The organism is Shewanella sp. Sh95, assembly GCF_001308045.1.
Classification (GTDB): Bacteria; Pseudomonadota; Gammaproteobacteria; order Enterobacterales; family Shewanellaceae; genus Shewanella; species Shewanella xiamenensis.
Map to the genome: position 1 here is coordinate 1 of NZ_LGYY01000235.1, position 209,935 is coordinate 209,935.

General features: G+C 46.3%; 172 protein-coding genes, 8 tRNA genes, 2 pseudogenes and 1 riboswitch. Of the genes and pseudogenes, 104 read left to right on the forward strand and 78 right to left on the reverse strand.

What is annotated here, in order from left to right; genetic code table 11:
• Positions 1 to 227: 227 nt before the first annotated feature.
• The 5 genes from asnB to purM all read right to left on the reverse strand — a co-directional run bounded on the left by asnB (position 228) and on the right by purM (position 6,781).
• The gene (gene asnB, locus AEA42_RS17205; RefSeq protein WP_055648383.1) at positions 228 to 1,892 is read right to left on the reverse strand and encodes an asparagine synthase B; all 1,665 of its coding nucleotides are present in this window, start codon (positions 1,890 to 1,892) and stop codon (positions 228 to 230) included.
• 462 nt (positions 1,893 to 2,354) lie between these two features.
• Entirely contained in the window at positions 2,355 to 4,028 is a 1,674-nt protein-coding gene (locus tag AEA42_RS17210; RefSeq protein WP_055648384.1) for a M28 family metallopeptidase, read from the reverse strand.
• A gap of 185 nt (positions 4,029 to 4,213) precedes the next feature.
• A complete protein-coding gene (locus AEA42_RS17215) occupies positions 4,214 to 4,960 on the reverse strand; it encodes an HAD-IIA family hydrolase (protein ID WP_037419391.1) in 747 nt (248 codons plus the stop codon).
• 139 nt (positions 4,961 to 5,099) lie between these two features.
• A complete protein-coding gene (gene purN, locus AEA42_RS17220; RefSeq protein WP_055648385.1) occupies positions 5,100 to 5,744 on the reverse strand; it encodes a phosphoribosylglycinamide formyltransferase in 645 nt (214 codons plus the stop codon).
• On the reverse strand, positions 5,744 to 6,781 hold the full coding sequence (gene purM, locus AEA42_RS17225) for a phosphoribosylformylglycinamidine cyclo-ligase (RefSeq protein ID WP_023267860.1): 1,038 nt from the start codon (positions 6,779 to 6,781) through the stop codon (positions 5,744 to 5,746). Before purM ends, purN begins: the two co-directional genes overlap by 1 nt.
• A gap of 327 nt (positions 6,782 to 7,108) precedes the next feature.
• On the opposite strand from purM, the gene upp reads away from it, so the two are divergent.
• Positions 7,109 to 7,735: a uracil phosphoribosyltransferase gene (gene upp, locus AEA42_RS17230; RefSeq protein WP_023267861.1), complete on the forward strand. Its 627-nt coding sequence runs from the start codon at positions 7,109 to 7,111 to the stop codon at positions 7,733 to 7,735.
• A gap of 187 nt (positions 7,736 to 7,922) precedes the next feature.
• Positions 7,923 to 9,329 (forward strand): GGDEF domain-containing protein, encoded by a 1,407-nt coding sequence (locus tag AEA42_RS17235; protein WP_055648386.1) that lies wholly within the window; start codon positions 7,923 to 7,925, stop codon positions 9,327 to 9,329.
• 88 nt (positions 9,330 to 9,417) lie between these two features.
• Here the strand turns inward: AEA42_RS17235 and AEA42_RS17240 are convergent, their stop codons facing one another.
• Positions 9,418 to 10,737, reverse strand: a complete 1,320-nt coding sequence (locus AEA42_RS17240; protein WP_055648387.1) for a Na+/H+ antiporter family protein — start codon at positions 10,735 to 10,737, stop codon at positions 9,418 to 9,420.
• 368 nt (positions 10,738 to 11,105) lie between these two features.
• Between AEA42_RS17240 and AEA42_RS17245 the strand changes: the two genes are divergently transcribed.
• Positions 11,106 to 11,711, forward strand: a complete 606-nt coding sequence (locus AEA42_RS17245) for a peroxiredoxin C (RefSeq protein WP_011623136.1) — start codon at positions 11,106 to 11,108, stop codon at positions 11,709 to 11,711.
• Positions 11,712 to 11,786: 75 nt separating this feature from the next.
• Here the strand turns inward: AEA42_RS17245 and rnt are convergent, their stop codons facing one another.
• Positions 11,787 to 12,458, reverse strand: a complete 672-nt coding sequence (rnt, locus tag AEA42_RS17250; RefSeq protein ID WP_055648388.1) for a ribonuclease T — start codon at positions 12,456 to 12,458, stop codon at positions 11,787 to 11,789.
• Between the two features lie 142 nt (positions 12,459 to 12,600).
• Here rnt and motY point away from each other — a divergent pair, with 142 nt between their 5' ends.
• The 17 genes from motY (at position 12,601) to AEA42_RS17330 (ending at position 22,781) form a co-directional block, all read left to right on the forward strand.
• Positions 12,601 to 13,470 carry a flagellar protein MotY gene (motY, locus tag AEA42_RS17255; protein ID WP_037419408.1) on the forward strand — a complete coding sequence of 290 codons (870 nt, stop codon included), beginning with the start codon at positions 12,601 to 12,603 and terminating at the stop codon, positions 13,468 to 13,470.
• A gap of 689 nt (positions 13,471 to 14,159) precedes the next feature.
• Entirely contained in the window at positions 14,160 to 16,340 is a 2,181-nt protein-coding gene (locus AEA42_RS17260) for a prolyl oligopeptidase family serine peptidase (RefSeq protein ID WP_055648389.1), read from the forward strand.
• Positions 16,341 to 16,509: 169 nt separating this feature from the next.
• Positions 16,510 to 16,911 carry a tol-pal system-associated acyl-CoA thioesterase gene (gene ybgC, locus AEA42_RS17265; RefSeq protein ID WP_011072691.1) on the forward strand — a complete coding sequence of 134 codons (402 nt, stop codon included), beginning with the start codon at positions 16,510 to 16,512 and terminating at the stop codon, positions 16,909 to 16,911.
• Positions 16,901 to 17,587, forward strand: a complete 687-nt coding sequence (gene tolQ / locus AEA42_RS17270) for a protein TolQ (RefSeq protein WP_037419415.1) — start codon at positions 16,901 to 16,903, stop codon at positions 17,585 to 17,587. Before ybgC ends, tolQ begins: the two co-directional genes overlap by 11 nt.
• Positions 17,587 to 18,021: a protein TolR gene (tolR, locus tag AEA42_RS17275; RefSeq protein ID WP_037419420.1), complete on the forward strand. Its 435-nt coding sequence runs from the start codon at positions 17,587 to 17,589 to the stop codon at positions 18,019 to 18,021. The genes tolQ and tolR overlap by 1 nt, the downstream gene beginning before the upstream one ends.
• The gene (tolA, locus tag AEA42_RS17280) at positions 18,022 to 19,056 is read left to right on the forward strand and encodes a cell envelope integrity protein TolA (RefSeq protein ID WP_055648390.1); all 1,035 of its coding nucleotides are present in this window, start codon (positions 18,022 to 18,024) and stop codon (positions 19,054 to 19,056) included. It begins immediately after the preceding gene.
• 9 nt (positions 19,057 to 19,065) lie between these two features.
• Positions 19,066 to 20,394: a Tol-Pal system beta propeller repeat protein TolB gene (gene tolB, locus AEA42_RS17285; RefSeq protein WP_055648391.1), complete on the forward strand. Its 1,329-nt coding sequence runs from the start codon at positions 19,066 to 19,068 to the stop codon at positions 20,392 to 20,394.
• Between the two features lie 46 nt (positions 20,395 to 20,440).
• Entirely contained in the window at positions 20,441 to 20,977 is a 537-nt protein-coding gene (gene pal / locus AEA42_RS17290) for a peptidoglycan-associated lipoprotein Pal (RefSeq protein WP_055648392.1), read from the forward strand.
• 24 nt (positions 20,978 to 21,001) lie between these two features.
• On the forward strand, positions 21,002 to 21,754 hold the full coding sequence (ybgF, locus tag AEA42_RS17295; RefSeq protein ID WP_055648393.1) for a tol-pal system protein YbgF: 753 nt from the start codon (positions 21,002 to 21,004) through the stop codon (positions 21,752 to 21,754).
• 142 nt (positions 21,755 to 21,896) lie between these two features.
• Positions 21,897 to 21,972 (forward strand) — tRNA-Lys (locus AEA42_RS17300).
• Positions 21,973 to 22,026: 54 nt separating this feature from the next.
• Positions 22,027 to 22,102 (forward strand) — tRNA-Lys (locus AEA42_RS17305).
• A gap of 35 nt (positions 22,103 to 22,137) precedes the next feature.
• Positions 22,138 to 22,213: transfer RNA gene (locus tag AEA42_RS17310), tRNA-Lys, on the forward strand.
• 37 nt (positions 22,214 to 22,250) lie between these two features.
• Positions 22,251 to 22,326, forward strand: a tRNA-Lys gene (locus AEA42_RS17315).
• Between the two features lie 35 nt (positions 22,327 to 22,361).
• Positions 22,362 to 22,437 (forward strand) — tRNA-Lys (locus AEA42_RS17320).
• A 35-nt stretch (positions 22,438 to 22,472) separates the two neighbouring features.
• A tRNA-Lys gene (locus tag AEA42_RS22425) sits at positions 22,473 to 22,563 on the forward strand.
• Positions 22,564 to 22,596: 33 nt separating this feature from the next.
• Positions 22,597 to 22,672: transfer RNA gene (locus AEA42_RS17325), tRNA-Lys, on the forward strand.
• A 33-nt stretch (positions 22,673 to 22,705) separates the two neighbouring features.
• Positions 22,706 to 22,781, forward strand: a tRNA-Lys gene (locus AEA42_RS17330).
• Between the two features lie 272 nt (positions 22,782 to 23,053).
• Here AEA42_RS17330 and AEA42_RS17335 read toward each other — a convergent pair.
• The 3 genes from AEA42_RS17335 to acs form a co-directional block, all read right to left on the reverse strand.
• Positions 23,054 to 23,314, reverse strand: coding sequence for a GrxA family glutaredoxin (locus AEA42_RS17335; protein ID WP_011072684.1), 261 nt, complete (start codon positions 23,312 to 23,314; stop codon positions 23,054 to 23,056).
• A gap of 60 nt (positions 23,315 to 23,374) precedes the next feature.
• Positions 23,375 to 25,147, reverse strand: coding sequence for a DEAD/DEAH box helicase (locus AEA42_RS17340; protein WP_055648394.1), 1,773 nt, complete (start codon positions 25,145 to 25,147; stop codon positions 23,375 to 23,377).
• 227 nt (positions 25,148 to 25,374) lie between these two features.
• On the reverse strand, positions 25,375 to 27,327 hold the full coding sequence (gene acs, locus AEA42_RS17345; protein ID WP_055648395.1) for an acetate--CoA ligase: 1,953 nt from the start codon (positions 27,325 to 27,327) through the stop codon (positions 25,375 to 25,377).
• Between the two features lie 175 nt (positions 27,328 to 27,502).
• Between acs and AEA42_RS17350 the strand changes: the two genes are divergently transcribed.
• The gene (locus tag AEA42_RS17350; RefSeq protein WP_037427492.1) at positions 27,503 to 30,940 is read left to right on the forward strand and encodes a NahK/ErcS family hybrid sensor histidine kinase/response regulator; all 3,438 of its coding nucleotides are present in this window, start codon (positions 27,503 to 27,505) and stop codon (positions 30,938 to 30,940) included.
• 19 nt (positions 30,941 to 30,959) lie between these two features.
• On the opposite strand, the gene bioA is transcribed toward AEA42_RS17350, so the two are convergent.
• Positions 30,960 to 32,318: an adenosylmethionine--8-amino-7-oxononanoate transaminase gene (bioA, locus tag AEA42_RS17355; RefSeq protein WP_055648396.1), complete on the reverse strand. Its 1,359-nt coding sequence runs from the start codon at positions 32,316 to 32,318 to the stop codon at positions 30,960 to 30,962.
• 122 nt (positions 32,319 to 32,440) lie between these two features.
• On the opposite strand from bioA, the gene bioB reads away from it, so the two are divergent.
• The 4 genes from bioB to bioD all read left to right on the forward strand — a co-directional run bounded on the left by bioB (position 32,441) and on the right by bioD (position 36,473).
• A complete protein-coding gene (gene bioB / locus AEA42_RS17360) occupies positions 32,441 to 33,493 on the forward strand; it encodes a biotin synthase BioB (RefSeq protein WP_037419448.1) in 1,053 nt (350 codons plus the stop codon).
• A 99-nt stretch (positions 33,494 to 33,592) separates the two neighbouring features.
• Complete coding sequence (locus tag AEA42_RS17365; protein WP_055648397.1) at positions 33,593 to 34,798, forward strand: 8-amino-7-oxononanoate synthase; 1,206 nt, start codon at positions 33,593 to 33,595, stop codon at positions 34,796 to 34,798.
• Between the two features lie 97 nt (positions 34,799 to 34,895).
• Positions 34,896 to 35,723: a malonyl-ACP O-methyltransferase BioC gene (bioC, locus tag AEA42_RS17370; protein ID WP_037427486.1), complete on the forward strand. Its 828-nt coding sequence runs from the start codon at positions 34,896 to 34,898 to the stop codon at positions 35,721 to 35,723.
• Positions 35,724 to 35,777: 54 nt separating this feature from the next.
• On the forward strand, positions 35,778 to 36,473 hold the full coding sequence (gene bioD, locus AEA42_RS17375; RefSeq protein ID WP_055648398.1) for a dethiobiotin synthase: 696 nt from the start codon (positions 35,778 to 35,780) through the stop codon (positions 36,471 to 36,473).
• Positions 36,474 to 36,555: 82 nt separating this feature from the next.
• Here bioD and AEA42_RS17380 read toward each other — a convergent pair whose 3' ends face one another.
• The 3 genes from AEA42_RS17380 to pepE all read right to left on the reverse strand — a co-directional run bounded on the left by AEA42_RS17380 (position 36,556) and on the right by pepE (position 40,867).
• Positions 36,556 to 37,524, reverse strand: a complete 969-nt coding sequence (locus tag AEA42_RS17380) for a DUF3187 family protein (protein ID WP_055648399.1) — start codon at positions 37,522 to 37,524, stop codon at positions 36,556 to 36,558.
• 676 nt (positions 37,525 to 38,200) lie between these two features.
• Positions 38,201 to 39,784, reverse strand: a complete 1,584-nt coding sequence (locus AEA42_RS17385; protein ID WP_055648400.1) for a glucan biosynthesis protein G — start codon at positions 39,782 to 39,784, stop codon at positions 38,201 to 38,203.
• Between the two features lie 372 nt (positions 39,785 to 40,156).
• Positions 40,157 to 40,867: a dipeptidase PepE gene (gene pepE / locus AEA42_RS17390; RefSeq protein WP_055648401.1), complete on the reverse strand. Its 711-nt coding sequence runs from the start codon at positions 40,865 to 40,867 to the stop codon at positions 40,157 to 40,159.
• Positions 40,868 to 41,153: 286 nt separating this feature from the next.
• Between pepE and htpX the strand changes: the two genes are divergently transcribed.
• Both htpX and AEA42_RS17400 read left to right on the forward strand, forming a co-directional pair.
• Positions 41,154 to 42,017: a protease HtpX gene (gene htpX / locus AEA42_RS17395; protein WP_037419467.1), complete on the forward strand. Its 864-nt coding sequence runs from the start codon at positions 41,154 to 41,156 to the stop codon at positions 42,015 to 42,017.
• A gap of 325 nt (positions 42,018 to 42,342) precedes the next feature.
• Positions 42,343 to 42,693: a cytochrome c3 family protein gene (locus tag AEA42_RS17400; protein ID WP_037419470.1), complete on the forward strand. Its 351-nt coding sequence runs from the start codon at positions 42,343 to 42,345 to the stop codon at positions 42,691 to 42,693.
• 70 nt (positions 42,694 to 42,763) lie between these two features.
• Here the strand turns inward: AEA42_RS17400 and AEA42_RS17405 are convergent, their stop codons facing one another.
• Complete coding sequence (locus AEA42_RS17405; RefSeq protein WP_023267886.1) at positions 42,764 to 43,510, reverse strand: cytochrome b/b6 domain-containing protein; 747 nt, start codon at positions 43,508 to 43,510, stop codon at positions 42,764 to 42,766.
• A 296-nt stretch (positions 43,511 to 43,806) separates the two neighbouring features.
• Here AEA42_RS17405 and AEA42_RS17410 point away from each other — a divergent pair, with 296 nt between their 5' ends.
• A complete protein-coding gene (locus AEA42_RS17410; RefSeq protein WP_011717426.1) occupies positions 43,807 to 44,442 on the forward strand; it encodes a LuxR C-terminal-related transcriptional regulator in 636 nt (211 codons plus the stop codon).
• Positions 44,443 to 44,613: 171 nt separating this feature from the next.
• Here AEA42_RS17410 and AEA42_RS17415 read toward each other — a convergent pair whose 3' ends face one another.
• Positions 44,614 to 46,380 (reverse strand): PDZ domain-containing protein, encoded by a 1,767-nt coding sequence (locus AEA42_RS17415; protein WP_055648402.1) that lies wholly within the window; start codon positions 46,378 to 46,380, stop codon positions 44,614 to 44,616.
• 145 nt (positions 46,381 to 46,525) lie between these two features.
• Between AEA42_RS17415 and hinT the strand changes: the two genes are divergently transcribed.
• The 6 genes from hinT to tsgA all read left to right on the forward strand — a co-directional run bounded on the left by hinT (position 46,526) and on the right by tsgA (position 50,562).
• Positions 46,526 to 46,882, forward strand: coding sequence for a purine nucleoside phosphoramidase (hinT, locus tag AEA42_RS17420; RefSeq protein ID WP_011623075.1), 357 nt, complete (start codon positions 46,526 to 46,528; stop codon positions 46,880 to 46,882).
• Positions 46,879 to 47,406, forward strand: coding sequence for a PaaI family thioesterase (locus tag AEA42_RS17425; protein ID WP_037419477.1), 528 nt, complete (start codon positions 46,879 to 46,881; stop codon positions 47,404 to 47,406). Before hinT ends, AEA42_RS17425 begins: the two co-directional genes overlap by 4 nt.
• Positions 47,393 to 47,857 (forward strand): PaaI family thioesterase, encoded by a 465-nt coding sequence (locus tag AEA42_RS17430; protein WP_037419481.1) that lies wholly within the window; start codon positions 47,393 to 47,395, stop codon positions 47,855 to 47,857. The genes AEA42_RS17425 and AEA42_RS17430 overlap by 14 nt, the downstream gene beginning before the upstream one ends.
• A gap of 113 nt (positions 47,858 to 47,970) precedes the next feature.
• Positions 47,971 to 48,363, forward strand: coding sequence for a YcfL family protein (locus tag AEA42_RS17435; protein ID WP_037427468.1), 393 nt, complete (start codon positions 47,971 to 47,973; stop codon positions 48,361 to 48,363).
• Between the two features lie 289 nt (positions 48,364 to 48,652).
• The gene (gene deoD / locus AEA42_RS17440; RefSeq protein WP_037427467.1) at positions 48,653 to 49,357 is read left to right on the forward strand and encodes a purine-nucleoside phosphorylase; all 705 of its coding nucleotides are present in this window, start codon (positions 48,653 to 48,655) and stop codon (positions 49,355 to 49,357) included.
• 50 nt (positions 49,358 to 49,407) lie between these two features.
• Positions 49,408 to 50,562, forward strand: coding sequence for an MFS transporter TsgA (gene tsgA / locus AEA42_RS17445; RefSeq protein WP_037427466.1), 1,155 nt, complete (start codon positions 49,408 to 49,410; stop codon positions 50,560 to 50,562).
• Positions 50,563 to 50,638: 76 nt separating this feature from the next.
• On the opposite strand, the gene AEA42_RS17450 is transcribed toward tsgA, so the two are convergent.
• The gene (locus AEA42_RS17450; RefSeq protein WP_037427464.1) at positions 50,639 to 51,319 is read right to left on the reverse strand and encodes a Crp/Fnr family transcriptional regulator; all 681 of its coding nucleotides are present in this window, start codon (positions 51,317 to 51,319) and stop codon (positions 50,639 to 50,641) included.
• 223 nt (positions 51,320 to 51,542) lie between these two features.
• A riboswitch (TPP riboswitch) is annotated at positions 51,543 to 51,652 on the forward strand.
• A 53-nt stretch (positions 51,653 to 51,705) separates the two neighbouring features.
• Between AEA42_RS17450 and AEA42_RS17455 the strand changes: the two genes are divergently transcribed.
• The 8 genes from AEA42_RS17455 to AEA42_RS17490 all read left to right on the forward strand — a co-directional run bounded on the left by AEA42_RS17455 (position 51,706) and on the right by AEA42_RS17490 (position 59,172).
• A complete protein-coding gene (locus AEA42_RS17455; protein WP_055648403.1) occupies positions 51,706 to 53,907 on the forward strand; it encodes a TonB-dependent receptor in 2,202 nt (733 codons plus the stop codon).
• A gap of 102 nt (positions 53,908 to 54,009) precedes the next feature.
• A complete protein-coding gene (locus AEA42_RS17460) occupies positions 54,010 to 54,270 on the forward strand; it encodes a hypothetical protein (RefSeq protein ID WP_037427460.1) in 261 nt (86 codons plus the stop codon).
• A 116-nt stretch (positions 54,271 to 54,386) separates the two neighbouring features.
• Complete coding sequence (pnuC, locus tag AEA42_RS17465) at positions 54,387 to 55,052, forward strand: nicotinamide riboside transporter PnuC (RefSeq protein WP_037427459.1); 666 nt, start codon at positions 54,387 to 54,389, stop codon at positions 55,050 to 55,052.
• Positions 55,053 to 55,126: 74 nt separating this feature from the next.
• Positions 55,127 to 56,266 (forward strand): phosphotransferase, encoded by a 1,140-nt coding sequence (locus tag AEA42_RS17470; RefSeq protein ID WP_037427456.1) that lies wholly within the window; start codon positions 55,127 to 55,129, stop codon positions 56,264 to 56,266.
• 178 nt (positions 56,267 to 56,444) lie between these two features.
• A complete protein-coding gene (locus AEA42_RS17475) occupies positions 56,445 to 57,317 on the forward strand; it encodes a DUF6279 family lipoprotein (RefSeq protein ID WP_037427454.1) in 873 nt (290 codons plus the stop codon).
• A 51-nt stretch (positions 57,318 to 57,368) separates the two neighbouring features.
• On the forward strand, positions 57,369 to 57,962 hold the full coding sequence (locus tag AEA42_RS17480; protein ID WP_037427453.1) for a DoxX family protein: 594 nt from the start codon (positions 57,369 to 57,371) through the stop codon (positions 57,960 to 57,962).
• A 129-nt stretch (positions 57,963 to 58,091) separates the two neighbouring features.
• Positions 58,092 to 58,640 (forward strand): NAD(P)H nitroreductase, encoded by a 549-nt coding sequence (locus AEA42_RS17485; protein ID WP_037427451.1) that lies wholly within the window; start codon positions 58,092 to 58,094, stop codon positions 58,638 to 58,640.
• A gap of 34 nt (positions 58,641 to 58,674) precedes the next feature.
• The gene (locus AEA42_RS17490; protein WP_037427450.1) at positions 58,675 to 59,172 is read left to right on the forward strand and encodes a GNAT family N-acetyltransferase; all 498 of its coding nucleotides are present in this window, start codon (positions 58,675 to 58,677) and stop codon (positions 59,170 to 59,172) included.
• Positions 59,173 to 59,255: 83 nt separating this feature from the next.
• Here AEA42_RS17490 and astB read toward each other — a convergent pair whose 3' ends face one another.
• Complete coding sequence (astB, locus tag AEA42_RS17495) at positions 59,256 to 60,590, reverse strand: N-succinylarginine dihydrolase (RefSeq protein ID WP_037419515.1); 1,335 nt, start codon at positions 60,588 to 60,590, stop codon at positions 59,256 to 59,258.
• Between the two features lie 331 nt (positions 60,591 to 60,921).
• On the opposite strand from astB, the gene topA reads away from it, so the two are divergent.
• On the forward strand, positions 60,922 to 63,558 hold the full coding sequence (topA, locus tag AEA42_RS17500; protein ID WP_055648457.1) for a type I DNA topoisomerase: 2,637 nt from the start codon (positions 60,922 to 60,924) through the stop codon (positions 63,556 to 63,558).
• Positions 63,559 to 63,702: 144 nt separating this feature from the next.
• Here topA and zomB read toward each other — a convergent pair whose 3' ends face one another.
• A complete protein-coding gene (gene zomB / locus AEA42_RS17505; RefSeq protein WP_037419518.1) occupies positions 63,703 to 64,482 on the reverse strand; it encodes a flagellar motor control protein ZomB in 780 nt (259 codons plus the stop codon).
• A 227-nt stretch (positions 64,483 to 64,709) separates the two neighbouring features.
• Here zomB and cysB point away from each other — a divergent pair, with 227 nt between their 5' ends.
• A complete protein-coding gene (cysB, locus tag AEA42_RS17510; RefSeq protein WP_011622367.1) occupies positions 64,710 to 65,684 on the forward strand; it encodes an HTH-type transcriptional regulator CysB in 975 nt (324 codons plus the stop codon).
• An 87-nt stretch (positions 65,685 to 65,771) separates the two neighbouring features.
• Here cysB and AEA42_RS17515 read toward each other — a convergent pair whose 3' ends face one another.
• The 4 genes from AEA42_RS17515 to AEA42_RS17530 form a co-directional block, all read right to left on the reverse strand.
• On the reverse strand, positions 65,772 to 66,434 hold the full coding sequence (locus AEA42_RS17515) for a response regulator transcription factor (protein WP_037419521.1): 663 nt from the start codon (positions 66,432 to 66,434) through the stop codon (positions 65,772 to 65,774).
• Between the two features lie 209 nt (positions 66,435 to 66,643).
• Positions 66,644 to 67,075, reverse strand: a complete 432-nt coding sequence (locus AEA42_RS17520) for an acyl-CoA thioesterase (RefSeq protein WP_037419524.1) — start codon at positions 67,073 to 67,075, stop codon at positions 66,644 to 66,646.
• Between the two features lie 149 nt (positions 67,076 to 67,224).
• Entirely contained in the window at positions 67,225 to 68,289 is a 1,065-nt protein-coding gene (locus AEA42_RS17525; RefSeq protein WP_037426544.1) for a 3-deoxy-7-phosphoheptulonate synthase, read from the reverse strand.
• A gap of 181 nt (positions 68,290 to 68,470) precedes the next feature.
• Positions 68,471 to 69,283 (reverse strand): pyruvate, water dikinase regulatory protein, encoded by an 813-nt coding sequence (locus AEA42_RS17530; RefSeq protein ID WP_011072591.1) that lies wholly within the window; start codon positions 69,281 to 69,283, stop codon positions 68,471 to 68,473.
• 124 nt (positions 69,284 to 69,407) lie between these two features.
• Between AEA42_RS17530 and ppsA the strand changes: the two genes are divergently transcribed.
• The 4 genes from ppsA (at position 69,408) to AEA42_RS17550 (ending at position 76,058) form a co-directional block, all read left to right on the forward strand.
• Positions 69,408 to 71,777, forward strand: coding sequence for a phosphoenolpyruvate synthase (gene ppsA / locus AEA42_RS17535; RefSeq protein ID WP_037426541.1), 2,370 nt, complete (start codon positions 69,408 to 69,410; stop codon positions 71,775 to 71,777).
• 99 nt (positions 71,778 to 71,876) lie between these two features.
• The gene (locus AEA42_RS17540) at positions 71,877 to 74,918 is read left to right on the forward strand and encodes an FAD-binding and (Fe-S)-binding domain-containing protein (RefSeq protein WP_037426535.1); all 3,042 of its coding nucleotides are present in this window, start codon (positions 71,877 to 71,879) and stop codon (positions 74,916 to 74,918) included.
• Between the two features lie 87 nt (positions 74,919 to 75,005).
• Positions 75,006 to 75,494, forward strand: coding sequence for a DUF1285 domain-containing protein (locus AEA42_RS17545; protein ID WP_037426531.1), 489 nt, complete (start codon positions 75,006 to 75,008; stop codon positions 75,492 to 75,494).
• A gap of 138 nt (positions 75,495 to 75,632) precedes the next feature.
• Positions 75,633 to 76,058 carry a MarR family transcriptional regulator gene (locus AEA42_RS17550; protein WP_037419357.1) on the forward strand — a complete coding sequence of 142 codons (426 nt, stop codon included), beginning with the start codon at positions 75,633 to 75,635 and terminating at the stop codon, positions 76,056 to 76,058.
• A gap of 25 nt (positions 76,059 to 76,083) precedes the next feature.
• Here AEA42_RS17550 and AEA42_RS17555 read toward each other — a convergent pair whose 3' ends face one another.
• On the reverse strand, positions 76,084 to 76,431 hold the full coding sequence (locus AEA42_RS17555; RefSeq protein WP_037419354.1) for a hypothetical protein: 348 nt from the start codon (positions 76,429 to 76,431) through the stop codon (positions 76,084 to 76,086).
• Between the two features lie 195 nt (positions 76,432 to 76,626).
• On the reverse strand, positions 76,627 to 77,661 hold the full coding sequence (locus AEA42_RS17560; RefSeq protein ID WP_037426528.1) for a Glu/Leu/Phe/Val dehydrogenase dimerization domain-containing protein: 1,035 nt from the start codon (positions 77,659 to 77,661) through the stop codon (positions 76,627 to 76,629).
• Between the two features lie 280 nt (positions 77,662 to 77,941).
• Between AEA42_RS17560 and AEA42_RS17565 the strand changes: the two genes are divergently transcribed.
• On the forward strand, positions 77,942 to 78,394 hold the full coding sequence (locus AEA42_RS17565; RefSeq protein ID WP_037419348.1) for a DUF4826 family protein: 453 nt from the start codon (positions 77,942 to 77,944) through the stop codon (positions 78,392 to 78,394).
• A 121-nt stretch (positions 78,395 to 78,515) separates the two neighbouring features.
• Here AEA42_RS17565 and AEA42_RS17570 read toward each other — a convergent pair whose 3' ends face one another.
• The 6 genes from AEA42_RS17570 to AEA42_RS17595 form a co-directional block, all read right to left on the reverse strand.
• Positions 78,516 to 79,655, reverse strand: a complete 1,140-nt coding sequence (locus AEA42_RS17570) for a cupin domain-containing protein (protein WP_037426525.1) — start codon at positions 79,653 to 79,655, stop codon at positions 78,516 to 78,518.
• Between the two features lie 120 nt (positions 79,656 to 79,775).
• Positions 79,776 to 81,146, reverse strand: coding sequence for an adenylosuccinate lyase (purB, locus tag AEA42_RS17575; protein ID WP_055648404.1), 1,371 nt, complete (start codon positions 81,144 to 81,146; stop codon positions 79,776 to 79,778).
• 29 nt (positions 81,147 to 81,175) lie between these two features.
• Positions 81,176 to 81,793, reverse strand: coding sequence for a high frequency lysogenization protein HflD (gene hflD, locus AEA42_RS17580; protein WP_055648405.1), 618 nt, complete (start codon positions 81,791 to 81,793; stop codon positions 81,176 to 81,178).
• 3 nt (positions 81,794 to 81,796) lie between these two features.
• Positions 81,797 to 82,915, reverse strand: a complete 1,119-nt coding sequence (gene mnmA / locus AEA42_RS17585; RefSeq protein WP_055648406.1) for a tRNA 2-thiouridine(34) synthase MnmA — start codon at positions 82,913 to 82,915, stop codon at positions 81,797 to 81,799.
• A 296-nt stretch (positions 82,916 to 83,211) separates the two neighbouring features.
• Entirely contained in the window at positions 83,212 to 83,688 is a 477-nt protein-coding gene (locus AEA42_RS17590; RefSeq protein ID WP_037426512.1) for an NUDIX hydrolase, read from the reverse strand.
• Between the two features lie 56 nt (positions 83,689 to 83,744).
• A complete protein-coding gene (locus AEA42_RS17595) occupies positions 83,745 to 84,530 on the reverse strand; it encodes an rRNA large subunit pseudouridine synthase E (RefSeq protein WP_082389671.1) in 786 nt (261 codons plus the stop codon).
• Between the two features lie 402 nt (positions 84,531 to 84,932).
• On the opposite strand from AEA42_RS17595, the gene AEA42_RS17600 reads away from it, so the two are divergent.
• Positions 84,933 to 87,158, forward strand: coding sequence for an NADP-dependent isocitrate dehydrogenase (locus AEA42_RS17600; RefSeq protein ID WP_055648407.1), 2,226 nt, complete (start codon positions 84,933 to 84,935; stop codon positions 87,156 to 87,158).
• A 147-nt stretch (positions 87,159 to 87,305) separates the two neighbouring features.
• Here AEA42_RS17600 and cspD read toward each other — a convergent pair whose 3' ends face one another.
• Entirely contained in the window at positions 87,306 to 87,512 is a 207-nt protein-coding gene (gene cspD, locus AEA42_RS17605; RefSeq protein WP_011072576.1) for a cold shock domain-containing protein CspD, read from the reverse strand.
• A gap of 193 nt (positions 87,513 to 87,705) precedes the next feature.
• On the opposite strand from cspD, the gene clpS reads away from it, so the two are divergent.
• Together clpS and clpA are read left to right on the forward strand one after the other, a co-directional pair.
• Positions 87,706 to 88,014: an ATP-dependent Clp protease adapter ClpS gene (gene clpS / locus AEA42_RS17610; RefSeq protein ID WP_011622425.1), complete on the forward strand. Its 309-nt coding sequence runs from the start codon at positions 87,706 to 87,708 to the stop codon at positions 88,012 to 88,014.
• Positions 88,015 to 88,056: 42 nt separating this feature from the next.
• Positions 88,057 to 90,324, forward strand: coding sequence for an ATP-dependent Clp protease ATP-binding subunit ClpA (clpA, locus tag AEA42_RS17615; RefSeq protein WP_055648408.1), 2,268 nt, complete (start codon positions 88,057 to 88,059; stop codon positions 90,322 to 90,324).
• A gap of 106 nt (positions 90,325 to 90,430) precedes the next feature.
• Here clpA and infA read toward each other — a convergent pair whose 3' ends face one another.
• The 3 genes from infA to aat form a co-directional block, all read right to left on the reverse strand.
• On the reverse strand, positions 90,431 to 90,649 hold the full coding sequence (infA, locus tag AEA42_RS17620) for a translation initiation factor IF-1 (protein WP_006081934.1): 219 nt from the start codon (positions 90,647 to 90,649) through the stop codon (positions 90,431 to 90,433).
• A gap of 82 nt (positions 90,650 to 90,731) precedes the next feature.
• Complete coding sequence (locus AEA42_RS17625; RefSeq protein ID WP_055648409.1) at positions 90,732 to 91,448, reverse strand: arginyltransferase; 717 nt, start codon at positions 91,446 to 91,448, stop codon at positions 90,732 to 90,734.
• A complete protein-coding gene (gene aat, locus AEA42_RS17630) occupies positions 91,438 to 92,148 on the reverse strand; it encodes a leucyl/phenylalanyl-tRNA--protein transferase (RefSeq protein WP_055648410.1) in 711 nt (236 codons plus the stop codon). The genes AEA42_RS17625 and aat overlap by 11 nt, the downstream gene beginning before the upstream one ends.
• A gap of 54 nt (positions 92,149 to 92,202) precedes the next feature.
• On the opposite strand from aat, the gene AEA42_RS17635 reads away from it, so the two are divergent.
• Positions 92,203 to 92,673, forward strand: a complete 471-nt coding sequence (locus AEA42_RS17635) for a glycine zipper 2TM domain-containing protein (protein WP_055648411.1) — start codon at positions 92,203 to 92,205, stop codon at positions 92,671 to 92,673.
• Positions 92,674 to 92,748: 75 nt separating this feature from the next.
• Positions 92,749 to 93,501 carry a Nif3-like dinuclear metal center hexameric protein gene (locus AEA42_RS17640; protein ID WP_037426500.1) on the forward strand — a complete coding sequence of 251 codons (753 nt, stop codon included), beginning with the start codon at positions 92,749 to 92,751 and terminating at the stop codon, positions 93,499 to 93,501.
• 94 nt (positions 93,502 to 93,595) lie between these two features.
• Here AEA42_RS17640 and AEA42_RS17645 read toward each other — a convergent pair whose 3' ends face one another.
• Both AEA42_RS17645 and metG read right to left on the reverse strand, forming a co-directional pair.
• Positions 93,596 to 94,552 carry an AEC family transporter gene (locus AEA42_RS17645; protein WP_037426498.1) on the reverse strand — a complete coding sequence of 319 codons (957 nt, stop codon included), beginning with the start codon at positions 94,550 to 94,552 and terminating at the stop codon, positions 93,596 to 93,598.
• Positions 94,553 to 94,764: 212 nt separating this feature from the next.
• Complete coding sequence (gene metG, locus AEA42_RS17650; protein WP_037426495.1) at positions 94,765 to 96,795, reverse strand: methionine--tRNA ligase; 2,031 nt, start codon at positions 96,793 to 96,795, stop codon at positions 94,765 to 94,767.
• Between the two features lie 160 nt (positions 96,796 to 96,955).
• On the opposite strand from metG, the gene apbC reads away from it, so the two are divergent.
• The 9 genes from apbC to AEA42_RS17695 all read left to right on the forward strand — a co-directional run bounded on the left by apbC (position 96,956) and on the right by AEA42_RS17695 (position 103,980).
• Positions 96,956 to 98,071 carry an iron-sulfur cluster carrier protein ApbC gene (gene apbC, locus AEA42_RS17655; RefSeq protein WP_037419322.1) on the forward strand — a complete coding sequence of 372 codons (1,116 nt, stop codon included), beginning with the start codon at positions 96,956 to 96,958 and terminating at the stop codon, positions 98,069 to 98,071.
• A gap of 11 nt (positions 98,072 to 98,082) precedes the next feature.
• Positions 98,083 to 98,721, forward strand: a complete 639-nt coding sequence (udk, locus tag AEA42_RS17660; RefSeq protein ID WP_011072566.1) for a uridine kinase — start codon at positions 98,083 to 98,085, stop codon at positions 98,719 to 98,721.
• Between the two features lie 29 nt (positions 98,722 to 98,750).
• Positions 98,751 to 99,332 carry a dCTP deaminase gene (gene dcd / locus AEA42_RS17665; RefSeq protein WP_055648412.1) on the forward strand — a complete coding sequence of 194 codons (582 nt, stop codon included), beginning with the start codon at positions 98,751 to 98,753 and terminating at the stop codon, positions 99,330 to 99,332.
• 5 nt (positions 99,333 to 99,337) lie between these two features.
• Complete coding sequence (gene pabC, locus AEA42_RS17670; protein ID WP_055648413.1) at positions 99,338 to 100,147, forward strand: aminodeoxychorismate lyase; 810 nt, start codon at positions 99,338 to 99,340, stop codon at positions 100,145 to 100,147.
• Positions 100,144 to 101,154, forward strand: a complete 1,011-nt coding sequence (mltG, locus tag AEA42_RS17675; protein ID WP_055648414.1) for an endolytic transglycosylase MltG — start codon at positions 100,144 to 100,146, stop codon at positions 101,152 to 101,154. The genes pabC and mltG overlap by 4 nt, the downstream gene beginning before the upstream one ends.
• Positions 101,151 to 101,780, forward strand: a complete 630-nt coding sequence (tmk, locus tag AEA42_RS17680) for a dTMP kinase (RefSeq protein WP_037426486.1) — start codon at positions 101,151 to 101,153, stop codon at positions 101,778 to 101,780. The genes mltG and tmk overlap by 4 nt, the downstream gene beginning before the upstream one ends.
• Complete coding sequence (gene holB / locus AEA42_RS17685) at positions 101,774 to 102,730, forward strand: DNA polymerase III subunit delta' (RefSeq protein WP_037426483.1); 957 nt, start codon at positions 101,774 to 101,776, stop codon at positions 102,728 to 102,730. Before tmk ends, holB begins: the two co-directional genes overlap by 7 nt.
• A 6-nt stretch (positions 102,731 to 102,736) precedes the next feature.
• Positions 102,737 to 103,063 (forward strand): PilZ domain-containing protein, encoded by a 327-nt coding sequence (locus AEA42_RS17690; protein WP_037419265.1) that lies wholly within the window; start codon positions 102,737 to 102,739, stop codon positions 103,061 to 103,063.
• Positions 103,064 to 103,191: 128 nt separating this feature from the next.
• A complete protein-coding gene (locus tag AEA42_RS17695; protein ID WP_037426481.1) occupies positions 103,192 to 103,980 on the forward strand; it encodes a TatD family hydrolase in 789 nt (262 codons plus the stop codon).
• A gap of 256 nt (positions 103,981 to 104,236) precedes the next feature.
• Here the strand turns inward: AEA42_RS17695 and rsmF are convergent, their stop codons facing one another.
• Positions 104,237 to 105,685 carry a 16S rRNA (cytosine(1407)-C(5))-methyltransferase RsmF gene (rsmF, locus tag AEA42_RS17700; RefSeq protein WP_055648415.1) on the reverse strand — a complete coding sequence of 483 codons (1,449 nt, stop codon included), beginning with the start codon at positions 105,683 to 105,685 and terminating at the stop codon, positions 104,237 to 104,239.
• Positions 105,686 to 105,839: 154 nt separating this feature from the next.
• On the opposite strand from rsmF, the gene AEA42_RS17705 reads away from it, so the two are divergent.
• Positions 105,840 to 107,066 (forward strand): spore maturation protein, encoded by a 1,227-nt coding sequence (locus AEA42_RS17705; RefSeq protein WP_055648416.1) that lies wholly within the window; start codon positions 105,840 to 105,842, stop codon positions 107,064 to 107,066.
• A gap of 125 nt (positions 107,067 to 107,191) precedes the next feature.
• Here AEA42_RS17705 and AEA42_RS17710 read toward each other — a convergent pair whose 3' ends face one another.
• From AEA42_RS17710 to AEA42_RS17720, 3 genes are read right to left on the reverse strand one after another with little or no spacing between them, the layout of a single operon-like run.
• The gene (locus AEA42_RS17710) at positions 107,192 to 109,828 is read right to left on the reverse strand and encodes an MlaD family protein (RefSeq protein ID WP_055648417.1); all 2,637 of its coding nucleotides are present in this window, start codon (positions 109,826 to 109,828) and stop codon (positions 107,192 to 107,194) included.
• Positions 109,815 to 110,432 (reverse strand): paraquat-inducible protein A, encoded by a 618-nt coding sequence (locus AEA42_RS17715; RefSeq protein ID WP_037419279.1) that lies wholly within the window; start codon positions 110,430 to 110,432, stop codon positions 109,815 to 109,817. The genes AEA42_RS17710 and AEA42_RS17715 overlap by 14 nt, the downstream gene beginning before the upstream one ends.
• 1 nt (position 110,433) lies before the next feature.
• Complete coding sequence (locus tag AEA42_RS17720) at positions 110,434 to 111,069, reverse strand: paraquat-inducible protein A (RefSeq protein ID WP_037419282.1); 636 nt, start codon at positions 111,067 to 111,069, stop codon at positions 110,434 to 110,436.
• Positions 111,070 to 111,274: 205 nt separating this feature from the next.
• On the opposite strand from AEA42_RS17720, the gene AEA42_RS17725 reads away from it, so the two are divergent.
• From AEA42_RS17725 to rhlP, 14 genes are all read left to right on the forward strand, one after another.
• A complete protein-coding gene (locus AEA42_RS17725; protein WP_037419285.1) occupies positions 111,275 to 111,574 on the forward strand; it encodes a YebG family protein in 300 nt (99 codons plus the stop codon).
• Between the two features lie 14 nt (positions 111,575 to 111,588).
• Positions 111,589 to 112,047 (forward strand): GAF domain-containing protein, encoded by a 459-nt coding sequence (locus AEA42_RS17730; protein ID WP_037419288.1) that lies wholly within the window; start codon positions 111,589 to 111,591, stop codon positions 112,045 to 112,047.
• A gap of 277 nt (positions 112,048 to 112,324) precedes the next feature.
• Positions 112,325 to 112,966: an RNA chaperone ProQ gene (gene proQ / locus AEA42_RS17735; RefSeq protein ID WP_086023985.1), complete on the forward strand. Its 642-nt coding sequence runs from the start codon at positions 112,325 to 112,327 to the stop codon at positions 112,964 to 112,966.
• 28 nt (positions 112,967 to 112,994) lie between these two features.
• Positions 112,995 to 115,040 (forward strand): carboxy terminal-processing peptidase, encoded by a 2,046-nt coding sequence (prc, locus tag AEA42_RS17740; protein WP_055648418.1) that lies wholly within the window; start codon positions 112,995 to 112,997, stop codon positions 115,038 to 115,040.
• 83 nt (positions 115,041 to 115,123) lie between these two features.
• Positions 115,124 to 117,685, forward strand: a complete 2,562-nt coding sequence (gene pepN, locus AEA42_RS17745) for an aminopeptidase N (protein ID WP_037426469.1) — start codon at positions 115,124 to 115,126, stop codon at positions 117,683 to 117,685.
• A gap of 262 nt (positions 117,686 to 117,947) precedes the next feature.
• Positions 117,948 to 118,163, forward strand: coding sequence for a DUF2835 domain-containing protein (locus tag AEA42_RS17750; RefSeq protein ID WP_037419300.1), 216 nt, complete (start codon positions 117,948 to 117,950; stop codon positions 118,161 to 118,163).
• A 338-nt stretch (positions 118,164 to 118,501) separates the two neighbouring features.
• Positions 118,502 to 120,544: a DUF1302 domain-containing protein gene (locus AEA42_RS17755; RefSeq protein WP_037426466.1), complete on the forward strand. Its 2,043-nt coding sequence runs from the start codon at positions 118,502 to 118,504 to the stop codon at positions 120,542 to 120,544.
• Positions 120,545 to 120,556: 12 nt separating this feature from the next.
• Positions 120,557 to 121,921, forward strand: coding sequence for a DUF1329 domain-containing protein (locus AEA42_RS17760; protein ID WP_037419306.1), 1,365 nt, complete (start codon positions 120,557 to 120,559; stop codon positions 121,919 to 121,921).
• Positions 121,922 to 121,975: 54 nt separating this feature from the next.
• Positions 121,976 to 122,986 carry a YCF48-related protein gene (locus tag AEA42_RS17765; RefSeq protein ID WP_055648419.1) on the forward strand — a complete coding sequence of 337 codons (1,011 nt, stop codon included), beginning with the start codon at positions 121,976 to 121,978 and terminating at the stop codon, positions 122,984 to 122,986.
• A 31-nt stretch (positions 122,987 to 123,017) separates the two neighbouring features.
• Positions 123,018 to 125,336, forward strand: coding sequence for an MMPL family transporter (locus tag AEA42_RS17770; protein WP_055648420.1), 2,319 nt, complete (start codon positions 123,018 to 123,020; stop codon positions 125,334 to 125,336).
• Positions 125,337 to 125,601: 265 nt separating this feature from the next.
• On the forward strand, positions 125,602 to 130,446 hold the full coding sequence (locus AEA42_RS17775; RefSeq protein WP_037419313.1) for an NAD-glutamate dehydrogenase: 4,845 nt from the start codon (positions 125,602 to 125,604) through the stop codon (positions 130,444 to 130,446).
• 62 nt (positions 130,447 to 130,508) lie between these two features.
• A complete protein-coding gene (pyrD, locus tag AEA42_RS17780; RefSeq protein ID WP_037419316.1) occupies positions 130,509 to 131,528 on the forward strand; it encodes a quinone-dependent dihydroorotate dehydrogenase in 1,020 nt (339 codons plus the stop codon).
• 200 nt (positions 131,529 to 131,728) lie between these two features.
• Complete coding sequence (locus AEA42_RS17785; protein ID WP_037419319.1) at positions 131,729 to 132,262, forward strand: cell division protein ZapC; 534 nt, start codon at positions 131,729 to 131,731, stop codon at positions 132,260 to 132,262.
• A 214-nt stretch (positions 132,263 to 132,476) separates the two neighbouring features.
• A complete protein-coding gene (gene rhlP / locus AEA42_RS17790; RefSeq protein ID WP_055648421.1) occupies positions 132,477 to 133,325 on the forward strand; it encodes a rhombotarget lipoprotein in 849 nt (282 codons plus the stop codon).
• A 629-nt stretch (positions 133,326 to 133,954) separates the two neighbouring features.
• Here rhlP and AEA42_RS17800 read toward each other — a convergent pair.
• The 3 genes from AEA42_RS17800 to AEA42_RS17810 all read right to left on the reverse strand — a co-directional run bounded on the left by AEA42_RS17800 (position 133,955) and on the right by AEA42_RS17810 (position 137,162).
• The gene (locus AEA42_RS17800) at positions 133,955 to 134,887 is read right to left on the reverse strand and encodes a GGDEF domain-containing protein (protein WP_055648422.1); all 933 of its coding nucleotides are present in this window, start codon (positions 134,885 to 134,887) and stop codon (positions 133,955 to 133,957) included.
• 199 nt (positions 134,888 to 135,086) lie between these two features.
• Complete coding sequence (locus tag AEA42_RS17805) at positions 135,087 to 136,877, reverse strand: DUF3413 domain-containing protein (RefSeq protein WP_055648423.1); 1,791 nt, start codon at positions 136,875 to 136,877, stop codon at positions 135,087 to 135,089.
• A gap of 66 nt (positions 136,878 to 136,943) precedes the next feature.
• A complete protein-coding gene (locus AEA42_RS17810; RefSeq protein WP_156312369.1) occupies positions 136,944 to 137,162 on the reverse strand; it encodes a YejL family protein in 219 nt (72 codons plus the stop codon).
• Between the two features lie 77 nt (positions 137,163 to 137,239).
• Between AEA42_RS17810 and yejK the strand changes: the two genes are divergently transcribed.
• Positions 137,240 to 138,268 (forward strand): nucleoid-associated protein YejK, encoded by a 1,029-nt coding sequence (gene yejK / locus AEA42_RS17815; RefSeq protein ID WP_055648425.1) that lies wholly within the window; start codon positions 137,240 to 137,242, stop codon positions 138,266 to 138,268.
• Between the two features lie 124 nt (positions 138,269 to 138,392).
• Here yejK and ccpA read toward each other — a convergent pair whose 3' ends face one another.
• The gene (gene ccpA / locus AEA42_RS17820; protein ID WP_055648426.1) at positions 138,393 to 139,394 is read right to left on the reverse strand and encodes a diheme cytochrome c5 peroxidase CcpA; all 1,002 of its coding nucleotides are present in this window, start codon (positions 139,392 to 139,394) and stop codon (positions 138,393 to 138,395) included.
• A gap of 505 nt (positions 139,395 to 139,899) precedes the next feature.
• Between ccpA and AEA42_RS17825 the strand changes: the two genes are divergently transcribed.
• Positions 139,900 to 140,775, forward strand: coding sequence for a 6-carboxytetrahydropterin synthase (locus AEA42_RS17825; protein ID WP_055648427.1), 876 nt, complete (start codon positions 139,900 to 139,902; stop codon positions 140,773 to 140,775).
• Between the two features lie 65 nt (positions 140,776 to 140,840).
• Entirely contained in the window at positions 140,841 to 141,752 is a 912-nt protein-coding gene (locus tag AEA42_RS17830) for a M23 family metallopeptidase (RefSeq protein WP_082389672.1), read from the forward strand.
• Between the two features lie 55 nt (positions 141,753 to 141,807).
• On the opposite strand, the gene AEA42_RS17835 is transcribed toward AEA42_RS17830, so the two are convergent.
• From AEA42_RS17835 to AEA42_RS17845, 3 genes are all read right to left on the reverse strand, one after another.
• Positions 141,808 to 142,068: a DUF5062 family protein gene (locus AEA42_RS17835; RefSeq protein ID WP_055648428.1), complete on the reverse strand. Its 261-nt coding sequence runs from the start codon at positions 142,066 to 142,068 to the stop codon at positions 141,808 to 141,810.
• Between the two features lie 232 nt (positions 142,069 to 142,300).
• The gene (locus tag AEA42_RS17840) at positions 142,301 to 142,915 is read right to left on the reverse strand and encodes a VOC family protein (protein WP_055648429.1); all 615 of its coding nucleotides are present in this window, start codon (positions 142,913 to 142,915) and stop codon (positions 142,301 to 142,303) included.
• Between the two features lie 66 nt (positions 142,916 to 142,981).
• Entirely contained in the window at positions 142,982 to 143,497 is a 516-nt protein-coding gene (locus AEA42_RS17845) for a L,D-transpeptidase family protein (protein WP_080612373.1), read from the reverse strand.
• A gap of 157 nt (positions 143,498 to 143,654) precedes the next feature.
• Between AEA42_RS17845 and AEA42_RS17850 the strand changes: the two genes are divergently transcribed.
• Positions 143,655 to 144,524, forward strand: coding sequence for an ion transporter (locus AEA42_RS17850; protein ID WP_037418109.1), 870 nt, complete (start codon positions 143,655 to 143,657; stop codon positions 144,522 to 144,524).
• A gap of 104 nt (positions 144,525 to 144,628) precedes the next feature.
• Here the strand turns inward: AEA42_RS17850 and ppx are convergent, their stop codons facing one another.
• Positions 144,629 to 146,146 (reverse strand): exopolyphosphatase, encoded by a 1,518-nt coding sequence (gene ppx, locus AEA42_RS17855; RefSeq protein ID WP_055648430.1) that lies wholly within the window; start codon positions 146,144 to 146,146, stop codon positions 144,629 to 144,631.
• Positions 146,147 to 146,188: 42 nt separating this feature from the next.
• Complete coding sequence (ppk1, locus tag AEA42_RS17860) at positions 146,189 to 148,351, reverse strand: polyphosphate kinase 1 (RefSeq protein WP_055648431.1); 2,163 nt, start codon at positions 148,349 to 148,351, stop codon at positions 146,189 to 146,191.
• Positions 148,352 to 148,670: 319 nt separating this feature from the next.
• On the opposite strand from ppk1, the gene yegD reads away from it, so the two are divergent.
• Positions 148,671 to 150,125, forward strand: a complete 1,455-nt coding sequence (gene yegD, locus AEA42_RS17865) for a molecular chaperone (protein WP_055648432.1) — start codon at positions 148,671 to 148,673, stop codon at positions 150,123 to 150,125.
• Between the two features lie 22 nt (positions 150,126 to 150,147).
• Positions 150,148 to 150,645: a CreA family protein gene (locus AEA42_RS17870; RefSeq protein ID WP_086024101.1), complete on the forward strand. Its 498-nt coding sequence runs from the start codon at positions 150,148 to 150,150 to the stop codon at positions 150,643 to 150,645.
• A gap of 95 nt (positions 150,646 to 150,740) precedes the next feature.
• On the opposite strand, the gene AEA42_RS17875 is transcribed toward AEA42_RS17870, so the two are convergent.
• The 3 genes from AEA42_RS17875 to pdsR form a co-directional block, all read right to left on the reverse strand.
• Positions 150,741 to 151,940: a cystathionine beta-lyase gene (locus AEA42_RS17875; protein WP_055648433.1), complete on the reverse strand. Its 1,200-nt coding sequence runs from the start codon at positions 151,938 to 151,940 to the stop codon at positions 150,741 to 150,743.
• Positions 151,941 to 152,065: 125 nt separating this feature from the next.
• Positions 152,066 to 154,225 (reverse strand): proteobacterial dedicated sortase system histidine kinase, encoded by a 2,160-nt coding sequence (pdsS, locus tag AEA42_RS17880; protein ID WP_055648434.1) that lies wholly within the window; start codon positions 154,223 to 154,225, stop codon positions 152,066 to 152,068.
• Between the two features lie 32 nt (positions 154,226 to 154,257).
• Positions 154,258 to 154,950 (reverse strand): proteobacterial dedicated sortase system response regulator, encoded by a 693-nt coding sequence (pdsR, locus tag AEA42_RS17885; RefSeq protein WP_037418159.1) that lies wholly within the window; start codon positions 154,948 to 154,950, stop codon positions 154,258 to 154,260.
• A gap of 232 nt (positions 154,951 to 155,182) precedes the next feature.
• Between pdsR and pdsO the strand changes: the two genes are divergently transcribed.
• Genes pdsO through AEA42_RS17900 form a run of 3 tightly spaced genes read left to right on the forward strand, consistent with a single transcriptional unit; the run spans position 155,183 to position 158,986 of the window.
• A complete protein-coding gene (gene pdsO, locus AEA42_RS17890) occupies positions 155,183 to 155,977 on the forward strand; it encodes a sortase-associated OmpA-like protein PdsO (protein ID WP_055648435.1) in 795 nt (264 codons plus the stop codon).
• A 45-nt stretch (positions 155,978 to 156,022) separates the two neighbouring features.
• Positions 156,023 to 158,290, forward strand: coding sequence for a marine proteobacterial sortase target protein (locus tag AEA42_RS17895; RefSeq protein ID WP_055648436.1), 2,268 nt, complete (start codon positions 156,023 to 156,025; stop codon positions 158,288 to 158,290).
• A gap of 9 nt (positions 158,291 to 158,299) precedes the next feature.
• Complete coding sequence (locus AEA42_RS17900; RefSeq protein WP_055648437.1) at positions 158,300 to 158,986, forward strand: class GN sortase; 687 nt, start codon at positions 158,300 to 158,302, stop codon at positions 158,984 to 158,986.
• A gap of 80 nt (positions 158,987 to 159,066) precedes the next feature.
• On the opposite strand, the gene AEA42_RS17905 is transcribed toward AEA42_RS17900, so the two are convergent.
• On the reverse strand, positions 159,067 to 160,092 hold the full coding sequence (locus tag AEA42_RS17905; protein WP_055648438.1) for a GGDEF domain-containing protein: 1,026 nt from the start codon (positions 160,090 to 160,092) through the stop codon (positions 159,067 to 159,069).
• A gap of 159 nt (positions 160,093 to 160,251) precedes the next feature.
• Between AEA42_RS17905 and AEA42_RS17910 the strand changes: the two genes are divergently transcribed.
• A complete protein-coding gene (locus AEA42_RS17910; protein ID WP_055648439.1) occupies positions 160,252 to 161,877 on the forward strand; it encodes a M28 family metallopeptidase in 1,626 nt (541 codons plus the stop codon).
• A gap of 291 nt (positions 161,878 to 162,168) precedes the next feature.
• On the opposite strand, the gene AEA42_RS17915 is transcribed toward AEA42_RS17910, so the two are convergent.
• The 3 genes from AEA42_RS17915 to AEA42_RS17925 all read right to left on the reverse strand — a co-directional run bounded on the left by AEA42_RS17915 (position 162,169) and on the right by AEA42_RS17925 (position 164,897).
• A complete protein-coding gene (locus AEA42_RS17915; RefSeq protein ID WP_055648460.1) occupies positions 162,169 to 163,032 on the reverse strand; it encodes a hypothetical protein in 864 nt (287 codons plus the stop codon).
• A gap of 426 nt (positions 163,033 to 163,458) precedes the next feature.
• Positions 163,459 to 164,418 carry a RimK family alpha-L-glutamate ligase gene (locus tag AEA42_RS17920; RefSeq protein ID WP_037418145.1) on the reverse strand — a complete coding sequence of 320 codons (960 nt, stop codon included), beginning with the start codon at positions 164,416 to 164,418 and terminating at the stop codon, positions 163,459 to 163,461.
• Between the two features lie 20 nt (positions 164,419 to 164,438).
• Positions 164,439 to 164,897, reverse strand: a complete 459-nt coding sequence (locus tag AEA42_RS17925; RefSeq protein ID WP_037430721.1) for a DUF413 domain-containing protein — start codon at positions 164,895 to 164,897, stop codon at positions 164,439 to 164,441.
• Between the two features lie 108 nt (positions 164,898 to 165,005).
• Between AEA42_RS17925 and hdfR the strand changes: the two genes are divergently transcribed.
• Positions 165,006 to 165,866: an HTH-type transcriptional regulator HdfR gene (gene hdfR, locus AEA42_RS17930; RefSeq protein ID WP_055648440.1), complete on the forward strand. Its 861-nt coding sequence runs from the start codon at positions 165,006 to 165,008 to the stop codon at positions 165,864 to 165,866.
• Positions 165,867 to 165,966: 100 nt separating this feature from the next.
• On the opposite strand, the gene AEA42_RS17935 is transcribed toward hdfR, so the two are convergent.
• The gene (locus AEA42_RS17935) at positions 165,967 to 166,338 is read right to left on the reverse strand and encodes a diacylglycerol kinase (RefSeq protein ID WP_055648441.1); all 372 of its coding nucleotides are present in this window, start codon (positions 166,336 to 166,338) and stop codon (positions 165,967 to 165,969) included.
• Positions 166,339 to 166,580: 242 nt separating this feature from the next.
• On the opposite strand from AEA42_RS17935, the gene AEA42_RS17940 reads away from it, so the two are divergent.
• The 11 genes from AEA42_RS17940 to AEA42_RS17990 all read left to right on the forward strand — a co-directional run bounded on the left by AEA42_RS17940 (position 166,581) and on the right by AEA42_RS17990 (position 179,051).
• Entirely contained in the window at positions 166,581 to 167,489 is a 909-nt protein-coding gene (locus tag AEA42_RS17940) for a DNA ligase (RefSeq protein WP_055648442.1), read from the forward strand.
• 103 nt (positions 167,490 to 167,592) lie between these two features.
• A complete protein-coding gene (locus AEA42_RS17945; protein ID WP_047533424.1) occupies positions 167,593 to 168,609 on the forward strand; it encodes a hypothetical protein in 1,017 nt (338 codons plus the stop codon).
• 68 nt (positions 168,610 to 168,677) lie between these two features.
• Positions 168,678 to 169,136: a low molecular weight protein-tyrosine-phosphatase gene (locus AEA42_RS17950; RefSeq protein WP_055648461.1), complete on the forward strand. Its 459-nt coding sequence runs from the start codon at positions 168,678 to 168,680 to the stop codon at positions 169,134 to 169,136.
• A 294-nt stretch (positions 169,137 to 169,430) separates the two neighbouring features.
• Positions 169,431 to 169,847, forward strand: coding sequence for a CBS domain-containing protein (locus AEA42_RS17955; protein ID WP_037418282.1), 417 nt, complete (start codon positions 169,431 to 169,433; stop codon positions 169,845 to 169,847).
• 114 nt (positions 169,848 to 169,961) lie between these two features.
• Positions 169,962 to 173,843: an ATP-dependent RNA helicase HrpA gene (gene hrpA / locus AEA42_RS17960; protein WP_055648443.1), complete on the forward strand. Its 3,882-nt coding sequence runs from the start codon at positions 169,962 to 169,964 to the stop codon at positions 173,841 to 173,843.
• A gap of 699 nt (positions 173,844 to 174,542) precedes the next feature.
• Positions 174,543 to 174,701: a nitrate reductase gene (locus tag AEA42_RS17965; RefSeq protein WP_011716898.1), complete on the forward strand. Its 159-nt coding sequence runs from the start codon at positions 174,543 to 174,545 to the stop codon at positions 174,699 to 174,701.
• A gap of 43 nt (positions 174,702 to 174,744) precedes the next feature.
• Positions 174,745 to 175,002: a chaperone NapD gene (locus AEA42_RS17970; protein WP_047537299.1), complete on the forward strand. Its 258-nt coding sequence runs from the start codon at positions 174,745 to 174,747 to the stop codon at positions 175,000 to 175,002.
• Positions 175,003 to 175,004: 2 nt separating this feature from the next.
• On the forward strand, positions 175,005 to 177,494 hold the full coding sequence (gene napA, locus AEA42_RS17975; protein WP_055648462.1) for a nitrate reductase catalytic subunit NapA: 2,490 nt from the start codon (positions 175,005 to 175,007) through the stop codon (positions 177,492 to 177,494).
• 10 nt (positions 177,495 to 177,504) lie between these two features.
• The gene (locus tag AEA42_RS17980; RefSeq protein ID WP_055648444.1) at positions 177,505 to 177,990 is read left to right on the forward strand and encodes a nitrate reductase cytochrome c-type subunit; all 486 of its coding nucleotides are present in this window, start codon (positions 177,505 to 177,507) and stop codon (positions 177,988 to 177,990) included.
• 8 nt (positions 177,991 to 177,998) lie between these two features.
• The gene (locus AEA42_RS17985) at positions 177,999 to 178,586 is read left to right on the forward strand and encodes a cytochrome c3 family protein (RefSeq protein WP_037418266.1); all 588 of its coding nucleotides are present in this window, start codon (positions 177,999 to 178,001) and stop codon (positions 178,584 to 178,586) included.
• A gap of 138 nt (positions 178,587 to 178,724) precedes the next feature.
• Positions 178,725 to 179,051 (forward strand): hypothetical protein, encoded by a 327-nt coding sequence (locus AEA42_RS17990; RefSeq protein WP_055648445.1) that lies wholly within the window; start codon positions 178,725 to 178,727, stop codon positions 179,049 to 179,051.
• Positions 179,052 to 179,213: 162 nt separating this feature from the next.
• Here AEA42_RS17990 and crr read toward each other — a convergent pair whose 3' ends face one another.
• The 5 genes from crr to AEA42_RS18015 form a co-directional block, all read right to left on the reverse strand.
• Positions 179,214 to 179,723, reverse strand: a complete 510-nt coding sequence (gene crr, locus AEA42_RS17995) for a PTS glucose transporter subunit IIA (RefSeq protein WP_037418261.1) — start codon at positions 179,721 to 179,723, stop codon at positions 179,214 to 179,216.
• A gap of 71 nt (positions 179,724 to 179,794) precedes the next feature.
• On the reverse strand, positions 179,795 to 181,498 hold the full coding sequence (gene ptsP, locus AEA42_RS18000; protein WP_037418258.1) for a phosphoenolpyruvate--protein phosphotransferase: 1,704 nt from the start codon (positions 181,496 to 181,498) through the stop codon (positions 179,795 to 179,797).
• Positions 181,499 to 181,527: 29 nt separating this feature from the next.
• Complete coding sequence (locus tag AEA42_RS18005) at positions 181,528 to 181,785, reverse strand: HPr family phosphocarrier protein (protein ID WP_037418255.1); 258 nt, start codon at positions 181,783 to 181,785, stop codon at positions 181,528 to 181,530.
• Between the two features lie 23 nt (positions 181,786 to 181,808).
• Positions 181,809 to 182,204, reverse strand: coding sequence for an ACT domain-containing protein (locus AEA42_RS18010; RefSeq protein ID WP_037418252.1), 396 nt, complete (start codon positions 182,202 to 182,204; stop codon positions 181,809 to 181,811).
• A gap of 209 nt (positions 182,205 to 182,413) precedes the next feature.
• A complete protein-coding gene (locus tag AEA42_RS18015) occupies positions 182,414 to 184,051 on the reverse strand; it encodes a methyl-accepting chemotaxis protein (protein ID WP_055648446.1) in 1,638 nt (545 codons plus the stop codon).
• A 342-nt stretch (positions 184,052 to 184,393) separates the two neighbouring features.
• Here AEA42_RS18015 and AEA42_RS18020 point away from each other — a divergent pair, with 342 nt between their 5' ends.
• On the forward strand, positions 184,394 to 185,119 hold the full coding sequence (locus AEA42_RS18020) for a DUF3334 family protein (RefSeq protein WP_047537307.1): 726 nt from the start codon (positions 184,394 to 184,396) through the stop codon (positions 185,117 to 185,119).
• Positions 185,120 to 185,428: 309 nt separating this feature from the next.
• Positions 185,429 to 186,469: a LacI family DNA-binding transcriptional regulator gene (locus AEA42_RS18025; RefSeq protein WP_055648447.1), complete on the forward strand. Its 1,041-nt coding sequence runs from the start codon at positions 185,429 to 185,431 to the stop codon at positions 186,467 to 186,469.
• 108 nt (positions 186,470 to 186,577) lie between these two features.
• Here the strand turns inward: AEA42_RS18025 and AEA42_RS18030 are convergent, their stop codons facing one another.
• Positions 186,578 to 187,216 carry a 3'-5' exonuclease gene (locus tag AEA42_RS18030; protein ID WP_055648448.1) on the reverse strand — a complete coding sequence of 213 codons (639 nt, stop codon included), beginning with the start codon at positions 187,214 to 187,216 and terminating at the stop codon, positions 186,578 to 186,580.
• A 528-nt stretch (positions 187,217 to 187,744) separates the two neighbouring features.
• Here AEA42_RS18030 and AEA42_RS18035 point away from each other — a divergent pair.
• Together AEA42_RS18035 and AEA42_RS18040 are read left to right on the forward strand one after the other, a co-directional pair.
• Entirely contained in the window at positions 187,745 to 188,290 is a 546-nt protein-coding gene (locus AEA42_RS18035; protein WP_055648449.1) for a heme NO-binding domain-containing protein, read from the forward strand.
• Positions 188,283 to 189,218, forward strand: a complete 936-nt coding sequence (locus tag AEA42_RS18040) for an ATP-binding protein (RefSeq protein WP_055648450.1) — start codon at positions 188,283 to 188,285, stop codon at positions 189,216 to 189,218. The genes AEA42_RS18035 and AEA42_RS18040 overlap by 8 nt, the downstream gene beginning before the upstream one ends.
• Here the strand turns inward: AEA42_RS18040 and AEA42_RS18045 are convergent.
• The 14 genes and pseudogenes from AEA42_RS18045 to AEA42_RS18105 form a co-directional block, all read right to left on the reverse strand.
• Entirely contained in the window at positions 189,215 to 189,607 is a 393-nt protein-coding gene (locus tag AEA42_RS18045; protein ID WP_037418057.1) for a hypothetical protein, read from the reverse strand. The two genes, AEA42_RS18040 and AEA42_RS18045, sit on opposite strands and share 4 nt — an antisense overlap.
• A gap of 54 nt (positions 189,608 to 189,661) precedes the next feature.
• Positions 189,662 to 191,809: an exodeoxyribonuclease V subunit alpha gene (gene recD, locus AEA42_RS18050; RefSeq protein WP_055648463.1), complete on the reverse strand. Its 2,148-nt coding sequence runs from the start codon at positions 191,807 to 191,809 to the stop codon at positions 189,662 to 189,664.
• Positions 191,810 to 191,838: 29 nt separating this feature from the next.
• The gene (gene recB / locus AEA42_RS18055) at positions 191,839 to 195,639 is read right to left on the reverse strand and encodes an exodeoxyribonuclease V subunit beta (RefSeq protein WP_055648451.1); all 3,801 of its coding nucleotides are present in this window, start codon (positions 195,637 to 195,639) and stop codon (positions 191,839 to 191,841) included.
• Entirely contained in the window at positions 195,639 to 199,415 is a 3,777-nt protein-coding gene (recC, locus tag AEA42_RS18060) for an exodeoxyribonuclease V subunit gamma (RefSeq protein WP_055648452.1), read from the reverse strand. Before recC ends, recB begins: the two co-directional genes overlap by 1 nt.
• 129 nt (positions 199,416 to 199,544) lie before the next feature.
• The gene (locus tag AEA42_RS18065; protein ID WP_082389678.1) at positions 199,545 to 201,728 is read right to left on the reverse strand and encodes a DUF3488 and transglutaminase-like domain-containing protein; all 2,184 of its coding nucleotides are present in this window, start codon (positions 201,726 to 201,728) and stop codon (positions 199,545 to 199,547) included.
• Between the two features lie 11 nt (positions 201,729 to 201,739).
• Positions 201,740 to 202,828, reverse strand: a complete 1,089-nt coding sequence (locus AEA42_RS18070; RefSeq protein WP_055648453.1) for a DUF58 domain-containing protein — start codon at positions 202,826 to 202,828, stop codon at positions 201,740 to 201,742.
• Between the two features lie 50 nt (positions 202,829 to 202,878).
• Positions 202,879 to 203,790, reverse strand: coding sequence for an AAA family ATPase (locus AEA42_RS18075; protein ID WP_047539638.1), 912 nt, complete (start codon positions 203,788 to 203,790; stop codon positions 202,879 to 202,881).
• A 573-nt stretch (positions 203,791 to 204,363) separates the two neighbouring features.
• The gene (locus AEA42_RS18080) at positions 204,364 to 205,548 is read right to left on the reverse strand and encodes a glycosyltransferase (protein WP_037430102.1); all 1,185 of its coding nucleotides are present in this window, start codon (positions 205,546 to 205,548) and stop codon (positions 204,364 to 204,366) included.
• A 335-nt stretch (positions 205,549 to 205,883) separates the two neighbouring features.
• Positions 205,884 to 206,927: pseudogene (locus tag AEA42_RS21965) on the reverse strand (transposase).
• A gap of 200 nt (positions 206,928 to 207,127) precedes the next feature.
• A complete protein-coding gene (locus AEA42_RS18090; RefSeq protein ID WP_055648454.1) occupies positions 207,128 to 207,475 on the reverse strand; it encodes a hypothetical protein in 348 nt (115 codons plus the stop codon).
• A 640-nt stretch (positions 207,476 to 208,115) separates the two neighbouring features.
• Positions 208,116 to 208,310 (reverse strand): annotated as a pseudogene (locus tag AEA42_RS22985) (transposase); the annotation flags it as partial.
• A 57-nt stretch (positions 208,311 to 208,367) separates the two neighbouring features.
• Positions 208,368 to 208,565, reverse strand: a complete 198-nt coding sequence (locus AEA42_RS22435) for a hypothetical protein (RefSeq protein ID WP_055648455.1) — start codon at positions 208,563 to 208,565, stop codon at positions 208,368 to 208,370.
• Positions 208,566 to 208,713: 148 nt separating this feature from the next.
• Positions 208,714 to 209,415, reverse strand: coding sequence for an EAL domain-containing protein (locus AEA42_RS18100; protein ID WP_055648456.1), 702 nt, complete (start codon positions 209,413 to 209,415; stop codon positions 208,714 to 208,716).
• Between the two features lie 203 nt (positions 209,416 to 209,618).
• Positions 209,619 to 209,935: transposase (locus AEA42_RS18105; protein ID WP_197278454.1), on the reverse strand; the 317-nt coding region annotated here is incomplete at its 5' end.

Genomic DNA, 209,935 nt, shown 5'->3' on the forward strand with positions numbered 1-209,935 from the left:
GTCTTTGTGTACGTCTTGGGTCGTTGAGGTTTGCGTGCCCAAATTGACATTGCGCCCACTGCTCTGGATCCATCATCTTCATCATAATCGCCTCGAATATTTAGCCCTAGACGATCTGATCACAATGTGGGGAATGAGTTCAAAAAAAATCCCTGAGCATTGTTCAGGGATTTGTGTATGAGAGACAGCCCGAGGGTGGCTTTATTATTAGGATGGGATATCTGTGGTTAATAACTGGCGGCATGCACTGAGCGCACGGCGCGGCCTGATGGGTCGATAATACCCCGTAAACTTTCATCCCATGCCAGCGCTTCTGGGGTAGAGCAGGCGACCGACTTGCCACCAGGAACCGTTTCGGCAGCACTTGGCAATGGATAATGCTCTTCAAAGAAACAGCGATAGAAGTAAGCCTCTTTGGTTTCTGGCGTGTTATACGGGAAGCGGAACTTCGCGTTGGCCAGTTGCAAATCGTCGACCTGTTCTGCGGCATGGGCTTTTAAGCCATCAATCCAAGAGTAGCCTACGCCATCGCTGAATTGTTCCTTTTGGCGCCAGGCGACTTCTTTAGGTAATTTATGTTCAAAGGCTTGGCGCAGAATGTGTTTCTCAATCCGGCCATCCTTAGACATTTTTGCTTCAGGATTAATGCGCATTGCCACATCCATAAATTCCTTATCGAGGAAAGGCACACGGGCTTCCAATCCCCACGCCGCCATGGCTTTGTTGGCACGCAGACAGTCGAATAGATGCAGTTTATCCAGTTTACGCACGAGTTCCTCATGGAAGGCCTGCGCGTTTGGCGCCTTATGGAAGTACAAGTAACCGCCAAAGAGTTCATCGGCACCTTCACCCGATAACACCATTTTGATCCCCATCGCCTTGATTTTACGCGCCATCAGATACATGGGTGTGGCAGCACGAATGGTGGTCACATCATAGGTTTCTAAGTGGTAGATGACCTCTTTAATCGCATCTAGCCCTTCTTGGAAGGTAAAGTTGATCTCATGGTGAATCGTTCCAATGGCATCGGCAACTTTTTTGGCCGCGATTAAATCCGGAGCGCCTTTTAAACCGACTGCAAAGGAGTGTAGCTGTGGCCACCAAGCGTTTGTTTCACCGTCATCTTCGATACGGCGTTTGGCAAATGTCTGGGTGATAGCCGAGATCACCGATGAGTCTAAACCGCCGGAGAGTAATACTCCGTAAGGTACATCGGACATCAATTGACGTTTTACTGCGGCTTCTAGAGCTTCACGCAATTCTTCTTGGCTGGCGCCGTTATCTTTAACTGCATCATACTGTTGCCAATCGCGGGTGTAGTATTTCACTGCCGCAGCATCGCTTGAGAATAAGTATTGGCCCGGCTGGAATTCTTCCACCGTTTTACACACTGGCATCAGGGCTTTCATTTCGGAGGCGACATAGAAGTTACCTGCCGCATCTCGACCCGTGTAGAGCGGAATGATACCCATATGATCGCGGCCAATTAGGTAGGCGTCTTTGGCTTTGTCGTAGAGTACGAAGGCGAAAATACCGTTTAATTTATCAAGAAATTCAGTGCCATATTCCTGATACAACGCCAGAATGACTTCGCAATCCGAGTTGGTTTGATAGCTATATTTATCGCCGAGTTGGGCTTTGAGTTCTTTGTGGTTATAGATTTCACCATTGACCGCGAGGATAAGGCTGCCATCTTCGGTTAGCAGTGGTTGCGCGCCATGTTCAATATCGACAATGGCCAAGCGTTCGTGGGCCAAAATCGCTTTATCGCTGGCGTAAATGCCTGACCAATCGGGGCCGCGATGGCGCATCAGTTTGGACATTTCCAGTGCCACTTGGCGTAGCTCTTTCGCATCGGATTGAATATCTAAAATTGAAAAAATCGAACACATAATGCAACTCCTAAACCGCTGTATTTCATTTGAGGATGTCTCAATTGAGTATCAATGTGCCAGCGATTCGGGATTTTGCCAAATATTATTTTTGATGATTTGTTCTTTTTTAGGTGTTTTATATGAGTTTGATCTATCTTTTAAATGGTTTTGATTGAGGTTCGTTTAATTAATTTCACTTTTTTATACATAAAGTGTTTTTTGGTGTTGATTGCAAGGCGGGATATTGGCAAATACATAATGTTCACTCAAGAAAATCCGTTTTTGGCAAAATCATGATAAATGTGAGCAAGATAGTGATCTAAGTGTAAATGTTGCTGGTTTTATGAACGGCTTATCGGCAGTCATTGCCCGTGTTGCTACAGTCAAGGTCAACAGTGAGCGTAAAGTGGGGCGGCTCATAAAAGACTCATAACATAATAAGGCACCCTTCAAGGTGCCTTATTAGATTTTTTAGCGCGCTTACTTTGCGGTCGTGGCAAGTTCTGTTTTGGCGGGACGCAGGCTGTTAAACTCAGTACCTTGATAATAGCCTGGCCAATCTTGGCTGTTGCCTAAGCTGCGAGTCACTTGATAGTAAATTTCCAGATCTTGAATCGCACCACTCAAATCCCAGTCTTCATGATATTCATCGCAGACATTGTGATAGCAGCCCTTCATGGTTGCTTGCATTTGAGTCTTATAGTCCGCGGTTGCCGCATCGATAGGCTCACTACCGCCACCGGCAAAGACCGCAGGAACGCCGAGTTTGGCGAAGCTGAAGTGGTCAGAGCGGAAGAAACCGCCCGATGCAGGATTCTTTTCACCCAAAGCAATGCGGTTTTGCTGTTTGGCGGCATCGATTAAGTAGTTTTCAAGCTCGGACTTGCCTTTACCGACGATAGTGAAGTCCTTGGTTTTTCCATAGATATTGGTGCTATCTAGGTTTAGCACTGCCACGGTTTTATCAATGGGGTAGATAGGATTAGCGGCATAATAACGTGAGCCAAGCAACCCTTGCTCTTCGCCCGTGGTGGCGATAAAGGTCACCGAGCGAGCTAAGCCGTGGCCCTGTTTAGCGTTATCGGCGAGTTGTCTGGCGATTTCTAAAATGCCCGCAATACCCGATGCGTTGTCCATGGCACCGTTGTAAATTTTATCGCCTTCTTTACTGTCATCTTTGCCAATATGGTCCCAGTGGCCAGTAAACAGGATTTGCTCATCTACTTGCTTGGTGCCAGGAAGGGTGGCGACGACGTTATAGCTGTTGGCATATTCCGCTTTGTTTTTAAAGGCGATGCTGGCCGTTTGCTCTAGGGATAAGCTAATTGGGCTATCGGCAGCGCGAGCCATGAGAGTTGGAAGTGATAGGCCAGCCTTTTCAAACAGTTTTGTGGCGGTATCTAAGGTTAACCAACCTTCAACTTGGACGCGGCTATCCTGCTCAGCTTTGCTGTGCACTAAATCCTGTTGTGGCCCCGTCCAACTGTTTTCGACAACAGACCAAGGATAAGATGCAGGCTCAGTATCGTGGATCAGCAGCGCGCCGAGTGCGCCTTGGCGGCTAGCTTCTTCAAATTTATAACTCCAGCGGCCGTAGTAGGTCATCGCTTTGCCATTAAATTTGCCTGAGTCTGGGCGGGCAAAACCGGGATCGTTCACTAAGATGACTGCGATTTTACCTTTCATATCCACATCTTGGTAATCGTTCCAGCCATATTCAGGTGCATTAACACCGTAGCCAACAAATACCAATGGCGCGTTTTCAATGTTAATACCACCGTTATCATGGCGACTACTGAGCACCAGATCTTGACGGTATTTAAAGGGTAATCCAGCTAGCGTGACTTGCTGTGCTTCATCTGCGGTATAGCTCACCATAGGCACAGGTTGTAAAAAGCTACCTTGGTAAGCACCTTTAAGTCCCATCTCTGCAAAGGCCTTGGATAAATAATCCAAGGTGAGTTTTTCACCCTGAGTGGTTGGGGCACGGCCTTCAAACTCATCGGAAGACAGGTTTTTAATATCGTCTCTAAAACGTGCTTCATTCATTTGCACGGGTTTCAGTGCGGCACTGCTGTTGGCATCGGGCTGGGCCGAGTTGGGGCTACAGGCACTGAGCAAGGCTAGTGCGCAAAACGGATACAAACGTCGCATAGGTTGATCCTACTGTTATTTTTAGGGCGTGTTTAACGCGAATATTGAAGGGGTATGTCGTGCCTTATCATGAAGCAAGCGACAATGGGGTACAAGGGAAGTCCAACGGCAAATATGTTACTTAATGTTAAGGTCAGTGGTGTTTCTCAGCACGCTAAGGTGCTGAGAAGCTGGCAGTTTGATGCTTAAACGACATCGATATCGCCGGCACAGGCGAAAACATGATTTGGGCGGAAAGGTTCTTTATCGATATCTTCAAGTTTACTTACGCCGCTGGTAACCAGAATGGTTTCAAGTCCGGCTTGGAAGCCCGCCAAGATATCGGTACGCATATTGTCGCCGATGATCACGGTATTTTCGGAGTGACCGTCAATATGATTGAGCGCCGAGCGGATAATCCATGAACTCGGTTTACCGACGTAGAAAGGCTTTTTGCCGGTAATACGCTCAATCGGTGAACACAGGGCGCCGCAGGCGGGGCTGTAAGCGGGGCCGTGAGTGTCGGGGTTGGTGGCGATAAAACGGGCGCCACGGGCGACAAATCCGGCGGCCTTATGGATCATATCCCAATTGTAGGAACGGGTTTCGCCAACAATCACAAAATCGGGATTAATGTCGGTAATGGTAAAACCAGCCTTGTAGAGCTCATGGGTGAGGGCGCCTTCACCGATAACAAAGGCTTTACTGCCCTCTTGGTGCTTTAAAAAGTCGGCGGTAGCCATGGCCGAGGTATAAAAACATTCCTCCGGGATGTCTATCCCCGCTGCGCTAAGGCGGTTTTGCAGATCTTTGCCTGTTTGTACCGGATAGTTAGTGAGAATGACAAGGGGATTGCCTTGCTGGAGAATGCGCTGGATAAATTTATCACTGCCGGGGATCAGCTTATTGTCGTGCAGGAGTACACCATCGATATCGCAGATAATATTTTTCATCTAATAATCTCTTTTATGCCGAACAAAATCACTTTTCGTTAGCTTATCTAATGCCACATTAGTCCATAAAACAATGGTTTTGTATGTCATAGCCCAAAAAAAAGAGACCTTTAAGGTCTCTTCTTCCAATATTCAGAGATTAATCGGGTGCGTAGCCATTAGGTCCGATGAGCGTGCCATCAAGATAGGCTTTGCCGTCTTGCATTTTTAGGCGTTGATGGCTAAACCATTTCACCACTAGGGGGTAAATAGCATGCTCTTGCTCGTGGACACGCGCAGCGAGCATCTCTGCGGTATCGTCTTCATAAACTGGGACTTTCGCCTGTAAAATCACCGGACCAGCATCTAGCGCTGGGGTAACAAAATGCACACTTGCGCCATGTTCTGTTTCTTTGGCATCAATGGCACGTTGGTGGGTGTGTAATCCGGTAAATTTGGGCAGCAATGAAGGGTGGATATTGATCATGCGACCTAAATAATGATTCACGAATTCATCGGTTAGAATGCGCATAAATCCAGCCAACACGATTAAATCCGGTTGGTATTGTTCAATTGCAGCCATTAACCGTGCATCGTAATCAGAGCGAGATTCACCTGTGCGAGCAATCACGCAGCTGGTATCAATTTCACTATGATGGGCACGAACTAGGCCGTAGGCATCGGGTTTATTACTGATCACTCCGACAACTTCGGCTTGCAAATTATCGTCACAACCGTCGATAACGGCTTGAAGATTACTGCCATTTCCGGAAATTAATACAACTACACGACAGCTTTGGGGCATTACAGGATCTCCACTTGCTCTTCATTGCCTTCGCGAGCAGCGATAGCACCGATAAGCCAAGCTTGTTCGCCTTCCGCTGCAAGCAGCGCAAGTGCGGCATCCACTTTATCGGCTGGCAGCGCAACGATCATGCCGACACCACAGTTAAAGGTACGGTACATTTCATATTCTGCAATGTTACCGTTTTCCATTAACCAATTGAAAACAGCTGGCCATTGCCATGAATCACCTTGGATAACGGCTTTGCAGTTTTCAGGCAGTACGCGAGGAATGTTCTCCCAGAAACCGCCGCCAGTGATGTGTGCCATTGCGTGCACGTCTGATGCTTCAATCAGCTTGAGCAATGATTTAACGTAAATTTTGGTTGGTTCTAACAGATGTTGGATCAATGGCTTGCCATTGAGATCCTGTTGAGGGTCCGCTTGGCTGACTTCTAATACTTTACGAATTAATGAATAGCCATTTGAATGAGGACCACTTGAAGCTAAGGCGATCAGTGCATCACCCGCGGCCACTTTACTCCCGTCAATGATGTCGGCCTTTTCAACCACGCCCACACAGAAACCTGCGAGGTCGTAATCTTCACCTTCATACATGCCTGGCATTTCAGCGGTTTCGCCGCCGATTAACGCACAACCAGATTGGAAACAACCTTCGCCGATGCCGTTAACAACAGAAGTTGCTGTTTCAACATCGAGCTTGCCTGTTGCGTAGTAATCGAGGAAAAACAATGGCTCAGCGCCTTGAACGATCAAATCGTTCACACACATGGCCACTAAGTCGATACCGACTGTGTCGTGTTTTTTGTAATCGATAGCTAAACGCAATTTAGTACCAACACCATCGGTGCCTGACACTAAAACAGGTTGCTTGTATTTAGTGGGTAATTCACACAATGCGCCAAAACCACCTAAGTTGCCCATTACCTCTGGACGACGGGTACGTTTAACAGCCGCTTTAATGTTATTTACCAGTGCATTACCAGCATCAATATCAACGCCAGCGTCTTTATAGCTCAGTGGGGTAGGAGTGCTCACGGAGGATCCTCTCGGGTACATCGTTATTGGATTTTTATGCGGCGGTATTCTATCAGCTTGTGCTAGGGGTCGAAAGTCATGATTTGGATTTATCAGTATCTCTGAAGTTTTTTTAGCTTCACAGGGGGATATTTCACATTTTCAATCTAGTGATTGGTCATAAAATAGTGTGTTAGTGGGCGTATCTTAAGCGATAAGTAATAATTCTTGCGATATTGCTCACGATTAGTCCGAATGGAAAAACTTTATGTTTTACCCAATAAACAAATCATCTAAAATCTGAAAAATTTGCCTAAGGTAATTCGCGAACAATAGTAGGAGAGAAAAATGAAAGTTGTCGAGGTTAAACACCCGTTAGTGCGTCACAAAATCGGCTTAATGCGTGAAGGTGACATTAGCACTAAACGTTTCCGTGAGCTAGCCGCTGAAGTCGGCAGCTTGTTAACCTATGAAGCTACCGCAGATTTCGAAACCGAAACTGTTACGATTGAAGGCTGGAATGGTCCGGTAGATGTGGATCAGATCAAAGGCAAGAAAGTGACTGTTGTGCCTATCTTGCGTGCGGGTTTAGGCATGATGGACGGTGTACTTGAGCATATTCCAAGTGCGCGTATTTCGGTTGTGGGTATCTACCGCGACGAAGAAACCCTAGAACCTGTGCCATATTTTGAAAAGCTGGCCAGCGACATGAACGAGCGTATTGCGCTGATCGTTGACCCTATGCTGGCAACTGGTGGCTCGATGATTGCGACTATCGACCTGCTGAAAAAACGCGGTTGTACGTCAATTAAAGCCTTAGTGTTAGTTGCCGCGCCAGAAGGGCTCAAAGCCCTTGAAGCGGCTCACCCGGATGTTGAGCTGTATACTGCCGCAATCGACAGATGCTTAAACGAGAAGGGCTATATCCTGCCTGGTTTAGGTGATGCGGGCGATAAGATTTTTGGGACTAAATAATGTTCTGATGGCTTAAATGCTATCTCGATTTGACAAGGGGGCTTAGGCTCCCTTTTTGTTTTTTATGATTCCATTTTTGCCGACTCGTTCTACAGTTAACGATAAGATTAATTTTTGACAGAATGCGTTTTGCACGGCGCAGTAGGTTTGCAATAAATCGATTTAACTCAGGTCATCATCGGGGATTATGATGGTTTCAAAACTAAGTTGGTCACTTGTTCGCCAATCTTGTTCATTGGCTATCTTGATATTTGTTGTGTTACTGCTGGTCCTTTTACCCCTGCGAATAGAGAAAGAACACAGGGCATTTGTCAAATTTGTACGGGCGAAACACGTGGTGCCAAGTTATTTAGAGTTGCTTGGTAAGAGCTTATCTTTACACGATATTATTGATTTTGATAGTGCGCTACTGACACCATTTAAGCTTGATTCCTCCCGCTTATTATTGCCTTCAGGCGGAGCCTTATCACCAGAAGAAGAGCTGATCCTGCGCTATTTTGACTATTTATATTCAAATAATAAGAATCCTGTCAGAAGTGCGTTTATATATATCGGTCTATACAAAAGTAATGCGCTATATTTTGCCTCCACGATTCCTGATGAGGTGAAAAGTCGCTTAATACACGAAAATTCTTTCACCAATGAGTTTTGCCAACGGCTGCATTATTGTAGTAAGGATGCCTCTGCGGACTCCTTAGTTGATGATATTGTGCTGTCCGTTCCTTATCGTGATGAAGTAACGGGAAACATTATTCTTTCTATGGCGGCGCCCATTTCATCCTCACATGCGCCTGAGCATCTTTGGGGGGATGTGATTGCTGATACATCATTTATGGCAACGGATTTTATGCAAAGAAAAGTGTTTGAAACTCAGAACTCGCCTTATGGCACTGAGATTGTCATTAGCGGAGATAGTTTTTGGACACGGATCACGCCCAACTTTCTGTTTTATGCTATGAGTAATCACTTAGATAATCAGAGTGTTTTAACATACAAAATCAGTACGTTAAGGTTTTTTATGCAATATTTGCCTCTTTGGTTATTGCTGTCGGGCTTAACAATTATTTTCCAACTTAAATTTATGCGTCTCAAGCAGTTACGTACTGAGCGTCAGCAATTTTCTGAAGCTATGCTGTTGGATCCATTTACGAAGACCTACAATAAAAAAATCTATGAAACACTTATTTTTAAGGCTGCAACTGCATCTCAATATGCTGTGATTTGTATTGATGGCGATAAAATAAAAACGATTAACGACACACATGGTCATCAATTAGGTGATTTGGCAATAATGCAAATTGTCGAAGCGATGCGAGCCGTTTTTCGAGAAAACGACATTATTATCCGCACTGGTGGTGATGAGTTTGTAGTGATTTTAGCCAACTGTCCTATTGATAAAGCACAACAACTTGCGGATAGACTTAAAGATAACATTCGGCAGCGACATTTTTTAAATATGCTAACTGTTTCTTGCGGTGTCGCAGATTCAATGGATTGCCTATCCTTTGAGGCGGTATTTCTGGCGGCAGATAAGGCGTTATACGCGGATAAGACACAAAAAAGATCCGATGATGAAAATGATGTTTTGCGGTAACGTTCTAATACTCAATGCTTAAATCCCTAGCATAAAAAAAGCGTGGCATTACCACGCTTTTGCTTATGTTTATATGTCTTTCCTACGCTTAGAGCACCATGGCGGCAATCCAACCAAATACTAACAGTGGAATATTGTAATGAATAAAGGTGGGGATCACGCTGTCGCGGATATGGTCGTGCTGACCATCGGCATTTAAACCCGATGTGGGACCCAATGTTGAGTCCGACGCTGGCGAGCCTGCATCGCCCAACGCAGCAGCAGTCCCGACTAACGCGATAGTTGCGGGTACTGAAAAGCCAAAGCTTAGCGCCAAGGGCACATAAATGGTCGCGATAATCGGAATGGTCGAGAAAGATGAGCCAATACCCATAGTAATTAATAGTCCAACGACTAACATCAAAAAGGCGGCGAGGGCTCTATTGTCGCCAATCAGACTACTCAATGATGAAACCAGGGTGCCAACTTCACCAGTTTCTTTCACTACTGCGGCAAAACCTGCGGCGGAGATCATGATAAAACCGATATTGGCCATCATGCGAACGCCCTGAGTAAAGATATCTTGGTCAGCAACGTGTTTTAGTGCGCCAGAGAAACTAAAGATCATAAAGCCGACTAAAGCGCCGAAGATCATCGAATCAGTCTCAAGCTGTACAAATAAAGTTGCAAGAATTGCTAGCGCTGCGATAGCGATATTGCGCTTATTGAGCGTCTCTTCAGGCTCGGCACTGAGCACTTTAGTTTCATCGTATACCCTCGGCTTGCGATAGCTAACAAATACTGCGATCAATAAACCGACCACCATGCCCGCTGCGGGGATTAACATGGCAGGGGGGATTTGGTCACGCACAGCGACTAAGCCGTTGCTGGTGAGGTTTGACAGCAAAATATCATTTAAGAAAATACCACCAAAGCCCACGGGTAAAATCATGTAGGTGGTCACAAGACCAAAGGTCAATACGCAGGCGACCAGACGGCGATCGATATGCAGCTTGGTCATCACATGCAGCAGTGGCGGCACGAGTATCGGAATAAAGGCGATATGGATCGGTAGGATATTTTGCGATGCCATTGACATCATGAGCAGGGATAACAGCAGTAACCAGCGCACCCAATTAGTGTTGGTAGCATTGGGGTCTTTGCCAAGGCTTTTAATGATCGAATTGGAGATCAGCGTCGTCAAGCCTGAATGGGATAATGCTACGGCAAATGCACCCAATAAGGCATAACTCAGGGCGATTTGTGCGCCGCCACCTAATCCTGTATTGAAGGCATCAATCGTTTGATGCAGATCCATTCCCCCGACTAAACCAGCAACGAGGGCGCTGATGGTGAGCGCGACCACTACATTCACCCTCGCCAAACTAAGGGCTAACATTAAACACACAGCAATGACGACTGCATTCATAGACAAATTCTTAATTCTGTAAACCAAAAGGGTTATTTTCGACTGCGAAGGCCGTGTCTGTCCAGTTTACCGAGCCTTAATCTGAAAAATATCTGAAAATGTGAATCGAGAGGGCTTTTAGTGTTAGATGAATGTGGGCTAAAGCGCTTATCAATGGCACAGATTGCTCTATCCTTAAGCAGTAACGTCAAAATGCCCTTGAAAAATGTGATATTGGTCTTAAATAGGTTGTAAGGCGAAACGCACGACTTATAATGCCTAAAGATTTGATTGGTAAGCGCTCTCAAATACACTTGCACAAATGTGCAAGCGTGTTTAAGGGATGTTTTACTTTTATAGTTAGTTCAACTCATAGATGGAGATATAAAATGAGCGTATTAGTAGGCCGTCCGGCTCCTGATTTTACTGCAGCAGCTGTATTAGGTTCTGGCGAAATCGTAGATAGCTTTAACTTAACTGCAGCCATCAAAGGCAAGCCTGCAGTGGTATTTTTCTATCCACTTGACTTCACTTTCGTTTGTCCATCAGAGTTGATCGCTTTTGATCACCGCATGGAAGAGTTCACTAAGCGTGGTGTTGAAGTGATCGGTGTGTCTATCGATTCTCAATTCACTCACAACGCATGGCGTAACACCCCAGTAGAAAAAGGTGGTATTGGCCAAGTGAAATACACTTTAGTTGCTGACGTTAAACACGACATCTGTAAAGCATACGATGTTGAGCATCCAGAAGCTGGCGTGGCTTTCCGTGGTTCATTCCTGATCGACAAAGAAGGTATGGTACGTCATCAAGTGGTTAACGATCTGCCATTAGGCCGTAACGTTGACGAAATGCTGCGTATGATCGACGCACTGCAATTCCACGAAGAGCACGGTGATGTTTGCCCTGCAGGTTGGGAAAAAGGCGACAAAGGTATGAACGCAAGCACTGAAGGTGTTGCGGCTTACTTAGCTGAAAACGCAAGCTCTCTGTAATTTGTAAACCTTTAGTTAGGTAAAAAGAAAGCTGCCTTTTGGCAGCTTTCTTGTTTTAGACAATTGTTGGTAAAGCTATGATGCTTCGCTATCCGAATCATCAGGTTCGTTGGTGGCTAAGAGTGGCCAGCCACCTAAAGATTTCCAGCGGTTGACGATATAACAAAAGAGTTCAGCAGTGCGCTCGGTATCGTAGAGTGCTGAATGGGCTTCTTTATTGTCAAAAGGGATGCCTGCCATAATACAAGCTTTTGCTAATACCGTATGGCCAATCGCTAATCCTGCCAACGTCGCGGTATCAAAAGTGGCAAACGGATGGAATGGAGAGCGTTTTAAGTCACAACGTTCAATAGCCTTACTCACAAAGCCATGATCAAAGGCTGCATTGTGCGCCACAATAATACTACGGTGACAATCAGATGCCTTTTGGGCTTTTTTAACGGCTTTAAATATCTCTAAAAAGGCTTCTTTTTCGCTGACCGCACCGCGTAATGGATTGGTGGGATCGATACCATTAAAAGCCAGCGCCTCGGGTTCTAAATTTGCACCCTCAAAGGGCTCAATGTTGAAATGCAGGGTTTTATCAATCCCGAGCACGCCTTCATCATCCATTTTCAGTAGCGTGACGGCTATTTCCAGCAACGCATCGGTTTGAGAGTTGAAGCCCGCGGTTTCGACATCTATCACTACCGGAAAGTAGCCACGAAATCGGTGTTTCAATTTGTTTGCGTCGCAAATATCGCTCATTAAAGTACCCAAGAAAAATCACAGGGCGCTATTATGCTTAATGAACTAGGATGTGTCATGTTTGATTGCTGGTTTTATGAGCTAAAGGAACTAAAAAGTTTGCCGATAAAACCTCGTAACCGAATAAACACGAGTAAGGGCTATGTGGCGAAAACTGATATTAGTATCAATTTTATGCGTTCCAGCAACTGCAATGGCAGAGTTGCGCCACTATGTGGCCTCTTTGGGTGAATCCCAATGGCGAGTCAGTCAAAACAGTCCGATCGTGTGCCGTCTTGAGCATGATATTCCTTCATACGGTAAAGCGATTTTTACCAGTGAAGCGGGTAAGCAATTAAATCTCAATTTCACTTTGGATATGTGGGTAAAACCTGATCAAGTGACCCAAGCCAAGTTGATGAGCCGAGCTCCCAAATGGCGACCAGGTGTGGTGTCAAAAGAAATCACTTCGTTACGTTACCAAAAGTATTTTAATGGTGAAGTGCCTAAACGCGCCGCGTGGTCCATGTTAAATGAGCTAAGCCGTGGTATGGAGCCGACATTTTACTATGCCGATTGGTATGATGAGTCCAATAAAATTGCTGTAGGGCTGTCGGCAGCGAATTTTGGCCGAAAATATGCTGAGTTTAAGGCGTGTTTATCGCACCTATTGCCTTATAGCTTTGAAGATATTGCTTTTACCGTGCTTAATTATGATGAAGGAGGAACGGATTTAACTCGCTTCTCACAGCAACAGCTTACGCGAATACAGGAATATTTGTCCTACGATCCAGATGTAGAATTAGTATTAGTCGATGCTTATACCGATAGTTATGGTGGTCGTTCAGTGAATCAGAAAGTCTCGGACAAACGCGCTGAATCGGTAAAAGATTTCTTTGTCTCAAGCGGTATTCCGCAAGATCGAATTGTGACTGTGGGTCACGGCGAGCGGCGTCACGTGGCTTCAAATGACGATATTGAGGAAAGGGCGCTAAACCGCCGAGTTGTGATCCGAATTAGTAAGCCCCTCTAAATCAAAGCTTAACCTAACAATGCCAAGTCTACTGACTTGGCATTGTTGTTTATTGACGCTGTTTGTATTTGTCTCAAAATACTATGGCAGTCTGTTGATTCGGATGGCGACACGCAAATAAGCGCCATTTATTGAGCGGCTCCAGTGGTTTTTATGTAACAAAAAATACTGAACGCCGATAAGTGTCGCTTGATGTTTGATTCTGGATAAAAAAAAGCCCGCTTAATCTAAGCGGGCCGCAAAATAATGCATTTGCAATCAACAAATTGAAGGAAGGAAGTCAAGCATAAGAACCAGGGATGAACTGAAGTACTTAAAAGACATCAGTTTAAAAGTTCTTTGTTTTCAATATCCGCTAGCGGATATCTCCTGAAAACAAGCACATTTTAGTGTGTTGTTATTTGGCTAGCAAACGAGAAAAATTGCCTCGATACATTAGCAAAACTAATGATTAATTAAGTGATCTGCCTCACTTAAGTCACTATTTAGCATGATTAATAACTTGTCAGTCATAATTACTGCATAAAAATACACTTCAATAAGCTCATCATTGCTACCAGTTTGTTAAATCTTTCTTCTTCGCTAGAAAACCTCATCTTTTGCTACAGCATTGCCATGAAAAATTTTGCTTGTATAGTACTTGCTGCAAAAGAGCGTTAAGCCGGACATCACCAAAAGGACGATAAAAGATGGCATTAAGATTTCGCCTTGCCCAGCAAGGTTTATTAGTGGCCACATTGGGCATGGCATTGGCCGCCTGCCAGAGTGGCAATACGCCAGAAGAGGCCGCACAGCAGGTCAGCGCAAACAAATTGGTTTACCCTGAAACGAGAAAAGACGCTTTAGTCGACACTCTTCACGGTGTTGCGGTGGCGGATCCTTACCGTCATCTTGAAGAAAACACGCCAGAAACCGAAAGCTGGGTAAAAGAACAACAGGCCTTTGGTCAGGCTTACTTGGCGAAGATCCCCAACAAACAAGCCGTGGTTGATCGTATCACTGAACTGTGGAACTACGAGAAGATTTCAGCCCCCTTCGAGAATGGCGATAACCAGTTTTATTACCGTAACGATGGTTTACAAGCGCAATCGGTCCTTTACGTAAAAGGTAAAGATGGCGTTGAGAAAGCCGTGCTCGATCCAAATAGCTTCTCAGCCGATGGTACCGTGGCGTTGTCTGGTGTATCGGTAAGTAATGACGGTAAGATTCTAGCCTATGGAGTGTCTAAGTCAGGCTCTGACTGGCAGCAGTGGCAGTTTATTGATATTGCCACGGGTAAAAAGCTTAAAGATGAACTCAACTGGATTAAATTCTCCAGCGCGGTATGGGATAAGGAAAACCAAGGGGTTTTCTATGCCCGTTACGATGCGCCAGCGGGCGGGGATTTACTGGCCGATGTGAACTTTAATCAAAAAGTGTATTACCACAAATTAGGCACAGATCAACGCCAAGATTTATTGATTTATGAACGTCCCCAAAACAAAGATTGGGGATTTGGCATCGATGTGTCTGAGCAGGGCGAATATTTACTGCTATCGATTTCGCAGGGTACGGACAAACGTAATCGCTTTTTCTATAAATCACTGTTTGAACCTAAAGCACAGGTGGTGGAATTAATCCTTAACCTCGAAGCAGAGTATGAGTTTTTAGGTAATGACGGTTCGGTATTTTATTTTAAAACCGATTTAGATGCGCCTAACGGTAAAGTGATTGCCATTGATACCCGTAATAGCGAGAAATCGCAGTGGCAAACCATTATTCCTGAATCAAAAGATCCCATTAATAAAGTCGCTATTATCAATGACCATTTAGTCGTCAGCTATTTACACGATGTATTGGGACAATTATCGATTTTCAGTATGGGCGGCCAAAAGCGTCAAGATGTCACTTTACCAGGTAAAGGTAATGTCGCCGGGCCTTTCGGTAAGGCGAGTAAAGACTATTTCTACTATGTCTTTAACAGCTATATTCAACCTGAAACCACCTATAAGTTTGATTTTAAAACAGCGCAGTCGACCGTTGTGGCTAAACCTCAGGTGTCATTTAATCCCGATAATTATGTGTCTGAGCAAGTGTTTTATACCAGCAAAGACGGTACTCGCGTCCCGATGATGCTGTCCTACAAAAAAGGGCTGGTGAAGAATGGTCAAAACCCAACGCTTCTGTATGCCTACGGTGGTTTCGCGATTTCGATGACGCCGCGTTTTAGCCCCGCCAACATCGCATGGTTAGATATGGGCGGCATTTACGCCGTACCAAGTTTACGCGGCGGCGCGGATTATGGTGAAAGCTGGCATCAGGCAGGTATGTTCGATAAAAAGCAAAATGTGTTTGATGACTATTTTGCCGCTGCCGAATACCTGATCAACGAAAAATACACCAACACTACAAAGTTAGGCGCTTATGGCCGCAGTAATGGCGGTTTATTGATGGGCGCCGCGGTGACGCAACGTCCTGAGCTGTTTGCTGCTGTGCTACCAGCAGTGGGTGTGTTGGATATGCTGCGCTTCCATAAGTTTACCATTGGTTGGGCTTGGACTAGTGAATATGGCAGTGCAGATAATGCAGAGCAGTTCCCGGCATTATTAGCTTATTCGCCTTACCATAATGTTAAAGCGCAGGCTTATCCTGCAACTATGGTGATGACGGCTGATCACGATGATCGTGTGGTGCCGCTACACAGCTTTAAATTTGCCGCCATGATGCAAGAAAAGCAGCAGGGTGATAAACCCGTGATAATGCGCATTGAGTCCAATGCCGGACATGGTGCGGGTAAACCTACCGCGATGAAGATCGACGAGTTTGCCGATATTTATAGCTTCCTGTGGCAAAGCTTTGGTTTGGCACTACCGCAAACCCTTGCAAAATAGCTAACTATGTTAATTAAATGGGGTCGTTTGACCCCATTGTTATTTACAAATCCCTCAATTGCGTTGAAACCCCTGCTATCCCTATCTATATCTTCATCGGGTCATTCACAAGTCTTGTTTCCCTAGGTATAGTAGCGTCAATTTTTCAACCAAAATCTACTAATTTCGCATGACGTTTAATTGGCCCATTTCAGTCTATTACGAAGATACCGACGCAGGTGGCGTTGTCTATCATTCGAACTATCTCAATTTTTTTGAGCGAGCGCGAACCGAATGGTTAAAAGCCTTAGGCGTAAGTCAGACTGCACTGTTGGCCGATGACACTGCGTTTGTGGTTAAGCGGGCGGAATTGGATTTTAAAAAAGCCGCACGTTTTGAACAGAACCTTATTGTAGAAACTAAGGTCATAGAGTTGAAAAAGGCCTCGTTGGTATTTCATCAACGTTTGGTTGATCATCTGGGAGACTGTTATTGTGAAGGCACAGTGCTAGTAGCCTGTGTAGCCTTATCACGTATGCGGCCCCGAGCTATCCCCTTAAATATTGTGCAGGAGTTTGACAGTGCAAGCTGATATGTCGATTGTCGGGTTATTTTTACAAGCCAGTTTATTAGTGAAATTTGTTATGTTCACTTTACTTTGCTTGTCTGTAATGTCTTGGACGGTGATCTTACAACGCCGTAGTTTATTGACATCTGCAAAAAATAAATCGGCAAAATTTGAAGATAAATTTTGGTCAGGCGTCGATTTAAATCGTCTGTATAAAGAATTATCGGCTCGTCCAGATAATACGGGCTTAGAGTCATTATTTGTGACGGGTTTTAAAGAATATTCACGTCTGAATAAATTAAATAGCAAAGTGCCTGATGCGGTGATGGATGGTACTTCGCGGGCGATGCGTGTGACCTTATCCCGTGAATTAGAAAAGTTAGAAGCTAACTTACCTTTATTGGCAACCATTGGTTCGACTAGCCCTTATATCGGTTTGTTTGGTACGGTATGGGGTATTATGAATTCATTTATCGCAATTGGCTCGATGGAAAACGCAACATTAGCCATGGTAGCGCCAGGTATTGCAGAAGCACTGATTGCTACCGCTATGGGTCTGTTTGCGGCAATTCCAGCAGTTATCGCTTATAACCGTTTTGCGACTCAGGTTGAAAAGCTGGAAATCGGTTACGCTAACTTTATGGAAGAGTTTTCTAGCATCCTGCATCGCCAAGCATACAGTGAGAAGGAAGGCGTATAATGCAAGTCGGTTATCAGCGTAAACGTCGTCGCCCTGTTGCCGAAATCAACGTGGTGCCTTACATCGACGTCATGCTCGTGTTGCTGATTATTTTCATGGTAACAGCGCCGATTGTGACCCAAGGGGTGAAAGTGGAGCTGCCGCAAGGTGCGGCCGAAGTACTACCCGCGGATAGTAAGCCGCCGGTTGTGGCGTCTATTGATGCCGACGGTACTTATTTTCTTAATCAGGGCGGTTCCAATAACGAAGAAATGGAATTGGAAGAGTTAGCCACCGCCGTGGCGGCGATTATGGTGACTGAGCCTGAACGTCCTGTGGTGGTTAAAGCCGATAGAACTATTCCTTACGATAACGTGATCCAATTGATGGTGACCTTGCAACAGGCAGGCGTTCCCTCAGTCGGTTTGATGACGGATTCACCCAAGGAGAAATAGGTGGCGGATAATTCAAATGTTGCATTACCTCTGTCAATTTCAGCAGGTATTCATATTGGCGTGATAATTATTCTGGCCATTGGCATAGATTTCACCCATAAACCTGAACCTGTGCAACAAGTTAGCGCCCCTGCAGTAAAAGCTGTTATGGTTGATCAGCAACAAGTCGCTAATCAAGTTGAAAAGCTAAAGCAGGAAAAGCGCGATGCAGAGCGCCGAGAACGTGAGCGCCAAGCCGAACTTGAACGCAAAGCACAGGAAGCAAAGCAAGCCCGTGAGCGTGAACAAGCACAGTTGAAGAAACTGGCGGAAGAACGTAAGCAGCAAGAAATTGAGACCCAAAAGGCCAATGATGCCGCGAAAGCCGCGCAGGTGAAGCAGCAACAGGAAAAGGAAAAAGCAGAAAAAGCCGAAGCCGATCGCAAGCAGAAGGAGCAAGAACGTAAACTTGCTGAAGATGCAGCTCAAAAAGCCGCGGAAAAACGTAAAGTAGAAGAGGCCGCTGCCGCGAAAGCTGAGGCAGACCGTAAGCAGAAAGAAACCGAAGCCAAGGCAAAAGCTGAGGCAGACGCTAAAGCCAAAGCAGAGGCAAAAGCCAAGGCTGATGCAGAGGCGAAAGCAAAAGCCGAAGCTAAGGCAAAAGCAGATGCTAAGGCGAAAGCGGATGCTGAAGCCCGTGCTCAGCAGGAGCAGGAAATGGCTGATGCGTTAGCCGCCGAGCAGGCAGCCTTATCGCAAACCATGAATAAGCAGATGCAAACGGAAGTCGGTAAGTATACCGCGATGATTAAATCAACGATTCAGCGTAACCTTGTGGTTGATGAATCGATGCGTGGTAAAACGTGTACCGTTTCTGTGCGTTTAGCGAATGATGGATTTGTGATTAGCAGTCAGACACAAGGTGGTGATCCGAATGTGTGTCGTGCAGCTAAAGCGGCGATTTTAAAAGCGGGTAAGTTACCAGTGTCTCCAGACCCTGCGGTATATAACTTGATGAAAGAAATTAACTTAATCGTTGAACCAACGTTTAATTAAAGGAGTCCCATGAAAATTTTGGCAAAATGGTTAGCATTGGCAGTTCTGCTTTGCACTATGCCGGCAAAAGCGGCGCTGGATATTGTGATTACCGAAGGTGTGGATGCGGCGCGACCAATCGCTGTGATGCCATTCCAATGGCAAGGTGCTGGTGCGCCACCACAGGCGATTGCCGATGTGGTTATGTCTGACTTAGTGCGCAGCGGTACGTTTAAACCTTTAGATGAATTAGGGTTACCTCAACGTGGTATTGGAGCCTTAGCACAGTTTGATGCCAATGCTTGGGCTAATGTTAGTGCTGAAGCCGTTGTGGTTGGTTCGGTTAAGCCTTACGGCACGGATCAGTTTTTGGTGAGCTTTGATCTTATTGATTTGGTTAAAGCACAAAACCAAGCACTAAAAGGTCCTGCAAGTCCAACTGAATTTTTGATGGATAGTCGCCAAACGGTGATTTCTGCGGCACAGTTCCGTCAATATGGCCACCGTATCAGCGATATCGTCTATGAGAAACTGACGGGTATTCGTGGTGCTTTCTTAACCCGTATTTCCTACGTGGTGGTTAACCACAGCCAGAAAGCGGCTTATTCACTGATGATCGCCGACTATGACGGTTACAACGAGCAGATGTTACTGCGCTCTCCTGAGCCGCTGATGTCTCCTTCTTGGTCACCCGATGGCCGTCGTTTAGCTTATGTGAGCTTTGAAAACAAAAAGGCTGAGATTTTTGTTCAGGATCTTTACACCCAAGTACGTACTAAGGTGAGTAGCTTCCCTGGCATTAACGGTGCACCGACATTCTCGCCCGATGGTAAGTCCTTAGCAGTGACCCTCTCAAAGGATGGTCAACCTGAGATTTACGTTATCGATATCGCCACTAAGGCAGCAAAACGTATTACCAACCACTATTCCATCGATACTGAGCCATCTTGGTATCCCGATGGCAAGTCATTGTTGTTTACCTCCGAGCGCGGTGGTAGACCACAGTTATATCGTGTAGATTTAAATTCAGGCAAAGTGACCCGTGAAACCTTTGAAGGTGAATGGAATTTAGGTGGTTCAATTACCCCTGATGGTCGCAGCATGATTTTTGTGAATCGCACAAACGGTAAATTTAATATTGCACGTATGGATTTAAGTACGCGCTTTATGCAGGTGCTGACATCGACACGTTTGGACGAATCTCCAAGTGTGGCCCCTAATGGTACTATGGTGATTTATGGCACTACGTATCAAGGCAAGCAAGTTTTAGCAGCTGTTTCTACGGACGGACGCTTTAAAGCGAGATTACCGGTAGGTCAGGGCGAGGTGAAATCACCTTCTTGGTCTCCGTTTCTCTAATGTATTAGCTAGATTTATTCACATTTAATTTTATAAGGAACAGATAATGGATCTGAACAAGTTGTTAAAAGCTATGTTGGTAGCACTTCCAATTATGGCTATTAGTGCGTGTAGCTCAACTTCTGAATCAGAAACTGATGCAATGGGCTCTACAAACGGTTCTGGTAGCGAACTGAATGGTGGTGGCGTTCAAACTGGCGGTATTGGTGGAATGTTGTCACCTGAAGAGCAACAACGTCAGCAACTCGAGCAGTTGAGAAAAGAACACATCATTTACTTCGACTTCGACCGCAGTGAAGTTCAAACTGAATATGCCGCCGTACTCGAAGCACACGGTACTTATTTAGTTGAGCACCCAAGCGTACGTGTATTGATTGAAGGTCATGCCGACGAGCGTGGCACGCCAGAATACAACATCGCACTGGGTGAGCGTCGTGCTAAAGCTGTTGCTAAATACTTACAAGGCATGGGTGTACAACCTAGCCAAATGAGCATCGTAAGCTATGGCGAAGAGAAGCCACTTGACTTCACTCGTACCGATGAAGGTTTTGCTAAAAACCGTCGTGCAGTTTTAGTTTACTAAGATTGAATTACGGAGAGTAACTAGATGAAACGTGCCGTCTTAATTACGGCAATGTTCTTCGGCGCAGGAGCTGCAGTGGCAGCTCCTGCTCCTGTTGAAGATATTGCTGGTGGTTCAGGTGATGACAGACTTGCTCGTTTAGAGCGCATTGTAAAATCGAGACAACAAAGCGAAATTGATATGCAGCGCCGTCTGGATACTTTGCAGCAAGAAGTTCTCGACTTACGTGGTTTGACCGAACAACAGAATTATCAAATAGAGCAGATGCAACAACGTCAGCGTCAGCTTTACGATGAAATTGCCAATTTATCCTCCAAAGCCGCTGCCGCGCCAGCAGCTTCTACTCCTGCAACGCCCGCTGCTGCCGCAGCAACTGCCAATGCCGCCGCCAGTAGCTTAAGTGAAACGGCCAGCTACGAAGGTGCGGTGAACTTAGTGCTGAAAGAGCGCAAGTATGACGATGCTATCCCAGCGTTTCGCGCCTTCATTAAACAGTATCCGGATTCAGTTTATGCTGCCAATGCCAACTATTGGTTAGGACAGTTACTGTTTAACAAGAGTGAATTTGCTGAAGCCAAACAAGCCTTCAATACCGTCGTGACCCGTTTTAGTGATTCCAACAAACGTGGTGACAGTCTAGTGAAGCTTGGCATGATCGCAGAGAAAACCGGTGATAAAGCCGGTGCGACTCAATACTACCAACAAGTGGTAAAAGACTACGCCAACAGCGCTGCAGCACGCATTGCCCAACAACAATTGGCTGCAATTAAAGCATAATTAACTAAAAAACATACTCTTAGTCTGTTTTTCATGCAAACGACAAAAAATTGGGAATTTACGCTTGCATGGGAAAATGAAAAAGGTATTATAGGCGCCCTCGGAACGGCGAGGTCGTTCGGGGCGCAAAATACCAGTAAATGGGTCGTTAGCTCAGTCGGTAGAGCAGTTGGCTTTTAACCAATTGGTCGAAGGTTCGAATCCTTCACGACCCACCACTTACTCTAGTAAATAGAATAAGTTAGCGGTATTTGAAGTGTTGTAAATAAGATGGGTCGTTAGCTCAGTCGGTAGAGCAGTTGGCTTTTAACCAATTGGTCGAAGGTTCGAATCCTTCACGACCCACCACTTTTCTGACAGTGTAAAATTCAGAATCCTTAGATGGGTCGTTAGCTCAGTCGGTAGAGCAGTTGGCTTTTAACCAATTGGTCGAAGGTTCGAATCCTTCACGACCCACCACTTTACTGAAAGTGAATAAATCAGTGTCAAAATAGACGGGTCGTTAGCTCAGTCGGTAGAGCAGTTGGCTTTTAACCAATTGGTCGAAGGTTCGAATCCTTCACGACCCACCACTTTTCTGAAAGTGTAAAACTCAGAGTCTTTAGATGGGTCGTTAGCTCAGTCGGTAGAGCAGTTGGCTTTTAACCAATTGGTCGAAGGTTCGAATCCTTCACGACCCACCACTTTTCTGGAAGTGTAAAATTCAGAATTCTTAGATGAGTCGTTAGCTCAGTCGCTTATGTTATAAAGCTAGGGCAGTTGGCTTTTAACCAATCAATCGAATGGTTGAAATCCTTCATGATTCACCACTTACTGAAGTGTAAAATCAGCGTTCACTAGATGGGTCGTTAGCTCAGTCGGTAGAGCAGTTGGCTTTTAACCAATTGGTCGAAGGTTCGAATCCTTCACGACCCACCACTTACTGAAGTGTAAAATCAGCGTTCACTCGATGGGTCGTTAGCTCAGTCGGTAGAGCAGTTGGCTTTTAACCAATTGGTCGAAGGTTCGAATCCTTCACGACCCACCACTCTTTATCTCTCCTAGTAAAAATCTTCCTTCGCTACTCATCACTAAAAATCTTAATTTCACTGCATTTTCTACTTTGCTCATAGACTTATTGTCAGTTTTGCTCGGGTGTTAATTGGTCCATATTGGCTGCGGATAAATAATAACAACTGGGGAAACACAAAATGAAACAAGCAAAATTGGGGTTGCTTTACTCTGCAACATTATTGATGTAACAACTGATGCAAAAGTAAAAAAGGAGACCACAGGTCTCCTTGTTATCTCGTATTAGGGTTAACCTAACAGATTGTTATCACGAACATATTGTTCGAAATCGGTGCAACCACCTACGTGTTTTTCATCAACGAATATCTGGGGCACCGTTTCGACTGGCTTGCCGACAGTCTTCTCGAGATCCGCTTTAGAAATCCCTTCGGCGTGGATATCTACATATCTAAATTTAAAGTCATCACGTTTTTCAACGAGTTGCTCTGACAGTTGTACTGCTCGCACGCAATAAGGACAGCCAGGACGGCCAAAAATAACAACGTACATAATAGCTCCTTAGGATTACTTTAAGCGTTTTATACCATAGCGCTAACCGAATTGATAATGTCAGATGTGTTTATTTTCAGTTTGATAGCGCCCTTGGTAATCGAAATAGCTTTCGAGCAGATCCCAGCCTTTTGTGTGCTTTTTCAGCAGTAACAGATCTGGCATCCGAAAGGCGGCACTATCGGCAATCAGCTCAGACACTTTTTTGTATTGCTTAGGTTTAATGCCTGGCGTGCGACTATGGGGGAAAATAAACAGCGCATACAAGGCACGCCATTGGGCGGGCGTTTGCAGCTTAAAGTGCCGATTAAACTCATTTCCGTCAATGTCTAGATATTGCACCTTAAGATCGCCCGCATCATCCATTAACGTCATATGCTGGCAGCGGAACAGATGATGGTGTTGCTTATTCAATACTTGCTTAAGGCGTTTATCGGGGTCGATTAAGGTCGACTGGCAATGCTGGCAAATACGCGCCGCAATGTCGTTCTCTTGTCCGCAATCGGGACAGGATTTAGACCTAAATCGAAAGTCACATTGCTGCTTTTGCCCATGATGCTCGACAATGCCCTGACAGCGACGGCCAAAGTGCTCGATAATATCGCCATCCTTGTCGGTTAATCCCCAAAAGATATTGGCAAACTGGCAGACAGGGCAATGCACTTGGACCGGGACAGATTTGCTATTGGGCTTAGCTTGGCCGACTTCTGGAAAATACAAATCATAGCCATTGGCTGCGTAATCAATCACTAAACAATCTTTTTTACCTTCACAGATCCTAAGGCCTCGGCCAATCATTTGCTGAAACAAACTCACCGATGCGGTGGGGCGTAAAATCGCAATCAAATCCACATGGGGCGCATCGAAGCCTGTGGTTAATACCGCCACGTTGACGAGGAACTTAAGCTCCTTCGCTTTAAAGCGCTCGATAAGCTCATCACGTTCATTATCTGGCGTTTGCGCCGTGACGATTGCTGTTTGCTCGCTGTGATCCTTGTTGAGCTGGCTGACAATTTCTTCAGCATGGCGCACTGTCGCCGCAAAAATAATGATCCCTTGGCGGTGATGACTCAATTCAATTAGTTGCTTCACAATCGCCGTTGTTGCGCGTCCGGCGTGGTTCAGCAGCGCATTGACTTGGGCCTCGGGATATTCGCCATTGTCATTGGGCTTGATTTGGCTGAAGTCATATTGGGCACTTAACCCATCGAACAAGGTGGGCGCAGTTAAATAGCCTTGCTTAATCAGCGGACGGATGGGAAGCTCGAAAATACACTGCTCGAAGACCCCAAGCTCGGGCGAGCCGACTTTGCCGTGGTAGTGGCGTTTATAAATCCAACCCGTCCCGAGTCGATAAGGGGTGGCAGTCAGGCCTAATAACCTCAGCTTGGGATTACGCAGCTGTAAATGACTTAATATCTGCTGATATTGGCTGGTTTTTTCGAGGCTGACTCTGTGGCATTCATCGATAATCACTAGCGAGAAGGGTTCATCGAATTGAGTTAAGGCGCGCACGGCGGATTGAATACTGGCGACAACGGTTTTGCCGTCAGTCGATTTTTGATTTAACCCCGCGGAGTAAATGCTAGCTTCGGTCGTCAGTAATCCGACCTTTTGTGCGTTTTGGGCAACCAGTTCCTTCACATGGGTTAAAACCAGCACGCGTCCTCTGGCGATGCGGGCAAGCTCGGCAATAACGATACTTTTCCCTGCTCCAGTTGGTAGGACTAACACGGCGGAATCGGTGCTTTTTTTGAAATGCGCGATGGCGGCATCGACGGCTTGTTGCTGATAATCCCTGAGGGTAACGCTTGGGCTGGAATTAACTGACACGCTGCTAGCTATTCTTGGTCGACTGAGTTTAGCGCCAAGCTTAACACAGAACCAAAAAAATGCCCCTTGGTTGGAGGGGCAACTAAGAGAAAGGGGCAATCAGGCACTTTCTCAACAGGGTTTACTTGATTAAAAGGAACACTTGCTAAAACGGACAGGTGTTCAAATGAACAGGAGCTAAAGCAACACTTAACCGTGATAAATCACGATTAAGTGTGGGACAACGATTACTCGTTGCGATTCAAGCGAGTTTCAATCAAGGTTTCAATCACAGCTGGGTCGGCCAGTGTTGATGCATCCCCTAAATTGGTCACTTCGTTCGCGGCAATCTTACGCAGGAAGCGGCGCATGATTTTGCCTGAACGTGTCTTAGGCAATCCTGTTGCCCACTGGATAAGATCCGGAGTTGCTAAGGCGCCAATTTCCTTGCGAACCCATTGGCGCAGCTCTTGGCGAAGTTCTTCGCTTTCTTCTGTGCCGCGGGTTAAGGTCACATAAGCGTAAATACCTTGGCCTTTAATATCATGGGGATAGCCCACAACAGCAGCTTCAGCGACCAGTTCGTGTGACACCAGTGCACTTTCCACTTCGGCGGTACCTAATCTGTGGCCGGAAACGTTAATCACATCGTCCACGCGGCCAGTGATCCAGTAATAACCGTCTTCATCGCGGCGAGCGCCGTCACCGGTAAAGTACATGCCACGGAAGGTTTTAAAATAGGTCAGCACGAAACGTTCATGGTCACCATATACGGTACGCATTTGGCCAGGCCATGAGTCGAGCAGCACTAAGTTACCTTCGGTTGCGCCTTCTAAAATGTTACCCATGTTGTCCACGAGCGCCGGTTGTACCCCAAAGAAAGGACGAGTCGCCGAGCCGGGCTTAGTATCAGTTGCGCCTGGCAGTGGGGTGATCAAAATACCGCCTGTTTCAGTTTGCCACCAAGTATCGACAATCGGGCAATGCTCGTGGCCGATGACCTCGTGGTACCAACGCCAAGCTTCTGGGTTGATGGGTTCGCCTACAGAGCCCATGATGCGCAGTGAGCTGCCATCGTACTTATCAAAATGTTGTTTACCTTCGGCCATTAGTGCACGAATAAGCGTTGGTGCAGTATAGAGAATATTGACTTTATGGCGGTCAATCATCTCGCCTAAACGCGCAGGGCTTGGGTGGTTAGGAACACCTTCGTGGATGAGCACCGTTGCGCCGTTGGCAAGCGGGCCATATACCATGTAGGAGTGGCCAGTGATCCAACCCACATCAGCAGTACACCAGTAAATCTGACCGGGTTTGTAATCGAACACATATTCGTGGGTCATGGAGGCATACACCATATAACCGCCAGTAGTGTGCAATACGCCCTTTGGATTACCCGTTGAACCTGAGGTATAGAGTAAGAACAGCGGATCTTCTGCGCCCATTTCTTCGACAGCGCAATGTTCGGATGCGGTTTCAACCAGTGAATGCCACCACACATCGCGACCTTCTACCCAGTCAATCTTGCCGCCAGTGCGTTGAAGCACAATGACTTTCTCAACACTGGTCACATCGGGATGTTTTAACGCATCGTCGATGTTGCGTTTGAGCGGAATGGCGCGGCCACCACGCATACCTTCATCGGAGGTGATGACGATTTTGGATTTACCATCGATAACCCGAGAGGCGATAGAATCGGGTGAGAAACCACCAAAAACAACGGAATGCACAGCACCAATGCGAGCACAGGCCAGCATCGCGACGGCGGCTTCTGGCACCATTGGCATATAAATCGTGACGATATCGCCACGGCGTACGCCTTGGCTGCGTAGCGCGTTGGCAAATTTACATACTTGAGTGTGCAGTTCACCGTAGGTGATTTTGCGTTGTTCGTTGGCGTTATCGCCTTCCCAAATAATGGCGACGCGGTCGCTGTGCTCCGCCAAATGGCGATCTAGACAGTTTGCCGATGCGTTTAGGGTGCCGTCATAGAACCAGTTAATCGATAAATTATGATCGTCAAAAGTGGTTTTTTTGATTTTAGTGTATGGCTTTATCCAATCGATGCGTTTGCCGTGCTCTCTCCAGAAACCCTCTGGATTGACAATCGACTCTTGGTACATTGTTTTATATTGATCGTTATTTACAAGTGCATTGGCAGCGATATTGCCGGAGACTTTGTAGAGAGACTGCGAGCTCATAGGGCTTCCCTTTCGAAAAATTGCGTGGTCTGAGTATGGTATGCAAGAGGGAGTCAACTCCATTAGACCTTGGTCTAGTTTTAAAATTTCCTTTATATTTAGGCTGTTGCACTCGAAAATCTGGCTAGATTTCAGCCATTATTTATCGCACAATAATGGAAAAAAGAGCAAAAATATGAATCTCACCTTAGTCGTCGCCGTTATTGCTATTTGTTATGTATCACTTTTATTCCTTTTAGCCTGGGGGGCGGAGCGCTGGTTTAGCGGCGTGACCAAGAAGCTGCAAGTGGTCATTTATGGCTTAAGCTTGGCGGTTTATTGTTCTTCTTGGAGTTTTTTAGGCACTGTTGGACAGTCGGCTAAGGATTTTTGGTCGTTCATTCCGATTTTTATCGGCCCAATCCTGATCTTCACCTTAGGGTTTGGCATGTTGCGCAAGATGGTCCTCGTGTCCAAGGCGCAAAATATTACCTCGGTCGCCGACTTTATCGCCGCCCGTTACGGTAAGTCACAAACCTTGGCGGCCATTGTTACCCTCATCGCGCTATTTGGCATCATGCCTTATATTGCGCTGCAACTTAAGGCGATGGTGTTTAGCCTTAATCTATTTCAACCCGCGGATGACCCCTTAAATGGCATTATGATTGCGCTACTGATCACCGCGCTGTTAGCCATATTTGCCATTCTTTTTGGCACTCGTAAGCTCGATGCTACCGAGCATAATCCCGGGATGATGCTGGCTATCGCATTCGAATCCTTAGTGAAACTCGCGGCATTTTTGCTGGTGGGGATGGTGATTAGCTTTGGCGTATTTGACGGGTTTGGCGATATTTGGCAGCAGGCGAGTGATAAAGCGTTAATTCATCACCCAAACCCCCGTATTGAAACCTTGATGCCTGAACTGCTTGTCGGCATGGCGGCATTTTTGTGTATGCCGCGCCAATTCCATGTGATGGTGGTGGAATGTGCCGATGAGTCTGTTTTGTCTAAAGGGCGTTGGTTGTTTCCGCTGTATTTGGCCTTATTTGGCCTATTTGTCGGGCCACTGGCATTAGCGGGTAAATTGATCTTGGGCGATAGCGTTGCAGCTGATACCTATGTGATTAATTTACCGCTTGCGTTAGATCATCCGCTGCTGGCGGTGATTGCGCTGTTAGGCACCTTATCTGCGGCGACGGGGATGGTGATTGTGGCCGTGGTGACAATCAGTGTTATGGTGAGTAACGAATGGCTTGTCCCTGTGATGTTACGTACTGGCAATATCCGCGAGAAAAACTTCAGCCAGTTTTCGCAGATGCTACTAAATGCCCGCCGCCTAGCGATTATCATCATCCTTGGGTTGGGCTACGGCAGTTATCTGGCGCTGGCTGACAGCGACTCGCTATCGCATCTGGGGATGCTGTCCTTTGGTGCTTTTGCCCAACTTGCACCCGCGTTAGTGGGTGGACTCTACTGGAAACACGGTAACCGTGCAGGGGTGTTTTTAGGACTCAGTGTGGGTTTTAGCTTGTGGTTTTACATCATGCTCAGTGGTATGACGGGTAACCAAAGCCCAGCGACATTAATGTCTAGTAATTTCGACCTATTAGATGCTATTACACCGAATGTGCGTGATGCGCTTACGGCGTTATTTGCCAATATTGCCTGTTATGTGTTGGGCTCGATTTGGTTCAGGGCCGGGGTAGCCGAGCGTATTCAGGCCAGTGCTTTTGTCAGCCCAGGTAAGCTTAAAAATAATGCCAATAAGAAAAGCGGCCCTATCTCGCAGCAGGATTTATTGATCTTAGCCAGCCGCTTTGTGAGTCCAACCCGCGCCTATGAAAGTTTTAGTCGCTTCTCTACCGAAGCGGTTAAAAGTGACAGTTGGCATAAGGCCGCGACTCCAGAACTGATTGCTCATACCGAGCGTTTACTCGCTGGCGTGCTCGGCGCTTCAAGTGCTTCTTTAGTTATGGATTCGGTTTTACAAGGTCGTGACTTGGCCTTAGATGAAGTCTTTAGCCTTGTGGATGAAGCCTCATCCAAAATCATGCTTAGTCAAGATATGCTGCGCGGCGCTATCGAGCATGCCTACGAAGGGATGAGCGTGATCGACAGCGACCTTAACTTGGTTGCATGGAACTACAAATATGTCGAGTTATATCAATATCCTGAAGGCTTTTTACAGCAGGGGATGCCTATCAGTGAAGTGATCCGCTTTAATGCCGCCAGAGGTTATTGTGGTGATGGCGATATAGAGCAACAGGTTGAAAAACGTGTGCAGCATATGCGTAATGGCACGCCCCATACTTCAGAGCGGCAACGTAAAGACGGTAAAGTGATTAAAATTCAAGGTAATCCTATGCCTGATGGTGGTTTTGTGATGACCTTTACCGACATTACCCAATATCGTGAGCAAGAACGGGCGTTGCTCGAAGCCAATGAAACGCTCGAGTCGCGTGTTAAAGAACGTACCTACGAACTAGCTCTGCTAAATAGTGAGTTACTTGAGGCCAAAGCACAGGAAGAAATGGCTAACGCCTCTAAGAGTCGCTTTTTAGCGGCGGTGGGGCACGATTTAATGCAGCCACTGAATGCGGCAAGATTGTTTACTGCGTCGTTATCCCAATACCCTAATTTGGATCGCGAGGCACGCACCACCTTATCCCATGTGAATAGCTCGCTTAAAACCGCCGGCGAGTTGCTCACCGACTTATTGGATATTTCTAAGTTGGATTCTGGCATGGTCGAAGTGAACCGCCGTGACTTTGCTATATCTGAGCTACTTAATGGTCTGTCGGTCGAATTTGAGGCGATGGCGGCGGACAATCAAATTCGCTTTAAGATGATCCCCTGCAGCGCGACGGTGAATTCTGATCCTTCTTTGCTCAGGCGCGTGCTACAAAACTTTTTAACCAATGCCTACCGTTATGCCCGTGGTGGGCGAGTGCTGTTTGGTTGCCGTCATCGCGGCAGCGAATTGGAGATCCAAGTACTCGATACGGGCTGCGGAATTGATGAGCATGAAACTCATGAAATATTTAAAGAATTTAAACGCTTAAATAATCCACGTAGTAAAAGTGTCAGCGGTTTAGGGTTAGGGTTGGCGATTGCCGATAGGATAAGCCGGGTACTTAATCACAGTATTCAGGTGTCTTCGCAATTGGGGCGTGGCTCGGTGTTTTCCATTACGGTTCCCTTAGGGGAAACCGTGCGTCAGCCGCAGGTGAAGGCATTGCCATCGTTATTACAACCGTTATCAGGGATTAAAGTATTGTGTATCGACAACGAGGAGGCGATTCTTGCGGGGCTTGAGAGCTTACTCAGTCGTTGGCAGTGTGAGGTGATTTGTGCCAAGGATTTAGCCGACGCGAGGATTAAGTTAGGCCTTAAAGGCGTGGCGCCCGATATCGTGTTAGCCGATTTTCACTTGGATGATGGTCAAAACGGTGTTGATGCGATGGATGGGATCCGCGCACTCTATGGCAAAGAGTTACCGGGCATTTTAATCACAGCGAACACTCGCAAAGAGCTGGTGGAAGATGTGCAGCGCCGCGGTTATCACTATATGGCCAAAATGATTAAACCGGCAGCGCTGCGGGCATTGATATCAAGCCTGGTCAAGAAGGCTTAATAACTTGCAGCCATGGCGATTAGCCATGGCTGATGCAGATGTTTTGGCCTCGACTTGCGTCATCCGAAGTGGTTTTCGATGGTGTAATTGTGGCCGCGACTTGCTTCATCGCTTGGGTGAGTTGGCTGAGCTGCGCCGAACTTATCACATAGGGCGGCATAATATAAATTAGGTTGGCAAAGGGTCTAACCCATACGCCTAGGTCGACAAATTGCTGCTGCAGCGCCGCGGTATTCACCGCTTGGTGCATTTCTAACACACCAACCGCGCCAAGCACGCGCACTTCTTTTACGCTGGGAATATCGATGGCATCGGCAAGCTCGCGCTGCATTTGCTGCTCGATGGCAGCAACCTGTGCTGGCCATTCCTGCTGATTGATTAAATCTAAGCTTGCGCAAGCGGCGGCGCAGGCGAGGGGATTGCCCATAAATGTCGGGCCATGCATAAAGACGCCGGCGGGCGATTGGCTAATGCCTTGGGCGACGTTATCCGTGCATAAGGTGGCGGCAAGGCTGATATAACCGCCTGTTAATGCTTTGCCTAGGCAGAGGATATCCGGCGTGATGTCGGCATGTTCATAGGCAAATAACTTACCGGTTCGGCCAAAACCCGTGGCAATTTCATCGAGGATAAGCAGCACATTATATTCATCACACAGGGCACGCAGGCCGCGTAAATATTCGCTGCTGTAGAAGCGCATGCCCCCTGCGCCCTGCATAATCGGTTCGATAATCACGGCAGCAATGTCTTGATGTTGCTCGCGCAATATACGCTGCATGGGTGCTAAATCGTCTTGGTGTAACGATTCTCCAAAGGGCGTTTGCGGCGCGTCGACAAAACATTGTTTAGTGACTGCTTCACCAAACATGGTATGCATGCCACCTTCGGGATCGCAGACACTCATGGCGGCAAAAGTATCGCCATGGTAGCCCTTTTTCACCGTGAGAATGCGCTGTTTTTGGGCTTTTTGCGCTAAAGGCAAATCTTGCCCCTGCCAATATTGCAGCGCCATTTTGATGGCAACTTCGACGGCAATTGAGCCTGAGTCGCACAGAAAGACTTTAGTGAGGGGCTCGCAGGTCATCGCCAGCAGTTTTTTGCAGAGTGTAATGGCGGGTTCATGGGTAATGCCACCAAACATGACATGGCTGAGTTGGTGCAATTGCTGCTCCATCGCCGTTAATATTGCCGGATGACCATAGCCATGCACGCAGGCCCACCAAGAGCTGGTGCCATCAATAAGTTTACGGCCATCGACCAATTCCAGCTCGCAGCCTTGGGCACTGTGTACCCCAAAAACAGGAAGTGCGCGAGTCATAGAGGTATAAGGGTGCCAAATATGGGCGCTATCAAAATCAAAATCGAGTAAATTGCGCATAAAAGCTCACAGCGTTGATTGAAAATTAATCAGTGGTAAACCTGTATCACTGGTTGGCGTTGACAGTTTAAGGGCTGAGGTTATCCTAGCCAAGGTAAAATACAAAAATAAAAGGGTGTTCAATGTCGCAGTTGCAAGTTCGTCATGATTGGAAGCGGGAAGAAATCGAAGCCTTATTTGCGCTGCCGATGAATGACTTATTATTTAAAGCACACAGTATCCACCGTGAAGTGTACGATCCTAACGAAGTGCAGATTAGCCGCTTACTGTCGATCAAAACCGGTGCTTGTCCTGAGGATTGTAAATATTGTCCGCAGAGTGCGCGTTACGACACTGGCCTTGAAAAAGAGCGTCTCTTAGCGATGGAAACCGTGCTCACCGAAGCGCGCAGTGCCAAAGCCGCGGGGGCTTCGCGTTTCTGTATGGGCGCCGCCTGGCGTAACCCGAAAGATAAAGACATGCCATACCTTAAGCAAATGGTGCAAGAGGTGAAAGCCCTCGGCATGGAAACCTGCATGACCTTAGGGATGTTAAGCGCCGAGCAAGCCAACGAGTTGGCCGATGCGGGCCTTGATTATTACAACCACAATTTAGATACCTCGCCTGAATACTACGGCGATGTGATCACCACCCGTACCTATCAAAACCGCTTAGATACCTTAAGCCATGTGCGCGCATCGGGCATGAAAGTTTGCTCTGGTGGCATTGTTGGTATGGGTGAGAAGGCCACAGACCGGGCGGGTTTATTACAACAACTGGCGAATTTACCCCAGCATCCGGATTCTGTGCCGATCAATATGCTAGTCAAAGTGGCCGGTACTCCCTTCGAAAAACTCGATGATTTAGATCCGCTGGAGTTTGTCCGTACCATCGCCGTGGCACGTATTTTAATGCCTAAGTCCCGTGTGCGTTTATCGGCGGGCCGTGAAAACATGACTGACGAGCTGCAGGCTATGTGTTTCTTTGCAGGTGCTAACTCGATTTTCTATGGCTGCAAGCTGTTGACTACGCCAAACCCTGAAGAAAGTGACGATATGGGGCTGTTTCGCCGTCTGGGCTTACGTCCTGAGCAGGGCGCAGCCGCGACTATCGATGATGAGCAAGCGGTATTAGCTAAAGCTGCGGCTCACCAAGATAAAGCTACGTCTCAGTTTTATGATGCGGCTGCGCTATAGACACAGTGTATAAATGCGCTTCGTTAAGCGTTGGAGCGCTTTACCTTCTAAAGGATTTATGGCGCTTACGTTTAGCAAGAAAATCCTGAGCAAGAGAATATGAGTTCACCACTCGCGTCAAAACTGGGTTCAAAAATCCGCGCCCGTCAGCAAGCCTTAGCAGAGCAAGGTTTGCTAAGGCAGCGTCAAGCATTATCAACCGATGCCGTGCTAAGTCACGCTGAGCCGCAGTTTTGCTTTGAGGGGCAAACTTATCTTAACTTCAGTAGTAACGACTACTTAGGGCTTTGCCGTGCGCCCGAATTAATTGCGGCGCTACACCGCGGTGCACAGCAATATGGTGTCGGCAGCGGGGCATCGCCACTGGTGACGGGCTACAATGAGGCGCATTTAGCGCTGGAAACTAAGCTGTGCCAGATAACCGGATTTGAGGCAGCGCTACTCTTTAGCTCAGGGTTTAGCGCTAATAGTACGCTCTGTAAAACCCTGTTCGATAAGCAAGATGTTGTGCTGGCGGATAAGCTGGTCCATGCGTCGATTATCGATGGTTTACGCGATAGTGGTGCCGATTTTAAACGCTTTTTGCACAACTCAACTGAGAGTGCGGAGCGGCTGTTAGCCAAAAACACGGTTTCAGCGCTGATCACTGAAAGTGTATTTAGCATGGATGGTGATATTGCGCCGATTAAGGCCTTATCTAGCCTTTGCCGCGCGCATAATGTGTGGTTAATTGTCGATGATGCCCATGGCTTTGGCGTGTCTGATATTTTTAATCAGCCAGCTGCCAACCTTATCGATATCCAGATAGTGACTTTTGGCAAGGCATTAGGCTGTCAAGGCGCAGCAATTCTGGGTAGTCGTGAGTTGATTGCGTTTTTAGTGAGTAATGCGCGGGAATATATTTATTCAACTGCACTGTCACCGGCCAATGCTGCGCTAGCTTTGGCCGCAGTTGAACACTGTGAAGCTCATCCTGAACTTAGGCAAAATTTGCAGCGTAATATCTCGATTTTTAAACAGTTATGCCAAGATGCCGATATTCCGCTTCTTGGTAGTGAGACCGCGATTCAACCTCTGATCATTGGCGATGCCGAGCAAACCTTACTGGTTTCGCAAAAGCTAAAAGCCATGGGGATTTGGGTTGGGGCAATTCGTCCACCAACCGTGCCCATAGGCTCAGCAAGATTACGTATTACTTTGAGTGCATGCCATAGCGAGGCGGCAATTCGGCGCTGCGTTAACGGGATTGCCCAAGTGCTGACCGAAGTTGCACTACCTAGGGTATCTGAGCGTCCTGCGCGATAAGCCAATGTTTTCGATACTGCTTATGGCCGACGATTCGATGGCTTAGTCTTGAGAGTTGAAAGATCAGCGTTTGATTTAAAAGTGAGAATAACCAGAGATGTCCATGCCGCTTGGCGTTAGCCTTAATCCCCATGAGCCCGCAGATCAGCTCTCGCATATTGCCGAGCGGTTTTCAGCAGCAGCCAAGAGCTATCAAGAGCATAACTGTTTGCAGCGTTTAAGCGGTGCGAGTTTGTTGCAGGGATTTGTAGCCAAGGGCGCAATTCTTGATATTGGCGCAGGGCCGGGGACTGATTTCGCTAACCGAGCAATGGGCGAGGAGATGAGGGTTTATGCACTCGATATCGCTTTGGGCATGCTGCAACAGCTTAACGCGACTTACCCTTATCAACAGTGTGTTTGCGGTAATGCCGAGCAATTACCCTTTGCCGATGCGTGCATCGATAATATTTACTCCAATTTAGCTCTGCAGTGGTGCCATGATTTTTCGGCGGCAACCAGTGAAATGGCCAGAGTCTTAACATCGGGTGGAGAAGCTCACCTGAGTATCGTGGCGGCAGGCAGCTTGGCTCAGTTATCTAATCTTGGTTTGAGGGTCAACAGTTTCTTATCTCTTGAAAGCTTACAAGCGGCATTTGACGACACAGATTGGCAATTTCTTGATGTGAAACTCATGCCAATGACCGTCTATTTTCAAGATCTTAAAGCCTTACTCTATTCCATTAAAGGCGTGGGCGCATCGGTGCAATCCTCAGTACAGAGCCTAACTTCTTCTGAATCCGATGCCCATTTAGGTAAATTGCGTGGCCGCCACGATTGGCAGGCTTTACAACAACGCGCAGAGCAATTTCGTGAGGCTCAGGGCCTGCCTTTAACCTATCAGATCGCCCAATTTCGTGTGCGTCGCCAAGGCGGCTCGGTATAAATCTCTAGCAACGGTTTGGCGCATAGTTGGCCAACAGATTAACAGGTAAAAGGCATGTTTTTTGTAACAGGAACAGATACCGATAGCGGTAAAACCTTAGTATCGACTGCACTCTTGACCGCATTCAATCGTGAAGTTCTGCGCGCAGGGTTTTCGCGCTCAAGTCTTGGGGTAAAGCCTGTTGCCTCAGGCTGTGAAATCACTGAAAAGGGTTTGCGTAACAGTGATGCATTAAAACTGATGTCGGCTTCATCCCTTAAACTGAGCTATGAGCAGGTGAATCCGATTAGTTTTGAATCTGCGATTGCACCGCATATTGCAGCAAAACAGCAGGGAGTTAATTTATCCCCCGATGCTATTTTGGCCAAGCTTGATCGTGCGGCGTTTGCGCAGGCGGATTTTTGTTTAATCGAAGGAGCGGGCGGTTGGCGTTTGCCTTTAGGGGAAGGGCGCTACTTATCTGAGTTGGTACAACAGCTTAATTTACCGGTCATTCTTGTGGTGGGAATGAAACTCGGTTGTCTAAATCATGCGTTATTAACTCAAGAAGCGATATTAGCCGATGGCTTAACGGTCGCAGGTTGGGTGGCAAACTGTGTCGATCCCAATATGAGTGTGTTCGATGAAAACTTAGCGTCGCTTAAAGAGATGATGGTATCGCCTTTTCTCGGGTGTATTCCACATCTTAAGCAGGCGGATGCGGAGCATGCCTCCAATTTTATGAATATTCAGCCCTTATTGATGAAATAAGCTTATTCAAATAATAAGTTTGATATCAAAACAGAGGCAATATCGCCTCTGTTTTTATTGGCATAGTTTCAAAATATTGTGATTATAACTTAACGCGATAGCCAATATTAAAGGCAATATCGGTGCTGTTATCCATATTGAAATAGTTTTCAACAATAGAAAACTCTATTGCACTGGTATCTAAATAGTAACGGTAGCCGAGTAATATTTCGTTAGAGGCTTTTGAAAAATCATTTTCGGTTTCGAGTAAGCCCTGATAGTGATGTAATTCAAGCAACCAGCCATGGCGACTCGTTAAATATTCATAACCGAGATTGACGGAATAAGCATGATTATCGTAGCTTATCCCCGAAAGAACCTCATTACCCTGCCTAAAACTAACAGCTGCGGTAGAATGAACATGATGTTTTTCATAACGAAAGCTGTAATTAAGCTGTAACGCTTGTTCAAAGCTTTCATCTTCAAAGGGGCCTGAGTCGACATAGTTATAATATAGGCTGCCTCCTAAAGATAAGCCCTGATATTGGTTTTCAAACAATTGGTAGCCAACATAAAGTATGACGACATTATTGAGGTTTTCGCCTGAGATATTTTGCTGATTAACGCCATCTTTAGAAAATATTTGATTTTGATGTTTAGCGGCATCTTCACGACCATTTTGACTAAAACCAAATGCATCATGAAACCACATAGTTACTGAGTCTAAGTGATTATCGCCACTAAAACGCCAGTGATAACTGGTATCTATCATCCATTTATCATTGACTTGCCAAGTCAGTCCTCCTTCAAGGGTGTTGTGATAGTAATCGGCAAAATAGTCATCGGTTTCAGCCCAAACACTGGCTGCACTTGCGGATAAGTGCAGCTCTTTTTGACCTTCTGGTAACGAAAACCCTGATCTTAACATCGGTGTTAAACTGCCTGCTTGGGCCGGTGATTGCGCATAGGTGCGTAAAGGACCATAGTCACTAAAATCGACGGCAGTTGCCAAGACATTCGGGGGAAACAGTAACGAAAGCGTGAGAACTGATTTCAAGTGTGAAAATGGCATAACATAAATATCCGTCTAGATGATGAGTCAGCTAGATTTGATAGGTTGAAGAAACTTAGCATTATCAAGCGAGATTAATGGAGAATATTAAGATGAATGTTAACCTTTATCGCCATGTTAGCATCTTGTTTACATGTTAAATCAGCAAATAGCTGAGTAATACTAAGGCTAGCCAAAATGCTCGTCCAATCATTGGTAATAAATAATATAAGATAAGTAACGTACTTGTAATTAACAATATTGTCGTTGGCTTACGAAAATACGCAGCATTTAATGTAGGTAACTTCATTTTTTCTCTAACATATTGATGATGCGAAAAATAACTAAACACTGAATAGGATGAGCACAATAGGTAGATATCTTATAAAAACGTAGCTTGTGTGAATATTCAGTTTTTTTGAGAGGCTAATATAACGCCGTAGGATTGGGGTGTAAATGTTATGAGATGCTAAATAGGATTCAAAAACTGGAACTGAAAATCCCTATTTTTGTTAGAGAAAAATAATCCTACTTATTCCGAAAAATACTGTGATAAGTTATCGGAAATATTAAACTGCTTAACTGTAAGGTTATTATTATGAGTGTGGAAATATTGATTTTACCCATAAAAAACGCCGGATTTCCGGCGATTTTTATGGTGTTAAGCAAAGCGCAAATCGAGTCTTAGTTTATCGACCTAGGGCCAATCATCACTGTTCCAGCGATATAGCCAAGTAGCGGCGACAGGTTTTTCATCTTTACGCAATTGAATGCGCAATTCTGCCACATTGGTACTTTCAGGCTCAAACGTAATGAAGATCCGAGCACCATTAATTTCAGGGTGAGCTACTATCCGAGATGAGAGGATTTTACCCTTACTGATACTGGCATCAATTGTAATTTTTTCAATATCTTGTGGTTTGATATTGCTGTAGTCGATAAGGAGTTCTTTGCCTTTAGCCTGTTTTTGTCCCTTAGAGCTACGAATTACCCGTGCTTTGTTTGTAAAACTAGGGCTGTCATTAGACGCTGTAATTCGGTAGGAATAGCGATAGGGCTCAGCCTGCTTTAATCCCCCCTGAGGTTCCCAATAGGCGACGATATTATCATTGGTTTCGGCGCTTGATGGAATTTCAAGCAGTATTAATTGCCCTTTACCCCAATCGTTTAATGGTTCAATCCATGCAGAAGGACGTTGTTGGTAGTTCGCACCAAGATCTTGATAGTAGTCGAAGTTACGATGGCGTTGGATTAAGCCAAAACCCTTAATATCTTCGTCACCAAAGGCACTGATTTGCAGTTTGTTTGGGTTATTGAGTGGTCGCCATAAACGCTCACCGTTACCTCGATCAATTTGTAATCCTTCAGAGTTATGTACAGCAGGACGATAATCGGGTTTGTCAGGCGTATCTAAACCACCATAAAGAAACATGGAGGTCAGTGGTGCTAGGCCAACGTGGGCGATATCTCGGCGCGGAAAGAGGGTGACATCGACGTCAACTCGTGTCGGTGCTCCGGGATAAATACCAAAGCGATAGGCACCTGTAACACTCTGACTATCTAACAATGCGTGTACCACAATCGCTGTTTGATATTTAGAGGGCCGCTCTATCCAAAAACGTTTAAATAAGGGATATTCTTCACCTTTAGGTTGGGCAACATCAATGGCTAACCCGCGGTTTGATAATCCATAGGTTTGGCCCTTGGATAATGCACGAAAATAGCTTGCCCCTTGAAACATAATGAACTCGTCTTTGACTTCATCGTCATTGATAGGGTAATGAAGTCGAACGCCTGCATATTGTCCTACCTGCGTGAGCAATTTCTCAATGGTATCATTGGGCACACTAAAGGAAGATTCTGTTAACTCGATAGGAAAAGCTCGGCTGTTTTCAACGACATCAATATCCACCAAATTTTTGTATAAAAAACCGGGCGCAAAAAGTTGCACTGAAAACTTAGTGGGTGTTCCGCCCCAAATCGCAGCGTTTTCTTGATAATTGATCTTGCCATAAGTGGCGTAATCTAAGTCGATCAGTTCCTTCGGAGCCTTTCTAGCTTCTTTGAAGGGTTTTTGAGCCAGTTGCTGTGCTAACTCAACGACGGTGTCATGGGAGAATGCCTTAGCTTTTTTATCATTGCTTGCATTGGCGGCATAGGCGGGGGCTAAACTACTGATGCTCATTATGCCGGCCAGTATAGACCCAAAAAAAAGTGTTAATTTGGTCTTTTTATGACCGTTCATCGGGGTTGAATGGTTCAATGTTGAATGCAGTCGCAAAATGAAAACTCCTCACTTGGATGGACCAAGGGTAAAAAAATACTCCTGTGCCTTGGTCATAACTCCCTAATTTTAAATAACTTAGAAAATTTGTTTCAGAATGTAGCTAGGGGTAAATGCAAAAATTAATCTTGTTTATCAAGGTGTTCGACAACGAAATTAGTGCAGATACTTAAGTGGTGCAAGTTTTTTCTCCTGCGGGAGATATGCCGATCCTTGCATGATGAAAGGATATTGATAGCGGGCAAGGTCAATAAATCAGTCTAGTTTTTTGTCGCGTTCAACTCTTAAAGGAGCGGCATTTGCATGTTAAGTGGTTAGCTTAGTGTGAATGTTACCCTATTTACCACGATGAATGCCGCTAACGAGATCTTATTTTAGCAAATGAGATAAATCGCTACCTACGGGAATAGGGAGCTCCTGCTGTTCGCCACAGAATAAATAGGCAGGATTATCACCCAACAGTGATAAAGTGTCTCCCTGTCGCCATAGCGCACTGCCTTCAACAATGCCAATGACGGGCGTGTTCGGATCGACACGGGTAAATTCGAGTAATCGCTGAGCTCGAGTTTCACCGTTATGTCCTGGTGCACGGTAGTTTGAATAATGTGGATTTACCTGAAAAGGCACTATGTTTAGGGCCGCGAATGATGGCGGTTCAATGATCGGCATATCGTTAGTTGTACGAATGCTTAATCCAGATACATTTGACCCTGCGCTCCAACCAATGTAAGGCTTACCGCTAAGGACTTCATTACGAATAAGCTGCACAAGATCGTACTTATACAACTCATGCAAAAGATGAAAAGTGTTGCCGCCACCAATTAAAATACCGTCGGCATCTTTAATCGCTTGGCGCGGATCAGGGTGTTGATGAATACCACTAATATCGAGTTTAAGCTCACTGAGTCCCGTCACTACAGAGGCTAAGTAGGTGTCGTAGCTCATGCTTACCCCTGCATAAGGGATAAAAATCCATTTTTGTGCGTGAGCGGTAAGTGGTTTGATAAAAGGCAGCGCATGGGAAAGATAAGGCGTGTCACCAACACGTGAACTGCTTAGCAGTAGGGCATTAACGGTCATTTTTTTATCCTTAAATCTCAGAATGTGCAGGCATGTTAACAAAGTTTAATTACGATAAACATAGATAAACACACATGAATTTGGCTGTAACACTGACAGCGCCTAGATTTAAGTTTGGCTTAATAGACTGTCCCTAGACTCACGAGCCATGAAAGGCTGTGTCTAAATTGAGAGAAAAATTAGCGATTAGAAAAACTCTTACCTTTACCCCTTGAATTTCGATTAATTGGACATATTATGTCTTTGAACAAAATAAATGGCACCTTTGTGCCGTAAAGGAGCTGATATGAAGCGTATATTTTTATTGATTGCGACTAACCTAGCCGTGTTGCTAGTAGCCTCAATTGTAATGTCTATTCTAGGCGTGAATACGTCTACTATGGGTGGACTCTTAGTGTTCGCTGCGATTTTTGGATTCGGCGGAGCCTTCATCAGCTTAGCGATTTCAAAATGGATGGCGAAAAAGACCATGGGTTGTGAAGTAATCACCACCCCACGTGATAGCACTGAGCGTTGGTTAGTGGAGACGGTTGCCCGCCAAGCCCAGCAAGCTGGGATTAAAATGCCAGAAGTGGCAATTTACCAATCGCCGGAGATGAATGCATTTGCAACTGGCCCAAGTAAGGACAACTCATTAGTTGCCGTGAGTACAGGTCTGTTGTATGGCATGAGTCAAGACGAAGTCGAAGGCGTACTTGCCCACGAAGTAAGCCACGTCGCTAACGGCGATATGGTCACTTTGACCTTAATCCAAGGCGTGGTGAACACCTTTGTAATCTTCGCGGCGCGTGTTGTTGCAGGCATTATCAACAACTTCGTCTCGAGCAATGATGAAGAAGGCGAAGGTTTGGGCATGTTTGCTTATATGGCAGTGGTATTTGTTCTTGATATGTTGTTTGGTATTTTGGCATCAATTATCGTGGCTTACTTCTCACGTATTCGTGAATACCGTGCCGACGAAGGTGCAGCTCGCTTAGCGGGCAAGCATAAGATGATTGCAGCACTTGAGCGTTTACGCCAAGGCCCAGAAAGCTCAGCAATGCCAGCACAAATGTCTGCTTTTGGTATTAACGGCAAGCGTTCAATGGCTGAGTTAATGATGAGCCATCCACCTCTAGAGAAGCGTATTGCGGCTTTACAAACTCGTTAATTGAGTCCAAACGTTCACCAAAAGGAGACCTAGGGTCTCCTTTTTTATTAGGGCTTTTCTTTTGCTGATGATTAAGCTAGGGAGGCTTTTAGTTGTAATTGGTAGGTTGTGACAATGTAAAACTCTTATATAAGCATGTGGTTACATGATGCAGCGCACATTTTACCCTTGAGTATATTGATAAAGTTACTTTGCATAAGATTGTGTTGCTTATTACTCAATCCTTAGCTAAGTTAAATCGAGTCGTGCTATTTACATTGGTTGCAAGATGGAAGTCACCCCTGACAAGAATTTCCACTGTCAATCACCATTGGAGGATACAATTGTGAGCAAAAAACTATTAAGTGTGCTTTTCGGGGCAAGTCTTGCAGCGCTAGCGCTGTCGCCAACCGCATTTGCCGCGGATCAAAAATTATCTGACTTCCACGCTGAATCTGGTGGTTGTGAAAGCTGTCATAAAGATGGTACGCCATCTGCTGATGGTGCCTATGAGTTTGAACAATGCCAAAGCTGCCATGGTAAGCTTTCTGAAATGGACGCAGTACATAAGCCACACGATGGCAATTTAGTCTGTGCTGATTGCCATGCGCCACACGATATGAACGTAGGTCAAAAACCTACCTGTGAAAGCTGTCACGACGATGGCCGTACTCCGGCATCTATTCTGAAGAAGTAAGTTTGACTTCAGATTGAGCTTGATAAAACGCCAGCAAATGCTGGCGTTTTTTATGCTCATTGAGTTGACCTCATTCGTCCTTGGGTTGTCCTTGGATCAGTTTTTTGCCGGAAAACATGGCCGAAATGATCCCGGGTTGACGTTTGATTTCGGTATAGACCACTGCAAACACATGCAGCACGATAAGGAGCATTAATAAATACACGGCGTAAACGTGTACTTCACCTGCCAGTCCCTTCATGGGCTTGATAGCATTGGCTTTATCGGTATCTACGCCTGTGGCATCGTAGGGTTTTAAACTACTTGGCTCAACATCCACTGCAGCTAAGTAGCTTTGTACTGTGCTGCCGAGCGGCGGATAGTAAATATCAGTACCTGCGCGGATCAGGCCTGTGATCATTATGGTGACTAGCAAGAGCATGATGGCGAGTACGGCGAATTTCCCCTTAGGATTGTGGCCTAGATACTGGGGATTTTTACCCGCGGCAAGTTCCGCTTTATAGCTTTGTAACTCGGCCTTGCTATTGGCATTGGGGAACATATGACTAAAGCGAGCGTATTTATTGCCCATAAAACCCCAAACCAGGCGGATCAGTAAATTAATTGCAAAGCCATAGCCAATGATGACGTGCAGGGTTTTAAGCCCAATTTTGCCGGAGAGTTCGGTAATGCCTAAGTCGCTGCGAAACATCATCATGCCGCCAACGATAAGCAGGGCGAGTACGAGGATGACATTAATCCAGTGGAACAGACGCGTAGGTCTGTCCCACACGCGATAGGACTGCATTTCAATAGAGTTTGGCTGTGGGTTGGACATAGTATTTCCTTATGATTTGTGTTGATTTGATCTTACGCCTTTCTATTCAAAATAGCGCATTATTTTCAGTTTAAATTCAGCCTTCTGATTGACAATGCTCAGTGCTAAAGTTGCAGAAGTTTTTGATTTGCGTACGGTAAATATTTTTATCGTAAGTCTTTTGAATCTGTTTTATCTAATGCTAATATCGTGTGCACGGTAGACTTGGAAGTCTATTGAACGGATGTTGAAGTGGTATTGAGAGATGTTTCTCCTCTCAAAATGAATAATCGTTAACCAGACAGGGAGTGAGCAGGATGTTCAAAATATTACATTGGATTGTAGTGTCAAGATCGCAAGTTCTGATGGAATTGCTGGCCGGACGCTGGCCGCAGGAGTTTCTCGTTAAGCTGTCGCAAGTCAGCCCGGATGAGATGTGCGATCAAATCAAAGATAACCAAGCCTCTATGGTGGTGATTGACCTTTCCACCGTCGATCTTCAAAAAGCCTATCAATTTCAACGCTTGCTTGCCCGCGAACATCCGAGTGTGCGAGTCGTTTATATCCAGTTCCCTAAACAAGTTGATGCCCGCTTCCTGATGCAAGCCTCGACTACGGCAGGGGTGTTTTATCTGGATGCAGGACTGACTGAAATCAGCCTTGGCCTTTCCAACATCCTGCGCGGACACAGGGTGATCCCTATCCAATTGGTGAACGGGGTGAATGATGACTTTGGACTATTCGAAGATACCGAGCCATTAACCATCCGTGAGCGCGAAGTGTTACAAGCCCTCTTGTCTGGCAGCACTAACCTCGATATCGCGAATCAATTGTTTGTGAGTGAGAGCACCATTAAGACTCACTTGTACCGTGTGTTCCGTAAGATTGGTGTGTCAAGCCGTGGGCAAGCCATTGCATGGGCGCAAACCTACTTACACGATGTGGTGGTGTAACGCGTTGTTGATGGGGCCACTAAGCCAATATTCAATTGAACAACTTAAGAATCAAATAAAAAGGGGCAATCCTCGATACGATTGCCCCTTTTGTGCTTTATGGGTTAAGGACTATTGCATTAAAAACTAATGCATTAAAAATTAGTGCATTAAAGGCTAATAGATTAAAGATCAACGACCTAACCAAGCCTGCAGTTTGTTTTTATCTGTGATACTTAAGGCAACCGTATCCTTAGGCGCCTCTGCAATAATCAGTTCTCCTGTCATCAGTTCATCGCGTCTAAACCAATGCAGGCTTAAGCGTTGTCCGAGTGGGTATTGTTGAAGCTGCGCTTCAAATTGGGCTGTTACCTGTAGATTATCCGCCGCAATTAAGATGTCTCCGGCACTTAAGCCCGCAAGGTGCGCAGGGCTGCCTTGGGCGACAGTCGTCACTTTAAGGCCCATTGGCGCAGCTTGCGTTTTAGCGCCAAAGGCAATCTCATACCCTTTGGCCGAGCCACCGCCGACATCCTGCGCACCATTGCTCGCGCGTAAGGTCAACTCAACCCCAAACTCTGCAAGTAGCGGTGCCAGTGGGATATCGTCGGTATTGTCTAAATAGGCGAAGAGATCTTGGCAATCACGCCCCAATAAGCGTTCAACAATCCTTTGATGGCTTTCGTCTGTGGTGCCTCGGTTTTGCAGGGCATATTCCTGCCACAGAATGGTCATTAGATCGTCGAGATTATATTTTCCCTTGGTCTCGCTTCTAAGGGTTAAATCCAGATACAGGGCAAACAGGGCGCCCTTAGTGTAATAACTGATAATGGCGTTTTGGGCGTTTTCATCCTGTTTGTAGAACTTAGTCCAAGCGTTAAAGCTCGAGTCCTTAATGCTTTGTTTAAAGCGGCCTTGACTGCGATACACCCTTGTAAAGGTTTCGCTCAGCATATCTAAGTAGCTTTGCTCATCCACTAAGCCTGCGCGATAGGTGAGGAAATCATCATAATAGGAGGTGATGCCCTCATAGGCCCACAGCTGTGGCGTATAGGTTTCCGCCTCGAGTTGATAGGGTAAGAAGCATTCCGGCTTGATGCGCTTAACGTTCCAGCTGTGGAAATATTCATGGCTGCAGAGCGATAAATAAGTGCGGTAGTCGTTATTTATCGGCGCATCCATCGACAGCGGTAAATCTTTGCGTGAGCACATGAGTGCTGTCGATGCCCTATGTTCCAAACCACCAAAGCCATTGTCGAGTACTGTCGTCATAAACAGATAACGCTCAAAGGGCGCTGGCGTGCCAAACAGCTTGATTTGATACTCGCAAATCGCCTTTAAATCTTGGCAGAGTCTAGGCATATGGGCGCGGTGGCGACCGTTTAACACGATATCGTGTCTTACGCCGCAGGCTTCAAAACTGGCGTGGGTGAACAGACCCATCTCAACTGGATGATCGATAAGTTCGTCATAGCTTTGCGCGCAAAACTCACCAAAGGCAAATTCATCACCGCTTTGACGTGTCATGCTGGTGGCAAGGCGCCATTCATTTAGGCTCGGCTCGGTCGGCGCCGCCATAGTCACTGTGTGTAAGCCTGCCTCAAAGCCATGGGCGGCTAAAAATACACTGCTGCCGTTAAAGAAACCGTGGGTCAGATCCAGATGCGCGGTGCGTACCGACAGGTCCCAAGCATAAACTTGATAGGTTAAGGTCAGTTGGGTGCATTGATGTTCGACCGACCAGGTTTGTTTATCCAGTTGAATGAGCTTAAGCGGCTCGCCGTTATCGTCTGTGGCTTTAAGGTCGATAATGTTCTTGGCAAAATCCCGCACCATATAACTGCCGGGAAGCCAAGCGGGCAGACTAAAAACTTGCTTAGGGTGGGGCTTTTGTACCGTCATGGTAACGGCGAACAAGTGCGCCTTGGGATCGACGGGAATGATGTGATAGTGGATCATAATTTATCCTGTAAAACCGCTGCGTTTTAATGGGCGTCATGCTGCCAAAAATACGCACAACAGGCAAATGAAACGCAAAATATCTGGAGACACAAAGTGTTGAATTGCTAGTATACTATCCCAATTAACCCAAGGAGGACTCCCCATGGCCGAAGAAACCATTTTCAGCAAAATTATCCGCCGCGAAATTCCCGCCGACATTCTGTATCAAGACGAGCTGGTGACTGCTTTTAGAGACATCTCGCCAAAGGCGCCAACCCATATTCTGATTGTGCCGAATCATTTGATCCCAACCGCAAATGATATGAAAGCCTCGGATGAACCAGCACTCGGCCGGATGATGACTGTGGCAGCCAAACTGGCAGCAGAGGCGGGGATTGCCAAAGACGGTTATCGTTTGATCATGAACTGCAATAAACATGGCGGACAGGAAGTGTACCATATTCACATTCATCTCGTCGGCGGAGAGCCACTGGGACCCATGTTGAGCCAAGGTCAATGAAGGTAAATCCTGAGTTTTTTCCGCTGACTCAAATGGCGCAGCGGTTTGTCGATCAGCTCGCCCAGTGCCGTCGCTTAGGGTTAACCGTGCTCGAAGCCAGTGAGCACCATGTACTGATTGAGTTGCCCTATAGCACGGAGTTAATTGGTTATCCCGATACGGGTGTTATCCACGGCGGGGTGATCACCACCCTGATGGACACCGCCTGTGGCAGCGCGGTGGTGAGTGCTATTTTTCAAAAATATCAATCCTTAGAGATTTCGCCCACCCTCGACTTACGCGTCGATTATATGAAGCCCGCGCAGCCCCATAAACCAGTTTACGGCTTTGCCGAGTGCTATAAATTGTCATCCAATATCGCCTTTACCCGCGCCATCGCCTATCAGGACAGCATTGATGATCCTATCGCCCATGCGGTGGGCTCCTTTATGCGTATCAGCCCTGAAATGGTCGGCGATGCCTTTAGACAAGCCTTGATGGGAGAAGCCGTACCGTCTTTTGGAGAGACAGATGAACTCAAATAAGCCGGCCGAGCCGAAAACCCTCGATGTGCAGGGAATTGTAAAACGCGCTACCGAGTTGAACGACTTTGGTCATCTGCTCGAACATGTGCCTTATGCTAAATTTATTGGCATGAAGGTCGAGCGCTTTGGCGATGAGCTGATTTTCAAACTCCCCGCTAAGGATGACAATATCGGTAATCCCATCCTGCCCGCGATTCATGGTGGGGTAATTGCTGGTTTTATGGAAATGTCAGCCATAGTGCAATTAATGGTGTTTATGCAAACGGCAAAAGTGCCAAAAGTGGTCGATTTCTCGATTGATTACCTGCGAGCAGGCCTGCATAAAGACAGCTTCGCCGAATGTCGTATCACCCGTCAGGGGCGACGGGTCGCCAATGTGAATATCAATTGTTGGCAAACCAATCGTAAGCAGCTTATCGCTACCGCAAGGGCGCACTTTTTGATCGATTAATCGCGAGCGCGGGGCATGATGAGCACGTTAAGCATAAGTTCAGCTGGCGTCGCGTAGTGTCATTGCCCATCCGTTGTTCGGCACCTAGGTTTTTGTGAGTGAGGGAAAACAAAATGAAAGCAATTTACAGTGGATTAATCTTGGCAGCAGCACTGACACTCGGCGCCTGCTCTAATACGGCGGGTATTTCGGTGAACTCACTGGGAGAAACCCGTGTCGATAGCAAGAGTTTCGCCCGTGATATCAGTGTCGATGGGGTAGAGGCGCGCCGCGTCGGTGATCTTATCCAAGGTTCGGCCTTGATCGTCAGCAAGTCCTCAAGCGATATGCGAGTGCAATACAAGTTCACTTGGTATGATGCCAGCGGCTTTACTATCGAAGATGAAGCTACCAGTTGGAAATCGGTGAAATTACACGGCAAACAACAGCTGCAAGTATCGGCTGTGGCACCAAATGCCCAAGTGGTAAAATTTGACGTTTATGTGCGCGAGACCCATTCAAACTAGATGGCTGTTGGATTTGTTGAGTTTGTACCGAGTTTTCTGCATTTTTGAGATAAAAGATATTTTAATAAGACTTACTCTATTCGGGAGTGAGTCTTTTTTATTTGCATAAAATACAATGTGTTAAGTTGTATTTTGTTACTGAGTTTTATAATGCTAAGTGTAAACGTTGCGACAAATTATCCACTTTTAACAAAAAAGGGGTTAAGCAAGAGAAAATCCGGACTTTAGTCCTAAAAATATTTCGTGTTTGAGCACTACTATCTGCATATTACCACATGAGGATAGACCTATGACGGCTCATATTAATGCACAACCCACTGATTTTGCTGAAACTGTTATTATGCCAGGCGATCCACTGCGGGCGAAATATATCGCTGAAACCTATCTTACCGATGCCGTAGAAGTGACTAACGTTCGCAATATGTTGGGTTACACCGGTTATTACCAAGGACAACGCATTTCGGTGATGGGCCATGGTATGGGTATTTCATCTATGGTGCTCTATGGCCATGAGTTGATTAATTTTTTCGGCGTTAAACGTATTATTCGTATCGGCAGTTTAGGGGCGACCCAACAGCATGTCGAAATGCGCGATGTGATTTTAGCTCAAGCCGCTGGCACAGATTCCCCAACGAATGCTAAACGCAGCAGTGGCTACCAAATGGCGACCTCAGCCACTTTTTCCTTACTGCACAAAGCCTATACCAAAGCCAATGAAAAAGGTATTAGCGTGAAAGTTGGCAACGTATTTAGTGGCGATCTTTACTATGATCCCGACGAAGATATGATCCCGGCGCTTGAGCGTTTCGGGGTGTTAGGTATTGATATGGAAGTGGCAGGACTTTATGGCTTGGCACATCAACAGGGAATTGAATCCTTAGCCATTCTGACCGTGTCGGACCACTGTTTAACTGGTGAAGAAACCACGGCGCAAGAGCGTCAATTATCCTTTAATAATATGATCGAGCTCGCCTTAGAAACCGCGCTTAATTAGGGTTAACGCTATCCTTTGTACCCTTAGCATTTCACTGATGGAATGACAAAATGAATAATAAAATCACCTTAACCGCAATTAGTTTTCTCGCTAATTTTATAATGGCGGGCTTTGCCACTCAATTTGGGATGCTGATTGAACCCATAGCGGATAAATTTGCAGCAAACGTGAATGACGTTGCTTCAATATTCTCCTTGCTTAATGGCGGCGCACTGGCGGGGACTATTGCCGCTTTTTTCTTTATTGAAAAATTGGGTATCAAGCGAATTACCTTAATTAGTTACAGCCTAGTGGCATTGTGTGCTGTCGCGTTACATCTTACCGCTTCGCTACAAGTGGTGATGATAGCCATGACCTTGATTGGTTTTTGCGGCGGTGTGGGGCTATGTATTGCGGGAACGATAGTGGTATCAGTGTGGCAAGAGAAATTACAAAGCACCATGCTCGTCGTGCAAGATGCCACATTTAATATTGCGGGAGTTATTTTTCCTTTAATCACAACTTACGCACTCACAAGTTCATTGTCTTGGAGTTACAGTTACTTAGCCGTAGGTTTAGTCGCGTTAGGAACCGTGATTATTACTTTGTTCACTAATTTTTCGCTATGTGAGCAATCATCGAATACGGAAGATAAGCAACAATCTGAATGGAATTTCGGCATTATTAGCGGTGGTATTGGGTTATTTTTAGGTATGTTGGCGCTGTATACGTTTTTAACCTGGGCCCCTTTATTTGTTAAGCAAAAATTTGATATTCCATTTGAAGACGCGGGCAATATTATTACTCAATATTGGTCAGCTGCACTGATTGGTGCGTTAATTTCGACGCTGATTGTGACTCGGGTAAAAATCCACCATTTTCTAGTCGCAATTATCGGTCTTGCTATGGTCATCACCTTTATGATTGTGACAACTGATAAGCTTAATTGGATCGGTTATTTAACCTATGGTTATGGCTTTGTGTGCGCAGCTCTTTACAACGCATTTATTGCTTATGGTGTGTCTTTTGTTAAAAAGGCGAGCAGTAAAAATGTGTCTTATATTCTGATCAGCGGCAGCACGGGGGCGATGTTTAGTCCCGCCATTAGCTCATTCTTTGAACGTATTATTGGATTGCAAACGGTGATGTATGTTATTCCGCTACTTTATGTTGCGATATTTATCATGCTGATTGTTTCAGGCCGAATGAAACCTGCTGCGGCCTAAAGTCCATTTGCGACGTTAATTGATTTGGCCCACTCTTGCGAATAAATAACCTCGAGAGTGGGCTTTTTTTATTTGGTTATATCGCAGCTTCAACGAATTGTTTAAGGGCATTGAGATCTTTAATCCTTATGCCTTCTTTATTGCGTTCAATCAGGCCACGTTCTTCAAGCAACTGTAGTGCCCGTCGGTAAACGCGATCGGTTGTACCAAATCGCTCCGCTTCTAAATAACGCTTACTAAAGCCATCAACGGGTAAATCATTTAAATATTCGTGGTAAATATCATATGCCACGTTATAGCTGATGGGATACAGCAGGCGCCGGGTAAAAATATCGACGGTGTCTTGGTAGTCAATAGCAATGGCGCTGGCAAAAAATAACGCTAGCTGTGGGTGCTGGCCGAGGGAATGTTGTAGTTTTTCGGCGCTTATGACCATGATTTCTAAGGCTTCATTAGCAATAATATCCAACTGGCAGTGATACTGAGTAAAAAACTCCATTTCACCAAAGAGTTGCGAATCACAATCGATAGTCCCCAATTGAAAACATCGACCATTTCTGGCGGTATGGCCAAGCGACACGCGCCCTTGTTTTACCAACACCAGTGAGGTCATGGCTTCACCTTGTGTCATGAGGTGAGCGCCTTTTTTAAGCATTTTAACTTCGCTGATACAGCTGAGTATCACCGCTTCAATAAGGGGATAGTCTTGCTCCCATCGCTGGCTATAACGTCCTTTGGCTAACGGTTTTAGCTGCATTGAGTGTGATCCTCTTATCCTATGTAAAATGGCGGCCTTCTATAACATTATCGTGATAAACGGTCAAATGGGCCAAAGGAGTTGACTGGCGATTTTAGGCATTGGGATTGCGGGCGTTTGGCATAAGATTTTTAACATTGTGTAGAAAGACACGGTTTTAGTGATATTTCAGGATATCGCCGGCACAAGTGTGTCTACTTTATTATTTTCGTCATGTATACTAAGCGCCGCCAAGGGGTGTTTGCCAACATTCGGCAGACTGAGATGTCATCAGACGAACCCTTAGAACCTGATCCGGCTAATACCGGCGTAGGAATGGGCCAATCAACAGCACACTTCTGAATCGCTTATTCGTTGCCGGATCTCAAACATGTATTTGAGGTCCTATGTCTAACAAAAAGTCTAACAACCAATCTTCAATCTTCACGATATCGTTAACTCGTACACCATTAGCGCTGGCCGTCTCTGCGGCGTTAAGTGCGTCGGCATGGGCACAAACTGATGCTATCGACAAACCTGATCCCAATAATGATATGGAAATCATGGTGGTTACGGCGGATTTTCGCAGTGCCAGTCTAGAAAAAATGCCTTCAAGCATTACCGTTATCGATGCCCAGCAAATTCAAGATGAAAGCGCCCAGCACTTTGAAGATGTGATGAACTCCATCGCTAACTTTAACTGGTCAGGTGGTAGTTCTCGCCCCAAGTATTTTCAGATCCGTGGCGTGGGTGAGCAGGAGCAATATCAAGGCGCACCTAACTCATCCGTTGGTTATATTGTTGATGATATAGATTTATCCGGTATCGGCATGGTGTCGAGCATGTACGATCTGCAACAGGTTGAAGTGTTACGCGGCCCGCAGGGAACCCGCTATGGCGCCAATGCGTTAGCGGGCTTAATTTACCTTAAAAGTAATGACCCAACCGATGTGTTTGAACATGGCGCTGAGGTTTCTTTAGGTAATGACGATCTACAAACCTTCAGTGGTTTTAGCTCTGGTCCCTTAAGCGATTCCGGCAAATTGCTGTACCGTGTGGCACTGCAGCAACATCAGCAAAACGGTTATCGCGATAATCTGTATTTAAATAAAGAAGATACTAATGGCCGTGATGAATTTACTGGCCGCGCGAAATTACGCTGGTATGCCACCGATGATCTGCAACTGGATTTAACTCTGCTGCATGCCGATTTTGATAACGGTTATGATGTCTGGAGTTTGACCAACGATCCGACAAACACCCTATCTGATCAACCGGGTGTCGATAGCCAGCGCACCACCGGCGCAGGTTTTAAAGCGACATATTCTGGGGCAGAGCAGTTTGAGTTGACCTCGCTGACGTCATTTGCCAATACCGATCACCACTATAGTTACGATGGCGATTGGGCAAACCCTGAGTATTGGGCATCCAAGCAATGTGAGGATGAGGGCAATCTCGCCCCTTGTCAGTACGATTACTTCTGGGACAAAACCGGTCAGCGTAAAACCTTATCCCAAGAGTTCCGTTTAAGCTCGACCGACCAAGGCCGTATTTTTGCAGACTCAACCGACTGGTTACTTGGGGTTTATGCGATGAACCTTAAAGAAGATAACCAACTGTATTCTGAATATAATACTTGGCCTGATGAGGTGTTAGATTCTGAATATGAAGCAACCAATTACGCCGTATTTGGTCAGCTGGACACAGATTTAGGTGCTGACTATGCCTTGTCTGTTGGGCTGCGTGTGGAGCGTCGTAATAGTCATTACTCCGACACTAACAATGATAATTTTGATCCGAGTGAAACCATGTGGGGCGGCCATATTGCGCTGAGTAAAGTGCTCAATGAGTCCCACAATGTCTACGCCCGTGTGGCGCGAGGTTACAAGGCTGGTGGTTTTAATATGACCTTGCCAGTCGAACTCAATGATAAAAAAGAGTTTGATACGGAAACCTTATACAACTACGAAATCGGTTTAAAATCCCATTGGTTTGAAGGGCTTATCGATACTAATCTGGCGCTGTTCTATATGGATAGACAGGATCAGCAAGTGGCGGCTTCCCAGCAAGATCCTAATAAGCCACAACGGTTTATTCTCTACACTGAAAATGCGGGTAGCTCAAACAACTACGGTGCCGAGCTGGATGCAACTTGGTATGCCACGGATAATCTCCAGTTTTACTCAAGCCTTGGTTGGTTACAGACTGCTTACGGTAATTACCAATATCAAGATAAATACGGTACTGATGTGGATTTAACGGGGCGCGATCTGGCCCATTCACCGCACTTAACCTATAGCCTAGGCGGCACTTATCGTGCGAATTCGGGTTGGTTTGCCAACTTGAATATGAGTGGTAAGAGCGAGTTTTACTACTCAGACAGTAACGATTCGCGCTCCGAGCCATATACTGTTGTGAATGCGCGTTTAGGTTATGAGGCAAGTGCGTGGTCAGCGTATTTATGGGGCCGCAACCTATTTGATGAAGAATATGGCGTTCGTGGCTTCTATTTTGGTAATGAGCCCGATAATGGCTGGGCGGAAAAACAATATATCCGTTACGGCGATCCACGCCAAATTGGGGTAACACTGAACGTTAAGTTTATGTAGTACCCAAGCTAGCCGCGCTGTGGAGAGATACTTGAAGTGCTATGCTATACCGTTTCACGGTGCGGCTATTTTTATAATAAGTATTTGAAATAAGGATTGAAGATGAAACTGACCGCCGAAATTAGCATGTATCCTTTTAATGAAAACTACCTCGATCCAATTAAATGGTTTATTCATCGTTTAGACAGTTATCCCACGATTCAACGTGTTACCAATGCGATGGCGACCCAAGTGTGCGGCGACTATTCGGACGTGATGGCGATGCTGGCCACCGAAATGCAAGCCGCCCATGAGAAGTGGGGCAAAGCCGTGTTTGTGTGTAAGTTTATTGGTGGCGAGCTAAATTTAGCCCACAGCGAGTAGCGCCTTTAATGAGCTAAGCCACTGCGCGATATCAGTGGTTAAGCTAAGGCTGACTCACACAATTACGGCTCAAGCCTACAGGTTTTTAGAATGCGATTTATCGTGAGAGTAAGGCAATGACAGATTTATGGTTAACGCTAGTCAATAGTGTTAATGCCGCCCTTGGGGAAGTCCATGTGATGACCGCGTGGGAAGCACTTGCTGTGGTATTAGCCATGGCGTATTTGCTACTGGCAATGAAGGCAAGCGTATGGTGCTGGGCCGCGGCATTTACCAGCACTGCCATTTACACTGTGTTGTTTTGGAAAGTAGCATTGCTGATGGAGTCGATGCTGAATATCTATTATATGGGCATGGCACTTTATGGCTATTGGCTTTGGACTCAAGGTGGTGATAAACATCAAGGCGTTAAGGTGACCACTTGGCCGCTGAAAACCCATTTAAAGTTGATTGCAGCTACGGCGCTAGTTTCCCTTGGTATTGGTCATGGTATGGCGACCTTTACTCAAGCTTCTTTTCCTTATCTCGATGCTGCGACCACCTGTTTTGCGGTGATGACCACCTATTTAGTCGCCAAAAAAGTGTTGGAGAACTGGCTGTATTGGGTCGTTATCGATCTGGTGTCGATTTACCTCTACTTGAGTAAAGGCCTTATGCTGACCTCATTATTATTTGTGCTTTATGTGGGGTTAGCTGTTGTGGGCTATTTCCTATGGCGCACCGCACTGGCCGAGAGTCGTCTCAATCTTAATGGCGAACGTGCCGCTAAGTTACTTGGTTAAGTGATGACAAATACTGATATGGACCAACTGCCAACACCTAAGATCTTAACTGCAACATCAGTGGTAAGCCGTTAATGCAGCCGTTATCTGCTGAGGTGTTTGCAAGGCTGGTTCCGATATTACGCCAGGCAGGGCTAAGCCATATCACGCATATCCATGAGTTGGCGGGTGGATTAAGTAATCATAACTATCATATTCAAACACCTGCGGCACAATACGTGTTACGTCTTAATGCCGATGCCGCCGACCGGTTTTGTTCTCGAGAGCAGGAGTTGTTTTATTGGCGTAATCTGGCTAAGGCAAAGCTTGCGCCTGAGCTGATATGGGCCAGTTGCGATCATCGTTACTATGTAAGTGCATTTATCGAATCACAGGAGATTGCCTGTCGAGTTAACGTTTCTCGGACGCCGGATATGCTCGGCGACGGGGCTGATTTTTATCACGCGGTTAACTGGAACGACTTGGAATATCAGTGTAGTGCGGCCGAATTCATCCATGGAGAACTGTGGGTGCAAAGGTGGCTGCAAGCGCATGCTGAAAATCTTGAGTGCGCATTATACGAGACTCCCACGCCTCAGTCTTTCGCCGCAGAGTTCACACCGCTGACATTACTTGAATTCCAGTGCCCAAATTATGCACATTCTCTATTGCAGCAATTATTGCAACAGCTACGCTTGCAATCCGCTGGGCCTTATCACATCAGCGTGACAGAGCAGTGGCAGCAATATCATCAGCAGTTATTAGCCTTTGCTGAAACCGATAAAGGTAGCGCTTGGCAGACGCGGTTGGACTCATTGTTGGGCTTACAACCGCAAATTCATCGTTGGACAAACGCGTTAGCCGATTGTTTGGTGGCGGCGCAATTTTGCCATCGAGACTTAAATCCGCATAATCTGCTGCTAAAGGATAACCGGCTGTATTGTATCGACTTTGAATACGCCACTGCCTCTCATCCTTTATGTGAGCTGGCCGCTGTGCTGGCAACCCACAGATTAACACCAGCGCAGCGGCATATTTTAGTACAGCAATATCTTGCAAAACATCCAGGCCTCACATCCACCGCGATCACGGCGATTCCAGCTGCAATTGAAATGTATTGGGTGTTTGCGCTTTACTGGGCGCTACTGATGGCGGCGCAAACCGATGTAGAGCGTCAGCAGGCGTATCTTGCTTGGTTTGATAGCTTTTGGCCGCTGGTAAGCCAAGACGCTTAAACACATCTTTACGCTTCCACACTTAGTCAAAGATGCTTGCACCCATAATCCTCTGTAAAACCACTTAAGCAAAACAGTTAAGGTCAAACACTGCGTGATGTTTACTGCTATGTTATTGATGCAACTTTTTGTTAACTTGGGTGTCGTAGGATGACAAAGAGAGAAAGGACGCAAATTGATGAAAAAAACCTTGTTGCTGTTGGTATTGGTGTTTGGGGTATCCGCGTGTTCGACTAAGTTTAGTTACCATTTTCTGGATTGGGCTATCGGTTGGGAATTAGATGACTATGTCACTTTAGATAAAACTCAGCAAAAGAGTATGGATCGGCTTATCGAAAAGTTTGTGCGTTGGCATCAATCTGAAGAGCTTGCTCACTATGTGGCGCAGTTAACCGAAGTTGAACATCTCATTCAAACCAATACCTTAACCCCTGCGCTTTGGGCTGAGCATGTCACACTCGCCAAGCGGCATTGGTTTAGGTTATTTGAGTTTGCGCTACCTGACATGTTGCCGATCATCGCATCATTAACGGATTCTCAGGTAAAGCAAATTCTTACCCAGTCTCGAAAAGACGAGCAGGAATTGATTAAGGAATTTGCCGGTAAAACTCCAGAGCAGTTACAACAAGAGGCTGATGAGAATATTATCGAGCAATTCGATGACTGGCTGGGGAGCGTAACGGATGAGCAAAAAGCGCTTATCCATCAATATAATCAACAGCGGCTATCCACCCTAGATATGTGGCTCGACTACCGCCATGAATGGCTGCGCCAATTTGAGGTTGCCCTTGGGCAGCGCAGCGATATTCCGCTGCTGACCGAGCGTTTGACGTTGCTGATGACACAGCCAGACGAGCTTAAATCAGAAAAACACCGCGCTATTTTAAGGCAAAACACCGAGGCCTTTGGGGCGTTATTGCTGGCCATTAATGCTAGTTTGACACCTAAGCAGTCGAAACATTTTTATAAGAAGCTGAACAAGCTTATTCAAGATCTTCGCGAATTAAATCAAGAGGGAATCGAAAAGGCTGTTAAGACTATGAAAGATTAATCCTGGTGACAAGGTCTATTGAGCAACGTCATTTTGTTGAAGATATAGCCCATGTCCCTCGTTTCATTTTATCAAAAATCACTCAATGCTAGCCGTCTGTTTGATGGACTCGCACCCTTAGCCCTTAGGCTCTATCTTGCACCTGTACTGATGCAGGCGGGGTATAACAAACTCGCACATTTTGAAGACACCGTCGCTTGGTTTGCGAATCCCGACTGGGGGCTGGGTCTACCAATGCCGACATTAATGGCTGCGCTGGCGGCGGGCACTGAGTTTTTTGGGGCGATTTTGTTATTACTCGGATTAGCCACGCGACTGATTTCTATCCCGATGATGATCACTATGCTGGTGGCCGCTTTTACCGTGCATTGGCCGAATGGTTGGCTGGCAATTGCCGATGGCAGTTCATGGCTGGCAAATGAGCGGGTGCTCGAGGCGGGTGACAAGCTGGATAAGGCCAAATCCCTGTTGCAGCAATACGGCAATTACGATTGGTTAACCAGTTCAGGTAACTTGGTTGTATTGAATAATGGAATTGAGTTTGCGGTGACCTATTTCATTATGTTGCTGGCACTCTTAAGCCTAGGAGGTGGGCGTTATACCAGTCTTGATTACGTTATCGCTAAGCGTTATGGCGTAAAGTAAGCCGAGCGACGTTGCCTATAAACGCTTTCAATCCCACTTTTACGTGGGATTTTTAGTACCTCTTTAGCCGCAATTTGCTATGCTTGAGCCAATTTATACGCACCCATTTATAAGAATAGGGATAATCACTTGGACGCTATCGAACTTTTACTCACCCGCCAATCTACTCCAAGATTAACCGCGCCAGCACCCAATGAGCATGAGCTTAAAATCATTTTAGATGCGGCGATTCGAGTGCCGGATCATGGCGCGTTAGCGCCGTGGGAATTTATTATTGCCTCGGGCAAGGGTTTAGACACCTTAGCGGATATCTATGTTAATGCCGCCAAAGCCAGCGGCGCCGATGAAGATTTTATCAACAAAGCCAAAGGGATGCCGATGCGTGCGCCCATGGTGATTACGGTTGTAGCGAAAACCCAACAACATCCTAAAGTGCCAGTGCTCGAGCAGCAAATTGCAGCGGGCTGCGCTACGATGGCAATGCAGCAGGCCGCGTTTGCCTTAGGATTAGGCGCAGTGTGGCGCACGGGAGATTTTGCCTTCGATGCCAATGTGAATGCAGCATTAGGCTTAGCGCCAGAGGATCAAATCGTCGGCTTTTTATATGTTGGCACCCCAGCGGTAGCCGCACCGAAAAAACCGCAAAAGGATGGCAGCCAGTACGCCCGTTACCTATAACCTAGTTTATCCCCTCTGAATGGGAGTCCTTAGTATGCAAGTTGCCCAAACCCCAAGATTACTGCTGCGGCAGTTAACGCCCGATGATGCGTCATTTATTTTGGTGCTACTCAACACCCAAGGATTTATCGACAATATCGGCGATAAAGGAGTGCGTAGCTTGCAGGACGCCAAGGATTATATCGCTAATGGGCCTGCTATCAGCTATCGCGAGCATGGTTTTGGGTTATTTGCCGTGGTACTGGCCGAAAATGGTTTTCCGATTGGGATCTGCGGGTTAATTAAAAGACCCACGCTGAAGGATGTGGATTTAGGTTATGCTTTTTTGCCTCAATATTGGGGCAAAGGCTACGCGTTTGAAGCCGCTAGGGCATCACTGGAATTCGGTAAAACCTTAGGGATTGAACGGATTGTCGCGATTGTCAGCCCACATAATCAGGCCTCTAAGTCGCTGTTGAATAAATTAGGCATGTCGTTTGAAACCGAGTTGCAGCTAACGCCTAATGCCCCCCCAGTTGAATTATTTTCCTGATAAATTCGAAGCACTCAAAAAATGAGGCCCCAACATTGGGGGCCTCATTATACGATTAACTAACGTTACTTTTTACTGAAACACTATCGCTGGAATGGATATACGCTCCCGAGTTTCATAATTTGAGTGAGCTCATCTAGCGCGGTGCGTGATTCGATAACTAATTGCGGATCGGCTAAATCCTGGGTCGATAAGCGGTCGCGATAGTGCTTATCTACCCAAGCGTTTAAACGTGCAAATAAAGCATCGTTAAGTAAAGTGTGTTGATTTACTGCGGCAACTTCGCGCTCATTCATGGCTACCCGTAAACGTAAGCAGGCTGGGCCGCCGCCATTTTGCATGCTTTGTTTCACATCGAAATACAGCACTTGTTTGATTGGCGTATTTAAGGTGAGTAGCTCATTTAAATAAGCATAAACAGCGGGGTTTTCTTGGCAGTCGGTTGGGGCAATGATCGCCATCTCTCCTGAGGGGAGAGTGATGATTTGGGTATTAAATAGATAACTTTTCACCGCATCGTTAATCGCCACTTTGGCGGTTGGAACTTCGATAAAATATAACTCGGTATCGAGTTTGCGTTTTATTTCATCCAATTTTGCCTGTGTATTTAAAAATGCTTGCTCGTGGTAAAAAAGCACATTTTGGTTACCCACGGCAATCACATCATTGTGAAATACGCCTTGATCAATCACGTCGGGATTTTGTTGAATAAAAACGCAGTTATCCTCTTCGAGTTGATGCAATCTTGCTATCGCCATCGAGGCCTCGAGGGTTTGTCTTGCCGGATATTTCAGTGGTTTAGGAGCATGAGGATTTGTCGCCTCTTGTCCATAAACAAAGAGTTCAACCCCAGCATGGCCGTATTCCTGACACAGGCGAGTGTGGTTCGCTGCGCCCTCATCACCGAAGCTATTATGCTCAGGTAAATGATTATGGTGATGAAAATAGTGGGGATCATTGAAAGTTGCTGTTAAGATGCGCCCCGTTGTGATGGGCTCGATGCTGCGATGCAACTTATCGACTAGATTAGCGGGCGTGAAATGCAGTTTACCGTCACGGGTGTCGGCACTGGGTGACACGGTAGCCGCATTAGCCGTCCACATGCTTGAAGCACTGCAACAGGCATTAAGTAGTGCAGGCGCGGTTTTAGCGGCTTGTTGTAAAACTTGGGCATCGCTGCCAGAAAAACCAATTCGGCGCAGCGTGTTAAGGTCGGGGCGCTCTTGTGGCGCTAACATGCCTTGGATCATCCCTAAATCAGCGAGTGCTTTGGCTTTTTGCAAACCTTGTTTAGCGGCGGCTTTAGGATTAGAGACTAAAGCGGCGTTGTTGAGTGAGGCCACATTGCCAAAAGACAAACCGGCATAATTGTGGGTTGGCCCAACGAGTCCGTCGAAATTCGCTTCAAAGTGCTTCATTGCATATCCTTGTGATAGGGAAGGTTATTATTTATTCAAATGGTCCCTGAAGCGACCCAGTATACTGAAGGTTTTTGTGGGCACAAGCGCACGGTTTTGTGCTCAAAGCGACTTTTTCGTGATAAATGCATAACTATTTCTTGCTTGCTGGCAAATAATGAAATATTAGTTTTTAATTACGCAATATTATTTTTTTACATTTTTTCAACTTTGATTAAAAAGTGACTCGCTGGTACATATAAAAGAGGGATTAGCTTGAAACTCTCAATGCAACCCTCTATATATGGAGCCAATTTCCACCTTCTTGAGATTTTTTGGCGCAAATCAAACTATGGGTAAATCGCTAGTTATTGTCGAATCACCGGCCAAAGCTAAGACCATTAATAAATATCTTGGCAAAGAATTCATCGTTAAATCGAGCGTAGGTCATATCCGTGATCTGCCTACATCTTCTATATCTGACGGCACAGATAAGGTGAAACCTGCCGCCGAAGTAAAGAAGATGTCGCCAGAAGAAAAGGCGCGATACAAAAAGATGAAAGATCATCAAGCGCTGGTATCGCGTATGGGCGTTAACCCTGAAAAGGGCTGGGCGGCTAAATATCAAATTCTACCGGGTAAAGAGAAAGTGGTTAAAGAGCTGCAAGCCTTAGCCGATTCTGCTGACCAAATTTATCTCGCAACGGACTTAGACCGTGAAGGGGAAGCCATCGCCTGGCATTTGCAAGAGGTGATTGGTGGCGATCCTTCACGTTATCAGCGCGTGGTGTTTAACGAGATCACCAAATCTGCGATTCAAGAAGCCTTTAGTAAGCCTTCTTCCCTCGACACCAATATGGTTAATGCCCAACAGGCACGACGCTTTTTAGACCGTGTCGTCGGCTTTATGGTGTCACCACTGTTGTGGAAGAAGGTTGCCCGTGGTTTATCCGCAGGACGGGTGCAATCTGTGGCAGTGCGTCTCGTGGTGGAACGTGAAAGCGAAATCAAAGCCTTTGTGCCAGAAGAGTTTTGGGATGTGCATGCTGAGCTCAATACGCCAGCCAGCGAAGCACTGCGCATGGAAGTGGTTAAGTATTTAGATTCAGCTTTTGAGCCAACCAACGAGCAACAAGCGTTAGCTGCGGTGCAGGCCTTATCTTCGGCCAGCTTTAAAGTGATTGCCCGTGAAGACAAAGCGACTCAAAGTAAACCTTCTGCCCCCTTTATTACCTCCACCCTGCAACAAGCGGCCAGTACTCGTTTAGGCTTTGGTGTGAAGAAAACCATGATGATGGCGCAGCGCTTGTACGAAGCGGGTCACATCACGTATATGCGTACTGACTCGACAAACCTAAGCCAAGAGGCCTTAGGCAGCGTACGTGAGATGATTGGCAAGGAATACGGCGCCAAGTATTTACCTGCCGAGCCTATCCGCTACGGTTCTAAGGAAGGCGCACAAGAAGCGCACGAAGCGATTCGTCCTTCAAATGTCAATGTTGAAGCTGCGGCCTTAACTGATATGGAACGTGATGCGCAGCGCCTTTACGAGTTAATTTGGCGTCAGTTTGTCTCCTGCCAGATGACACCTGCCCAATACGATGCGACTAAACTCACGGTGAAAGCAGGCGACTACGAACTTAAAGCAACAGGACGCATCCTGCGCTTTGACGGTTGGACCCGTGTTCAAACTGCAATCAAGAAGAAAAACGAAGAAGACAATACGCTACCGGCAGTGAACGAAGGGGATGTATTATCTCTCGTTGAACTCGAGCCTAAACAACATTTTACTAAGCCTCCAGCGCGATACAGTGAAGCGTCATTGGTTAAAGAGTTAGAGAAGCGCGGTATTGGCCGTCCGTCAACCTACGCCACCATTATTTCGACGATCCAAGAACGTGGCTACGTGAAAGTGGAAAACCGCCGCTTCTACGCTGAAAAAATGGGCGAAATAGTCAGTGAACGCTTAGTCAATAGTTTTGCCGAGTTGATGAGCTATGACTTTACCGCCAGTATGGAACAGACCCTAGACGATGTTGCCAAGGGTGAGTTGGATTGGAAAAAAGTGCTCGATGGTTTCTATGCTGACTTCACTAAACAATTAGAGAAAGCAGAATTAGCACCGGAAGAGGGCGGTATGCGCCTCAATCAAATGGTGATGACCAATATTAAGTGCCCGACTTGCGGTCGTCCAATGGGGATCCGTACCGGCACAACAGGGGTATTCCTCGGTTGTTCTGGTTACGAGTTGCCACCAAAAGAGCGCTGCAAAACCACCATGAACTTAACGCCAGGCATTGAAGCGATCAGCGATAGTGAAGATGCCGAAACCGATGCATTGCGTGCCAAGCACCGCTGTGGTATTTGCGGCACGGCGATGGACAGTTATCTTATCGACGAAAAACGCAAACTGCATGTTTGTGGTAATAACCCTGTTTGTGAGGGGTATGAAGTCGAAGAAGGGCAATTTAAGATTAAAGGTTACGAAGGCCCATTAATCGAATGTGACCGCTGCGGTCATGATATGGAACTGAAAAACGGTCGTTTTGGTAAGTACTTCGGTTGTACGAATGCGGAATGCAAGAATACCCGTAAATTACTGAAAAACGGTGAAGCGGCGCCACCAAAAGAAGATCCTATTTACTTACCAGAGCTGAAATGCAGTAAGTCGGATGCGCACTTTGTGCTGCGTGACGGGGCGGCAGGGATATTCTTAGCGGCCAGTACCTTCCCTAAATCGAGGGAAACCCGTGCGCCACTGGTTGAAGAATTAGTGAAATACCGTGAACTCTTATGGCCTAAATATCAGTATCTTGCAGATGCACCTATCGCTGATGATGACGGCAATAAGGCGGCGGTGAAGTTTAGCCGTAAGACCAAAGAGCAATATGTGGCGACTGAAGTCGACGGTAAAGCCACTGGATGGTCCGCCCATTATGTTAGTGGTAAATGGGTAAGTGAATCATCAGCGAAGAAAGCGAAGAAATAAACATGTGCTTATGGGCATGTTCACAAATCGTCATTGAGGATGAACGCTTTGTGAATATGCTCTAGGTTGTGTTACTGCTTAAGTTAGATTTCAACCAATAAAAAAGCCAAGTCACTGACTTGGCTTTTGTGTTTTAAAGATTGATCACCATTTCTTTTTCGGTTGAAACAGCATATCGATATCGTCTTCTTCATTCTTGGGTTTAGGTGCACTGGGTGCAGTGAGTTTTTGTGCGCCCATAATTTCATCTAATAGCATTTTGGCTTCATCGACTTTACGGGCGATGAAGGGGTCGTTTGGCGTCTGCGCTTTAATCGCATGCAAAGTGGCTAATGCTTTAGTCACCATTTGCTTTGAAGATCCGTATTGCTTCATAAAACTTGCGGCGCGAGCACGTGACAACATAGAGTCAACGTTAATTCTGAGCTGTAAACTATCAATACGATTTTCTTCCTGACCAAACACCGCTGGGTCGACTCTCCCCTTGTTATGCTCTGCACGCAAAATGGCTTTTAACTTTTTTAACGTTTGTACCAACACTAACGTTTGTTTGTCGTTATCAGGCAATCTAAAATTCTCAATCGGCGGGACTTGAGGTGGGTTAGCTTGTAATGAATCAATTTGATTTTTGATATCGGCAAGTCGACGTTGAAAATCTGCTTGTTGTTGGCTTGTACTCAGTGATGTTGCCATTTCCAAAGCATCTTGAACACGGCGATAGAGCACTAACATTATATGTGTACTACAAGGTATCATCCCTGTATTGGATAATACGGTTTCTGTTTCATCAAGAATCGCACGTTGGCGGGCAAATTCAATCCTACGTTCAGCCTCTGCACGTTCTTTTTGTTGTTGTATTACGTTAATTCCGATAACAAGCAGTAATAGTGCACCGATGAGGATCAGAACCAAGGTGAATGTCATAGCTGTTCCATTATTTATCCAATTGAGCTAATGCTACAATAAATCAATAAACTAGCATAGTTATCTTAGCCTAGGTTATCATTTCTGTCGTTTGAAACATAAGACTTGTGCTCTATATTCCTATTTGCTTTAATTTTTACTATATACTATAACGATTGATTATAGCTGATACTGAGTGGTGCTATTTTAACCAATCCATTTCAGCCTGTTTGAGACAAGGACATAAGATGAAACTGCAACAGCTCAGGTATATTGCTGAGGTCGTAAAGCATAACCTTAACGTATCGGCCACAGCTGAAAATTTATACACATCACAGCCTGGGATCAGTAAGCAAGTTCGGATGTTGGAAGATGAATTAGGTATTCAAATATTTGGTCGCAGTGGTAAACATTTGACCCATGTGACGCCAGCGGGACAGCAGGTGATTAATATCGCCAATGACATCTTAGGTAAAGTTGAAAGTATTAAAAAAGTATCTGAGGAATATACAAAACCGGATCAAGGTGAATTGAATATTGCGACAACGGATACCCAAGCTCGCTATGCTTTACCCCATATCATTCGCCAGTTTATCGACCGTTATCCCAAAGTTAACCTACATATGCATCAGGGGACGCCATCGCAGATCAGTGAGCAGGCTGCCCGAGGTGATGCTGATTTTGCGATTGCGACCGAAGCGATGCATTTGTATTCCGATTTGATTATGTTGCCTTGTTATCACTGGAATCGCTCCGTCGTTGTGCCAAAAGATCATCCCTTGGCGACACGAACTCATATTAGTATTGAAGATTTAGCCCGTTTTCCATTAGTGACTTATGTGTTTGGATTTGATCGGGCATCGGAAATTGAGAAAGCGTTTAATCGTGCAAACCTTGAGCCGCGGGTTGTCTTTAGTGCTACCAGCGCTGATGTGCTGAAAACCTATGTGCGCTTAGGTTTAGGTGTAGGAGTGATTGCCTCTATGGCGATTGATCCAAATATTGATAAAGATTTAGTTGCCATCGATGCTGGCCATTTATTTGCCCATAGCACCACTAAAATTGGTTTCAGGAAGGGTAGTTTCTTACGAAGTTATATGTATGATTTTATTCAACACTTTGCGCCACATTTAACTCGTGATGTGGTTGAGAAGGCCGTCGCATTGCGTGATCAGCAATTAATTGATGAGATGTTTGCAGATAAAAATCTGCCTATGCGTTGAATAAGCTACGCTATTGGTGAAATTAATAAAAATGCCGCATCAATTGCGGCATTTTTATTGTGTTGAGAATTGAAATGACACGTACGACTATGACAAATCGACTTTATCCATTTCAAGCTGACTTAAAGCAATAACCGCTTGAGTGCGATTACGAACGCCTAGTTTTCTGAAAATGGCAGTGGCGTGAGCTTTTATGGTTGCTTCAGAAACACCTAAGTCATAGGCAATTTGTTTATTGAGCAAGCCCTCAGCAAACATTTGCAGTACTTTATATTGCTGCGGCGTGAGATCTGAGAGCTTACTGGCCATTTTATCAGTGCTGTCATCTTCGATAGGTATAATATCAGCACCTTTAGGTAGCCATAAATCCCCACATAAAACAGCGGTTAGGGCTTCTTTCAAGGTTTCCATCGACGCCGATTTAGGGATAAAACCGCTACCACCGTAGTGAATAGCACGGCTAATGGTATTGATATCCTCGTGGGCCGAAATCACGATAACAGGCAGCTCAGGGTAGTGAGAGCGCAGATGGATAAGCGTCGAATAGCCGTGGGAACCTGGCATCTGCAAATCCAGTAAAACCAAATCGTAGCTGACACTTTGTGAATCTAACACAGACTGCAACGCATCGGCACTGTCAGCCTCAAACCACTGGGTGCGCTCAAAGGCGCTACTGAGTGCTTGACGTAGTGCATTTCGAAACAATGGATGGTCGTCGGCAATAATTATATTTAAGTTTTCTAGCTTCATGGCTTTTTTGATTATGTTCGTGGCGCGTGAAGATTAAACCCAATGTAACAGAAAAGTAATCGAGGATCCTATTGGTTTATGCAGCAAGAAGGACAAAATTTTTATATGTTTCTGGTTGTTATACTTTTGTCTCGCTTAAATGAATGAATAAATTAGCCCTAAAACCTTGCTGTTAAAGGGCTAGAGTACGTTATTACGTAGTATAAATCTTATTCAGCCGTCCACACTTGGGTCGGATGGCGTTGTTCGTCTACCGCAACAAAGGTGAATACGCCACGGATCGCATGCTCACGGTGATCTTGGTACATGTCTTCGACAAAAATATTGACTTCGACCTTTAACGAGGTATTACCTACATGGATCACGCGGGCGATAAGCTCTGCTAAGGTACCCGCTGGAATAGGTTTTTTAAAGTCGATTCGATCAGAGCTGACTGTAACTAAGGCTTTACGGCAGAAACGAGTCGCAGCAATAAAAGCGGTTTCATCCATCCATGCTAGGGCTTCACCACCAAATAAGGTATTGTGGTGATTGGTGATAGAAGGAAATACGGCTTTGATTACCCGCGCTTCGGATTGATTGATTCGTTGTTCGATGGCATCGGAAAAAGCAGGGCGAGTAGAGTCGAGTGAATGTGGCATACGGCAACCTGAGGTTATGCATTTTCAAGAGGCGCGATTATAGTGAGTTTTCAATTTGAATGATATAAAACGACTATATCGTTAGGTTTTAAGACAAAACGAAAAGTAAAAAGGCTTCCAGTGGAAGCCTTTAGCGTTTGGTCATTGACTTATTTACCGAGAAGTTCACGCCTATCGCGTGAGGCTTTAGCCAGATCTCGCAGTAATTTTTCTGAGTCATCCCAATGTAAGCAGGCATCGGTAATGCTTTGGCCGTAGCATAAAGGTTGACCCTCAACCACTTTTTGATTGCCTTCCTGTAAGAAACTTTCTGCCATGATGCCGGCAATGGCCGTACTACCCGCGCGCATTTGCGCCATGATATTTTCAGCAACGACCAGTTGTTTTAGGTGATTTTTTTCACTGTTACCGTGGCTAAAATCAACCACCACACGCGGCGTTACATTGACAGACTCAAGTTTTAATCTTGCTTGTTCAATATCCTGCTCAAAGTAATTAGGTTTTTTACCACCGCGTAAAATAATGTGCCCATAAGGATTACCATGGGTACGATATACTGACATAGCGCCATCTTTATCTGGTGAATAGAAAATATGTGGCACTTTGGCGGCACGAACGGCATCAACGGCGATATTGATATTGCCATCGGTTCCATTTTTAAAACCCACAGGGCAGGAGAGTGCCGAGGCCATTTCGCGGTGGACTTGGCTTTCAGTGGTGCGAGCGCCGATAGCGCCCCAGGTGATTAAATCAGCAATATATTGACCGTTCACCATATCTAAAAACTCGGTGGCAATCGGCAATTTCAGCTCAGTGATTTGCTGTAGTAGCTGACGGGCAATACGCAATCCTTTATTGGGTTCAAAGCTGCCATCTAAGTCAGGATCGGAAATTAACCCTTTCCAGCCAACAATGGTGCGCGGCTTTTCAAAGTACACCCGCATTAAAATACAGAGATCGTCCTTTAACTCTTGATGCAGCACAGCTAAACGGCGGGCGTAGTCGAGGGCAGCTTGCGTATCATGGATAGAGCAAGGGCCAATGATCACCAGTAGACGATGATCTTCGCCCATAATAATGGCTTCAACTTCACGACGTTGCTGAACGAGGTAATCGGCTGCATCTTGGGTTAACGGGTACTCAGATGCCAGTTGTGCAGGTGAGATGACTTTAGCTAATAAGGAAGTGCGTAATTCGTCTGTTTTAATGGTCATTCAAAATACCGAGCTTGCGTGCGGCGCTTTTCGCCAGATTGCCTCGGATTATAACGAATCGAACAGCATTGCACAGTGCCAATTGTGTTAATTGTCGGCAACTGTGCAATGAATTTGATTTAAGTTAGACCTATTTAGCCTAAATCGAGGGACTCGATTGTCTCGTTCGAAATCATCAAGATTAGAACATATGACGTTCTAAGCCGGTGACATCCAAAATCTTAGTGGCGATTTCTTCGACCGAGTGGTTGGTGGTATCGATATAGGGAATACGTTCACGTTTGAACATCATCTCGACTTCTTTTACCTCTAAACGACACTGCTTTAAGGAAGAGTAGCGACTGTTTTCCATCCGACTTTGGCGGATTTCATGTAAGCGTACCGGATCGATGGTCAACCCAAACAATTTTTTCTTATTGCGTTTTAAGGCTTCGGGCAGTTTAAGGTTATCCATATCGTCTTCGGTGAACGGGTAGTTAGCCGCTTTTATACCAAACTGCATCGATAAATAAAGGCTGGACGGGGTTTTACCGCAGCGAGACACGCCCAGCAGGATCAAATCGGCCTGATCCATATGCTTCATGGTTTGGCCATCATCATTATCCATCGCAAAATTGATGGCATCGATACGGGCTTCATAACCCTGATTGGCTTTACCGTGGGTGCGGTGTAATACAGGCGATGCACTTACGCCTAAATGTTGTTCAAGTGGAGCGACGAAGGTATTTAAAAAATCGTAATCGAGACCTTCACTCGAATAAATGATGTCCCGAATTTCCGGTTTAACGATTGAATGGAACACTAAGGGGCGTTCGCCTGTTGTAATAAAACAATCATTAATTTGTCGTTTAACGTTTTCAGCTTTTGCCAATGTTTCAACAAATGGAATTGTAAGTGACTCAAATTCTAATGGAAATTGCGAGAGAACTGCATGCCCAAAAACCTCTGCTGTGATCGCTGTGCCGTCGGAGATGTAAAATACCTTTGGTGCCATACTGACCTCTTGTAGTAATAAAATTACAAATAAAATTATAGATTTACGCTTCTTCAGCGGGAGTGTAAAATGCCGCTGCCCTCGTGTGAAGGGGCCACTGAAATAAACTTGCGGAGATAGAACTGTGCAGCAATACGTACTCTGGTATCAGGAATTAGGCATGGGTGACGTCAACTTGGTTGGCGGTAAAAATGCTTCTCTTGGCGAGATGATCAGCAATCTAGCTAATGCCGGTGTTCAAGTACCTGGCGGATTTGCGACTACTTCTTATGCGTTCAATGAGTTCCTTGAACAAAGTGGAGTAAACCAGAAGATTTATGACATTCTAGCCACACTGGATGTAGATGATGTCAATGCACTGGCAAAAGTAGGTGCACAGATCAGACAATGGGTGATTGACACCCCATTCCAACCAGCTTTAGAGCAAGCCATTCGTGAAGCTTACGATAAACTTGCCGCTGAAACTAGCGATGCATCATTTGCAGTACGTTCTTCTGCTACCGCAGAAGATATGCCAGATGCTTCTTTTGCTGGTCAGCAAGAAACCTTCTTAAACGTGAAAGGATTTGACTCTGTACTCGTGGCGATTAAGCACGTGTTTGCGTCACTCTTTAACGACCGTGCAATTTCATACCGTGTTCACCAAGGTTATGAGCACCACGGTGTTGCCCTGTCTGCCGGCGTACAACGCATGGTTCGTTCAGACAAAGCGGCATCAGGTGTTATGTTCACCATGGACACTGAATCAGGCAACAACGATGTGGTGTTTATCACTTCATCTTTCGGTCTGGGTGAAATGGTTGTTCAAGGTGCGGTAAACCCTGACGAATTCTATGTCCACAAACCTATCCTTTCTCAAGGTCATAAAGCCGTTGTTCGCCGTAATATCGGTAGTAAGCTCATCCAGATGGTGTATTCCGATGATGCTGCTCACGGCAAACAAGTGAAAATTGAAGACGTTGCTGCTGAAAAACGTCGTCAATTCTCCATCAACGACGCCGAAGTGATGGAACTGGCTAAACAAGCAATGGTTATCGAAAAACACTACGGTCGTCCAATGGACATCGAGTGGGCGAAAGACGGTAACGATGGCAAACTCTATATCGTTCAAGCGCGTCCAGAAACGGTTCGTAGCCGTGAAGACGTACAATTAATTGAACGTTACCACTTAAAGAGCCGTGGCGCAGTGATCTCTGAAGGTCGTGCTATCGGTCATAAAGTGGGTTCAGGTGTGGCTAAGGTACTAACCTCTATCGCGGATATGGATCAAATCCAACCAGGTGATGTGTTAGTGACCGACATGACTGACCCAGATTGGGAACCTATCATGAAGCGCGCCAGCGCCATCGTGACTAACCGTGGCGGTCGTACCTGTCACGCGGCGATTATTGCCCGTGAATTAGGTGTACCAGCGGTAGTTGGTTGTGGCGACGTGACCGACCGTATCAAAAATGGTCAGTTAGTGACTGTTTCTTGCGCCGAAGGTGACACTGGTTACATCTACGAAGGTAAGCAAGAGTTCGAAGTAGTGTCTAACCGCGTTGACGCATTGCCTGCGTTACCGATGAAAATCATGATGAACGTGGGTAACCCAGATCGCGCCTTCGACTTTGCTCGTTTACCAAACGAAGGTGTGGGTCTAGCGCGTTTAGAGTTCATCATCAACCGCATGATCGGTATTCACCCGAAAGCGTTGCTTGAATTCAACCAACAGGACGCTGCCTTGCAGGAAGAAATCAACGAGATGATCGCAGGTTACGACTCTCCAGTTGAGTTCTACATTGCCCGCTTAGTCGAAGGTATCGCCTCAATTGGTTCAGCTTTCTATCCGAAGAAAGTGATCGTACGTATGTCAGACTTCAAGTCTAACGAATACGCAAACTTAGTCGGTGGTGACCGTTATGAGCCAGAAGAAGAAAACCCAATGCTCGGCTTCCGTGGTGCAAGCCGTTACATCTCTGAATCATTCCGCGATTGTTTCGCGTTAGAATGTGAAGCGATTAAGCGTGTGCGTAACGAAATGGGGCTGAAAAACGTTGAAGTGATGATCCCATTCGTTCGTACCGTGAAAGAAGCCGAGCAAGTGATTGAACTGCTGAAAGAGCAGGGCTTAGAGCGTGGTAAAGATGGTCTGCGCGTCATCATGATGTGTGAAGTACCGTCAAACGCGCTGTTAGCCGATCAATTCCTTGAGCACTTCGATGGTTTCTCTATCGGCTCAAATGACTTAACACAGTTAACACTCGGTCTTGACCGTGACTCAGGCATCATCAGCCACTTGTTTGATGAGCGTAACGAAGCGGTGAAAATCCTGCTGTCTATGGCCATTAAAGCGGCTAAGGCCAAGGGTGCTTATATCGGTATTTGTGGTCAAGGACCTTCAGATCACGCCGATTTCGCGGCTTGGTTAGTTGAACAAGGCATCGATACCGTATCGTTAAACCCTGATACCGTAATTGATACTTGGTTATATTTAGCCGAAGCGCACGCTTGATCTAGGCCGTAATTTTATCAAGGTGTTAAAAAAGCCGCTTTTTAGCGGCTTTTTTTTGTTTATAATGGGCCGCATAACAATAATTGACTGAAGCCGCCCATGTTACCTCTGTTATCACATCAACAAACCTTAGAACCTGTTTATCTGGCCTATCTTGATGCTTTAGAACAAAGTGCCTATGAAGGTGATATTGATAAGCGCTACAGCGCGCGCTTAGTGCAAGCCACGGATAACTCCGTCTATCAATTTTTGCCCCAAGCGGTGCTTTATCCTAAACATCAAAAGGATATCGAGATAGCGCTTAAACTTGCTACGAAAGCAGAGTTTGTGGGTGTGACTTTTAGTGCCAGAGGTGGCGGAACAGGCACTAATGGGCAGTCGCTGACCCACGGTTTGATCCTCGATGTGTCTCGTTATATGAATCGTGTGTTGGAAGTGAATCCTGAGCAGGGCTGGGTTAGGGTTGAAGCAGGGGTCATTAAAGATGCGCTAAATGATGCGCTGCGTCCCCATGGATTCTTCTTTAGTCCCGATCTCTCAACTTCAAACCGCGCCACTATTGGCGGTATGATCAACACCGACGCCTCGGGCGCAGGCTCTTTGGTGTATGGTAAAACTTCCGACCATGTACTGGCACTGCGCAGTGTATTGATAGATGGCAGTGTGTTAGATACTCGTCCCCTCGATGCGGGTCTGTTATGTAATCCCGATAACGTGAGTGAAAATCCGCTTGGACAAAAACTGATTTCGGCTATTGCAAAGGTATGCCGTGAGAAGCGCGCGCTCATTGAGCAACAATTCCCTAAACTCAATCGATTTTTAACTGGATATGACTTAAAGAATGTCTGGAATGAAGGCTTAACTCAGTTCGACCTTTCACGCATTTTAACAGGCTCTGAAGGCACGCTGGCGGTTATCACCGAAGCGAAACTCAACATTACACCACTGCCGAGTGAGCGGGCGATGGTGAATATTAAGTACGATTCCTTCCAGTCTGCGCTGCGTCATGCACCTTCCTTAGTGGCTGCGCGGGCTACGGTTGTCGAAACCGTGGACTCTAAAGTGCTTAATCTTGCCCGCGAGGACATTGTTTGGCATTCGGTTTCCGACCTTATTCAAGAAGTGCCGGGTAAAGTCATCGATGGCCTGAATATGGTCGAGTTTGCTGGTGATACGGCAGAAGTTGAGCAAAAACTCGCGAGTCTTGAGGCTGTATTGACCGAGCAAATTGGTCGCGGTGAATGTGGTGTCGTGGGTTATCAAGTCACTCAAGATAAGGCCAGCATTGAGAAAATCTATGGCATGCGTAAAAAGGCCGTTGGATTGCTCGGTGCTACCAAGGGACGTCGCAAACCCATTGCATTTGCCGAAGATACTGCTGTGCCACCTGAAAAACTTGCCGATTATATTATGGAGTTTCGTGCGCTACTCGATAGTCACAATTTGCAATACGGTATGTTTGGCCATGTGGATGCAGGCGTATTACACGTGCGCCCAGCACTCGATATGTGCGATGTCGAAGATGAAAAACTGCTAAGGGTGATTTCTGATCAAGTTGCAGCACTGACGCTCAAATACGGCGGCCTGATGTGGGGCGAGCATGGTAAGGGCGTGCGTGGCGAATACGGCCCATCGGTATTTGGCGATGAACTTTATGGCGTGCTGCAAGATATTAAAGGTCTATTTGACCCTGATAACAGGCTTAATCCCGGCAAGTTAGTGGCGCCCAAGCAAGTCGGCAGCTTGGCATTTGATGTGGATAGTACCAAGCGCGGCAAGTTTGACAGACAAATTCCCGTTGAAGTACGCGATGCCTATCCCGATGTGATGAACTGTAACGGTAATGGCCTGTGCTTTAACTACAGCAGTTTCTCACCTATGTGTCCGTCATTTAAAGTGACGGGGGACAGAGTTCAGTCGCCTAAAGGTCGCGCGGGCTTAATGCGTGAGTGGCTGCGTTTGCTTGAGTCGGAAGGGGTCGATGTGAACGCGCTGGCGAAAGCTAAACCCTTAGGTATTTTGCAGCGTATGCAAAATACCATCAATGCGAAGCGCGATTACGATTATTCCCACGAAGTGATGGAATCGCTGAAGGGCTGTCTTGCGTGTAAGGCTTGCTCGAGCCAGTGCCCGGTTAAAGTGGATGTACCTAAGTTTAGGGCGCAATTCTTTAATATTTACTATCAACGTTATCTGCGTCCCGCCAAGGATTACCTGGTTGCGGGCATAGAAGACAGCTTACCTCTGATGGCTGCTGCGCCAAGGCTGACCAATTTCGCCTCGCAAAACCCACTCAGTCAATGGGTCATCAAAAAGGCTATTGGCTATGTGGATGCGCCAGCGCTGTCGGTGCCAACCTTAAAACAACGACTCGATGGCCATGCGAGCCGCGGCTATGATCTGGCGGCATTGCAGGCCATCCCCGCCGATGAGAGGGCAAAATTTGTATTAGTTGTACAAGATCCCTTCAACAGTTTCTACGATGCGGGCTTGGTGTATCGCTTTATCCAATTGATTGAAACCTTAGGATTAAAACCCGTTCTACTGCCATTTAAGCCCAACGGTAAACCGACCCATATCAAGGGCTTCTTGGATAAATTTGCCAAAACGGCGCAGTCGAGTGCGGATTTCTTAAATCAAGTGCATAAGTTAGGCATGCCGATGGTTGGGATCGATCCCGCCTTAGTGCTTTGTTATCGCGATGAATATAAAGAAATTTTAGGGGCTAACCGCGGCGCATTTGAGGTTAAACTGGCTAATGAATGGTTGCTTGGCATACTGCAGGATATTCCTACTAAGGCCATGCAAGATAAACAATTTACTTGGTTTAGCCATTGTACTGAGTCTACGGCTAAGCCTAATACCGCCAATGAGTGGAGCAAAATTTTCACTCACTTTGGCGCTAAATTAACGGCGGTGAATCTGGGCTGTTGCGGCATGGCGGGTACCTACGGCCATGAGGCTGAGAATCTTGAACGTTCTAAGACCTTGTTTGATATGTCGTGGAAAGACACTTTAAGCAAGATAGACGCGTCGCAGGTGCTAGTCTCTGGCTACTCCTGTCGCAGCCAAGTGAAACGTTTCGCCGGTTATAAGCCCAAACATCCATTAGAGGCTTTATTGGAGCTCGTTAAGGCGTAATGCAATTTGTATTAGGGATTGGATAATCCCTAAGGCAATGCCACACTAAACCAGTCGTCAGGCTGGTTTTTTTATTGAGGGGACGCTATGGAAAAACACACGGACAATGTTATCGACACGCTACAGGCATTCACCAGCAAGCCAGCGCCGGATGTTGTCACACAGCCAACGGCGCTGTGTAGTGAAGTCGCGTTATTTCGTATCCAACTCTCCGGTGACTGGATATATCAGGACAGCCCATTGCCGACCAAGTTTGCCAAGTTATTTGCCAGTATTTTACATGGCATCGATGGCGAACATTTTCTGATCACGCCAGTCGAGAAGGTGCGAGTCGAGGTGGATGATGCGCCACTGGTAATTGTCGATTATGTGAAGAATGACACTGCGCCAAGTTTGACGCTCAAAAGCAGTATTGGGACTGAGCACCATATTGCCGACTTCAATCGATTAATGCTGACCGACTTTGGGATTTATCTGCCGTTAGAACGTGGTCTATGGGGAAAATTGAGCCGTGCCTGCTACTACAATTTTGTGAATGAATTCAATTTAACCGATGAAGGTGGCCTCAGTGCTTAAAGATTTTGATTGTAATAACTTGGGGAGGCTGACTAGTTTATTATGGGTTAAGTGATAGTATTAAAACTAACCTTAGCCAATCCTACTCGGGTTTAGGTTTGTGTCGATTGGTCTAAATGTTGTTTTCGGAGGTGCTGTTTGAACCGTTATGAAAGCTTAGGCTATCTTGTTTCGCACTTAAATATTGAGCTGCAAAATGAACTCGATTTGCAGTTGAAACGCTATCAGCTCGACATTAAGTTGTGGCCAGTATTATTCGCGCTTTGGCAGGAGGAGGGGATTACTCAGACCGAGTTGTCCAAACGTTGTGATGTAGCGAACTATACTATGACCCGTTTGCTCGATCAGTTGCAGGTGCAAGGCCTCATCACCCGCCATCAAGAACTCGATAATCGCCGAGCTTTCCAGATTTTTCTCACCGATGAGGCCAAGGCGCTGGAGCAGGATTTGATCCGTGAGGCCGAGCGCGTCAATGAAAAGTTTCTTGCTAATCTTACTGAAGATGAACGAAGTTATTTTATTAAGCTTTTGAATAAAATAAATAAACTGTCATCTAATCCGTAAGTTTTATTGTGCTTCTTTCGGTTATTTACAGTGGGAGTAGCATAAAAAGTAACACTAAACTTGACCCCAGTAATAACCCTTGCTGCAGTAACCGTTGCCGCTGCATTAAGCTATTTTTTCCCTGTTTCAGACTAGTGATTAGCTGATTACGCTTATAAATACGGCAAGTTAACTCATTTGTGAAGGGGTCAATAAATAACTTACATAGGCATTGCCCACCATCTTTCAATTTGATCAAATGTTCACTTTGATGGCTAAAATTAAGTTTGCGCGAAACCATTTGGCCATTGATATAGACTCTCTCCAAACCCGACCAATCACTTGCTTGTAATTCAAGTGAATCTTTCCCCAGCTCATATTTGAAACTGACCATAGTGGCACCTTCTCCGTGACTGACGAGTAGTTAATTCAAGCAGAGACATATAGGGTTTTCCACTACAGAAAAGTGAATTTTACGTGGCGTTTTGGTATCTGATTGGTATTGAGAGGAATTTATTTTTTAGATGGATAAGTGGAGCGAGGGAAGTGGTTGAGGCGGACAACGACTCGTTGTCCGCCTACTGCATGATTAAGCTTTGGCCGCTTGGTAAATGGCACGGGCCATTTCGTCAGCTACTGCACCTGTCGTGCGGTTTTCAGCATCGGCCTTAGCAAAAATCTTCAGCAGCGTGTTGTAGATTTCTCTGACCTTAGCTTCTGATTTTGCTGCGTCATAATCTTTTTCAAATGACACGTTGATAATGCCGCCAGCGTTAATCACATAATCTGGCGCATACAGAATGCCCATTTCTTTTAACTGCTCGCCATGGCGGACTTCGGCTAATTGGTTGTTGGCGCAACCCGCAACAATCTTAGCTTTGAGTTGTGGTAGGGTAACATCGTTTAGAGTTGCACCTAGTGCACATGGCGCATAGACATCCACGTCTTGGGCATAGATATCCTGTGGAGCAACAACGATGGCGCCAAAGTCGGTAGCTACTTTATCCAGTGATGCTTGGTGAATATCGGTAACAATCAGCTGTGCACCTTCTTCATGCAAATGTTTACACAGGTAGTAACCTACATGGCCCACACCTTGAACGGCGATCTTAAGGCCTTTTAAGCTGTCTAAATCGAGTTTATGTTTAACTGCAGCCTTGATCCCTAAATAGGTGCCTAGTGCTGTAAATGGTGATGGATCGCCACTCTTGCCTTCAAGCCCTGCCATGTAAGGTGTTTCTTGATGGGCAATCATGATATCAGCGGTCGTGGTGCCCACGTCTTCAGCAGAATAGTAACGTCCACCGAGGCTATTGATAAAACGGCCAAAGGCACGGAAAAGGGCTTCGCGATCAGGACGCTTAGGATCGGCAATAATCACTGACTTACCACCGCCCATGGTTAAACCGGCGAGGGCATTTTTGTAAGTCATACCACGGGAGAGGCGTAATACGTCTGTCAGGGCTTCATCATCGGATTGATAATTCCACATCCGGCATCCACCCACAGCTGGACCTAAGTTGGTGTTATGGATGGCAACAATGGCTTTTAAGCCACTTTCTTTATCATGACAGAATACGACCTGTTCATGTTCATCAAAGGATACATGATTAAATACAGCCACGTGAAGTTCTCCGCTATACACAATAAAACGTCGATGGAACGACTTCCCATCGACAGCTCGTTATATTTATTGCAGAACCATAGCATTTAGCGATACTCTCAACCATGCATAATGACCGAATAAATAGATTATTTGTGGCAATCTAGCTTTCCACTTTACGTAAACGTAAGCTTAGAGATGCGAAACCAATTTTAACTGATGATATTTTCAGACATTAGTATGATTCGCGTGCTGTCCCAAGAATGAGAGCCGCGCTATAACAATAAGATAGGACGGAAGTATGACTGAACAAGCTGTCGATCAAGCTCAACCAACAATCTCTCCTGAAGAAATGGAGAAATTGCGCCAAGAGTGGGTCAGAACACAATTCCAAAAGGCGAACCGTTTTTTAGCGGAAAAAGGGGTCATCCCCAGCAAGGTTTTAGCCGATGAGAGCCGTTATCTTGCACCTTATTTAGCGATTTGGAAGATGGAATCCAAACGTCCTACGACCAAAACCTATTGGGTGATGTCAGGCGATTTACCATCGGATTTTGTGGATGTCAAAGTGGCTAAAACGGCGCGTGATGCGGTTCGTCATTTCTCGATGATGTGGCAAATGCAGGCTGAAAATTTGATCCGTTCAGGCGCAACCAGACGCGATGCAACCCAGGCAAAATTTGCCCAGTTATTAGTATCCCGTGCAGAGAGTTTATATCGTATGCACAATGATGAAAAACTGTGGAATAGCTAGATTTCCTTGTGTTAAGTCATAAAACCAAAGGCACTCGATTGAGTGCCTTTGTTGTTTCAGTCTGTCTCAAGCGTTGTGTTCTACGTTGAGCATACCGACGGTTTCATTCCATATTAAAGGATTATGCTTCTTCATCACTTAAATAGTATAAACCTTGATTAATCAGTTCCAGCAACAGCTGTTGTACTTCATCATGTTCGCATAACGCCAAAGCCATCTCGCTATCAAAGCTGACATGATCGCTTAACTGTACAAGCACCGCTTCGGGTGTATTGGGCAGATCATAGATTTCGCCATTAATGAATAAGCGCGAGTGAGCATCATTCTCTAAACGTAGTACTTTTAAACCGCCAATGCGATTTACACCAGCGCCTTGTTCAAAGGCATCTTGCAGATCGTCGATGCTATAGGCTTCTTCGCCTTCACAAATATCTAATTCGAATCGGTTTTGGCTTAGCAGTTTACCTAGCACAACCTGATAACTCGCAGGATCTTGGGCAAGCTGGCTTAACAGCGACATAATGCCGAGTTGATGATCTTGGCTAATAATGCCCGGATTTGCTGGCTCGGATGCGGAGGTAAAACGCTGTTGCCCCAAATTTTTGTCGAGTAAATAGTCGGCCACTTCGCTGACTAATTCTTGCTGACTGGGTGCGCGATAACCAATTGAATAGCTCAAGGCTAAGGTTAAGGTTTCACCGCAGTGTGGGAATCCTGGCGGAATATAAAGCATATCGCCTTTCTCTAACACCATATCAATGATGGGGTCAAAGTCTTCAACCAGAGGTGAATTAGGATTACCGCCACGACGTTGTTGTGGGGTGTTGTCACCTACGGTCCAGCGGCGCTGACCTTCGCCTTGAATAATAAACACATCGTAGTTGTCGATATGGGGACCGACACCGCCACTTGGAGTGGCAAATGACACCATCAAATCATCGAATCGCCAATCGGGGAGAAAACGAAAGGCCTCAACGAGGGGTTGTGAGTCGGGATACCAATGGTTAACCGCTTGCACCAATAATTGCCAGTGGGTTTCACCGTAATTGTCGTAATCCTCAAAGGGGCCTTGGATCACTTCCCAGTTATCTTTTTGGGTAACGACGATGCGCGAAGTGATTTCTTCTTCGCAGGCTAGGCCGGCCAGCTCATCGGCACTGATTGGATCTTCAAAGTGAGGAAAAGCGCCTTTGATGACCACAGGTTTTTGTTGCCAGTAATCCTTGAGGAACTGAGCAATATCGAGATTGAGTTTATACATAGTGTCAAAAAAGGCGACTACATCCTTAACAATGTAACCGCCTCAATCCTTATTTAGGCTAGATAATAAGCTAAGCATGTCAGCTTAGCGTTAAACGAAGCGTTAGCCGTAAACTGAACTTTAGTTAAGTTCGTCAACGAATGCTTCTGCACGGCCAATGTAGTTGGCTGGCGTCATCTTCTTCAGCTCTGCTTTCACTTCTTCAGGCAGGGCTAAACCGTCGATGAATGCTGCTAATTGCTGGGCATCGATACGCTTGCCTCGAGTCAGTTCTTTTAACTTCTCGTAAGGCTTTTCAATACCATAGCGACGCATAACGGTTTGTACTGGCTCGGCTAGGACTTCCCAGTTTTGGTCGAGTTCGGCACGTAAATGCTCTTCGTTCACTTGTAACTTGCTGATGCCTTTTAAGGTGGCTTGGTAGGCGATCAGCGAGTGGGCAATACCCACGCCCAAGTTACGCAGTACGGTTGAGTCGGTCAGGTCACGTTGCCATCTTGATACTGGCAGCTTAGACGCTAAATGTTGCATCAGTGCGTTAGCAATTCCAAGGTTACCTTCAGAGTTTTCAAAGTCGATTGGGTTGACTTTGTGTGGCATGGTTGATGAACCAATTTCACCCGCAACGGTACGTTGCTTGAAGTGACCAAGGGCAATGTAACCCCAAACGTCACGGTCGAAGTCAATCAAGATAGTGTTGAAACGCGCGATAGCATCAAACAGTTCGGCGATGTAATCGTGTGGCTCGATTTGTGTGGTGTAAGCGTTCCAGTGCAGGCCTAAGCTGGTAACAAAACGCTCTGACAATGCATGCCAGTTCACTTCTGGGTAAGCAGATAAGTGAGCGTTGTAGTTACCTACGGCGCCGTTAATTTTACCCATGACTTCAACAGCTGCGATTTGCTTGATTTGGCGCTCTAAACGTACCGCAACGTTGGCCATTTCTTTACCTAAAGTTGAAGGCGAAGCGGGTTGACCGTGGGTGCGTGACATCAATGGCACTGAGCGGTATTCAACGGCCAGTTTTTTGATGGCGCTGAGCAGTTCATTGCAGTATGGCAGAACCACTTGCTCACGGGCTTCGGTCAACATTAAGCCGTGGCTTAGGTTGTTGATGTCTTCAGAGGTACAGGCGAAGTGAACAAATTCACCCACAGCGGCGAGTTCGGCGTTGTCTGCGATTTTTTCTTTGATGAAGTATTCAACCGCTTTTACGTCGTGGTTGGTGGTGCTTTCAATGGCTTTCACGCGTAGCGCATCTTGCTCGCTGAAATTGTCTTTAATTGCATCTAACACCGCGATAGCAGACTCGCTCAGTGGCGGCACTTCGGTGATTTCTGGGCAATCGGCGAGTAATTTTAACCAGTTGATTTCAACTTGAACACGGTACTTAGTAAGACCGAACTCGCTGAAAATCCCTCGCAATGACGCTGTTTTACTACCGTAACGGCCGTCTACCGGAGAGATAGCAGTTAGTGCGGAAAGATCCATGTGAAGCTCCTTGATGAAAACTTATTTTATTATAGGGTAAGACTTTTCTTGGCTGTGTCTATGATGGCTTTACGGGCGAAGACTAAGTGTCGACGTTTACCGCCCAGTTGTCGCCATAACACTGCGCTGCGCATGGCTGCGAGCAGCAGGGCGCGAATTTTGTGTTGTACTATTGGACGTTGCAGGCACAGCGGATTACCTGAGATCTGAATCTTAGGTCCAAGATTACTGATAATGTCGCTATAAATACTGGCCAGATTGGCAATGACTTGCTCGTCGGTGATCGCAAAATGATGTAGCTGGCGATTCACTTGATTAATACGTTCGGCAAGCATGGCTAAGCCGCTGTTAGAACGGGTTAATTTACGTTCAAGCGCCAAAATACCGACCAGATAGCGGGTGATTTCCACATCTTTTTGACTGCTGTCGCCCAGTTGGTTTAACACCAACTTATAACCTTTGTGCAGCGCGGCCTTGTCTTGATAGACATCGGCGACGCTTTCAGGGTTGGTCACTAAAATGGTGTTTAAACTGGTCGCCAGCTCATCAGTGTCACTCTCACCATGACGGGCTAAATGCTGAACTTGCGCAATGGCCTGCAGTATTCCTGCAAAGGCCATCGTGCGATTATGGAGCTGCTCGTTCACGGCTTATCCTCGGATCAGTTGATCGATAATCCCGCCACCTAGGCACACTTCGCCATCGTAGAATACCGCTGATTGGCCAGGCGTCACGGCGGCAACAGGCTCGTCAAACACCACCTTGAGGGTATTGTCATCAAGATAGGTGAGGGTGCAGGGGATATCCTGCTGGCGGTAACGGGTTTTCACCACAATCTGGCTGCCTTCGGCGGGACCTTTGCGGTCGACCCAATGCAATTGATTGACGAACATGCCGTTTGACATCAAACGTGGGTGATGCCCACCTTGGCCAACCACTAACACATTACGTTTTAAATCTTTATCCACCACGTACCAAGGATCGTCATTGCTGTTTTTCATGCCGCCAATACCCAGACCCTTACGTTGGCCTAAGGTGTGGTACATCAAGCCTTGGTGCTTACCAATGACTTCGCCTTCGGCGGTTTCGATATTGCCAGGTTGCGCCGGTAAGTAATTGCCTAAGAATTCAGTGAATTTACGTTCACCGATAAAGCAAATGCCGGTACTGTCCTTCTTATCATGGGTAATTAAGCCCATTTTTTTAGCGATTTCACGCACTTCGTGCTTTTCGAGTTCACCAACGGGAAACAGGCTACGCGCCACTTGTTCATGGCTTAAGGTATACAGGAAGTAGCTCTGATCCTTGTTGTTATCAACTCCGCGCAGCATTTGCGTGGTGCCATCGGCATTATCGCGGCGGCGCACATAATGGCCCATGGCGATGTAGTCAGCATCGAGGATATCGTCGGCAAAGTCTAAAAAGGCTTTAAATTTGATTTCTTTGTTGCACATGATATCGGGGTTAGGGGTACGACCCGCCTTATATTCGGCGAGGAAGTACTCGAACACATTGTCCCAATATTCGGCGGCAAAGTTGACCGTGTGCAGTTTGATCCCAAGCTTGTCGCAAACGGCTTGAGCATCTTTTAAATCTTCAGCGGCCGCGCAATACTCGTCGTTGTCATCTTCTTCCCAGTTCTTCATGAAAAGGCCTTCAACCTGATAGCCTTGCTGCATAAGCAAATAGGCTGAAACAGATGAATCAACACCGCCGGACATGCCGACAATGACTTTTTTACCTGTATGAGTGGGTTCGATTGATGTCATAGATCCTAAAACCATTGAGTATATGTGTTAGCGAGTCGTGGCTTGAACCGTTGTCATTAGTGCATGACTCACTTTTAAATCTGCGTTTATATTAGCTGCGTAGTTAGGGCAGGCTTATTGGTGATCCGTTTAGCATCTGAGATACATCAGCCCAACATCATTAAGCACAAGATGCATGATGCTAAAATACCCCAAATTTTTAACCCAAAAGCGCAGTTAAATGCCTTATCGAATCGCGCATTTACGCGGGGGCGTATTCTATCACGCCTTGTTGCTTGGGGCTATCTTTGACATCCCTACAGACGCTGACTATTGAGTAATTCGAGCGAATGAATTTGCCCTTGTTGCAACTGTTTGCGGTAATCGTTGAGGCAATCGAGCACTAATGGACTGCGCAGTTGATGAGCTTTAGCTGCGATCTGCTCAAAGCTCAACCAATGGGCGGCATAAATATCCGCATCCTGTGGCTTAGGTGTGAGTAGCGTATCGACTTGCACCAAAAAGGTAAAACGCACAAATGCGAGGTCCTGATTGGCGCTAAATTGATAAATCCCGACCAATCCCTGTGGCTTGAGTTGAAGGCCTGTTTCCTCAAAGACTTCGCGCTCACAGGCTTGGATAAGACTTTCATTCGCTTCCAAATGTCCTGCTGGTTGATTAAAACGCTGCTCACCATCAATCCACTCTTCCACTAATAGATACTTGTCTTCGGTCGGGGCATGGATAATACAAGCAACTGTTACATTGGGTTTATATCTTGCTTTTACTGTCACAGTGATTACCTTTGAGCGGCTAGATTAGGGATATTGGATTGCTTGTTGGCGCAAGACTATTCGGTCTTTTGAGCCACCAGTATGCATTTATGCTCACCTGTCGCTAAATCATCTAGACTCCATTGGCCTATTTTATAGCGAATAAGTCTTAAGGTCGGAAAACCAATATGGGCCGTCATCCGCCGAACTTGGCGATTGCGTCCTTCATGGATTTGAATTTCAAGCCAAGTAGTAGGGATGTTTTTTCGCTCACGGATCGGCGGATTACGCGGCCACACATTCGGCGTCGCCATGATGCTGACCTTCGCAGGGAGTGTCATACCATCTTTTAATTCAACCCCTTGGCGCAGTTTGGCTAAATCGGCTTCCGATGGCACACCTTCCACTTGTACCCAATAGGTTTTAAAGGTTTTCTTTTTTGGCTCAGTCAGTTTGGCTTGGAGTTGACCGTCATTGGTTAACAGCAACAGTCCCTCGCTGTCGCGATCTAATCGCCCAGCAGCATAAACGCCCGGAATAGGGATGTAATCTTTTAAGGTTTTACGGCCTTGCTCATCGGTAAATTGGCACAGAACATCGAAGGGCTTGTTAAATAAGACGATGATAGGCGCAGTTTGAGGCTTGACGCGTGAGGCCGATGAGTGTTTTTGAAGCCGTGTTTTGGGACTATTTTGTTGTGACCCTGTATCGCGCTGCAAACTTGCTTTGGCAGATTTGGCGAAGGAGCTTGGTTTACTTCCTTTACTGCGGTTATCTGCCCTATGCTGCGGGTGCGTGGTGGATGCGTTCTGGCCGCGAGTGCGAGGCGTTGCCTGAGAAGTTAGCGGGTTATTTTTGTTCATGCAGTAACTAATTGTTGTTCATACCGTGGCGAATAGTCGCTTAAGATACGTTGTCGCCGATGATATGCGATTGAACCTATCCGTTAGCAGACGTCAGAAAGAAGACGTGTTATTTATCTGCACACAGTGTACTTGGCATTCGCCGTTAGTGGAATTTGAATATTATTGTGAATGCTCTATGATGTCGGCCTGAAAATGTGATCTACGCCTAAATGTTTGTTAGGTATTAATGAGTCGATTTACCCACGTTGGCGAACGCAAAGAGGATGTTGCAGCGGGTTTATAGGTTTATAGGGGCGTTTACGATTGCCTCGATAGAGAATTCCTTCGTGCCAATGTTTGTTCGTCATGATATAAAATTATTATAAAAATACTAAATTTTACAATAATGTAGGATGTAACATGAAAGATAACTCACCAACAATTATTTATACCGAAACCGATGAAGCGCCAGCACTGGCAACGCTTTCTCTGTTACCTATCATCAAGACCTTTACCAATGCGGCGGGTGTGGCGGTTGAAACCCGTGACATTTCTTTATCAGGCCGTGTGATTGCTAACTTCCCAGAAAAACTGACTGACGCCCAAAAGATTGGCGATCACTTAGCTGAGCTTGGCGATTTAGCGAATAAACCAGAAGCTAATATCATCAAGCTGCCTAATATCAGTGCGTCAATCCCACAGTTAAAAGCCTGTATTTTAGAGCTGCAACAGAAAGGTTATGACATTCCAAACTATCCTGACGAGCCAAAAACTGACGAAGAAAAGTCAATTAAAGCGCGTTACGACAAGATCAAAGGCAGTGCGGTAAACCCAGTGCTGCGTGAAGGTAACTCTGATCGCCGCGCGCCGCTGTCAGTGAAAAACTTCGCGAAGAAAAACCCACACTCAATGGGTAAGTGGACCAAAGAGTCTCAATCACATGTTGCTCACATGAGCGAAGGTGACTTCTACGGTAGCGAGCAGTCAGTGACGCTGGCTAACGCAGACACAGTTAACATCGTACTGTCGCAAAAAGACGGTCAAGAAGTGGTATTGAAATCTGGCCTGAAACTGCTAGCTGGTGAGATCATCGACGCGTCAGTGATGAGCAAAAAAGCCTTAGTGAGCTTCTTTGAGCGTGAAATCGCCAATGCCAAGGCTGAAAACGTGTTGTTATCACTGCACCTTAAAGCCACCATGATGAAAGTGTCTGATCCCATTATGTTTGGTCACGCAGTAAAAGTGTTCTTCAAACCTGTGTTTGATAAACATGCGTCATTATTTGCTGAGTTAGGCGTTGATGTGAACAACGGCTTTGGCGATGTATACGCCAAAATCGCTGGCTTACCTGCCGATGTCCGCGCACAGATTGAAGCGGATATCGCCGCCGTTTATGCTGAGCGCCCAGCGCTGGCGATGGTAGATTCTGACAAAGGTATCACCAACTTACACGTACCAAGCGACATCATTATCGATGCTTCTATGCCTGCTGCTATTCGTTCATCAGGCCAAATGTGGGGCCCTGATGGCAAGTTGCACGACACTAAAGCGCTGATCCCAGACCGTTGCTACGCGGGTGTGTATCAAGAAACTATCGCTTTCTGTAAAGAACACGGTGCCTTCGATCCAAGCACTATGGGTAGCGTGCCAAACGTTGGTCTGATGGCGCAAAAAGCCGAAGAATACGGTAGCCACGATAAAACCTTCGAAATCCCAGCGGATGGCGTAGTTAACGTGATCGATGCCAGTGGCAAAGTGTTAATGAGCCACAACGTTGAAGCGGGCGATATTTGGAGAATGTGCCAAGTTAAAGATGCGCCAATTCGCGACTGGGTGAAATTAGCCGTACGCCGTGCACGCTTAAGCAATACTCCTGCAGTATTCTGGTTAGATGCGAATCGTGCCCACGATGCACAGCTGATCGCTAAAGTGAAGCAATATCTGCCTGAGCATGATACTAACGGTTTAGAAATCAGCATCATGTCACCAGAAGAAGCAACACGTTTCTCATTAGTACGTATTAAAGAAGGTAAAGATACTATTTCTGTTACCGGTAACGTACTGCGTGACTACCTGACTGACTTGTTCCCAATTCTCGAACTGGGTACAAGTGCTAAGATGCTGTCTATCGTGCCATTAATGAATGGTGGCGGCCTGTTCGAAACGGGTGCGGGCGGTAGTGCGCCTAAACACGTACAACAGGTTGAAAAAGAAGGTCACTTACGTTGGGACTCTCTGGGTGAATTCCTGGCTTTAGCGGCTTCTTTAGAGCACTTAAGCCAAACTGTGGGTAATCCTAAGGCACAAGTACTGGCGGATACTTTAGATCAAGCCATCGGTCAGTTCTTAGATAGCAACAAGTCGCCATCAAGACGCGTTGGTGAGTTGGATAACCGTGGTAGCCATTTCTATCTGGCGATGTACTGGGCACAAGCGTTAGCCGCTCAAACCAAAGACGAGCAGTTACAAGCTCATTTTATTCCATTAGCGCACGCTTTAAGCGCAAATGAGCAAGTGATTGTTGCTGAGCTAAACAACGCGCAAGGTGCACCAGTGGATTTAGGCGGTTACTATCGTTTAGACGCCGCAAAAGCTGAAAAAGCCATGCGTCCAAGTGAGACACTGAACAAGCTATTAATTGCTTAACGATTTATCGTTAACTTAGCATTCATACTGAAAAGGCCTGCATTGCAGGCCTTTTTTATGACACTTAATCTTCGAGAATGCTAACAATCGCCCAATAAAAAGGCAGGGATAAATCCCTGCCTTTTAGATCATTGGCCTCACCAAACGTTATTTTGTTGGTGAAATGGCTGAAGCGTGCATTCCTTTTGGACCCTGTTCTACTTCGAATTGAACTGGTTGGCCTGCTTTTAGAGTTCTATAGCCTTCCATTTCAATGGTAGAATAGTGTGCAAAAACGTCCTCGCCACCTTGATCAGGGCAAATAAACCCGAATCCTTTGGCGTTGTTGAACCATTTAACAGTTCCGCTTGCCATACTTCCACTTCCTTCTGTTGTCTACTTACCAGTAAGATAGTAAAACCTGTATAGACGGGATTGTTTCACCGTCTGAGCTACAGAATGTAAGGAGTAAAAGCGGAAGTCAAGCTAAAATTAACAAAGAGGTAACAACTAATTAATTTGAAGATAGCAATTGGAAGAGGCCAACACGAGAGGCTAGTATTAAAAAATGGGTAAGACAGGAAACATAGAACACGTTGAAGAGCGTGTGGAATCTGAGTTAATGCCACCTTCGATGTATAAGGTGATCCTCAATAATGACGATTACACTCCAATGGATTTTGTGATCGAAGTGCTGCAAATCTTCTTTCGCAAGAATGAGCAGGAAGCCACAGATATCATGTTGACTATTCATCACCAGGGAAAGGGTATCTGCGGGATTTTCCCCTACGGCATTGCAGAAACTAAGGTGATACAAGTAAATCAATTTGCAAGACAAAACCAACATCCGTTACTGTGTTCGTTAGAGAAGGCTTAACAGCGCTTACTCTGTTGTCAGTTGTTAATTTTGGGGGTGCTTATGCTGAACAAAGATCTGGAAGTCACCTTAAATCTGGCGTTTCAGCAAGCCAGAGAGGCACGTCACGAGTACATGACAGTTGAACATCTGTTATTGGCTCTGATAGACAACCCTGCGGCTCAAGAAGCGCTAATCGCCTGTGGAGCGAATTTAGATAAACTCAGAGATGAAGTAGCAAGCTTTATCCAACAAACCACCCCAATCATTGCGGATATGGACGATGATAAAGAAACCCAACCAACGCTTGGGTTTCAGCGGGTGCTGCAACGCGCCGTTTTCCATGTGCAATCCTCGGGCCGCAATGAAGTCACTGGCGCCAATGTGCTGGTGGCGATTTTTAGTGAGCAGGAATCCCAAGCTGTGTATTTGCTGCGTCGCAGCGACATCAGTCGTTTAGATGTGGTGAACTATATTTCCCATGGTTTTTCAAAAAATGAGGACAGCGACGCCCATCAAGATCACGAACGCATCGAAGATCAAACCGAAGCGGGTGAAGAGCGTAGCATGTTGTCGCAGTTTGCGAGCAATCTAAACCAGCTTGCGAAGCAAGGGATTATCGACCCACTCATCGGCCGCGATCAAGAAATTGAACGGGCAATTCAAACCCTATGTCGTCGCCGTAAAAATAATCCGCTACTGGTGGGTGAGGCTGGCGTGGGTAAAACTGCGATTGCCGAAGGCTTGGCCTATCGAATCGTCAATAATCAAGTGCCAGAGGTGATGTCACAGGCGACGGTTTATTCCCTCGACTTAGGCTCCTTGCTTGCTGGCACTAAATACCGTGGCGATTTTGAAAAACGTTTCAAGAGTCTGCTTAAGGAACTCAGCGCCGATAAACACGCCATTTTATTTATCGATGAAATTCACACCATCATTGGTGCGGGCGCCGCATCGGGTGGGGTGATGGATGCGTCGAACCTACTTAAGCCATTATTATCGAGCGGTAATTTGCGTTGCATGGGCTCGACCACCTTCCAAGAATATCAAAGCATTTTTGAGAAGGACCGTGCACTGGCGCGTCGTTTCCAGAAGGTCGATATCAATGAGCCTTCAGTAGCTGAAACCACAAAAATTCTCATGGGGCTTAAGGCTAAGTACGAAGAGTACCATGGAGTGCGTTATACCCAAGCGGCGATTAATAGCGCGGCTGAGCTGTCGGCAAAACACATTAATGACCGGCATTTACCCGATAAAGCCATCGATGTGATCGATGAGGCGGGTGCGCGCATGGCTATGCTGCCACAGAGCAAACGTAAGAAAACCATCGGTCAGGCCGAGATTGAAACCATAGTAGCGAAGATTGCTCGGATCCCTGAAAAATCAGTCTCCGCCAGCGACAAAGATTTACTGCGTAACCTTGAGCGCAATCTCAAGATGGTGGTCTTTGGTCAAGACAAGGCGATTGAATCCTTAAGCTCGGCGATTCGATTATCGCGCAGTGGTTTAGGTACAGATAAAAAACCTGTTGGTAGCTTTTTGTTTGCAGGCCCAACTGGGGTAGGTAAGACAGAAGTAACCAATCAGTTAGCTAGTTGCCTAGGAATGAAGCTGGTGCGCTTTGATATGTCTGAGTACATGGAAAGCCATACGGTTTCTCGTTTGATTGGTGCTCCTCCTGGATACGTAGGATACGACCAAGGTGGTTTACTCACTGATGCTGTAATTAAAAATCCCCATTGCGTGGTGTTGCTCGATGAAATCGAAAAGGCTCACCCCGATGTCTACAACCTGTTACTGCAGGTGATGGATCATGGCACCTTAACCGATAACAACGGTCGCAAGGCGGATTTTAGGCATGTCACCTTAGTGATGACGACAAACGCAGGTGTTCAGGAAACGATCCGTAAGTCTATTGGCTTTACTCAGCAGGATCATACCCAAGATGCCTTATCGGAAATCAATCGAGTATTCTCGCCAGAGTTCCGTAACCGCTTAGATTCCATCATTTGGTTCAACCATTTAGATATGACTATCATAGCCAAGGTGGTTGATAAATTCTTGGTGGAATTACAAGCACAACTTGATGCGAAACATGTGTTACTTGAAGTCAGTGATGAGGCCAGAACCCTACTCGCCGAGAAAGGCTATGATAAGAGCATGGGCGCACGGCCAATGGCCCGCGTGGTGACAGAGCTTATTAAACGTCCATTAGCGGATGCTATTCTCTTCGGTGAACTGGAACATGGTGGTGTTGCTCATGTTGATGCCAAAGACGGTGAAATCGTGATCCACACCGAACGCCACGAGAAAAGTACCACTAAGGCTTAATCTCTCGCGAAAACCCAATAAAAATGGCTGCAATTGCAGCCATTTTTCTAATCTTACGCCAACAAAAAAACCCGGCCTCGCCGGGTTTTTCAACTAAAGGGGAATATTAGCGTGCGCGGAAGACAATACGACCTTTGGTCAGATCATAAGGGGTCAACTGAACTGTTACTTTGTCACCAGTCAGGATCCGGATGTAGTTTTTGCGCATTTTGCCTGAAATGTGGGCTATCACCACATGACCATTTTCAAGCTCTACGCGAAACATTGTGTTTGGCAAGGTTTCAAGGATAGTGCCTTGCATTTCAATGTTATCTTCTTTCGCCATTAATTATTTATCCCATTAGCCTTCGAATATAAAAAACGGGCGTATCATGCCGCAAATTCACCTTGCTGTAAAGGGGATGTGCCTAGCAAACTTGGGAATACTCCCAGCCTTGGGGGGTTAAAATCTGATAAGGGCGGTATAAGCGTTTGTAGGACATTTTCCGATTTGCATCAATTTGATATCCCAGATAAAGAAAATCTTTACCCTGCATTTTAGCCAATCTGCACTGGAGTAAGATCAATAATACGCCAAGGGAGCGGCGTTCTTCATCGGGGTCAAAATAGCTGTAAATGGCTGACAAACTATTGGGCAGAGTGTCTGTCACTGCTACAGCCACAAGTCTATTGCCATCATAGACTTCAATAAACGTGGGGGGCAGCCAATGACAGAATAAAAATTGTTCATATTGGGTTTTGCTTGGCGGAAACATTGGGCCATCGAAGTGGCGCTCACGGATGTATTTTTCATACAGGGCATATTGAGCCTCGGTATGTTCTGAGGTGATGCGCCAAGTTAAATCACGGTTCTGGGCTAGGGTGCGCTTTTGCCGTTTAGACGGTGTAAATTCTTTAATTGGTAACCGAATCGGCTGACAGGCACTGCAACGGGGGCAACGGGGTTTATAAATGGCGCTGCCACTGCGGCGAAAACCTATGGCGAGTAGCCGCTCAAATAGTATTGGGTCGAGGGTTTCCTCCTGAATGACTAACAGTTGCTCCTGCTGACCATCGAGGTAACTGCAGGGGAAAATGTGGCTGATCCCAATGGCGATTGGGGTGTTACTCGCGTTAGAGTTCAAGTGTGACCTCACTTGGTATCCAAGCTGCAGGATTGACCGTGTTATCCCTAAACTGGGTTAATAGTTGTATAAAGTTCGCACGTTTAACGGGTTTTGCCCCTAAGCTCTCAAGGTGGGGATTCATTACCTGTGCATCAATAAGTTTAAAATTCATTTCGATTAAATGTTGTTGCAACACCGCCATGGCCGCCTTTGACGCATTGGTTTCGCGGTGGAACATGGATTCACCACAAAACACTTGGCCAATGGCGAGACCATAAAGCCCACCGATTAATCGCTCACCGTGCCAAACTTCGATTGAGTGGGCATGGCCATTATGGTGTAGCTCACGGTAGGCCATTTGGATTTCATGGGTTATCCAAGTGCCAGCTTGTTTACGCCGAGGTTGAGCACAACCTGCCATCACATCGGTAAAGGCATGATTGATGGTATAGCGCCAAGGCTGTTTTTTTAAATATTTACGTAAACTGGTGCTGATATTCACTTGGCCTGGAATAAAAATGGCGCGGGGATCGGGTGACCACCATAAAATAGGATCCTCGGCGTTAAACCAAGGGAAAATGCCGTGATAATAGGCGGTCAACAAACGCTCTGGGCGTAGGTCACCACCTATCGCCAATAAGCCGTTTGGATCGGTGAGGGCGAGTTCGGGTGAAGGAAAAGCTTCAAATTCGTGATTCAGAAAAGACAGTGAGTTCACAATTGCGTATGATTCAGTAATAGACCCTTATATTAAGTTAGCGGAAATTCGGATATGTGGAAACCTACACTAGCGAGCTTTATGTTTATTTGTGCTTTAGTTATTTCTCCGGTGCAAGCAGGTTACGATCGTAATCAGGCGGTGCCGGTCGAAAAAGTCCTCTATGGCGATATCAACTCAGTACGCAATATCACCGAAACCCAATTAATTGAAGACCGAAACCAAGGTTGGAAAACTTTCGGTGGCGCATTAGCGGGTGGTGTTATCGGCCATCAATTTGGTGGTGGCTCTGGCCAAGATATTGCGACAATATTAGGCGCCTTAATTGGTGCTGGGGTTGGCAATCGTTATGGTAGTGGCACAACGGTGCAATCGCTCAAGCTCGTGGAGCTGATGATCACTCAGGAAGACGGCACGCAAGTCATGGTGATGCAAGATTATGATCCTGGCATGGTGTTCAATGCAGGAGATAGGGTACGTGTGGTGTACCTGCAAGGTGGGGTTCGCGTTGATTTAGCCATGTAACTAAGCCATGCAACTAACGCTAGGAAATTAAGCCTAACAGCCAAAAATTAATAAAGAACGTTAAACGGTGATGGAATGACAAGGACAGAACTAACCCAATATTTAGCCGATTTTTTGCGGATATCGGCCTTTAAAGATTACGCCCCCAATGGTTTGCAGGTTGAAGGTAAAGCAGATATCCGCACCATAGTGACAGGTGTGACTGCTTGCCAAGCGTTAATCGATGAAGCGATTCGCCTCAAAGCCGATGCGATTTTGGTTCACCATGGTTTTTTCTGGAAGAGTGAGCCTGAGGTGATCACAGGCATGAAGCAGCGCCGAATCAAAGCCTTACTCGCCCACGATATCAATCTGTTTGGTTATCACTTGCCCTTAGATGCCCATCCAATGTTAGGTAATAATGCGGTCTTAGGCCGCAAACTGGGGATCATCGATGCTGAAGCAGTAGAAGATGTGGCACAGGGATTAGTGTGGCGTGGAAAGCTCGATTTGCCCGTCAGTGCCAGTGAATTTGCCGCGACCTTAGACGAAGTACTTGGCAGAGCGCCGCTGCATATTGGCGAGAGTTCGGATGAAATCCAATATTTAGCTTGGTGTACGGGCGGTGCGCAGGATTATATCGATGTTGCCGCGAGTCTTGGTGTGGATGCGTTTATCAGTGGCGAAGTGTCAGAGCGTACTTTCCATAGCGCAGTGGAGCAGGGAATTCACTATTATGCGGCGGGTCACCATGCGACCGAGCGTTTTGGCATTGAGGCGCTGGGGCGTCATCTCGCTCGCGAATTTAATTTGGTACACCATTTTGTAGATATCGCTAACCCTGTTTAACAATCTTGCTTTATCGACATCTTGTAAATGAAAGGCGAGCCATGCTCGCCTTTGTCTTATGTAAATCAACCTTAAGTTCAAATCAGTCCTAAGTTTAAATAAGCCCTAGGGTCGACAGGATAAAAATGCCTAAGGTGCAGGTGAGCAGCGAGCAAACGGTGGTTAAGGCGATAATATTGGCCGCAAGCGTGGCATTTCCTCCCATGGCCCGCGCCATCACATAACTTGCGGCTGCCGTGGGCGCGGCGCTCATCAAAAACACTAAGGCAAGTTCAACTTCGCGATAGCCAAGTATCAAGGCGCCTAGGGTGATGAACAGTGGCGCAAAGATAAGTTTTAAGGCGGTTGAGAACCAAGTGGCATACTTTTCATGTCTGAGCGAGCCAATATCCAATGAACCGCCTGTACACAGCAGTGCTAATGGGAGTGTCATATTGGCAAAGTATTGCCCAGCATCGAGGACCATTTTCGGTAAGGGGATCGCCAGCAGATAAAACAACATGCCGAGTATAATGGCAATGATCAGCGGATTTTTGGTGATGGTTTTAATGATCACCGCAAAAGCGCGGCGGCTTGATTCCTCACCCTTAGGACTCAAGCAAATCACGGCTTGAATATTGTAGAGCAGCGTCATGGACGCCACATAAACGGCCGCTAAAGCAACGCCTGATTCGCCATAGGCATTAGAGACATAGGCTAAGCCGATAATGGCGGTATTGGCCCTAAATCCCCCTTGAATGATGACGCCTTGATCCTTCGGCTCGGGGAAAAATCGTTTTGTCGTGTAGGTTGAGAGGATAAAAAACAGTAAGTTGGCGAGTAAGCCATAACCGATTAATGGCGCACTGGCGGCAAGATCGTGATGCGAGCTGATGATGCTGAGAAACAACAGCGCCGGCAGGGTGACATTAAAAACCAGTTTAGAAGCGACATCAATAAAGTGTTCATCAATGACTTGGGTGCGTTTAAGCATCACGCCTAAGGCTAACATTAAACAGATGGGACCGGTTATTGAAGCAGAAAACAACAGCTGCTCAATGATATTGCCCATAACTTCTCCTCGAAAATTCCATAGTGCGTTGTCGCTGAATCAGTGCGGCTTAGCCATAGCCGCGATAGTGTCGCACTGTCAGTCACTTGTCGAGGCCACATCAACTTACGTTCCCTGATAAAGCGTAAAGGAATGTGTGTTTAATAAATAAGGCCGCATTAAATGCGGCCTTATGTCTACTTACCTGTAACTTGACGGGTGCGTAGTGTCGATTACTTCACCCGCATACCAGGCTGTGCACCTTCATGGGGTTCTAAAATCCACAAATCGCTGCCACCAGGGCCTGCTGCCAAGACCATGCCTTCTGACATGCCAAAACGCATCTTACGTGGTGCAAGGTTGGCAACCATCACAGTCAGCTTGCCTTCGAGATCCTCAGGCGAATAGGCTGATTTAATGCCTGCAAATACCTGACGGGTTTCGCCGCCGATATCAAGTTGCAGTTTTAACAGTTTGTCGGCTTCGGCTACATGCTCGGCTTTAACGATACGCGCAATACGCAGATCGATTTTAGCGAAATCGTCATAGTTGATGGTATCGCTAATGGGATCGGTTGCTAATGGCCCTTTTGGTGCTTCTGGCTCGCTCGTGGCTTGCAAGTTTTCCTTAGAGTCGGCCACCATAGCTTCAACTTTGTCTAACTCAACACGTTGCATCATGGCTTTAAATGGCGCAATTTCATGGCCCGCCATATCTTGGCCTAAGCCATCCCACGTTAAGGTTTGTTGGAAGAAGGCTTCAACGTCTTGCGCTAAGCGTGGTAACACAGGTTTTAAGTACGTCACCAAAATGCGGAACAGGTTCAGCGCGTTTGAACACACTTGGTGCGCGGCTTCCTGTTGATCATCTTGCTTCACTAGCTGCCAAGGCGCTGCATCGGCGACAAAACCGTTGGCGATGTCCGCGAGTGCCATGATTTCACGCATCGCTTTACCGTATTCACGGGTCTCATAAAACTCAGCGATTTGTTCTTGTTTGGCTAAAAACGCCTCAGTTAGCGTGGTATCCGCAATTTTTGCGAGCTTGCCATCGAATCGCTTAGTGATAAAACCTGCGGTGCGAGAGGCTAAGTTCACTAGCTTACCGACTAGATCTGAATTTACGCGCTGGGCGAAATCTTCCAGATTTAAATCTAAATCGTCGATACGGCTACTGAGTTTGGCCGCGTAGTAGTAGCGTAAATATTCAGGATCTAAGTGATCTAAATAGGTGCGGGCTTTAATAAAGGTGCCTTTAGATTTAGACATCTTAGCGCCGTTCACCGTTACATAACCGTGGGCATAGACGCTGTTTGGCTGGCGATAGCCTGATCCATGGAGCATCGCAGGCCAGAACAGACTGTGGAAATAAACGATATCTTTACCGATAAAATGGTAAACCTCTGCTTTAGAATCCTTCGCCCAAAATTCGTCAAAGCTTAGCTCTGGGCGTTTGTCACACAGGTTTTTGAATGAGCCCATGTAGCCGATAGGCGCATCTAACCAAACGTAGAAGTATTTGCCCGGTGCATCTGGGATCTCAAAACCAAAGTAAGGTGCATCACGGGTGATATCCCACTGTTGCAGGCCTTGTTCGAACCATTCGTCGAGTTTATTGGCCATTTCGGTTTGCAGTGCGCCGGAGCGAGTCCACTCTTTGAGCATGTCTTCGAAGGCGGGTAAGTCGAAGAAGAAGTGCTCAGTGTCTTTCATCACTGGCGTGGCACCCGATACCGCTGATTTTGGATTGATAAGCTCAGTTGGGCTGTAAGTTGCGCCGCAGGCATCACAGTTGTCGCCGTATTGATCGGGCGATTTACACTTAGGGCAGGTGCCTTTGACGAAGCGGTCTGGCAGGAACATCGACTTCTCAGGGTCAAATAGCTGAGAAATGCTCTTGCTTTTGATATAGCCATTAGCGCGCAGTTTTAAGTAAATATCGCTCGCCAGCACGCGGTTTTCGTCACTGTGGGTGCTGTGATAATTATCGAAGGCGATATTAAAATCGGCGAAATCCTGCTGATGCTCTTTGTTGACTTGAGCAATCATTTCTTCAGGCGCCATACCTAATTGCTGCGCCTTGAGCATAATCGGTGTGCCGTGGGCATCATCGGCACAAATATAGTGGCACTCATGTCCACGAAGTTTTTGATAACGCGACCAGATATCCGTCTGGATGTATTCCAGCATGTGACCTAAATGAATCGGTCCGTTCGCGTAGGGAAGTGCGCTGGTCACGAGAATTTTACGTTGTGAAGTTGCCATCTTGTCTCAAATATCGTGGTGGGCCAAAAATAATGGTAGAGATACTAACCGATTACAGGATGATTTTCATCAAAACCTGAGTCGATTGGGTTAAATCTGCGCTAATGTTTTTGTCATTATCTGGTACACTTGGGCAAATTTATTGGTGGGGGTAATTCTTTTGTCTTCAACTCAAACTGATTATCGTTTAAGTGACGATCTTCTCGGGCCAGTTCTGGCCATTCTCGATGCATATATCGACCCGTATTTAGCGAAGGGTTTAGTGAGCGCAGGATGCGTGAATAAATTGGCGATTGAAGGTAAGCGTTTGCAGCTTGGCTTAGTCTACCCATACCCTTGTATGACTCAATACCGCGATACCGTGATGGCGCTCACCAACAAGCTCGCTGTGCTGGATGCCATTGATGAGGTTGAGTGTGAAATCGATTTTCAACCTAAGGTGTATTCTGCGATTGCTTCTATCGCACCGATTGCCAATGTGAAGCAAGTGATTGCTGTCGCGTCCGGCAAAGGCGGTGTGGGTAAATCAACCACGGCGGTCAACCTTGCTTTAGCACTGGCCGCTGAGGGCGCACAGGTTGGTATTTTAGATGCCGATATTTATGGTCCTTCCGTCCCATTAATGCTTGGGATCCCCAACTTCAGGCCCGTTTCCCTCGATGGTAAACACATGAGCGCCGCCAGTGCCCATGGCATTGCCGCCCAATCGATTGGGTTTATGTTAAGTGGTGATGAAGCCGCAGTATGGCGTGGCCCTATGGCGGCGGGCGCGCTTGCGCAGCTGCTCAATGAAACCCAGTGGCCAGAGCTAGACTATTTAGTCGTCGATATGCCACCGGGCACGGGTGATATTCAATTGACCCTGTCGCAAAAAGTGCCTGTCAGTGGCGCTGTGATCGTGACTACCCCGCAGGACATCGCACTGGCCGATGCCAAGAAAGGCATCACCATGTTCCAGAAAGTGAATATTCCCGTCCTCGGGATTGTTGAGAATATGAGTTTCCATTTATGCCCCGAGTGTGGTCATAAAGAACACCCATTTGGTACGCACGGTGGCAGTAAAATGGCCGAGCGTTATCAAGTTCCACTGTTAGGCGCCTTACCGCTGCACATCAATATCCGTGAAGCCATGGATGTGGGGGCGCCGACGGTTGTAGCCGAACCTGACAGTGAAGTGGCAGCACTTTATCGGGAAATTGCCCGTAAAGTGGGCGCCGAATTGGCTCTCAAACAGAGCCAAAAAACAGTTTCTATTAGCGTATCAGATGACGAGTAAGGTTTAAGGGTATGAATTCTCAGCAGTGTGTCATTATTGCAATTGCTGGCGCGTCAGCATCGGGCAAGAGTTTAATTGCCAAGACGATTTTTGACGAACTTCGCCGCGATTTAGGCACAGATCAGATTGGGGTAATTAACGAAGACGCGTACTACCGCGATCAGAGTCATTTATCCATGGATGAGCGTGTGTTAACAAACTACGACCATCCCAAAGCGTTAGACCATCAGCTGCTATGCACGCACTTGCAGTTGCTAAAGTCTGGCGAAGCTGTTGATATTCCTTGCTATAGTTATACCGAACATACGCGTATGGCCGAAACCGTAAAAATGACGCCGAAAAAAGTGATCATTTTAGAAGGCATCCTGCTGTTAACAGACCCTAAATTGCGTGAATTGATGGATGCGAGCGTGTTTATGGATACGCCGCTGGACATTTGCTTCCTGCGCCGCTTAACCCGCGACGTGGCCGAGCGTGGCCGTACAATGGAATCGGTGATTTCACAGTACAAGAAGACAGTGCGTCCTATGTTCCTGCAATTTATTGAACCTTCAAAACAATACGCTGATATTATCGTGCCTCGTGGTGGTAAAAACCGTATCGCGACCGATATTTTGAAGACTCGTATTCAACATCTACTGGCAAAATAACGACTAAAACTCAGGGAGTAAAAGGCAAGATGCGCTTAACCGATATCGAAATTGAACAGGCCCTTGATAACGGCACGATTGTGATTGAACCTCGCCCAAGCAACGATGCGATTTCTGGTGTGAGTGTCGATGTGCGATTAGGGGGGCAATTTCGGGTCTTTAAAGATCATACCGCGCCTTTTATCGACCTGAGTGGTCCGAGTACGGAAGTGCAGGCGGCGCTTGATCGGGTGATGAGCGAAATCATCGAAATCCCTGACGGCGAAGCCTTCTTCCTCCATCCCGGTGAATTGGCGCTCGCCGTGACCTATGAAAGCGTGACGCTGCCAGCCGATATCGTCGGTTGGCTCGATGGCCGCTCTTCACTGGCGCGTTTAGGCCTGATGGTGCACGTCACTGCACACCGAATTGATCCGGGTTGGCAGGGTAAAATCGTGCTTGAGTTTTATAACAGTGGTAAGTTGCCTTTGGCGCTGCGTCCACGGATGACTATTGGTGCGTTAAACTTTGAACGTTTAAGTGGCCCAGTGGCGCGTCCTTACAACAAGCGTAAAAACGCGAAATATAAAGATCAGCAAGATGCGGTCGCCAGCCGTATCAGTCAGGACTAATACCCTTGATTTGGGTTAATGGGGTATCACAGGCAAGCATTGCTCCCATGGACAGAGGGCTTGCCTATGGTGATGGCCTATTTGCCACGATGCGAACCGATGCGCATGGCATTTTGTTTTTTGAGCAGCACCAAGCCCGTCTTACGGCAGGCGCTGCGCGGCTAGGGTTTGACTGGCAAATGAGTCAAGCCCTAAGCCAACAACTCGATACTCTCGCCAAGCAATACCCACAGCACTGTATTAAATTGATGCTCACACGGGGCGTGGGTGGCCGTGGCTATGCGCCGCCAGAGCTGGTTCAAGTCACTGAAGTCGTCTCAGTTCATCCTATTCCTGCCCAATATGCCTTGTGGCAGCAACAGGGCATTCGCCTTGCGACGTCAGCGGTCCAATTAGGTCATCAACCCTTATTGGCGGGCATAAAGCACCTTAATCGCCTCGAGCAAGTGTTGATCAAATCCCAGCCCTTAGCCCAAGGTTTTGATGATTGGTTGGTGCTGGATTGCACTGGGCAGGTGATAGAGTCTTCGATGGCGAATATCTTTTTTGTCAAAGGCAATCAAGTGATTACCCCGTCGTTGGAACGCTGCGGCGTCGCGGGTGTGATGCGCGAGCAAGTTATGTTAGCCTTACTTGCACAGCAGATGAATATCAATTGTTTGCCGTTTGGCGCCGAGCGTTTAGTGGAGTTTGACTCGGCATTTATCACTAACAGCGTCTTAGGCGTAGTGGATGTGCTGGCGATTGACTCGCACACTTTTACTCCTTCTCCTTTGACAGCAGATCTTAGACAAACACTTTCACTCTCACTATGAAAAAAATCATTCTGATCGCAAGTTCTACGTTGTTGACCTTGCTGACTTTAGCTTGTTTGGTTGGTTATTGGGGCTATCGAACGATTATTGATTACAGCCAAACCCCCTTAGTCCTAACCGAAGCCAAAGAATTAACCATTGCCCGTGGCACCAGCGTGCACCAGTTGGCCCAACAGTTAGAAACCGATGGTGTTATCCAAGACAAGTGGAAACTCAAATGGTTACTGAGATTGCGCCCAGAACTGGCGAAGATCCGTACCGGTCTTTACGAGATGTCTCCTTCGCAGTCGATTGCCGACTTACTCAATGATTTAGTGAATGGTAAGGTGAAAACCTTCAGCCTGACCTTAGTCGAAGGCAAAACCATTGCCGAGTGGGAGCAACAACTCGCGAGTGCGCCGCACTTACAGTTGTCTCCTGAAGTCTTTAGTGCGGTATTGATGGAGCAGGGCGACGATTCGGCGCTGCCCGAAGGTAAATTCTTCCCCGATACTTACCATTACACTGCTGACAGTGATGCCAAGGTACTGCTGATTCAAAGTTACAAAATGATGGAGCAAGAACTCGCCAAAGCGTGGGCAGAGCGTGTGCCCGATTTACCGCTTAAATCACCTTACCAAATGCTGATCTTGGCATCGATTGTCGAAAAAGAAACTGGTCAAGCCTTTGAGCGTGATCAAATCGCCGGCGTCTTTATTAATCGACTGAATCTAGGCATGAAGCTGCAAACCGACCCCACGGTGATTTATGGCATGGGAGACAGATTTAAAGGCAATATCACCCGTAAAGATTTAGTCGAAGAGACACCGTTTAATACCTATCGGATTTTCGGCTTACCGCCAACACCGATTGCGGCACCGAGCAAGGCCTCATTACAGGCAGTGTCGAAACCAGCCAAGGTCAGTTATTTGTATTTTGTGTCGCGTAACGATGGTACCCATGTATTCTCGACCACTTTGGAAGAACATAACCGCGCCGTCGATATTTATCAGAGAAAGAAAAAATGACCCAAGCATCCGCCAAATTCATCGTTGTTGAAGGACTGGAAGGCGCCGGTAAATCGAGTGCGATTGCCCTTATTCGCGATTTTATTGAAAAGCACACCGGGCTCGCGCCTGTTTGCACCCGCGAGCCAGGCGGCACGCCGCTGGCCGAGCGCATTCGTGATTTAGTGAAAATTGCCGACCCAAACGATCCTTTATGTGATGAGTCTGAATGTTTATTGATTTATGCCGCCAGAGCCCAGCTCGTCGCCAATGTGATCAAACCCGCGCTGGCTGAAGGCAAATGGGTGTTAGGGGATCGGCACAATCTGTCATCTTTAGCGTACCAAGGCGGCGGACGTGGCTTAATGCCTTTAGTCGAAGCCGTAAGTAACGCAACGCTCAAAGGGTTTAAACCCGATTTAACCCTCTATCTTGATCTTGACCCTAAGCTTGGGCTGCAACGTGCAGCAAAGCGGGGCGAACTTGATAGAATTGAGCAGCAAGCCATCGACTTTTTTGAACGGGCGCGCGCAACTTACCTCAAGCTTGCCAGCGAAGATGAGCGGATTGTCGTTATCGACGCCAGCCAAACCATGGCCGAAGTGCATAAAGATATTCTGGCCGTGTTACAGGCGATGGCATGGTAGTGCAAAGCGGTTTTGATGTATTAACCCTGCCTTGGCTCGATGCGCCAAGGCAGGCGTTTTTAACCCAGTTGCAAACTCAAAAAGTCCCTCACGCGCAACTCGTGGGTATCGATTCTGCCTATGGCGGTGAACTTTTGAGTGTGTTTATGGCGCGCGCCGCCATGTGTTCACAACCCACTCCCGCGGGCGGGTGCGGTTTTTGTAAGTCCTGCCAGTTATTTGATGCGGGTAATCATCCTGATTTTTATCAAATCGAGGCCGATGGCCATCAAATCAAAGTCGATCAAATTCGTGAGCTTTGTAGCCGCTTAAGTGCGACTGCCCAGCAAAGTGGCCGCCGTGTAGCCATTATCCACCATAGCGAGCGTTTAAACTCAGCCTCTGCCAATGCGCTACTCAAGACGCTCGAAGAGCCGGGTAAAGACACCTTACTACTATTACATTCCGACACACCCGCACGTTTAATGGCCACGATCAGTAGTCGTTGTCAGCGGCTTCCCTTTGTGACGCCGTCTAAAATGTTGATCAAAAACTGGTTAATTCAGCAATGCCAGATCCAAGAGGATGTGACTTGGTGCTTGAGTGTGGTCGGTGGCCCATTAAAGTTGGCCGAAAGTTTGCAATCTGACGGTACGCAACCCAGTCGTTATCAAGCCTTGTTAAGGTTTCGCAAAGATTGGGCGCAAAGTTTGTCGTCGGGCCATCTGTGTGCTAGTTTGTTAACGATAAGTGAACAACAAATCATTGATGCTCTTAAGGTTTTATACTTACTCCTGAGACAAGTTTTATTGAAGTACGGCGACCAAGATGCGTTTGTGCAAGCGCAAATAGGGAACTTGGCGGCGAAAATCATGGGAATGTGTCATAGCTTAAGTGCAATGCCGAGTGTCAATTATTTAGGCTTGTGTCAAAGTTATGTCTTAGAATATAAAGAAATAACAAATAAGTAACATGCCATGGTCGATCTTGTCGTCAATTTTGATACCTTACATCAGCTTTACCGCGCCTATATGCCGTTTATCAAACCGGCAGGGCTGTTTGTCGCCACCGGGGAAACCCATTACCTCGGTGAGACCTTAACCATCGCCTATCGTTTACCCGGCGCGACCACCTCAAACGAATTTCGTGGCGTCGTTGTGTGGATCAATCCTTTGGGAGCATCGGGTGGACGTCCTGCTGGGATTGGTATCAAGATAGTCTCAGAGCCCGACAGCCATAAACACCATATTGAAAAATTGTTATCCCGTGAACTCGCCTCTGGTGACTTAACCTGCACGATGTAATGCATAGAGTGGTCAGCTAGGGTCGACACTGAGTATTAAGTGCTGAGTGAAGCCTTAGCGAAATTTGACCTCGATCCCATCGCTGAGTATCCTTGTGCTCCTTTTTGTTTATCTGCTTGGACATTGCTGTGCTTATCGATTCACATTGCCATCTCGATCGCCTGAAAGCGGCTCCCGATCAACCCACCTTAGAACTCATCCTCGCCAACGCTAAGGCGCGCGGTGTCGACTATATGCTCTGTGTCAATGTGCGCCAGCAGGGATTTGAGTCGATGCGCGACAAGGTTGCGGGTTTCGAGCAGGTGTTTTTATCTTCGGGCGTGCATCCGCTGGATGTGAAAGACGGCCTCGATGTGGAGCAAATTCGCCGTTTTGCAATGGACCCCAAAGTGGTGGCCATTGGTGAAACTGGGTTAGATTATTTTTATGCCGATGAAACTAAAGCCCTGCAACAGCAATGTTTTGAGCAACAAATTGCCTTGGCGGTTGAAGTTGATAAGCCGCTGATTGTGCATACCCGTGATGCCCGTGAAGACACCATCAACATGCTAAAAGCGGGGCAGGCTGATAAAGTCGGTGGCGTGTTACATTGCTTTACGGAAAACTGGGAAATGGCCAAGGCGGCGATTGACTTAGGTTTTTATATTTCCGTTTCAGGCATTGTGACCTTTAAAAATGCCGGTGAGTTAAGAACCGTGATCCGCAAAGTGCCGAAAGAGCGTTTATTGGTGGAAACCGATTCGCCTTATCTTGCGCCTATTCCACACCGTGGACAGGAAAATCAACCCGCCTATGTGCGTGATGTGGCCGAGTTTGTGGCAGAGCTGCGCGGAGAGCGTTACGAAGATCTTGCGCAGTATACCAGTGAGAACTTCTTTAACTTGTTTAAGGATGCGGCGCGCTTGATTGGGCGTTGATTTAGGTTTGCCCCTCTCTTGTGAGCACAATTTTGCTCATATTCGTTAAAACGCAAGCCCATAAAAAAAGGCCCAAAACGATTCTAGCTGTTTGGGCCTAGGGGAATGGCTCGTTGAAGAGCCGTGCGCTACAAACGAAAGTGCCATACAGAGCACTTTACAATAGACTCAGTGTAGTTGAGTTTAGTATGAGTAACACTTTCTCTGCCCCGTTTTTTAGGTTATTTCTCGCTAAAAAATCACCTATTTATAACCATTATGCCTGCGGTGGTAGCAATAATACTTTATCTTTCACTAAGTCTCTGGGCAGGTTGTTTTTTAATTTATTACCTAAATGTTTCGCCATGCCTAAAGGCGCGCCGCCATAACAGACAATCACTTCGCCCTGAGCTTTGCTGGCCGTATCGAGGGGAATATCTCGTCCCATCAAATACTCTTTTGCCTGCTCATCGCTCACTTCTACGACTTTAGCGCCGTTTTTTGCCCCCGCTTTAAGCGCTTTACCCGCTAGAGCAATAATCGCCTCATGGCGCACTTTAAAGCCATGTTTACTGTGATCGGCAAGCTTAACCCCAATCCGCTGAAAGCGCATTTTACCAATAAAGTCTTTAAATTCATGGGGAAATAGCCAAAACTCATCGTCGCGCACCATAATGAGATCATCGGGCAGTTCGATACCCAGATCATCGGTAAAATAGGCTTGAATGGCTTTGGCTTGTTTGGCACTCGCCTCCGTAAAGGGGAAATTCTTTTGCAATTTCGGCTCAGGCTGTAGGCGTGGTACCGAACGGGTTTTAGTCAACTTCGCGACAAAAAAGCCTTCGCTGTCGTAAATCTGTGGCCAAACGTGCAAAAAGCCTTCTGGCGTAGTGGCTTTGTCAGCACCATCAAATAATTGGCTTAAGGACTCAAATTGCACTGCATTGCCATAGGTTTGCTGCAAATATTCACATACACCTTGGTTTTCGTGCCGATTAAGGGTGCAGGTTGAATAAACCAAACTGCCACCCGGTTTTAAGGCCAAAAATGCGGATTCGATTAAGGCTTTTTGGGTTTCGCTAATTGCAAGAACCTCATCGAGCGACCAAGATTTTAACGCGTCCGCATCTTTACGGACCGTGCCTTCACCGCCACAAGGCGCATCAATTAATACCGCATCAAAACTTTCATACAGATACTCACCAAATACTCGGCCATCGAAGTGGGTTAGGGCGCAGTGACTCGCGCCCATGCGCAGCACATTAGCATGGAGTACTTTGACGCGACTTGCAGAATATTCATTGGCAACCAATAAGCCTTGATTATTCATCAAGGCGGCCATTTGCGTGGTTTTAGAGCCAGGTGCAGCTGCTAAGTCCAACACACATTGCCAATCTGCATTGGGGGTAAATAGTGCGATTGGCGGCAGCATGGAGCTGGCTTCTTGGATATAGAATAAGCCCTGAATATGCTCTAGGGCATTGCCGAGCTGCTCTTCTTCATAGTAGCTTATCCAAAAACCATCCTTACACCAGGGGATGGGCTCAAAGGTCCATCCTTTGGGCTGCATCAAACGCTTAAAATCTTCGCTGCTGATCTTTAAGGTGTTGACGCGAATTGAGCGACGAAGTGGTCTTGAACAGGCCGCAATAAAGTCATCCATTGACAGATGGGCGGGCAATTCTTGGGCAATTGTACTGATAAAATTTTGATTTAATTGAACCATAACGGAATTTGGCTGTGTATCAACTGCGGCAAGTATATCATAATCCCTTAGTGGGGCTGGGATTTTATCCCTCTACTATCGTTGGTTCAGATTTGCGTTAAATAAACAAAACGACACGAATAAACAGTTTGAATAACAATAAGGAAGGGGCAGAGTGCTAAATCGGGTGTGGTTAGTGTTTTTCCTCACATCGCTGTTGGCGATGGCTGTGCAGCTTTTTAATGGGCATATCGATGTGCTTTCCAACGCGGTTGAGGCCTTGTTTGCCAGCGCTAAACTCGCCGCTGAAATCGCCTTAGGCTTAGTGGGTGTGTTGTCCCTGTGGATGGGATTAATGCGAATTGGTGAAAAAGCCGGCGTTGTTGGGGCGATTGCCTTTGTATTTGAGCCGCTGCTGCGCCGCTTAATGCCCGAAGTGCCTAACGGACACCCCGCATTTGGCAGTATGACGATGAACTTAACGGCCAACATTTTTGGATTGGATAATGCCGCTACTCCATTAGGTTTAAAGGCAATGCAGGATTTGCAGAGTCTTAATCCGGTCAAAACCGTTGCCACTAACGCACAAATTCTATTTTTAGTGCTCAATACCTCCTCGGTGACCTTAGTGCCTGTCACGGTGTTTTTATACCGTGCTCAGCAGGGAGCGGCGGCACCGGCAGACATTTTTTTACCGATACTCATCGCAACCTCTGCCTCGACATTAGCAGGGCTTCTGATTGTCGCCTTTGTGCAGCGCCTTTCACTACTCAATGCCGTGGTACTCGGATATGGCGCTGTGCTGCTGTCGGCATTAGTCGCCAGTGGTTTTTATTTGATGACCTTAACGGCAGACGCGATTGGCACAGTGTCGACCGCCTTGGGCAACGGGGTATTGCTACTGTTAGTCTTCAGTTTTGTGCTGGTGGCGGGCGTGCGAAAAGTAGCTATTTATGATGAGTTTATCGAAGGTGCCAAAGCGGGGTTTAACCAATCGATCCAACTAATCCCGTATCTTCTAGCCATGCTGCTGGCGATTGGTTTACTTAGGGCATCGGGCGCGTTGGATTACCTGCTGCAACTGATTGCGAGTTGCGTGAGTCTTTTCGGGTTTGATACTCGCTTCGTCGATGCTATGCCTACAGCGTTGATGAAACCCTTTAGTGGTTCGGGCGCGCGGGCGATGATGCTCGAAACCATGGCACACCACGGAGTGGACTCCTTTGCTGGTCGATTGGCGGCGATTTTCCAAGGCAGCACTGAAACGACTTTCTATGTGCTGGCGGTTTACTTTGGTTCAGTGGGTATTCGTCATGGGCGCCATGCGCTCGCCTGTGGTCTAACGGCGGATTTTGCAGGGATCAGTGCGGCTATTGCTGTCTGTTATTGGTTCTATGGATAAGCAGCGTTATATGATAAAAATCAGGCGCATTGGAACTGACCAAATGCGCCTGATGTTAATGTCGCGTTTAAATACTTTAGCGTTTCAGCTTACATCAATAGCGCGATTATTTATTGCATGGGAGGCTATTGCGCCGGAGCCCATTCTTGCCATTCACGCTCGGCTTTATGCTGCAGTTTAATCACTGCGCCTTCGCTGAGGCGGTTACTCTCTTGAGTTGTTTCTTTAGTTGCAACATTAATGCCGCCCGCTAATAGGGTTTCGAGCGAACCGGCTTCAATTTGCGCACCAGAGAAAATACCTACATCGACTTTAATGCCTGAGGCGTCCCAGAACTGACTGCTCTGATTTACTAAGTGACTGTACTGGGGCTCAATGTGCGCTTGCATGAGTACACTGTTGCCTTGAGACGATAGGCTATAACCATCGATTTGGCCGACTTTAATGCCACGGAAGAAGATAGGCGTGCCGACTTTCATCGAGCCAAGGTTGCTATCCTCCAAGATAAACTTAAGCGCATCTTCGGCCACGTTGGCGTAGCTGCTCTCAACCAATTTGGCCTGGAATTGACTCGCCTTTTGCTTGCTCTTACCCGGTAACACGCCAATATATGGCCCAGTGATTAAGGTTTCTGGCGCTTTAATGCCTGCTAAAGATATTTGCGCTTCGACCATATGGTACTCAGTATCACTGCGGCTGAAATGCTCGGCATAGTCGCCATAGAGATAGGCGGTGGCTGTAAGGGTGGTTAAATCGGTATTGAGCTTAACTTGCGTCACTTCACCCACCTGATGACCTTGGTAACGAATGGCGGCTTTTGCAGCCAATTTTGCCGAGGCGGGTATGGTGAGTTTGATGGCTTGAGCTTGCGCTAAGGCGAGCTGTTTACTTTCGTATAGTTTAAGTGCCGCATTAGGCTCAGTCGTTGAACTGTCCAATAAACCTAAGCTGATACTGCCCTTTAACGCGCCTTGTAGTGGAGCAACGGCGACATCAATACCCGCAAGACTGGCGCTGACATCCACGGCACTATTACGCCAAAAGACTTTAGGTTTTTGCACTAAGGGTTGGAACTGCTTATCGATAGCGATCTTAATCGCAAAGTCTTCGGTTTTACTCTGCCAGTTGACCGACTCCACGCTACCAATTTGCATTTTTTTATAGTAAATCGGAGATCCTTGACTAATATCGGCGCCATCAGCACTGATGAGAGTAAAGTATAAACGCTGTTGACGGACAAAGAATTGCTTAGCTTCATCCATTGAGCTAAAGAGTGGCAAACGCGCATTTGCCGCCAGCGGGGTATTACTGGTACCAGGGATCAGACTCACCGCGCCTTTAGTTAATGTCGCCAGATCGCGTGCTTTGACCGATACACCATCAAGAGACGCATCGACGCTCAACGCTGATTCGGGAACAAAATAGCTATCACTGCGGATTAAGCTGGCAAATTCAGGTTGCAGCTCAAGTTGATATTCAACGGCCGACAGATCTTTGGTTAATTTCACCTCGAGCACCTGACCGATAGGTAATTGCTTGTAACGCACTTCGGCGCCAGCGGTTAAGCCCATGTTTTCGGCCGAGGTTATTGTTGCCTTGAGTTTTTTCGCTTGTAGCACATCAGGGGCTGAGGATTGCAAGGCAAAACTACTTGGCAGTGCCGAATTAGCATGGGTGCCGGGTAAAAAGTTAATCACGCTTCCTGTGAGTAAACGCTCGGGGTTTTTGATCCCTGAGAGCGAAATATCGGCGCCTTCAAGCCAAAACTGGCCGTCCCGAGTTAATAGGTTAGCGTATTCAGGCTCAAATTTTGCCACCGCAGTCACACCTGCAGCGGTGAGTTGCTTGCTTTGAACTGCACCAATGGTGATGCCGCGATATACAATGCGAGTGCCTTTATCAATAGCATTGCCATCACTCATGGTCAGACTGACTTCAATCCCGCCAAGAGCGCTGGTTTCGGAATCATAGAGGGAAAAACTGTCGCCATTTTGTGCCGCAGGCGCTTTTTCATCGGAACTGAAACTCACACCACCCGCAAGGATAGAAGCAAGGCTCTCAGTGTTGACTTTAATACCCGCTAAACTAGCATCGACTTTAACGCCTGACACATTCCAAAAGTGAGAGTTTTTCTTCACTAAACGTGCATATTGCTCTTGGATAAAGGCGCTGATAATCACTCTAGCGTTGCCGTCTAAACGATAGCTGACCACGCTGCCCACAGGTATTTGACGGAAGAACACTGGCGAGCCCACATCTAATGAGCCGAGTTTATCGGCCGTCAGTTCAATCATTACCCCTTCGGAGCCAATTTGCATTGGTGGCGGTTGGCGTTCTGCCTCAAACAAGGTAGCGGCATTGCCTTTGCCTGGTTGGATTGCAATATAGTTGCCTGAAAACAGCGCATCCAGACCTTCAACGCCTGTGATGCTGGCCTTTGGGGTAACTAACCAGAAGAGGGTTTCTTTATTTAAGAAAGGCTTAGCGCGATAGTCCATCATCACCTTCACGTTAACGCCTTTAAGATCATCATCAATACCGATATCTTTTACCTTACCAACGGTTAAGCCTTGGTATTTGACTAAGGTTTTGCCCACGTCGATCCCCGTAGCACTGGGGAAGTGGATTTGAATTTCAATGCCCGATTCTTTGATGCTCTTAATACCCAGCCATGCGCCAAGCGCGAGCGCCACAATCGGGAGCAGCCAAATCGGCGAAAAGAGCTTTTTCTTCACAACTTTTGGCGATTCAATTTGTGTCATCTTGAGGTTCCAGTCGATCCCAGAGTAAACGAGTGTCTAAAACTTTTGCGGCAAGTTGCGTCAGTAAAATCACCAATGCAAATGCCGTGGCCGCGGGTGCAGGCTTTGCATCGAGTAATTGCCCCATATTCACCAGGGCAACGGTCAGCGAGATCACAAATAAATCGAGCATCGACCAGCGGCCAATCCACTCAATAACATGAAATCCCACCATAAGTTTTTGCTTTGAAATTGGCAGGTTGAAACTGATAGCACACAGATAAGTGGCTAAGCCGATAATCTTTACCCAAGGCACTAAAATACTGGCAATAAACACAATAATGGCGATGGGTAACATATCCGATTGGACTAAATGAACAATTCCGGAAAAGATCGTATCGTGACGTACCTTTCCCTGATTGGTGAGCACCGTAATGGGATAGAGGTTGGCTGGAACCAATAAAATGGCGGCAGTAATAAGCAGCGCCCAACTTTTTTGTAAGCTGTTGTAATCGCGGACCTGTAATTCTGACTCACAACGACTACAGTGGCTATCCTCACTGCTATTGAGTTGCCTACAAACGCGGCACAAACACAGGCCTAAATCCTTTCCTTGCTGCTTCATATCAGTGATGTTCCTGCATAAGAAGACCCCACATATGCTCAATATCGTATTCACGCTGTAAAAACAGGGTGACTAAAAAAAGCATGGTGAAGCAAAAGGTACCCATTCCAAAATAAATATCCGAAAAATCAGATAATTGAAATGATGAGACGAGGAAGCTAATCACATAAATCTCAAGCATCGTCAGCTGCGAAAGGAACCCCTGAAATGTGAGTAATTGTTTGAGACTATGGCGCCAAAATGGGCTTGCAAGCCCCCATTTTATAATCAAAATTTGCGCAAGAATCGATAGGATCAATAAACCAGGGCCAACCACTGCGGCAGCAAGTACGGCTAATCCCACCACCCAATAACCTTGTTCGAAGACGGCAAAAGCGCCTTGAAATACCGTTGTTGTGCGAATACTGCCCAGAAAATGGATTTCTAGCACAGGAAAAAAGTTAGCAGGAAAATAGAACACCAACGCGGTAATGCACAGTGCCAACATGCCATTTACTGAACAGTATGGAGTGTCATAAAGTGCGGTGTTGCAACGCGGACACAATGCTCTGACCCCAGTTGGGAGGGCACGTTTCCGAATGGCCAAGTCGCAGGAACGACAGAGGATTACAGAGTTTTCTGCTGTATTGTCATGCATATAAAAATATTATATTAGCCCCAAAGCCACTGAGATTGAGCAAATAATCCGAAAACAACAAATTATAAGGTGAGATATCAAATTGATTGACCCATCTCCACAACATAAAGCGCAGTCATAATATCAGAATAATCAGAACACTTGCATCACTAGTTCACTTTATGTCATTCTGGTTACTGTATATAAAAACAGTGCGAGGGCGGTCATGGCAGTTATTACACAGTTTGTCGTGGTAAGAGAAGGGGTAGAAAAGATGACATTCACATCGAAAAAGGAGGCTGATGCCTACGATAAGATGCTCGACATCGCTGATAACCTCATTCCATTTATTCAGAAAGCGGAACTTGGGATTGATGAAAGTCTAACCGAACAGCTCGCATTCTATTTTGCTAACAATAAAGATGAGCTAACAAACTTGCTTAAAGGTGTGGTTCAAGTTAATAGTACGCCAACAAAACCAAACACAGCCAAAAAAGCGTCTAAGAAGGACGATGCTGCTGAATAATTTTTAGGAAGCATATGAAACCGCAATTTTATGAATCACTGAACCGTCAAGCGTTAGCGTTACTCGAAGGCGAAGATGATTTAGTGGCTGCCATGGCTAACTTTTCAGCCCTGCTTAATGACAACCTAACCGAACTAAACTGGGTAGGTTTTTACGTTATGCGCGGCGAACAGTTAGTATTAGGCCCATTCCAAGGTAAAGTGGCTTGTACCCGCATTCCGATGGGTAAAGGCGTGTGTGGCACTGCAGCACTGGCTAATCAAACTCAACGGGTTGCCGATGTGCATCAATTCGATGGACATATCGCCTGCGATGCGGCCAGTAATTCCGAAATTGTTATCCCTGTTCGCGCTAATGGTCAGGTGATTGCTGTACTGGATATTGATAGCCCTATTTTTGACCGCTTTGACGAAGAAGACCAAAAGGGCTTGGAATTATTGGTAAAAAGCTTCGAAAACTGCCTATTTGCTTAATTTGCGTACAATAACGCATAATTCATAGTCGCAATCGGTGGCGTGCGCCTTATAATAGCGCATGCCCTGATAAGGCTTGTTTGGGCATGGCCCGAATAAACCTGAGAGGTTTAGCCGTAAAAAATGGTTAACTGATATTTTTTAACTTTAGTTAACTCGGCGAGAATGTTAATTTGTACTTTGGCTCAATTGTGAGCTTAACCAAGATAAACGACACGTAAGAAGCTGATTTATATCACCTCGAATTCGATGTCCCTTTTTAACTGTGGAAGTAATGATGGAATCAACAGATAAGTTGACCGACACCAACGCAATTTTGGCGTATTTGTATGAAACATTTCCTTTGTGCTTTATTGCTGAAGGTGAAACTAAGCCATTAAAAATCGGATTGTTTCAAGATTTGGCTGAAAGGTTGGCTGATGATTCTAAAGTCAGTAAAACTCAACTGCGCGTGGCGTTAAGACGTTACACTAGCAGTTGGCGTTACCTCAAATCGGTAAAAGCTGGTGCCCAGCGTGTGGATCTTGATGGTCAGCCTTGTGGCGAGCTAGAGCAAGAACATATCGATCATGCTCAAGCCATGTTGAAAGAAAGCCAAGAAAAAGCCAAGGCTAAGCGTGCTGCTCAAGCTGCCAAAGTGGCTCCGGCTGGCAAAGCTCCAGCGAAAAAGGCCCCTAAGAAAGTAGCTGTTCCTGCCCGCAAGACTGAGCGTCCTGCCAAAGTGGCTCCTAAGGCTGAACCTGCTGTTAACTTAGTCCAAGCGCAATTGACCGATTTAGCTAAGAAACAGCGTGTCAATGTTAAGTTAGGTATGACGCCAGTAGCCGGCGTGATCACTGACATTAACAAAGAAGACATTCATGTTCAGCTTGATAGCGGCTTAACGATAAAAGTGAAAGCAGAACATATTCTGCTGTAATCATTTAATCTAACGGAGTAACTTGTTGATGCGAAAACTCATTTTGGCTACATCCATCGCCACTGTTTTTGTCGGATTCTCGGCTTGGGCTGTGCCTCCTACGATTCAAATCAGCGAGTTACCCACTCTCAAGCAGGAAGCGCAGCATAAAGTGGCCAGTAAACGAGTGACAGATTTATACACTCGTTCGCATTACCATCGATTTGCGCTCGATGACGCGTTTTCTGCGCAGATTTTTGACCGCTATTTACAGCAACTTGATTACCGTCGCAATGTGCTGACCCAAGCCGATGTCGACAGTTTTAAACCTTATATCAATCAGTTTGACGATATGCTGAGTTCAGGTGAACTCGACCCTGCCTACAAAATGTTTGATTTGGTTCAAAAACGTCGCTACGAAGGTTTTGTGTACGCACTTTCTCTGCTCGATAAAGAAATGGATTTTACCGTTCCTGGTGATGCCTACGAGTACGATAGGGAAGATGTCGCTTGGCCAAAAGATCAAGCTGAAATCAATGAGCTTTGGCGTCAGCGAGTCAAATATGATGCGTTGAATCTCAAGCTTACTGGCAAAAAATGGCCTGAAATTGTTGAGATTCTGCAAAAACGTTATAACAACGCCATCAAACGTTTGACTCAGACCAATAGTGAAGATGTGTTCCAAGCGGTGATGAATGCATTTTCTCGCAGCATCGAGCCGCACACTAGCTATTTATCCCCCCGTAATGCTGAGCGTTTCCAAATGGAAATGAACTTGAGCCTAGAGGGTATTGGCGCGCAGTTACAGCTCGAAGATGATTACACTGTGATTAAGAGTTTAATCGCAGGTGGTCCTGCCGCTGGCAGTGAAAAACTGTCACCAGAAGATAAGATTGTTGGTGTTGGCCAAGAGGGCGGCGAGATCGTTGATGTTATCGGCTGGCGTTTAGACGATGTGGTTGAGCTCATCAAAGGACCTAAGGGCAGTAAAGTCGTTCTGCAGATTTTACCGAAGAAAGGTGGCTCAAATGCTAAGCCGTTTAATGTCACTTTAGTACGTGACAAGATTCGCTTAGAAGACCGTGCTGCGACTTCTAAAATCATCGAGCCTAAAGACGGTGAATACGCCAATCGTAAAGTCGGAGTTATCCAAATTCCTGGATTCTATATGAATTTATCCCAGGATGTGGAAAAGGAACTCGTTAAACTCAACGAAGCAAAAGTTGAAGGTGTCGTTATCGATTTACGTGGTAATGGCGGCGGTGCATTAACCGAAGCCGTGTTACTGACCGGACTCTTTATTGACATGGGCCCTGTGGTGCAAATCCGTGATGCCGATGGCCGTGTGTCAGCTCACCGCGATAACGATGGCAAGACTACCTACGCAGGTCCGTTGACCGTGATGGTTGACCGTTACAGCGCATCAGCTTCTGAGATTTTTGCAGCAGCATTGCAGGACTATGATCGTGCACTGATTGTTGGTGAATCCAGTTTCGGTAAAGGCACAGTGCAACAGCATAAGAGCCTAGGTCGCATCTACGATATGTACGAGAAACCTATTGGGCATGTGCAATACACCATTCAGAAGTTTTATCGCATTAACGGTGGTAGTACACAACTCAAAGGTGTGACACCGAATATTGCGTATCCAAGTGCGTTAGAGCCTGGTGAGTATGGTGAAGCTGAAGAGAAGAATGCTTTGCCTTGGGACAAAGTCCCGATGGCGCAATACGGTACGCTAAATGATATCACCCCTGAACTGGTGGCGAGTTTAGAGAAAAAGCACCTTGCCCGTATTAAAAACAGTGTTGAGTTTAACTATATCAATCAAGACATTGCTGACTTTAAAAAGCATCACAAAGAGAAAACGGTCTCCTTAGTGGAAAGTGAGCGTATTGCATCACGTGAAGCTGATGAGAAGAAAGTGCTCGATAGAACCAATGAGCGTCGCGTAGCCAATGGTTTAGCGCCAGTTAAATCGATGGAAGATATTAAAGATGATGTTGCTGCGCCAGATGCATTTTTAGATGAAACGGCTTATATCACTCTAGATATGGTGGATGCGAAAAAGCTAGCTAACGCTGGCACTAAATAGGCGGAAGTTACGTCTGTTTACCTTACCTTAAAACGCGCTTATGGCGCGTTTTTCTTATTTAAATCAGTGTTAAAGGGAACGAAATGACACAAGTTCAAGCAAAATACCTTAAAGACTACCAAGCTCCCCAGTTCACGATTGAATCCATCGACTTAGATGTTAATCTTAACGGTAAAAATACCGTTGTTAAGGCTATAAGCAAGGTTAAACGTAGCTCTTCCCACGCTAATCCTATAGTGCTTGATGGTGAAGGATTAACCTTAGTCAGCGTGGCGATTGATGGTCAACAGGTAGCGTATCAAGTTGGTGAAGGGCAGTTGACAATCGAAACGACCCTAAATGAGTTTGAGCTGACCATCATCACCCAACTGGATCCTGAAGCCAACTCAAGCCTCGAAGGGCTTTATATGTCTGACGGTGCCTATTGCACCCAGTGTGAAGCTGAAGGCTTTAGACGTATCACTTACTTCCTCGACCGTCCTGACGTATTGGCTAAATATACTGTGCGTATTGAAGCCGACAAGCTGGCGTTCCCGTTCCTGCTCAGTAACGGCAACTTGATTGACAAAGGTGATCTCGATGGCGGACGCCATTATGTACGTTGGCAGGACCCTTTCCCCAAGCCGGCCTACCTTTTTGCCCTCGTGGCAGGTGATTTTGATCTGTTGCAGGATGAGTTTATTACCCGCAGTCAGCGTAAAGTGGTGCTACAGGTTTTTGTTGATAAAGGGAATTTGCATAAGGCGCACCATGCTATGGCATCCCTTAAAAAGTCTATGGCTTGGGATGAGTCCCGTTTTGACCTTGAATATGATTTAGATATCTACATGATCGTTGCTGTCGACTTTTTCAATATGGGGGCGATGGAAAATAAAGGCTTAAATATCTTTAATACCAAATATGTCCTCGCCGATACTTTGACCGCCACTGATGAGGATTACCATGGTATTGAATCCGTAGTCGGCCATGAATATTTCCATAACTGGACGGGCAACCGTGTCACTTGCCGTGATTGGTTCCAATTAAGTCTCAAAGAAGGCTTAACAGTTTTTCGCGACCAAGAGTTTAGTTCGGATTTAGGTTCGCGCGCGGTAAATCGAATTCACGCCATTAAAGTCATTAAAAACCAGCAGTTCGCTGAAGACTCAGGCCCAATGGCACATCCAATTCGTCCAGAGTCCGTGATTGAGATGAATAACTTTTATACGGTGACAGTGTATAACAAGGGCGCCGAAGTTATTCGCATGATGCACACTTTGCTTGGTGAAGCCCGTTTCCAAGCGGGGATGAAGTTATACTTTAAACGCCACGATGGCCAAGCTGTGACCTGCGATGATTTTGTTGCGGCGATGGAAGATGCCAGTGGTATCGATTTAACCCAATTCCGCCTCTGGTATAGCCAAGCAGGTACGCCGGTAGTAACCGCAAGCGACAGTTTTGATGCTGCATCAGGGCGTTATCAGTTAACACTTAAACAGACTCTTACAGGCTGCACCTCGCCGCTGCATATTCCTTTTAGTCTGGAGCTGTTGGACGATAAGGGACTATCACTGGTCAACCAAGTGATCAGTTTTACTGACGCCGAACAAGTATTTACTTTTGAAGGACTCCGCCATAAACCTGTGGCGTCATTGCTGCAAGATTTCTCTGCGCCAGTTAAATTGCACTATCCCTTCGAAGTTGACCAACTTGTTCATTTGATGCGTTTTGCTTCGAGTGAAGTGGCGCGTTGGGAGGCATCCGTTACTCTCGTTAGCCAAGCAATTTGGCAAAATGTTGAACATTTACAGCAACATCAGACGATGACCTTAGATGGAAGAGTGAAGGATAGTTTTAAAGGGGCTTTACTCGATGAGAAACTCGATCAGGCATTAATGGCTGAGATTTTAGCGATTCCATCGGCTTCCGCTTTGATTGAGCAAACTGATACTGTTGACCTTGATGCGTTAGCGCTCGCGCGTGAATTTGTGCTCACAGAGCTTGCTGCTTACTGCGAAGATGAATTAACGGCACTTTATCGCTCATTGGTTAATTTGGATTGCACTAAAGCCCGCGCCCTTAAAAACCAATGTCTAAATTGGCTTAGCCGAGTTAGCAATGATGCCGAAACCTTTGTGGTAGAGCAGTTTGCTAAGGCTTGTAATATGACGGATTCGCTCGGCGCATTAACGGCAGCCAATGTTGGCTCTTTAACTTGCCGTGACCAGTTAATGGCTCAATTTGAGACGCGCTGGCGTGATACGCCGCTAGTGATGGATAAATGGTTTATGTTACAGGCGACTCATGATAGCGATGATGTGATTGATACATTACGTCAATTACAACAACACGCGAGTTTTAGCATGAGTAATCCCAATCGGGTGCGTTCGCTTATTGGTAGTTTTGCCTCTGGAAATATTTATCAATTCCACCGCGCCGATGGCAGAGGTTATGAGTTTTTAACTGAGTGCCTTATCAACTTAAATCAGCTTAACCCACAAGTTGCCGCCAGAATGGTGACACCGCTGATCCAATTCAGTAAATTCGATGAAACACGTCAGCGTAAGATTAAGGCCTGTTTAACGCGTTTATTAGACTTACCTGGACTCTCTAAGGATTTATTCGAAAAAGTGTCCAAAGCGTTAGCGAAGTCGTCATTAACCTGAGCTCGAGATAAGCAGAGCCGCTGAATAGGCTCTTTTCGAGCCTCTCTGCGTTGCTCTGTCTCACCATCGCTCGCTATGGCATACGACAGAGCGCCTTGATATGCGCACAAATCTGCGCATTCAGGCAGATAATAGATTTTTCGTTTCAAAATAATCATTTATAGCATTGAGTTAGTTTATTAAATTTAGGTTTTTCGACACTCGTTACCCCGAGTTCAGGTTAATTAGAGGAGGAGGGCAGCATTTTGCTGCCCTTATCAATATGGAATTGTATTTTAAGTTAACCCTTAGCTATCAAGATTTTTTACCTTACTATCAAGGGCTGGCCGATAAAGTTGAAGTGCGTGAACGTCAAGGGCGGATCCTTTGGATTAGCGGGCGACATTTTAGGCGTTTTTTAACTGAAAATGGTATTCATGGGCAGTTTAAACTCGTGCTCGACGATAAAGGTCAATTTGTGTCATTGGAGCGGTTGTAGAAACAAATTGTTGATTTTATCTTAGAGTAATTACTTTAAACGGTCGACTAATTACAATTAATAAAACATGATAATTTCTTTGTGATTATGTTAATGAAATTTATGATTTTTTATCTTGTTTTGCCTCAGTATTCCAATCTTCTGCTTTACTAATTTAAATCCCATCTTTGTACTCGATGACATAAATGTGTCTACGTGCTTAATTCTTTAGAAAATTTTCTCTAACTGTGCCTTGCTCATAGGGATTAATTGCTGTAACAATGATGTTACCTGTGAGCTAACAAGATGTTGGTTGTAATTCCTAAAACAAAGAATCCAGCAGGGTACGGAGAGCTAAAATGAAAATTGTTAAAAAAAGTTTTAACAAGTCGGCGCTTGCTTTGGGGGTGGCGTCGGCATTGAGTTTGTTGATGATATCGAATGTTAATGCGGTTGCGTTCGATTGGGGGGAGGTACAAGGCACGTTTGACTCAACGTGGACCGCGGGTGCCAGTTGGCGTGTCGGTGAGCGCGATTGGGATGGACAAATTGGTAAAGTTAACCAGCCACAATTTGATTGGTCGAATTATACTGCGTTTGGCAATACTAAATACACATCTGCTGAGATTTGGGCACAGCCAGGTTCCTATTCAAGCAATAACGATTTAAGTAATTTGCTTTATTCTCAAGGTGATACTACTTCTGAGATCGTTAAAGGATTACATGAGCTGTCCCTGAAGTATGAGAATTATGGTCTGTTTGCTCGTGGCATGTATTTTTACGATCGTAAATTAAACGATGGTAACTATGACTTCAATGATCCGATAACAGGCAAAGAATTCGATCCTTGTGAGGATAATCGTGCTTCAGAAGTGCAATGTAAGGACATCCGTCTGTTAGATGCCTTTGTTTATGCGAATTTTGATTTAAATGACGGTGCCAATCCACTCTCTATCCGTTTAGGTAACCAAGTGGTTTCTTGGGGGGAAAGTACTCTTATCGCCCATGGTATTGGTGAGATTAACCCTGTTGATTTGAACATCCTTAATGCTCCCGGTGCAGAACTGAAAGAAGCCTTTAGACCTCAGGGCATGGTGTGGGCTTCTCTTGGGATCACAGAAAACTTATCGGTAGAAGCTTTCTATCAATATGATTGGGAACCTATTTGGGTGCCAACGCCCGGTTCAATTTTTGCGACTAACGATTTTGCTGGCTTTGGTGGCTACAATCAAAACGCACAGTTAGGTTTTAACGCCAACCCTGATATCAACTTAGACTTTGTGATGCAGGAATATCAACGTCTAGCAGGGATGATTGCCAGTGGTCAGACAATTCCAACGCAACAGCTCGTCGCGATGGCATTAGCTTATCCTACTAAAGTCACTTTAGTGCAAGATGAACAAGAGCCAAGTAATGATGGCCAATATGGTGTCAAATTGGGGTATTACGCGCCTGAATTGGGCGATACCGAGTTTGGTTTCTATTTTATGAACTACCATAGCCGCCGTCCGCTGATCAGCGGTACAGCCGCCGATTTTAGCACTGGTGCACTGCTATCTGACTTAGCGGTTCTGGGGCAAAATGCGGGTGATATCAACCGCGAATTACTGCTCAGCTTAAAGAGTTTCTCTAAAGCGCAAATTGTGTACCCTGAAGACATCAAGCTTTATGGCTTCAGTTTTAACACTTCACTAGGCGATACTTCAGTCGGTGCTGAAATTGCCCACCGCCAAGATGAACCACTGCAAATTGATGACGTAGAACTACTGTTCGCAGGTATGCCTCAGCAGTTAGCAAATGCCGGTATTCGCCCCGATTTCGACGGTATTTCACAAATTGATGGAGTAAAGCCTGGTGATACCGTTGACGGCTTTATCCGCTTAGATACGACTCAGGCGCAAGTCACTTTCACTCACCTATTTGGTCCTACATTGGGCCTAGATAACCTGACGATGTTAGCTGAAGTTGGCGGGGTGTGGATCCATGATATGCCTGGGTTTGATGAATTGCGCTTAAATGGTCCGGGAACGGCGCGTTCTGGCGGTAATCCTGATATGCCAGGCATTATTCAAGCGTTGCATAACGGCCCTGAAACTAACCCATTCCCAACCGATTTCGCATGGGGATATCGCCTTGTAGCTAAAGCTGAGTTCAACAACTTGTTTGCGGGTGTAAACATGTCTCCAAGGATGATTTTCTCGCACGATGTTGATGGTATTACACCAGATCCTATGTTCCTCTTCACTGAGGGACGCAAGTCAGTCGCTTTGGGTCTGAACTTTGAATACCAAAACCGTTGGGGGGCCGATCTGTCCTACAACAACTTCTTTGGTGGTGTAGGTACAACCAACGCGATGGCAGATCGTGATTATATTTCATTCAATATCAAGTATTCGATCTAAAGGACTATAACAATGAAGAAACTGTCGATATTGGCAAGTGCGGTCATTATGGCACTTGTAGCACCAGCAGCGATGGCTAAAGTATCCGAAGTCGAGGCCGCAAAACTGGGTAACGAATTAACCCCATTAGGTGCTGAAAAGGCTGGAAATGCTGATGGTTCTATCCCCGCATGGGATGGTGGTATTACTAAGCCAGTAGCGGGTTACACTAAGGGGATGCATCATCCTGATCCTTTTCCTGAAGATAAGATTGAATTTACCATTACCAATGCAAACAAAGCGCAATATAAAGATTTTTTGACCCCAGGTCAGATGAAATTATTTGAGCTTTATCCTGATACTTACAAGATGAATGTGTACAAGACTCGTCGTAGTGCTTCCGTACCGCAATTTGTTTACGATGCGACCAAAGCCAATGCGACCCGTGCCGAATTGGTGGCGCAAGGTAATGGTATTTCGGGTGCATCGATTGGTATTCCATTCCCTATTCCGGCTAACGGTTTAGAAGCGATTTGGAACCATATTCTACGCTTCCGTGGTGTGGATGTTGAAACCTCACGTAGCCAAGCGGCACCGACAGCTGATGGTAGTTTCACCTTAGTGGAAACTGCCGAGGAAATCCGTTTCGAATATTCTCGTCCTGAGATTACTTTAGATCAGTTAAAAGCGAGCAACACCTTGTTTTATTTTAAACAAGTAGTGACTCAACCTGCACGTTTAGCGGGTACTGCGCTGCTAGTTAAAGAAACCATGGATCAAGAAGCTTTACCGCGCCAGGCATGGACCTATAACACAGGTCAGCGCCGCGTGCGTAAAGCACCAAACGTTGCCTTTGATACACCGGGTACCGTATCCGATGGTCTGCGCACCACTGACGATTTCGACATGTTTAACGGCTCACCCGTGCGCTACAACTGGGAGCTTGTGGGCAAGAAAGAAATCTATATTCCTTACAACGACTACAAATTGCATTCAGATAAGCTGAAATATGATCAGATTTTAAAACCCGGTCATATCAATCCTGAGTTCGTCCGTTGGGAAAAACACCGCGTGTGGGAAGTTAAGGCGACACTGAAAGACGGTATGCGCCATATCTATAAAACCCGCGTGATGTATCTTGATGAAGACTCTTGGCAGGTATCGATTGCCGATCTGTATGACAACCGTAATGAACTTTATCGTGTGGCGGTTGCCCATGGTTTGAACTATTACGAAGTACCTACCCAGTGGGATACCTTAGAAGTGTTCCATGATTTGCAGTCCCGTCGTTACTTAGCTATGGGCTTAGACAACCAGAGCGGTATGTATAATTTCGATGCCAAACTGAGTGAAGCGAACTTCACCCCAGATGCGCTGCGTCGTGAAGGTATTCGTTAATCAGCCACGGTAAAAGGGGCGCTAAGCGCCCCTCATTAGTTTAAGGAAGTTTGTATGTCGTTTCGCATCCTTCAATGTGTCGCTGCGATAAGTGTTGGTTGTTTATTTTCTTCCCCGTTGTTTTCTGCTGTGCCAGAGCGTTTTCCACAAATCCAGCCGTTGGCCGCATCTTCTTTAGTGCTCGATATTGCACACGCTGGACAGCATTTGGTTGCCGTGGGTGAGCGTGGTCATGTGTTAGTGTTCAATGACAAATGGCAACAAGTCCCGACGCCAACTTCGGTTCAGTTAACAAAGGTTTTCTTTTTAACTGAAAAACTCGGTTGGGCTGTCGGTCACGATGCCACCATTTTGCACACTCAAGATGGCGGCCAAACTTGGTCGTTACAAATGCAGTCGACTGAAATTGAAAAGCCTTTCCTTGATGTGTTGTTTTTAAATGAACAAGAGGGCATAGCGATTGGTGCCTACGGGCTTTTCTATCGCACCCGTGATGGTGGCGCAAATTGGGCTGAGGAATTCCATGAAGAGTTACTGGCCGAAGAAGATGTGTCCTATTTAGCTGAGTTAAAAAATAGCGACCAAGACGCTTATCTGACCGAGCGCGCTTCATTATTGCCACATTTTAATCGGATGATTGAGCTTAATGATGGCCGCTTATTATTAGTCGGAGAGCTTGGTTTAGTGGCGGTGTCGGCTGATAAAGGCCAAACCTTTACCCGCACAGGGTTTGATTACGATGGCTCTATGTTCAATGCTATCCAATTGCAGGATTCAGTCTACGTAATGGGGCTTAGGGGGCATGTTTTTAAGGCGGATTTGAGTCTTGGCCAATGGGATGAGATTGAGATGCCAGTTAAATCATCCATCAACGGCGCCATGGTTAGCTCGGACACTAGCCTTTATCTAGTGGGAAATGCTGGCGTGGTTATCCAGTTAAATAAGGATGATAGTTCGAGTATTGTCACTCGTCGCCAAGGGGAAAACTTAGTTTCAATTGCCAAAGATAACCAAGGGAATGTGTGGTTATCGGGTAGCCAAGGGCTACTCACTCTGAAGCCATAAATTATAAAACAACAATAACAGGGCCGATAAGATGTTAGAAAAACTGGTCAACGGATTTGAGTCATTTTTATTCCGCAACCGCGCTTGGGTGGTGAGCATTTTTATTTTGCTGACGTTTTTTTTGGGCTACCAGGCAAGCCAACTAAAAATGGATGCGGCATTCATTAAAAATATTCCGCTCAATCATAGCTATATGCAAACCTACCTCAAACACCAAAAAGATTTTGGTGGCGCCAATAGTATTATGGTGGCGGTGGAAGACACCAGCGGCAATATTTTTAACCCTAACTTTTTTGATACCCTTAAAAATGTCCATGATCAGCTATTTTTTATTCCCGGTGTTGACCGCTCGCAGGTGAAGTCCTTGTTTTCACCTTCGACTCGTTTTACTGAGGTTGTCGAAGATGGTTTTGCTGGCGGCCCTGTGATCCCCGCCGATTTTACGACCACTGAAGCGGGTTTGAATACGGTGCGCGATAACATCGAAAAAGCAGGCATTGTGGGACGTTTGATTGCCAATGATTACAGTGCTGCTATGGTGTCGGCCCAGTTGATGGACTTTGATCCACAAACGGGTAAACCCTTAGATACCATCGCCTTTGCCGCTCAGTTGGAGAAGGAACTTCGCGGTAAGTATGAAACCGACAAGGTGAAAATCCATATCATTGGTTTTGCCAAGATGGCGGGTGACGTGGCCGATGGTGCCAAAGGCGTATTGCTGTTCTTCGTGATTGCCATTTTTATCACCGCTGTAATGGTCTATCTGTTTTCTAAATCGATTATTCTGACAATATTCCCTCTCGTCTGTAGCTTAACTGCGGTGATCTGGCAGCTTGGTTTATTAACGGTAATTGGTTTCGGTCTCGATCCGATGTCGATTCTGGTGCCATTTCTGGTGTTTGCGATTGGTGTTAGTCACGGTGTACAGATTATTAACGCGGTAAGACGTCGGGTGATGGATGGACAAACGACCAAGGCGGCCTCGGCTTCGGCGTTTCGTAGCTTACTCGTCCCCGGTGGCGTAGCATTACTGTCTGATACAGTGGGTTTTATTACGTTACTCTCTATTGATATTGGTATTATTAGAGAGCTAGCGATTTCGGCATCCTTAGGTGTCGGTGTGATTATTTTCACTAACCTTATCCTGTTACCGCTGGTGATTTCCTTTACTGAGCTCAAAGTTGCGCCACAAGGTGCTGCGCCATCATCGGATGAAGTGCGTGCCGAGGCGATTTGGCGCTACCTAGCAAAATTTGCTACGCCTAAATATGCGATGGTAGTGATAGTGGCAACGATAGCCTTGTATTTTTTGGGGCTGCAACAGGCAAACCAGATGAAAATTGGTGATCTACAAGGCGGCGCGCCTGCTCTGCACCAAGATTCACGTTATAACCTAGATACTTTCTTTATTACCGACCACTTCTCTATCACCACGGATGTAATGACTGTGATAGTTGAAGCTACTCCAGAAGCTTGTACCTATCACGATGTATTGACCCAGATTGATGAGTTTGAGTGGTTGGTACGTAATACTCCTGGCGTTGAGTCAACCGTTAGCTTGGCATCCGTGGCGAAAAAGGTAAACGCAGGTTTTAACGAAGGCAATCCAAGATGGGAAGTGTTGCCGCGTACAACGGCGAGTTTAGTGCAGGCGATTGGTCAAATTCCTACGACGTCAGGGTTGTTAAATGGTGATTGCTCGGTGATGCCAGTGTATTTATTTATGCAGGATCATAAAGCAGAAACCATTGAGACTGTGGTTGCCAAGGTGAAAGCGGTCGCGGCCAAAATGAATAATGATAAGCTGCAATTTAAGCTAGCCTCTGGCCCAGTGGGAGTGATGGCCGCAACCAATGAAGCCGTTGCTGAAGCCCAATTACCTATGATGATCTATGTGTATGGCGCAGTATTTGTACTTTGCCTTATCAGCTTTAAGTCATTTAAGGCAACGGTAGCGGTGATTATTCCACTTTATGTAGTCTCAACACTGGCGCAAGCGTTGATGACTCAGCTCAATATTGGCTTAGCTGTTAGTACCTTACCCGTTATCGCCCTTGGTGTAGGCATCGGGGTCGACTATGGTATCTATATCCTGTCGACCATGTCGTCCAAGTTGTCGAATGGGATGCCAGTTCAACAAGCCTACTATGAAGCCTTAGTCGAGCGGGGCAGTGCAGTGATATTCACCGGCTTAACCTTGGCGATTGGGGTAAGCACTTGGTTTTTCTCGGCGCTAAAGTTCCAAATGGATATGGGGATCCTGCTTACTTTCATGTTTGTGGTAAATATGTTGGGGGCAATAATTATCTTGCCAGCGTTGTCGGCAGTGTTTTGGCGACAAGCTAAGTAGTATCAATGAATGGGGAGTTTAACTCCCCATTTTCTTTTGCATAGATAGTCTGTTTTTACGATTGTTTGGTCATTTTGTGTGCTTTAATCGCGTGGCGACTGGATTTCAAGAGGATGTACCACTAAAATTTTCCTCGAAATACAGAGGATTTAGTAATAAACTTCGCGCGACGATCTAGATCACACTCGCTTTTCTCAGATTGTTAAGCCGAAGCATCCAAATAATGAAAAAAAGCGCTGCCATAGACGCTTAAGGAAACAGCAACATGGCCTTGAAAGATGCAATGCCTTCAGTACTACTTGAAAATGTAGTCAGTTTAATTCACGCTAAAGTCCCTAATTCACAAGCCAAGCAAGTTGAACAGTTCGCGACCTGCCTTTATGCCCACATGTCGAAAGACGACCTCAATGCGCGTAATGACAGCGATCTGTACGGTGCCGTTCTCAGTTTATGGAATGCACTGAATAAAACCCCGAAAGGGGAAACTCACCTCAGAGTATTCAACCCAAGTCAGTCTAAACACGGCTGGCAATCGACCCATTCGATCATTGAAGTCATCCAACCTGATATGCCATTCTTGGTTGATTCTGTTGGTATGGCATTGAATCGCATGGGTATTACGGCCCATATGATGTTACACACTCCGCTGGCGATTGAGCGTTCAGCGCAAGAAGTCACTAAAGTAACTTACTTGAAGCAAAGCCCTGACAGCACTGAGCAGGTCGCGGTTTTCCTGATTGAAATCGATCGTCAAAACAGTAGCGCGGATATCAAAGCCCTTGAGCGTGAAATCCAATCAGTGCTTGGCGATGTCGCCGCATCAGTTAATGACTGGGAAGCCATGTCAGCCAAGCTGAGTGAGACTATTAAAGACCTGCCTAAGCGTCCATTCCCCGGTGAGAAGCAAGAGTTAGAAGAAGCGATTAACTTCCTAACTTATCTTAATAATCATCATTTTACCTTACTGGGCTACCGTCAATACGATTTAAAACGTGTTGAAGGGGATGTTGAGTTGGTGCCGAATATGGCCTCGAGTTTAGGCTTAATGAACAAGCACCATAAGGCTCAACCAGAGCAAGGTTTGTTGCTATCAAGCTTCTCTGATAGTGCGCGTAAAGAAGCCTTAGATCACAGTTTGTTGATCCTGACTAAGAGCAGCGCCAAGAGCCGTGTGCACCGTCCAGCCTATGTTGACTATATCGGTATCAAACGCTTCGACAAAAAAGGCAATGTGGTTGGTGAAGACAGATTCATCGGTTTATACGCTTCAAACGTGTATAACCGCAGCCCACGTGAGATCCCGCTGCTGAACGAAAAAGTTCAACGTGTATTAGATCGCTCAGGTTTAACGCCACGTTCTCACGATTACAAAGCCCTACTGAACATTCTCGAAAACTTACCGCGCGATGAGCTAATTCAAGCCAATGTGGAAGATTTAGCACACACAGCGCACGGTGTGCTCGAGATGCAAGACAGGGATAAACTGAAACTCTTTGTTCGTAAAGATGGTTTCGGGCGTTTCTTATCCTGTTTAGTGTATGTTTCTAAAGATCGTTACAACACTAAACTTCGCCAAGATACCCAGCGTATTCTGGCCCAGCATTTCAACAGCAAAGAAGATGTAGAGTTTACGACATATTTCTCCGAGTCAACCCTGGCCCGTACTCACTACATTGTCAAAGTTGATAACAATAATATGGATGTAGATGTGGCTGCCATAGAGAACAATTTAATTGAAGCGGCACGTTCTTGGGAAGATAAGTTAAATACTGCGCTAAATAACGCCTTAGGTGAAGAAGCCGGTACTCATCTGATGAAGCGTTACGCTAACGCCTTCGAACAAAGCTATAAAGAAGATGTATTGCCAAGCTCGGCCGTTGTGGATATGCAACAGCTTGAAGCGCTAGATGACGAACACAAATTAGGCATGTTGTTCTATCAACCGCAGGAAGCTGCGCTGAACGACAACAAAGTGCGTTTAAAACTGTTCCATAAAGATGAACCAATCCATCTTTCTGACGTACTGCCAATGCTGGAAAACTTTGGTCTGCGCGTGATCAACGAGCGCCCTTATGAAGTGACGACCTCAGACGGTTCAACCTTCTGGATCTTAGACTTCTTAATGACGGTCAAAGTCGCCAATACTGACAATATCGCCGATAGCCAAGACAGATTCCAAACGGCACTGTCTCAAGTGTGGCAAAAGAAATTAGAAGATGACGGTTTTAACCGTATCATTCTGGCGTCAGGTTTAACGGGCCGTGAAGTATCCGTACTGCGTGCTTACGCTAAATACATGCGTCAAATCGATGCGACATTCAGCCAAGCCTATATTGAAGAAACCTTCGGTCGTTATCCACAAATCGCTGATTTGTTGGTAAAAATGTTTATCCGTAAGTTCAATCCAAAACTGAAAACCCGCACATTGGGCAAGTTTATGGAGCAGATCAACCTACGTTTAGACGAAGTATCAAGCTTAGATGATGACCGTATTATCCGTCGTTACCTCGATCTGATTAACGCTACGCTGCGGACAAACTTCTATCAATTAGATGCTAAGGGTGAACCGAAGAGCTATATCTCCTTCAAGTTTATGCCTTCGATGATCCCTGAAATGCCACGCCCACTACCGAAATTCGAAATTTTCGTTTATTCGCCACGGGTTGAAGGTGTGCATTTACGTGGTGGTAAAGTGGCTCGTGGTGGTTTGCGTTGGTCTGACCGTCGTGAAGACTTCCGTACCGAAGTGCTTGGCTTAGTGAAAGCACAGCAAGTGAAAAACACCGTTATTGTCCCTGTAGGGGCAAAAGGTGGTTTCGTTTGTAAGCAGCTGCCAACTGAAGGGGGCCGTGAGGCGTTCTTCACTGAAGGCCAAGAGTGCTACCGCATCTTTATTCGTGCACTGCTCGATATTACTGACAACATCGTTAACGGTGAAATCGTACATCCAGTAGATGTGGTGCGTCATGATGAGGATGATCCATACCTCGTTGTGGCTGCGGATAAAGGCACTGCGACCTTCTCAGATATCGCTAACGCCATTTCCCAAGAATACAATTTCTGGTTAGGTGATGCGTTCGCATCGGGTGGTAGTAACGGTTACGACCATAAGAAAATGGGTATCACGGCTAAAGGTGGCTGGGAATCTGTTAAGCGCCATTTCCGCGAAGTGGGTATCGATTGCCAAACTACCGACTTTACCTGTTTAGGTATCGGCGATATGGCGGGTGACGTATTTGGTAACGGTATGTTGTTGTCTAAGCACACAAAACTTGTGGCCGCATTCAACCATATGCATATCTTTATCGATCCAAATCCGGATGCTGCTGCCAGTTATGAAGAGCGTGCCCGTTTGTTCGCACTGCCACGTTCAAGCTGGGAAGACTACAACAGCAAACTGATCTCTAAAGGCGGCGGCATCTTCCTGCGTTCATCTAAGTCGATTCCATTATCTGCTGAAATGAAACAAATGCTGGAAACTGAAAAGGCGTCGATGACACCAACCGAGTTGATGAAAGAGCTGCTGAAAATGCCAGTCGATCTGATTTGGAACGGTGGCATCGGTACTTACGTTAAGTCTTCCCGCGAAACCAATGCTGAAGTCGGCGACCGCGCTAACGATGCACTGCGCGTCAATGGTCGTGAACTGCGCGCCAAGATCGTGGGCGAGGGTGGTAACTTAGGTTGTACCCAATTAGGTCGTATTGAGTACGCGGCCAACGGCGGTCGTATCAACACTGACTTCGTGGATAACGTAGGTGGTGTAGATTGTTCTGACAACGAAGTAAACATCAAGATTCTGTTAAACGCGTTAGTGGCAGAGGGTGAATTGACACTCAAGCAACGTAACCGTTTACTGGAAGAGATGACCGAAGAAGTGGGTCAAATTGTTCTACAAGACTGTAAAGACCAAACTCGCACGATTTCGGTGACTCAAGTCCGTGGTGCAGAACAACTAAAAGAGCAAATTCGCTTTATCCAGTATCTGGAGAAAGAAGGCAAGTTAGACCGTGCGTTAGAATTCTTACCTTCGGAAGAAGAACTCGCAGAACGTCTAGCTAATGGCCGTGCATTAACGCGTCCAGAGCTATCAGTGCTGGTGGCTTACGCTAAGATGGTACTGAAAGAGCAGTTACTCACCCCTGAAATCACTGAAGATACATTGTTGAGCCAATTGTTGATTGCATACTTCCCGAAAAAACTTCAGGAACTGTACAGTCATAAAATGGTTACGCACCCATTGCGCGGTGAAATCATTGCTACATCGCTGGCCAACGAGTTGGTCAACGACATGGGGCTTAACTTTGTTCAACGTATGCAAGATGAGACAGGTGCCTCAGTTGCCGATGCGGCGATTTGTTACACTATGGCTCGCGAAGTCTTTGGTTTAGCTGAACTAACTAAATCAATCACTGACTTAAACGGTATTGTACCTGCTGTGGTTCAAGGTGAAATGTTGCACCAGTTACGTCGTAATATGCGTCGTGCATGCCGCTGGTTCCTGCGTCACCGTAACCGTAGTTGGAGCATTGAGCAAACTGTTGCTTTCTTCAAACCTGTATTTGAACAACTCAAAGCGAATGTTCATTCATACTTAGTCGAAGAAGAAGCGGCAGGTATCCAAGCTGAGATCAATGCTCTGATTAAAGAGAATGTGCCTCAGGATGTTGCCTCTACCGTTGCTAATATGAGCACACTGTTCTCTACACTTGATATTGCGCAAATTGCGCAGACAGAAGAGAAGACAGTTGCGCTTGTTGCCGAGACTTATTTCAAACTCGGTGCCCGTGTTGAGCTGCACTGGTTCCTAGAACAGATCAGTGCGCAACCAGTTACTAACCATTGGCAAGCACTGGCCCGTGCAGCCTTTAGGGAAGAGCTGGATTGGCAGCAACGTGCGTTGACGTCAGTGGTTTTAAGAACGTGCAGTGCAACCTGTAACGCACAGAGCGTGATTTCCCAGTGGATTGATACTAATCAAGCCTTACTGGAAAGATGGTTCCATATGCTAGCTGACTTTAAAACGTCGCAAAGCCATGAGTTTGCTAAGTTCTCTGTCGCCCTACGTGAACTTAACCTTCTGATCCTTCACTGCGAAGGGCAAAAGTAAACTTTTATAACAATCAGAAGCCCTGGCGATCGCCGGGGCTTTTTTTAGGTCGAGGAAAGTACATGTTTTATAAAATCGCACAGAAAGTCATGTTTCAGATGGATCCTGAGCGAGCGCATAATTTAGCCATTGGTAGCCTGAGACTGACAGGTAATAGCCCTCTGAATGCTTTTTATGCTCAGCATATTGCTCCTGCGCCAGTGAGTTTTATGGGGCTGACGTTTCCAAATCCTGTGGGTTTAGCCGCAGGTATGGATAAAGATGGTGAGTCGATCGATGCTTTTCATGCGATGGGATTTGGTCATGTGGAAGTGGGAACTGTTACTCCAAGACCACAACCCGGTAATGATTTACCCCGTTTATTTAGATTAAAACCCGCCAAGGCGATTATCAATCGCATGGGCTTTAATAACAAAGGTGTCGATAATCTGGTCAAAAATTTGATCGCAAAGAAAACCGATATCATGGTTGGGGTCAATATAGGTAAAAATAAAGACACGCCAGTAGAGCAGGGGAAAGACGATTATTTGATCTGCATGGATAAAGTTTATCCTTATGCCGCCTATATTGCGGTGAATATTTCATCACCCAATACGCCAGGATTACGATCGTTACAATATGGCGATCTATTAGATGAATTATTAAGCGCATTAAAAACCAAGCAACTTGAGCTAGCAGAGAAGCATAAAAAATATGTACCAATAGCCCTTAAAATTGCTCCCGATTTAACCACAGAAGAAATTGAAAATATTGCTCAAGCATTAATTAAAAATCAGTTTGACGGTGCAATTGCGACCAATACAACCTTAACTCGTGACGGTGTTAGCGGGCTTACCAATGCTAATGAAAGCGGTGGTTTAAGCGGTAAACCTTTAACAGAACTGTCAACAAAAGTGATTAAACAATTGGCGACTTCTTTACAGGGAAAACTCCCAATTATTGGTGTGGGCGGGATTAATAGTGCTGAAGATGCCTTAGCAAAATTTGATGCCGGTGCGACAATGGTTCAGATTTACTCTGGTTTTATTTATCAAGGTCCAAAGTTAATTAAAGAGATAGTTGAAGCTTATCGCTTAAAATAATGATCTTTAAATCTCACTAAGGATCTAAAACAAGATCTTTTATCATAACCGCGATCTAAAACGATCATCAGATCGCGGTTATGATCTCTAAATAGATCTTCTAAGTAATTGTTAATTAATTTGTATTTTATTATTTTTATTTTGATATTGCATAAAATATCTACTATGATGTGGCAGTGTTCAAATAGTAGGTAAACGTTATGTTATTATTGCCACAAAAGGATTGGCACTGGAAATATAACGATTCGTATGGTGTATTAGGCGTTTCGTTAGGTTCCGAGATAGAATTTCTGACGGCTTATAAAGCGAAATCATTAATTCCTGATGCCTTATCAAGCATGGAATTTAATATCGCGCACGCCAAATTCTATATGAGCTTACTCGACAAGTTGCCAAAAAACTTATCTCTAACCGATGCCGCAATAGTGCAAATTGCCCTTAATGCGACAGCGGCCCATTTTATGCTGACTCCCCAAATGCCTAAATCTTGGTTTTTTGATACCAGCGATGTATGCGTTTACAGTGATGTCGGTAAAGTCTTTGAGCTTAAATGCCAAAAACAACGTGCATTAGTGTTAGTCGTCGAAAACACCTTACAATCGGCGTTAGTGATGTTGCTATCACCTGAATGTGTGTTATCCGGTGCTAAAACTATGGTGCAGTTCGAAACTATTAAAGTAATGCATAATCGTTTACACCCACTTCGCGCACAGCGGCATGTGGTTGCAGCATAATCATTATGATTAGTTTGTGATGTTATTTATGTCGTTATCAAAGCCAAAGCCGCATTTCGATGCGGCTTGGTTGTTTCTAAGCCTCTAAAAAGCCAAACAAAAGCGCGATATGTGAAGTTAACGGCTTGTTTTTACAGCAGTGACTCGCTAAGGTAGCGGCAATATGCACGGGTTGCATGGGCCTGTGTGCAGTAAGGATACGGTAGGGAAACAGATGAAAACAAAATTCATTGCGCTTGTAGGCGCGCTGGCATCGATTAGCATCTTGCTTAGTGGTTGCAGTGCTTTTTTTAACGGTAACACCACCGAAAAAAACGTGGTTTCCAGCAGTCTGGTTGAATATCTCTATCCCGACGATAAACAGCGTGAGGCACAGCAGCCCAGTATTCCCGTGTTACGTCTTCCCATCACGGTCGGCATCGCCTTTTTACCTTCCACCCATTGGCAATCCGAAGCCCTCGATAGCAGCTCGCAAATCGCCTTGCTGGATAAAGTAAAACAGTCTTTTGTGAAATACGACTTTATTGACCGTATCGAATTAATTCCCAGCACTTACCTTAAAAATGGCAAAGGTTTTAGCACCTTGCAGCAGGTTGCCCGCTTACACGATGTCGATGTGATGGCACTGGTGTCTTACGATCAACTATTACAAAGCAGCGAGAATAAGGCTTCACTGCTGTATTGGACCATAGTCGGCATGTATATGGTGCCCGGCAATGAAAACGCGATCCAAACCTTTGTCGATACCGCTGTATTTGATATGCGTAGCCAAAAAATGCTGTTTAGGGCGCCCGGCATCAACCAACTTACTGACACGTCAACCGCGGTAAGCGTCACCAACGTGTTACGTGAAAAATCCGCCGAAGGCTTTGATCTAGCGGTAAACGATATGATCACTAATTTAGACGCCGAATTAGCCCGCTTTAAAACCCGTGTGAAAGAAGAACATATTGCGACCATAGAACATAAACAAGGTTATAGCGGCGGTGGCAGTTTATCCCTATTAATCCTTTCGCTACTGGGTATATTTGCGCTTCGCCGTTTAACTATCTGCCGAGAATAGTTGAGTTGGGGTTATTTAGTGAGATAGGGAAGGTTAGTTAGGATGATATTTATGCCGTTAAGAGACTGCATTATTGATGCTAATCTTAACTAACCATTACACGGTTAATCCGGTTAAAGGCTTTTGCCCCAAGTAAGATAAGTTTGTCGTCAGGTGTGTAGGATGAATTGTCATTGTTTCCCCTGTGACAGGCCGCCATTTTATTTCACAAGAAGCATCCCTGAGGGCTCGACGGCGGCATCCATGCCGCCAACGGTCACAGTTGCAACAATGCCAATCTTAATGACCATTGAACTGTTCATCTGGCTAAAAGCTTTTGACCCATTATGTGTTTCGGGTCGTTAGCTCAACCGAAAATTCCCACACCTGCTACCATACATATTCTTATCTATTTGCCTATGTTTGGCCTTACCAGAAATCGACTAACAATGTATGGGTATATGGGCTATCCAGTACACCTGACGACAAATTTGTCTTGAATTGAGGAATAAACTGTTAAGCCGCGAAACCATTCTATTGGACTATAAAGCAGGCTCAATGGCGATAAAAACTGCCTTACTGGCTAAAAATGCTTATCCGATCTTGAGTCTTAAGCTGAATTTAAATGGCTAAACTTTCTTTGAGCTGGTTTATTCCGCATCACAGACTCGATTTCTGCCTGTGCGTTTCGCTCGCATCATGGCCTGATCAGCATTATTAAATAGGGTCTCCAAGAGTGCTTGTGCTTCATCGGGATGATTGATTTGAGGCAAGATCAAGGATGATATGCCGAAGCTTGCGGTGCAATGAATGGTGTGTCCATCAAGGTAAAGTGGCTCTGTATCAAATCCATGGCGAATCGACTCTGCAATTTGCCATGCTTGTTCATGTTGGGTGTTGGGTAAAATCAGCCCAAACTCTTCGCCGCCTAAACGAGCAAGAATATCATTTGTTCTCAGTTTAGTTTGCGTCAGCTGTGCGATATGGATAAGGGCAGCATCGCCTGTAGCATGTCCCCATTGATCATTGACGCGCTTAAAATGGTCAATATCAAACATAATAAACGCCAGCGCTTGGCCTGACTGATGTGCGATAGGGCGCCCCAAATGGAAAAAGGCGCGGCGATTGAAGAGTTTTGTGAGCTCGTCGGTATTTGCAAGGCGCTCTGCGATGAACTTAGCCTCGATTAATGCCTGTTCCATGTGTTTACGTTCAGTGATATCAGTGGCAATTTCTATCCGCACCAGGCGGCCATCGGTCCAACGAATCGCTTGATCTCGACACTGGTACCAACGCTTATTTTGGGTATTTTGAAACTCCCATACATGCACACCAGTGGCGTCGCCCTCGGGACCAATCAGTTTGTGGTTGGTGCAAAAAGCACAGGGACTATTTTGGCCTGCTTGGAGGAGTTGATAGCACTTTTTACCCGCGGGTTTGCCCCAAATGGCCGTTCCATAATCGTTTAAATACAGTAGCTCATAGTTGTGTAAATCAGAAACGTAGACCAGCGCATCTAGGCTGCTAAGGATGGTATGAATGGCGTCAAAGGCTTGATTCTGATCGTTTTTAATAAGAGTCATGGAATGAGATCAGCCAAATAAAAATATCATTTATGAGTCATATAGTTATTTTAGCATTTAATGGACTAACTGTCTGATATTAGTTTGGTAATGGTGTGATTAATGTGATCAAGTTGTTGGCTTTGCAACACGCTACTCGCAATGAAATTGTTAAAACAAAGAGCCCTAAGTGATTTAGGGCTTTGAGGTAAAATACTTTTTAGTGATTGTAAAGGCGCCTGCCTTCGCGCATCACTTGAATAAGCTCAGGTGCGCTCATCTTTTTGTGCAGTCTGTGCTCAAAGTTTTCATCGTAAATGCGGTATTTACCATGGCGGTCGATGACGGTGATTTCCGACTGTTGGTAAATGGCAAAAATGCGACTGTCACCGATGTAAATCCAGGTTTCTTGGCTCGGTTGCAACAGGCTACGGCCCGCACTGTAGTCTGTGGGGTTATTGGTACAGCCTAAGACATGGGTCATTAAAGTGGGAACGATACCATAGTGGCTAGTGCGATAGTTAACTGTGCTAGCTCCTACATTTGGCCAGTGGATAACCAGTGGGACTCTAACGCTATCTGGTGACAAATTACGTAGTGCTTCGTCACTATTGCTGGTAAACATTTTGCCGTTGACGCCGGTGATCACTACTAAGGTATCGCTAGGTAATTGACTTACAATCGATTGAATTTGCTTATCAATAAAATTCAATGATTGGCGATATTGGTTAAATAATACCTTTTGCGCGGGTTGTAAATTCGCATCGGCTTTGACAGTTTCGATACCGAGGAAGCCTACCGGTGTATCAAAATTCTCGGGTGCTTTAAGGTTTACTAGGGCAAACCAAGGACGTTGTTGCACGCTTTGCCACTGTGTAAAGTGGCCAACACTAAGAATATCCGCCTCGGCACTGCCATTTGTTTCTTTGGCTATGACGGGGGTAAAGTCATTAAACATGGCCTGGGCGGAGCGTAAATTCAGATTGGTTTCTGGGATAAACAAGCCTAGTTCATAACCTTCCTGCTTAAAGCTGCGGGTGATGATTGGACTTGTAGTATTGAAGATGCGTGCATCGCCATAGCTGCCTTGTAAACCATAAAGTAGGGAGAACATGCCCGTCTTAAATTGATTGCCGCCACTGTAGTGGTGAGTAAAATGCTGATTCTGCTCGGTGTATTGATGCAAAAACGGCATCGTCTTGGCGTCCACCATGTCGACACGTAAGCTGTCGATGGTTAGCATTAATACGTTTGGTTTATTATCCGCTTGGCATTGCAGTGGCTGGATAGGATAGCTGAGCACATTAGTGGCATGATTCGCGTCATCATCGATTTGGGATGAACCGTCAATGCCATGGCTTTCCATAAAACTACGAGCCGTTGCGGGGTACGACAGCGGATACGTGTCATCGAAACGGGTGATTTCGGTGATATCAGCGGCATCGGCCCAAATATGGATCAAATGGCTGCTAACAAAGCATACTCCAACAAAGGCTATGACTTTATTGCCAAGATTGATTTTTTGGATTTTTTCAATCCGTTTCCACAGGAAGTTCGCCGCCGTTAGCTCAATCACCAAAATGGCGATTGGCGTGACGATATAGGACGTACCGTGGAGTAGGGCGCTCAAATCGGCCCAGGCTAAATCAAAGGCGAAGGGGCTCAAGTGCATGCCGTAATCGGCATAAACAATCGTGTCATACAATAAAATACACAGGCTTAAGGTCGCAATAACGGCCGCTAAGCCTCTGAGTATCTTGGAGTAAGGTAAGATTAACGTCAGTGGGAATAGGCAGATCAAGTAGGCGATAAAAGCAAGAAAACTGAACTGGCCAATGGTACTGACGGCGAGATAGCCCCAGCCAAACCAGGTTTCGGGATAACCCACACTACTTAAATAGCGTGTGCCGACGATCATCGCCAATAGGCCATTAAAGAAGGCGAACCAATGTCCCCAGTTGATGAGTCGCGATACGCGATCGCGGCTCATTTGTTTTTTTCGCTCGACCATAGTGATCCGCTTATTCCTAAAAGGCGTTGTATCTTATGCTGTTTTAATCATTGTTACTCGACTAACTTAATTGGATTTCACCGATTGTGCGAGCGCTTTCGCAAATTGTTCGGCGACCACTTGGCGAGATTCGCTTGGCACTTTGCGCTCGAGCAGGTGAGTGACACAGTTGCCTAGCGCCATCAGGCTTAAGTCAGTAGGAGCTTTGTGCTTTTCGAGTACCGCTAAAATTTCGGCGATTAATGATTCAACTTGTGTGTTTGAGTATTTCGATTGGATTGCCATAATCAAAAAATGTTTCACTTTGGAATGGATTAGCGGCATATAATAGCGGATTTATTCCAGCATCACTATCAGGGCTTATGAGTATTAACATCGAACAAGCAATTATTCACGAGATTTCCCAGGACAGTCAGGGTCAATTACGCTGCCGTTTACGTCCTCAACCTCTGCTGAACGGTCAGGCTGTCGAGATGATGCTCGAAGAGTTGCATCAGACTTATACCAGCAAATCCGGCAAAGGATTCGGTTATTTTGGTATTCACGGTGATGATGGTGAGGCTAATCCGGCGTTTGCCAATGCGCTAAAGGAATACCGTGCAGGGGATTTAGGTTTCGTCGAATTTACCGGCCAAGCCAGTAAGTTGTTGCAGGAAGAGTTGGCAAAATATGATTTTAGCCAAGGCGGATTCTTGTTGATGTCCTGCTACACCAACATGGCGAGTGATTATTTGTTTGTGGCGCTGCTCAGTGCAAAATCGTCAATGACGGTACTCGATGATATGGAGCTGTCACAAAATAACCATTTGGATTTAAACAATATCCAATTGGCTGCGCGAATCGATCTCACCGAATGGCAGGCTGATAAAGATTCTCGCAAGTACATCTCCTTTATCCGTGGGCGTGCAGGCCGTAAAGTGGCGGACTTCTTCCTCGACTTTATGGGCTGTGTCGAAGGGGTGAATACCAAGGCGCAAAACAAAACCTTGATGAACGCGGTGGAAGACTTTGTCGCCAGTAGTGACCTGACCAAAGAAGAACGCCAGCAATGTCGTAATAAAGTGTTTGAATATTGCTCCGAGCGGTTCGACGAAGGCGCCGATATTGAGATCAAAGATTTAGCGGATGAGCTTGCCGATCAAGGTATGGAGTCTTTCTATGACTTTGCCCGTGGTGGCAGTTATGATCTGGATGAAGAATTTCCCGCCGATAAATCGACCTTAAGACAATTGAAGAAGTTTTCGGGTACCGGTGGCGGAGTCACCATTAGCTTCGATGGTGGCCATTTAGGTCAGCGAGTGATTTACGATCCGATTTCCGACACAATTTTGATTAAAGGCGTGCCGGCAAACTTAAAAGATCAGCTAGATAGACGTCTTAAGGGCGAATAAGCCGCTTGGGATAATATCGCTTAAGCTTTAAGCGTCAGCTTTTAAGCACCAAGCATTAAACAAAAAGGCCGAGGAGTTTATCCTCGGCCTTTGTTTTATGCTAAATGCTTCTTAGGTTTAACCTTTATTTTGCTCCCGTCGCAAAAGGTACTGGGCGCGGCGTCGCTTTATTCGATGGCGGCAGAATTGGTAGGGCGATCTGCGGTTGTTCACCTGTCAGTGAATTTAAGAACGCCACCATTTCCTTGGTTTCTTTGTCGGTAAGCTTTTGCCCTAACTGAATATCCGCCATAGTATTTACCGCTTCTTCGAGCGTCCATACACTGCCATCGTGGAAGTAGGGGTAGGTGAGCTCGATATTACGCAGCGTTGGTACTTTAAACACAAACTTATCCGCATCCTTACCCGTTACACCTTTACGTCCTTCGGCAGGATTATTGGTGTGGAATGGTTTGATTAAGCCCATCTTCATAAACATAGTGCCACCGACCGCAGGGCCGTTGTGGCAGCTGACGCAGCCTTTGTCCTTAAACAGTTGGTAACCCGCTTTGGCTTCGCTGCTTATCGCATCCTGTTTACCTAATAGATATTGATCGAATGGGCTATTTGGCGTGACTAAGGTTTTTTCGAAGGCGGCAATGGCATCGGTTAAGCGGTCAATATCGACTTTTTCATCGCCGTAAACCTTGGCAAAGCGGGCACGGTAAGCGGGCATTGAGGCAATGGTTTCGGTGGCGAGTTCATGGGTAAAGCCCATTTCTTTGGGGTTGGCAATTGGGCCCGCGGCTTGTTCTTTTAAGTCGCTGGCGCGGCCATCCCAGAATTGCGCCAGCATAAAGTCAGCATTTAGCACGGTCGGAGAGTTTATTGGGCCTTCTTGCCAATGGTGACCAATCGATGTGGGCAGGGCATCCACGCCGCCGGTGGAGAGGTTGTGGCAAGAGTTACAGGAAATAAAACCTGATTTAGACAACCTTGGTTCAAAAAACAGCATTTTACCCAGTTCCACCTTTTCGGGTTCAGTGATTTTTGCTGGGGAAATGACTTCAATCGGTTCGGCGGCGACGGCATAGCTACTCGCTACTATAGCTGTGAGGGTTATCGCGATAGCGGTAAGTTTTGTCATCTGGTTTTCTCCCTTATTAACCTTGTTAACTGTATGGTTTATAGAGCGATAGTAACGACTAAAATGGCTTAGGGATAACGCCTTGTTTCGATTGGGTCTATCGCTGTTGTGGATTAGATTTTTGTGAGCTAATTCGCTGTTTTTACTGGATTAACTCTGTAGGGTTTGCGGTGTTTCGTTTAGGGTTTTGCTTGCTAATCTGTAGTGTCTATTAGTGTGCGGCTGAAACTATCTGTCGGTCACGATATGACCGATTAAACGGTTTGCGTTATTTCGTGTTTGTTACTAATTGCGATAGCAAATTATGGTGGGCTCAAGTTCGTTAACACATGTCTTAAGATAAAAAGTATCTAAGAAAGGATTCATTTGTCGCGGGGCGAAGCAGAATTGATTAGAATCCTTATTATTTGGGTAAGCTTGGTGTCTGTCCAAGTGAGCGTGCTCGGCCATCGCTAAGTGGCGCAATCCCTATTAAGGTGGACTGTTTTTCTGCCGAGGAGAGTCAATGCAACTGTTTGTAAAAGATTTAACCGTGATCGATTTTTCTTACCTGTGCCCAAAGCGTGGCATGGTGGGGGAAAGCTGGATTGTTGATGTGGTATTAGAAGGCGGTCTAGACGAGCAAAATATGGTGCTCGATTTTGCCAAGGTCAAACGTGCGATTAAGCACACGATTGATGCGGTGGCGGACCATCGTTTATTGGTGCCTACTGCCTGCAGCGGCGTGCGTTGGCAGCAGCAGGGCGATCGGGTGTGGATGGATTTCGATAGCGCGCTCGGTGAGATCCATTTAGCCTGTCCTTCCCAAGCCTTTGCACTCGTTCCATCGGAACAGATTGATATTCCAAGCGTTAACGCCTTTTTACAAAAAGCCCTACGGGAAACTCTGCCCGATAATGTTGAAGGAATTAGCCTCACTTTAAGGCATGAGATCCTGAACGCGCCTTACTATCACTATAGCCATGGTTTGCGTAAACACGATGGTAATTGCCAGCGGATTGCCCATGGTCATCGCAGCCCAGTACAAGTGTTTGAGAATGGAGTGTCCGCGCCGAAATGGGATGAGTATTGGGCCAAGCGTTGGCACGATATCTACCTCGGTAGCGAAGAGGATTTAGTCTCGGTGAAGACGTTAAACCTATCGCCACAAACGCGGATCAGCGATGACAGCCATTATGGTTTCCATTATCAAGCGCCTCAGGGGGATTTCCAACTGGCGATGCCCAAGGAATGTTGTGATTTGATCCCGCACGATACCACGGTCGAATTGCTGGCAGACTATATGGCAACCACTTTAGCCACGAAAGTGCCTTCAAGCCAGTTTACTGTGATTGCCTACGAAGGTGTGGGTAAAGGCGCCATAGTGACCAAAGGGAATTAACCCTGTCGATTTTTTAACGCCCTAATCTTTAGGGCGTTATTGTTTGAATAAGGATTTTTGAAAATATGCTAAACGCTGTACCTAATGCTCTACCTAAGTTGTTAAAAACGTTGCCGAACATGCTATCGCGCACTTGTAAGGTGGCGTTATTGCCACTTTTGACCCTGTTTAGCTTATCGACTCAAGCACAAGTGAGTTTTGACGGTAAATTTGAACAGGGTGCGTTAATTCGTGGTAAAGCACCAGCGGGTACGCAGGTAAGTCTTAATGGCGAGGCCGTTAAAGTGACGCCTGATGGTCATTTTGCCTTTGGTTTTGATAGAGATGCGCAGCTGACTCAAGAATTACGTTTGATGTATCCCGATGGCTTAACTGAAGTTAAACCGTTAAATATCAAGAAGCGAGAGTACAATATTCAGAATGTTAAAGGGATCAGTAATAAGATTATGAAGCCCGATCCCGTGGCGCAGGAGCGAGCAGCAAAGGATACGGCGCAGGTCAAAGCGGCACGCGGGACTTTTAGTGAACAAACCGCGTTTTTACAATCGTTTATTTGGCCATTAACCGGCAGGATCTCGGGTGTATATGGTAGTCAGCGTATTTATAACGATGTCCCAGGCAACCCACATTTTGGTGTGGATGTGGCGGCGAAAACCGGCACTGTGGTGGTCGCACCCGCCGATGGGGTGATTAGCCTGTCGGTTCCCGATATGTTTTATTCAGGCGGGACTATGGTTATCGACCATGGCTATGGCGTGAGTTCAAGTTTTTTACACTTAAGCAAACTCTATGTGAATGCGGGCGAAACCGTTAAGCAAGGGCAAGCTGTGGCTGAAGTTGGGGCGACAGGACGAGCGAATGGTCCGCATTTAGATTGGCGATTGAATTGGTTCCAAATGCGCCTCGATCCTACGACCATAGTCCCACCGATGGCCACTGTGTTGGCGGCGGAAAAAGCGCAAAAAAACGCTAAATAATTGAGAGCTCAATAGCGCCAATCTCGGCGCTATTTTCTTCTTGAGCTTAGTTATTTTATTGTAATAAGGGATGGTCTGCGGGCAGATGGCGGATGATCCACAGCACTAGTTTGTGCTTCATATTCGGGCCGTCTTCTTTATCTTTTGCTAAGGGTTGGATCAGATTATCGGTCACTAAAAGTCGATAAATACATTCCACTTTATCCTTGGGCGACACACCCTTGTCAAAGTCATCAAAACCGCGTTTTTTGGCGTAGCCGATCCCAATTTCGAGGGCGAGTTTGAGTAGCTGTGCCTCGTGCTTATGTGGCTTCATGTGCTGCATCCTTATGGGTATCACGGCAATGCGCATCGGCGACTCCCGTGGTCGATAACACAAAATCGAGAAAATCTAATGACTAACCAAAGTGTTAATAGCTTGAATCTAGGCTATTTCAACCGTTATTGCTGCTGATTTTTTCGCAAACTGCCTGTTTCATGCAATCCATTATATGTCATTGGAATTACTGTCACATTCCTAATGTCAACGGTTTGCGCCTCGATTGATCTTATATCTCCGCCTGTTCGCTGGCGATAACCGCTTTAATGCTGTGCGGGTGGATTTTGATACAGACATCGGCTTGTTTAAAGGCGATGGTTGGGTTAGCTAAGCGTTCTTTATCGCCCTTAGGTGAGCTAAATTTCACTTTTATTGGCGCTTCGGTTAAGGATGCCGAATGCCCTTGGAGTAATGGCACCAGTGAGGGGCTCAAATGAGTCAGTTCTTGGCTTAGACTGTCGCAGTCCTGTGCAGTGGATGGCAATACCAGCTCGATATGCTCCCAGCCTTCTTGAGAATAAACGGTATCGCCAGGATAGGGGAGTTCGACACAGTCGATGCTAAAGTTGCCGAGTCTTAAGGGCTTATCCAGTTCAATGATCAGGATTGTGCGACCATTAATTTGATTATCCGAGATGATCCGCCCGCGGGCACTTAAGGCTTGCTTGAGTGCATCGGCAGCGGCGATACTGTTCACCCTCAGGGCGACATGATCGCAATGCAATGCTTTATCTGTTAAGCCCAATTGGTCTAGAAACGCTAATATCTTCGCCTCAAATTCAGGCCATGTCTGTTCTAATGCTTCGAAGCTCAATACATTAGCTTCTGTGTTTGCTGTTGACATCAAAAATCCTTAAAGCAGGTAACACAAATAAAAACGCCCATTTAACTGGGCGTATTCTGTGATGGCTTAGGGCCAAATCTCGATGGGTGTACCTTCATCAACGGCTTTCCACACTTCGTCCATCTCGGCGTTAGTAATGGCGATACAACCATCGGTCCAGTTGTATTGCTGTGCTTGCTCAGGAGGGAGAGGCGAGCGTGGGTTCTGGCCATGGATCATGATCATGCCACCGGGTCTGATCCCTAGCGCCTTGGCTCTTAGCTTATCTTCTTCATTCGGATAAGAAATATGGATGGACTTATAATAGGCGCTATCGGACTTTTTATAGTCCAGAATATAACGGCCCTGTGGTGTACGTTGGTCGCCTTCAGTCAACTTATGGCCTGTCGGCAAGTCACCCATAGCAATGCGATATTGTTTCAGGACTTTGCCATCCCTTAATAAGGCCATATTGGATTCAGACTTAGTGATTACCACTAAATCGACTTTGCCAATACTCGATGAGGCGAGCACTTGGGGAGAAATCAGTGCGGCGAGAGTTATTGCCACAGTAATGGATTTGGAAAGTAGTGGTACGCGCATGTCTTCCTCTAAAATGACGCTGTTAACGCTTTTTTTGCGCATCATACCGCAAATTTTTGCCAATGTGAGTAGATAATTTTGAGCGAGTAGCAATTGCATGGCAGACTTTGGCAATTAGGAGCAGATAACGCTATTTACCGCAAGGATGTTTTCCCCTATGTCAAACCATTCGCTTGAAAAACTGGACACTGAAAGCCCATTTAAACGTAAATTACGCATCATTATTTTTGGTACCGATACACCCGCAGGCCGTTATTTTGATCTTGGTCTGATCATTTGTATTGTACTGAGTGTGGCGTTGGTGTTTCTTGACACAGTTGAAGCGTTTCATCGGGATTATGGACACATTATTCGGGTGTTAGAGTGGGTGTTTACGCTGATTTTTACCGTTGAATACGGTTTGAGGCTTTATTGCGCGACCCATCCTGTACTGTATGCCCGCAGTTTTTATGGGTTAGTGGATTTATTATCGGTACTGCCCAGTTATCTCGCGCTGTTTATTCCTGGAGCTAATTTCACCTTAGTGATTCGTGTGCTGCGACTTTTTCGGATTTTTAGGGTGCTTAAATTACTGCGCTACTTAAGCGAGGGTAATTTGCTGCTTAAGGCGATGATGCAATCTAGCCGTAAAGTGTTCCTATTTTTCTTTTCGGTGAGTTTAATCATCATGGTATTAAGTGCCGTGATGTATGTCGTTGAGGGGCCTGAGAATGGCTTTAGCTCTATTCCTAAGTCAGTATATTGGACTATTGTGACCATCACGACGGTAGGATACGGAGATATCACGCCGAAAACCGAACTAGGCCAAGCGATTGCCGCATTTACCATGTTGCTGGGTTACTCCATTATTGCGATCCCTACGGGCATTTTAACCGCTGAAATTTCCCAAGAAGCGGGACGGCATAGGGATCTGCGTACTTGTAATCAATGCCATAAAATGGGTCATGATTTAGATGCAACCTACTGTAATCGCTGTGGTTGTGAGCTTGATAAGCTCGAGATACCTCAAGGGAAGGGGGATAAATAGCATAAGGCGTTTATCAGCTCATCCCTTAGAGCACTCAATGTCTCTGAGGGATGAAATGCTTTTATTCACTGGCGATGCTTGTTTAGCATGCCACTTTTTACTTCTTACGGTTTCTCTTGGCGCTGCTCAAGGCTTGAAACAAAACGCAGTTGCATCCCTAGGGACGCCATTTGTTTCTGTTCCCGCTGCAAATCCTTCATAAACAGGCTAATTTTACGTTTATGGCTGGGTAGCACTAGCATGAGGCCATCTGGAACCACTTGGATTTTCTCAAGCACTAAGGCTTTAGCAATACGGCCTAAATGCACTAATACTGCCAAGCGCAGTAGACAGGCGAGACGAATGAGGGTGAGTTTGTGGCTAGGCTCTAATTCGGCCAGTAGCAATTCATTGGGTTTCTTACGATGGTTAGCAATCAGTCTGGCTAAATCCTGTTGCAGCGCCTCACTAAAACCCGGTAAGTCACTGTTACTAATGATATAAGCACCGTGTTTATGTAATGCCTTGGAGTTGATGTGTAACCCAATTTCATGCAGGGTCGCAGCGTAGGAGAGTAAGCGTGCATGGGGTCTTAATCTCCATTCATCGGCGACTTGCTCAAACAGCGCCATGGCGGTGTCACGCACTTTAGCCGCATGGGGCATATCCACATGGTAAAGCTGGGCAATACTGTCAACGGTGCGGTGGCGAATGTCTTGATATTGGCCGATTTTGGCTAATTCGTAGAGCACGCCTTCGCGCAGGGCGCCTGGACTAAACTCCAATTGCTCAATGGGTAAGCGTCTAAAAAAGCTGATTAAAATCGCAAGGCCAGCAGGCACTAGCGGCGTGCGTTTATCATCGACATTAGCAAAGTGCACTTGGCTGATGTGTCCGCACTTAATCAGTTTCAGCTTTAATTGTTTGAGGCGGGCGAGGGTGACGACTTCATCACCATGTTCTTCTTGGATTGCTTCGCAAATAGCTTTTACGGTGCCTGAGCTGCCGAGCACTAAGTCCCAATCGCCACTGAAATATTCCTTCGACAGTGAAGCAAATTGTTTGTCGGCAGCGCTTTGCGCCCCGCGAAACGACGCTGGAGTAATTTGTCCATCGATAAAAAAGCGTTCATTAAAACTCACGCAGCCACAGCGTAGGCTCGATAAATGGGTAGGGGTATTTTTTTGCCCGAGCACCACTTCGGTAGAGCCGCCACCGATATCGATAACGATATTACGTTTCCCAAGTACTTGGCTTTGGGCAATGCCGTTATAAATGAGCCGCGCTTCTTCATGGCCAGAAATTACCTCCACTGGGTAAGGCATAATACGCAGCGCTGCCTCAATAAACTGCTCACGATTTTTAGCCACTCTTAAGGTGTGGGTGGCGACTAAGCGTACCTGTGCTTGGTCAAGGTTTGAAAAACGCTGATTAAAGTCCCGTAGGCAATTTAGGCCGCGTTCGATTGCATCAGCACTGAGAATATTTTGCGCATTGAGACCTGTCGCTAACTGAACTTGCTGTTTTTCTTTGTGTAATATCTGCAAACTGCCGTCTTGCTCTCGGGCGATAACCAAGTGAAAACTGTTTGAGCCCATGTCGATGGCGACAAAGTGTCGCGGCTGTGAATGTGTGGCAACCAATCGGATTATCCTTAGGCAATCGAGACTAAAATAAAGCCAGCGTTAGCTGGCTTTGGCCTGTAATGCGGGATCGAGAGTCAGCGCTTGTGTTTGCTCTGCTTCAAGCTTTGCAGCTTCCCGTTGGGCGTTTAATTCTTGCTGCAACCGCTTTTCATAATTAATCAGATATTGATAAATGGCAATTTGAGAACGCACTTTACGTTTATTACCGCGATTACGATAAGGATTACTCTGTTCCTTATTGATAATGCGAGCCTTAGTATTATCGTTGAATTGTAACGATAAAATATCCATCACCATTTGTTTTAGACGCGGATCATAGATTGGTACGCTCACTTCAACACGGTTATCAATATTGCGGCTCATCCAATCGGCGGAGCAAATAAACAACTTATTTTCGCCACCCGCGTGAAATAGCATCACCCGAGAGTGCTCCAAAAAGCGGTCGACAATACTGTAGACTTCGATGTTATCGCTGATCCCCGGAATTTGCGGTATCAGCGAGCAAATTCCGCGGATCAATAATTTGACTTTGACGCCCGCAGCTGATGCTTCATAGAGCTTTTGTACTAGAGACTCATCGAGTAAGTTATTCAATTTTAAAGTAATCGCCGCCTTAATATGGCTTTGGGCGTTAACAATCTCTTTATCAATCAAATGGGTGAGCTTTTGTCGCGCATCATAGGGTGACACAATCAAATGCTGGAAGTTATCACGGCGGTAGGGATGTTCAATTAAGTCGAACACTTGCTCCACTTCGCGGGCGATTTCCTGATTGGCGGTAAAGAGGGACAAATCGGTATAGACCCGTGCCGTGCCTTCGTTAAAGTTGCCTGAGCCGACATGGCAGTAAAGCTTCATTTCGCCTTGCTCTTCACGGCCAATTAAGCACAACTTAGAGTGTACTTTTAAGCTGGTGATCCCATGGTGGACCTTTACGCCGGCTTCGGCGAGTACTCGCGTCCATTCAATGTTGGATTGCTCGTCAAATCTAGCCCGTAGTTCTATTACCGCAGTGACTTGTTTACCATTTTTGACTGCATCGATAAGTGACTGCATCACATGGGATTTTTTCGCTACCCGGTACAGATTGATGCGAATAAACCGTACCGCAGGATCGTAGGCGGCTTGACGTACCATTTCCGTAAAGTGGGAGAACTTATGGTACGGATAATTAAGCATAATATCGCCCATTTTGATCGCATCGAAACTGTTGGCACTGCGGCCAAAGCCCGAGCTATTCAGCGCGGGCAGTTTCTCGTTTTCGAGGTAATCACGGCTGGGATTGGGGAAGCCAATAAAGTCTTTGAAACTGTGGTAACGCCCGCCTGGGATCAAACATTCAGTAGAGCTGATATTTAAATTTTCCTTTAGCATTTCAAGCATATGTTCGGGCATTTCTTTGTCGTATACCAAACGCACAGGTTCAGCCGTCAGGCGCTTTTTCAGGCCCTTGGTCATTTTTTCTAGCTGAGTTTGTTCTAGCTCATCGGTAATATCAAAATCCGCATCGCGGGTGAGCTTCATCGAATAAACTTCAATCGCATCGTATTCAAAAAACGGTCCAAACAACTCATCCACACAGTGGCGGATAATATTATCCAGCAGGATCAGGTATTTTTTGGCTTTAGATTTCTCTGCTGGTAACTCAATAAAACGCGGGACATTTTTGGTGGGTACCTCTACGAGAGCATATTGTCTGCGCAACTTAGTGTATAAGCATACGCAAAGGTAAGTTGCATCATCGTTGATATGTTTTACGAGGTCGCGATTGTTATTGACGATAAGCGGCGCTATATGGCGTTTAAAATGATCGCGAAAATGCTTTTTAAGCCAGTTACTATGGAAGTCGCTTAATTGTTTTTCATTAATTAACAATATATTACGGCGAACTAATTCGCGCATCAGCTCGGCATAGATACTGTCGAAACGCTCCTGCAGTGCCATCACTTTGGATTGAATTTTTGCCATTAAGTGACGACTATTACTACGCCCTTCCTGCAGGGAAGACAGTAATATAGAGCGCCTAACTGCTGCGACCCGCACCCTGAAAAACTCATCCATATTATTGGAGAATATACCCAAAAAGCGCACGCGCTCAACAATCGGCACATTGGGGTCGCAGGCCTCTTGCAGCACTCGCTCATTAAATGACAACCAAGAGAGTTCTTTATCAATCGACAGTTTATCGGTATTCGGGGACACTGCACAGCTCCTTTAAGCAAGCGTCATGGCGCAGTATACAATAGCATTCATACATCGGAGTGCAATCAGATTTACTGCTACAAATGAAGGGATTTAAAGGCAAATTCCCCTTCGGGCGAAAGTCATAAGTCCATAAAGATACGAACGGAATATGTCAGATTGATGACCATTGTGACAAAAATGTGACTTTAACTTAACGTTGGCTAGTCACGAGTTTACAAGGTAAAGGGTAGGATATGCACTAGGCTTTCTTTGGGATTGAGGCAAACTGTGTTAACGTGCTCGGCTTTTTATTGTGGTATGACTTAGAGGTAAGCGGATGTTTGTTGGATTTGATTATGGCAGTGCCAACTGTGCCGTTGGGATCATGCAGGGAGATGAAGTATCACTCTTACCAATATCCACCGATTCAACTTATTTACCGTCAACGCTATATGCGATGGACCGAGAGTTAATTGCCGAAGCCGTTTATCGCGCTCTTCCCACAGAATTAAAAGCCGATTATGCCCAAAAGCGCGCCGCGCAATTAAGCCGCGCCCGTATGGTACGTCATGAATTAGATCTCGATGCCGAGACGCCAGCGGTGTTTGTGGGTGAGCTGGCCGTGGCCGCGTATCTTGAAATGCCGGAAGAAGGTTTTTATGTCCGTTCGCCAAAATCCTTTTTAGGTGCAACTGGCCTTAGACCCGAGCAAGTCGCCCTGTTTGAAGACATAGTCACTTTAATGATGCAGTACATTAAAATGCGCGCCGAAGCCGTACTCGCCGAAAAGGGCGTAACATCCGCAGGCGAAGCCAGCATTACCCATGCAGTGATTGGTCGCCCGGTGAACTTTCAGGGTATTGGTGGTGAAGAGAGCAACCGCCAAGCCGAGGCCATTTTAACCTTAGCCGCGAAACGGGCGGGGTTTGTCGATGTGGCATTTCTGTTTGAGCCGCTTGCCGCGGGTATGGACTATGAAGCCAGCCTCAAATCCGATCAAACCGTACTGGTAGTCGACGTCGGTGGCGGTACCACCGACTGTTCTGTAGTTAAAATGGGGCCTAAGCATCAGGCGAATTTCGACCGCAGTGCCGATTGTCTTGGCCACAGCGGCCAGCGTATTGGTGGTAACGATCTGGATATCGCATTGGCGATGAATGCCTTTATGCCGCACTTTGGTTTAGGTTCGCTGATGAGTAATGGTAAACCTATGCCGAGTAATCCCTTTTGGAATGCGGTGGCAGTAAACGATATCAGTGCCCAGCGTGAGTTTGCCACCTTAAGCACTCGCAAGTTGATAGATGAACTGATCAAAGACGCTGAGCAGCCACATTTATTAAAAAGATTGCTCAAAGTGCAGCAACAACAGTTAAGCTACCAAATTGTACGTTTAGCCGAGCGAGCTAAAATAGCCTTGTCTGAGGCCCAAACAACTGAAAGTTCATTGGAATTTATTGAGGCCAAGCTCAATGTTGAAGTGAGTCGCGATTGTTTTGAAAATGCCATTGAACCGTCATTGACTAAGATAGAAGCCTTAATGCACCAAGCACTGACTCAGGCGGCCAAGAGTCTTGCTGGCAATGGATTAGCACCAGAAGAACTGGCTGTCGAGGCTGGAACCTATGAGTGCCAACCCGATGTGATTTATGTGACGGGCGGTACCGCACGAAGCCCAGCAATTTACGCTAAAATCACTAGCCTTTATCCCAATACGCCTGTGGTGGTTGGGGATCACTTTGGTTCGGTGACGGCTGGCTTAACGCGCTGGGCACAAAAGCGTTTTGCTCAATAGGATGATGAATAAGGATAAACAGATGAAGAAAGTTAATCAGGCTTTAATGTCTTTGCTGGCCGTGACGTTGGCGGGGACACTGCTCACGGGCTGTGGTGATGATGTGGGCAAAGTGAGCCTCGGTTTATTTACCACGAAAGACGTGATTATCGATGCCAAGCAAGACCCGAAAATCCCCGGTGTGACCTGCCATATTAGTCGTATCGAAGCGAATCTTGATTTTGCCGATCCCTCCGATATGGGCATTAGCTGCCGTCAAACGGGGCCGATTTCCGCCGCCGATATCGCCAAAATCGATAAGAGCAAACACGGCGAAGTAGTCTTTACCGAATCCTTAAGTATCTTATTTAAAACTTTAAAAGTGCGCCGAATTTACGATGCGCCCAATCAAACCCTGTTGTATTTGTCTTATTCAACCAAAGAGACTAATGGCAGCCACAAGCATGCCTTATCGACCGTGCCTTTATACGGCTCTCAGGCGTGGGTTGACCCCGCAATAAGTGCGGCGCAGCCAAAATAGTAAAAGTGGATTAAGCCGAAGTAATACGATAGTGGGGCACAGTGAAGGCGGGTAAGCTCTCGCCTTCACTGTTTAGCACATAATCTGTTTAAGCCTTATTTGGCCTTGGCAGCGAGTACGGCATTAAAGCGCTCGAAGCCTGCGCTGAGATCGGCAATTAAATCATCGGGATCTTCTAGGCCAATATGCACACGGATCAATGGTTTGCTTGCATCCCATTGAGTGGCGCTACGGATTTTTTCAATTCCGAAAATCCCTAGGATCAGACTCTCATAACCGCCCCAAGAAAAGCCCATTTTAAAATGCTGCATATTTTCAACGAGCGCGGTGACCGCCTCCTGATCCCCTTGCTTTAATACAAAGGAAAACAAACCATTTGAGGCGCTAAAGTCGCGTTTAAAGAACGCATGTCCTGGGCAGGTATCAAAGGCGGGGTGACGTAAATGGTCAACCTCGGGGCGAGTTTTCAACCAGTTAGCCACTTTAAGGGCATTTTTCTCATGCTGCGCCATGCGCACGCCTAGGGTGCGTAATCCGCGTGTGGCGAGATACACATCGTCAGGGGAGGTGGTTTGTCCCAATAAATAACTGCGCTCACGCAGCTGCGGCCAGTGCTTTTCGTTGGCGGTTGCGGTGCCAATCATTACATCAGAGTGACCGACGATATATTTAGTCGCGGCTTGAATCGACACATCGACACCCATCTCGAAGGGTTTGCTATTGATTGGCGAGGCCCAAGTGTTGTCGAGAATAGTCACTAATCCATGTTCATGGGCGATACGGCATAGGGTCGGGACGTCCTGTACTTCCATGGTGATGGAGCCAGGAGACTCTAAAAACAGCACCTTAGTGTTGGGGCGGATAAGCGCGCGAATACCTTCACCAATCAGGGGATCGTAATAGGTAGTCTCAATATTAAAGCCCGCCAGAATATGGCTGCAAAGATCGCGGGTCGGCTCATAAACACTGTCGACCATCAGCAGGTGATCGCCCGCCTGTAAAAAGGATAATAAAGCCGCGCTAATCGCTGCCGCACCCGAGGGATACAGCGCCGTACCTGCGCCACCTTCTAGCTCACTGATCGCCGCTTGAAACGCAAAGTGGGTTGGGGTGCCGCGGCGGCCATAAAACATTTCGCCATTGGTTTTGTTTTTGGCGGCGTGACGCATATCTTCCATGGTGTCGAAGACGATAGTCGATGCGCGAAATACGGGCGGATTAATCACACCCTTGGTCCATTTTTTATCTCGACCGACGCTGACGATTTGGGTGGCTAGCTGATGTTTATCTGTCATAGGGCTTACCTTGGCAAGTCAGTTTTTATGTTGTTATCCATTGTGATGGCCGTCATCTTAGCATCTGCCCGTTAAAATGGCAGGAGGCAAACAGATGAGTTTGCCTCAAGTTGTAAGTCTTTGTATTAGCTAAGCGGCAGGGTGACCAGAATATCGACCCCATCGTTTTCGCTGCGATTACGGGCCAAAATCTTCCCTTGGTGGAACTCAGTCACAAGCCGCGCAATATACAACCCTAAGCCAAGGTGAGGTTTGTCTTGGGCTTGATTGGCCCGCAACGAGACCATGGAATCGAAGATCTGCTCCGACATATCCACTGGCAACTGCGGCCCTAAGTTACTGATAAGCAATGTGGCTTGTTTGCCAACTTGGGTGAGAGTCACTTCAATTGCACTGCCTTGATGACAAAACTCGATTGCGTTAGCGATAAGTTTGTCCATCAATTGGGCGATGTATTCGGGCACGCCCTGCATCATCAACGGCTGCTCAGGCACTTTGACGCTAAATTGCTGCTCAGGGTAGGTCATTTGATAGCCTTGCATACAACCGCTCACTACTTGGGACAGCGGGAACTTAGTCACATCAGCCTGAGTTAAGCTCTGCTCGAGGCGCGTTGCCTCACTCATATTGTTCAAAATCATGCTTAAACGGCTTACCCCTTCTTGGGCGCGGTCGACATATTTTTGGGTGTCTTTATCTAAGGTTTGCAGATTTAAGTGTTCTAAAGAGGAACGCACCACAGCAACAGGAGTACGTAGCTCATGGGATAAGCGTGACGACATATTCTCTAAATAATGAGTGTATTGACCCAAACGACCGACAATGCTGGCAAAACTGCGGGATAAGTCGCCAATCTCGTCCCGCGCCTTGGAGGGTTTTAAATGGTTACGCACCCGGCCTTGGCTGTCGATAGCATTCTCGGCTTCATCGCGCAGTTTGCGGATACGATTCGAAATACTCGAGGCGAAGAAAAACAGCGCTAAGGTGCCCATGCTCATAATGGTCAGGATCACGTTAAACAGTTTTTCCAGCGCGCGGTTACGCAGGGTGCGAATACCGTGGGTGGTTTCTTCGGCCAACACGGCGCCCATCACATTGTTATCAATCCAAATGGGGCTGGCGGCCGCCAACACCACTGCTTTATTGTCCGGCGTCAGTCGCCAGGTCGAGCTTTGTTGTCCCGCAAGTGCCTTTTGAATATGGCTACCGTCTAGCTCGGTCGAGTCCTGTAGGGAATCGATAAAATCCTTCGGCGGTTTAGTGAGGATTTTATAGTAGAGCGGGTGCAGGTAGTCGCGCTGAAAACGTTGCCACATCGAGTTGCTGTTTTCATCATCGAGGGTGCGCGTCCACACACTGTTGCTGTCACGGATATCGCCAGACTTCGCGAGCACACGGCCGTGTTTATCGACCACCCAAATTCGTGAGCTGTAGTGGCTCATGCCTTTGATAATACTTTCAATTTCGGGTGAGGGCACCAACACTGTGCCCAGCTTGTCGACGGTATCTAAGGCCGAGGTGCCAACCACTGCGGTCACATCGCGGTATTTGCTGTCATTCACATCGGCAATGGCAAATCCCAGTTTGCTGCCCACCATATCTAAGGGGATACGCAGCTCGATATTGTAGCCCACATCCGTGGTCGCCCATTGCCCTTGAATACGGACTTCGGGTGTCACTGGCACGGTTTGTTTAGGATTGGCGGGCAGCTCGAAGGCACTGATCCAACCGGGCTGAGTCGTGGCCACGATATAACGCTTAAATTTATTGTCGGGAGCAAGGGTCGCAATCGACAGGTGATCGTTCCTATCGACACTTAAGGCATTTTTGCCACGAAATACCACATTGGGATCGACCACCTGAAAAAAGGCATACAGATAACCATCGTACTGACCCACCATATGGGTAAAACTTAAGGTGAGCGACGTGCTGGGATCGGCACGCATGATGAGATTCGCCTCACCGTACTGGATAAATCTGTGCTGATATTCCTGCCATTCATTGAGTTTGCCATCGAGCAGAATCGCGCCCGCTAAGGGGTAAGCATAGAGATCGCGACTCTTTTCCACCTGCTTTAAAAAGCTCGCCTGACCGTCGAACAGCTTGGGGCGCTCGTGCAGTGCGGTCGCTAAGGCTTGGGTGGTGCCCTCTAAGGTGCGTTCCTGACCGTGGCGCAGGTATTTTTCCATCTCCCACACATATTGGTACCCCAGCCAAGGTAGGCAGAGTAAAAACAGGCTAAGGCCAATGACTTTAGTGCGAAGACCGAAGGGAAAACGTGTCATAGAATGCTGGCTAATCTGCTATTTGGCATGGTTTAGGCTAGGCTGTCCCAGCGATAGCCCATACCATAAACGGTATCGATACAATCAAATTCGGGCGCGGCAGCCATAAACTTCTTACGGATGCGCTTCACATGGGAGGTGATAGTGCTGTCATCGACAAAAATCTTCGCCTCCTGCATCAGCTCATGGCGGCTTCGGACGTGCCCCGGGTGTTTGGCAAGGGCGTGCACCATCCAAAACTCGGTGACTGTGAGTTCTATCGGGATCTGATTCCAAGAAACCAGCATTCGATTGGCGTCGATGGTGAGCGGTCCGCGCTCCAGTAAATTCTCCTGCGATGTTTGGCTGGTGGCTAACTCAGAGCGGCGAAACAGCGCTGCTAAACGAGCGGTCAAATGGGGGAAGCTCACTTCTTTGCTCAGGTAATCATCGGCGCCTAAACGCAGGCCGCACACAGTATCAAAATCGCTATCCCGCGCGGTTAAGAAGATGATCGGCAGAGTGTTTGACATGGCGCGTAGGGACTGACACAGCATAAAACCGCCGTCAATCTCATTGCCAAGGCCAATATCGATAATGGCTAAATCCGGCAGACGGGTATTAAACGCCAACATGGCCGATGGCCTGTCGGCATAGGTTTGCACACTGTAACCGTGTTGCTGCAACACATCCTTGTAATTTTCGCGAATGGCCGCTTCATCTTCCACAATGGCGATACGTTTCATTTAGCCATCTTCCTATTGACTGCTGGGGATAAGTTTTCGTGACTATACAGGAATTTATTTCTGAGAAAAGCTCCCGAATGCAATTGCCATTTTGTTGCCACAATTGATAGTCGCATTGCCATTTTCCATCCCCGCTTATGCCATGGCACTTGTGTTTAATACGCTCATTCCGTTTTACCGGCCGCGCTAATGACTTAGGCGGGTAAACGCAGCACAAATCAAAAGGAATGAGATGATGAAAAAGACGCTAATTAATATGTTGATCCTAAGTGTGTTCGCTGCGCCCATCGCCAATGTATCGGCAAAGGTGTCGCTACAAAATCAACCTCTGCTCATAGAGCCACAGACAGAGATGCTTGAGCAAGAGGAGGATGACGGCGAAGCGCTGATAGGTCTTGGCGGCGGAGCGCTACTTGGCGCCCTAGTGGGTGGCCCCGTTGGCGCCATTATCGGCGGATTTACTGGCACCTTAATCGGCCAGTCGGTATCTGATACCGACACGGTTAAAACTCAGCAACAACATATTGCCTTGCAGCGTCAACAATTGACGAGCTTATCGGCCAAACAACAGGCTAGCGAGCAACGCGCCGCCGAATACGCCTTAACCCAAAAGCAACTCGATGAACTGCTCGCCGAGCAACAACAACTGTTTAGTGAATTGGCGCTGGGTATGAATGTGCAGTTTCGTACTGGCTCTGCGGAGCTTGAAAGCCATTTTTTGCCCCAATTAGACAATGTCGCCAAGGTGATGAAGCGCTTGAGCGAGTCCAATCTCGAGCTGAAAGGTTATGCCGACCGCCGCGGTGATCTGGCCTACAACCAAGCGCTCTCGGAGCAACGTTTGTTAGAAGTGCGGGGCTACTTGATTAAACAAGGCGTAGCCCCCGAGCGGATCACCACCCAAGCCTTCGGCGCCGGAATGCCACTCAATGATCAGCAAGACAGTGAATCCGATGTGTTCGATCGCCGAGTCACTCTGACCATGCAGCCTAACCAAGGGCTGATGGCGAGCCGCGTGACCGAATAATTCAACAATATCAATCGTATTCAATCAAGATCAGGAGCCTTTGTGATGATCACAGGGAAAAGGGTAAAAGAAGTTTGTCAAACACTGGCGATGCTAATGATCGGCGCCTCCATCTGTTGGGGGCTCCCCTTTGCGGTGTTAGCTTCACCAAACAGTGTGGGCACATTATCGGCACCACAAAATATTGCGGCGACCTTCGAAGAACACACGGCGAGCACATTGCCAGCTTTTAGTTTCGATGATGTCACCCAAGGGATGTTGGTGTATCAAACCGCCAGCGGCCGTTTAATGCCATCTTTACCCGTGGACACGCAAGTGTCGATGCAGGTCTCTGGGTTAACCAATAGGGTGAGCGTAAAGCAGGTGTTCAGTAATCAAACGGGATTTGTCCTCAATGGCCGCTATCTGTTCCCTTTACCCAATGAGGCGGCAGTAGACTCACTGCGTTTACATATCGGTGAGCGGATCATCGAAGGTCAAATTCACCTAAAACAGCAAGCAAAGCAGATTTTTGAACAGGCCAAAGCCGAAGGAAAACGCGCCAGTTTAGTCAGTCAAGAACGGCCCAATATGTTCACTACCGAAGTCGCCAACCTCGCACCCGATGAAAAGTTGGTGGTCGAAATCAGCTATCAAGAAACCATTCATTATGAAGATGGTCTCTTTAGCCTACGTTTTCCGCTGGTGGTAGCGCCGCGCTATATTCCTGGGTTAGCGCTAACAGTAAACCAGAGTGAGCGTGTGACCAGCAGCCAAGTCTTCGATGCCGACCGGATTATCGCCCCGATCCGCAACGCCAATAGCGAGGCAGACCCTGTGCTAAAGGCCGATATTAAGGTCAAACTCGGTGAAGGGGTGGACAAATCAGCCGTGGTGAGTCCGTATCATCCCATTACGATTGATGAAAAACAGGGGAAACTGACGGTGGCCTTGGCTAATCATGTGCCCGCCAATCGTGACTTTGTGCTGCAATGGCGTCTTAAGCAGGGCACCAGTCCCGTGGCTTGGGTATTCAACCAAGCAGGCAAAACCCATACGACGCAGGACGACAATGCGAGTGCGGATACAGGTCCAACTGGTAATAGTAGCAATACAGATAACTACAGCTTAGTGATGGTTCTGCCGCCCAAAGTCGAGGCCAGTGAACGAGTTAACTTGCCCCGTGAGCTTATTTTAGTGATTGATACTTCGGGGTCGATGGCGGGAGATTCCATTATTCAGGCGAAAAATGCCCTGCGTTATGCGCTGCGCGGTTTAAGGCCACAGGACAGTTTTAACATAATCGAATTTAACTCCGATGTGTCTTTACTATCGCCAACACCGCTGCCCGCGACAGCGAGTAATCTGGACAAGGCGCGTCAGTTTGTGAATCGTTTGCAGGCCGATGGCGGTACTGAAATGGCGCTGGCTTTAAATGCCGCGCTGCCAAGACAGGCGTTTAACACAGCGTCGGCTGAGGATCAGTCGTTAAGACAAGTGATCTTTATGACCGATGGCTCCGTCGGCAATGAATCGGCGCTATTTGAGTTAATCCGCAATCAAATCGGCGACAACCGTCTTTTCACCGTAGGCATTGGCTCGGCGCCGAACTCGCATTTTATGCAGCGTGCGGCTGAATTTGGGCGTGGCACTTTTACTTACATTGGTGATGTGGATGAAGTGGAGCAAAAGATTAGCCAATTACTGGGCAAAATCCAGTATCCGGTACTCACCGATTTACAGGTGCGCTTTGACGATGGATCTGTACCTGACTACTGGCCAGCGCCAATCCCCGATCTTTACCGCGGTGAACCGGTATTGATCAGCCTAAAGCGCCACCCACGTGACCCTGAGGAACTCGTGATCTCCGGTCGTCAGGGCCATAAAAACTGGCAACAGTCGTTATCTTTGCAAGCCAATGACGCAAGCAATTCTACAACTGATGCTGCGCAGCCCGCGGCGGGACTCGATTTACTCTGGGCGCGCAAACAGATTGCGGCCTTAGAGTTGAGTAAAAACGGCGCTAACGATGACAAGGTCAAACAGCAGGTCACGGTGCTGTCGCTGAATTATCACTTAGTCAGCCCCTATACCAGCTTGGTCGCGGTGGATTTAACCCCTATCGCCAGCAATGCCATGAGCCGCGATACTGTGGTGCGCCAGCATTTACCCTTGGGGTGGCAGCCAATGGGCGTTTTGCCACAAACATCGACCTCGAGCCGTTTCGACATGCTCTTAGGGGGCGGCGTGTTACTGCTTGCCTTGATGTTGGCGCTGTCGATTCGTCGCCAGCAGCGGCAGCAACGCGCGCTGTCATTAGCGCTACACACTTGAGTCATGTCCATGAGTATGCGCGTGACTCAACAGATACAAATAGGGTTGCTGGTGGGATTGGTATTAATCGGCATCACGTTGTTTGGAAAAGGATTCTATATGCAAGCGAAAGCACACTTTGCCCAATATTTGATTGAACAAGCTTGGGCTAAAACCTTAATCGATGGTCAGTCCCATAAACCTTGGTCCTGGGCCGATACCTATCCCGTGGCTAAGCTCTCCATCGAGCAGGCTAAAAGACCGAATCACTTCGATGGTCCGGCATCCAACGACAGCTTATATGTGCTGGCGGGCGCATCTGGCCGTAATTTGGCCTTCGGGCCTGCTTTAGTACTATCGAGTACGCCCGCTGGCGCGCAAGGCAACACAGTGATTGCCGGGCACAGGGATACGCATTTTGCGATGTTAAATGGTATTAGTGTTGGACGCCGCTTAGCGCTGCAAACCGCGACGGGCAAGGAAATTGTTTATCAAGTAGTGGCGACTGAGGTGGTGCACGAATCGCAAACCGAGTTAATGGCGGCAACTGACGATAATCGTTTAACGCTCATCACTTGCTATCCCTTCGATGCGTTGCAAGGTGGGGCGGAACTGCGATTTGTAGTGCAAGCAGTGCCGATTACCTCACCTACAAATGCTCCACAACTATTTGATCAAAGTAAAGATATGGTCGAAATTCCGCAAAAGGTAGCTTAATAATCGCTAAAGCAGGCTGAGTAGTCACTCGGCCTGCTTATTGTTTGACGAGTTATCGCTACCATAGAATGAGCGTGGCATTAGCTGTTGATCGGCATGACTCGATTACGGCCTAGACGTTTGGCTTCGTAAAGCAATTTATCTGTTTTTTCAATCAGCTGCTCAACAGATTGCTTTTCTTGCCATTGGGCAACGCCAAATGATGCAGTAATATTATCGACTCGCTGGTCTTTGCGCCTATCTTTAAGGCTTAGTTTTTCAAGCCCGCGGCGCATCGCTTCGGCCAGTTGTCGCGAAATTCTCAACTGGCTCTTGGGTACTAAAATGGCAAATTCTTCACCGCCAAAGCGGTACAACTTACAGCCATCTCGACAGGCTTCCTGTAAGCGTTTCGCGACCGCTTTTAATACTTGATCGCCTAACTGGTGGCCATAGTTGTCATTGAACGCTTTAAAATGATCGATATCAACTAAGATTAGGCAGGTTCCTTCCCCTGCTTGCGCTAGCATTCCGGCGATATCGGCATCAAAGGCGCGGCGGTTTAAACAGCCTGTCAGCGCGTCATAAAGCATATCTTTTTCTGTTTTCTCAAGCTTTTGCTTCAGTGCATCAATCTCTGTCTGAGCTTTTTGCAATTGAGCGGTAAAAAACTCGGTGCTCGAGCGAATATTGTCGGATTCTTTGACCAAATTACGTACTAAATCGAGCACTTGCTCAACACTGAGCGTGCCTTCTTCGATACCATTCAGTTTGGCAAAGTTATTATGGATACAGGTTTGAAACTCAGTCGCATCCAGATTGGTATCCTTAATCGACTGCGATAACTCAGTGGCCATGGCCTCAAGGTTTAGCCGCATATCTCGCACATTCAGTTCTATGGGGTCTGCCACATATTGACGATATAACAGCTCACTACTCACGGGAGGGCAGGTATTGTAATGGGCGATAACCGTATCGAGCTGTGCATTTAATGCCGGATTTTGTTCCCCCACGTAGGTATACCAAAGAGCGTAATTAATGGGAGTCGTGGGGATTTGATGCTTGAGCATTAAGGGAACCGCTTTTTTAAGATTTAAGGCTGCGGTTTGTAATAAATCTCGTGACATGGATTAATCCCAATAAATATAAATCGATAAACTATGTGCACCACATAGGGGTAAGTATTTTGCTCGTCAAATCCCGTTACAACTCAAGCCAAAAGCGGGGTGAATAAACCTGCCAAAAGGCAAAGGGGATATGTTAGAGTTTATCGCTAAAACTAAATAATGATAATAACTTGGGAGAAACTCTTGAAAAATTTCATCCTTACGAGTGCCTTAAGCGCCTTACTGTCCTTGCCCGCTGTTGCCGCCCAGTCGTTGAGTGACAGCATGGATTTGAACCAATATCGTACTGATGTAAAAACCTTAGCCAGTGACGCCTTTGGCGGCCGAGCGCCCTTATCCGAAGGCGAGCAACTCACCATTCAATATCTTGAGAAAGCCTTCAAAGAAATGGGGCTTAAGCCTGGATTTGGCGATAGTTACTTGCAGGCTGTGCCACTGGCGAAAATTACCGCCGATCAAAATATGCAGCTCGATATGGGAGGGCTTAAGTTTGCCAATGGCAGCGAGTTTACCGCCAGAACCCAGAGAATTAGCGATAAAGTCAACCTCAGTAATAGCGATGTGGTGTTTGTCGGTTATGGTATTAATGCGCCTGAATATGGTTGGAATGACTATCAGGGACTCGATGTAAAAGGTAAAACCGTGATAGTGCTGGTCAATGACCCTGGTTTTGCAACTCAAGATCCCAAGGTCTTTAAAGGCAATGCCATGACCTACTATGGCCGCTGGACTTACAAATACGAAGAAGCTGCTCGCCAAGGTGCTGAAGCTGTTTTTATTGTGCATGAAACTGAACCCGCAGCCTATGGCTGGGGTGTCGTGCAAAACTCTAACACAGGTACCAAGTTTACCCTCATCGATGCAAACAATAATCAAGGGCAGGTTGGCGTGATGGGTTGGGTGCAACATGATGTCGCCAAAAATATTTTTGCTAAGGCTGGTATGGACTTTGATACCTTAAAACAACAAGCCGCCAAGCCAAACTTTAAAGCCATTCCCTTAAAGCTAAAGGCGAATGTTAGTTTAAATAATACGATTGAACGCGCCGAATCCCACAATGTGGCGGCACTATTACCTGGAAAAAGCCGCCCTGATGAGGTGGTGATGATGCATGCCCATTGGGATCATTTAGGTACAGTGATAGAAGACGGTAAACCGGAAATCATTAATGGTGCGGTCGATAATGCCAGTGGTGTGGCAGGTGTGTTAGCTCTTGCGCGTTACTTTGCCAAACAAGCAAAAACGGCGCCGCTTGAGCGCTCGATTCTGTTTAGTGCCTTTACCGCCGAAGAAACAGGGCTGATCGGTGCTCAGCATTTTGCTCAGCATCCCAGTGTACCGACCAAAAACATTGTCGCTTTTTTAAATATTGACGGCATGAATATGAACCAAGGGGTAGATTATATTCTGCGCTATGGTGAGGGAGTGTCTGAGTTAGAAGGTTATTTAGATAAGGCCGCCAAGGCACAGGGACGGGTTGTCAAGGCTGATCCTAGACCGCAAAATGGTTTGATGTTTAGATCGGACCACTTCGCTCTGGCCCAGCAAGGCGTGCCCGGCTTGTTATTTATGAGCCTTGGGGATACGGATCCTGACTACATTGCCCATAAATACCATAAAGGAGCCGATGATTATGATCCAAACTGGACCCTCGAAGGGGTGAAGCAGGATTTAGATCTGATGGCGAGTATGTTAACCACCTTAGCCAATGGTAAAGATTGGCCGCATTGGTTAGAAGCATCGGATTTTAAGACTAAGCGTGAGCAGGATGGCCGTAAAAAGTAATTCCGATTAAGGTAAAAAGGACGCTGCTGCGTCCTTTTTTATGTTTATTCAATTAATTAACCTGAGCTCGGGATAAGCAGAGCCGCTGAATAGGCATCTTTTCGGGCCTCTCTGCATTGCTCTGTCTCATCATAGCGCGCTATGGCATACGACAGAGCGCCTTGATATGCGCAAAAATCTGCGCATTCAGTTAGAAAAAAGATTTTTCTTTTCAAAAGAATCATTTGTAGCATTGATTTAGTTTGTTAAATTTAGATTTTTTCGACACTCGTTATCCCGAGTTCAGGTTAACTAGAAGGTGTAGCTAACAGAAAGCATGGGGCCGATAAAACTGTAGTAAATATTGTAATCGGCAATTTGAGTCTCTTTATTTGGGGACTTTTGTGCGATATCGACGTCAACTTTGTAGTAGTTATAGGCAACACTCATACGCCAATTGGGAGTAATTTGCGCATCTATGCCTAATTTAATATCAACCAACTCGCCTTTGACATCATTGAGGTTGATATAGAAATACTGGGCGTGAGTGATTAAATCCCATCCAGAAATAAATTCGTAATTAGCATAGACGCCAAAGTCCGGCAGTGGTGCAGTGATATTCTCATCGACAATTTGCGGTATTGCTTGGCTCGCACAAACATTATTCAGTAACTCAGAGGCTTTACAGACGCCGATAATGCCTTCAAATCCTGTCTTGATAAACATTGTGTGTAAACCAAGAGACAAACCAACATCATAGTTACTGCCTTGAATTGCATCAAAACCGTAACCGACACGCAGAATATCGATATTTAAGGTGGAGCTGAGTTTTCCGCCTGCTTTAATATCGTAAATTGTATCGTTAATTTCAATTTGGAAGGGTTTGGAAAGGGCTTGGGTTTCGGCTGTGCGGTGTAGTTGTTTCCAGTCGAGGTAAAGATGATGGCGTTCGTTGAAGTGATAATTTAGCTCAACAAAGGGCAAAAATTCGTTTTCGGCCAGTTGCAGATCGGACTCATAGTTTAAGGTGAAGTTACTCGCGGTATTCGGGTTAGTCACTTCCATATTGGTATCTGACTGCGAATAAAATCCCCCTAGCTCCAAGCTGAATTCGCCCGCCAGCACAGGAGTGCAAGTGAGAAGGGCGATCACTAAGGGGGTTAGACGAGTGGAAATCAACGCTACTCCAGTATTCTTCTTATTATATCCAGCGATAACATCAGACTTAAGTGCCATAAGTTATGACCATTTGGAGTGTATCAGTAAATCTTTAAATGTGAATAAAATGTTTTGAAAAGTGTGGATTTTCGTGATTTAAAACAAAAGTTGTATGGTTAATCGCTTTGGTATCGCAGGCTTGAGGGAGGGATCACAGTAATTTACATCTTGGTGATTAGGGCGTGTTGAGGTTTCTGCTGCGTTATCGTCCGTTTATGTAGAATCACTACACTGTACGGACTTTGCCTTGCATGAAAGCCAGCCACATTGCTGCAAAAATAATCCTGAAACATCAACGCGCCCTAGTGAAGGGAATATGTCGTAAAGCCTAAAAAAACGGCCCAGTAGAGACTGAGCCGCCGATAAGAGCTTAACGAGACCGCATCAATTGTTATGCGTGTTAGCGGCCGATGTTGGCTCGCTGCTTTTCTCGTCCTTGTTAAACATGCCTAAACGGATGCGGATAAAGTGCAAAATTTGCGCAGCAATATCCACATTTAAGCACGATTCTAATCCTTCAAACCCAGGTGATGAGTTGGCTTCGCAGATTTTGTAATGGCCGTTATCGAACAATAAATCGATACCTGCCACATCTAAATCGAGAATATTGGCGGTTTGCGTCGCGAGCCATTCGATTTCAGGGGTGATTTCAAAGGGCCTCGCCGAGCCACCCGCACTGACATTAGCTTTAAAGCTATCTTCTTGCCCACGTCGTTCGTAGCAGCCTGCAACGCGTCCGCCAATAGTAAAGACTCGCAAGTCGCGGCCATGACTATTGGCAATGAACTCTTGCAAAATAATGTTGGCGTTTTTATTTGTCGCTTCAATTAGTTGCATTAAGTCATCAAACTCACGGGCTTTGTGTGATAAGAATACACCACTGCCTTGAGAGCCTGAGAGCGTTTTAATCACTACGGGAAAACCTAAATGTCGCTCAACCAGATCAATATCAACCGGGAATTTGACCAACATGGTTTTTGGTGTCGGTAAATTCTTCTCGGCCAACAATTGCTGGGAGAAGAGCTTATCTTTAACAATCTCAATGGCTTTTGAAGGATTTAAACAATAGACCCCTAAGCGTTCTAAATGGCGAATGATTGCCAACGCAAAGTAGGTGGTGCCAGAACCCATGCGCGGAATGATAAAATCCGGCAATTCAACGGGTTGTCCATTTAACAAAATACTTTTGTTATCTTCTCTCGTCACGGTGAGATCAAACTCATCCGGCGCATAAACGGCTAATTCAATATTGTCGGCCTTAGCTGCCGCCAACAGACGTTCGATTTCATACCATTCAGGTTTTAGCTGAGTCGCGGTTTCTTTATATAAAATCCAACCACGCATTTAATCGCAAACCTTCATTTTCATGCTTTGTCCTCGGGTTCAGCTTCATCCTGAACATCATCTTCAATTTCAACATCCACATCTACATCGAATGCCGCTTCTGGCTCAACCTCAGGTTTGGTTGCTGGTAAATGAACCGTACCAACCACTGCATAAAAGGGCTTACCCCGGGCGAGTTTGCGGTACTTTAACCAGATCTGCTCTAACAAGCTACTCGGAGCGATGTTTCCTTTGATGACTTCGACAAATTGTGCTTCGTCGGCGGTCACTGGGAGTGTTTTACCTTCAGCAAGGTTTTTCATGGCATGACCATGTAATTCGAGCAGTTCGGCTTCTTTACTAGTGAAGTCGCCACTGCGCTTAAAACCTTTGGGGAAATTAGTATCGTCGTAAAAGCGTTTGTGAGATACAAAACTGGCAGCTGAGCCGTTCAGCGTCTCAGAACCCCTGTTAGCGTTTGAAAAAGACTGTTCAGACATGGCTGTTACCTTCTAGATTTTGGTATACAAAGATTTGCAAGTGGAGTATTGGCTAGTATTATTGATTTATAAATCAAAAAAATTTGCCTATGTTGGTCAAGAATTTTTATGGATACCGATTTACTAAAGACCTTTCTGGAAGTCTCTCGTACCCGCCATTTTGGTAAGGCAGCGGAAAACCTCTACCTTACCCGTAGTGCGGTAAGTTTTAGAGTTAAACAGCTTGAGAGCATTCTTGGTGTTGCCTTGTTTGAGCGCCAACGAAATAATATTCAGCCGACCCCTGCGGGGGAACGGATGTTGGGCCATGCGGAAGCGGTATTGACAGCATGGGAGCGCGCCAAGCAGGATGTTTCGCTTAGTCAGTTACAATCGACTCAATTAGCGATTGGCGCGGGCCCCAATATTTGGGATGCTTATTTACAGCGGTATTTACAGCATCTGCATGTGGGACTTCCTGGGGTTGCATTGCGGACCGAGGTTTTGCCACTCACCGTAATGACACGGCAATTGATGGATAGGACTCTCGATCTGGCGATCTCTTTTGATCCACCCAAAATTGACCAATTTGAATTAATCCAATTAGGCCAAATCAATTTGCTGCTGGTATCTAAATCCCGGGATGTGGCTGTTAATGAGGTGCAAGCTGGACAATATGTCAAAGTCGATTGGGGGACGGCTTTTAATATTATTCATGCGCAGGAATATGCGGCTTTACCTGTGCCAACTTTACATACCAGTTCGGCTCGAATCGCCTTAGATTTTATCTTAAATAACGGCGGCTGCGCATTTTTACCCGAGCATTTGGTGCAGCCTTTGCTTCAAAGAGGCGAACTGAATTTGGTCGCGGGGGCGAGTGCGATTTCACGCAGTGTGTATGTCGCCTATTGGGCTGAAAATGACAGACTAGAGCAAATTAAGCAGGCGATAAGTTTTTTAGCGGATAAGCTCGTAATCGAAGATAACTAAATTTGTTGAGTTGGATAAAAAACGCCTTTGGGATAATTCCTAAAGGCGTTTTTTATCAGCGAATTTAATGACCTAAATCAGTGTTAATGCGCACAAAGGATTATATCAAGCGCGGTAATAACAGCACGAGCCAAGTGATCCCGCAGAGCGCTAAACTCATGAACACCGCAGCAGAGGCGATATCCTTTGCTTGACCACTCAGGGGATGGATCTCACTGCCAACACGGTCAACAACGGCTTCAATAGCAGAATTTAATAGCTCTACAATTAACACGATAAACAGCGTTAAGATCAACATTAAGCGTTCCATGGTGCTGATATCGACCAATAAGGCGATGGGGAGCATCACCACCGCAAGTATCAATTCTTGTCTAAACGCAGCTTCATGGACCCACGCCGCTTTTAAGCCCTTCATTGAAAATCCCGTCGCTCTAAAGATGCGTTTTATACCGTGGTTATTTGCTGGTTTCATAATTATTCCATCGACTTGGGCGGTTGTTCGTGAGCATTTTCGTTCAAACCGAATACGACTTGTCTGCCTGCTTTGAACGAGCTTAAAAAAGAGGCCGCAGTATAGCCCGATAATTTATGTGTATAAATAGTTAACTATACAAATTGCTCGCTCTGTTAGGGGGATCATATTGCGGCCGGATTAGCGGCAGTCAAGGCTAAATACTAAGCTTGCAGTGGGATGACTTACAGAGAGGCAAAGGAATGACTCTGACAATTCGCGTACTTTTTTTAAGAAATGCACTTGCCAAGTGCTTTGGGCTTCTCATTGGTCTTTGCAGCTTATTTATTGCGGTTAGCTATGCAAGTCCTGCACCGAATATTCAATTAGCAACCGAATATGCACTCGACGATCATACTCAAATCGGCGCGTTTTTGGTCAGTGAAAAACTTGATGGTGTGCGTGGTTACTGGGATGGGCAACGTTTGTTTACCCGTCAGGGGAATCCCATTCTGGCCCCAAGTTGGTTTACCGCCGAGTTTCCCACTATCGCAATGGAAGGTGAGTTATGGCTCGGGCGAGGGCAGTTTGAGGCGATTTCAGGATTAATACGTCAAACATCGCCAAAGGATACGGACTGGCAAAAGGTACGCTTTATGGTATTTGATTTACCGACAACCAAGGGGAGCTTTGAAGACCGTTATCTGCAAATGCAAACTCTTATCGTGGGAAAATCGGCTTATCTTCAAGTTATTGAGCAATTTAGTGTCGGCAGTGTCGAGGCCCTCTATGACACTTTAAATACCTTAGTTGCCCTTGGCGCTGAAGGATTAATTTTACATCGTCGCACTGCGGTATATACGCCGGGACGTAATCCTAATGTAATGAAGTTAAAGCCCTATTTAGATGCTGAAGCGACGGTGATTGGTTATGTTGCTGGCAAAGGGCAATTTGCCGGGAAAATGGGTGCCTTAAGAGTGCAAACACCAGAGGGGCGAATTTTTAGTATTGGCACAGGTTTTAACCTTGCAGAGCGTCAGTATCCCCCTGCTATCGGTACACTTATCACTTACAAGTATCTAGGATTAACGGTGAATGGCTTGCCGCGATTTGCTAGTTATTTACGGATCAGGACAGACATTGTGCCTGAGGATAAAGAAGTTAAAGAATAAGTTGCGAAATTGTTGGATATTGATAAAAATCGAACGCTATCAATAAGGGTTTTGCCGAGTATCATACTGATTATTAATAGGCAATAACACCAAGGAGTAGGTTTTGGTTGATATTCAATTTAGTGAACATTCTTTGAAGCAACGCTTGGCTAAAATCTTAACGGTCCCCAAATGGACTAAGCAGCCCATTGTCACCGCTAAAGCTTTTTTGCAAAGTTTAACCATTGCCCAGCGTTGTTATCTATTAGCATTAATTGCTTTATTGCTATTTCAGTCAGACATTTGGCTAGCCGCTATTATCACTGCGGTTGCATTAATCATTGAATTTTGGCCAAAATTTGCAATAGCGTGGCATTCATTGGCTGGAAAAGCCATTTTCTTACTCTTTTATGCCGTTATTGCCAACTTTGCCTTGGCCGCCAGTGGTAGTGTGGTTAATGAAATCACAGGTGTTTCAGCTTCACATTTGTCTTACACCCACAACTTTGCCATTTTGCTGTATTTACCCATTTGGTTCGTGTGTATTTCTATTCTCGCGTTACTGCTTCTGCAAATTGTGATCCCTTGTTATTTATTGTTCCATATCGGTTTACGGATTTTAGGGTTAGAGACCAACCAACAGGACAATAAAAAACGCTTTGTGGTAACAACGGCATTTTTACGTATGGTGTTATCTGTGGTGTTATTAATGAATCTTGTTGCCATCTCCGATGGTGAAACTTTATTGGAGAACGTTGCGAACAAAATACAAAAAAATGAAAAAGTGAGTCTTGCAAACACTGTTGTTGAAGTCAAAATAACCGAAAAAGCCCAGACTGAAGCAGAGAAAGCGGCTAATGATCTCACCATGCAATCTGCTGATGGCACTATCGAATCCTTAAGAACTTTTGGGCACACATACTACAAGGGGATCCGAGAATTAATCGCGTTATTTGCCTATAAGTTTGAGGCCGATGGCCGTAGTCGTTGTGAAAAATTAGCCAATTCTGTGGTGGTTGAGTTAAACGATTACGAAATACTGGAAATCACCGAGTCTGCTAACGAGAAATACGGTTATCATTTTGAAGTGAAAAAATGTATTTCTCCCGCCTTTGGGCAAATCGCATCACCCCCTAAATAGCACTGCCAAAGGATGCTAAGTTGTTCGAAGATAAAGCGTTAAAAGCAAAAAATATAAGACGAATTTTAATGGTCTGTATGGGGAATATTTGTCGTTCGCCCACGGCTGAGGCCGTTTGCCGTGCAAAAATTCGTGAACGTCGCCTCAATATTGAAGTTGATTCTGCTGGCACCATTGGTTATCACCAAGGAGATAAACCTGACAGTCGCGCCATAGCTGCGGGTATAAAACGCGGGTTAAGTTTCGATGGTATGCGCGCAAGACAAATTGTTGATGCCGATTTTGAGTATTTTGATCTTATTTTAGCAGCCGATAATGGTAATTTAGTGGATTTACGTAGTCGTTGTCCGCTTGAGTATCAATACAAACTTCAGCTAATGTTGTCTTACGGAAATAGTGAAATTGATGAGGTCCCCGATCCCTATTATGGCGGTGCTCAAGGATTTGAATTAGTCCTCGATTTGCTCGAACAGAGTATCGATAGCTTGTTAGATCAATTAGCAGGAAAAACGAATGACACAGATTAATGATTAAGGCGGAGTAGGTACCTTAGAACCTCGATGAGTCAAAGTATCAACCCCTGCTTACCTATGCAATAGAACGTAAAATCATTGGATTAATTTCATTAAGCGTTAACTAAGCTTATTTCGGGATACTAAATCTATCTCAAACAGTTCTTACCGCTATAACCTTAAAACGTCAACATGCCCTAGTCGTCAGATAAGCTCAATCGATATTAATTGCTTAACTCTTGCGAGATTTTGACTAGACTCAAAGCTCAGGTAAGTGAGTTTGTTACAGGTAAGTTTGGGGAGATTGCTATGGATTCAATCAAAATACGCGACCATATGGACCGTCAGCCTGTGTTGCTCAGTGCAAATATGTCACTGGCTACTGCGGTTGAGAAACTGTTAGATAATAACAAGATGGGTGCAGCTGTCGTGGATGACAGTGGTAATTTAGTGGGTTTTTTATCCCAGCAAGACTGCTTAGCTGTCATGTTAAAGAGCAGCTATCACTGTGACTTAACCTCAGTGGTGAAGGATTGTATGCGCACTGAAGTCCTGTATGTCGGTCCCGATGAGAGTATTTTACAACTCGCGGAGCAGATGCTGGGCGCTAAACCAAAGACCTATCCGGTGGTGGATAATGGCAAAGTCATCGGCACAATCAATCGCACCAATGTGTTGAAGGCGATGAATGTATACATGCAGCAATGTTATCTTGCGCCCGCTTAAGCTGTTATTTGGGTGGCTAATTTCCCGCGGTTTACGGTGTGTTTTGAACAATTAGCCATACCAATAAACCAGGTTCCTTGCTAGGATCGCCTTTTTCGATGCTAGCAATGGAATTTGGTTTTGAACTCTGACAAACATCCGCTATCGAGCGCTTTTCTCCAGCAGTGCTTTCAAAGTGATGCCTCGCGGATCCGCCGCCGTTTATTTAAGCTCCATAAAGAAGCCGATTCTGACAAAAAAACACAAGAATTAGCCAAACTTACTGAGCAGGCGCAAGCAGCGTTCGAGAAAGTAGAGCAGCGCCTGAAGGCTCGCCCTAAGATCAATTATCCTGACAATCTGCCCGTCAGTGGCATGCGCGAAGACATCGCCAAAGCCATCAGTGAAAACCAAGTGGTGATCATTGCGGGTGAAACCGGCTCGGGTAAAACCACTCAGTTGCCTAAAATCTGTTTAGAACTGGGCTTAGGCAGCCGTGGTTTTATTGGTCATACCCAGCCGCGGAGGTTAGCAGCGCGCAGTGTCGCGTCAAGGGTGGCTGAAGAATTACAAAGCCCGCTTGGCGAAGTCGTGGGCTTTAAGGTGCGTTTTGCCGATGCGCTTAAGAGTGAATCCTATATCAAGCTGATGACCGACGGGATTTTACTGGCGGAGCTGACTTCAGATCGTTATTTAGATCAATACGATACTATTATTATCGACGAGGCGCATGAACGTAGCCTTAACATCGATTTTATCTTGGGTTACCTCAAGCAAATTCTGAAAAAACGCCCCGATCTTAAGATCATCATCACCTCGGCGACCATTGATGTTGAGCGTTTCTCTAAGCATTTCAATAATGCGCCGATTATTGAGGTGTCAGGGCGTACCTATCCGGTCGAAACCCGTTATCGCCCATTGTTACAAGATACTGAGGCCGATCTCGACCAAATTGAAGGGATTTTTGCCGCCGTTGATGAGCTGGTTGCTGAAGGCTTAGGCGATATTTTGATCTTTATGAACGGTGAGCGTGAAATTCGCGATACCGCTGAGCAGCTTAATCGGCGTAATTACCGCGATACTGAGATTTTGCCGCTCTACGCGCGCCTCTCCTACGGCGAGCAATCCAAGGTCTTTAGCAGCCATACAGGGCGTCGTATTGTGCTTGCGACTAACGTAGCGGAAACCTCGCTGACTGTGCCGGGTATTCGTTATGTGATTGACCCAGGAACAGCACGCATCAGTCGTTACAGTTACCGCACTAAAGTACAGCGTTTGCCGATCGAGCCGATTTCTCAGGCGAGTGCCAATCAGCGCCAAGGCCGCTGCGGCCGTGTTGGTCCGGGGATTTGTATCCGTTTATACGATGAGGCGGATTTTAATAACCGCCCAGCCTTTACCGATCCCGAAATCCTACGTACAAACTTAGCCTCGGTGATTTTGCAGATGCTCGCCATCGGCCTTGGCGATATTGCGGCGTTCCCCTTTATTGAGCCACCCGATCCGCGCCATATTCGCGATGGCTTCTTACTGCTTGAGGAATTACAGGCGGTTAAGCAGCAGAAGGGTAATATAGTGTTGACGCCGCTGGGGCGGCAGTTATCGCAAATCCCCGTCGATCCACGTTTAGCGCGTATGGTGGTCGAAAGCCACCAACTTGGTTGCTTAAATGAGGTGTTAGTGATCGCCTCAGGGCTGTCTATTCAAGATCCCCGTGAGCGGCCCATGGATAAAAAGCAGGCGTCCGATGAAGCCCATCGCCGCTTTGCCGATCCCCAGTCTGATTTTGTCAGTTGGGTAAACTTATGGCAGCACTTAAAAGAGCAACAAAAGGAATTATCCGCCAGTCAGTTCCGTAAAAAGTGCCGCGACGAGTACTTAGCCTACCTGCGGGTGCGTGAATGGCAGGATTTATATACTCAGTTAAAACAAGCGGTTCACGATTTAAAGTGGCGCTTAAACGAGACGCCTGCCAACTACGATGCGCTGCACCGTGCGCTGTTATCGGGTCTGCTCAGCCATATTGGCTTTAAGGACAATAACAACGAATACTTAGGCGCGCGCAATCGTAAGTTTTTTGTGTTCCCAGGTTCACCGCTGGCGAAAAAAGGCCCTAAATGGATCATGGCGGCGGAGCTAATGGAAACCTCTAAGCTGTTTGCTCGCTGCTGCGCCAAAATTGAGCCAGAGTGGCTCGAGCCGTTAGCGGCGCATCTGATTAAAAAGAATCACCTAGAGCCGCATTTTGAGGCGAAACAGGGCAGTGTGATCGCCTTTGAGAATCAAGTGCTTTACGGTTTGACCGTAGTACATCGTCGCCGCGTGCAATACGGGCCGATTAATCCTGTTGAAGCGCGGGAAATCTTTATCCGTAGCGCGCTTGCCGAAGGGCAATTACAAACCAAAGAAGCCTTCTTTATCGCTAACCAAAAGTTATTGGAGGATGTCGAAGCGCTCGAGCACAAGTCCCGTCGCCGCGATATTTTGGTCGATGAACAAGTGTTGATGGACTTTTACGAGCCGCGCATTCCCGAAGGCATCTATAACGCGCCTAAGTTCTTTAGCTGGTGGAAGGAAGCGCGCCGAACTCAGCCCGATTTACTCGATTTTAATAAGTCGCTATTGATGCAGCGCAGTGCCGATCATATCTCGGCGCTCGATTTCCCCGATACTTGGCACAAGGGCAATATTCGTTTGCAACTGAGTTATCACTTTGATCCTGCGGCGAGTGATGATGGCGTCTCTGTGCATATTCCAGTGGCGCTACTCAATCAAATCGATGATACGGATTTCGATTGGCTCGTGGCGGGGATGCGTGAGGAGAAATGTGTTGCCCTGATTAAGTCTTTACCTAAGGGACTACGACGTAACTTTGTCCCAGCGCCCGATTATGCCCGAGCCTGCGTGCAGGCGATGCAGCCCTTTAGCGCCAGTTTACTCGACGCCATGTGCAAACAGCTGCTGCGTATGAGTGGCACGCGCGTCAATCCTGAAGATTTTGATGTTTCGCAGATGCCAGTGCATTTGCTGATGAACTTTAAGATTGAGGATGACAAGGGCAAGTTAGTGGCACAGGGGCGGGTGCTCGATACCTTAAAGGCCGAGTTACAGGGTGTGGTCGCTAAGGCGATTCGTCAGGTGGCGGATAAGGGGATTGAAAAGGAAGCACTCACCGAGTGGTCCTTTGGCGACTTACCTAAGCAATTTGAGCAGCGTAAGGGCAACTATCAAGTGCGGGCATTCCCCGCATTGATTGATAATAAAGATTCAGTTGCCATCAAATTATTTGATGATGAATTTGAGGCAGAGGCGGCGCATCGTCAAGGTCTACGTCGCTTGTTATTACTCAACATTCCATCGCCGGTAAAACACCTGCAACAGGCGCTGCCCAACAAGGCCAAACTGGCGATGTATTTCAATCCATTTGGCCAAGTGCAAATTTTAATTGATGATATTATTGCCGCAGCCGTGCAGCAGTTGCTTGATGAAAAGGCGCTGGATGTGCGCGATGCAGCGCAGTTTGATGCGGCCAAGGATTGGGTGCGCCAAGAGCTGAATCCAACGGCTGAGCAAATCGCCCTAAAAGTGGAGCAGATTTTGACGCTCTATCAAGGTATTAAAAAGCGGACTAAGGGTAAAATCAGCTTAGATATCGCTTTTGCGATGAGTGATATTCAAAGCCAATTGGACCAATTAGTTTTTAAGGGATTCGTCGAAGCCTGCGGTTGGAAGCGTTTAGCCGATGTGGCGCGTTACTTAAAGGCGATTGAAATCCGCATCGATAAATTACCTGTAGACCCGACCCGTGACCGCTTGCATATGCAGAGTATCACTAAGGTGCAGGAGGCCTTAGCGGCGCAACTTGCCAAGGTGCCGCGCTCACAGCCCGTACCTGCGGCACTGATTGAAGCCCGTTGGATGATTGAAGAGTACCGGGTGTCATGCTTTGCCCAAGCGCTAGGAACAGCTTATCCCATCTCGGAAAAGCGTATCTTAAACCATATCCTGCTGAGTTAATGATGTTGATGCATAACTGACTGAAACTGTAGATTCAGTCAGTTATGCATAATGCATCATCTTTAGCATTAACAGCCGAACCTTAGGGTTCGGCTTTTTTATTGCTCACTTTCACCTAACTATAATTAGCCGCGATCAGCATGTTGTTGCAGGCGTGATTGTTTGCTATGGGCTATCACAGGCTAACCTCAAAGGGCAAAGTAGGTAGCGAATGAATGGCCCCTAATGGCTTTTAATTGATAAACAGTTAGCGAATACAGCAGGGACTTTGGCTATATCTTGAGCGAGTTAACGATTTGACGAAGATGTTAAGCCAATTTCGCTGCAGATAATCGGTAATTTGCGCCTTCCTTTACCATCCCCTAATACTCCTTAAGGTATATTTTGTTTAAATCTTGTGCGGTTTAGTTGCCTAACGCCTATCTCTTTTCCATGCTTTAGCAATTAGTTAATAAAAAAACATAACTAATCAACCTGTTTACAATCTGAAAAAACGCTCAAAAACCATGATCTAATTAAATCTATCGCCAAATTGATGATCTGGATCAAGCATCAAAGGGTTTACCGATTTTGAGGTATACAGTTTGTTAACACCTTAACGCTATGATCAGTTGGTGGATCAAAGATGCAATAGAGATACCTATAAATCCTGTAGTGATCAGAGTAATCCATCACAGGAACGAACCTCTTGGAGGACGCATGAGTGCTAACAGCGCAGCAGAAAAATCCTTAGAACTGAAAATTTTTATCTTTTTAACCGTATTTCTCGCCCCCCTCTTATCCGTGTTGTTGGTGAGTGGATTGGGATTTGCCATATGGTTTAGCCAAATCTTCACCGGCCCACCGGGGGCTGGTTGAGTCAATACAAAATAATAACAACAGAATTAAAGCGGAGTGTCGGATGAGCAAAGAGCTGCATATCACAAGTCTCGTGGTGCAAGTCATGCCAAATAAGATGGCGGATGTTAGGCAACACATTATGGCGATTGAGAATGCCGAACTCTCTGTCAATAACGAAGTAAAACTCGTCGTTGTACTTGAAGGTAACTCCCAACGTGCCTTGATGGACGGTATCGAACAGATTAATGCCATTCCTGGCGTCTTGTCCGCCACTATGGTTTACCACCAGAGTGAACAGCTCGAAGAGGGTGAAGAATGAACATGAATAGACGTGACTTTATTAAAGCCAATGCGGTGATTGCAGCAGCGGGCGCCGCAGGCTTAGCGCTGCCGGCATCAGCCAGCAATTTAATTACTAGCTCAGAGCAAACCAAATTAGAGTGGAACAAAGCGCCTTGCCGTTTCTGTGGTACGGGCTGCTCTGTGATTGTTGCGACACGTGATGGCAAAGTGGTTGCGACCCACGGCGATGCAAACAGCGAAGTGAACCGCGGCCTTAACTGTATTAAAGGTTACTTCCTATCGAAAATTATGTATGGCAGCGATCGTTTGACCACGCCAATGCTCAGAATGACCGATGGCAAGTACGACAAGCATGGTGAATTTACTCCCATTAGCTGGGACAGCGCTTTTGATATCATGGCGCAAAAATGGAAAGAAACCCTCAAGGCCAAAGGCCCTACCGCAGTTGGAATGTTTGGCTCGGGCCAGTGGACCGTCTGGGAAGGCTATGCCGCGGTTAAACTAATGAAGGCGGGCTTTGGCTCTAACAACATTGATCCGAATGCACGTCACTGTATGGCGTCAGCCGTGGTCGGCTTTATGCGTACCTTCGGTATCGATGAGCCTATGGGCTGTTACGATGATATGGAAGCGGCCGATGCCTTTGTGCTGTGGGGCTCCAACATGGCTGAAATGCACCCGATCCTATGGACTCGAGTGACTGACCGCCGTTTAAGCGCATCCCATGTGAAGGTTGCGGTACTCTCGACGTTTGAGCATCGCTCCTTCGACTTGGCGGATTTACCGATAGTATTTACGCCACAAACCGACTTAGCCATCCTGAACTTTATCGCCAACTACATCATTCAAAACGATAAAGTAAACTGGGACTTTGTGAAGAAGCACGTTAACTTCCGCCAAGGTACCACGGATATCGGCTATGGTTTACGTCCAACCCATCCGCTGGAGCAGAAAGCCAAAAACGTGAAAACGGCAGGGGATTCGACTCCGATTGATTTCGATACCTTTAAGGCCTTTGTCGCCGAATATACGGTGGAGAAGGTCAGCAAGATGTCGGGTGTGCCAGAGGCTAAACTTATCGAGTTAGCTAAACTCTATGCCGATCCCGAGACTAAAGTCACGTCCTTCTGGACCATGGGCTTTAACCAACATACCCGCGGCGTATGGTGTAACAACCTGATTTATAACATCCACTTACTGACAGGTAAGATTTCAACGCCCGGTAACAGCCCGTTCTCGTTAACCGGTCAGCCTTCTGCCTGTGGTACGGCTCGCGAAGTGGGAACCTTCTCCCACCCTTTACCCGCCGACATGGTGGTAACAAACCCTGAGCATAGAAAACACGCCGAAGAAATTTGGAAGATCCCCAGTGGCATTATTCCGCCAAAACCTGGTTATCACGCCGTCGAGCAAAACCGCCGCTTAAAAGATGGCGACTTGAACTGCTATTGGGTGCAAGTGAACAACAATATGCAGGCGGGGCCAAACATCAACGAGGAAGGCTTACCTGGCTATCGCAATCCTGCCAACTTTATTGTGGTGTCCGATGCGTATCCCACAGTCACGACCCAAGCTGCGGACTTAATTCTGCCAACCGCCATGTGGGTTGAGAAAGAGGGCGCCTATGGTAATGCCGAGCGTCGCACTCAATTCTGGCATCAAATGGTGCAGGCGCCGGGCGAATCCCACTCGGATCTGTGGCAGTTGATGGAGTTCTCTAAGCGCTTTACGACCGATGAAGTCTGGTCGAAGGAAGTCTTAGCGGCGAATCCACAATTTAAGGGCAAAACCTTATTTGAAGTGCTGTACAAAAACGGCAACGTCGATAAGTTCCCGCTGGCCGATACCGATCCTAAGTATTTGAACAACGAAGCGAAACACTTTGGCTTCTATGTCCAAAAAGGCCTGTTTGAAGAATACGCCACTTTTGGCCGTGGCCATGGTCACGATTTAGCACCTTTCGATGCCTACCACGAAGCCCATGGTATTCGCTGGCCGGTGGTTAATGGTAAAGAAACCAAATGGCGTTTCCGTGAGGGCAGCGATCCTTATGTTAAACCTGGCTCAGGCTTTGAGTTCTACGGTAAACCCGATGGCCGCGCAGTGATTTACGCCTTGCCTTTCGAGCCGCCCGCAGAGTCGCCAGACACTGAATACGATATGTGGTTATCCACCGGACGGGTGCTCGAGCATTGGCATTCAGGTTCGATGACTCAACGCGTGCCAGAGCTTTATCGTGCCTTCCCCGATGCAGTGTGTTTTATGCACCCAGAAGATGCGAAAAAACGTGGTTTACGCCGTGGTGATGAAGTTCGAGTCGTGTCTCGCCGTGGTGAAATCAAAACCCGTGTCGAAACCCGTGGTCGCAACAAACCACCTGTGGGACTCGTGTTCGTACCTTGGTTTGATGCCAGTCAGCTCATTAATAAAGTCACCTTGGATGCGACAGATCCGCTGTCGAAACAAACCGACTTTAAGAAATGCGCCGTGAAAATCGTCAAGGTATAAGGAGTACAGGATGAAAACATTCAAATTAGCTTCAGCATGTAGTGCGCTTGCCTTTTCAGCCCTGATGATGACCAGTGTGACTGCTGCCAGTATTCCTGAGGATAAGATCGATACCTTACGTCAGGCGCCGATTAACGTTGAGCCAACACCGCCCGCGATGCAAGCGGTGCTGAATAAAGATATCAAAGAGGTGCGTAACTACCCAATGCAGCCACCCGTGATCCCACATAAGATCGATGGCTATCAGCTCGATCTTAAGGTCAATAAATGTATGGCGTGCCATGCAAGACAACGCACTGGAGATTCGCAAGCACCCATGGTGAGCGTGACCCATTATATGGATAGGGATAACAACTTTTTAGCTGAGCTTTCACCAAGGCGTTATTTCTGTACTCAGTGCCATGTGCCGCAACTGGATGCCAAATTACTGGTCGAGAACGACTTTGTGGATATGGATCATCTGATTAAAGCGAATACTGAGCAGAAAAAACACTAGGAGTCAGCATGTTAGATAAACTTAAAAAGATCTGGCAAGTTCTCAATCGTCCGAGTGTGCACTACAGTTTAGGGTTTCTAACCTTAGGTGGCTTTGTGGCAGGGGTGATCTTTTGGGGGGGCTTTAACACGGCGCTTGAAGCCACCAACAGAGAAGCCTTTTGTATTGGTTGCCATGAAATGGAAAATAACGTCTACCAAGAGTTACAGTCGACTATCCATTTCACTAACCGTAGTGGGGTGCGTGCGACTTGCCCTGACTGCCATGTGCCGCATAACTGGACCGATAAAATTGCCCGTAAGATGCAGGCATCGAAAGAAGTGTGGGGTAAAGTGTTTGGCACCATCAATACCCGCGAAAAGTTTGAGAGTAAACGTCGCGAGCTGGCTGAACATGAATGGGCAAGGTTAAAGGCAAATGACTCGCTCGAGTGTCGAAATTGCCATAACTTTACCTATATGGACTTTACCAGGCAGTCACCACGCGCCGCGCAGATGCACTCCACATCGCTGGCCAGTGGTGAGAAGACCTGTATTGATTGCCACAAAGGTATTGCCCATCATCTTCCCGATATGGCGGGCGTTGAAGGTTTCTAATCGCGTGTAATATTTCATCTCCAGTCAAAGGCCAAGTGCTCTCCACACTTGGCCTTTTATTTTTAGATTGCAATCTATGATTTATCTATCTGAAAAATATATACTATTCAGCATTAAAGATAACGACAACGAGTTGTGATGAACAATACCAAATGGCGTGAATGCATTAGTCTTTTAGCGTCACACTGTGTTTACCTACAATTACGACTGGTAGGTGAGGCTGATTTTCCATTGGATTATGAAGTATCAGATGAAGTGATATCTCAAATACAGGCAAAAGACTGCGTATTTGTAAGACGGGTGATTGACTATAAGTCCATCGCGGCTATACGGATTGTTAAAATACATTTACCGCCTTCAGCTAAACAGATGGATATGATGATCAAACTCAAACAAGAATTATCACAGTTAGGCCAATTACCTATTATCGAAAATACTGAATTTATCACTATTAACGGATATTAGGTCGATTAGCTGTCTGAGGTGCAGCTATTTTTGCTTAGGTTAATGCTGCGAATGTGACCACTGGCAGTATCAGCAAACTACCAGCGGTATGATTAACGAAGAAAAGGGGATTAGCTAAGGTATGGATCTTAAATGGACTGCTAATTAACACTGGATTAATTGTTAAAGTTGCACCGTAAAAATAGGATCTTTGCCCGCAGTGACACTCCCCTGAGCTTTGTCTAAATACTTCACATCTTCCATATTGGCAAGCACCACGGGCGTGAGTAAGCTGTCTACTTGGTCTTTAAGATACTCGATATCAAATGACAAAATCGGATCGCCTACTTTGACCTCTTGACCTTCTTCGGCTAAACGACTAAAACCACGCCCTCTTAGCTCGACAGTGCCAACACCAAAGTGAACAAATAGTTCTAATCCTTGAGGTGATTCAATACTAAAGGCATGATTAGTTTCGAATATTTTACCGATAGTACCATCAATCGGCGCAACAATCGTGTCGCCCTTAGGCGCGATAGCAATGCCATCACCGACAATCTTTTCTGCAAAAACGACATCGGGGACTTTTTCAATTGCGACGATTTCTCCATTTACGGGGGCGTAAACCATAATGCCACCTGCAAGTTGTGGCTGTCCTGATACCAATCGCCTTATGCGGCTTAAAAATCCCATAATGTGGTGCCCCTTTGCTTGTTTTTGTTGTTCTGTGTTGGTCTGTAAAGCAGCATAACCAATTAAATGTACTATTTACAGTTTGTTATACACTGTTGCAGATCTGAAATTCTATTTTGCTGCATCGCAGTGTGCGCTAACGCAGAAAATTTCGCCAGTTCACCTTGGCAAATGGCTGCTTTCACTTCTAGTAATGAGCTTAAGTTAACGCTGAGTTCATCCAGCCCCATTCCCACGAGTAGCGGAGCGATGTGTGGCGAGCTGGCTAATTCACCACAGAGTGATACTGTGACCTCGGCTGCTTTGGCTTGAATGATTGTCATGTTTATCAAGCTTAAAATCGCAGGTGAAAGGGAAGGGTAATCCCGTGTCAGTTGTGGGTTGGTGCGGTCTGCTGCCATGGCATATTGTGTTAAATCATTGGTGCCTATGCTAACAAAATCCAGCCTTGGTAGCATAGAGGCTAAATTCAACACCGCTGCGGGCGTTTCTACCACTATGCCATAACTCAGTTCACCATAGCCTTTTTCTTCGTCTTCGAGGGCATCCTGGCATTCGGCGATAAGCGTAAATATCTCATCTAACTCTTCGACTTGATTGACCATAGGAAACATTAAGCGAATCGGACCGTGATTTGCTGCCCGTAAAATGGCACGAAGTTGGGTCTTAAATAATTCTGGGTGCGCTAAGGTGTATCTCACCCCACGTTGTCCTAAGGCGGGATTATCTTCTATGTCTTGGCATAAACACGGGAGTTCTTTATCGGCGCCAATATCTAAGGTTCTGATCGTAAAAGTTTTACCACCTAGAGCATGCAGAGCCTCGCAGTAAAGATTGTACTGGGCTTTTTCATCCGGCAGGGTGCTGGTATGCATTAACATAAATTCAGTGCGGAATAAGCCTATTCCATCGGCCCCTTCATCTTTGACATGGGTGATCTCATTCAAATTGCCGACGTTTGCCAGCAGGCGAACCTGATGTCCGTCCTGTGTTTGAGCCGGAACATCGCGATAAGCTTGAAGTGCCTGACGTCTTGCTTGTTCATGGTGCAGGGTCACGGTTAAACGAGCTTGTTGCTCAGGCTCCGGATTGACATAAAGCGCTCCACTTATTGCATCGAGCACTAATGGGGTGCCATTAGGGATGAGCTCTGCATCGAACTGACAACTTAAAATAGCGGGTATACCTGCTGCACGGGCCAAAATAGCGGTATGACTGGTGAGTCCACCGGTTTTAAGCACAATACCGCTGATGTGCTCTTTAGGGAGCAAGGCAAATTCTGCTGGGGTGAGATCCTGTGCTAGCAGTATCGTAGGTTCACTCAGGTGAGTTAAACCTTGGTCCAAACGGCCATTAATCGCGGTGACTATGCGCTGTCCAAGGCATCGAACGTCTTGGGCTCGATTGGCTAAATAGGGATCGTCTAGGGACTCGAGTTCATTCGCTTGATGGGCAAATATTCGCTCAACAGCGACACTGGCGGAAAGTTGTAAGGTGCGAATGGCTTCTTTGACTTGTTCTATCAGTTCTTCATCATCAAGGAGTAATAAATCGGCTTCAATCAGTTGGTAGTTTTCGCTGTCAGGATCGAGCTTAGTTTGGCTTAGACTGAGCTGTTGTTTCAGTGTTTGTAACGCCTTAAGAAACTTACTTTGTTGCTGCGGGATCCTAGAGAGCGGAATTGGGCGATAGTCGAGGTGGTTTTCGCAATGATTAAGGTGTAAAGCCTTACCGAAGGCTATACCCGATGACACAATAATCCCCGTTATCGACATAGTCATTCCTAATGATGTTGGGCGGTTCGCTAACTTAAGGTGATTAACAAGGCCGAGACTTTTTCGACGGCTTCCTGCGCCTGCTCTCCCTCGGCGAAAACCCTGACAGTGACACCATGGTATAAACCTAATGTTTGTAGCTTAAATAAGCTCTTAGCACTGGCTTGCTTGCCGTTACATTCAACCAAAACGTCGCAATCGAAGGTCTTTGCTTCTTTCACCAATAGTGCCGCAGGGCGGGTATGAATACCATGTTTTGCGGTGATAGTGACAGATTTTTCGTACATAGTGGCTTAACTCTTTATGAATATTATGGCGCTTCGTTCGACTCTATAATCTTATAACCGGCCTTTTTTAAGGCAGCAATGGCGCCTTGGAGGCAATTTTTCTTCACGAGAATATAGTCAGTATCAAAGGTTGAAAGGGCGAAAATACTGATTTGCACATCGGCTAAGGTGCTGGCAATTTTTGATAAAATACCCGTTAATGAAAATCCTAGAGGGCCTAACACTTCTAGACAGCTCCAGTTAGTTTCTTGCTCTAAGCTATCAAGCGCAAGCTCACTAGGCACAACCAAGGTCAAACCTTCTTCTGTTTTGCAGATAAAATACACTTCTTCAGCAAAGACTTCGGTAGGAATTTGCGCCTTAGGGCTAAAACTGTGAATGGTATATTGCCGGGTATGTACGGCTAAGGTCATACGCATAGGCGGTTCTCCTTTGGCGAGGTGAATGCAAGTTAGGAGTTTACCTTATAACATGGATTCCTGTTTAAAGGACATTGTTCTCAAGTGCATCCTCAATCAGCCTGCATTTCGTATGCTAGGGTTGGTTGTGTCGTTTCATTAGCTAATGTTAAAGGAAGAGAGGACGTTTTTATACGTCCTCTTGTTTGCTATTGAAAACATTCGCTAGGTTAGATTTTAAATTGCCCTAAGGTATGGGACATATCCTGGCTAATATCCTGTAATGATTGTGCTGCTCGGCTATTACTGTCATTGGCTTTTACAGACACTTCGGTTAGCTCTGAAATATTACAGATATTACGGTTAATTTCCTCTGTCACGAGGGATTGCTCTTCTGTCGCACTCGCTAACTGAGTGTTCATATCGCTGATGTGGGCAATTAGCCCCAGAATTGCGGCCATGGCTTGCCCAGCCTCTTGAGCCTTAGCTTGCAATTCTTCTGATTGATGTTGGGTTTGGCTATTGCTTTGCATCACTGAGCCCACACCGGTTTGAATTTCTGAGATAATTTTTTGGATCTCATTGGTCGAGTCTTGGGTGCGATTGGCTAAGGCTCTTACTTCATCTGCGACAACGGCAAATCCTCGGCCATGACTACCCGCACGAGCAGCTTCAATGGCGGCATTAAGTGCCAACAAATTGGTTTGTTCAGCAATGCCCCGAATCACATCCAAAATACTGCCAATTTGACCAGAGGCTTGTCCCAATTTTTGAGTGATTGCTTCTGATGCTTTCAGCTCTTGGACCAACTTCTCTGTATCGCGCACCGTATTGTCAATCACAGCTTTACTTTGCTGAGCCTGATTTTTCACACTGGTGGCGGCATCGGCGGCCTGCTGGGTATTGCTCGCCATCTCATGGGTCGTAGACAGCATTTGATTAACTGCCGTTGCTACGCTACCGGTTTCACGGTGGATATGTTCCGCACTTTGGTTCGACTCCTCAACGGCAAGCATTAACTGTTTAGCATCGTTGTCGAGCGATTTTCCCAGGGGTTGCAAATGTCCCACCATATCGCCAATTTTTTGGGCAAAAAGGTTAAAGGCTTGGGCGAGATGAGCAACTTCATCTTTGCCTTGAGTGCTTAAACGCTGGCTTAAGTCGCCTTCGCCTTGAGCGATATCTTCAAGGGCTTCAATAGCATCATTCAATGGTGAGGTAATCGAATGATTAAGAACAAGGAAAAATGCAAAAATAGGTACAGAAATCAAAAACATGATAATCAGATAGTCGATCATCACATTATACAGACTCTCTTTTACGTCACTGAGATAAGCCCCTGTGATCACAGTCCAGCCCCATTGTGGGTAGTAGCGGGCTTCGGCCAATTTGTCCTCAACAATTTTTGAAACAGGATTAGCAATCGGATATTCCAGCATGGCTTTGTCATGTTGCCGAGCTTGAGACAGCATCGTAGTCAGCGGATTAGTGCCATTGGGGAGTGTGAAATTTTGTGCAGAGGTACCGATTAGGCTGGCATTTTCACCATGGGCTAGGATTTGGTTGTTGTCATCAATCAGAATAAAGTAACCAACCCCGGCATAACGGGTTTGGTTAATGAGGTTCGCAGCAGCTTTTTGAGCCTCTTGCTCGCTCATTTTACCGTTAACAGCATCTTGGCGATAAACGTCTATCACACTGAGGATACTGCCAAGTTGACCATCGATTTGTAACCATTTTTGTTCGATCAAATTACTGTATTGTTCTTTAATCGAAAAACTTGCAAAACAAACAGTTCCAATGGCCGCCATCACTAACATCATCATTAGACGTTTTAAAATGGTGAATTGGCGCAAAAAAGTGATCATCTGGAGTCCTCGGGCGCAAAAATAATGTTCAACAATATACCTGCGAATGTTTTTTAATAGAATATTAGCGGGTTAAATTTCATATAAACTGGTAAACAATATGGGGTTTCTTTGATCTTAAGCAGGATCTTTGCAGGCCTTCTCCTGAGTGGTGATTTTATGGCTTATTTTGAGGATATTTCATCAGTTTAATCGCATGTGATGAAGTATTTATTAAATTCAACAACTTACCATTTATTAACAAATTCAATCATGATAACTATATCTAATTAGTTGTTTTAATTTTGATTTTTTACCGTTTTACGCGCAAGATTAATCAACTGTTATGTTTGAGAATCAATTATGACTACAAATACGATTGTGACTTCTGACGATATATTGTTGAAGTTATGCCACTCTGTTGCCCATGTATTATCGAGTACCAGCGCAAGCCATGTGAGCCATGCAGGTATGGTACAAAGCATTACCCGTACCCGCTTAAAACCCGACTTAGGATGTTTTTCGATTTTTGATGGGGGATTTTCAGGGCTTGTTGTTATTAACTTTTCCGCTGCTGCGGCTATCGAAATCTACCGTCGCTATATGCTCAATATGGGCATGCCTGAAGAGGAATTAGCCTTTTCCCATACTTCTGATGAAGTGGGTAATGTGATGGGGGAGTTAATGAACCAAATCTTAGGTGACTTTATTAATAAAGTCTCTAAGGAATTACAAACTTCCATCAGCCAAAGTCAGCCAAAAATGTTAACGATAAACAAAGAGTTGACTATCTCTATTGATGCAAACTTGGATGATGCTGTAGCAAGGCGAGTGTCCTTTAAAACCGAAAATAATCACATTTTCTACCTTGAATTTGCGATGGATAAGACCGAGTTTATCAAACTGGATGAGTTTGAATATGATGAGGAGTTTGACCCTGATAGCTTACTCGAACAGCACGGCGTGAGTGGGACGCAAGCTTCAAATGTTGAAAGCACTCCTTGGAGCCGAATGGCGGACAAGCCCGCGATAAGTCAACATCATACCAATGTGGACGCCGATGATTTACTCGATGAATTAGGGATTTAACTTCTATCTGGTTAAGAGAAAATAAATGCGACTCAGCAAATTATTAGTGAATGCAAAGCTGTGAATAGCGTTAGCGGTTTTTTTGAAGCATTTATTTTCTCTAGTCTGTGTTTTTAGTCACACAATCATAAGCCGCATTATCGTGGTTAAGCACCCAGCGTTAAGGTGGCGGTTAAGTTAGTTTAGCTTTCAATAGGTTAAAGCAGATTAACTCGGTTAACTTGTTAGACAGTTGTAAACCCTTCGGCTATACAAGTCATTAGAACTGTTTTAGTATCCCCCAAAATAATAATTATGGTGACCTCCGTTATGGCATCGAAAGCGACCTCAATTGATATTGCTTATCGTGCTGGTGTATCCCAGTCTACAGTTTCCCGAGCCCTCAGAAATAGCCCGCTTGTCAACTTAGAGACCCGTCAGCGGATCCAAGCAATTGCAAAGGAACTTAACTACAAGGTTGATAAAAACGCCAGTAATTTGCGTACCCAAAATAGTCATACTCTGGCGCTGTTATTGTGTGAAGACCCGACTAATGATGATTCCCTCATCAACCCATTTTTTCTGTCGATGTTAGGCTCAATAACACGGGCAACTGCGCAACAGGGGTATGATTTACTCGTTTCATTTCAACAGCTTTCTAGCGATTGGCATGCCGACTACGAAGACAGTAATAAAGCTGATGGCATTATTTTGCTGGGCTACGGCGATTATATGGATTACGAGCAGAAGCTTGAAAAGTTACTCGCTCAACATACTCATTTTGTGATTTGGGGCGCCGAGCATAACAATAAATCCGTATTATCCATTGGTTGTGATAATCACCAAGGTGGCCTGATAGCCACTGAACATTTGATTTCCCTTGGCCGTAGCGCTTTTGCCTTCTTAGGTGACGCCTCTAGTCATAGCCCAGAATTTAGGGACAGATATTTAGGTCATGTCAAAGCCTTACAAACCGCAGGATTACCAGTGGTGGCTGAGCGGCAAATTTCAGCCATTAGCACTGAAAGTGCTGGTTATGATGCGGCGATGGCATTAATAGAAAAAAGGCTTACGTTTGATGCGATTTTTGCCGCTAGTGATTTGATTGCTATTGGTGCCATTCGTGCCTTAAAAGAGAAGGGGATATTAGTGCCAGAGCAAGTGGCTGTGGTGGGCTATGATGATATTCCTGTGGCAAGTTTTGCTAATCCACCACTGACAACCATCAAACAAAATACTCAGTTAGCGGGTGAGATTTTAGTCGAGAGTTTGCTCAAGCTTATTCGCGGTCAGGCGGTAGGCCCTCAATTGATCCCAACCACCTTAGTCGTTCGCAGTTCCTGCGGGATTGACCTCGCATTGCTAGGCTAAGCTGTCTCTGTATTGATTTACGCGATTAAGCCAAGTGTTTGCTAGCACTTGGCTTTTTATGACAAGTTTGGCTGGTGTATGGTGTAAAACTGGTCAACGCTGAGTGGATTAACCTCTGGCATATTGACGCAGAAACTTAGGCACCTCAGCTTTACTCTTGCGCATCACTTTTTGCATTAGACTGAAGGGTGGTTCGGCTATTGCAAAGTCCCGTTTCAGATCCGCTAACATTCGTAGCCATAAGTGTCCCGTCATTTCCGCATCAGCAAGCGCGCGGTGAAAAGTCCCCTCGGTCGGCAGTTGTTTATAGCTTACTAACGTTGCCAGTTGATGATTAATCGCCTCTGGGTACAAGCGCCTTGCCAACAGGAGAGAGCAGCCAAACTGGCCGGAATATTGGTGACCAATTTGAGCAAATTCAGCATCAAGAAACCGCTGATCGAATGCGGCATTATGGGCAACCAAATGGTGCTTGCCGATAAACTTGGCAAATCGTGACATTACCTCGGCGCAGGGCGCTGCACGTGACAGCATTTGATTGCTGATCCCGGTGTAATCTTCAATAAAGGTGTTTATCCGAAAACCTGGATTCATTAATTCTGAAAAACGCGCAGTGATTTGGCCCTGTTCAATCAATACCGCCCCAATCTCAATAGCTCGAGCACCTTGACTGGGCGAAAGACCCGAGGTTTCAAAATCGAGGACCACAAGGGTATTAGCGGGCGAGTGGGCGGGTGTTTTAGGCATAAAAGTGACTACTTATTGGTATGGCAATGTTTGTAATATGCGTTTGTCGCATGGCCTATTTCACAGTTGGTGGCATATTAGGCTAAACAAAAGTGGCTATCCATCAGATTGTCAAATTGCGATGCAATTTTTACTGGCATAAAGGGCGCGATAAGCGCATTTAGCGCATCAACAACCCTTGTATAACAGGATGCTGCATTGATGGACGTCGACTTATACTCCTGTTGATTTTATTCAAGAAAAGAGACGCAAGTTCGCATCTGTGTATCTAAATCAACATTTAACCAGTGAGTGGTAACGCTTCACGAATAGACCTGCTGCTAAGGGTTATTATCGACGATGTTATTAACGGCTTGGCTATGACGTCATTACTTGATGACTTGGGTTTAGAAACATTCAACACGCCCTAGCAACTTCGCATAAAAATACTGGTGAACATTAAGATTGCTGCTATTACTTTATAGGTAATGTATAGGACAAATGTGACACTCGCCTGTTAGCTCGACTTGGTCACCCCATGAGGTGTGTATGAAAGGAATTATTTTTAATGTGCTTGAAGATATGGTCGTAGCTCAGTGCGGTATGTCAGTGTGGAACGATTTGTTGGAAAAACATGCTCCTAAGGATCGCGTGTATGTGTCTGCCAAAAGTTATGCTGAGTCCGAGTTATTTAGCATTGTTCAGGACGTGGCTCAGCGGCTTAATATGCCGATACAGGACGTAGTCAAAGCATTTGGTCAGTTTCTGTTTAATGGACTGGCCTCACGCCACGCTAGTGTTGTTGAACATTTTGAAGATTTTACTTCGTTAGTGATGGGGATCCACGATGTGATTCATTTAGAAGTCAATAAGCTCTACCATGAACCCTCATTGCCGAATATTACTGGCCAGCACTTGTCAGACAATCAAATTGCGTTAAGGTACTCATCCCCCCGCCGACTGTGTTTTTGTGCTGAAGGATTGCTGTTTGGTGCCGCAGAGCATTTTAAACAAAAGATCCAGATCACCCACGATACTTGCATGCATACTGGCGCCGATCATTGTATGTTAATCATCGAGTTACAAAATGACTGACAGCGAAAATCCTTACTACGCAGCCTATCTGCGGGAAAAAAGGGCAAGGCAAGAGGTGGAGCAGTTGCTCGAAGACAGTACCCGCCAACTCTATGAGAAAAATCTGTTGTTACAGCAACAAATCGATCTGATTAAGCAGCAACAACAATCAATTATTCAGCAGGAGAAATTAGCATCACTTGGCACAGTGGCTGCTGGGGTTGCCCATGAGATTAATAATCCACTTGCATATATCCTTTCAAATGTCAGGAGTTTAACCAGCTACGCTCAGGACTTATTGGCGAGTATTGATGCGGGCGATAAACAACAAATTGATCAGGCTAAGCTACAGTTTATTAAGGAAGATTTGCCTGAGCTGGCAAGCGATACTTGCCAAGGTTTAATGCGTATCAAAGATATTGTTAACCATTTACTCTTTTTTGCTCGAACAGATTCAACGGGGAAGTCTTACATTCAATTAGCCGATGCCCTAGAGTTTACCCTTAAATTATTGCGACCAATGCTTAATAATGTTTTGATAAAAAATGAGATTTCGCATGTGCCTATGGTTTTATTTAATGTTGGCGAACTCAATCAGGTATTAATGAACATTATTGTGAATGCTTATCAGGCCTGTAGTGTGGTCGATGATAGATCTGCTGCAATAGAGCTTTACCTCTCCCAATCCGATACAAACATATGCTTAAGGGTCGTTGATAACGGCTGCGGTATGGATGAGTATACCCTCACAAGAATGTTTGATGCCTTTTATACCACTAAACCCGTTGGGACTGGGACCGGAGTGGGAATGTCTATCGTGCTTCAAATTTTGCGTCAGCACGATTGTACGATTGACGTCGCATCTGAGTTAGGCAAGGGAACTGAGGTAAAAATATATTTTCCAATCGATCCACAAGCGGTTTCAATGTCGTCTAGCACTAAAATCTAAATAGGGTAGTTTGCTTCGAGATTGATCTTCAGCCCTAATTGATAGGCGTGATCTTGCATAAGAGATGTCATCAACTCGGTATCACGCAACTGTGATAATAAGAGTGGCCGGGCTTCCCATCTTGGTGCGTGGCCAGCATCATTCAAATGAGCAAGGTACACACGTTGCTGGCTCTGATGCAGGGTAAAAAAACGCATGTTACAGCGTTCAGCAATTGATAAATAAGGCTCAAAATCAAGCTCATACACTTGCATTGCCTCAAATTCAGACCAACGAATATAGCGTGTGCTTTCATAGTATTGCGCGGGTAACTGCGCCTCAGGCTTGATGCTATCAAATAAATTGATGACATCTTGCATCTGTTGCAGTTTTATCATTGTTTGTTCCATCAACTCCTTGCTCCATTTTTTGCTATTTTTATTTATTAATCAATTTGTTAAATGTTAATTGATTATCGACTTATCGCGCCATAGTCTATCCGCTAAACCTGAGGCGCGCTGGGTAGCTTGCAAGCTAGCACGCTCGAAGACTTGCTGTGTACCTAAACAGCTAAAGTGTTGTTTTGCACGGGTAATAGCGGTGTAAATCAGCTCTTTGGTGAGCAATTGCCACTGAACGAGACTAGGATTTGGCGGGAGCACTAGGGCGACTCGATTAAATTCACTGCCCTGACTTTTATGTACCGTCATGGCGTAACAGGTTTCGTGGCTAGGTAGCCTTGCGGGTAGCACTTTTAGCAGTTTGCCATCGGCCTTAATAAAGTGGGCCATCAGTCGGTCAGCTCTCTCTTCATCCTGCAAAATCAAACCAATATCGCCGTTAAACAGACCTAAGTTATAGTCGTTGCTTTGGATGATAATCGGGCGCCCGAGGTAAAATTCCTGCTGCGGCTGAATAAGTTTGGCCTGTGCTAACGCCTTCGTCACCGCAAGATTAATCCCTTCGACACCATAATCGCCGGTTCGCACGGCGCACAAAATGCGATATTGATTAAATTTGGCAATCGCCTCCATGGCGCTTGGCGGGCAAAATGGCTCACTCGTGTGTATTGTGGTGGCGTGCGTTGGTTGTAATAGGCGCAAATAGTCACCGTATTGCTCACAGGCTTGTGCAAGTAGCGCTTTAAGTCCGGTATTGCTGCTAGGTTCACTGACTTTTGCTTGAGTTTGGCTGTGATCTACGCTGTGTTCTAGCCAGGTTAATTCGGCCAGCCCTCTTTGCCATACCGCTAAAATGCCCGCGAGATCGGCACGGTTGACTGCGCTGGCTAGCAAGCCAATCCCCGCATCGCCTTTAAATCGATGGCTGTGGGTTAACATACACAGGCTATCGCCAATTTTAGGCTCAGCGTGGATAAAGGGGGTTAAATTAAAGCCCGTGAGCGCGGTTAATTGTTCGGCCTGTGCTTGGCTATAACGCATTTTCCATTCGGTATGTTGCATCGAGGCTTGCTTAAGTCCGGCGCAAATATCGGCAAGTACGGCGCCTGCCTCAACTGAAGCGAGTTGGTCCTGATCCCCCAGCAATATTAAGCCTGCGTGTTCCGGCAATGCGCTAAGCAGCTTGTACATCATAGGTAAATCGACCATGGAGGCTTCATCCACAATCAAAAGATCGAGCCGTAATGGGTTACCTTGATGATGGCGAAAATGCGCTGAATTGGGGATGACACCCAGCAGGCGATGTAAGGTTGATGCCTCTTCCGGTACTTGCTTAAGCGCGGCTAACAGGGCTTGGGTTTCGTGGTTTTGCGCCAGTTCGTTTGTCGCTTGAGCCTGCTTAAGTTCCTGCTCGAGTCTCGCTTTAGAGGCCTTAATGGATTCACTTAAACGGGCGGCCGCTTTGCCTGTCGGGGCGACAAGTCTTATCTGCTTTGGTGTACCTAATTGTTGTAACAACAGCAATTTAGTCACCGTGGTGGTTTTACCTGTACCGGGGCCACCAGTTATCACCGCCAGCTTTCTACCGAGCGCAGTAGCGGTGGCGACCTTTTGCCAATCGATGTTTACTTCAGCGGTGTGGGTTGCGCTTGGAAATAAGCAATCCAGTTGCCTGCGTAGCGGCAAAAGTGACTGATTATCCGATGCTAAAGGCTGCGAGGGCGTTAACGAAAGCGCCGTCGCTGATAACCTTGTTAAGGCGCTGGCGACTTGGGTTTCAAAATGATGATAACGCTCAAGATAGAGTCTACCATCCTCAAAAATCAGTGGTTTATTGCTATTTGGTGCTCCAATGGCGTCAAAGTGTTGCAGTGCGTCAATCAGTTCAGTAAGGCTTAAACGGATTTGACAGCGGTTTACTGGCTCTGCCATCGGATTGGTTGGCACTATATATTCGAGCACTAGACAAGTATGTTGGGCCGACAGTTGCTGACTCAGCAGGGCGCACAGCAGCATAAACAGTGGCTCTTGGGCGTCATTGGGGTGAAGACGGGCCATCTCGAGGGCAAAATGACGATCGAGAGCGGTGATAAGCCGCTCTTTTTCCCAATATTTGAGCAACTCAGCCAGTGGTGCTTTAAGTCTGAGTGCGCCTGCATTGTACCAATTGGCTGCAAGGGCTGTGGCGCTATTCATTGCGGTGCTATTCATTTCGGTGCTATTCATTTCGGTGCAGTGGTTCATGCCATCGCTTCCGTATTATGTTGACTCATATAGCTTTCATCTTGGCTGCGGTTAAACAGCGCATCTAAGGCGAGAATGAGCGCCTTAGGTGGCTTATCGTAGTAAACCCCAAAGCCGGGATACTGAACCGACATTCCCCGTAAAAACAAGTAATAACAGCCGCCGATATGGGTATCGTAGTCATAGTTTGGCAGTCGCATCGCCAAATATCGATGCAGGGCGAGGGAGTAGAGAATATATTGCAAATCGTACCTATGATCGCTAATCGCCTGCTTAAGCGCACCATAATGGTAGGCCTGAATCGTGTCGCCTAAATGGTTTGATTTATAGTCGGCGATATAAAACTTACCTTGATATTCAAAGGTTAAGTCGATAAATCCCTTGAGCATGCCCTGTAATTCATCAAAATGCAGCGCGGTATCGTAACGAAATTGCCCGAGGAGTTGATTCAGCTCAGCATCTTTTAATCGATTTAAAGGCAGGTAAAACTCCATCTCCACTAAGGTGTGTTGTGGCGCGAGCGCGGCTAAACACAGCTCGGGATTGATGAGCTGATTATCCTGCGCCATCAATGCCAGCGGTGCCTGTAAGACCTCAAGGTACCAATCCTCTAATACACTTTGCCATTCGGGGGCAATACCGTATTGCAACATAGCCTTAGGTAGCTCTCGCGGTAAGTCGGTTTGAGCTTGGGTAAAATCAATTAACTCAAGCACTAAGTGCATAAAACTCCCCGCGTTGGCGCCGCGCTCAAAGCTAAAGCGATTGAGTAGCGGTAGCTGCGGCACATCAGCGCTATCTTGCCATGAGGATTCACTTAGGCTATTGGCAGGTTCTGCGCCAAATACCGCGCTAACTTCATCATCGGCGCCCGGACTGGCTTTGGCGTGGGGTGCATTTTTGACTAAACCTGAATAACTGCCTACTCGCCATGGGGTGCGATACTGACGGGTGACATTACGGGCATTTAAGGTGTGGGATTGCATTTCACCCGTGTGCAGCTTGCTATCAGCAATGTTGTCAGCAACACACTCAACGCTGATCGCTTGCGCATTCGACTCTACACCATTAAGTAGCGCCTGCGCCGCATTGTGCAGACGAGCAAAATCACAGTCGGCATCGGTAATGCCTAAAAGGTAACCGATAGCGGTTTCATGCAGTTGGCTTTTGATCCCGGCTTTTAACATCCGGCTATGGTTAGCGATGTACAAATAACACAAATATACGGGGCGGGTGAGCGCCACATAAAGTAGACGAAGATCTTCGGCTAAGGTTTCTTGCTTTGCCTGCTCCCAGCCTTCGTCTGTACCTTCAATATCCCATACCAGCTCTTGTGCCCCATCCGCATCGGTTCTGTGATAGAGCATGGGTGTCGGGCGGCGGCGATTATCCCGTGCAAGGCTAACAAAGGGGATAAAACACACTGGGTATTCCAGCCCCTTACTTTTATGGATAGTCACGATTTGCACCAGATTTTGCTCACTTTCAAGGCGAAGCTGCTGCTCATCTGTCCCTGTATTATCAATTAGTTGCTGCTCATACCAATTGAGTAGGGCACTGATGCCATCAATCTCAGTGGCCTTTTGCTGCAACAGCTCGGCTAAGTGGCGAAAATCTGTTAGTCGCCTCTCGCCATTACTCGCCTCATCGGGCTCTTCGCTATCTTGGTCGGCAGTGGCTGTAAAGCTGGGTGTTTGCAGTAGCCGTGCCACCATATGGGTAGCGTTGGCTAAGCTCAGCAGCGCCGGCATAATGCCGCGCTTTTGCCAGATCTGATGTAGCGCAAAAAACTGCTCGAGCAGCATTTGGCGCTGCTCTTCATCTTGGTTAAAGGCATGAATTTGCTCGGCACTATAGCCAAGTAGCGCGGTGGCGAGAGCGCTGCGCAGGGCGCGCTCATCCTTGGGACTGGCCAATGCGCGCAGAATGAGCGCCATTTCCCGCGCTTCAACGGTATCAAACACACTATCGCGGCTTAAAAATACCGCGCCAATCTGGCGTTTACTGAGCGCCGTTTTCATGACCGCAGCTTCGTTTCTATCCCGCACTAAAATGGCAATATCTTTGGCAATTAACGGCCCTTTTGGCGTATGGCATTGTCCATTGGCGGCCTGTGTGAGTAAACGGGTGATCTCGGCGGCGGTATCTTCGGCCAAGGTTTGTCTGGCGCTGGCTTTATTCAGCCCCGTTTCGCCCTCGCGTAACAGTTTTAACCGCAGTGCGGCACTATTGGCTGTACTATCGACTAACTGTTTTGCCGCCGCACTGGCGGGTGTTTTTACCCTGTCAAAGGGAATCGATTGGCTAATAAAAGGATTGGGATGCTGGGCAAATAGATGATTCACTCCCGCCACCAGATTACGACTCGAGCGATAGTTAGTGTCGAGAAAATAGTGTGCTTGGGTTTGTCTGCGCGCCTCGATATAGGTGTAAATATCGGCGCCGCGGAAAGCATAAATCGCTTGTTTAGGGTCACCAATCATCAGCAGGCTTAATTTGCTATCCGAGCGATCCTTAGGTTCGACAGCCGTCGAACCTTGAGCTTCAAGCCCCAAACGGGTTTGATAAATCCCTGAGAAAATTGCAAATTGCAGAGGATCGGTATCTTGGAACTCATCGATTAAGGCCACGGGGAAGCGACTCGCCACAGCCTTAGGTAAAGTGTCTGGATTGGCCTGCATCGCCGCTGCCAAGGTTGTGAGCAGGTCATCGGGTGTCAGCACATTTTTCTGCTGTTTTTGCTTGGCAAAGCGCTCGCTGATCCCTTGTTTGGCGCTATAGAGAAATGCGGGTTTAATCGCGTTAATCAGCGCGGCTAATTGCTCCATATGGTCAAGCAGTGGTGCTTCACTGGCACTTGGGAGTACACCGCCTTTATTGAGCTTAAGCTCTGAGAGTGACAAGGCCTCAAGCACTTTTAGCGGCGGTAAGCCGTGACCAAAGGCGATAAAGTTGTCCAATTGGTCGAACATTTCCGCCAATTTGGGGTAATTGTCGCTCGCTTTACCAAAGCGCTGGCCATTAAGCGGCAGGCTATGAAGTAACTCTAACAGCGCGTCGCGGCCACGCGGCCAGGCGAGTTTAAAGCGCTGCACACTCTGGCTTAAGGACTCAGCCAAACGAGTAAAGGGCTGCACGGGTTTAAGCGGTTTTGCCTCACTGGCACCGAGCAAGGCTCGAAGCTGCTTGACTAAGCCATCGGGATCGCCAAATTCGCTGGCAATAATCTGGGCTAAATATTCCGGCAGCGGATAGCAGGCTTCACGCCAAAAGTCCCGTACCGCATGGTGCAAAAACTCGCTGTCGTCTAAGGTAAAATCTGACTCGAACAGTAAAGAGGATTCGAAGGCGAGATCGGCTAAGATCCGTTGGCAAAAACCGTGAATGGTAAAAATCGCCGCTTCGTCGAGGGATTTGAGCGCCAAGTCGAAGCGTCTAAGGGCGATCGCGCGCTCAGATTCTGGGGTTTTATCGTACAACGCCTGTACAAAGGGATCGTTAATTTCGAGCCCTAAGAAACACTTAAAAGCCACTTGTATACGGCGGCGAATTCTGTCCCTTAATTCTTCGGTGGCGGCATTGGTGAAGGTTACTACCAGAATTTGTTCGCAACTCAGTGGTTCGCTTAAGCCATCCCCAAGCAGTAGTCGCAGATACAAGCCCGAAATCGTATAGGTTTTACCTGTGCCCGCACTGGCCTCTATCAATCGGCTACCACCAAATGGCAGGGTGAGCGGATCTAACGGCAGCGCCTGTGATGTAGTAGGAAGGATCATATTATTTGATAGTTCACTCATTACTGCGCTCCCTCTGATGTGGCGGCTTGTGGTTCTGCATTGAGCACAAACTCCTCAAGTTGGGCGAGGGTGTCTTTATGGTACAAGCTCAGCATGGGTCGATAGATCTCGTCGGCCAGTTTGCCAAAATTTGCTTCGGTAAAATCCTGAGGAAACCGAAATAGCCGCTGGTAATGGGGATCGGTGCCTTCGCCAAGCTCACCTTGTTCGTCCAGCCATTCGCTTTGCGCCGCCTCTAGCCGCACACTGTGCTGACTATCGTGGTTGCCATCAAGTTGACTGGTTTCATCCTCATTGATCTCTGCACTGGCGTAGGCAAGGGAGGTTTTGGGCATAAAACACAGCGGATGCAACTGTCCCTGATAAAAATGCTGTAACAAGTGAGCCAGTTGATCATGGGCCTGCTTTGGCGCAATCGGCGAGAGGGCGTGAAAATGCCCCATATCGAGGAGATAGCTAGGTTGCAGATGATCGCTAGGCTGAGTTAGTCCTGCGGCCATTAAACATAAATGGCGCAGATACAGCGCTAAAATATCCCGCCCATGGGCACTGCCGGGCCGACAACTGACCAAGCCTTTTGGACTGATATCATCAATGCGACCTTCGAGGATCACGCGCTTGGTTTTTACCTGATTCCCTGCGTTCTGATGAGGTAACTCAAAGGCGAGCCGAATATCCGCATGGCGCGGGGGGACATCGCCACGCATAAATAAGGTTCTGCCGACAAGCGGCGCGATATCATGGCTATATTGGCGCAGCAGCAGATTATCAAAGGGCTGCATGGGTAAATTACCACTGGCTTTTAAGCGTTGTAATAGTTCGCTACTGGGCTGCGCCTGTCCTTGTTCAAGAGCGCCTTGTTCGAGCGCATCATCGAGCAACCTTGCCTGTAACAGATAACGCTCAAGCGCATTGAGGCTAAAAGGTTCATCATTATCATCCGCTTGAATATTCAGGTTTAAATCAACCTTTAATGTGCGGTTAAAGAAATATTGCGCGGGATTACGAAAGAATCGGATAAAAGCGGAGATATCAACATGCTCTTCTTCACTTAGTGGCTCAATATCTTGTTGAATATCACTATCCCCAATCGTGTCATCTTCGAGCACAATCAGCGTATTTGTATCAATAAAACGACGCTGGAGTGACTGTGTGCTGATGTCCGGTGGGCACCATTGCTGGCTGTAACTTTGTTTTATCGTCTGCGCTTGCGCCTCTGTTGATTGATACAGTTTAGGATCAAAAGGTTGCAGCGGCTGGTGGCTTATGATGGCCTCAAGCAATGCCTGTTGGGCGGCTTCATTACCCACGGCTGGAGTTTCTGCTGTAAGCGATTCTGGCACATAACACAGCTGGCAATATTCAATCAGCTCGGAGACTAGCATAGAGGGAATACGCTCCGAGTTATCCCGCTCACTGCGGCCAATATAGCTGATGTAAAGCTGTTCCCGTGCCGAGAGTAGTGCTTCTAAAAACAAGTACCTATCGTCTAATCTGCGGGAGCGATCGCCTTTGCGAGCACCAAAATGTGCCATCAGATCAAAGCCCACAGGATGTTGCATGCGCGGATATATGCCATCATTCATGCCGAGTAGGCACACCACCTTAAACGGAATCGAGCGCATCGGCATTAAAGTACAAAAATTTACACTGCCCGCCAGATAACGCTGGCCAACCCGTGACTCGGTTAAGCGCTGATTAAACCATTGTGCTAGTACTTCGATGCTTAAGTTCAAGGCGTTTGAGTGTAAGCCGCTTTGGTCTAGGAAGTTGGGGGTTAAGTCGTATGCCGATGTATAGCTGTCAGCAGGGCTGGCGGCCAGTAACTCTTGCTCTAAGGTAGCAATGGCGTCGCGGATTTCCTGTAACTGTTCACGCTCATCCTCATCGGGGGCGTAAAAAGCATTTAACAGTTCAGTCAGTTCAAATAAACGCTGGCAAGGCGCTTGAGGCTGGGCTAATTGCAGCGTGGTTTCATCGAGGACTTCAATAAAGTTCAACAGTTTGCCAAGGGCCTGCGCCGATTGGCCTTCTACCCCTGACACCACTAAATAGCTCGGCGCCTGTGGGCTTGCTTGATACAAGGGGGCATCGTCCCTTAAGGCATAGCCCAAGATTAACCGTTTGATACCAAAGGCCCAGGAGTTTTGCTCAAAGGCAGGCACACCCTGTTTAACACGGCTTTGCTCATCGCGCCCCCAACGCACACCGGCTTCATCTAACCAACGGCGGATCAGTGGTAGCTCGTCTTCTTCGAGTTGAAAACGCCGTAAAATCGCTGGCACTTCTAAAATGCTTAAAATATCGGTCAGTCCGAAGCGACTCTGATTAATATTGAGTAAATTCAAAAAGCTGTTAATGAGTGGCGATTCCTGCGCCGCACCGCGGTCGGCAATGGCGTAGGGGATATATTCGAGCCCCTGTTTGGCGGCAAACACCGCATCGATATAAGGCGCGTAGGCAGCGACATCTGGCATCATTACCACAATATCTTTGGGCGTGAGTTGGTTGTCGCGATCCAGCAGGTCGAGTAAATGATCGTGTAAGGTTTCGACTTCACGCAGCGGGCTGTGGCAGCTCTTGATTTGAATCGAATGGTCGCTGTTTTTTAACACTCTTCGATTGACAACGTCTTGATATAGCTCGGCATCAGGCCCGAGTACGCGGTCGAGGGTTTGCATTTCTAATATATCGTATTGCACCCCCGCCAGCATGCTGGCGTTGCTATGCGGATCGTTAGGATCGCTGCAGGGCTCGCAGTACACATCGTCACCAAAATCGCAGTGTTCAGGCGGGAGTTCGAGCAGCATATCGAGTAATTCGCGGCCCATTTTGCCATTGTTGGCAAGCAGCGGATTGCCGACCTCGAGTTTATCCTCCCATTGCTCAGCCAATTGGCGTTTGCCAGCATATTGCAGTGCCATTCGCGCTCGATGCCGAGGATCGATAATATCGCCCCAATAATGTTGGCAGGGGCTGAGGTTAAGGATGATGACATCAATTCGGCCCGCGAGCTGGTGGAGCACGTCAATGGTTTGTGGGGCCATAGACGAAATGCCAAACACAAATAAACGCTCAGGCAATTTGGCAATGGAATGGGTGCTATCAGCCAGCGCGGCAATTAAATCCTGATGTAAATTGGCCCTGTGGTAATGGCTTTGACGCAGCTCATCACGGTTGAAGGCAATCAGCGCCCGCCAAAGAATAGGTTGCCAGCGTTGTTCCTCATTTAATTTGAGTGCATCGAGTGGTTCATTAGCTTCCCATGCGGCAATCCAGTCGGGGCGGTAAACTAAATATTGGTCGAAGATATCGGCGATACGGCCGCAGAGCTGATAAAGCTTAATATTATCGGCGGCGATTGAGTTTGACGCTTCAAGTTGATTATTTGTTGTGCTCGAGTTGGGGCTGCTTGACTCAATATGACCTAAATAATGCCGCAGTGGCCCAAAGGATTCCTCCTCAAGTAGGCGAGGCAGTAGCTGCATTAATTTCCAGGTCATTGCCGCTTTAGTAAAGGCGTTTTCCTTGGGGACATTGGGCAGTAAATCGTGGCACAGTTGCCAAATAAAACTGGAGGGCAAAGGGAACTCAAGCGCGGCGGCAATGCCATTTTGTTTCGCAATTTCAAGGCGTAACCAAGTCGACATCCCAGGGCTTTGCACCAAAATATGCTCGCTTTGCAATAACGCCGTGCCGGGTAGTGGTTGGCGCAAATATGCAGCGAGATGGGCACAGAGCACTTCCATTTGGTTGGATTGGATTAACTTCAGCATATTCGACTCACGATTTGGGATTGCTGTTATGCATAGCCAATTGCTTTTATGCATAGCAAACGGGCTTGGCAATTCTATGTGTTTGATTTATAAGATTCAACAATCTTGTCTGTCCGCGGTCTATCCTATCTATTTTAACTGTTTACTTGGGCCAAATAGCAGCCAGTTGAGGGCTTTGGCCGCGGCATTAAAGCGCTTTAGCGCCACTTGATAGTCGTTATCCGCCAAGTTTTGGTATTTCAATGCGACGTAGCTTTGGGTGAACGTGTCAAACTCACGACAAAACAGAGGGGATTGCTGCTGGTGCGTGTCAATAAGCTGCGCTGCAAAGGCGTTCGGGCCTAAGTGGGCTGGGCGGGCGATGCCAAATTTACTGAGTCGCTGGCAAATGCGTTGGTACTTAGCGCTGATGGGATCTTGTTCCCTTTTAAAGCGAAATAGCCCTACGCTGTAGGCGATATAGAGGCCAATAAGCCCAATACACACACTCATAAACATTGCGACTTTGGCCTTAGTGACTTCTCCTAAAATACCGCTTAGCACTTTGTTCTGCCGTTCTTGATTAAAACCGAGCACCCACAAACTCCAGTAATAATCAACGCTAGCAAAGCGTTGCCTCAACTCGTTGAGCCAAGGCATAGATTTAAATCGTAAACTGCTAAAAGGGCTTTCTTGCAGGTAACTTTGCTCAGGGGAAAACTCGGCATCAAAGCCTTGTTCAATCCGATTAGGTGCCACCATGGCGGTCGGATCAAAACGCACCCAGCCTTCATTCTCGAGCCACACCTCGGCCCAGGCGTGGGCCATGTATTGATACACGCTGAGGTAATTGGCCTGTGGGTTGTATTCGCCTCCTTGATAGCCTGTCACCATCCGTGCTGGTATGCCGCTGGCGCGCGCCATAAAAATAAAGGCAGAGGCATAATGGGCGCAAAATCCTGCTTTGTTTTCAAACAGAAAGTCATCGACTTGCTGGCGGCCAATCGGTGGGGGCGTGAGGGTATAGAAGAACGGCTGTTGATTAAAATAGCCCATCATGGCCCAAAGTCGCTTATGGGGTTCTGGATATTTAGCCTTAAATTCAGCGGCGAGTTGGCGCGCTCGGGGATTGCTGTCCGCTGGTAGATTGAGGTTTATTTGTCGCTGTTTGTCACTTAAGGTGAGATCCATTTTCGCCTGTGGCCACGAACTGGCATTGTAGCCCATTCGTTGATCGACATTACGCAGCGCATAGAGCCGATAGTCGGGCAAATTCACCAGCTTATCATCTTGGCTGTAGGCCACATCAAGGCCAAATAGCCAAGGTTGATGACTGGGTTCGGCAATCACTTGGTAACGGTAAACCCTTGGTTGGCTATTGCTGGTACTGTTTTGTGTTTTTGGCGTTAACGAGGGCAACTGCCGCGCAGGATCTGGCCTTGAGGGCGGAAAGAAAAACGCATCCTTTTGAATTTGTTTGATACCCGCATCTTGGCGCCATGTTAAGCCGTCATAATCTTCCAGCACTAGGGCGCGCCAGTAGAGTTCGGCTTGCGTGGGGCTGGCATCGGTAAAACTCACCCTAAATGCCAAGGCCGATGAGCGAGTGAGTTTACTGATATCGCCCACGGCAAGGGAGTCCGAGAGCCCGGTTTGGGCTTCCTTCACATTGGGCACAAGCCAAAGCGGTGCAAAACGGGGCAGCACCAAAAAAAGTAATAACGCTAAGGGCATACTTTGCAGCAATAACTTAGCCCCAATCCATGCCGTGTGTTGCCAGCGATGTTGGCTTTGGTAGAGGGTGACCAGTACGCAGGTATTGATAATCGTGACGCCAATAAGGTGCACGGTATTGAGCATGGATTGGTGGTCAATAAAGGTGAGGGCAATTAAAAAATAGCCGACAATCACGACGGCTCTTACATCCCTAACACTTCGCATCTCAATGTATTTTAATGCATAACCTAAAATGAGCAGGTTGACTAAAGCGTTTAATAGCCCAATTGTGCCCGAGACCAGTGCCAGCGTGATTGCCGCGCCGATAGCAAGGCTTGTGACAAGATAACGGGGAGGTTTAGCGACTTTGCCGACATAGATACCAATGCGCCACAGCAAGCAAATGGCGCAGATCCCAAGGGTCCAAGGGGTGGTTTTATCAAATAACGGGCTGAGCACTGCTAAATTGGTGAGCAATAGCCAAAACAGGGTTTGACGACTGATATTATCCCCAGTTTGAGGTCCATTAGCGCGATAGGCATTTAGCTGAGCTGCACTCGCCTTGGATGAATTAAGATGTTGTTGGTCTGCACTTTCAGTGGCGATTGCATTGGTCATTGATTTGAGGCTCATAGGCGATCCTCAACATCTGATGCTGTTTGAGTGCTATGCCTGTGGGGAGGAATGTGTGGCTTATGACTAAATCCATGATTAACCGATAATTTATCGCTTGTATCGTGCGTTTGTGCATGAGTTCCATAAAGCGCCAGCGCCCTTTGGCAGGCGATTCGGTGCGAGTTACCGAGGGCGGGCGCTAGAATAATATCTTCCCCATTAGGCTGTTGCAGCCAAAGGCCAAAATATTGCTCAAGCTGACTTAAGCGGTTCACCTGCCAGCTTAATTGACTGAGCTGCTGTTCGAGGCGCGTAGGATCAGGGGCTAATTTTAACCAGACCGGATCACCTTGGGGCTGTTCAAACTCCTTGGTTAACATGCCACGCCCTTGGGCCCATTGTTTCCATGCCACTTGCTTTAATGACTCACCGAGCACATGGGGTTTAAGGCCTTTATATTCATCAATGCCAACAATATATTTGCCTGCCCGCTCAAGCGGTTCGTCCTGTCCGGATTCCGTTGCGGCTTCAAGCTGTAAGGGGCTTTCAAGTGGCTGGGCATAGACAATATGGGCGTTATCAAGGTCGATATGCGACCAAGCACGGCAGAGTCCTAAAGGGTAGGTGGATTCAATCTTTAGCCGTCCAGCGGAGACTATTCCACGCTGCTGATTTGCAAACGACACTAGCGCTTGCTCGTCCTGCGTGCCAACGTGTTTGACTAAATAACCTAAATTATTCGGATAATTTAGGCTGATATGATGGCTGCTGTGGTTTGAGTTAAGCAAAATAGGAAAAGTGATCGTCTCGCCCGCATACACCTCCGGCGGCGTCAGTGCCCGTAGTCGTAGCCCTGCTAAGTTTTTGTAACTATAGAGAATGCAGGTATTGAATAAGCTGAGCAGCAAAATACTCAGGCCAATCACGAGATTGTTCTGATAGTTAGTACCAAACAAGTACAGTAGCAATACCAGCCCCAGCCAAACAAACCCAAAGCCACTGGGCAGAATAAAGATACTGCGATGGCTTAAGGTGAACTCAGAACTGGGCGGCATGCGCCTTGCCAACCAGCGCTGCCAAAAAGCAGAAAACACGCGTTTCACACTGTCCTCATCTTCTTATCAATATTCACATTTAATGGCTGATTGAGCCGTTACATGATCGGATTCACACCTGCGAGGATCCGCTCCGAGAGCGCTTCTCCCTGTAATTGACTGCTGGTGCGCAGTCGATGTTCTGCCACGCTGCAAAACACCGCCTGCACATCTTCGGGCACTAAATAGTGTCTACCTTCTAAAAATGCCCAAGCCTTGGCTGCTTGTAACAGGGCTTTGGTTGCCCGTGGCGACAGGCCAATGGCGTCCGTTTGGCTGCGAGAATCATGGATTAAGGCCAAAATATAATTAAGCAGTGCATCGGATGCAGTGACCTTATCGCATTGCTCCTGCAATTGGGTTAACGCCAAAGGGGTTAAACATTGCGGCAGATTATCGAGGGTTTGCGGCGTTTGTACTGTTTTGAGCATCGCAAGCTCGGCATCGTGGCTCGGATAACCAATGGAAATCCGCATCATAAAGCGGTCGAGCTGGGATTCGGGCAGTGGGAAGGTGCCTGATTGCTCAGTCGGGTTTTGCGTAGCAATCACAAAAAATGGATTGGGCAATCTGTGGGTTATACCATCGACAGAAATTTGCTGCTCGGCCATGGCCTCGAGCAAGGCGCTTTGCGTCTTAGGACTGGCGCGGTTAATCTCATCGGCCAGCACCATCTGCTTAAAAATCGGACCTGGATGAAACACAAATTGCGCTTGGTGTTTATCAAAAATAGATACCCCGAGAATATCGGCGGGCAGCATATCACTGGTAAATTGAATGCGTTGATAACTTAAGCCTAGGCTTTGGGCGAGGGCATGGGACAGGCTGGTTTTGCCCATACCGGGTAAATCTTCAATTAACAGGTGGCCACGGGCGAGAATACAGGCGAGGGCTAAGCGAATTTGCCGTGGCTTGCCCAATAAAACCTGTTCAAGTTGTTGTAATAGTTGGCTTAAACCAGAATGTGCCACGGGAGACTCCTTATGCATGGATGAGGTCATTCGCTCTACCACTATGGCGGAATATGCCGCGCTTAGCCAGTCGATTTTACTGTAAAATCAAACGGCTTAGTGAGATTCCTATTGTCCACAGAGAGGTGAGCCGAAGCATTCGATTATCTGCACACTGTATGATTTGAGGCTGAAAAGCGTTACAAATGAGCTCAATAGAATTTGTTAGTGGAAGAATGGTTGTTTAGCGTTAAGTTCTTTTAGCTCGAATTTACAGGCGAGCCGCGGTATTTGCTCGCCGACGCGGTGAATAGAAACCTTAGGTTTCTAAGCTTATGAACGAGAGCTATGGTCGTTCTCATGCGTCCCTGCATAGCACGACATTCAGGCGTCCTGCCTATCAGATGGCGAACTGGCCGTTAAACACGGATGTTGTGAAAGTCCATCCGTGGATGCCGGGCCACCCGTCTGATGTAAATGGGTTCACGAATGCCTCGATGGCATTCCATTATCCATATCCAACTCGGTATTAGTACTTCCTGTATGTATTCCTGGACTTTCGCAACCGCAGTTTGCCCTAACTAAACCCACCAACTAAATATACCAACGGCTTAACGTCGTTGGCAGTCCACGCAAATGATTCTGCACTGTGGTAAACATATCGATCATTCGATGGTGATAAGTGTGATTTTCCATCAGCGTAGCCAAACCGTGTGCTGCAACAGCTTGTCTTTCGGCATCGTGTTCAAGGTAATACTCACATATTTCCATCAAATCTTGCGTATCTCGAAAAATCACTAAGTCCTTACCATTTGAGAACAGTTGATGCAGATCTTGCTTTTCATTGGTGAGCAGAAAACCACCACAACTTATGACATCAAACACTCGCAGTGGCAAGCCGTATTCCACAAAAGAGCGAGCTAAATTGATATTGATTTTGGCATGTTTGAATATTTTTGGCATCAGGCTGTAGTGGTCAGCGTAACCCGCATATCCCTTCGCAAATGCTTGCCATTCGTTGTTACCATAAACTCGAATTGGTAAGCGCTGTTCTAGGGTATGAATTAATTCAATTCGTTCTCGCCACGAATGCTCTCGTCCCAATAAGTAGGCCAACTTTTCTGCGGTCGTGAGATGGTGATCACCAACTAAATGGTAGCCCGATTCCTGTCTAATGGAGGCTATCAAGTCTTCACTAATCTGTTCGGCTAGCTCGAAAGTGTCACTGGGAGTATTTAAGCTTTCAATCAAGCTGTTACAGCTAGCTAATGTCGCTGTGGTTAACTTGGGCATAATGAATGAGTGATATTCAGTTTTGGTTAGATTGCCTACTAGGACAATATCATTGGCCAGAGACGTATCGTCTTCATGTTGCAAAACTTGGTTTATCCGCGCTAAGTTAGCGGCGACTGGCAGGTGATATACCTGCTTCACACCTTGGTCTCTCAGTCGTTGAGCAACGGCAACATCGTACATAAAAGTGAAACTGCAGGAATTATTAATCGCTTTATCGTAAACGGAGTAACAGGGCGTATCGATTACCCAAGCGAGATAAGGAATTTTGAGCAGTTCACACGCTTCAGAAACATACTGGTTAAAGTTGATGGTAAAAACATAATCGGGCCTATCCGTCATGATCCTCATGACGTTTTCTTTTATTGGCATATAACTGACTAAAAAGCCAAGATTGACCAACGCATCGACACAATCCTGTGCCACCACAGGATGCTCAAATACTATGATTCTGGCAGCATTAGTATTGCTTGGTGTGTCATCCATGATGTGGTCTCCTGATATTAATCGTTGTTCACCGAAGCGAAATTTACAGCGTTATTCAAGCTAAATCATTCGGTTATTGCGAAGTCACTATACGATTAATTTAGCTATTTTTAAACCGCATTCATCAACTTTCAAACAAGCTGCCATTTTAAATCAACAACATAATGCACTTTCTGTTTGCCTACAACCTGCTCGGGCTCAAATGGTTTGAGCGAGAGCTATCAAACGTCGCGAGAACTGAACCTGAGGCAATAAGTTGAACTAATTTATTCAAAAATGGTGTATTTCAGAAGTGGCAAGTGAGCCCATAGTGCATGAAAGGTACTAGGCGATAATTATTTTCGAAGTGATATAGAACAGTTGCAATGAAAGTGCTGGCAGCTTGCCGCAAAGTGCCGTCCTCGCTTTTCGAGATGTTCGCAGTAATCGGTCAGTTCTTGCAAGGTGCCCACTGGACCATGAAATAGCTTGCCAAATTCGGTTGTCAGCTTGAGCCAATTGTCATGGGGAATATTTAATCTGTTAAGTATCTTGGCGCTACTTTCGCTGATGCATCCACGTTTATCATTGCGAATGATTCGGCCGGTATCATCCACCAATTGAAGGTAATCCGTTAAGACAAACGTAATGCCATTGGGTTGGTTGTCGCTCTCGTGACCAATAAATGGCAGGAGATTGCTCGGCTGCTCACCTTTTAATGCGGCCCGAATACGTAGTTGAATACTGGTATGGTCGGATTGTTCAGGTGTATCAGCCTGTTGGGCTATGATGGGACTTTGCTTGTAATAAAGAGTAATCAACATAAGTCATACAGGCTAACACCGCAGTTTCATCGAGTAGGGCTTGAGTCTCCATAAAATAAATAGATAAACCGACCTTCCCAGAAACGACCTGTGCAGTTATCTTCTTGATTTTCTTGCCTTGTAATGGGTTCGTTGAGGCAGCGCATAAACCAACTGATATCACATAATCGACTGCGATAAAGGGCGATTGCATGCCTTAATCTGTTGACCTCATGCGCCTCGACCAACTCACCTTTTGCGAACTTTTGCGTTAACTCATCGCCTTTAAACAACTTATGCCATTGCTCAAGCACTTCGCGGTCAGTCCAACGATTTGCACTGTCGATATCCACCCGCAGCACCAAATGCAGATGATTCGACATCACCGCAAAGGCCGCCACATCAATAGCAAAAACGGCTTCAAGTTCAAAAAATAATGACTCGACCCAAGCACGGCGATGGTCATAGTTTTTACCCGAGTAACTATCATCACCACATAAAAATGCCCGCCGAACAACGCGACTACAGCAATGGTAATAGGGACTGATGTTAAGGTGAGAGTTCAAGACTTATCTGGGCTCTACGAGGGCGCGGCATAAAAACCTCCTTGTTTAATGCTTAACCAAAGCATAGTCGGAGGTTTACTACCGCGCTATTAAGGCTGGGTGTCCAGTTTTGTTCGATGCCTGTCCTGCCTCTTTATGTTGATCCTTTTGCATCGAGGGGTTATCGAACATCAAAAAGATCTGGCTGTCCTGTTTTCCTGGCTGTCCTGTTTTAGTATTGATTGGGAGCCATTAAAAATCCATTGAATAGAAAATATACCACTTTGGTGAGAGTTGCTTGTAGCCTACTACTGACTCTTGAGTTTTACTCTTTAGTGAACTTTCCCTAAGCTCATCTAAACTCTCATAAACATTATCACTTAAGGCTATCGGCGTGTATAGGACCCCCTTAATTTCACCGCTGAGCACGCTCCCTGAGACTGACAAAATAAACTCTACATATTTGAGCTTTCCTTCATCCATTCTAATATCAATTAATTCCAACTCTGCCTTGGTCATAGCTTGCACAAGCTCTTTCGGTATAGACACCCCTTTAGGTAGCGTTTCTAATTTACCAGAAGCAAGCCTAACCCTCTCCAATTGGGTAGTTCTTTTATGTTGCCAATTAAAACCTCTAAATCGGCTTTGTGTCTTTTTACGTAATTACTTACTTCTTGGTCACTGATAACGTGAAAGTTTGCATCATCACTACATCCTGCAACCAAGGAAACCAAAAATAAAAGTATAAGCCTTTTCATTTATCTATTCTCACAATATGAGTCAAAGAATATGTGGCCATCTAGAATTGCATCGCCGTCCCCTTTGTTATCACCAAATCTGGTTCCGGGGTTTAGTGGCCCATATCGCATACCACGGATGTTAATATCTATGTCATAAAAATGTCCGTTAGATGAACTGTATAGCTTAGATTGCTTATGCTCCTGATAATATCCTGCGCCACGTATAGCTATATTTGCTGTTAAGGGTTTGAACAAGGTTGATATACTAAAGCAAATCCGGCCACCCAATATAAATCAATAACATAATGCACTTTCAGTTTGCCTACAACTTGTAAAAGTTAACATTGTTGGAAAAGAACCATCAAAAGTCATAGGGACAGCATCTGAGACAATAAATTGCGCTAATCCCTTAAAAAATGGGGCATTTCAGACGAGGTAAATCATCCCAGTTCTTAGGAAATACTCAGCAAGGGTTATTTTCGAAGTTATATAAGTCGTTGTCAGTTGCAGCGCAAGTGCTGGCAGCTTGATGCAAAGTGCCGTCGTCGCTTTTCTAAGTGTTCGCAGTAATCGCTCAGTTCTTGCAGCGTGCCCACTGGCCCGTGAAATAGTTTGCCAAACTCGGTGGTCAGCTTGAGCCAATTATCATGGGGAATATTTAATCTTGTCAGTATCTTGGCGCTACTTTCGTTGATACATCCACAAAAAGATATGGTTGTCCCCGCTATTTTTTGCCACGACTTTGATTTTGATTAAAGCATTGAAGCTACAAAAGGAAGGGATGCATAACTTCTAACTGGAACCATCAACTTTTCTATAGGCAGAGCTTTACTTGTCCAATTCCCCTTTTGAACTACGAAACACAATTTGGTGCAAAAAGCTTTTAACCAGATGAACAGTTCAATGGTCATTAAAATTGCCATTGTTGCAACAGTGACCGTTGGCGGCATGGCCGCTCTTTCATCGCGGCATTTACACTTCCATGTGTTGCAGATGCCGAGGTCGAGTCTATAAGGACACTTCTTATTAAATAAATAGACGTCGTGTTACTGGGGAAACAATGACAATTAATATTTTTTATATAAAACTTTATTGTCCCTAACAAATTAACTTTTCGCTTTGCTCTGGGCGGATAAACCAAGGTTTGAATAAAAATCCCTGTACTAGATCGACATTCAGCTCGCGGGCTAGCTGGAGCTGGGCGTCGGTTTCTATGCCTTCGAGGATGCATTGTTTGCCAGTGCGTTTGCCAAATTCAATCAATGCACTGAGTAGTGCGATGCCGTGAGGTTCGGCAACTAAATTTAGCCAGTGACGATCAAACTTCAGGTAATCCACATTCATCATTAAATCGACCGACAGCATGGAGTGGGGCGCACCAATATCATCAAGTGCCACGTTAATATTGGCTGCTTTAAATTGATGAAACAGTTGATTGGCAAGCTCGGCGTCATTAATGCAGGTATTCTCAATAATCTCTACTGTGACTTGCGGGTGACTGGAGAGTAGGTCGAGTAACTTTTGGGTATGCACGCCGTTAGCTGCATGGGGATCGACATTCACAAATAAGCTTTGTTCAGCAGGAGCGTGTTTAAGCTGAAAGGCTTTAGCCTGAAACTCGATTGAAGCAAGTGCATCGCTGTTCTCGTGTAACTGCTCAAATACCAGATTAGGAGCGATGGCTTGACCTTGCTCACGGTAAAAACGGGCGAGTGCTTCATAACCATGAATGTGTTTAGTGTGAGGACAGACGAAGGGCTGGTATTCGCAACTTAAGGATAAACCGCTGAGCTTGAGCATGTAACATCGAATGAATAAGAATTAATTGCTAATTATTCGCATTTAATAGTGCTAAGTGCAAATAAGTTTGCCTGAGTGATGTGCGTTTGCTGATTTTATATACATAGCTTAACAATTTGAATTTAAAACGGTATTCTGTTTGTTAATGTAATAAAGGTGGCCTTTGCCACGAGGGCGTTCAAAATTCTGTGTCAGGCTAATTTTTAAATTTCCAGCACGCTATCTAAACGTCCTTCAAAATAAATCGCTAACTGAGATAAACAAAGGCTCCAATTGTGGATTGGCATGGTCCATTTATCTGAGGCGTTTAATATGCCTGCGTAAAGTAGCTTCAACAAGCTATTTTCATTAGGAAAAGCACCTTTGGTTTTGGTGAGCTTTCTAAATTGGCGATGCACAGCCTCAACCGCATTGGTCGTGTAAATCACTTTCCTGATATGTTCTGGGTACTTAAAATAATGGGACAAATTATGCCATTTGCGACGCCAAGAGTTGATTACCAGCGGATAAGCATCACCCC

Excerpts from the sequence above, each read along its gene's own strand:
- asnB (WP_055648383.1), bottom strand. The coding sequence starts at position 1,892 with ATGTGTTCGATTTTTTCAATTTTAGATATTCAATCCGATGCGAAAGAG.
- AEA42_RS17210 (WP_055648384.1), bottom strand. The coding sequence starts at position 4,028 with ATGCGACGTTTGTATCCGTTTTGCGCACTAGCCTTGCTCAGTGCCTGT.
- AEA42_RS17215 (WP_037419391.1), bottom strand. The coding sequence starts at position 4,960 with ATGAAAAATATTATCTGCGATATCGATGGTGTACTCCTGCACGACAAT.
- purN (WP_055648385.1), bottom strand. The coding sequence starts at position 5,744 with ATGCCCCAAAGCTGTCGTGTAGTTGTATTAATTTCCGGAAATGGCAGT.
- upp (WP_023267861.1), top strand. The coding sequence starts at position 7,109 with ATGAAAGTTGTCGAGGTTAAACACCCGTTAGTGCGTCACAAAATCGGC.
- AEA42_RS17235 (WP_055648386.1), top strand. The coding sequence starts at position 7,923 with ATGATGGTTTCAAAACTAAGTTGGTCACTTGTTCGCCAATCTTGTTCA.
- AEA42_RS17240 (WP_055648387.1), bottom strand. The coding sequence starts at position 10,737 with ATGAATGCAGTCGTCATTGCTGTGTGTTTAATGTTAGCCCTTAGTTTG.
- AEA42_RS17245 (WP_011623136.1), top strand. The coding sequence starts at position 11,106 with ATGAGCGTATTAGTAGGCCGTCCGGCTCCTGATTTTACTGCAGCAGCT.
- rnt (WP_055648388.1), bottom strand. The coding sequence starts at position 12,458 with ATGAGCGATATTTGCGACGCAAACAAATTGAAACACCGATTTCGTGGC.
- motY (WP_037419408.1), top strand. The coding sequence starts at position 12,601 with ATGTGGCGAAAACTGATATTAGTATCAATTTTATGCGTTCCAGCAACT.
- AEA42_RS17260 (WP_055648389.1), top strand. The coding sequence starts at position 14,160 with ATGGCATTAAGATTTCGCCTTGCCCAGCAAGGTTTATTAGTGGCCACA.
- ybgC (WP_011072691.1), top strand. The coding sequence starts at position 16,510 with ATGACGTTTAATTGGCCCATTTCAGTCTATTACGAAGATACCGACGCA.
- tolR (WP_037419420.1), top strand. The coding sequence starts at position 17,587 with ATGCAAGTCGGTTATCAGCGTAAACGTCGTCGCCCTGTTGCCGAAATC.
- tolB (WP_055648391.1), top strand. The coding sequence starts at position 19,066 with ATGAAAATTTTGGCAAAATGGTTAGCATTGGCAGTTCTGCTTTGCACT.
- pal (WP_055648392.1), top strand. The coding sequence starts at position 20,441 with ATGGATCTGAACAAGTTGTTAAAAGCTATGTTGGTAGCACTTCCAATT.
- ybgF (WP_055648393.1), top strand. The coding sequence starts at position 21,002 with ATGAAACGTGCCGTCTTAATTACGGCAATGTTCTTCGGCGCAGGAGCT.
- AEA42_RS17335 (WP_011072684.1), bottom strand. The coding sequence starts at position 23,314 with ATGTACGTTGTTATTTTTGGCCGTCCTGGCTGTCCTTATTGCGTGCGA.
- acs (WP_055648395.1), bottom strand. The coding sequence starts at position 27,327 with ATGAGCTCGCAGTCTCTCTACAAAGTCTCCGGCAATATCGCTGCCAAT.
- AEA42_RS17350 (WP_037427492.1), top strand. The coding sequence starts at position 27,503 with ATGAATCTCACCTTAGTCGTCGCCGTTATTGCTATTTGTTATGTATCA.
- bioA (WP_055648396.1), bottom strand. The coding sequence starts at position 32,318 with ATGCGCAATTTACTCGATTTTGATTTTGATAGCGCCCATATTTGGCAC.
- bioB (WP_037419448.1), top strand. The coding sequence starts at position 32,441 with ATGTCGCAGTTGCAAGTTCGTCATGATTGGAAGCGGGAAGAAATCGAA.
- AEA42_RS17365 (WP_055648397.1), top strand. The coding sequence starts at position 33,593 with ATGAGTTCACCACTCGCGTCAAAACTGGGTTCAAAAATCCGCGCCCGT.
- bioC (WP_037427486.1), top strand. The coding sequence starts at position 34,896 with ATGTCCATGCCGCTTGGCGTTAGCCTTAATCCCCATGAGCCCGCAGAT.
- bioD (WP_055648398.1), top strand. The coding sequence starts at position 35,778 with ATGTTTTTTGTAACAGGAACAGATACCGATAGCGGTAAAACCTTAGTA.
- AEA42_RS17380 (WP_055648399.1), bottom strand. The coding sequence starts at position 37,524 with ATGCCATTTTCACACTTGAAATCAGTTCTCACGCTTTCGTTACTGTTT.
- pepE (WP_055648401.1), bottom strand. The coding sequence starts at position 40,867 with ATGACCGTTAATGCCCTACTGCTAAGCAGTTCACGTGTTGGTGACACG.
- htpX (WP_037419467.1), top strand. The coding sequence starts at position 41,154 with ATGAAGCGTATATTTTTATTGATTGCGACTAACCTAGCCGTGTTGCTA.
- AEA42_RS17405 (WP_023267886.1), bottom strand. The coding sequence starts at position 43,510 with ATGTCCAACCCACAGCCAAACTCTATTGAAATGCAGTCCTATCGCGTG.
- AEA42_RS17410 (WP_011717426.1), top strand. The coding sequence starts at position 43,807 with ATGTTCAAAATATTACATTGGATTGTAGTGTCAAGATCGCAAGTTCTG.
- AEA42_RS17415 (WP_055648402.1), bottom strand. The coding sequence starts at position 46,380 with ATGATCCACTATCACATCATTCCCGTCGATCCCAAGGCGCACTTGTTC.
- hinT (WP_011623075.1), top strand. The coding sequence starts at position 46,526 with ATGGCCGAAGAAACCATTTTCAGCAAAATTATCCGCCGCGAAATTCCC.
- AEA42_RS17425 (WP_037419477.1), top strand. The coding sequence starts at position 46,879 with ATGAAGGTAAATCCTGAGTTTTTTCCGCTGACTCAAATGGCGCAGCGG.
- AEA42_RS17430 (WP_037419481.1), top strand. The coding sequence starts at position 47,393 with ATGAACTCAAATAAGCCGGCCGAGCCGAAAACCCTCGATGTGCAGGGA.
- AEA42_RS17435 (WP_037427468.1), top strand. The coding sequence starts at position 47,971 with ATGAAAGCAATTTACAGTGGATTAATCTTGGCAGCAGCACTGACACTC.
- deoD (WP_037427467.1), top strand. The coding sequence starts at position 48,653 with ATGACGGCTCATATTAATGCACAACCCACTGATTTTGCTGAAACTGTT.
- tsgA (WP_037427466.1), top strand. The coding sequence starts at position 49,408 with ATGAATAATAAAATCACCTTAACCGCAATTAGTTTTCTCGCTAATTTT.
- AEA42_RS17450 (WP_037427464.1), bottom strand. The coding sequence starts at position 51,319 with ATGCAGCTAAAACCGTTAGCCAAAGGACGTTATAGCCAGCGATGGGAG.
- AEA42_RS17455 (WP_055648403.1), top strand. The coding sequence starts at position 51,706 with ATGTCTAACAAAAAGTCTAACAACCAATCTTCAATCTTCACGATATCG.
- AEA42_RS17460 (WP_037427460.1), top strand. The coding sequence starts at position 54,010 with ATGAAACTGACCGCCGAAATTAGCATGTATCCTTTTAATGAAAACTAC.
- pnuC (WP_037427459.1), top strand. The coding sequence starts at position 54,387 with ATGACAGATTTATGGTTAACGCTAGTCAATAGTGTTAATGCCGCCCTT.
- AEA42_RS17470 (WP_037427456.1), top strand. The coding sequence starts at position 55,127 with ATGCAGCCGTTATCTGCTGAGGTGTTTGCAAGGCTGGTTCCGATATTA.
- AEA42_RS17475 (WP_037427454.1), top strand. The coding sequence starts at position 56,445 with ATGAAAAAAACCTTGTTGCTGTTGGTATTGGTGTTTGGGGTATCCGCG.
- AEA42_RS17480 (WP_037427453.1), top strand. The coding sequence starts at position 57,369 with ATGTCCCTCGTTTCATTTTATCAAAAATCACTCAATGCTAGCCGTCTG.
- AEA42_RS17490 (WP_037427450.1), top strand. The coding sequence starts at position 58,675 with ATGCAAGTTGCCCAAACCCCAAGATTACTGCTGCGGCAGTTAACGCCC.
- astB (WP_037419515.1), bottom strand. The coding sequence starts at position 60,590 with ATGAAGCACTTTGAAGCGAATTTCGACGGACTCGTTGGGCCAACCCAC.
- topA (WP_055648457.1), top strand. The coding sequence starts at position 60,922 with ATGGGTAAATCGCTAGTTATTGTCGAATCACCGGCCAAAGCTAAGACC.
- zomB (WP_037419518.1), bottom strand. The coding sequence starts at position 64,482 with ATGACATTCACCTTGGTTCTGATCCTCATCGGTGCACTATTACTGCTT.
- cysB (WP_011622367.1), top strand. The coding sequence starts at position 64,710 with ATGAAACTGCAACAGCTCAGGTATATTGCTGAGGTCGTAAAGCATAAC.
- AEA42_RS17515 (WP_037419521.1), bottom strand. The coding sequence starts at position 66,434 with ATGAAGCTAGAAAACTTAAATATAATTATTGCCGACGACCATCCATTG.
- AEA42_RS17520 (WP_037419524.1), bottom strand. The coding sequence starts at position 67,075 with ATGCCACATTCACTCGACTCTACTCGCCCTGCTTTTTCCGATGCCATC.
- AEA42_RS17525 (WP_037426544.1), bottom strand. The coding sequence starts at position 68,289 with ATGACCATTAAAACAGACGAATTACGCACTTCCTTATTAGCTAAAGTC.
- AEA42_RS17530 (WP_011072591.1), bottom strand. The coding sequence starts at position 69,283 with ATGGCACCAAAGGTATTTTACATCTCCGACGGCACAGCGATCACAGCA.
- AEA42_RS17540 (WP_037426535.1), top strand. The coding sequence starts at position 71,877 with ATGTTACCTCTGTTATCACATCAACAAACCTTAGAACCTGTTTATCTG.
- AEA42_RS17545 (WP_037426531.1), top strand. The coding sequence starts at position 75,006 with ATGGAAAAACACACGGACAATGTTATCGACACGCTACAGGCATTCACC.
- AEA42_RS17555 (WP_037419354.1), bottom strand. The coding sequence starts at position 76,431 with ATGGTCAGTTTCAAATATGAGCTGGGGAAAGATTCACTTGAATTACAA.
- AEA42_RS17565 (WP_037419348.1), top strand. The coding sequence starts at position 77,942 with ATGACTGAACAAGCTGTCGATCAAGCTCAACCAACAATCTCTCCTGAA.
- AEA42_RS17570 (WP_037426525.1), bottom strand. The coding sequence starts at position 79,655 with ATGTATAAACTCAATCTCGATATTGCTCAGTTCCTCAAGGATTACTGG.
- purB (WP_055648404.1), bottom strand. The coding sequence starts at position 81,146 with ATGGATCTTTCCGCACTAACTGCTATCTCTCCGGTAGACGGCCGTTAC.
- mnmA (WP_055648406.1), bottom strand. The coding sequence starts at position 82,915 with ATGACATCAATCGAACCCACTCATACAGGTAAAAAAGTCATTGTCGGC.
- AEA42_RS17595 (WP_082389671.1), bottom strand. The coding sequence starts at position 84,530 with ATGAACAAAAATAACCCGCTAACTTCTCAGGCAACGCCTCGCACTCGC.
- AEA42_RS17600 (WP_055648407.1), top strand. The coding sequence starts at position 84,933 with ATGAAAGATAACTCACCAACAATTATTTATACCGAAACCGATGAAGCG.
- cspD (WP_011072576.1), bottom strand. The coding sequence starts at position 87,512 with ATGGCAAGCGGAACTGTTAAATGGTTCAACAACGCCAAAGGATTCGGG.
- clpS (WP_011622425.1), top strand. The coding sequence starts at position 87,706 with ATGGGTAAGACAGGAAACATAGAACACGTTGAAGAGCGTGTGGAATCT.
- clpA (WP_055648408.1), top strand. The coding sequence starts at position 88,057 with ATGCTGAACAAAGATCTGGAAGTCACCTTAAATCTGGCGTTTCAGCAA.
- infA (WP_006081934.1), bottom strand. The coding sequence starts at position 90,649 with ATGGCGAAAGAAGATAACATTGAAATGCAAGGCACTATCCTTGAAACC.
- AEA42_RS17635 (WP_055648411.1), top strand. The coding sequence starts at position 92,203 with ATGTGGAAACCTACACTAGCGAGCTTTATGTTTATTTGTGCTTTAGTT.
- AEA42_RS17640 (WP_037426500.1), top strand. The coding sequence starts at position 92,749 with ATGACAAGGACAGAACTAACCCAATATTTAGCCGATTTTTTGCGGATA.
- AEA42_RS17645 (WP_037426498.1), bottom strand. The coding sequence starts at position 94,552 with ATGGGCAATATCATTGAGCAGCTGTTGTTTTCTGCTTCAATAACCGGT.
- metG (WP_037426495.1), bottom strand. The coding sequence starts at position 96,795 with ATGGCAACTTCACAACGTAAAATTCTCGTGACCAGCGCACTTCCCTAC.
- udk (WP_011072566.1), top strand. The coding sequence starts at position 98,083 with ATGAATTCTCAGCAGTGTGTCATTATTGCAATTGCTGGCGCGTCAGCA.
- dcd (WP_055648412.1), top strand. The coding sequence starts at position 98,751 with ATGCGCTTAACCGATATCGAAATTGAACAGGCCCTTGATAACGGCACG.
- mltG (WP_055648414.1), top strand. The coding sequence starts at position 100,144 with ATGAAAAAAATCATTCTGATCGCAAGTTCTACGTTGTTGACCTTGCTG.
- tmk (WP_037426486.1), top strand. The coding sequence starts at position 101,151 with ATGACCCAAGCATCCGCCAAATTCATCGTTGTTGAAGGACTGGAAGGC.
- holB (WP_037426483.1), top strand. The coding sequence starts at position 101,774 with ATGGTAGTGCAAAGCGGTTTTGATGTATTAACCCTGCCTTGGCTCGAT.
- AEA42_RS17690 (WP_037419265.1), top strand. The coding sequence starts at position 102,737 with ATGGTCGATCTTGTCGTCAATTTTGATACCTTACATCAGCTTTACCGC.
- rsmF (WP_055648415.1), bottom strand. The coding sequence starts at position 105,685 with ATGGTTCAATTAAATCAAAATTTTATCAGTACAATTGCCCAAGAATTG.
- AEA42_RS17710 (WP_055648417.1), bottom strand. The coding sequence starts at position 109,828 with ATGACACAAATTGAATCGCCAAAAGTTGTGAAGAAAAAGCTCTTTTCG.
- AEA42_RS17715 (WP_037419279.1), bottom strand. The coding sequence starts at position 110,432 with ATGAAGCAGCAAGGAAAGGATTTAGGCCTGTGTTTGTGCCGCGTTTGT.
- AEA42_RS17720 (WP_037419282.1), bottom strand. The coding sequence starts at position 111,069 with ATGCATGACAATACAGCAGAAAACTCTGTAATCCTCTGTCGTTCCTGC.
- AEA42_RS17725 (WP_037419285.1), top strand. The coding sequence starts at position 111,275 with ATGGCAGTTATTACACAGTTTGTCGTGGTAAGAGAAGGGGTAGAAAAG.
- AEA42_RS17730 (WP_037419288.1), top strand. The coding sequence starts at position 111,589 with ATGAAACCGCAATTTTATGAATCACTGAACCGTCAAGCGTTAGCGTTA.
- proQ (WP_086023985.1), top strand. The coding sequence starts at position 112,325 with ATGGAATCAACAGATAAGTTGACCGACACCAACGCAATTTTGGCGTAT.
- prc (WP_055648418.1), top strand. The coding sequence starts at position 112,995 with ATGCGAAAACTCATTTTGGCTACATCCATCGCCACTGTTTTTGTCGGA.
- pepN (WP_037426469.1), top strand. The coding sequence starts at position 115,124 with ATGACACAAGTTCAAGCAAAATACCTTAAAGACTACCAAGCTCCCCAG.
- AEA42_RS17750 (WP_037419300.1), top strand. The coding sequence starts at position 117,948 with ATGGAATTGTATTTTAAGTTAACCCTTAGCTATCAAGATTTTTTACCT.
- AEA42_RS17755 (WP_037426466.1), top strand. The coding sequence starts at position 118,502 with ATGAAAATTGTTAAAAAAAGTTTTAACAAGTCGGCGCTTGCTTTGGGG.
- AEA42_RS17760 (WP_037419306.1), top strand. The coding sequence starts at position 120,557 with ATGAAGAAACTGTCGATATTGGCAAGTGCGGTCATTATGGCACTTGTA.
- AEA42_RS17765 (WP_055648419.1), top strand. The coding sequence starts at position 121,976 with ATGTCGTTTCGCATCCTTCAATGTGTCGCTGCGATAAGTGTTGGTTGT.
- AEA42_RS17770 (WP_055648420.1), top strand. The coding sequence starts at position 123,018 with ATGTTAGAAAAACTGGTCAACGGATTTGAGTCATTTTTATTCCGCAAC.
- AEA42_RS17775 (WP_037419313.1), top strand. The coding sequence starts at position 125,602 with ATGGCCTTGAAAGATGCAATGCCTTCAGTACTACTTGAAAATGTAGTC.
- pyrD (WP_037419316.1), top strand. The coding sequence starts at position 130,509 with ATGTTTTATAAAATCGCACAGAAAGTCATGTTTCAGATGGATCCTGAG.
- AEA42_RS17785 (WP_037419319.1), top strand. The coding sequence starts at position 131,729 with ATGTTATTATTGCCACAAAAGGATTGGCACTGGAAATATAACGATTCG.
- rhlP (WP_055648421.1), top strand. The coding sequence starts at position 132,477 with ATGAAAACAAAATTCATTGCGCTTGTAGGCGCGCTGGCATCGATTAGC.
- AEA42_RS17800 (WP_055648422.1), bottom strand. The coding sequence starts at position 134,887 with ATGACTCTTATTAAAAACGATCAGAATCAAGCCTTTGACGCCATTCAT.
- AEA42_RS17805 (WP_055648423.1), bottom strand. The coding sequence starts at position 136,877 with ATGGTCGAGCGAAAAAAACAAATGAGCCGCGATCGCGTATCGCGACTC.
- AEA42_RS17810 (WP_156312369.1), bottom strand. The coding sequence starts at position 137,162 with ATGGCAATCCAATCGAAATACTCAAACACACAAGTTGAATCATTAATC.
- yejK (WP_055648425.1), top strand. The coding sequence starts at position 137,240 with ATGAGTATTAACATCGAACAAGCAATTATTCACGAGATTTCCCAGGAC.
- ccpA (WP_055648426.1), bottom strand. The coding sequence starts at position 139,394 with ATGACAAAACTTACCGCTATCGCGATAACCCTCACAGCTATAGTAGCG.
- AEA42_RS17825 (WP_055648427.1), top strand. The coding sequence starts at position 139,900 with ATGCAACTGTTTGTAAAAGATTTAACCGTGATCGATTTTTCTTACCTG.
- AEA42_RS17830 (WP_082389672.1), top strand. The coding sequence starts at position 140,841 with ATGCTAAACGCTGTACCTAATGCTCTACCTAAGTTGTTAAAAACGTTG.
- AEA42_RS17835 (WP_055648428.1), bottom strand. The coding sequence starts at position 142,068 with ATGAAGCCACATAAGCACGAGGCACAGCTACTCAAACTCGCCCTCGAA.
- AEA42_RS17840 (WP_055648429.1), bottom strand. The coding sequence starts at position 142,915 with ATGTCAACAGCAAACACAGAAGCTAATGTATTGAGCTTCGAAGCATTA.
- AEA42_RS17845 (WP_080612373.1), bottom strand. The coding sequence starts at position 143,497 with ATGCGCGTACCACTACTTTCCAAATCCATTACTGTGGCAATAACTCTC.
- AEA42_RS17850 (WP_037418109.1), top strand. The coding sequence starts at position 143,655 with ATGTCAAACCATTCGCTTGAAAAACTGGACACTGAAAGCCCATTTAAA.
- yegD (WP_055648432.1), top strand. The coding sequence starts at position 148,671 with ATGTTTGTTGGATTTGATTATGGCAGTGCCAACTGTGCCGTTGGGATC.
- AEA42_RS17870 (WP_086024101.1), top strand. The coding sequence starts at position 150,148 with ATGAAGAAAGTTAATCAGGCTTTAATGTCTTTGCTGGCCGTGACGTTG.
- AEA42_RS17875 (WP_055648433.1), bottom strand. The coding sequence starts at position 151,940 with ATGACAGATAAACATCAGCTAGCCACCCAAATCGTCAGCGTCGGTCGA.
- pdsS (WP_055648434.1), bottom strand. The coding sequence starts at position 154,225 with ATGACACGTTTTCCCTTCGGTCTTCGCACTAAAGTCATTGGCCTTAGC.
- pdsR (WP_037418159.1), bottom strand. The coding sequence starts at position 154,950 with ATGAAACGTATCGCCATTGTGGAAGATGAAGCGGCCATTCGCGAAAAT.
- pdsO (WP_055648435.1), top strand. The coding sequence starts at position 155,183 with ATGATGAAAAAGACGCTAATTAATATGTTGATCCTAAGTGTGTTCGCT.
- AEA42_RS17895 (WP_055648436.1), top strand. The coding sequence starts at position 156,023 with ATGATCACAGGGAAAAGGGTAAAAGAAGTTTGTCAAACACTGGCGATG.
- AEA42_RS17900 (WP_055648437.1), top strand. The coding sequence starts at position 158,300 with ATGAGTATGCGCGTGACTCAACAGATACAAATAGGGTTGCTGGTGGGA.
- AEA42_RS17905 (WP_055648438.1), bottom strand. The coding sequence starts at position 160,092 with ATGTCACGAGATTTATTACAAACCGCAGCCTTAAATCTTAAAAAAGCG.
- AEA42_RS17910 (WP_055648439.1), top strand. The coding sequence starts at position 160,252 with ATGATAATAACTTGGGAGAAACTCTTGAAAAATTTCATCCTTACGAGT.
- AEA42_RS17920 (WP_037418145.1), bottom strand. The coding sequence starts at position 164,418 with ATGCGTGGTTGGATTTTATATAAAGAAACCGCGACTCAGCTAAAACCT.
- AEA42_RS17925 (WP_037430721.1), bottom strand. The coding sequence starts at position 164,897 with ATGTCTGAACAGTCTTTTTCAAACGCTAACAGGGGTTCTGAGACGCTG.
- hdfR (WP_055648440.1), top strand. The coding sequence starts at position 165,006 with ATGGATACCGATTTACTAAAGACCTTTCTGGAAGTCTCTCGTACCCGC.
- AEA42_RS17935 (WP_055648441.1), bottom strand. The coding sequence starts at position 166,338 with ATGAAACCAGCAAATAACCACGGTATAAAACGCATCTTTAGAGCGACG.
- AEA42_RS17940 (WP_055648442.1), top strand. The coding sequence starts at position 166,581 with ATGACTCTGACAATTCGCGTACTTTTTTTAAGAAATGCACTTGCCAAG.
- AEA42_RS17950 (WP_055648461.1), top strand. The coding sequence starts at position 168,678 with ATGGTCTGTATGGGGAATATTTGTCGTTCGCCCACGGCTGAGGCCGTT.
- AEA42_RS17955 (WP_037418282.1), top strand. The coding sequence starts at position 169,431 with ATGGATTCAATCAAAATACGCGACCATATGGACCGTCAGCCTGTGTTG.
- AEA42_RS17965 (WP_011716898.1), top strand. The coding sequence starts at position 174,543 with ATGAGTGCTAACAGCGCAGCAGAAAAATCCTTAGAACTGAAAATTTTT.
- AEA42_RS17970 (WP_047537299.1), top strand. The coding sequence starts at position 174,745 with ATGAGCAAAGAGCTGCATATCACAAGTCTCGTGGTGCAAGTCATGCCA.
- napA (WP_055648462.1), top strand. The coding sequence starts at position 175,005 with ATGAATAGACGTGACTTTATTAAAGCCAATGCGGTGATTGCAGCAGCG.
- AEA42_RS17980 (WP_055648444.1), top strand. The coding sequence starts at position 177,505 with ATGAAAACATTCAAATTAGCTTCAGCATGTAGTGCGCTTGCCTTTTCA.
- AEA42_RS17985 (WP_037418266.1), top strand. The coding sequence starts at position 177,999 with ATGTTAGATAAACTTAAAAAGATCTGGCAAGTTCTCAATCGTCCGAGT.
- AEA42_RS17990 (WP_055648445.1), top strand. The coding sequence starts at position 178,725 with ATGAACAATACCAAATGGCGTGAATGCATTAGTCTTTTAGCGTCACAC.
- crr (WP_037418261.1), bottom strand. The coding sequence starts at position 179,723 with ATGGGATTTTTAAGCCGCATAAGGCGATTGGTATCAGGACAGCCACAA.
- ptsP (WP_037418258.1), bottom strand. The coding sequence starts at position 181,498 with ATGTCGATAACGGGGATTATTGTGTCATCGGGTATAGCCTTCGGTAAG.
- AEA42_RS18005 (WP_037418255.1), bottom strand. The coding sequence starts at position 181,785 with ATGTACGAAAAATCTGTCACTATCACCGCAAAACATGGTATTCATACC.
- AEA42_RS18010 (WP_037418252.1), bottom strand. The coding sequence starts at position 182,204 with ATGCGTATGACCTTAGCCGTACATACCCGGCAATATACCATTCACAGT.
- AEA42_RS18015 (WP_055648446.1), bottom strand. The coding sequence starts at position 184,051 with ATGATCACTTTTTTGCGCCAATTCACCATTTTAAAACGTCTAATGATG.
- AEA42_RS18020 (WP_047537307.1), top strand. The coding sequence starts at position 184,394 with ATGACTACAAATACGATTGTGACTTCTGACGATATATTGTTGAAGTTA.
- AEA42_RS18025 (WP_055648447.1), top strand. The coding sequence starts at position 185,429 with ATGGCATCGAAAGCGACCTCAATTGATATTGCTTATCGTGCTGGTGTA.
- AEA42_RS18030 (WP_055648448.1), bottom strand. The coding sequence starts at position 187,216 with ATGCCTAAAACACCCGCCCACTCGCCCGCTAATACCCTTGTGGTCCTC.
- AEA42_RS18035 (WP_055648449.1), top strand. The coding sequence starts at position 187,745 with ATGAAAGGAATTATTTTTAATGTGCTTGAAGATATGGTCGTAGCTCAG.
- AEA42_RS18040 (WP_055648450.1), top strand. The coding sequence starts at position 188,283 with ATGACTGACAGCGAAAATCCTTACTACGCAGCCTATCTGCGGGAAAAA.
- AEA42_RS18045 (WP_037418057.1), bottom strand. The coding sequence starts at position 189,607 with ATGGAACAAACAATGATAAAACTGCAACAGATGCAAGATGTCATCAAT.
- recD (WP_055648463.1), bottom strand. The coding sequence starts at position 191,809 with ATGAATAGCACCGCAATGAATAGCGCCACAGCCCTTGCAGCCAATTGG.
- recB (WP_055648451.1), bottom strand. The coding sequence starts at position 195,639 with ATGAGTGAACTATCAAATAATATGATCCTTCCTACTACATCACAGGCG.
- recC (WP_055648452.1), bottom strand. The coding sequence starts at position 199,415 with ATGCTGAAGTTAATCCAATCCAACCAAATGGAAGTGCTCTGTGCCCAT.
- AEA42_RS18065 (WP_082389678.1), bottom strand. The coding sequence starts at position 201,728 with ATGACCAATGCAATCGCCACTGAAAGTGCAGACCAACAACATCTTAAT.
- AEA42_RS18080 (WP_037430102.1), bottom strand. The coding sequence starts at position 205,548 with ATGGATGACACACCAAGCAATACTAATGCTGCCAGAATCATAGTATTT.
- AEA42_RS22435 (WP_055648455.1), bottom strand. The coding sequence starts at position 208,565 with ATGCCGCCAACGGTCACTGTTGCAACAATGGCAATTTTAATGACCATT.
- AEA42_RS18100 (WP_055648456.1), bottom strand. The coding sequence starts at position 209,415 with ATGCTCAAGCTCAGCGGTTTATCCTTAAGTTGCGAATACCAGCCCTTC.